The sequence below is a fragment of the Aquabacterium sp. T101 genome (assembly GCF_057219775.1).
The window spans coordinates 1-169,109 of the sequence record NZ_JBXVVZ010000008.1 but is presented as its reverse complement, the minus strand read 5'-3'; the positions used below and the strand labels follow the sequence as shown (position 1 = coordinate 169,109).

The following is a 169,109-nucleotide window of genomic DNA, read 5'->3' as shown; positions in this document are numbered from 1 at the left end:
TCGTGTGAGACTTCACTCTGGTGGCTCCTTCGGTTGCTTGTGAGGCAACCCGCATGCTCGCGCATGCGGGTCGAAGGAGCCGCCACCTCAGCTCATGCGTTCAACAGACTCCGGGACATCGCCCTCTCAGGTGAACCGCCAAAGACGACTGCAATCCTTCAGTTTGCAAGCGTTGACGAGGCCATAGCCTTCGACCGGTCGCCCGAACATTCGGCACTAAAGCCAAGCCGCGACAAAGCGACCAAGTGGCGGTCATTTGTCGTTGAAGGCCTGCCCAAGTAGGTTCCCGTGCCTGTGCCAGTGCGGCCTAACCCCTCGCTCAAGCGGAGCGCCAACGGCAGGCCACCAGGCCCGCGCGGCGCTATGGTCCATGTTGCACCGCGCGGGCCTGGCGTCCTGCCGTCGTCGCCCGCTTAGCTCGAACGTTAGGCGTCACCTGCATGCGACCATTGATTCGTCAAGCGACTATCGTGTGCGTGTTTGCAGGCGTTGCGGCGCCTGTGCTCGCTCAGGAGCAGGCATGCGGGTCGGACTTGGCTGTGCCTCTCCAGGTCGAGCGAACGGGCCACGTGTCGGTTTCGCTCACTGTCAATGGGCATCGCACGCGCATGCTTGTCGACACCGGTGCCAATGTGAACACGATGGATCTTGCAAAGGGCAAGGAGTTGGGTGCCTCAGTGCGGTCAAGCAGCCAAGCCCCGCCGGGTCACGGCCAGACGGAACTCCCAGTCGTGATCCAAGGGCGCGAGTTCGGGGCTCAGGAGTTTGCGGTGATGAACCTCAGTTTCATCAACATCCCCTCACAGCGCTATGGCACGGAGCCTTTCGCGGGTCAGTTGGGCGCAGCATTCTTTAGGCAGTACCGAGCACGCATCCTCTTTGGTGCAGGCCTCCTATGCCTGGTTACTCCGTAGCAGCCACTTGCGCTTCAGCAATGACGCCTAACCCCTCCATCGAGCGGACGGCTTCCGGCAAGCTTCGCTTGCCTCCAGCCTCCGCTCACGTCGAACGTTAGGCTTCACGAACCAACTCATGCGCGCAGCACCGCCTGAATTCACCACTGCACTCGCCGGTCTACGTGTCTCCCGCCCGTGGAAAGGATACGGATCAGCCATCTTCCTTGAGCTTGGAGAACTGAGCGAGATTCGCGGCTTGCGAGGCGGCAGTGTGACTGGGCAAGCATGCATCTCCATCGAATGGGACTGGAGGCTGGAACGTGGCGCATCTGTGGTCGTTGGCAGTTCGGACGGCGGCACTACGATTCACGAAAGTCTCAAGCTCCTTCGCGATGCAACCATCACATCCGTTGAGATCGCCGGTGAAGTGCCAGAGATTGTTGTTTGTCTTTCCACTGGGCACGTTTTGCGCTCGATGGCAATGCTCCGAGGCGATCCTCAGTGGAGCATAAGGACACAGGAAGACCGGTGGCTCCATGTGAAAGATGGCAACCTCGTTGTAGACAACGGCACAGAAGAGGCTTCGGAGTCAGCGAACGAGTCCTTCGAGCTCGCAGAATCTGCGGCCCTTCGATGGGGTGTTCCAAGCTCTACGCCGCAAATCGGTGAGTGCAAGAGTTGCCGGTTCTATGTTGCCCTGGACGGTACCGGCCACCTGCTCGACTACGGCTGCTGCACTTGTAGCCAAAGCCCATTCGATGGCCGGGCGGTGAACTACAAGAGTGGTTGCCCGTCTTTCGACGCGGCGAGTGAAGCCTAACCTGTCGTTCAACCGGAGCGCCAACGGCATGACACCTGGCCCGCGCGACGCAGTTTGCCCATCATGCGGCGCACGGGCCAGGCGCCATACCATCGTCGCCCGGTTAACTCTGCGTTAGGCCTCATGACCGAAGCGTCGCCAACTCACTACAAAGTCCTCTTCCGTGTTCCTGAGGAAGACGGTTCGTCGCGAGTCGAGACTCTGTGGGCAACTGCTGCGGGCGACGACGAATACGTTCTCGACAACTCACCGTTCTATGCATACTCAGTGTCATGGAAGGACACCGTGTACGCGCCAGTTGCTGAGGAAGACGGTCTGCCAACCTTTGTGCGCGTAGTCAAGAAGTCTGGGCACCGCACTGTCCGAGTTGTCTTTGACCCACCAGTACAAGAAGGCAACGAGTCCGAAGTCTTGCTGCAAGGGCTGCTCAAGCTGGGCTGCACATATGAAGGCGCGAATCGCGGCTACATGGCCATCGACCTCCCGCCAGAGGTTCCTCTTGAAGGGGTCCGCCAGTACCTCATCAAGCACGCAGCGCAATGGGAGCACGCAGACCCGAGCTATGCGGAACTGTTTCCCGATGAGGCCTAACCCCTCGCTCGAGCCGACCCGCTACGGCAGGCGCTACTTGGTGGCTCCAGGCCACGGTAGTCATCGTCCTTCCGCCGCCAAGCAGCACCTGCCTCCGCGGTCGGCTCAGCTCCAACGTTAGGCCTCGCAGTGAAGACTGAGCCTGTTCATCCGCTTGTCGAGCAACTCCAAGGCTTCCTACTACCGACGCTCCGTGACAGCGCAACCGGCCTGCTTGCGGCACTACCTGGCCTTGACTGTTCAGTTGGCGCCCAGGCGGTCGGTACGAAGACAACCTATCAAGGTTTTCAGTTCAGCTTGTCCTGCCTGCTCCCGGATCGAGAACCCTCCGCACCCGATGAGGTTGCCCTAGTAGTGGATCTCTGCCACCTCGATCGAGAGCCGCGCCTGGCCGCTTCCGTTGTGTGGGGCCATCCGTCGGGCAAATCAGAAGCGTCTCTTCACCCAGAGGCTCGCTCGTCGGAGGAGTGGCCGCACGTCACTCAAGAACTAGTTGCCGAGCTAGAGGCAAAGCTTCCAGCCTTGCTCGCCTGTCTCCGTCAGGCAGCACTGCGCGGCGGGCCGGGCGAGGCCTAACCCTTCACTGGAGCGGGACCTCCACCGGCATGGCACTTGGCCCGCGAGGCGCCCAGGCTTAGCATCCGCCTCGCGGGCCAAGCGCCATCCCGGTTCCGGCCCCTCAGTTCAAACGTTAGGCCGCATGAGAACCGCCCGAGTCCTGTCCGCCGCTTGTGCCCTGGCCCTGTTGGTCGTTAGCGGTTGGCTTTTGCTGCCTTCGCGCAATGCGCTCGGGAACCCCGAAATGGAGTCGCTGGTTGGCTCTTGCAGGACGAGCGAAGCCGTCATGGCTCGCCTGTACAAAGGGAGTGGTGGCGCGACAACTGCGTACTGGTACACGGTCACGCTGGAAGGCGGCGAACTCGGAAGAGAGAAGCAGGTCTTCTTCTCGTACCGCGAGCCAAGCCCCGAACAAGTTGTTTGTAGTGGTACTGATGTCCTCGTAAGTGGCGGCGGCTTCAAAGAGAGCTTTGCTGCCGCCAACTTTGCCAAGATGCGGAAGTCTCCAATGCAGTACTGGAGCGGCGAGCCCCGTGAGGGCGGTACTCAGCCGTCTTCGGGTCTACGGTGGCTTGCGGCCGGAGTCACCTTCCTTGCTGCGGTTGCGCTATTGCTGCGGCTGTATGCAGTGCCTCGTCGACAGAGCGCCACGCATGCGGCCTAACCCCTCGCTCAAGCGGAGCGCCCACGGCAGGCCACCAGCCCCAGGCCGGTGGTACGCAGTACAGTTTCACCGGCCCGGGCCTGGCGTCCTGCCGTTGTCGCCCGCTTAGCTCAAACGTTAGGCCTCAGAAGCGATGCCGTTGCCCACTCCAACTGTCCCACTTCCGGAAGCGCAAATTGGCGAGTGGACCATCTTCGACACACGAACGGCTCCTGGACTCTTCGCGTATCGGCAAAGTCAAGCACTTGGCCTGCTGGAGCTTCCTGACTTCGGCGGCGGGGATCTAGATGCGGAGCAGCGGCGCGTAGCGCTACTCAACGCGGTCACTTTCCAAAAGCCGCTTGCTGCACTGGCCTTGTTCCTTGGCGTCGTCGCCCTTGAAGACCTCATACGGGATCTGGCGGCGCGCCTTGCTGACCTATCGAGTCTTTCGCCTTTCTTCCCCGGTCTCATCAAGTTGCGTTCCCAAGCTGTCTCACGCCCAGCTGATCAGGCCTTCAAGCGGCTAGACACCGATCCTGCCGGCGTACAGGACCCTGAAGAAATCAATACTCGGTTCACACAGGCAATGGGTATCGCACCAGTTCCGACGAATGAGTACTGGCACCTGCGAGATCTAGCCTTGCTCAGGAACACCGTCGCACACCATGCAGCAGTCATACGCCCAGTCGATGTACCCCGGTTCACTCATTTCGTCGTATCGGCTGGGCGCATCATCAACCCGCCACCTGAGTTCGTTCGATCCGAGCTCATGTACCTTTACGGCGTCGGTCGAGCCATCGAGAAGGCAGTCCAGTCCGCAGCGTTCAAGCCCCTCATTCAAGAGGCTGGCGCCGGATGGTCCTTATGCCCGTCAGCAGCTGTAGTCGAACTCATTGAGCTCTTCGGCTTCTTCGGCTTTCTGGAGTCAACAACCGTGCCCGTTGGACACTCAGAGCCCGGATCCGAACTGCGGCGCAGGCAGGAAGAGGAGGCAATCAGGATTCGAGCCGCCCTGCTCCAGAGGTGCATTGCCGAGCTAGTAGTCGAATACGGGGCGTAGACTGAGGCCTAACCCTTCGCTGGAGGGGACCGCCACCGGCAAGCCGCTTGGCCCGCGCGCCGGCCATTGTCATCATCCGTCGCGCGGGCCAAGCGCCTTCCCGGCGTCGGCCCCCTCAGCTCAAACGTTAGGCGTCATGAACGAAAGCGTTGCCGTTCGCGTTGCAGCCCTTCTTGGCGGCCCAACCACCAATGAACAAGGCGCGCAGATCCTGCGCGACGAAGCGGCCGCACGTCAGTGCACCGTTCAGGCCCTTCTTGATCGCGTTGCACTTGAGGTCGCACGCGGATTTGACGGTGGCAGCGCTTCGTTTGTAGAGTCTGTCGGTCTCATGGCAGCAATACACGCGGCCATGCTTGGTGAGGAAGGGCTGTACAGAACCGCTGGCGAGTCCTTTGCGGCAAAGGTCTACTGGGCGCTGGACGAGGGTGAGTACGGGGTCCAAAGTGACGCGGGGCTCGATCCAATCGAAGCACGAGTTCGCCCAATGATCAAGCAACTCGTGGCAGAGGCTTCTGTCAGCAATGACGCCTAACCAGTCAATCGAGCCGACGGCTTTCAGCGCGCTGTGCGCGCCTATCCCTTAGCATTGCGAAGCCGTACGCAACCTACGAATACCTCGTTTCCCTCGCACGCCGCCTCTCTGCTGAGAGGAGACTTCGACTGGGTTCGCTCGATGAGTCGATCAACACTCCCGCTTCTCTTGGCCTTGGCCGCCTCTGCCAGTCTGCTTCAGGGCTGCGCAACGCACCCCGACGGGAGTCGCAAGTCGATCTTCTGCGATTCGATCTCGCGAATTTATCCCGAGGTTGGGCGGGGTGCGGCTCCTGCCCAGGGGGAGGAAGCAGGATGGATCATTGGCTCAATTGGAAGAACGGGGCTTGATCGGCCGGTCGTCCTTAGCCGGATCTTCTTCTTGAAAGTGGATGGGCCACCGGGATTTGGCAAGTCAGCCACCGCCCACTATGGTTACTTCCCTATCGAGCAGGGCTGCCCATCACACCTGCCGCACTTTCGGCCCCCACCCAGCACGAATGCACATCCGGACGCCGGAAGCTCCCTATTCGCATTCCGCGTAAAGCCTGGAACTTACGCTCTCAGGGGGCCTTGGGTGGAAAAGTTCTTCACGAGTAGCGCTCAAGTCGAACAATCGAGTGCATCGACTCAGTTTGAGGTCAAGCCTGGGGCTGCAGTCTATGTCGGAGAGTTTCTCGGTTCAGTCGAAGTTCGGGACAAACGCGAGACGCTTCACTTCTTGCACGGCGACATGATGGAAAGAGACTTGCGAATGTTTCGGGAGCTCAATCCCTCGATTTCCATTGACCCCGCCATTGAGAATGTTGCGGGCAAGATTTCTGTCCACTTCAAGCGCTCCGGCAGCTAGCGATTTGGGTCGCTGATTCCCGTCTGCCTTTCGCAATGCTCACAACGTGCAAGTAGAGTAGGACGCTTTCGCTACAACCACGCCATCGCCAACTCCCTCGAATCCGTGTTCTCCGAGCCGTTCCCGGTTCGAGAGCACCGCAGAGAGCATTTCGGAGGTGGCGAGAGCAGCTCTGCGAGCCGAAGCAGCAACGCACGCATCGCCTGCTGTAAAGGTTCCGTGAGCATCGCAGCTCCCTAGCCTTCGAAGCCCCATCGCCTCTCCCCAAGCCAATTGCAATCCCACCGCATCTCCGCCGGCGCCCTCGTGGAGCGCGACGGCAGGCTGCTTCTCGTCCGCAGCGTCGCACCCGGCAGGTACGACTTCTGGGTCTCCCCCGGCGGCGGCGTCAAGCAGGGCGAAAGCCTGGAGGAAGCTGCTGCCCGCGAGGTGTGGGAGGAAACGGGTCTTCGCGCCACGGTCGGCCGGCTGCTGTACATCGAGGAGTTCGAGAACCCCGAGTGCCGCTTCGTCAAGTTCTGGTTCGCGGCGGAGGTGGCCGCTGGTGACGTGAACGTCGGGCACCCCGAGGCCCGGGCCGAGCACATCGTGGACGCTGCCTGGCACACGTTGGCGGACCTGCAGGGCCTGCTGGCCTTCCCCGCGCTGCTGCGCAGCCGCTACGCGCAGGACAAGGCGGCGGGCTTTCCTGCCGTCGTGCGGCTGCCGCTCACGCAGATGGACTTCTGGTAACCCGCGGCGGCACGGTGGGGCATTGCATCTTTGGGCAAACCGCTCCAGCATGCGGGCCGTTTCTCTTGAGGAGACAACGATGCGAGTGATGGTTCTCGTCAAGGCCACGGCGGACAGCGAGGCGGGCCACATGCCGTCCGCCGAACTGCTGGCCGCCATGGGTGCGTTCAACCAGCAGCTGGTCGACGCCGGCATCATGCGCGCCGGCGACGGCCTCAAGCCGTCGTCGCAGGGCGTGCGCATCGCCTTCGACGGCCCGGGCCGCACCGTGATCCCCGGGCCGTTTGCGGCCACGAGCGAGCTGGTGGCCGGCTTCTGGCTGTGGGACGTGAAGGACCTGCAGGAAGCCATCGCCTGGGCGCGGCGCTGCCCGAACCCGATGCCCGGCCCGAGCGAGCTGGAGATCCGGCCGCTGTACGAAGAGGCCGACTTTCTTTGACTGGGCGTCTGGCCCTCGGCGGAGAGTTGGTGCGTCCTGGTCCGGTGCCCAGCCACAAGCACGAGCCGCGGCCGTGAGCCCTGCCTTCTTCGACACAGCGGCTGCGTTTCGCGCCTGGCTGGAGGCCCACCATGCGTCGGCCAAGGAGCTGGTGGTCGGCTACCGCAAGGTCGGCAGCGGCTTGCCCAGCATGAGCTGGCCGGAGTCCGTGGACGAGGCGCTGTGCTTCGGCTGGATCGACGGCGTTCGCAGGCGCATCGACGACGAGTCGTACGCCATCCGGTTCACACCTCGTCGCCCGGGCTCGATCTGGAGCCTGGTAAACATCGCCAAGGTGGAGCGGTTGCTCTCGCAAGGTCGCATGCGTCCGCCCGGTATCGCGGCCTTTGAAGCGCGCACGGAGAAGAAGTCGGGCGTGTATGCGTTCGAGCGGGAACAACCCGCCGAGCTGAGCCCTGCCGAGACTCGTGACTTCAGGAGGAACAAGGTGGCCTGGGCCTACTTCGAATCTGCCCCTCCGAGCTACAGGAAGGTCATGCTCCACTGGGTCGTCAGTGCCAAGCAGCCCGCCACGCGGCAGCGGCGGCTCGCGCAGCTGGTGCAAGCCTGCGCCGAGCAACGGCGTATCCTCAAGTAGGGCAGGGTGCGGCCGGAGGCGCCAGGTTGTCGGCCGACGTGCTGCCCGGCCCTCCGGCCGATGCCCTGGTGTTCCGGCTGCGAACCGGCACCGGTGTCGGAACTCGCGGGTCAGTCCCAACACTCAGTCGAGGCGTCAGCCATGCCAAAGATCGACGTTGCCGCGGTTCCCGCGCACCAGGGTTCCGGATACCCGGCCCCCTTCGCCGGGCCGTGCGCGGAGCGCACGCGTCAGCGCCTCGGCAATGCCGGGGGGCTGCAGGACTTCGGGGTCAACCTGATGAGGCTTCCGCCCGGCGGCTGGTCGAGCCAGAGGCATTGGCACAGTCATGAAGACGAATTCGTGTACGTGCTCCAAGGCGAGCTCGTCCTGGTGGAGGACGGCGCGAGAACCCGTCTCCAGGCCGGGGACTGCGCCGCGTTTCCCAAGAACTCCGGCAACGGCCACCACCTCGTCAACGAATCCACCGGCGTGGCCATGTACCTTGAGGTAGGGTCCAGGCACCCCGACGACCTGACCCAGTGCTCGGACATCGACCTGATGAGCTCCAACCGGGACGGCCGCTTCGTGTCGAAAAGTGGCGAGCCGTATCCGGAATAGAGGGCAGGGCCCCTGCCAGCGGATTCACCTCACATGACGATCCTTCACACCCAGCGCCTGCGCCTCGAACCCTTTGCGCCGGAGCACCTGCACGGCCTTCAGCAGATGAACAGCCGCCCGGAGGTGTATCGCTTTTTGAGCGGGGAGCCCGAGACGCCGGAGCAGACAGCGCAGGGCATCGCGCGCGTGCAGCGCTGCTGGGCCGCCTGGGGCACCAGCTGGTGGGCGTTTGTCCACCTCGACAGTCAGCGGGTCATGGGGGCAGGGTGCATCCAGTACCTGCGTCACGAACTCACGCCGCCGACAGACCCGAACACCCTGCTCGGCAACCCGCTGGAAATCGGCTGGCGCCTGCACCCGGACTTCTGGCGCCAGGGCCTCGCCAGCGAGGCCGCCGAGCGCATGGCCGCGTTCGCGTTCGAGCGCTTTCCGATCGCGGAACTGCTGGCCGTGCGCTGGCCCGAGAACGTGAACTCCGGTCGCGTGATGGACCGCCTGGGCATGCGCTTCCGCGGCCTGGAATCCTGGTACGGCATGACGCTGGCCACGCATGTGCTCAGCCGGGAGCAGTGGCGCCAGGCGGCCAGCGCCCCGGCAGCGAGGCCCGCGTGAAGGCGATCGGCTCGATGGCATGGCTGCGGCTGGCCGCCGGCGTGGTGCTGGGCGCGGTGATCTACCAGGTGGTGGTGATCGACCTCAGCGGCGTTCTGGCTGCCCTGGTGGTGCCAAAGGCGTACTTCGCGTGGTTCGGCAAGGATCACCAGGCGCTGGCGCTGGCGCTGCTGCAACTGGCGGGCGCCGTGCCGGTGGCCTTGCTGGTGTGCGGCGGGGTGCTGGCGGCTCACCGGGCCATTGGTCTGCGGGCGCCGCCATTGCTGGTGGCTCTGGCGGGCGGCATGTTGCTGTGCTTCGCGTATTGGGCGGCCCGGTCGCTGTTCGTGTCCCCGAGCGGCCTGCCGCCGGGTGCGGAACCGTACCCCCTGGCCACCCGGGTGGCACAGCTGGTGCTCTCGCACTGGTGGCACCTGCCGGCCGCACTGGCGCCGTGGCTGGGCTTCGGGCTGGCAGCCTGGCTCCTGTTGAGGCCGAGGGGGCGGCGCGCCCCCCAGGCCGGCCGCTGAAGATCGCGGCCGCGCCTTACGCCGCGGCCATTGCGCGCCGCTGCGGTACGGGCGGGTCCTGCTCGGCGGCGGCAATCACGCCCACCAGCGTGGCCGCCCTGGCCACCAGCACGCGCAGCGCGTCGGCGGCTTCGCGAGGCTCCGCCTCCGGGGGCCGCACCCTGACGGACAGCTTCATCACGTCCTGCGCGGCATGGGCATACTCGACGTGCGCGACGTCGACGCCGCGCGCCGCATACAGCCCGAGAATCCTGCACAGCAGGCCCGCGTCGCGGTCGAGCAGGTACACCTGCTCCAGGTGGGTGGCGGGTCTGGGGGGTTCGAATGGGTTCATGGTCTCGATCCAGGTTGTCAGCGACACACCGACCACCAAGGGTCGGCAGGCAAGTCGCGCGTGGATCGAGGCGGGAACAGGAACTGTCGGACGTCATCGACCCGGCTGACCGGGACGACGCGCACGTACCCGGTCAGCGGGGAATTCGAATGATCGAACGGACCAGGGTCTGCACAGCCATGCGGCGCAGTCTACCAAGCTCGTCGGCGCAGCCGGCTCCGAACTTCGCTTTACCCACTCTCAATTTCTAGGAGTCGTTCCATGGCATGGTTGCTGCTGCTCGTCGCCGGTCTTCTGGAGGTCGGCTGGGCCATCGGGCTCAAGTACACCGAGGGCTTCACCCGGCCCATCCCTTCCGCGCTCACCCTGTCGGCCATGGCCGGCAGCGTGGTGCTTCTGGGGCTGGCCATGAAGTCCCTGCCCGTGGGCACGTCGTATGCGGTGTGGGTGGGCGTGGGCGCCGTGGGCACCGCGATCCTCGGCATGGTGCTGTTCGACGAGCCGGCCACGCTGGGGCGCATCGCGAGCCTGGGCCTCATCGTCGCGGGCATCGTCGGCCTGAAGCTGGCCACGCCGGCCTAGGTGGGCGTGGGCCGGTCTTCGTCGGCCATGCTGCAGGGGCCCTGCGGCCGCCGCGCGCTGCTGGGCCTTGCCGGCCTGGGGCTGGCGTCGCCCGCGCTCTGGGCCCAGGCCCTTGCCGTGCCTGCGCATCCGCGCCTGCTGGTCACGGCGGCCGACTGGGCGAGCCTCGCCGCCCGCCGCCGCGCCGACGCGGACCTGGACCGTCTGGTCGAACAACTGCTGTCGCGTGCGCGGCGCGACCTCGCGCTGCCCGTGCTGGAGCGCCGTCTCGAAGGGCGGCGCCTGCTGCGGGTGTCGCGCGAGCTGATCCGGCGCACGCTGCAGTGGGCTTTTGCGTGGCGCGTCACGGGGCAGGCGGTCTTCGTGGAGCGCGCCCGCCGCGAGATGCTCGCCGTGGCGGCCTTTGCCGACTGGAACCCGGCGCACTTCCTCGACGTGGCCGAGATGACGGCGGGCCTGGCCATCGGCTACGACTGGCTCTTCGACGACCTGCCGGCCGACGAGCGCGCCACGCTGCGCGCCGCCCTCGTGGGCCACGGCGTCGCGCAGGCCCGCCATGGCCATCGCACCTTCCGCGCCGCGCACAACTGGAGCCAGGTCTGCATCGGCGGCATGGTGCTGGGCGCGCTGGCGGTGCAGGAGGACGAGCCTGCGCTGGCGCGCGATCTGCTCGCGGCCGCGCGCGCGGACGTGTCCAGCGGCCTGGGCGCCTACGCCCCCGACGGCGCGTACCCCGAAGGCCCGGGCTACTGGACCTACGGCACCACCTACTCGGTGCTGCTGGTGGCTGCGCTGCGCAGCGCGGCCCAGCCCGACTGGGGCGTGCTCGCGGCGCCGGGCTTCGCGCGCAGCGCGGAGTTCTATGCGCAGTCCATCGGGCCTTCGGGCAGGCACTTCAACTTCGCCGACAGCCAGGACGGACAGGAGCTGGCCTCGCCCATCGTGTACCTCGCCCGCGAGCTGCAGCAGCCGGTGCTGCTGAACGCCAAGCGCGAGATGATCCGCAGGCAGCAGGGCCTGGCCGAGCGCTTCGCGCCGCTGACGGCCCTGTGGTGGCCCGCTGGCGGCAGCGGCCGCGCGCTGCCGCTGCACTACGCCGGCCAGGGGCCGCAGCCGGTGGCGATCTGGCGCTCGTCGTGGGCGGACCCCGACGCGCTGTGGTTCGCCATCAAGGCCGGTGGCGGCGCGCACAACCACGGCCACCTCGACGCCGGCAGCTTCGTGCTCGACCAGGACGGCGTGCGCTGGGCCAAGGACCTCGGCATGCAGGACTACCTGAGCCTGGAATCGCGCGGCATCGCGCTGTGGGACATGAAGCCGGGCTCGGCCCGCTGGAAGGTGTTCCGCCTGAGCGCCGAGGCGCACAACACGCTCACGCTCGACGGCCGGCCGCACAGCGCCACCGCGATGGCCCGGCTGCTGGCGGCCGACGAGCGCGAGGCGCTGATCGACCTGGCACCGGTGCTGGGCGTGGGTAGCGCCACGCGCCGAGCCCGCTTCGCAGGCGACGCCGTGGTGCTGGAGGACCGCCTCGAGGGCGCCCCACCCGGCGTGGCCGTGCGCTGGGCCCTGTGCACGGACGCGGAGATCCGCCTCGACGGCGACACGGCCCGCCTCGCGCAGCAGGGCCGCGCGCTGCGCGTGCGTTTCGAGGGCCGGGCCGTGCAGCTGGCCGTGCTGGACATCAGCCGGCCGCGCAGCGACTTCGACCATCCCAACCCCGGCACGCGCCAGCTCGTGGCCACCGCACCGGTGGCGGCCGACGGGCGCTGGCAGCTCACCGCCAGCTTCGCCCGCGGTTGAGCATGGCCGGCTGCAAGGGAAGGACCTGTCAGCCTTCCTCGACGCCGAAGACGTCCTCGATGCCGGTGTCGAGCGTGCGCGCGATCAGGAAGGCCACCTCGAGAGACGGGGAGTACTTGTTGGCTTCGATGGCATTGACGGTCTGGCGGGTGACACCCACGAGGTCGGCCAGCTGCTGTTGCGTCATGCCGCCGGCCTGGGCTCGGCACTCACGGAGTCGGTTGGTCAGAACGACCTTGCGCTTGCCCACGCGCTACCGCCCGCGACGGTAGATCACCAGCTGCGAGACGATCTCCACGCCCTGCGCAAGGACCCACGAGCCGAGCAGAACATGGGCCATCACCGCGTTGCCTTGTGTCACGGGCGCGGTGCACAGCGCCAGGAAGACGCCGGTGGCAAGCACATAGGACCCGTACATGCCGCCCCTTTGCTCGATCGACCGATCCCGCTCGTCGGCGTCCGTTCTCCGATCGAGCAGGGCGATCACCACATGGCCCGCCACCAGGATCACGACGAGCACCAGCGTTGCCGCGATGAACAGGCCGGCGTGGTGTGGAAGCACGTCCTTCGCAGCCGGCGTCGACAGCATCGTCGCGAACGCGGAATAGAAGTACCCGCCGAAGGCCAGCACCAGCCCGACGAGACTGACCCAGAGGCTCTTCTCCTGAAACGACATCGACATGTGCGGACCCCTTGGATGGTGGAACGGTTGATGTATAAAAAACACGACATGGCAAGCCTACCGCCCGGCTTGCGCCGTGTCAACTATTTCGTACATCGGGGCCGATACCCGCTCTGCGCGCCTGCGGCGCGCGACGCCTCGACACGGTTGGACGTAGAGCCAACCGCCGTGCCGTGAGTGAGGTGTCTCACTACTGGGCTAGAGCTGCCGGAACCGGTGCGCGTAGGTCGCGCTCACCTCCAGCCGTTCCGGCCGCTGCTTGAGCTGCAGCTGCAGCTTGCCGCCCACGCCGCGCAGCACGCTGCGCACGGCGTTCACGTTGACCACCGTGCCGCGGTGCACCTGCCAGAACACCTCGGGGTCCAGCCGTGACAGCAGGTCCTTCAGCGGCGTGGAGATCAGCGCCTCGCCCTCGGCCGTGACCACGCTCACGTACTTGTTGTCGGCGCGGAAGTAGCTGATGTCCTCCACCGTGATCAGGCGCAGCTCGCGCCCGATCTGCACCGTGATCCAGCGCAGCGGCGCGTCGGCGCCGGGCGCCTGGGTGCGGATGCGGTCGACCAGGCCGCGCAGGTCGGTCGGCGCACTGCCCAGGCGCTGGCGCAGGCGCTGCACGGCGCGCACCAGTCGCGCCGGGTCCAGCGGCTTGAGCAGGTAGTCCACGGCGCCTTCGTCGAAGGCCTGCACCGCATAGTGGTCGAACGCGGTGATGAACACCACGTGCGCCGACGCGCCGAGGATGCGCGCCACCTCCAGCCCGTCCAGCCCGGGCATCTGCACGTCGAGGAACAGCACCTCGGGCCGGTGCTGCTCGGCCGCGGCCAGGGCGGCGTGGCCGTCGTGCACCACGGCCGCGATCTCCAGTGCCGGCCAGGCGCGCGCCAGTTCCTCGCGGATCTCGGCGGCCAGCAGCGGCTCGTCCTCAGCGATCAGGGCTCGGGTCATCGGCGGGTGCAGGCGACGCGTCGGCGTCGGCCTGGTAGTCGGTGTCGATGTGCAGGGCCGGCGGATCGGTCAGCCGCACGGCCAGGCGGGCGTGCGTGCCGTGCACGGCGGCCAGACGCTGCTGCAGCACGACGGTGTCCAGCGAGGCCAGCGCCTGCACTGCCACCGCGGTGGGCGGCTGCGGCGCGATCGCCAGCCGCAGCCGGTCGCCCGCGCGCAGGGCGCCGAGCTGCCACTGCACGCCGGGCGCGTCGCCGGCCAGGCGGCGCAAGGCCGGCAGCAGCACCAGCGGTGCCAGCCGGGCGCGGCCGGCCTCGTCGTCCATCTGCGTGGTCAGGCGCGGCGGCAGCAGCGCGGACGCGTCGCCGGCGTGGCCGTAGGCGCGCACCAGCGCCACCTCGCGGGCCACGGTCGACGCGGTGGCACCGGCGGCGGGTTGCATGGCGCGCAGCAGCGAGATCAGGTCGCCCAGGCGGCGCTCGGCGGTGTCCGTGGCGTCGTCGAGCAGCGCGCGCACGCGCTTGAGCGCGTCGAACAGGAACTGCGGTTCCACGCGCGCCTGCAGCGCCAGCAGGCGCGCCGACTGCACCAGCTGCTCCTGGCGCACCCGCGCCAGCTCGGCGCGCTGCACCCGGGCCAGCGTCTCCTGGGCACGCCGCCAGTGGGCGTAGGCCACGGTGGCTACGGAGAACGGCAGCAGCTGCGACATGGCCAGCATCCAGTCGTCGCCGCTCTTCCAGTCGGTGTCGCCGCCGATCAGCGGAAACAGCAGTGGCCCGATCACCCACACGCCGATGGCGATGACGCCCAGCACCGCCAGCGAATAGGCCAGCCACGCCGGCTGGCCGTCGGCCACGGCGCGGTCGGCCACCCGCACCGCGAACACATAGGTCAGGCCGAACTCGAACACGTTGTAGACCCACGAGCGCAGGAACGGGAAGCCGGGGCCGAAGAACAGCATGCCGCCCATGTTGAACAGCGCCAGCGAACCGACCACCACGCCCAGGCCGGTGTGGCGCCAGCTCCACTCGCGCAGCGTGGCGCCGACCCAGGTGCGCCAGCCCGGGGCCGTCACGGCGCGGGCTCCGGCAGCGTCACGGTGGCCACCACGCCGCGAGGCTCGTTCACGGCCAGTGCCAGCGTGGCGGCAGGGCCGTAGGTCTGCCGCAGGCGGGCGCGCAGGTTGGCCAGGCCGGTGCCGTGGCCGCTGCCGCTGCCCATGCCCTGGCCGTCGTCGGCCACCGTGAGCACCAGGCGGCCGGGCTCCAGGCGCGCGCGCACCTGCACCGTGCCGCCTTCCACGCGCGGCTGCAGGCCGTGCTTGAGCGCGTTCTCCACCAGGGTCAGCAGCACCATCGGCGGCACGCTGCGGCCGGCCAATGCGTCGGGGATGTCGATCTGCGAGGCCAGGCGCGCGCCCATGCGCACCTGGTGCACGGCGAGGTAGGCCCGCACCAGGCCGGCCTCGCGGCCCAGCGTGGTGTGCTCGTCGCGCAGCTGCGGCAGGGCCTCTTCCAGGTAGCGCAGCAGGTCGGTCAGCAGCGTGCGCGCGGCCGGCGCGTCGGTGCGCATCAGGCGCCGCACGTTGGCCAGCGCGTTGAACAGGAAGTGCGGTTCCGACTGGGCCTGCAGCAGTTGCAGCCGCGCGCTGTCGAGCTCGCGCTCCAGGCCCAGGCGGCGCAGTTCGGCGTCGCCCAGCGCCAGGGCCGCGTCACGGCTGCGCTCGGCGAAGTGGTGCGCCAGCACCAGCAGCGCGGCAAAGCTCAGGTTCCAGGCCAGCAGCATGCGCAGGTCGGCCGCCTTGATGACGTCCGGCTCGCGCAGCACATGCACGCCCGCGTGCACGGCCAGCCCGGCCAGCGCGCAGCCGGCGGTCAGCAGCGCGAGGCGGCCGCGGGTGGCCGCCCCGGCGCGCGACGCGTGCACGAGGCGGTAGCCGGTGCCGACGATGCTGAGCATCAGCCACGCGGCGAGGAACTGCGCGAGCAGCGTGCCCAGCACCGCCAGCACCGCGCTCGACGGCGACTGCCACTGGAAGACGATGTGGCCCGACTCGATGTAGAAGGTGGTCACCACCGCCAGCAGCGCGGCCATCGGCAGCCGGCGCAGGGCCGCGCCGCTGTCCGGTGCCGCTGGGCGCGGAGGGGCGGGGGGCGTCGCGGCCAGGGTCATCGGCAGGGCGGGCGGGGCATCGACCCCATCATCGCGCAGCGGCGCTGGCCGCGACAAGGCTGGGCGCGGCGGTCTGCCCGGCCGTGAGGCGCTCGAACGGGTCGACGAACCGCACGCGCAGCGCCACGGTCATCGGGGCGGCCGAGGCGCCGGCATCGCACTGCAAGGCCCGCACGGCGCGGCGCAGGGCCCGCGTGTACGGGGCCGGGCCGGCGCCGGTGCGCACGTCGGCCACGGTGCCCTGGTGCAGGTCGAAGCGCACGTCGACCACGGCGGGCCGGGCCTCCTGCCGCGCCACGGCGGCCAGCGCGTCGCCGAGTTCGGCGTCGATGCCGGGGCACAGCGCGCGCACGTCGGTGCGCAGCGGCGCGCCGCCGCGCACTTCCACCTGCTGCGGGACGGTCTGGGCGACGGCCGGGCCGGCCACGGCGGCGGCCAGCGCGAGGGTGGCGAGAAGGGGGCGCAGGGACGATGTGTTCATGGGGCTCTCCGGGGTTGACGACGGAGCGCACCGTAGGCCGCCGGGCCGTGCGGGCGAAGCGGTTCCGGACGAACCGGCCCGCGGGGCGGACGAATCGCGCCGGTGGCCCGACGGATCCGGGCCGGTTCAGCCGCTCAGCCGGTCAGACGCCGGCCATGAACCACTTGATCATGCCCTTGGCGATGAAGCCGATCATGCCAAAGCCCAGCACCAGAAAGAGCACGAAGGTGCCCATGCGGCCGGCCTTGGACTCGCGCGAGAGCTGCCAGATGATGAAGAACATGTAGCCGATGAACGCGGTGACGCCGAAGGTCATGCCGAACCACGCGATCTGCTCCTCGTCGTAGCCGAACATCAGGCGTCTCCGCCGGTGCCGGTGCAGTCGCGGTAGGCGTGCCAGCTGGCGTGCGCCAGCAGCGGCACCACCGGCACCAGGCCCACCAGCAGCGTGGCCATGCCCGCCACGGTGAGCGCCATCACGAGGAACGCCCACAGCGCCATCGGCAGCGGATGCGCCAGCACCACGCGCCAGCTCGCCAGCACCGCGTCGAGCACGCGCACCGGGCGGTCGAGCAGCATCGGGATTGCGATCACGCTGCTGGCGAACACCGGCGCGGCCAGCGCGCCGCCCAGCAGCACCCATCCCTCGAACACCCAGCCGCGCTCGGCCAGCACCACGTGGCGCACGAAGTCGGCCGGCGTGTCCACCACGCCGGGCACGAAAAAGTTGACGAAGGACGCCGACGTGAGCACCCAGCCGGTGCCGGCCAGGGCCAGCAGCGCGCCGAAGCGCATCAGCCGGTGCGCCTGTGCGCCGCGCGGCCACCACGCGGCGATGGCGGTGCGCATGGTGCCGGCCGCGCCGCCGCCGTCGCCGGCTTCCAGCGTACGGCTCACCGCGTACAGGCCGGTGGCCAGCACCGGCGCCACCAGCAGGAAGCCGCTGAAGGCGCCGGCCAGCCACCAGAAGCGGTCGTGCAGCAGCGAGAACACGAAGGCGCCGAACAGCGCCAGCGTGAGGCCGTGCGACAGGCCCGGCCAGGGCGCGCGGGCGAGGTCGCGCGCACCGAGGGCGAGCCAGCGCAGGGGGGAGGCCAGGGTCAGCGGTGGAGGCGGCATCGGCCGATGATGCCGCGCCGCGCCCGCTGCGGGCTTGATCTGCGTCGGGTGAGGCGGGTGTCAGCCCAGCCGCGCGACCAGCTCGGCGGCCGCGCGGGCCATCGTGGCCGGCTGGCCGTCGGCCACTTCCAGCGGCAGCGCCTGCGCGGCACCGGCGAAGTTGCGCTCGGTGGACTTGAGGTACAGCGGGTCGTAGTGGTGCTGCATCAGGTCGGCGAACAGGCCGGCCCAGTCGCCGGCGCGCGCCTGCGCCTGCCAGGCCGCCACGGTGGCCTTGCCGCGCAGTTCCACCAGCGCGTCGAGGTGGCCGCAGAAGCGATCCACCTGCTGCGCGTAGAAGCCGTACTCCTGCAGCAGCAGCTGTACGCGCGCGGCGTCGGGCATCTGCACCATGACGCAGCGGCCATGCGCGCGCATGCGCTCGATCAGCGCCTCGGGCAGGTGCACCTGGCCGATGCGGCGGCTTTCGCTTTCCACCCACACCGGGCGCGCCGGGTCGAGCGCGGCCATCTCGTGCCACAGCGCCATGTCGAAGGCCTTCTGCGACGGCTGCTCGCCATGCGCCAGGCCGCCCAGCACGCTGCCGCGGTGCCGCGCCAGCGCCTCCAGGTCGAGCACCTGCGCGCCGGCCGCGCGCAGCGCCTGCAGCAGGCGGGTCTTGCCGCTGCCGGTGCGGCCGCACACCACGTTGAACTGCAGCTGCGCCGGGCGCGTGGCCAGCGTGTCGCGCACCACGCCGCGGAAGGCCTTGTAGCCGCCCTGAAGCACGTTGACGCGGAACCCCACCTGGCCCAGGAACCACGACAGCGCGCCGCTGCGCTGGCCGCCGCGCCAGCAGTACACCAGCGGGTGCCAGTTCGGCGGCTTGTCCTGCGCATGCGCTTCCAGGTGCTCGGCGATGCGCCGCGCCACCATCGCGGCGCCGCGCTTGCGTGCGTCGAAGGCGGAAATCTGCTTGTACTCGGTGCCCACGACGCGTCGCTCGTCGTCGTCGAGCACCGGCCAGTTGACGGCGCCGGGCAGGTGGTCCTCGGCGTACTCGCCCGGCGAGCGGGCGTCGATGATGGCGTCGAAGCTGCCGAGGGCGGCCGCGGCTTCGTCTGCGGTGACTGTGCGGACGCTCACGCCGGCGCCGCCAGCGTGTCGAGCAGCTCGCTCTCGATGGCGATCTGGGTGCGGTTGTGCTGCAGCTCGGCGCCGTCGACGAGGAAGGTGTCCTCCACGCGCTCGCCCAGCGTGCTGATCTTGGCCAGCTGCAGGTTGATGCGGTGCCGCGCCAGCACCCGCGCGATGCCGTAGAGCAGGCCGGTGCGGTCGCTGGCGCTGACGGACAGGATCCAGCGCTGCGCGCGCTCGTCCGGGCGGAGCGTGATGCGCGGCGTGACCGGGAAGCTCTTGACGCGCCGCGACACGCGGCCGCGGCGCGGCTCGGGCAGCGGGCCGGTGGCCACCAGCGCGCCGAGCAGCTGGGTTTCCACCAGCGAGATCAGGTCGCGGTAGCCGGCGCCGTCGTCCACGTTCGGATGCACGAGCTGGAAGGTGTCCAGGCCGTAGCCGGCGCGCGTGGTGTGCACCTTGGCGTCGAGCACCGAGAAGCCGGCGTTGTCGAAGTAGCCGCAGATGCGGGCGAACACGTCGGGCACGTCGGGCGTGTACACCACCACCTGCAGGCCCTCGCCCACCGACGACGCGCGCGCATGCACCACCGGCACCTCGGTCTTCACGTGGCGCCACAGCACGCGCGCGTGCCAGGCGATGTCGGCCGGGTCGTGGCGCATGAAGTAGCCCACGTCGAGCGTGTCCCACAGCGGCTTCTCGGTGTCGGGCAGCTGCGAGGCCAGCGCCAGCAGCGCGCGCGCCTCGGCCTTGCGCGACTCGACCTCGGTCTCCACCGTGGGCCGCACGCCGCCGTCCTTGGCGTTGACCGAGCGCAGCGCCAGGCGGAACAGGTCCTCCAGCAGCTTGCCCTTCCAGGCGTTCCACACCTTCGGGCTGGTGCCGCGGATGTCGGCCACGGTCAGCAGGTACAGCGCGGTGAGCGTGCGCTCGTCGCGCACCTGGGCCGCGAAGGCCGCGATCACGTCGGGGTCGGACAGGTCCTCCTTCTGGGCCACGTGGCTCATCGTGAGGTGGTGCCGCACCAGGAACTCGATCAGGCGCGCGTCCTCGCCGTCGATGCCGTGGTCGCGGCAGAAGCGCCGCACCTCGGTGCCGCCGAGCTGGGAGTGGTCGCCGCCGCGGCCCTTGGCCACGTCGTGGAACAGCGCCGCCACCAGCAGCACGTAGGGCCGCTCGAAGCGCGACGCGAGCTGCGAGCAGAAGGGGTACTCGTGCGCGTGCTCGGGGATGAAAAAGCGGCGCACGTTGCGCACCACCATCAGGATGTGCTGGTCCACCGTGTAGACGTGGAACAGGTCGTGCTGCATCTGGCCCACGATGCGGCGGAACACCCACAGGTAGCGACCCAGCACCGAGGTCTGGTTCATCAGCCGCATCACGTGCGTCTGGCCCATCGGCTGGCGCAGGATCTCGATGAAGCGTGCGCGGTTCACGGGGTCGCGCCGGAAGCGGCCGTCCATCGTGTTGCGCGCGTTGTACAGCGCGCGCAGCGTGCGTGCCGACAGGCCCTTGAGCCCCGGGTGCTGCTGGTAGACGAGGAAGGTCTCCAGGATGGCATGCGGCTCGCGCTGGTACAGGTCGTCGGACGCCACCTCGATCAGGCCGTTGCGGTCGAGGAAGCGCTCGTTGATAGGCCGCATCGGCGCTTCCTCGCTGCCGAGGATGCGCTCCTCGATGTTGAGCAGCAGGATCTGGTTGAGCTGCGCCACCGCCTTGGCGGCCCAGTAGTAGCGCCGCATCAGCAGCTCGGACACGCGCTGGCCCTCGCTGGGCTTGAGGCCGAAGCTGTGCGCCACGGCGGTCTGCAGGTCGAACACCAGCCGGTCCTCGCGCCGGCCGGCGATGGCGTGCAGCCGGGCGCGGATCATCTTGAGCACGCCCTCGTTGCGCTGCAGCTGCTTCACCTCGAACGGCGTGGCCAGGCCCTTGGCGCCGAGCTCGGCCCAGCTGCGGCCCAGGCCGGCGGCGCGCGCCACCCACAGCAGCACCTGCAGGTCGCGCAGGCCGCCCGGGCTTTCCTTGCAGTTGGGCTCCAGCGAGTAGGGCGTGTCCTCGTACTTGGTGTGGCGCTGGCGCATTTCCAGCGTCTTGGCGCGCAGGAAGGCGCGCGGGTCCATGTCGGCGCCCAGGCGCTGGCGCAGCGCGACGAACAGCTTGCGCGAGCCGGCGACGTGGCGGCTTTCCAGCAGCGCGGTCTGCACCGTCACGTCGCGCGCGGATTCCTGCGCGCACTCGTCGATGGTGCGCACCGACGAGCCGATCTCCAGGCCGATGTCCCAGCAGGCGGTGATGAAGCGCTCGATCGCCGGCCGCACCGCCTCGGTGTCCTGGCCGTCGGGCAGCAGCACCAGCACGTCCACGTCCGAGTGCGGGAACAGCTCGCCGCGGCCGTAGCCGCCCACCGCCACCAGGGCGGCGCCGGGCGGCATCAGGCTGGCGATCCACAGCTCGGTGAGGGTGGCGTCCACCAGGCGCGCCATGCCGCGGATCAGCGTGATGGCCGCCTGCGCGCTGGGCCGCGCGGCGGCGAAGGCTTCGAGCAGCGCGTTCTTGCTCGAGCCCAGCTGGAGCCGCATGCGCGACAGGGCCTGCGCCGGCTGCGGTACGGCCGACATCGGCAGCGGCCTCAGGCGGTGACGGTCGGCGACGCGACGCGGCCGTAGCCCGCGGGGGCGAAGGCAGGCGGCGGCGGGCTGCCGGCGGACACGGTCAGCACCTCGTAGCCGGTGTCGGTGACGACCACCGTGTGCTCCCACTGGGCCGACAGCGAGCGGTCCTTGGTGACGATGGTCCAGCCGTCGTACTGGCCGCCCTTGCGGTCCTCGCGGATGTCGCGCTTGCCGGCGTTGATCATCGGCTCGATGGTGAACACCATGCCGGGCACCAGCTCCTCGAGCGTGCCGGGGCGGCCGTAGTGCAGCACCTGCGGCTCCTCGTGGAAGCGCTTGCCGATGCCGTGGCCGCAGAACTCGCGCACCACGGAAAAGCCCGCGTTCTCGGCGAAGACCTGGATCGCGTGGCCGATGTCGCCCAGCCGCGCCCCCGGGCGCACCTTGACGATGCCCTTCCACATGGCCTCGAAGGTGACCTGGCACAGGCGGCGCGCGGCGATGCTGCCGTCGCCCACCACGTACATGCGGCTGTTGTCGCCGTGCCAGCCTTCCCTGGTGATCACGGTGACGTCGATGTTGACGATGTCGCCGTTCTTGAGCGGGCGCTCGGCCGGCACGCCGTGGCACACCTCGTGGTTGACCGATGTGCACAGCGACGCCGGGTAGGGCGGGTAGCCCGGCGGCGAGTAGTTCAGCGTGGCCGGCGTCGTGCCCTGCACGCCCACCATGTAGTCGTGCGCGAGCTTGTCGATCTGCAGCGTGGTGATGCCCGGCACGATGTGCGGCGCAAGGAAGTCCAGCACTTCGGAGGCCAGGCGGCCGGCCACGCGCATCTCGTCGATGTCGGCGGGCGTCTTGAGGGTGATGCTCATCGGGCGCGGATTATCCCACCCGGCCCGTAAAATCGCGGCCTTCCGTCCCCAAGCCCGCGCCGTCCGCGCGCCGCCCCCCACCCCCGCATGACTTCCGCCCCCAAGCACCTGCTGCACTTCGAGGGCGGCAACGCCCTGTCCGCCTTCCGCGCCCAGGGCCTGCTGGCCCGGCTGGCCGGGGCCTGCCCGCGGATCACGGGCGTCACGGCGCGCCATGTGCACTGGGCCTGGAGCGACGCCCCGCTGGACCGCGCGGCGCAGGACAAGCTGGCCGCGCTGCTGACCTACGGCGACCCGGCCCCGGCCGCGGCCGACGGCGAGGTGGTTCTGGTGATGCCGCGCCTGGGCACCGTGTCGCCGTGGGCCAGCAAGGCCACCGACATCGCCCACAACTGCGGCCTGGCGCTGCATCGGGTGGAGCGGGTCACCGAGTACCGGCTGCAGGTCAAGGCCGGCCTGCTGGGCGCGGGCAAGGCGCTGTCGGCCGACGAGCTGGCCGCCGCCGCCGCGCTGCTGCACGACCGCATGACCGAGAGCGTGGCCTTCGGCCCCGGCGCGCGCGAGCAGGCGCGCCACCTGTTCGACGAGCGGCAGGCCGAGCCGATGGCCCTGGTGGACGTGCTCGGCGCCGGGCGCTCGGCGCTGGAGCAGGCCAACACGGCCTTCGGCCTGGCGCTGTCGGACGACGAGATCGACTACCTGGTCGCCGCCTTCCGCGGCCTCGCGCGCAACCCGACCGACGTCGAGCTGATGATGTTCGCGCAGGCCAACAGCGAGCACTGCCGGCACAAGATATTCAACGCCGACTTCACCATCGACGGCCGGCGCGAGCCGCTGTCGATGTTCGGCATGATCCGCCACACCGAGAAGACCTCGCCGCAGCACACGGTGATCGCCTATGCCGACAACGCCGCCGTGATGGAAGGCGGGCCGGTGCAGCGCTGGCTGCCGCAGGGCTTCACCAACGCGCCGCCCTACGGCCCGCGCGAGGGCACGGCCCATGTGCTGATGAAGGTGGAGACGCACAACCACCCCACCGCCATCTCGCCCCATCCCGGTGCGTCCACCGGTGCCGGCGGCGAGATCCGCGACGAGGGCGCCACCGGCCGCGGCGCGCGGCCCAAGGCGGGCCTGACGGGCTTTTCGGTCAGCAACCTGCACCTGCCGGGCACCGACGAGCCCTGGGAGCGCCACCCGGTCGGGCGCCCCGGCCACATCGCCAGCGCGCTGCAGATCATGACCGAGGGCCCGCTCGGTGGCGCCGCGTTCAACAACGAGTTCGGCCGGCCCAACCTGGGCGGCTACTTCCGCGTCTTCGAGCAGGACGTGGCCGGCGTGCGCCGCGGCTACCACAAGCCGATCATGATCGCGGGGGGCCTGGGAAGCATCGACGCCGGGCAGACGGCCAAGGTGAGCTTCCCGGCCGGCACGCTGCTGGTGCAGCTCGGCGGCCCGGGCATGCGCATCGGCATGGGCGGCGGCGCGGCCAGCTCGATGGCCGCCGGCACCAATGCCGCGGCGCTCGACTTCGACAGCGTGCAGCGCGGCAACCCGGAGATCCAGCGTCGCGCGCAGGAGGTCATCAACCACTGCTGGGCGCTGGGCGAGCGCAACCCGATCCTGGCCATCCACGACGTCGGCGCCGGCGGCATCAGCAATGCCTTCCCCGAGCTGGTGGACGGCGCGGGCAAGGGTGCGCGCTTCGACCTGTCGAAGGTGCCGCTCGAGGAGACCGGTCTCGCGCCGAAGGAGATCTGGTGCAACGAGAGCCAGGAACGCTACGTGATGGCGGTCGACCCCGCGCTGCTGCCGCTGTTCGAGCAGATGTGCGAGCGCGAGCGCTGCCCGTTCGCGGTGGTCGGCGTGGCCACCGACGAGCCGCGCCTGGTGCTGGCCGACGAGCGCACGCAGGCCATCGACATGCCGATGGACGTGCTGCTGGGCAAGCCGCCGAAGATGCACCGCGACGTGGCCCGCGTGGCGCGCCGCGAGGCGCCGCTGGACCTCACCGGCGTGAAGCTGGAGCTGGTGGCGTTCGACGTGCTGCGTCACCCCACGGTGGCCAGCAAGCGCTTCCTCGTCACCATCGGTGACCGCACCGTCGGCGGCCTGAACCACCGCGACCCGATGGTGGGCCCATGGCAGGTGCCGGTGGCCGACTGCGCGGTGACGCTGGCCGACTACCGCGGGCTGCGCGGCGAGGCCATGGCCATGGGCGAGCGCACGCCGCTGGCGTCGCTGGACGCGCCGGCCTCGGGCCGCATGGCGGTGGCCGAGGCCGTCACCAACCTGCTCGCCGCGCCGATCGAGCTGTCGCGCGTGAAGCTGTCGTGCAACTGGATGGCCGCCTGCGGCGAGCCCGGCGAGGACGCCGCGCTGTACGACACCGTGCGCGCCGTGGGCCTGGAGCTGTGCCCGGCGCTGGGCATCGGCGTGCCGGTGGGCAAGGATTCGCTGTCGATGAAGACGCGCTGGTCCGACGGCGGCACCACGCGCCAGGTCACGGCGCCGGTGTCGCTGGTGGTCACCGCCTTCGCCACGCTGGACGACGTGAGCGGCACGCTGACGCCGCAGCTGCAGCCGGGCGACACCACGCTGATCGCGGTGGACCTGGGCCAGGGCCGCATGCGGCTGGGCGGGTCGATGCTGGCCCAGGTGCTGGGCCGCTTCGGCGACGAGGTGCCCGACCTCGACGCCGGCGCCGGCGCGGCGCAGCTCAAGGCGCTGGTGGCGGCGGTGAACGTGCTGCGCGCCGACGGCCGCCTGCTGGCCTACCACGACCGCAGCGACGGCGGCCTGTGGGCCGCGGTGTGCGAGATGGCCTTCGCCGGCCACGTCGGCGTGAGCCTGAACGTCGACCTGCTGGTGACCGAGGGCGACGGCATCGCCGACAGCCGCGCCGAGTACGGCGATTCCAAGAACTGGGCCACGCAGGTGGGCGAGCGTCGCAACGAGCGCACGCTGGCGGCGCTGTTCAACGAGGAGATCGGCGTCGTGCTGCAGGTGCGCAGCGCCGACCGCGACGCCGTGATGGGCGTGCTGCGCGCGCACGGCCTGTCACGACACGCCCACGTGATCGGCAAGCCCAACGACCGCGGCGTGGTGGAGGTGTGGCGCGACGCGAAGGCGATCTTCAGCGCGCCGCTGCGCGACCTGCACCAGGCCTGGGACGAGGTGAGCTGGCGCATCGCGCGCCTGCGCGACAACCCCGCCTGCGCCGACATGGAGCATGACGCCGCCGGCCGTGCCGACGACACCGGGCTGCACCTGCATCTGACCTTCGACCCGTCCGAGGGCGCGCCGGCCTACGTGAAGCGGCCCAAGGTGGCGATCCTGCGCGAGCAGGGCGTCAACTCGCATGTCGAGATGAGCTACGCCCTGCATGCGGCGGGCTTCGACACCTTCGACGTGCACATGACCGACCTGCAGGCCGGCCGCGCGCGGCTGGACCAGTTCATCGGCTTCGTCGCCTGCGGCGGCTTCTCCTACGGCGACACGCTCGGCGCCGGCGAGGGCTGGGCCCGCTCGGTGCTGTTCAACCCGGTGCTGGCCGAGCAGTTCGCGGCCTTCTTCAACCGCAGCGACAGCTTCGCGCTCGGCGTGTGCAACGGCTGCCAGATGATGGCCGCGCTGTCGCCCATCATTCCCGGCGCCTCCGACTGGCCCAAGTTCACGCGCAACCGCAGCGAGCAGTTCGAGGCCCGCCTGTCGCTGGTGGAGGTGCTGGACTCGCCGTCGATCTTCTTCACCGGCATGGCGGGCAGCCGCATCCCGGTGGCGGTGGCGCATGGCGAGGGCTATGCCGACTTCTCGCAGCGCGGCAATGCGGCCGCGGTGCGGCGCGCGATGCGCTTCGTCGACCCCGCCGGACGGCCCACCGAGGCCTACCCGGCCAATCCCAACGGCAGCCCGGACGGCCTGACCTCGGTGACCACCGCGGACGGCCGCTTCACGGTGCTGATGCCGCACCCGGAGCGGGTGTTCCGCAATGCCCAGATGAGCTGGTCGGCCGGCCCGGTGGCCGTGGCCAGCCCCTGGATGCGCATCTTCCACAACGCCCGCCGCTGGGTGGGCTGACGCCATGAATCCGCACCGCCTGCTTTCCGCCTGGGCCCTGGGTGCCGCCGCCGTGCTGGCGGCAGGCTGCGCGCAGCCCACCGCGCCCCGGGCCGCGTCCGCGCCGGTGTCCGCGCCGGCGGCGCCCACGGCGCCCGTCAGCGGCCTGTTCCGCTACATGGCCGACGCCGCGTCCATCACGCTGTGTGCCGACGGCCGGCGCCTGCCGGTGGCGATGGAAGGCGACTACCTCGCGCTCGAACGGGCCTACACGGCGCTGCCGCGCCGGGTGCCCGGCGCCGAGGTGCTGGTCACGCTCGACGCCGACGTGCAGCAGCGTCCGTCGGCGGAACCGGGCCAGCCGCCGCGCGCGTCGCTGGTGGTGCGGCGCTTCGACGGCGCCTGGCCCGGCGAGTCCTGCGGCGACCCCAAGGCCTGGACCGCCCTGCGCGGCACCTACTGGAAGGCCACGCGGCTGGCCGGGCGCCCGGTGGCGGTGTTCGAGGGCGGCACCGAACCGCATCTCTTGATGGAGCTCGGCGAACTGCGTGTGGCCGGCAGTGCCGGCTGCAACCGCTTCATGGGCACCTTCGTGCAGGAGGGCGATTCGCTGGCCTTCGGCCGGCTGTCCACGTCGCGCATGGAGTGCCCCACGGGCATGGGCCAGGAGCGGCACTTCCTCGACACGATGGACAAGGTGGCGTTCTGGAAGACCGACGGCCGCCACCTCGACCTGTTCGACAGCCAGCGCCGGCCGCTGGCGCGCTTCGAGGCCGTGGCCGGGCGCTGAGCCCGCCCGCGGTCCGGCGTCCGGGCCTTACTCGCCCGCGGCCAGCACCACCGACTGCTTGCGCGTCTGCCCGGCGCGCCACAGCGTCAGCGTCACGGTGTCGCCGGGCGAGCGGGCCTCCAGCAGCGCCAGCATCGAGTCGAGGTCCGCCACCGGCTCGTCGTTGATGGCGGTGATCACGTCGCCCTGGACCACCTCGCCGCCGCGTCCGCGGCGGAAGGGCTGCAGGCCGGCCTTGGCCGCCGGCGAGGCGTTGCCCACCTGCACCACGGGCACGCCGCGTGCCAGCTTCAGCGCGGCCACCAGGTCCGGCGGGCCCGCGGTGATGCCCAGCGCCGGCCGCACGAAGCGGCCGTCGCGGATCAGGCGCGGCACGATGCGATTGACCTCGTCCACGGGGATCGCGAAGCCGATGCCGGCGCTGGCGCCGCTCGGGCTGGCGATCTGCGTGTTGACGCCGATGAGCCGGCCCGCGGAGTCCAGCAGCGGGCCGCCGGAATTGCCCGGGTTGATCGCGGCGTCGGTCTGCACCACGCCGCGGATCGTGCGACCGTTGAAGGACTCGATCTCGCGGTTGAGCGCGCTGACGACGCCCAGTGTCAGCGTCTGGTCCAGCCCGAAGGGGTTGCCGATGGCATAGACGCGCTGGCCCACCAGCAGGTCGCGGCTGGTGCCGATGGCGATCGGCGGCAGCTTCTCGCGCGGCGCCTCGATGCGCAGCACCGCGAGGTCGCGGTCCGGGAAGGCGCCCACCAGCTTGGCCGCGTAGGTGGTCTGGTCGGCCATCGTGACGCGTGCGCCGCTGCCGCCCTGGATGACGTGGAAGTTGGTGACGACATGGCCGCGGTCGTCCCAGACGAAGCCGGTGCCGGTGCCGCGCGGCACCTGGGCCACGTTCATCGAGAACAGGTCGCGCTGGGTTTCGAGCGTGGTGATGTGCACCACCGACGGCGACACGCGGCGAAACAGTTCCACGTTGGCCTGTTCGTCGGCGGCCAGCGGGCCGCGCGGGGCGACAGCGCGCGGCGCCGAGGGGTCGCCCGTGCGCGCGTCGGCGTAGGGCGGCAGGGCCAGCAGCCATGCCAGGCCCAGCGCGACGGCACGCAGCACGGTGGAGGCATTGATCGTCATCGGTTCGGCTCCGGGGGCAAGGGGCGTGAGGAGAGGGCGCAGGCCGGGGCCCGCGCCGCGTTCGCCCCAGGTAGGGCCGGATGCCCGGTCTGCAAGGTCTGCAACAGGGCCTTCTTCCGGGTGCCGGTGGTGTCGGCCTTTGCCAAAATGGCGCCATGGCAATGACCCAAGTGATCACCCCCGAGCTGCGGCAGTGGATCGTGGCCCAGGCCCAGGCCGGCCACAAGCCCGACGACGTGCTGGCGTCGATGCGCGCCAGCGGCTGGGCCGAGGACGTGGCCCTGGCCGCGATGGAGCAGACCCTGCAGGGCTTCCTGGAGGAGCAGGCGCGGGCCCAGGGCCTGCCGACGCCGGTGCCGGTGCCCTTCGTCGACCTGTCGGACGCCCCGTCGTGGGTGGACGCCGGCGACCGCCGCGTCAACATCCTGATGTCGATGAAGCTGCCGCGCGTCATCGTGTTCGGCAGCCTGCTGTCGGACGACGAGTGCGACGCCATGATCGAGGCCGCCCGGCCTCGCATGGCCCGGTCGGAGACGGTGCAGACCGACACCGGCGGCAGCGAGGTGAACGTGGCGCGCACCAGCCGCGGCATGTTCTTCGACCGCGGCGAGAGCGAGCTGTGCCGGCGCGTCGAGGCCCGCATCGCGCGCCTGGTGAACTGGCCGGTGATCAACGGCGAGGGCCTGCAGGTGCTGCACTACCGGCCGGGCGCCGAGTACCAGCCGCACCACGACTACTTCGACCCGGCCAAGTCCGGCACGGCCAGCATCACCTCGCGCGGCGGCCAGCGCGTCGGCACGCTGGTGATGTACCTGAACACGCCCGACAAGGGCGGCGGCACGACCTTCCCGGACGTCGGCCTGGAAGTCGCACCGGTCAAGGGCAATGCGGTGTTCTTCAGCTACGACCGCCCGCACCCCGCCACCAAGACCCTGCACGGCGGCGCGCCGGTGGTGGCCGGCGAGAAGTGGGTTGCCACCAAGTGGCTGCGCGAGGGCGAGTTCCGCTAGGCGCGGTGCGGCGCGAGCCGCCGCGCTAGTCGGGGCGCCGGGGCTGCGGGCCCGGCAGGCTGCGCCCTGCGGCGATGCGGGCCCACTTGCGCTGCTCCCAGGTCTGCGGGCCTTCCATCGGCCACTGCTCGATCAGCGGCGCGATCTCGGCGCTGGGCAGGCGCAGGTAGCCGGGCCGGTGCCGGCGCAGCAGCCACAGCCCCGGTCGCACGTTGCGCGGCAACGCGGCCCGCGTGGCGTCGACCCAGTAGATGCAGCGCCGCTCGGCCCAGTACGCCTGGCGCTCGAAGTGCACCCGGCCCGCGATGCCACTGGCTGCCGGCAGGATGACATGGTCCGCGCCGACGTCGATCACCGCGAAGCCCAGGTCGCTCGGCGTGTCGCCGTGTTCGCAGGCAAGGATCACTCGGCGGATGTCGTTCGCGGCGATGCGGTCCACGACGTCGTCGTTGCGCAGCACCAGCAGGTCGGTGCCTTCCCATCGGGTGGCGAGCAGGTCGTGCGGCATGTCGGGTCGGGGCCGGTCGGGTCGGGGCGTCGAGCCTAGGCCCAGCGGGCGGCCGGGGATGTGAGCATGCGATACCAACTGCAAGCGCCGCCGGTCGGCGCCCCGGTCAGCGTGCCAGGCCGGGCAGCGCCCCATCGAGCGCGCCCGTGATGGCGGCGGTGGCGACTGCGGCCGCGGCGGACGCGGCCAGCGCGGCGGTGACGCGCCATCCGTAGGCCGCGCCGCCCGTCGCGAAGGCCACGCCGCAGCGGCTGGCGCTGTTGACGCCGAGCGCGATCAGCAGGGTCTGCAGCGCCATGGCCGTGGGCAGTCTGCCCTGGGCATGCAGGCCGAAGGCGGCGGCCAGCGGCGCGTGAGCGTCCACCAGCGCGGCCAGTGCCGTGCCGGCCCACACGCCCTGCACGCCGAACCGGCCCTGCAGCCACGACACCAGCACCGACACGCCCAGCAGCAGTGCCGCCACGCCCATCGCCTCGCGCAGCCGCAGCGGCCGCTCGCCGGGCTGCGGCAGCGCCGCTGCCGGGCCGGGCCCGGGCGCGCGGTGGCGCAGGGCCCAGCCGCCGGCCAGCAGCGCCGTCGCGGCGCCTGCCGCCGCCACCGGCACCAGGTGCGGCAACAGGGCCGGCGACGCCACCGACGCCAGCACCAGCGTCTGCAGCCACGTGGCGGCGCCCGACAGGCCGGCCGCGCCGGCCAGCTGGCGCGCCTGCGGGCCCTGCGCGTGGCGGGCGCGCGCGCCGAGCGTGGCGATGGTGGCGGTGCTGGAGACGAAGCCGCCCAGCAGCCCGGTGGCTCCCAGCGCATGGCGCTCGCCGAACAGCCGGCGCGCCGTGTGCGCCGCCGACTGGATCAGCAGGATCGCCAGCACCAGCCACGCGGCGGTGCGCGGCGCCAGGCCGCCGAAACCGGGCCAGGGCTCGGTGGGCGCCAGCGGCACGATCACCAGGGCCAGCGCGGCCAGCACCAGCGCGTCGCGCAGCTCCTCCTCGGTGAGCCATTCGGTGGCGAAGCGGTGCATGCGCTCGCGCGCGGCCAGCAGGCCCGCGAGCACGGCGCCGCAGGCGGCACCCACCGGCGGCGACACGACGCACTGCACGCCGACGAGATAGCTCACGAGCAGGGCCGCTTCGGTGGTGAGGCCGGGGTCGACCGTGGCGGCCGGCCCGCGCACGCTGCGCCAGTAGGCCAGGGCCGCCAGCGCGCCGACCGCCAGCGCACCGGCCACGACCAGCGGCCCCGGCGCGAGGTGCTGCGCCAGCGCGCCGGCCACGGTGACGAGGGCGAAGGTGCGCAGCCCGGCGGCCTCGCGGCCGGGGCCGCGGCCCTTGCGGCGCTCGCGTTCCACGCCCACCAGCAGGCCCACGCCCAGCGCCACGGCCAGGCCGATCCAGTCCGCGCTCATTGGCGCGGTCGGGGCGCTTCAGGCCTCGACGGTCTGCGCATGCGGGGGCACGCTGGCCGACCAGCCCAGCTGCTGGCCGATGCGAAAGCGCAGCGAGTCGGTGGCGTCGGGGTCGCCATGCACGACGAAGGTGTGGCGCGGCGCGCGCTCGAAGCCGCTCATCCAGGCCATCAGCTCGTCGGCGTCGGCATGGCCCGAGAAGCCTTCGAGGTGGCTCACCTCGGCCCGCACGGGGACCATCTCGCCGAAGATCTTCACTTCCGTGGCGCCGGCCAGCATGCGGGCGCCGCGCGTGCCGGCCACCTGGAAGCCGGGGAAGACGACGTGATGGCGGTGGTGCGGCGCCAGCGCGGCCAGGTGGTGCAGCACCCGCCCGCCGGTGGCCATGCCGCTGGCCGAGATGATCACCGCCGGATAGCGCAGCCGCGACAGGCGCTGCGACTGCGCACCGGTCTCGATGAAGCGCACGCCGTCCTTCAGGTGCGACAGCTCGCGCGCCGGCACGCGCAGCAGCTTGGCGTGGCGCAGCGTCAGCTCGGTGGCCGCGGTGGCCATCGGGCTGTCCAGGAAGATCGGCAGCGACGGCGGGATGTCGCCGGCGCGCCGCAGGCGCTGCAGCACCAGCAGCAGCGCCTGTGCCCGCCCGACGGCGAACGACGGCAGCAGCACCGAGCCGCCGCGGGCCACGGTGCGGCGGATGATGTCGCCCAGCCGCGCCTGCACGTCCTCGGCCGGATGCAGCCGGTTGCCGTAGGTGGCTTCGATCAGCAGCACGTCGGCGCGGCGGATCGGCTCGGGCGGCGGCAGCAGCAGGTCGTGGCTGCGGCCCAGGTCGCCGGAGAAGACGATGCGCTCGCGGCCGGCCTGCAGCGTGACGGCGCAGGCGCCCAGCAGATGGCCCACCGGCGTGAGGCTCACGTCCACCCGCCCCACGCGCACCGTCTGTCCCGGCGCCAGCGGGCTGATGCGCGACACGGCGCGTGCCGCGTCGGCGCGGGTGTACAGCGGCAGCGCCTTCTCGTGCTTCGACGTGCCGTAGCGGTTGGCGCGGCGCGCGTCCTCTTCCTGCAGGTGGGCGCTGTCGGCCAGCATCACGGCCGACAGCTCGCGCGTGGCGGGGCTGGCGTAGACCGGGCCGCGGTAGCCCTGCTTGACCAGCACCGGCAGCCAGCCGCTGTGGTCCAGGTGCGCATGGCTCAGCACCACGGCGTCGATCGAGGCCGGGTCCAGAGGCAGGCGCTGCCAGTTGCGCTCGCGGTGCAGCTTCAGGCCCTGGAACAGGCCGCAGTCGAGCAGCAGGCGCTGGCCGGCGACGTCGATCACGTGCCGCGAACCGGTGACGCCGTCGGCGGCGCCGAGGCTGGTGAGCTTCATGCGGTCTCCTTGCCGAGGGTCTGCAGCACGCCGGACTCCAGCACCTGCCAGGACAGCCCGTCGGTGCGCAGGGCGTAGCGCATGGCGCGCGCCACGACGGTGGGCTCGATCGGGCGCAGCGACGCCGGCAGCGCCCAGGCCATGGGGGCGAGGACGCGCAGCGCCAGGCGCTCGCCGCGGCGCGGCGGCTGCGCCAGGGCCTCGCGGGCGCCGGCCAGCAGCGACGGACGGGCCACGACGAGGCGCTCGAAGCGCAGGTCGCGCAGCGCACGCTCCATTTCGCCCTTGACCCGGTTGTAGAAGACGCGCGACTGCGCGTTGGCGCCCATCGCGGAGACCACGGCGGCGCGCTCGATGCCCGCGTCGCGTGCGGCGCGGGCCACAGCCACCACGGCGTCGAAGTCGACCGCACGGAAGGCGGCCTGCGAGCCGGCCGCCTTGATCGTGGTGCCCAGCGCGATGTAGAGCTCGTCGGCGGGCGGCAGCGTCAGCGGCGCGCGGAAGTCGACGACGTGGCGCACCAGGCGGCGCGAGGCCGGCAGGTCGGGCACGTCGCGCCGCAGCAGCGCATGCACGGTGGCCCGGTCGTCGTCCAGCAGCTGGGCGAGCAGGGCGCGGCCGACCAGGCCGCTGGCCCCGGCCAGCACCACGGTCGGGCGCGCGTCGCGCGTGTCTTGCGAAAGCGGGGCGCTGGAGGCGTCGGGCATGCGCGGAATGTAGTCCGCGCCCGCGCGCTAGCGCTTGCCCTGCGTCAGTCGCGGGCCCCGCGGGCCCTGCGAGCTGCCGCCGCGGCCGCCGCCGCTGCGCGCGCCGCCCTGGCCGCCACCGCCGCCGCCACCACCGCCACCACCGCGCGGGGCGCCCGAGGGACGGCCACCGCGGCCGCCGCCACCGCCGCCGCCACCACCACCACCACCGGCGTTGCGGCGGGTGCCACCGACGCCGATCGTCATGCGGCCCAGCACGATCGGCTCGGCCTTCTCGGTGGGCAGGGGCTCGAAGCCCGGGATCGGCTCGCGCGGGATGCTGCGCTTGGTGAGCTTCTCGATGTCGCGCAGGAACAGTTCCTCGTCGACGCACACCAGCGAGATCGCCTCGCCCTGCGCGCCGGCGCGGCCGGTGCGGCCGATGCGGTGCACGTAGTCTTCCGGCACGTTGGGCAGCTCGAAGTTCACCACGTGCGGCAGCTGGTCGATGTCGATGCCGCGCGCGGCGATGTCGGTGGCCACCAGCACGGGCAGGCTGCCCTTCTTGAAGTCGGCCAGCGCCTTGGTGCGCGCGCTCTGGCTCTTGTTGCCGTGGATCGCCATCGCGCCGATGCCCTCGTCGTTGAGGAACTCGGCCAGGCGGTTGGCGCCGTGCTTCATGCGCGTGAACACCAGCACCTGGTGCCAGTCGCCGCGCTTGATCAGGTGCGCCAGCAGCGCCTTCTTCTTGTCGCGCGCCACGGGGTGCACCTTCTGCGCGATGGTGTCGGCGGTGGCGTTGCGGCGCGCCACCTCGATCAGCGCCGGGCGGTTCAGCAGGCGGTCGGCCAGCGCCTTGATCTCGTCGCTGAACGTGGCGGAAAACAGCAGGCTCTGCTTCTTGGCCGGCACGATCGCCAGCACCTTCTTGATGTCGTGGATGAAGCCCATGTCGAGCATGCGGTCGGCCTCGTCGAGAACGAAGATCTCGATGTGGCTCAGGTCCAGCGTCCCCTGCTGGTGGTGGTCGAGCAGGCGGCCGGGCGTGGCCACGAGGATGTCCACGCCCTTGCGCAGGCGGTCGATCTGGGGCTGCATGCCCACGCCGCCGAACATCACCATCGAGGTGAGCGGCAGGAACTTGCCGTAGGTGCGGACGGACTCCTCCACCTGCGCCGCCAGCTCGCGCGTGGGCGTCAGGATCAGGGCGCGGATGGCGATGCGGCCGCGCGCGTCGCGCTTGTGGCCCGCCGCCGCCAGGCGGTGCAGCAGCGGCAGCGTGAAGCCGGCGGTCTTGCCGGTGCCCGTCTGGGCGCCGGCCAGCAGGTCGCCGCCCTGCAGCACGGCGGGAATGGCCTGCGCCTGGATCGGGGTGGGGGTGTCGTATCCCTGCTCGCGAACGGCACGCAGCAGCGGCTCGGCCAGGCCGAGGTCGGTGAATTTCATCGTGGATGGGGGCCCGCTAGCCGGGCCTTGTCGCAGCCTGCTGTCACCCGTTGCGGGTGCACCAGTCGGGTAGGCGCGAATGTGGTGGAACTGTCTGAAACGACTGCGCCGCGGTGACTGGCCGCCGCGGCGCTGGGGGCATTGTAGCGCCAGGGCCCCGCGGGGGCCCTGGACGCGTCAGGCCGGCATCGGCTGGCGTGAATTCAGGCGCAGCCATCCGCGGGCGATGCGGTAGACCGCCCACACGCCCAGGATCGCCATGCCGACGAACCAGGTGACGATGCCCAGGCCGAGCAGCAGCACCAGCGGAGCAGACACCAGCGCGATCGCCACGGCCAGGCCGAGCGCGAGCCAGAACGTGCGGATCGCCCAGTCGAAGTGCGACTCGAGCCAGGTGCCGCGCACGTCGCCGCGGTACATGTAGCTGACGATCACCGCGATGATCGACGGCCAGCCGAAGAGGAACGATCCGACCACGGTCGCCGCGCCGAAGGCGCCGATCGCCAGCCCGAGCGCGTGCAGGCCGTAGACGATGTGCAGCGTGCGCACACGGGCGCCTTCCAGGTCGTTGACGATGACGGTGGTGTCGGTGGTCATGGGGCTTTCTCCTCTCGGTCGATGGTGACCGCAGGGCCCGAAGTATGGACACCCAGCAGGATCGCAAGGGCCAATGCGACAAAAGGCACTGCAGCCCAGCCCAGATGCACCAGGCCCAGATGGGCTGCGGCGGCGCCGCCGACCACCGCGCCCGCCGCCGTGCCCAGGTACAGCATCGAGGTGTTCAGCGACAGCAGCAGCGGCGCCTGGGCCGGCGCCATCGCCGCCAGGCGCGACTGCTGCGGCACCATCATGCCGAAGCCGGCCACGCCCCAGGCCATCAACGCGGCCACCAGCGCCGGCCAGGACCCCTGGGTCAGCGGCAGCACCGCCATCATCGAGCCGAGCACCGCCAGCTGCACCACGAGGGTGCGGCGCGGCCCGAAGCGGTCGTTGGCCAGGCCGCCAGAGAGGGTGCCTGCGACGCCGGCCACGCCGAACAGCGCCAGCGTCAGCGCCTGGGTGGACCGGTCCATCGGCACCAGGGCCTGCAGCACCGGGCCGATGAAGGAAAAGACGACGAAGATCGCGACGAAATAGGACAGCGTCGTCAGCAGCACGCCGAGCACGTCGCGGCGGGCGAGCAGGCGGCCCACGCCCTGGAAGCTCGCGCCCGGCGCGCGGATGTCCGCCGGCGCCAGCCGGGCCACCAGCAACAGCGCCCCGGCCGCCAGCACGGCGAACAGCCACACCGGCACCTGCCAGCGCGTGGCCAGCCCCAGCCACGACCCGAGCGGCACGCCGATCACGTAGGACAGGCTCATGCCGACGAAGGTGAGTGACAGCGCCTTTCCGCGCTGCTGCGGCGGCACCAGGGCCACGGCGATGCCGGCGGCCACCGGCGTGAACATCGCGCCCAGCCCCATCAGCACGCGGCCCGCCAGCAGCACCGGCAGGCTGCCGGCCAGTGCGCAGACCACGTTGCCGGCGCAGAACAGGCCCAGCGACAGCAGCAGCGCGCGGCGCCGGGGCCAGGCCCCGGTGGCCATCATCAGCACGGGGGCCAGCAGGGCGGTGGACAGCGCGTAGGCGGTCATCGCCTGGCCGGCGGCGGCCACGCCGACCTGCAGGTCCGCGGCGATGGCGGTGAGCACGCCGCCGACGACGAACGCGCCGGATCCGACGATGAGGTTGATGAAGGCGAACAGCCAGAGCAGGCGGGGCATGGAATCGGTCAGGAAGGCGCCCGAAGGACGCGGGCGCGTCCCGGTCCGGGGACCGGCGACAATACCCGCTTCGCCGGTCTCCTGCCGGCTTCCCCATCAGATCGCAGTCACTTCCATGGCCCAGTACGTCTTCACCATGAACCGCGTCGGCAAGATCGTGCCGCCGAAGCGGCAGATCCTCAAGGACATCAGCCTGTCCTTCTTCCCCGGCGCGAAGATCGGTGTGCTCGGCATCAACGGCAGCGGCAAGAGCACGCTGCTGAAGATCATGGCCGGCCTCGACAAGGAGATCGAGGGCGAGGCCGTGCCGATGCCCGGCCTGAAGATCGGGCACCTGCCGCAGGAGCCGCAGCTCGACCCCGAACAGACCGTGCGCGAGGCGGTGGAGCAGGGCATCGGCGGCGTGCTGGCGGCCAAGAAGCGCCTCGACGAGGTGTACGCCGCCTATGCCGAGCCCGACGCCGACTTCGACAAGCTCGCCGCCGAGCAGGCCGAGCTGGAAGCGGTGATCGCCGCGGCCGGCAGCGAGAACACCGATCTGCAGCTGGAGCTGGCCGCCGACGCGCTGCGCCTGCCGCCGTGGGACGCGCCGATCAAGCATCTGTCCGGCGGCGAGAAGCGCCGCGTGGCGCTGTGCCGCCTGCTGCTGTCCAAGCCCGACATGCTGCTGCTCGACGAGCCCACCAACCACCTGGACGCCGAGTCGGTGGAATGGCTGGAGCACTTCCTGCAGCGCTTCCCCGGCACGGTGGTGGCCATCACCCACGACCGCTACTTCCTCGACAACGCCGCCGAGTGGATCCTCGAACTCGACCGCGGCATGGGTATCCCCTGGAAGGGCAACTACTCCGAGTGGCTGGACCAGAAGGAAAAGCGCCTGGAGGTCGAGCAGAAGAAGGAAGACGCGCGCGCCAAGGCGATGAAGGAGGAGCTGAAGTGGGTGCGCTCCAATGCCAAGGCCCGCCAGACCAAGAGCAAGGCGCGTCTGGCCCGCTTCGAGGAACTGTCCGACGTCGAATACCAGCGCCGCAACGAGACCAACGAGATCTTCATCCCGGTGGCCGAGCGCCTGGGCAACGAGGTCATCGAGTTCAAGAACGTCAGCAAGAGCTTCGGTGACCGCCTGCTGATCGACAACCTGAGCTTCAAGGTGCCGCCCGGCGCCATCGTCGGCATCATCGGCCCCAACGGCGCCGGCAAGTCGACGCTGTTCCGCATGATCCAGGGCGTGGAGAAGCCGGACTCGGGCGAGGTGGTGATCGGCCAGACCGCGCGCCTGGCCTTCGTCGACCAGAGCCGCGAGACGCTGGACAACACCAAGACGGTGTGGGAGGACGTCTCCGGCGGCCTCGACAACATCACCGTCGGCCAGTTCGTGATGCCCAGCCGCGCCTACCTCGGCCGCTTCAACTTCAAGGGCAACGACCAGCAGAAGCAGGTCGGCAACCTGTCGGGCGGCGAGCGCGGCCGCCTGCACCTGGCCAAGACGCTGGCCAAGGGCGGCAACGTGCTGATGCTCGACGAGCCGTCCAACGACCTCGACGTCGAGACCCTGCGCGCGCTCGAGGAGGCCCTGCTCGAGTTCGCCGGCAGCGCGATGGTGATCAGCCACGACCGCTGGTTCCTCGACCGCATCTGCACCCACATCCTGGCCGCCGAGGGCGACTCGCAGTGGGTGATGTTCCCCGGCAACTACCAGGAGTACGAGGCCGACAAGCTCAAGCGCCTGGGCGAGGAAGGGGCGCGCCCCAAGCGGGTGCGCTTCAAGCCGATCCGCTGAGGCCGGGCCGCGCCCGGCCGGATCGGGCAGCCCCGCCTTTGCACCGCGGGCGCCTTGGTGTAGCTTGCGGCCATGTCCGAAGCCGACGACCAGCAGCGCCGGGCCCTGATGCGCGAGGCGGCCTGCGTGGCCGGGGCCTGGGCCGCCAGCGGCGCCGTGCCGGTGCTGGCGGCCGCACCCGGCACGACCCGGCGCTACGCGCGCAGCCTGCTCGTGGGCCGCTTCGGCGACCCGCTGCGGGCGTCGAAGCTGGAGCCCGGCGTGGCCCAGCTGTTCAACTACCCGTACCAGGCCTCGCCGGTGTTCCTGCTGGCGCTGGACCGCGCCGTCGCGCCGGCCGAGGTGACCACGCAGAACCAGCAGCGCTACGCCTCGCCCGCGGGCGTGGGCCCCAAGCGCTCGATCGTCGCGTTCTCGGCCATCTGCGCGCACAAGCTGATGTACCCGACGAAGCAGATCAGCTTCATCGGCGTGCGCAAGGGCTTCGACGGCGAACCGGCCCAGGTGATCCACTGCTGCGGCGACGATTCGCGGTACGACCCGTCGCACGGCGCGCGCGTCATCGCCGGCCCGGCGCCGCAGCCGCTGGCCGCCGTGCTGCTGGAATGGGACCCGGCCACCGACCGGCTGCACGCCGTGGGTACCCAGGGCGGCGAGATGTTCCCGGCCTTCTTCGAGAAGTACGAGTTCAAGCTGCAGACCGAACTCGGCAGCCGCGCCCGTGCGCCGGTGGACGCCACCACCGTGGTGCTGCCGGCGACCGACTACAGCCGGCAGTGGCAGACCTGCCGGGCCTGATCGCCCGGGCCGCGGGGCCCGCCATGCGACGGATCACCGGATCGTGGGGACGGATGGCGGGCATGCCCGGTGGCGCCGGGGCGGGCCCGCTTCGATAATGATCGCAAAGGCCCGCCGCCGGCGGGCGCAGCCGTTTGCAGCACCCATGAATCGTCATCCCACCGAAGCGAGGCGTCTTCCCGCCCTGGCCCTGTCCATCGTGGCCGTCGGCCTAGTGGGCTGTGCCACCCTGACCGACCCGAAGGCCGCCGCAGCGGCGCCGGGCGCTGCGGCGCCGACGGCGTCGCCGGCGTCGCCGGCCGGCGCGGCCGCCCCGGCGGCGCAGCCCGGCGCCAGCCCGCGCCCGGCGACTGCGGGCGCGGCGCCTGCGCCGTCCGGCCCGCCGGCGCCGGGCCAGCCCCCGGCCTTCGCGACCGTCGTCAAGGACGCCAAGGAGTCCAAGGGCGTGCTGACGCTCTGGCAGAAGGACGACAAGGTCTGGATCGAACTGCGCCCCGAGGACCTGAACAAGCCCATGCTGTTCTCGCCCAAGCTGGCGCGCGGCCTGGGCGAGGGATGGCTGCTGGCCGGCTCGATGCTGGTGGGAGGCAGCCGGCTCGACGACCAGCTGGTCGAGTTCCGGCGCGTCCACAACCTGGTCCAGCTGGTGGCCCTCAACACCAGCGTGACCGCGCGTGCCACCGATTCGCCCGAGGCCCGCGCCGTGGCGGAAGGTTTCGCCTACAGCCTGCTGGGCAGCGTGCCCGTGGCGAGCCAGGCCCACCCGGAGCGAAAGTCCGTCCTCATCGATGCCGGGTCGCTGCTGCTGAACGACATGCTCGGCATCGGCGCGGCGCTGCAACGCAACTACCGCCAGAACTACGCCTTCGAGCCGCGCAACTCGGGCTTCGCCAAGGTGCGCAGCACCGAGTCGCAGGTGACGTTCGACATCAACGCCCACTACTACACGCCCAGTCTGGCGCAGGCGCCGGTGGGCGCGCCGCCGGGCACGCCGCTGCCCAGGACGCCATCGAGCCTGCCCGATCCGCGCAGCATGATGCTCGGTCTGTACGTGTCGATCGCGCGCCTTCCGGAGAAGCCGATGGCGCCGCGCGCGGCCGACCCCCGCCTGGGTCACTTCGCGGTGCAGGTGCTCGACTTCTCGCAGGAGAACGCCCGCACGCCGACGCAGCGCTACATCCGGCGCTGGCGCCTAGAGAAGAAGGACCCATCGGCCGCGCTGTCCGAGCCGGTGCAGCCGATCGTGTTCTGGGTCGACCGCAACGTGCCCTTGAAGTACCGCGACACGGTCCTGCGCGCGATCACCGAATGGAACAAGGCGTTCGAGCGCATCGGCTTCAAGGACGCGGTCGTGGCACGCATGCAGCCGGACGACGCCGACTTCGACACACTCGACGTGGGCGTGTCCTCGGTGCGCTGGCTGCAGACGTCGCGCCAGACCTTCAACGGCATCGGTCCTTCGCATGTCGACCCGCGCACGGGCGAGATCCTCGACGCCGACATCCTGATCGACGGCAACTGGGGCCGTGTGTCCCGCTTCATCCGCTCCAGGGTGGTGGACGGCATCCCGGGCGACCTTCGCGCCCGACTGCAGCTGCCCCGCACGCCGGAGGAGCTGGCGTCGCTGCAGCACATGATGGTCTGCGAGGACCACGACCATGCCGCCGACCTGATGCGCTACGGCCTCGACGTGCTCGAGGCACGGGGCGACCTGGCGTTGGACAGCCCCGAGGCCGAGAGCTTCGCGCAGGCTGCGATCTTCGGCACGGTCACGCACGAGATCGGCCACGCGCTCGGCCTGCGACATAACTTCCGGTCGTCGCGCGCCTACACGCTGGAACAGCTGCGCGACCCGGTCTTCACGGCCGCCAACGGCATCAGCGCGTCGGTGATGGAGTACCCGGACATCAACCTGCCGCCTCCCGGCGTGCCCTATGCCAGGCACGGGTCCCCGTTCCGTGCCGCGCTGGGCCCGTACGACTACTGGGCCATCGAGTACGCCTACAAGCCGCTGACGCCGGGCCAGGAGAAGGCCGAGCTGCAGCGCATCGCGGCGCGCAGTGCTGAGCCGGGCCTGGAATACGGCAGCGACGAGGACGCATCGCTCGCCATCGACGCCGAGACGCTGCAGTTCGACCTCGGCAACGATCCGCTGGCGTATGCCGAGTCGCGTCTGGCCATCGCGCGCGACCTGATCGCGCGGCAGGAGCAGCGCGTGCTGTCCAGCGACGACAGCTACGCCGCACTGCGGCGCTCCGTGGGGTTCGCGCTGCGTGACGTGGCCGGCGCCGCCGGGGTGCTGTCGCGTCAGATCGGTGGTCTGCGGACGCTGCGCGACTTCCCGGGCAGCGGGCGCGACCCGGTCGTGCCGGTGCCGGCGGCGATCCAGCGTCGGGCACTCGACGGCCTGGCCAAGGGAGTGCTGTCGGCCGACAGCTTCCGCCTGTCGCCAGCCCTGCAGCGCAAGCTCGCACCGGACTTCTTCGACCGCGACGAGACGCTCGGCGACGGGCAGGTGCCGACCGACTATCCCGTGGCGGCCAACGTGCTGGCGGTGCAGAAGGGGGTGCTGGGCCAGTTGATGAGCGACGCGGTCGCCTCGCGCCTGCTCGACAGCGAAGGCAAGGCGGACCGGTCGGCCTCAGGTGCCCCGGCGGACGTGTTCCAGCTGTCGGAACTGCACACGCGACTGACGCGGGAGATCTGGAGCGAACTGGGTGCCACGGGAGACATCCCGCCGCTGCGGCGGGAACTGCAGCGCGACCATGTGAACCGCCTGGCCGGCGGACTGCTGCGTCCGAGCTCGGCAAGCCGGACCGACACGCGCAGCCTGTTGCGCGCCGAGGCGATGGCGCTGCAGGCGCGCATCGAGCGAGCCAGCCGTCGCCAGGGCCTGTCGGACGCCGCCCGGGCCCATCTGGCCGATTCCGTCGACACGTTGTCGCGGGCGCTGTCGGCGCCGCTGCAGCGCGCCGGGGCATAGCGCCGCCCCGGCCCTCGCCCCAGGGCCGTGTTTCGGGTGCCGGTTTCCGTGCTCCGTCGCAGGGACCGGCCCGGCCGCGTGGGGGCGTGCCGGCGGCCGGCTATCGTGCACACATGACCAACGAAGCCAGCGTCGAAGCAGGGACCGCGCCGCTCTGGCGTCGCGTCCTGACCGCCCTCAACGGCGGCAGCATCGCCTGGGCCGTGGCGCTGGCCGCGGTGGCGGCGTTGGCGATCTCGCCGATCTTCCAGCCGCCGTTGCCGGTGCTGCTCGGGCGCACGCTGTTCATTGCCCTCGTGGTGCTGCTGGCCTACACGGCCGCCGGCCAGTGGCGCCAGCAGCGCCTGCCGCGCTGGCAGCTGCAGCTGGCCGCGGTGGTGCTGAGCGCGCCGCTGGCCACGCTGGCGGTCTATGCGCTGAGCACCGGCGGCGACTTCGCCAGCATGTTCGGCAACATGGGCTATGTGAGCGGCATCGTCATCCTGGGCAGCAGTGCGCTGGTGCTCGGGCTCCTGATGGGAATGGGGGCGCTGTACCGCGAGCGCGATGCCCAGGCCAACAACGCGGCGCTGACCTTCGCGCTGGAGCGCGAGATGCTGCAGCGCCAGGCCGCGGACGCCCGGCTGGCCCTGCTGCAGTCGCAGGTGGAGCCGCACTTCCTGTTCAACACGCTGGCCAACGTGCAGGCCCTGGTGGAAAGCGGCTCGCCGCGCGCCGCGCCGGTGCTGGCCAGCCTGATCGCCTACCTGCGTGCCGCGATGCCGCAGCTGCACGAGGGTGCGCCGACGCTCGGCCGCGAGGAGTCGCTGGTGCGCGCCTACCTCGAGCTGATGCACATGCGCATGCCCGACCGGCTTCAGTACGACGTGAGGATTGAGCCCGCGCTGGCGGGCCTGCGGCTGCCGCCGATGTCGCTGCTGACCCTGGTGGAGAACGCGGTGCGCCACGGCATCGATCCGAGCGAGGAGGGCGGGCGCATCGAGGTGGGCGCCCGCCGCGACGCCGCCACGGGCGGCATCCATCTGTGGGTGGAAGACACCGGCCGCGGCCTCGACGAGAGCCGGGCACCGGGCACCGGCCTGTCCAACCTGCGCGCCCGGCTGACGGCCACCTGCGGCCCGCAGGCACGCCTGAGCCTGAGCGCGGTGTCGCCGCACGGCGTGCGCGCGCAGATCGACCTGCCGGCCCCGGCCTGACGCCATGCCCAGCGCCCTGATCGCCGACGACGAGCCCCTGCTGCGGCAGCGGCTGGTGTCGCTGCTGGGCCGCGCCTGGCCCGACCTGACGGTGGTGGCCGAGGCGCGCAACGGCCGCGAGGCGGTGGAACTGTTCGACCAGTTCGAGCCCGACGTGGTGTTCCTGGACGTCCACATGCCGGGCTGCAGCGGCATCGAGGCGGCGCGGTCGATGGTCGGCCGCACGCGCATCGTCTTCGTCACGGCCTACGAGCAGTACGCCGTGCAGGCCTTCGAGCAGGGCGCGATCGACTACCTCGTCAAGCCCTTCGACGAAGCCCGGCTGGCTCAGACCGTGAGCCGGCTGCGCGAGCGCCTGGCACCCGGCTCGGCGCCGGCACTGGAGTCGCTGCTGGAGTCGCTGGCCGCCGAGGTGCGCAGCCGGGTCCAGGCGCCGGCACGGCACCTGCAATGGCTGCGCGCGTCGGTGGGCACGACGGTGCGCCTGATTCCCGTGGAGCAGGTCCACTACCTGCGCTCGGACGAGAAGTACACGCTGGTGGTGTGGGAAGGCGGCGAGGCGCTGATCCGGCGCACGATCCGCGAACTCGCCGACGAACTCGACCCCGCGCGCTTCGCGCAGATCCACCGCTCGGTGATCGTGAACCTGTCGCGCGTGTCGCACGTGACCCGGGGCCTGAACGAGACCGCCGACGTGCATCTGCACGGCCGCACCGAGGTGCTGCCGGTGAGCCGCAGCTTCCTGCACCTGTTCCGCCAGATGTAGCTGCCACCAAGAAAACGGGCTGCCGAAGCAGCCCGAAAGGAGCAGGTTCCGATGATGGGTTGTGCCCGCGGAACCCGGAGGGTCGGTCATCGATCAACGCCCGGTTCCGGAGCCGGAATGCAGGCGTGGAATCACTGTAGTCGGCGTCCCGCGGCAGGCTCGGGCCAATGCGACGAATGGCGGAAACGCCGGCATGGATTGCAGGTCGGCCCGACGCTCAGGCGCGGGCGAAGGCGGCGGCCACGCTGGCCATCAGGTCGCTGGTGGCATGCCCGCTCAGCGCCAGGCCGTCGATGCCGGCGAGCATCGAGAAGGTGACGAACGCGGCCATCGCGAGGGAGATGGCGCGGGGGGCGATGCGGTCGGTCATGGTGTTCTCCTGCAGTCCGTGTCGTGTGTCGATGGGGTGGACTCTAGGCAGGCTCGCGCCGCGCCGCGACGGCTTCGAGACGAACGGCCGGCAGACTGCGATGAAGCGCAGGCCAGCGCGATGAACGGGGGCGGCGCCCGCGGGGGCGCGGGCGGGGAGGCGTCAGATCGGCTCGGTGCGGGCCAGCAGCCAGGTCCGGGCAGCGCCGTCCACGCGCGGTGACAGCCGCTCGCGCACCGTGGCGTGGTACGCGTTGAGCCACGCGATCTCGTCGGCGCGCATCAGCGACTTGTCGATGCAGCGCGTGTCGATCGGGCACAGGGTGAGCGTCTCGAAGTCGAGGAACTCGCCGAACTCGGTGGTGGTGGCGCTGACGTTGAGCACGAGGTTCTCGATGCGCACGCCCCAGCGTCCTTCGCGGTACAGGCCGGGTTCGATCGAGGTGATCATGCCGGGCTCCATCGCCATCGTCGCCTCGGGGATTGCCTTGCTGATGCTCTGCGGCCCTTCGTGCACGTTGAGGAAGTAGCCCACGCCGTGGCCGGTGCCGTGGCCGAACTCGATGCCCTCGGCCCACAGCGGGGCGCGCGCCAGCGCGTCGAGCATCGGGCTGAGCGTGCCGCGCGGGAAGCGCGCGCGCGACAGGCCGATGGTGCCCTTGAGCACCAGGGTGTAGTCGCGCCGCATCTCGTCGCTGACGCGGCCGATGGGCCAGACGCGGGTGATGTCGGTGGTGCCGCCGAGGTACTGCCCGCCGGAGTCGATCAGCAGCAGGCCGTCGCCCTCGATCACCGCATGCGAGCCGGCCGTGGCGCGGTAGTGCGGCATCGCGCCGTTGGCGTTGTAGCCGGCGATCACCGGGAAGGACAGGCCGACGAAGCCGGCGCAGCGCGCCCGCTCGGCCGACAGCTTCTCGTCGACCGTGATCTCGGTCAGGCGCTCGCCGCGCGCCTGCGCCTCCTCGAACCAGGCGTAGAAGCGGCACATCGCCGCACCGTCCTCGGCCATCGCCTCGCGGATGTGCGCGGCCTCGGCGGCGGTCTTGCGGCTCTTGGCCAGCGTGCTCGGGTTGATCGCCTCGACCACGGTCACGTCGCCCGGCACGCGGCCGCGGAACGCCAGCGTCACGCGGCGCGGATCGAGCAGCAGGGTGCTGCCCGCGGGCAGCGACGCCAGCGCGGCGGCCGCACCGTCGTAGGCGGCCAGCGCGATGCCGTCGGCCGCCAGTTCGGCGGCCAGCGCAGGCTCGACCTTGCCGGCGCCGACGAACAGCGTGGCACCCGCGGTGTCGATCAGCAGGTGCGCCAGGAACACCGGGTTGTAGTCGACGTCGGCGCCGCGCAGGTTGGTGATCCAGGCCACGTCGTCGACGGTGGAGACGAAGTGATGCGTGGCCTTGTGCTGCGCCATCGCCTGCCGCACCGACACGAGCTTGGCCGCGCGCGGCGTGGCCGCATGGGGTGCGCGGTGTGCGTAGACCCGCCCGTGCGGCAGCCCGGGGCGGTCGGACCAGGCTTCGGCGAGCAGGTCGAGGTCGGCGCGCAGCGCAATGCCGGCGCCGTCCAGCGCACGGCGCAGCGCCTGCGCCGCGGCCAGCCCGAGTACCTGGCCGTCCACCGCGACGGTGCCGCCGCGGCGCACCGTGCGGGCCAGCCAGTCGATGTGGTGCGTGGCCGCGCCGGTGGGGATCTTCACGAGGTCGATGCCGCTGCCCTGCAGTTCGCGCTCGGCCTGCACCCAGTAGCGGCTGTCGGCGAACAGCGCCGCCTGGTCGGTCGTGACCACCAGCGTGCCCATCGAACCGGTGAACCCGGACAGCCACACCCGGCCCTGCCAGCGCTCGGGCAGGTACTCGGACAGGTGCGGGTCGCTGGACGGCACCAGCAGCGCGTCGATGCCCAGGCTGCGCAGGCTGTCGCGCACGCTTTCGAGCCGAACGGGAATGGGGGAGGTGCGGGTGTCCATGGCGGGGCTCCGGTCCGGAACAAGGGGGGGCAGCGCCTCGGATGACGAGGCCGCAGGGCGCGCGACGATTGTAGGGAGGACGCCCGGATGCACCCGCCGTGGCGCATTTCACGAATCGCCGACGAGGGGCACCGATTCGGGGCAGACGCCTCAAGGCGGTGCCGGATCGGTCGAAGTAATGCGGGCTTCCATCACCGCCTCAACGGCACTCGTATGCGCCCGCACTGCCGCCGACAAGCGACCCGCGGATTCACTCTTGTCGAACTGCTGGTGTCGATGGCCGTGCTGGCGGTGCTGGCGGCCATCGCGCTGCCGACCTTTCAGTCGTACCAGCACCGCGCCCGCGTCAACCAGGCGCAGCGCGACATCGTGACGCTGGCCGGGGCCATCGGGCGACGCGCGCTCGACGACCGCACCCTGCCGCGGACCCTGGCCGATGCGGGCCTGGGCGCGCCGCTGGACCCCTGGGGCCGGCCCTACGTCTACCTGCCGCTCGACGATCGACGCAACATGGGCCAGGCCCGCAAGGACCGTGCGCTGGTGCCGATCAATTCCGACTTCGACCTCTACAGCCTGGGGCCGGATGGCGTGTCCCGGCCGCCGCTGACGGCGCCGCAAAGCCGGGATGACATCGTGCGGGCGAACGACGGGGCCTTCGTCGGCGTCGCCGAAGACTACTGAGCCTTGCACCACCGACCGGTAACGACAGCGCCATGGCTCTGATCAAGGGAAGGTTCATCGCCAGCCGCGTGGGGCGCCGAATCTTCTGGACGCTGATGGTGGCGGCCGCCGTGCCGATCCTGCTGCTGGGCGCGGCCGCCTACGGCATGCTGCAGTCGCACCTGGACAGCCTGGCGCAGCGGCAGCGCGCCCAGGCGACCAAGTACGCTGGCATGTCGCTGTTGGACAACCTGCTCGTGGCCCGCACCGTGCTGGGCATGTACGCGCGCAGCGGCACCACCGAAGGCGAGGCGGCCGTCGGACGTCATCGGGGGCGCGTCCTGGCCGGTGTCGTGGTGCTCGATGGCGACGGCCGCCTGGTTGTGGGCGCCGACGCCACCTGGCGGGCATGGCAGGACATGCTCGAGCCCGACGTCCTGACGCGCGCCGCCCAGGCCGGCGCCTCAGCCGATGCCACGCTACTGATCGGCCATGGCGAGGCTGCCGGCACGGCCCCGCCGGTGCTGATGCTGCTGCGCGATCCGGCGCAAGGCCAGCGTTTCTGGCTGGCCGAGGTCGACCGTGACTTCCTTTTCGGGGAACTGGGCCCGCAGGCGACGGGGAAACGCATCTGCGTCGTGGACGTGCATGCGCATCCGCTGTTCTGCCCGAGCGACGCCGATGCGGCAGCGGTGGCTGGCCACGATGCGCAGGCCCTGTCGCACTCGCCGGTCACCTGGAGCCTGTTCCTGCGCTCGGACTTTGCCGCGGACGACTGGGTCCTGGTCAACCTCACCGAGCCCCGGTCGCTGGTCTCGGTCGGGTCGCTGCCGGTGGGGCGTCTCGTCCTGCTGGCCTCGGTGGCCGCGCTGCTGATCGTGATCGTCCTCAGCCTGGTGCAGGTGAGACGGACGCTGGTGCCGCTGGAGAACCTGGCCACCGGCACGCGCCGACTGGCTGCGCAGGACTTCTCGGCCCGGGTCCCCCCGGCTGGCGACGACGAGTTCGCCGATCTGTCCCGCGCCTTCAATCACCTTGCCGAAAGGCTCGGCGCGCAGATGGACGCCCTGCGCGTGCAGTCCGACATCGACCGGCAGGTGCTGGACGGGGCCGAGCCGGACGCCATCCTGCAGACGGTGGTGCAGCGCCTGAAGCAACTGGCGCCCGCGTCGCGGGTGATGCTGATCGAGTCGCGGCCGGCCCTGGTCTCCGACGTGCGGGTGCACGAGGCAGGCCTGCTGCCCCACAGCGCGCCAGCGTCGGCATGGCGCATGGTGCAGACGGCCCCAGGGCGCGGCAGCCGGTCGCCGGGCCCGCCGGACCTGCGGATCCATGAGGCCGACCCGGAGCTCTCGCCCACGGGGCAGGCGCTGGTGCTGGGCCATGCCCCGGCGGGTCAGGCTTCCTGCGCGGTCTTCATCGCGCCCGCGCCCACGCTCGGCGAGGTCGAGATGCGGGAGATGGCGGAGCTTCGCGACAGGGCCTGCGTGGCGCTGGAGTCCGTCGACCGCAAGCAGCGCCTGCTCCAGCGGGCCACGCGCGACAGCCTGACCGGTCTCGTGAACCGTTCGGGCCTGCTGGACTACCTGGACCGGCACATCGATGCCAGTGCGCCCGAGCCCATGACGCTGCTGTTCATCGACCTCGACGGCTTCAAGGAAGTCAACGACTCGATCGGTCACCATGCGGGGGACGATCTGCTGCGCATCGTGGGCTCGCGCCTGACGGCCGGAGCGCCCTCGACGGCGGTGGTCGCGCGGCCGGGCGGCGACGAGTTCATCGTCGTGCTGCCGGGCACCAGGGAAGCCGCCGAGGCGCTGGCGCAGCAGATCGTGACGCTGCTTGCCGAACCCATCGACCTGGATTCGCGGGTGGTCGATGTGGGGGCCAGTGTGGGCCTGGCCCGGTATCCCGAGCACGCCACGTCGGCCGTGGATCTGCTGCGGCGGGCCGACATGGCGATGTACGGCGTCAAGTCGGCGGGCGGCCGCCAGTGGCAGTGGTTCGAACCGGAGCTCGACGCGCAGATGGCCCTGCGGGCGGCGATGCGTTCCGACCTGCGCGAAGCCCTGGGCCGGCAGGAGTTCGAGCTCCACTACCAGCCTCGCGTGACCGCCCAGGGGGGTGTCGACTCGGCCGAGGCGCTGCTGCGCTGGCGCCATCCGCAGCGCGGGCTCGTGAGTCCGGGGCTGTTCATCGATCTGCTGGAGGAAAGCGCCCTGATCGAGCCGGTGGGCCTGTGGGCGATCGACAGCGCCTGCGGACAGCTCGTGGCCTGGCGCGCCCAGGGTCTGCGCCTGCCGTCGGTGGCGGTCAACGTGTCGTCGAAGCAGCTGCTCGCACACGACTTCCCTGGCAACGTGCTCCGGATCCTGCACCGGCACGGGCTGGGGACGGACTCGCTCGAACTGGAGATCACCGAGAGCATCTTCGTGGGGGACTCGATGCGCGCGATCTCCGCGCTCGACCGGCTCAGCCACGCCGGCGTGCGTCTGGCGCTCGACGACTTCGGCACGGGGTACTCGTCGCTGTCCTACCTGCATCGCCTGCCGGTCGACATCCTCAAGGTGGACCGCAGCTTCGTCAGCGAACTCGACCGCCGGGACAGTGCCCTGGCGGTGATCCAGTCGATCCTGGCACTGGCCAGGGCCCTGAACCTGCATGTCGTGGCCGAGGGGGTGGAGACGCCCCGCCAGGCCGAACTGCTGCGGTCGCTGGGGTGCGACGAGCTTCAGGGCTACTGGTTCGCCAAGCCGCTGCCCGTCGACGAGTTCGGCGCGTTCGTGCAGCGCCGGCAGCAGGCCGTCACGGCGGCGTAGGCGGCCGGGGCGTCTCGGCGGCCAGGCGCCGTCGCACCATCTGGATGTGCCCCTTCAGCGCGTACAGCTCGTCGGTGTAGGACAGCGGCACCTGGATCGCGTCGACCCGCGCCTCGATCGCGTCGAGCTCGGCGCGCAGCTCGGCCGCGCTGCGCGAGGCGGTCTGCGACTCGATGCGGCGCAGCTGCTCGTACCAGCGGAACACGCGCGAGCGGATGCGCAGCTCGACGATCGGCGGCACCACGCGCGACAGCGGCAGCAGCACCGCCACGATCGACAGCAGCGCCAGCCACATGCGATCCACGAGGTTGGCGATCCAGAACGGCAGGTAGCGCTGCAGCCAGGGCACGCCGCTGCGGTAGAAGCGCTCGGCCTCGGGCGCCAGCGGCCGCTCGCCGTCGCGCGCGTTGGGGAACTCGCCCTTGCGCTGGAACCAGCCCGGCCCGCCGTGCACGTCGGCCGCGGCCTGCACGAACAGCTGCGCCAGCGCCGGATGCAGATCGTCGCGGGCCACGAGCGTGGCGGTGGGGGCCACCATGCGCACGTCGGCCGGCGGCAGGTCGCGCGCCAGGTCCACCACGCCGCGCGGCAGCGTCACCGCCGACAGGTAACCCAGGCGCCGCGTGTAGGCGTCGGCCTGGGCGAAGTCGAACAACGCCACGCCGGGGGTCTGCAGCAGCATCTGAACGATGAGCGACTCGGGGGCGGACGCCAGCACCACGGCGTCGAGCCGGCCTTCGAGCAACTCGGCCACGGCCGGCGTGGTGGGCTGCTCGGCCAGCGTCAGGCTCGACGGCTCGATGCGGTTGGCTTCCAGCAGCTGGCGCGCGAGGTAGGGCACGCCGCTGCCCGGCGCGCCGATGTTGACGCGCCAGCCGGACAGCTGCGCCAGGCGGTCCAGCCGCGGCTGGCGCAGCAGGCGCTGCGCGCTGTCGGTGCGATAGAACAGCCACACCGGCTCGTGGAACATGCTGCCCAGCGAGACCAGGGTCTCGTCGTCGGACGACGCCGCCGCGCCGCCCTGCACGAAGGCCAGGTCCACGCCGGAGCCGGCGTCGCGCAGCAGGGCGAGGTTCTCGGCCGCGCCCTGCGTGGGCCGCAGCCGCACCTCGATGCCGTGGCGCGCCAGCCGTTCGGCGTAGCGGTGCCCGAACTCGCTGTAGGCGCCCTGCGGCACGCCGGTGGCCAGCGTGACGCGCCGCGGCGGCGCCGGGTCGAGCAGCCAGTAGGCCACGGCCAGCAGCAGCAGCGCCAGCAGCACGAACGGCCCGGCGGTGGCCAGGGCCACGCGCCACGGCGTCGACGGGCCGGAGTCGTGATCGTCGTCCTTCATCGCGGAACTCCTCGCACGAGAGAGCCTCGCTCAGAGGCTGGTGCGCAGCGACCAGATCTCCGGGAACAGCACCACGTCGAGCATCTTGCGCAGGTAGCCCACGCCACTGGTGCCGCCGGTGCCGCGCTTGAAGCCGATGACGCGCTCGACGGTGGTCACGTGGCGGAAGCGCCAGAGCCGGAACGCGTCCTCCAGGTCGGTCAGTTCCTCGCCGAGCTGGTACAGGTCCCAGTGGGTGTCGGGCGCGCGATAGACGGCCAGCCACGCCTGTTCGACCGCCGGGTCGGCCTCGTGCGGCCGGGTCCAGTCCCGCTCCAGCCGGTTCGCGGGCACGGCAATGCCGCGCCGAGCCAGCAGGCGCAGCGCCTCGTCGTAGAGCGACGGTGCGCGCCACGCGGCTTCCACCTGGGCCAGGCGCGCCGGCGCATGGGCGTGGGGCTTGAGCATCGCCGCGTTCTTGTTGCCGAGGCGGAACTCGATGCAGCGGTACTGCCAGCTCTGGAAGCCGCTGGAATTGGCGAGGTACGGGCGCACCGCGCTGTACTCGGGCGGCGTCATCGTCGCCAGCACGTCCCAGGCGTGGACCAGCTGTTCCATGATGCGCGACACGCGCGCCAGCATCTTGAACGCCGCGCCCAGTTCGTCGTGCGCGATGCGCTCGATGGCGGCTTCCAGCTCGTGCAGCATCAGCTTCATCCACAGCTCGCTGGTCTGGTGCTGCACGATGAACAGCATTTCGTTGTGGTCCGGCGACAGCGGATGCTGCGCCGACAGCACCTCGTCCAGGTGCAGGTAGTCGCCGTAGCTCATGTCGCGCGAGAAGTCGAGCTTGGCGTCGTGATGTTCGGTCATGACGGGTCCTTGCGATGCGGGTGGGGCCGCGGGCTTCGGGCAGCCCGCGCCGGGGCTCAGGTCACGGCGGCCCTGCGCTGGAAGCGCGGGTCGCGCCACTGCTGCGTCTGCAGCACGTCGCGCAGGTGCTCGACGGCGTCCCAGACGTCGACGAAGCGCAGGTACAGCGGCGTGAAGCCGAAGCGCAGGATGTGCTGCGCGCCGGCCTGCGGGCCGGGCACGCCGGCGCGGAAGTCGCCCACCACGCCGCGCGCGATCAGCGCCTGCACGATGGCATAGCCGCCCTCGTCGCGCGCGAACGAGGCCTGGCTGCCGCGCAGCGCCGCGTCGCGCGGCGTCACCAGCGTCAGGTCGTGGCCGGCGCAGCGCTGCGCGACGAGGTCCATGAACAGCGTGCCGAGCGCGAGCGACTTCGCGCGCAGCGCCGCCATGCCGCCCAGCGGCGCGGCGGCCAGCAGCGTGTCCACGCCGCATTCGAGCGCCGCCACCTGGATGACGGGCGGCGTGCCGCACAGGTAGCGGGCGATGCCAGGCGCCGGTGCGTAGCCGGGGTCGAAGGCGAACGGCGCGGCATGGCCCATCCAGCCCGACAGCGGCTGGCGGAAGCGGTCGGCGTGGCGCGGGTGGACCCACACGAAGGCGGGCGCGCCGGGGCCGCCGTTGAGGTACTTGTAGCCGCAGCCGACGGCGAAGTCGGCGCCGTCGCGCCCAAGGTGCACGGGCAGCGCGCCGGCGCTGTGCGCCAGGTCCCACACCGCCAGCGCGCCCGCCGCCTGCGCGGCGGCGCTGAGGGCGGCCATGTCGTGCAGCCGCCCGGTGCGGTAGTTCACCTGGGTGAGCATCAGCACCGCCACGTCGCCCCGCGCCAGGCTCGGGCCGATCTGCGCCGGGTCGTCGACGAGCACCAGCTCGAAGCCGCGATCGCGCGCCAGCGACTCGGCGATGTAGAGGTCGGTCGGGAAGTTGTCGCGCTCGCTCAGCACGACGCGGCGCGACGGGCCGTCCGCCTGCGCGAGGGTCAGTGCCGCGGACAGCACCTTGAACAGGTTCACCGAGGTGGAGTCGGCCACCACCAGCTCGCCCGCGCCGGCACCCACCAGCGAGGCGATCTTGTCGCCCACGCGCCGCGGCAGGTCGATCCAGCCGGCGGTGTTCCAGCTTTCGATGAGCTGCTCGCCCCATTCCTGCTGCACCACCTGGGCGACGCGGGCCGGCGTGGCGCGCGGCAACGCGCCCAGCGAGTTGCCGTCGAGGTAGATGCGCCCTGGCGGCAGTGCGAAAAGGTCGCGCAGCGGGGCCAGCGGATCGCGGGCGTCGAGCGCCGTGCAGTCGTTTCGGTCGATCATGGGGCGGGGGGCAGTTCTCGCAGCACGGCGCGCACCGGGCTGGCGTCGGCGGTCATCAGCTTGAGCGGCAGCGCGATCAGCTCGTAGTCGCCCTCGGGCACGGCGTCGAGCACGAGGTTCTCCAGCACGCGCAGGCCGCGGCGGCGCACCACCTGGTGGCTGGGCAGGTCCTTGCTGGGCGCGGGGTCGATGCTGGCGCTGTCGATGCCCACGAGCAGCACGCCCAGGTCGGCGAGGCGCTCGACGGCGTCCGGGTCGAACGCGGGCAGGTCGGGGTCCCAGCGGTCCACGGGCATGTGGCGGTAGGTGCGGACCAGCACCCGCGGCGGCAGGCCGGGGCGCTGCACGGCGGGGGCCAGGTGCTGCCACGTGACCAGCGGCGCCACGCCGATGGCGTGGACGACGCGACACGGCCCGAGGTAGGGCTGCAGGTCGAGAAGCCCGGCGGCGCTGCCGCCGGCGTCGTAGTGCAGCGGGGCGTCGCCATGCGTGCCGGTGTGCGGCGACAGCGTCAGCGAGCTCACGTTGACCGGGCATCCGGGGCCCAGCGTGGCCGCCCATTGCTGGCCGTATGCCGTGTCGCCGGGGAACACGGGCGAGCCCGCGTGCACCGGCGCGGAGATGTCCCACAGGCGCGCTGTCATGCGGCGATCATAGGCGGGCCGCTGCGGCGCATCGGCGCGCGCGGCTCGGTGCTTGTCCCATCGCGGCGGGGGCGCCCAGGGGCTAAATTGGGGTCATGGCCGACCCCGCCTTCGACTCCTTCGCTCGCGACCGGCTGCCGCCTCCCGACCGCATGCCGACCTTCGTGTTCGGCCTGCCGGAACTGCAGCGGCTGCCGGCGCGGTTGAACTGCGCCAGCCGCCTGCTCGACCGCTGGGTCGCGTCGGGGCAGGGCGACCGGCCCTGCGTGCTCGGCAGCGCCCCCGACGGCACGCCGATCCGCTGGACCTATGCCGACCTGCAGCGCGAGGCCAACCGCATCGCCCGCGTGCTGGTCGAGGACCAGGGCCTGCGCCCGGGCCAGCGCGTGCTGCTGCGCGGGGCCAACTCGCCGATGCTGGCGGCGTGCTGGTTCGCCGTCGTCAAGGCCGGGGCCATCGCGGTGGGCACGATGCCGCTGCTGCGCGCGCGCGAGCTGGTGGGCATCGTCGACAAGGCGCAGATCACCCATGCGCTGTGCGACGCGCGGCTGGCGGAGGAGCTGACGCTGGCGCTGCCGCAGTGCCCGACGCTGACCCGCGTGCTGCACTTCAACCGCGGCGCGCTCGAGGACGCGGCGCAGCGCAAGCCGGCGCACTTCGACAACGTCGACACCGCCGCCGACGACACCTGCGTCATCGCGTTCACGTCGGGCACCACCGGGCAGCCCAAGGCCGCGATGCATTTCCACCGCGACCTGATGGCCGCCGCCGCCTGCTGGCCGCCGCACGTGCTGCGCGCGCAGCCCGACGACGTGATCATCGGCAGCCCGCCGCTGGCGTTCACCTTCGGCCTGGGCGGCCTGCTGGTGTTCCCGCTGTCCATCGGCGCGTCCACGGTGCTGGTGGAAAAGGCCACGCCCGACGCGCTGCCAGCGGCGATCGCGCAGTACCGCGCCACGATCTGCTACACGTCGCCCACCGCGTACCGCGCCATGGCCGCGGGCATCGCCGCCCACGACGTGTCCAGCCTGCGCAAGTGCGTGTCCGCGGGCGAGGCGCTGCCGGCGGCCACGCGCCAGCTCTGGCTCGACACGACGGGCATCCGCATCATCGACGGCATCGGCTCCACCGAGATGTTCCACATCTTCATCTCGGCCACCGAGGAGCAGGCTCGCGGCGGCGCCACCGGTCACGTGGTGCCGGGCTACGAGGCCGCCGTGCTCGACGACGCGGGGCATCCGCTGCCGCCGGGACAGGTGGGTCGGCTGGCGGTGCGCGGCCCCACCGGCTGCAAGTACCTCGACGACGAGCGGCAGACCACCTACGTGCAGAACGGCTGGAACCTCACCGGGGACGCCTACCTGGTGGACCCGGCCGACGGCCAGTTCGTCTACCAGGCGCGCACCGACGACATGATCATCTCCGGCGGCTACAACATCGCCGGGCCCGAGGTGGAAAGCGCGCTGCTGCTGCACCCGGCGGTGGCCGAGTGCGGCGTGGTCGGCGTGGCCGACGAGGAGCGCGGCCAGATCGTCAAGGCCTTCGTCGTGCTGAGGTCCGGCCACACCGGCGACGCCGCGATGGTCAAGACCCTGCAGGACTTCGTCAAGCAGACGGTGGCGCCGTACAAGTACCCGCGGGCGGTGGAGTTCCGCGCCAGCCTGCCGCGCACCGAGACAGGCAAACTGCAGCGGTTCCGACTGCGCCAGGGAGGGTGACACGATGGCCGGCAAGGTGTTCGAGATCGAGGAGGTGGTGCGCTTCGCGCATTGCGATCCTGCGGGCATCGTCTTCTTCCCCCAGTACCTGGTGATGCTCAACACGCTGCACGAGCGCTGGTTCGGCGAGGCGCTCGGCGTGCCGTACCAGCACTACATCGGCGAGCGCCGTCTCGGACTGCCGACCGTGCGCCTGGAATGCGACTTCGTCGCCGTGAGCCGCCATGGCGACCGCCTGCGGCAGCGCCTGGAACTCGCCAAGCTCGGCCGCACCTCGCTCGAGCTGGCCGTGGAATTCGTCAGCGACGGCGGCGAACTGCGGGCGCGCTTCCGCCAGGTGCTCGTGTGCACGTCGCTGGCCACGCATAAGTCGTATCCGCTGCCCGACGACCTGCGCGACGCGATGCAGCACTACCTGAGGCTCGCATGAGCATGGGCTCCAAGCGGCGCCTTCAGCCGCCCGACTGGGCCGAGCCGCGCGGCTACGCCAATGGCGTGGCGGCCTCGGGCACCCAGGTGTACGTGGCCGGCCAGATCGGCTGGAACGCGCAGTGCGCGTTCGACAGCGACGACCTCGTCGACCAGGTGCGCCAGGCGCTGGCCAACGTGGTGGCCGTGCTGGCCGAGGCGGGCGCGCAGCCGCGGCACATCGTGCGCATGACCTGGTACGTGGTCGACAAGCGCGACTACCTGGCCCGCGCGCGCGACATCGGCCGCGCCTACCGCGAACTGATCGGCGACTACGACGTGGCGATGAGCGCGGTGCAGGTGGCCGCACTGATCGAGGACCGCGCCAAGGTCGAGATCGAAGTCACCGCCGTCATACCGGGCTGAGGCCGTGCCGGCGGCGCGCGGCGTTGCAGGCGTCGCTGCCGGCTTCCAGTTCGCGGCAGGGGCCGGGGCGCCACTCGTAGACCGCGCAGCGCACCCGCTCGCCGATGCGGCCCGACAGCGCCGCGCAGCGGGGGGGCTGGTGGTCGGTGCCTCGCAGGCGCAGCAGCTGCTCGTTCAACTCGACCACGAGCGCCTCGGGGAGGCGGGCGTCGAGGTCGCGCCGGTCGAAGTCGACCCGGTACGCGGCGCAGCACGCGCCGCAGCCGGTGCAGAGCTCGCTCACCCGATGCGGCCGATGAGCAGGTACTCCATCAGGGCCTTCTGCACGTGCATGCGGTTCTCGGCCTCGTCCCACACCACGCTCTGCGGGCCGTCGATCACGCTGGCAGCCACTTCCTCGCCGCGGTGGGCGGGCAGGCAGTGCATGAACAGCGCGTCGGGCTGCGCCACGGCCATCAGGCGGTCGTCGACGCACCAGTCGGCGAAGGCCTTGGCGCGCGTCTCGTTCTCGGCCTCGTAGCCCATGCTCGTCCACACGTCGGTGGTCACGAGATGCGCGCCGCGGCAGGCGTCCTGCGGATGGCGGAACACGCGGTAGCAATCGCTGCGCGAGATGCCGGCCACCTTGGGGTCGATCTCGTAGCCGCCGGGCGTGCTGACGTGGACCGTGAAGCCGAGGATCTCGGCGGCCTGCAGCCAGGTGTTGGCCATGTTGTTGCCGTCGCCGACCCAGGCCACCACCTTGCCGGCGATCGAGCCCCGATGCTCGATGTAGGTGAACACGTCGGCCAGGATCTGGCACGGGTGGAACTCGTTGGTCAGGCCGTTGATGACCGGCACGCGCGAGTGCGCGGCGAAGTCCTCGATCTTCTTCTGCTCGTAGGTGCGGATCATCACCAGGTCGACCATGCGGCTGATGACGCGGGCGCTGTCCTCCACCGGCTCGGAGCGGCCGAACTGGCTGTCGCCCGTGGTCAGGTGGACCACCGAGCCGCCCATCTGGTACATGCCGGCCTCGAAGCTGACGCGGGTGCGCGTGCTGGCCTTCTCGAAGATCATCGCCAGCGTGCGGTCCACCAGCGGCTGGTACTTCTCGTAGTTCTTGAACCGCTTCTTGATCTCGCGCGTGCGCTCGAACAGGTAGGCGTACTCCTCCGCGCGCAGGTCCTTGAACTGCAGGTAGTGGCGGATCATCGAGGCCCCCGGCGTCATGATGCGAGGAACCTGCGGATCAGCGGGGCCAGCCGTGCCACCACCTCGTCGGCCTCGGCGGCGGACAGGATCAGCGGCGGCAGCAGGCGCACCACGCGCTCGGCGGTGACGCTGATCAGCAGGCCGGCGTCGCAGGCCTGGCGCAGCAGGTCGCCGCAGGGACGGTCCAGTTCGATGCCGATCATCAGGCCCTGGCCGCGGAACTCCACCACCCCGGCCTGGCCGGCCAGTTCGCGCTCGAGCCCGGCGCGCAGGCGGGCACCGACCTCGGCGGCATTGGCCAGCAGGTGGTCCTCTTCCATGATGCGCAGGGTCTCGATGCCCGCGCGCATGGCCAGCGGGTTGCCGCCGAACGTGGTGCCGTGGTTGCCGGGGCCGAGCACCTGGGCCGCGCGCGGGCCGCAGACGATCGCGCCGATGGGCACGCCCGAACCCAGGCCCTTGGCCAGCGGCATCACGTCGGGCTGGATGCCGGCCCACTGGTGCGCGAACCACTTGCCGGTGCGCCCGAGGCCGCACTGCACCTCGTCGAGCATCAGCAGCCACTGACGCTCGTCGCAGACGCGGCGCAGACGCTGAAGGTAGTCGACGCGCGACGGGTTGATGCCGCCTTCGCCCTGGATCACCTCCAGGAACACCGCCACCACGTTGGGACGCGTGCGGGCGGCTTCCTCGATCGCGCCGATGTCGTTCATCGGTACGCGCACGAAGCCTTCCACCAGCGGGCCGAAGCCGGCCTGCACCTTGGTGTTGCCGGTGGCCGAGAGCGTGGCGATCGAGCGGCCGTGGAAGGCCTTCTCGTAGACGATGATCTCCGGGCGCTCGATGCCACGATCGTGGCCGTACTTGCGCGCGATCTTGATCGCGCCCTCGTTGGCTTCCAGGCCCGAGTTGCCGAAGAACACGTTGGTCAGGCCTGACAGCTCCACCAGCTTGGCCGCCAGGCGCTCCTGCAGCGGCGCCTGGTAGTAGTTGCTGGTGTGGATCAGCTTGCCGATCTGGTCCTGCAGGGCCGGCACCAGCTTCGGATGCGCATGCCCGAGGGTGTTCACGGCGATGCCGGCCAGCGCGTCGAGGTACTCGCGCCCGTCGGTGTCCCACACGCGGCAGCCTCGACCGTGCGACAGCGCGATCGGCAGGCGGCCGTAGGTGGACATCACATGGGGCTCGGCGGTCACGGGCATCGAAGGGGCTCCTGCCAAAGAGAAGCGCCGGCTGCGTCACGAGTTCACGCACCGGCGGGCAGTCCATTCTACGGTTGCGCCTTTCCCCGCCGAAGAACCGTGCTGGAACCGGTGAAGGCCGACCCATGAATGCTGCGGCGCAACAACAGGCAGGCACAATAGCGGCTGCGACGGCGGCCCTGGCAGCTCGCGGCATGCTCGGGCACGCCGCTTGCGAAGCAGCGGCGGGCCCCGCGACCCACACGACCATGACTGTTCCCGAGCGCGGCGCGCGCGAGTTCATCATCCACGGCGTCACCAAGGACGGCCGCACCTTCCGCCCCAGCGACTGGGCCGAGCGGTTGGCGGGCGCGATGTCGAGCTTCCGGCCGGGCACGGCGGGCAAGGCCGGCATCGGCGCCTACATCGGCTATTCGCCGTACTGCGTGCCCACCACGGTGGGCACCGTCAAGGCCGTGATCGTGAACGAGGCGCTGCGCGACATCGAGCCGATGGCGTGGGACTTCGTCATCAACTTCGCGCGCGACAACGACCTGCAGTTCGGCGAGGTGTGCGTGCTGCCGCACCCGGTGCTGACGCGGCCATGAAAAAGGCCCTCCGGGGAGGGCCTTCGTCGGGGGGGAAGGGGCGCGGCCTCAGGCGGCGACGGCCAGGGCCTTGACCTTGGCGGCCAGGCGGCTCTTGTGGCGGGCGGCCTTGTTCTTGTGGAACATGCCCTTGTCGGCCACCGAGTCGATCACGCTCTGGGCGGCCTTGAAAAGTTCGGACGCCTTGCCCTTGTCGCCGGCCGTCACGGCCTTCTGCACGCCCTTGATCGCGCTGCGGAACTTGGAGCGCAACGCGGTGTTGGCGGCGTTGAGCTTCACGTCCTGGCGGGCGCGCTTGCGGCCCGAGGCGATGCGGACGGTCTTCTTCTTGGCTTTGGACGAGGTGGCCATGCTGGGATCGGGTCGGACTTTGCGAAAGACGGCGATTCTAGCACGGGCTGCGGCCGGCTTGCCAGCCCGGTCCGGGGACGTTAGTGGGCGCTTTCTATAATCCGCGCCTCCAACGCCCGCATGAACCTCCTCAAGGCCGCCTCCACCGTCTCGCTCCTGACCCTGGCGTCCCGGGTGACGGGACTGATCCGTGAACAGCTCATCGCCGCCACCTTCGGCGCCAGCGCTGCCACGGATGCGTTCAACGTGGCGTTCCGCATCCCGAACCTGCTGCGCCGGCTGTTCGCCGAGGGGGCCTTCTCCCAGGCCTTCGTGCCGATCCTGGCCGCGAGCCGCGAGCGCGACGGCGACGAAGCGACGCACCGCCTCGTCGACGCCGTGGCCACCGTGCTGGCCTGGGCCCTCGTCGCCACCTGCACGATCGGCGTCATCGCAGCCCCGGTGCTGGTGTGGCTGATTGCGTCCGGGCTGGCCGAGTTCGACAGCGCGGTGACGATGACGCGCTTCATGTTCCCCTACATCGGCTGCATGTCGATGGTGGCGCTGGGGGCCGGCATCCTGAACACCTGGAAGCGCTTCGCGGTGCCGGCGGCCACGCCGGTGCTGCTGAACCTGTCGGTGATCGCCGCGGCGTGGTGGGGCGTGCCGTGGTTCCAGCGCCAGGGCTGGCCGCCGATCTACGCCCTGGCCGCCGGCGTGATGCTGGGCGGCGTGCTGCAGCTGGCGCTCCAGGTGCCGGCGCTGGCGCGTCTGGGCCTGCTGCCGCGCATTGGGCTGCTGCCGGGCACCGTGCGCGGTGCGTGGCACCACCCGGGCGTGCGGCGCGTGCTCAGCCAGATGGCCCCGGCCCTGCTGGGCGTGTCGGTGGCCCAGATCTCGCTGCTGATCAACACGCAGATCGCCTCGCACCAGGGCGCCGGGGCCGTGTCCTGGCTCACCTATGCCGACCGGCTGATGGAGTTCCCCACGGCGCTGCTGGGCGTGGCGCTGGGCGTGGTGCTGCTGCCGCAACTGTCCGCCGCGCAGGCCCGGGACGACGGCAACGACTACAGCGGCCTGCTCGACTGGGGCCTGCGCCTGGTCGTGATGCTGGCGCTGCCTTGCGCCGTGGCCCTGATCGTGTTTCCCCAGGCGCTGGTGGCGGTGCTGTACCACTATGGCGCGTTCTCGGCGCGGGACGTGTCGCAGACGGTCACCGCCCTGATGGGCTACGGCGTGGGGCTGATGGGCCTGGTGGCCGTCAAGGTGCTGGCGCCGGGCTTCTACGCGCGCCAGGACATCCGCACCCCGGTGCGCATCGCGGTGGTGGTGCTGGTGGCCACGCAGGCGATGAACCTCGTGTTCGTGCCCTGGCTGGGCCATGCCGGGCTGGCGCTGTCGATCGGCCTCGGCGCGATCGTCAACGCGTTGTGGCTGCTGATCCGGCTGCGCCAGGGCGGGCTCTACCGGCCGTCGCCCGGATGGGCCGGGTTCCTCGTGCGCGTCGTCCTGTCCTGCGCGGCGATGGGGGCCCTGCTGGGCTGGGCGGCGCGCCACATCGACTGGATCGGCCTGGGTGACGGCCAGAACCTGGCGCGCGCCGGTCTCGTCGCCGCGGTGCTGGCCGCGGCCGCGCTGGTCTACTTCGCGGTGCTCGGCGCCTGCGGCGTGCGCCCGCGCCAGTTCATGCGCCGGGGCTGACCTACACTGGCCGCGACCATGCCGCAGCTCCTGTTCGACCAGCCCACGCCGCTCGATTACTTCTCGTCGCTGGTGGCCGACGACGAGCAGCTGTCCCAGCTCGAAGCCGCGGTGGCGGTGGGCCAGGACGCGCTGCCGTCGCTGGACGTGCAGGGCGTGCTGGCGGGCATCGACGCGCTGGCGGCGCGCCTGAAGCACCGCATCGCCGCCGACACCGCGCCGCTGGCGCGCCTGCGCTACCTGAACCACTACTTCTTCCAGGAACTGGGCTTCGCGGGCAACGTCAACGACTACTACGACCCGGACAACAGCTACCTGCACCGCGTGCTCGACACGCGGCGCGGCATCCCGATCACGCTGGCGCTGATCTACGTGGAGATCGCCACGCAGATCGGGCTCGACGCGCGGGGCGTGTCGTTCCCCGGGCACTTCCTCGTCAAGCTGCGCATGCCGCAGGGCGAGGTGGTGATCGACCCCTTCAACGGCCGCTCGCTGTCGCGCGAAGACCTCGACGAGCGCATCGCGCCGTACCGCAGGCGCCACGGCCTGCTCGACGAGGCCGAACTTCCGCTCGGCCTGTTCCTGCAGGCGGCCACGGCGCGGGCGGTGGTGGCGCGCCTGCTGCGCAACCTGAAGGAGATCCATCGCAGCGCCGAGGACTGGGCCCGTCTGCTGCTCGTGATGCGGCGCCTCGTGGTGCTGCTGCCGGACGACTGGGAGGAGCGGCGCGACCTCGGGCTCGTGCGCGCGGAACTGGGCGATGCCCGGGGCGCGCTCGACGACCTGCGCGCCTATCTCGAGAACTGCCCGGGCGCACCCGACTTCCGTGCCATCCGCGACCGTGCCGACGAGCTGGCCTCCGCGGGCCGGCCGTCCCTGCATTGATGGCACTCAACCCGAGCCAGCGTCGCAGCCTGCTCTGGGGCGGGGTGGCCCTGGGCACGGCCTTCCTGCTGTGGGTGCTGGGGCCCGTGCTCACGCCCTTCGTCGTGGCGGCGGTGCTGGCCTACGCGCTGCATCCGGCCGTAGAAGCGCTCGCCGCGCGCCGCGTGCCGCGCCTGCTCGCGGTGGTGCTGGTGGAGGCGCTGGCGATCGTGGCGCTGCTGGCCCTGGTGCTGCTGCTGGTGCCGGTGATCGCCAAGGAGCTGCCGCTGCTGCGCGAACAGATCCCCCTGCTGGCCGACCGCGTCAATCGCACGCTCAGCCCCTGGCTGGCGCAGTTCGGCATCCACGTCGCCCTGGACAGCGCCAGCATCAAGGCCTTCGTGCTGAAGACACTCGACGCCAACCTGGAGGAATGGCTCGGCCACGTGCTCAGCTCGGCGCGCATCGGCGGCAGCATGCTGCTGGCGCTGGTGGGCAATGCGGTGCTGATGCCGGTGGTGCTGTTCTACCTGCTGGCCGACTGGCCCGACCTCGTGGCGAAGGTGCAGGCCCTGATCCCGCCGCGCCTGCGCGAGCGCGTGCTCGGCTTTCTCGACGAATGCGACGGCGTGCTGGGCCAGTACCTGCGCGGCCAGTTGATGGTCATGGGCGTGCTGGCGCTGTACTACAGCGTGGCCCTGGGGCTGGCGGGCTTCGACCTCGCGCTGCCGGTGGGCGTGTTCACCGGCCTGGCCATCTTCATCCCGTACCTTGGCTTCGGCCTCGGGCTGGCGCTGGCCCTGCTGTCCGGGGTGCTGCAGTTCGCGTCCTGGTACGGCGTGGCCGCGGTGGCCGTGATCTACGGCCTGGGTCAGCTGGGGGAGAGTCTGGTGCTGACGCCGCGCCTCGTGGGCGAGCGCATCGGGCTCAACCCACTGGCGGTGATCTTCGCGCTGCTGGCCTTCGGCCACCTGTTCGGCTTCATCGGCGTGCTGATCGCGCTGCCGGTCAGTGCCGTGCTGCTGGTGGCCTTGCGCCGCGCGCAGTCCGCCTACCTGGGCAGCCGGCTTTTCACGGGGTGAGCAGGTCCCGTGCGGCAGATCCCCCTGGACATCGTTCCGGAACCCCTCGCGACGTTCGACTCCTTCGTGCCGGGCCCCGGCGACGGCAACCGTGCCGCGGTGGCGCACCTGCAGGGCCTGTCGGCACGGCCGGGCGCGCCGGTCTACCTGTGGGGCCCGCCGGGCAGCGGCAAGACCCACCTGCTGCGTGCGCTGGCCGGGGCCGCGCAGGCGGCCGGCCGCGGCGCGGCGTGGTTCGACGCGGCGTCGCCGCTGCCCTGGGCGTTCGACGCCACGTGGGCGCTCGTGGTCATCGACGACTGCGGCGCCCTCGACGCGTCGCGCCAGCAGGCCGCCTTCGCCCTGCTGGTCGAGGCGCTGGCGCAGGGCACCCAGGTGGCCGCTGCGGGCAGCCTGCCGCCGGTGGACCTGCCCCTGCGCGACGACCTGCGCACGCGCCTGGCCTGGGGGCATGTGTTCGCGCTCGAGCCGCTGGGCGATGCCGAGGCGCGCGCGGCGCTGCGGCGCGAGGCCGACCGCCGCGGCATCGTGCTGTCCGACGAGGTGATGGACTACCTGCTGACCCGGTTCTCGCGCGACCTGAAGCACCTGATGGCGCTGCTGGACCGGCTGGACGAGTTCGCTCTGTCCGCCCACCGCCCGGTGACCGTGCCGCTGCTGCGGCGCATGTTCGAGGAAGAGGGTGAGCGCCTGTGACGTCGCGCCCCGAAGGCACCGCATGAACCTGACGCTGTTCGACCTGGACGGCACCCTGATCGCCACCGACTCCGACCACGCGTTCGGCCAGTACCTCGTCGACCGGGGCTGGGCCGATCGCGACGAGTTCACGCGCCGCAACGACGCGTTCTATGCCGACTACCTGGCCGGGCGCCTGGACCAGGCCGCGTACATCGAGTTCGCGACGACGCCCTGGCGCGACCGGCCGCTGGCCGAGGCCGAGGCCCTGCGGGCCGACTTCGTCCGCGAGCGCATCCTGCCGGCGGTGCACGACAGCGCGCGGGCCCTCGTGCGGCGCCACCAGGACGCCGGCGATCGGGTGGCGATCGTCACCGCCACCAACGAGTTCATCACCCGCCCCATCGCCGACCTGTTCGGCGTGCCGGAACTGATGGCCCTGGAGCTGGAGCGCGACCCGCAGGGCCGCGCCACCGGCCGCATCCGCGGCACGCCGACCTTCCGCGAAGGCAAGATCGCCCGCGTGCGGCAGTGGCTGGCCGGCGCCGGCACGAGCGTCGAGTCGTTCGAGCGGATCACGGTCTACAGTGATTCCGACAACGACCTGCCGCTGCTGGAATGGGCCACGCATCCCGTGGCCACCAATCCCGGCGCGGGATTGCTCGCCGTGGCGCAAGCGCGCGGCTGGCCGATACTGCGCCTGTTCGAGACCACCCCATGATTCGCAAGTTCATCGACAAACTGCTCGGCAAGAGCACCGCACCCGAAGCCAAGGCGGGGGGCATCCCGCGCGGCAAGCGGGTGGAAGTGCCCGTGGCGGAACACGGCATCGACCCCGAGATGGTGGACGAGCGCGCGGTGCGCGTCGTGCGCACGCTGCAGGACGCCGGGCACAAGGCCTACATCGTGGGCGGTGCGGTGCGCGACCTGCTGGTCGGCCGACGCCCGAAGGACTTCGACGTCGCCACCGACGCCACCCCGGAGCAGGTCAAGGCGCTGTTCCGCCGCGCCTTCATCATCGGCCGGCGCTTCCGCATCGTGCACGTGGTGTACGGCCGCGGACGCGACCACGAGGTGGTGGAGGTGTCCACCTTCCGCGCCTACCTGGACGCCGAGCAGGCCGACCAGGTGGCCGGCAACGAGAAGACCTCGAAGTCCGAGCTGGCCGGCAAGAGCCACGTCGTCGACGCGAGCGGCCGCGTGCTGCGCGACAACGTCTGGGGCTCGCAGCTCGAGGACGCCGCGCGGCGCGACTTCACCATCAACGCGATGTACTACGACCCGGTCACGCAGGTGGTGGTGGACTACCACCACGGCATGCGCGACCTGAAGAAGAAGACGCTGCGCATGATCGGCGACCCGGCCACGCGCTACCGCGAGGACCCGGTGCGACTGATCCGCGTGGTGCGCTTCGCCGCCAAGCTCGGCTTCGACATCGACCCGGCCACCCGCGCCCCGATGCCCGAGGCCGCCGCGCTGCTGTCCAACGTGCCCGCGTCGCGCCTGTTCGACGAGATGATCAAGCTGCTGCAGACGGGGCATGCGCTGGACAGCGTGGCCGAGCTGCGCAAGCAGGGCCTGACCCAGCTGTTCCCGCTGCTGTCGCCGCTGATGGGCAACGGCGTCAAGCACAAGACCCAGCAGGTGCAGTTCGTGGAGGCCGCCCTGGCCGACACCGACGCTCGCGTGGCCGACGGCCGCAGCGTCGCACCGAGCTTCATGCTGGCCTGCCTGATGTGGCACGAGGTGCGCGAGCGCTGGGACGCCGCGCGCGCGCAGGGCGAGCACACGGTGCCGGCGCTGCAGGGCGCGATCGACGCGGTGTTCGACGCCCGCATCGGCGACATCTCCGGCCGCGGCAAGCTGGGCGCGGACATGCGCGAGATCTGGCTGATGCAGCCGCGCTTCGAACGCCGCACCGCGGCGTCGGCGCCGTCGTTCGTCGAGCAGCCGCGTTATCGCGCGGCCTATGACTTCCTGCGCCTGCGCGCCGACTGTGGCGAGGTGGACGCGGATCTGGCCGACTGGTGGGAGGACTTCGCGCTCGGCACGCCCGAGGAGCGCGAGGCCCTGCTTGCGGCGGTGCGCGAGTCCGGCCGCGGAGCGCCGCGCCGCGTCCACGCCGTGCCCCGCGGCAGCGTGGCCGCCCAGGCAGGCACCGAGGAGCCCGCCGCCGGCGCGGTCGAGGAGACGGCCGCTCCGGCCCGCAAGCGCCGCCGGCGCCGTCGCAAGCCGGCGTCGGGCGGGGGCGAGGTGCCGGCCTCCGGGGCCGGGCAGTGACTCCCGTGGCCGGCGAGCGCGTGTTCGTCGGCCTGGGGGCCAACCTCGGCGACGCGCAGGCCACGCTGCGCGCCGCGTTCGACGCGCTGGGCCGCCTGCCGGGCACGCTGTGCGTGGCCCGGTCCTCGCTGTATCGCAGTGCCCCCGTGGACGCCACGGGGCCCGACTACGTCAACGCCGTGGCCGAGCTGCGCACCCGGATGCAGCCCGAGGTGCTGCTGGACGCGCTGCACGCGCTCGAGGCGCGCTTCGGCCGCGAGCGCCCGTACCACCACGCGCCGCGCACGCTCGACCTGGACCTGCTGCTGTACGGCGACCGCCGCATGAGCAGCCCGCGCCTGGTGCTGCCCCATCCCCGCCTGCATGAGCGTGCCTTCGTGCTGGTGCCGTTGAACGAGATCGCGCCCGGGATCGCCCCGCCGCCGCCGCCGGGCCAGGCCATCGAGAGGATCGAGCCATGACCGTCAACCTGCCCGTGTCGCTGCAGACCTTTGGCCTGCTCGTGCTGTCCAACGTCTTCATGACCATCGCCTGGTACGGCCACCTCAAGGGTCTGGCGGACCGGCCGTGGTGGATCGCCGCGCTGGTCAGCTGGGGCATCGCGCTGTTCGAGTACCTGCTGCAGGTGCCGGCCAACCGCATCGGCTACGCCGGCGGCCTGTCGCTGGCCCAGCTCAAAATCGGGCAGGAGGTCATCACGCTCGCCGTGTTCGTGCCCTTCGCCGTGCTCTACATGAACCAGCCGCTCAAGCTCGACTACCTGTGGGCGGCGCTGTGCCTCGTGGGGGCCGTGTACTTCATCTTCCGCAGTTGAGCGCCTATACACTGTCGATGTGACAGGGTCGTGACATTGTTGTCGCGACGCAGCGCTGGGGGACATCGATGCTGTTCGGCAAGCTTCTGCCACGGGAAGGCAACTTCTTCGAACTGTTCAATCAGCATGGCATGCACATTGCCGAGGGCTCGCGGGCCTTCGTCGCCATGATCAAGAACTACGAGGACCCGGTTCTGCGCCAGAAGCATGCCGAGGCGGTGGACCATGCCGAGCGTCAGGCCGACAAGGTCACCGCCGAGGTCAATCGCCTGCTGCACAAGACCTTCATCACGCCGATCGACCGCGAGCAGATCCACGGCCTGATCAACACCATGGACGACGTGCTGGACCTGCTGCAGGACTCCACCGAGACCATGTCGCTGTACGACGTGCGGCAGATCACGCCCGAGGTGCTGCGACTGGCCGAACTGTCCGCCAAGTGCTGCGACCGTGTCGCCCACGTGGTGACGCTGCTGTCGCGCATCGGCAACGCCGACGTGATCGAGGCGGCGCTCAAGACCTGCGAGGAAATCGACCAGCTCGAGTCCGACGCCGACCGCGAGATGCGGTCGGCGATGAGCCGGCTGTTCCGCGAGCAGGACGACGTGCGCGAGCTGATCAAGTTGAAGACAATCTACGAGCAGCTCGAATTGATCACAGACCGCTGCGAGGACGTGGCCAACCTGATCGAGGGCGTGGTCCTCGAGAACTCCTGAGCCTTCGCGGTCGCCATGGCTTCGATGGAGGTGGCTTTCTGGGTGATCGTGATGCTGGTGCTGCTGGCGATCGCGTTCGACTTCATGAACGGCTTCCACGACGCGGCCAACTCGATCGCCACCGTCGTCTCCACCGGCGTGCTCAGGCCGCAGCAGGCCGTGCTGTTCGCCGCGTTCTTCAACTTCGTCGCCATCTTCGTGTTCCAGCTCAAGGTGGCCGCCACGGTGGGCAAGGGCATCGTGGAGCCCGGCGTGGTCGACCACTACGTGGTGTTCGGCGCCCTGGTCGGCGCGATCGCCTGGAACGTGATCACCTGGTGGTACGGGCTCCCGTCGTCGTCGTCGCACGCCCTGATCGGCGGCATCGTCGGCGCGACCATGACGAAGGTGGGTGCCGGTGGACTGGTGGGCGCGGGCGTCTGGAAGACGGTCGCCTTCATCGTGGTGTCGCCCACGCTCGGCTTCCTGCTCGGCTCGCTGCTGATGGTGATCGTGGCCTGGGTCTGTCGCGGCGTGCGACCTCAGCGGGTGGACGGCGTGTTCCGCCGCCTGCAGCTCGTGTCGGCCGGCCTGTACAGCCTGGGCCATGGCGGCAACGACGCGCAGAAGACCATCGGCATCATCTGGATGCTGCTGATCGCCACCGGCTACGCCAGCGCCACCGACGCGATGCCGCCCGGCTGGGTGATCTGGAGCTGCTACATCGCCATCGCGCTGGGCACCCTGTTCGGCGGCTGGCGCATCGTCAAGACGATGGGCCAGCGCATCACCAAGCTCAAGCCGGTCGGGGGCTTCTGTGCCGAGACCGGCGGGGCCATCACGCTGTTCCTCGCCAGTTCGCTGGGCATCCCGGTGTCCACCACGCACACCATCACCGGCGCCATCGTCGGCGTGGGCTCCACGCGCAGCGCGTCGGCGGTGCGCTGGGGCGTGGCCGGCAGCATCGTGTGGGCGTGGATCTTCACCATCCCCGCGTCCGCGCTGATCGCGGCCGCGGGCTACGGCCTGGGCCGCCTGATCTTCTGAGCCCGGGCGTGCCCGGGCCTCAGCGGCTGATGCGCCGGGCCTGTTCGACCTGCCACTCGAAGTAGCGCTGGCCGCTGAAGGCCACGGTGGCCATCAGCGCCGACGCGCCGATCATCAGCGCGGCGATCACGCCCAGCACCGGGCCCCAGCGCGTGGCACGGGGCGGCGCCCCGGGGTTGCGGGCGGCGTCCCAGCGCTCGTCGGGGGTCAGTCCGTAGACGATGGCGAACAGGCAGGCCTGGGCGATCATCAGCCCCAGGATCGGCAGCAGCACCCACGAGACCTGGTCGTCCTGGCCGAAGGCGCGCACCCGCTGGATGCCCGCCAGACCGAACAGGGTGGGCCAGGGGTGCAGCCACGCCCACGCATCGCGCCAGCCGTGCAGGTAGAACCGGTGCGCGCCGAAGCTGCCGCCCAGCAGGGCGAGCCACGTGGCCACCGTCTTGGACCGGTAGCCGGCGCTCATGGGTCGACCGGCACGGTGCGGTCGCCGTCGCCCAGGCTGCGCTGCATCATCACCACGTCGAGCCAGCGCCCGAATTTCCAGCCGGCCGACTTGAGCACGCCCACCGGCTCGAAACCGCAGCTGCGGTGCACGCCGACCGACCCGGCGTTGGCCGAGTCGCCGATCACGGCCAGCATCTGCCGCGCGCCCCGAGCCTGGCAGCGCGCGATCAGCTCGGCCAGCAGCAAGCGGCCCAGGCCCTGGCCGCGGGCCGCCTCGTCGAGGTAGATCGAGTCCTCGACGCAGAAGCGGTAGGCCCGGCGCGGGCGGAAGTGGTTGGCATAGGCGTAGCCGAGCACGATGCCGTCGCGCTCGGCCACCAGCCAGGGCAGGCCGTTGGCCAGCACCGCCGCGCGGCGCTCGGCCATTGCGGCCGTGTCGGGCGCTTCGAGCTCGAAGGTGCCGGTGCCGTGCTCCACGGCGTGGGCGTAGATGCGGGTGATGGCCGCCAGGTCGGCCGTTTCGCTGGGCCGGATCAGCAGGGAAGGGGTCATGTTGCGGCGCAGTTTATAATCCCGCGCTTTCGGTGCTGGCCGGTCGGGTGACCGGCGTATCTACGGTGCCGGCCCCCCTTGCCCAGCCTGGCTGCGTGTGTCCCGCGGTTCGGTGGCGACAACCGAGATTCGAGGAATCACTCAACATGGTCGTGATCCGTCTGGCCCGTGGCGGCGCCAAGAAGCGCCCGTTCTACAACATCGTCGTGGCCGACTCCCGTGAGCGCCGCGACGGCCGCTTCATCGAGCGCGTGGGCTTCTACAACCCGATGGCCGCCGGCGGCGAACAGCCGCTGCGCGTGGCCACCGACCGCATCGCCCACTGGAAGGGCGTCGGCGCCCAACTGTCCCCCACCGTGGCGCGTCTGGTCGAGCAGGCCAGCAAGGCTGCCGCCTGAGCCTGAGCGGCAGTCATGCCGCTGTCCGCTTCCACCGAACCCGAGACCGACTTCCCCGCTGACGCGGTCGAGGTCGGTCGCGTCGTGGGCGCGTGGGGCGTCAAGGGATGGATCAAGGTCCAGCCCTTCGCGTCCGATCCGCAGGCGCTGTTCTCGTCCAAGCGCTGGTACCTGCGTCCGGGCGACCCCGGTCCCGGGCGCCCGGCGCCGCCGCCCCTGCTGCGGGTGATCCAGGCCCGCGAGCATGGCGCCATGGTGGTGGCGGGGGCCCAGGAGGTGCCCGATCGCGTGGCGGCCGAGGCGCTCAAGGGGGCCCGCATCTTCGTGCCCCGTGCCAGCTTTCCGACGGCCGGCGCCGACGAGTACTACTGGGTCGACCTGATCGGCTGCGAAGTGGTCAACCGCGACGGCGCGATCCTGGGCCGCGTCGCCGACCTGCTGGACACCGGCGCCCACAGTGTGCTGCGCATCGTGGCCGACGGCGTGCCGGAGCGGCTGGTGCCCTTCGTGGCGGCCTACGTGGACACGGTGGACGTCGCCGCGCGGCGCATCACGGTCGACTGGGGCCTGGACTACTGAGATGCGTTTCGACGTCATCACGCTGTTTCCGGAGCTCTTCGGCCCGTTTCTGTCGTCAGGTGTGACGCGCCGGGCGTTCGAGTCCCGGCTTGTGGACGTTCGCCTCTGGCCGCTGCGGGACCATGGCGAAGGCACCTACAAGCGGGTCGACGATCGGCCGTTCGGCGGCGGCCCCGGCATGGTGCTGCTGCTCGAACCGCTGGAGCAGGCGCTGGCGGCCGTGCGGGCCGACCGCGACGTGCCCGCGCCGGCCGTGATCCACTTCACGCCCACCGGGCGGCGCATCGACCAGGCGCTGGTGCGCGAGATGGCGGCAGGCCCCGGGGCCGTCCTGGTCTGCGGCCGCTACGAGGGCATGGACCAGCGATTCGTGGACCGGCACGTCACGCTGGAACTCAGCCTGGGCGACTTCGTGCTGTCCGGCGGCGAACTGCCGGCCCTGGCGCTGCTCGACGCCGTGGCCCGGCTGCAGCCCGGGGTGCTTGGCGACGAGCGCTCGCACCTGCAGGACAGCTTCGGCGACGGCGACGGCCTGCTGGACTGCCCTCACTACAGCCGGCCGGAAGTGCACGCCGGGCAACCGGTGCCGCCGGTGCTGATGTCCGGCCACCACGCCCAGATCGGGCGCTGGCGCCGCGAGCAGTCGCTGGCGCTGACCGCCCGCCGGCGTCCCGACCTGATCGCGGCCGCCCGCGCCGCGGGCCGGCTCAGCCCGGCCGACGAGGCGTTCCTGGCGGCCCTGAAGACCTGAGATTTGGGCCCTATAATCGCGGGCTTTCGATCCTCTGCCCGGCTGCCGTACGCCCTGCGCGTGCGCAACACACTTCCTCCAACCCGCCGGCACGATCGCTCGGAGTCATCCATGGACCTGATCCAGACCCTCGAACAAGAGGAAATCGCCCGCCTGGGCAAGAAGATCCCCGCGTTCGCCCCCGGCGACACGGTCATCGTCAACGTCAACGTCGTCGAAGGCACCCGCAAGCGCGTGCAGGCCTACGAAGGCGTCGTGATCGCCAAGCGCAACCGCGGCCTGAACAGCTCGTTCATCGTGCGCAAGGTGTCCAGCGGCGAAGGCGTCGAGCGGACCTTCCAGCTCTACAGCCCGCTGATCGCCGGCATCGAGGTCAAGCGCCGCGGCGACGTGCGCCGCGCCAAGCTGTACTTCCTGCGCGACCGTTCGGGCAAGTCGGCCCGCATCAAGGAAAAGCTCGCCTGATCCGGCATCGATGCCGTCCGTCAGAGGCCGCCCCCGGGCGGCCTTTTGCGTTCACGGCTTAAGCTCCAGGGATGGTCGCCCTCGTACGTCCGCGAATCCAGGACCCCCGGGTCATACCGGTGTCCGGCAACGACACGCACCTGCCGGCGGTGGAACCCTCCCGGCTGGCGCCGTCGTGGCTGCGTGATCGCTTCGCGGCACCCCCGGCCTGGGAGCCGGAGACGCGCGGCGACGGCGGCCGCTTTGCCGGCTACGAGCGCAGCGATGCGTCGGTGCTGGTGCCGCTGGTGCAGCGCGACGAGGGCCTGACGCTGCTGCTGACCCAGCGTACCGCCCACCTGCGCGATCACGCCGGGCAGATCAGCTTTCCAGGTGGTCGGGCCGAACCGGGCGACGCCGACGCCGTGGAGACGGCGCTGCGCGAAGCCGAGGAGGAGGTCGGCCTGGCGCGGCGCCATGTCGAGGTGATCGGCGCCTTGCCCGTCTACCGCACGGTGACCCACTACGACGTCACGCCGGTGGTGGCCCTGGTGGAGCCCGCGTTCGACCTGCGTATCGACACCGACGAGGTCGCCGAGGCCTTCGAGGTGCCGCTGACCTTCCTGATGACGCCGGCCAACCATCGCCGGCACGTGTTCGACTGGGACGGCGGTCGGCACGAGTTCCTGTCCATGCCCTGGCCGCGGCCGGACGGGCGGGGCGAGTACTTCATCTGGGGTGCCACGGCGGCCATGCTGCGAAACTTCTACCGCCTGCTGACCGCCTGACCCGACGCCACGCCGTGAGCTTCTTCGCCGTCCTCATTGCCCTCTGGATCGAGCAGCTCAAGCCCCTGCCGCGCGACAACTGGGTGCACGACTCCCTGATCGCCTGGACCGGCTGGGCCGGCCGCAACTTCGACGCCGGGCAGAGCCGGCACGCGGTGGTGGTGTGGTTCGTCACCGTGGTGGCGCCGGCGCTGGCGGCCTGGGGCGTGTACCTCGGGCTGGTCCACTACAGCCTGGCCGCGGCCTTCGCCTTCGACGTGCTGGTGCTGTACCTGACGCTGGGCTTCAGGCAGTTCAGCCATTACTTCACCGACATCCGCGCCGCGCTCGACCAGGGCGACGAAACCGAGGCGCGGCGCCTGCTGGCCGAATGGCGTCATCTCGACGCCAGCGAGCTGCCGCGCACCGAGCTGCTGCGTCACGTGCTGGAGCATTCGCTGCTGGCGGCACACCGCCATGTGTTCGGCGTGTTCTTCTGCTTCGTGGCGCTGTCGGCCGTGGGCCTGGGCCCGGCCGGTGCCGTGCTGTACCGGATGGCGGAGTTCGCCAGCCGCTACTGGGCGTTCAAGAGCCGCACGCTCGACGTGCCCGCCAACGAACGGCTGATGCGCCTGGCGCAGCGGGCCTTCTCCGTCATCGACCATGTGCCGGCGCGCTTGACGGCCTTCGGCTTTGCGGTGGTCGGCAACTTCGAGGAGGCGGTCAACGGCTGGCGGCGCGACGCGGCGCTGTGGCGGCATCCCAACGAGGGCATCCTGCTGGCCTCGGCCGCGGGTGCGATCGGCGTGCAGCTCGGCGGCCAGGCGGCGCCCGGCGTGTCGCCCGACCGGTCCAAGACCTTCGACGTCGGCGACCGGCCCGAGGCCGCCGCCGCCGTCGGCTCCACGCCCGGCGTGCCGGCCCAGGCCGGCCACCTGCAGAGCGTGGTCGGCCTCGTGTGGCGCTCGGTCGTGCTGTGGATGCTGATGGCCGCGCTGCTGTCGCTGGCCAACCTGATCGGCTGACGCGCCGCTACCAGCGCTCGCGCGCCAGCTCGTCGCAGATCTCGCCGTAGATGCGCCAGCGCGACGCGCTGATGTCGCCGCGTTCCACGGCAGCGAGCACCGCACAACCCGGCTCGTGCCGGTGCGTGCAGTTGTAGAAGCGGCAGCCGTCGGCGTACGCGCGCAGGTCGGGCATCAGCCCGGGCAGCTGCAGGGCCTGCACGTGGCGCAGGCCGAACTCCTGGAAGCCCGGCGAATCGATCAGCGCGGTGCGGCGCCCGGCGTCGAGCCAGTACCAGGTGGTGGACGTGGTGGTGTGGCGCCCGGCGCCCAGCGCCTGCGAGATCTCGCCGGTCTGCGCGGCGGCGCCCGGCACCATCAGGTTGATCAGCGTGCTCTTGCCCATGCCGCTGGGCCCGAGCACCAGCGTGCTGCGGCCGTCCAGCAGCGGCGCCAGCAGTTCGCGCGCGGCGTCGGGGCGCGCCTTCATCGCCACCTCGTGCACCGTGATGCCCATGGCGCGGTAGGGCGCCAGGCGCGCGCGGGCCAGGTCCACCTGGGGCAGGTCGCACTTGTTGAGCAGCACGACGGCCTCGATGTCCGCGCTCTGCGCGGCGATCAGCGCACGGGCGAGCTGCGACTCGCTGAACACGGGCTCCACGGCCACGATGACCAGCACCTGGTCGATGTTGGCGGCGAAGGACTTCGTCTTCCATTCGTCCTGGCGGTGCAGCAGGTTGCGCCGCGGCTCGATGTGCTCGATGACGCCTTCGCCGCCCTGGGCATGCGTGGGCTGCCAGCGCACCCAGTCGCCCACCACGCAGTCGCTCTTCTTGCCGCGCGGATGGCAGACGACGCGCTCGCCCTCGGGGGTCTCGACGATGACGTGCCGCCCATGCGCTGCGACCACGCGCCCCAGGTCGAGCGCGGCGAACTTGCTCAAGCGAGCAGCGCCTCCACCTTGGCCGCGCAGATGAAGTCGTTGATCGAGATGCCGCCCACCGAATGCGTGTTGAACCTGAGCGTGGCGCGGTCGTACGAGAAGGCGATGTCGGGGTGGTGGTCCTCGCGGTGCGCGATCCAAGCCACCGCGTTCACGAAGGCCACCGTGCGGTGGTAGTCATCGAAGCGGAAGGTCTTCTCGATGGCGCCCTCGGCGAGCACCCAGCCCGGGGCACCGCCCAGGTGGCGCTGGATCTCGGCGTCGCTCATGGGCGCCTGGCCCTCCAGCGGCCGGCAACGCTGTTCGGCAAGCTTCATCGCTGGGGCTCCCAGTGCAGTGCGGCCAGGCGTTCGGCGGCCGGCGGATGCGAGTAGTAGAAGCGGGCGTAGATCGGGTCCGGCGTCAGCGTGCCGGCGTTGTCCTCGTGCAGCTTGACCAGCGCGCGGGCGAGGTCCTGGCCGTTGGCCTGCGCGCAGGCGTAGGCGTCGGCTTCGAACTCGTGCCGGCGCGACAGCGCCGCGGCCAGCGGCGTGACGAGGAACCCGAACGGCGGCAGGGCGAACATGAGCAGCAGCAGGGCCAGCGCGTCGTTGGGCGTGCCCGCGAGGTTGGGCACCACGCCCAGGCCGGTGTAGAACCATTGCTGCTGGGCCAGCCAGCCGAGCGCGGCCAGCGCCGCCAGGCTGACGCCGAAGATGGCGAACATGCGCTTGGGCACATGGCGCAGCTTGAAGTGGCCGAGCTCGTGCGCGAGCACCGCCTCCACCTCGCCCGGGCTGAGGCGCTCGAGCAGGGTGTCGAAGAAGACCACCCGCTTGGCGGCGCCCAGCCCGGTGAAGTAGGCGTTGGAATGCGCCGATCGCCGGCTGCCGTCCATCACGAACAGGCCCTTGGCGCGAAAGCCGCAACGGGTCATCAGGGCACCGACGCGGTCGGCGAGCGCGGCGTCGGCCAGCGGCGAGAACTTGTTGAACAGAGGGGCGATCAGGGTGGGGTAGATCACCAGCATCAGCAGCTGGAAGCCGGTCCAGGCGGCCCAGGCCCAGAGCCACCACCACGCGCCGGCGGCCCCCATGAGCCACAGCACCAGCGCCACCAGCGGCAGGCCGATCGCGGCACCGACGAGGGCGCCCTTGAGGGCGTCGGCCAGGTACAGGCGCCAGGTCATGCGGTTGAACCCGAAGCGCTGCTCGATGCGGAACGTGCTCCACACGTCGAGCGGCATCTCCACCAGCGACCCGATCAGCGCCACGGCGGCCACGAGGGCGAGCTGGTAGGCCAGGCCTCCCCAGGCCGGGAGCACCGCGTCGCGGACCGCCGCGTTCAGGGCGTCCAGTCCGCCCAGCAGCGTCCAGCCCAGCAGCACGGCGGTGCCGAAGGCGTTGGAGACCAGCCCGAAGCGGCCGCGGGCCAGGGTGTAGTCGGCCGCCTTGCGATGCGCGTCCAGCGAGACGCTGGCCGCGAAGGCGGCGGGCACCGCGTCGCGGTGCCGGGCCACATGGCGCATCTGGCGCAGCGTGAGCCAGGTCTTGAGCACGAAGCTCGTCACGATGGCGGCGGCGAACAGGGCGGTCAGGGCCAGCGAATGCATGGGGCGGGAGTGTAGGGCTGCGACAATGCCCGCGAGCCTCACACGGACCCTCGCCATGACCAACGCCACCCTCGCCAAGAACGACAGCAACCTGATCTGGATCGACCTCGAGATGACCGGCCTGTCGCCCGAGCGCGACCGCATCATCGAGATCGCCGTGGTGGTGACCGACGCCCAGTGCACCACCCGGGTCGAGGGCCCGGTGTTCGCGATCCACCAGACCGACGCCGTGCTCGACGCGATGGACGCCTGGAACAAGGGCACGCACGGCCGCAGCGGCCTGATCGACCGGGTGAAGGCCTCCACGGTGGACGAGGCGCATGCCAGCGCCGAGGTGATCGCCTGGCTGTCGCAGTACATCGCCGCCGGCAAGAGCCCGATGTGCGGCAACTCGATCTGCCAGGACCGCCGTTTCCTCGCCAACCACATGCCGGCGCTGGAGGCCTTCTTCCACTACCGCAACCTGGACGTCAGCACGCTGAAGGAACTGGCGCGGCGCTGGAAGCCCGCGGCGCTGGAAGGGCTCGTCAAGGCGCAGGCCCATACCGCGCTGGCCGACGTGCACGAGTCGATCGACGAACTGCTGCACTACCGCAGGACGCTGCTGGCGGTCTGACGCCGGCGGGGCGCGGCGACTCCCGCCCCCGATTGCGGTTTCCGGGCCTTGCGAATGCAACATCTTCACGCCTTGCGGCGGCGGGACGGTCCGATACTCGACCCCCTGTAGTGCAAGTTCGTCCGGCGCCGTAGGAGAAGCCCTTTTGGCCAGTCTGTCCTTGTTGATCCAGGAGCAGGTGCGCCTGCGGCCGGAAGCCCGCGTGATCCTTGCGCCGGACCGGCAACCGCTGGACTTCGCGGGGCTGTGGAGCCAGGTGCAGGCCGTCGGATCGGTGCTGCGGACCTCCGGGCTGAACACCAGCTCGCGCGTCGCGATCGTCCTGCCCAACGGGCCCGAGATGGCCGTGGCCTTCCTCGGCGTGGCTTCCTGCGCCACCTGCGTGCCACTGAACCCGGCCAGCCGTGAATCGGAGTTCGAGTTCTATTTCTCGGACATGCGTGTCGATGCCGTGCTGCTGCATCGCGACGACACCGGCCCGGCACGGGCCTGCGCCCAGGCCATGGGACTGCGCATCATCGACATCGAGTTCGACGCGGCAGCCCCGGCGGGCCGGTTCGAGTTCGTGGCGCCGATGCCGCGGCCTCCCGCGGTGGCCGTGCCCGGCGCTCCGTCGGACGTGGCGCTGCTGCTGCACACGTCCGGCACCACGGCCCGGCCGAAGATCGTGCCGCTGACGCACCGCAACCTGGCGGCGTCGGCACGCAACATCGCCCGGCACCTGTCGCTGTCGCCGGACGACCGCTGCCTGAACGTGATGCCGCTGTTCCACATCCACGGCCTGGTCGGCGCGCTGCTGGCCTCGATCGCGGGTGGCGGCAGCGTGGTGTGCTGCCCTGGCTTCAACGACCGCCGCTTCTTCGACTGGGTGCATGACTTCCAGCCAACCTGGTACACGGCCGTGCCGACCATCCACCAGGCGGTGGCGGCCCAGAGCCAGCAGTACCGGCAGAAGGCGCCGGAACACCGCTTCCGGTTCATCCGCTCGTCGTCGTCGTCCCTGCCGCCGGCCACGATGAAGGCCCTGGAGACACTGACAGGCGCCCCGGTGATCGAGGCCTACAGCATGACCGAGGCCGCGCACCAGATGACCAGCAACGCGCTGCCGCCGGGCACGCGCCGAGCGGGGTCGGTCGGCGGGGCCGCAGGCGTCGAGCTGGCCATCCTCGACGAGCAGGGCCGGCGCCTGGGGCCGGGCCAGGCCGGCGAGATCGTCATCCGCGGGCCGAGCGTGATCGAGGCCTACGAGAACAACCCGGCCGCGAACGCCAGCTCGTTCATCGACGGATGGTTCCGCACCGGCGACCAGGGCCTGCTGGACCCCGAGGGGCGCCTCTTCATTTCGGGTCGCCTCAAGGAGATCGTCAACCGGGGCGGCGAGAAAGTGTCGCCGCGCGAGGTCGACGACGCACTGCTGGAGCACCCCGAGGTGGCGCAGGCCGTGGCCTTCCAGGTGCCGCACCCGACCCTCGGCGAGGACCTCGCCGCGGCGGTCGTGCGCCGGCCCGGGGCGCGGGTCAGCGAGGCCGGCCTGCGCACCTTCCTGATCGGCCGGCTGTCGGAGTTCAAGATCCCGTCGCGGATCCTCTTCGTCGATGCCGTGCCCAAGGGTGCGACCGGCAAGGTCCAGCGCCTGACGCTGCACAAGGCGTTCGAGGCCGCACTCGTCGAGTCCTACGTGGCCCCGGTCACGGACGTGCAGATCGCGCTGGCCAACGCCTGGCAGGACGTGCTGGGCGTGCCCAGGGTCGGCCTGACGGACAACTTCTTCTCGATGGGCGGCAATTCGCTCGGCGCGATGCGGCTGGTCGAGGCGATGGAGCGGGCCACGGGCCTGAAGTTCGAGCTGGTCGACATCTTCCGCGCGCCCACCATCAACCAGTTGCTGGCGTCGGCCACGCTCGACCTGCCGCGCACCGCGTCGGTCGTGGTGCCGCTGCAGACCGAAGGCGACGGCATCCCCATCTTCTGCCTCTACGGCATCAGCATCTACCAGGCCTTTGCCGACAGTCTCGGCAAGGAGCAGCCCGTGTACGGCGTGTTCGTGCACGAGGAGCAGGCCATCGTCAACGAGGTGATGCAGGGCGGCAGCCCGCAGTTCTCGGTCCACTCGCTGGTCGAGGCCTACGGCCATGCCATCGAGCGCTTCCGGCCCCAGGGGCCCTACCGGCTCGCCGGCTTCTCGTTCGGCGGCCTGCTGGCCATCGAGCTGGCCGCCAAGCTGCGGGCGCGGGGCGAACCGGTCGAGTTCGTGATGCTGCTGGACACGGTGCTGGCGCAGGCCCGGCATCGTCACTGGGGCCGCTGGCTGCAGTACCGGCTCGAACGCCTGCTCAACGGCGAGTCGCTGCGCTCGCTGGCCCGCCGCTGGTCGGGCCGGGCGCATCCGGCGCAGGTCGAAGCGCCGGCCGCTGACGCGCCGCAGTCGGAGCCCGCTCGCCGGCAGGCCGAGCGCGAGGCCCTGGCGCAGCGCCAGACCGAAGCCTTCCGCCGCGTGGCACGCAAGTGGCGCCCGGCGTTCTCGGAAGTCGACTTCCCGGTGGTGCTGTTTCGCGCGTCGGACCGCCACGGCGGTGCGCCATTCATGGACGTCAAGGAAGACTACGGCTGGCGCGAGTACGTCGGCCGCCACCTGAGCATCGTCGACGTGCCCGGTGCCCACCTCAAGATCGTGGAGCAACCCAACGTGGCCGAACTCGCCGACAAGGCACGCGCCCTGATCCACGCGATCCACGACCTGCCCGGCGCGCCCTGCAACGGCCACTGAGGCCGTGGCCCCGCCCGCCGGCGCGGCGGGAAACCGGGCACCATAGCGCCCATGCGAATCGAGATCCAGCCCGGTGTGCGGCTGTTCGTGGACGTGGAGGGTGCCGGCCTCGTGCCCGACGGGCCGGCGATGCGCGAAAAGCCGGTGCTGGTGCTGCTGCACGGCGGCCCGGGCTACGACCACTCCGGCTTCAAGCCGCTGTTCTCGCAGCTGGCCGACGTGGCCCAGATCGTCTATGTGGACCATCGCGGGCATGGCCGCAGCGACCGCCGCCCGGCGGCCGAGTGGACGCTGGACACCTTCGCCGACGACGTGGTGCGCCTGTGCGACGCGCTGGGCATCGACCATCCCATCGTGCTCGGGCAGAGCTTCGGCGGCTTCGTGGCGCAGCGCTACATCGCGCGGCACCCGGCGCATCCGCGCAAGGTGATCCTGTCGTCCACGTCGCACCACCTGGGGCTGGAGCGCAAGCTGGCCATGTTCGAGCGCCTGGGCGGTGCCGAGGCCAGGGCGGTGGCCCGCGACTTCTGGACCGCCCCCGGGCCGGTCACCTGGGCTGAGTACAACCGCGTCTGCAAGCGCTGGTACAACACGACGCCCCAGCCGGCCGACGCCGGCGAACGCACCCGGTTCAACACCGACATCCTGTTCGCGTCGGCGGGGGGCGAGCAGCAGACCATGGACCTGCTGCCCGGCCTGTCGCGGGCGCAATGCCCGGTCCTCGTGATGGCGGGCGACGCCGACCCGGTGACACCGATCGAGGACGCGCTCGACATCGTGGCTGCGCTGCCGCCGCACCGCGTGCAGTTCGAGCGCTTCGCCAACGTGGGGCACGGCCCCTGGCGCGACGCGCCCGATCGCGCGCTGGCCGTGCTGCGCAGGTTCATCGCCGAGCCGGGCTGAAGCCGCGATTCCCGCCCCGCCCAGGCACTTGCAACCGGGCGTAACCCCGCGCCCTTAGGGGACAATCCCGATTCGTCGGCCCGCGGGGCGGCAGCCCAATACGGGCCGCCGGTTTCGCGCGGCGATGCCCCTTCGCCCGATGCCGCGAACGTTGCCCGAGCCTTGCGCCTTCCATGCAGCTGAGTCTCCTGTCCCGCACCGCCCCAGGCGGCTCCGAGGCCCGCACGGGCCCGAGCACGCAGCCCGGGGCCTGGCGCGACTCGGCCATCTCGCAACTCGACACGCTGGCTGCGACCCACGAGCGTGCGGCCCTTCAGACCTTCCCGGGCCGCGCCCTGGCCGCAGCGGGGCTCGCCCTGGCGGTCGTGCTGGGGGCTGCGGTGCTGTGGCCGGCACCGGGCACGGCGCTGCCGGCCCGTCCGGGCGCCATGCCTACGCCGGGTGTCGGCACGCTGGCGACAGCCCCGGCGGCCCTCTCCGAGGCGGCTCCTGCCGTGTCGGCGGGCACGGGGGCCAGCCCCAACCCTTCCGGCGCCACACCGGTGTCCGAAGAGACCTCGATGCCGGCCGCTGCGGCCGCGGACGACGACGAGGCCCGCAAGGCCCGGGCGCTGCGGCGCAAGGCGGCGCTGCTGGCCCAGGAGCGCGAGCGCGCCGACGAGGAGGCGCGGCGGCAGATGCAGGCGCTGGCCACGCAGCGCGAGGACGCGGAGCGGGCCCGGCAGGAGCAGGCCCAACGGCAGCTGGCCGATGCCGCCCGCGAGCGAGCGGCGGCGGCACAGGGCTGGCGCCCGGTGTCTGCAGCGCCCGCAGCGCCGGCGGGGCCGCGCGGCGTGTCGGAGCTGTGCGCCGGCAGCGGCGGCCTGGTCAGCGAGCAGGCCTGCCAGGCGCGGGCGTGCTGGCGCGCCGAGCACCGGTCCGATCCGGTGTGCGTCCAGCTGCGCGAGGCCGAAGCCCTGCGGCAGCAGCGCGGTACGGACCACTGACCGCCGCGCCGCCCTAGGCGGCCGCGCGCTCGCGCACCGCCCGCAGCAGGGCCGCGGTGTCCGCGTCCGGTCGCGCGGCCATCTTGCGGTACTGCGCGCCGCCCGGCGTGCGTTCCAGCAGCTTCAGCTCCACCAGTTCCCGGCGCAGCAGGCAGTGGTCGCCGAAGGCATGGTGGGCGTTGAGCACCTCGTTGACCTCGCGTTCGGTGTAGCGGCGCTTGCCGTCGAACGGCATCCACAGCACCCACAGGGCCAGCACCTGCTCCTGCCGGCGCGACGGCCAGCGCAGCAGCCGGCCCTGGGCGTCGAGCTGGCGCAGCACGCGGTCGGCGGCCGGCACGAGTTCCGGGTGACGGGGACCGTGCCAGCGATGCGGCGGGGCGGGCGGCGAGGCGGGCGCAGGTACCGCAGCGGCGGCCTTGAGCGCCTGCACGTTGCGGTGGCCGGCGGCCCGGGCCAGCAGGTTGAGCATCTCGACGTGGCCGGGCAGGCCCTCGCCACGGTCGATGCGCTCGGCCAACTGCGTGCGCAGCGACTTGGCGAAGGCGGACAGGTCGGCCGCATGCAGCGGCGTCAGTTCACGGGGCATGGCATGTGCTCCTGGAGGCTCTGCGTCCGTGTCCCGCGGTTCACGTCGGGTGCCGGGGGTTGCCCTTGCCGGCCGGGCGCAGAAGACCAGTGCACCGGGCCAGGAATCGTGTCGATGGCAGGTTTAGCGCGGCGGGGCCGCTGGCAACGCCTGGGTGAACTGCCGACCGGCCCGAACTGTACCGCGGCGGCCGGCTAGCATGGCGCCATGACGCTCCAGTTCCACATGATCTCCGGCGCGCCCGATCCCGTGGCGCCGTTCAGCCATGCCGTCGAGGCCGACGGATGGGTCCACGTCACCGGGCAGATGCCGTTTTCCGGCACCTCGATCGACGAACCGTATCCCGAAGGCATCGAGGCCCAGACGCACCAGGTGATGCGCAACCTGCACACGGTGCTGCGGGGCGTGGGCCTGGACTGGCCGCACGTGGCGTCGGTGCGGGTGTACCTGCTGCACTTCGACCGCGACTACGCGGCCATGAACGCCGTCTACGCGGGCTACTTCCCGCCGGGACGGCGGCCCGCGCGCACCTGCGTCGGGGTCAGCGGCCTGGCCAAGGGCGCGCTGATCGAGATCGACCTCGTCGCGCGCCGCCCCTAGCCGGGTGGCCCTGGCGGCCCCGGCCGCGCCGCGCGGCCGTCAGAAGAACGCCTGCAGCCCCGTCTGTGCGCGGCCGAGGATCAGCGCATGCACGTCGTGCGTGCCCTCGTAGGTGTTCACCGTCTCGAGGTTGATCATGTGGCGGATGACGTGGTACTCGTCATGGATGCCGTTGCCGCCATGCATGTCGCGCGCGGTGCGCGCCACGTCGAGCGCCTTGCCGCAGCTGTTGCGCTTGATCAGGCTGATCATCTCGGGCGCGGCGGCGCCCTCGTCGAGCAGTCGCCCCACGCGCAGGCAGCCCTGCAGGCCGAGCGTGATCTCGGTCATCATGTCCGCGAGCTTCTTCTGGATCAGCTGGTTCTGCGCCAGCGGGCGCCCGAACTGGGTGCGGTCCAGCGTGTACTGGCGGGCGGCGTGCCAGCAGAACTCGGCCGCGCCGAGCGCACCCCAGGCGATGCCGTAGCGTGCCTTGTTGAGGCAGCCGAAGGGGCCCTTGAGCCCGCTCACGCCGGGCAGCAGGTTCGCCTCGGGCACGAACACATCGTCCATCACGATCTCGCCGGTGACGCTGGCGCGCAGGCTCATCTTGCCCTCGATCTTGGGCGACGACAGGCCCTTCATGCCGCGCTCGAGCACGAAGCCGCGGATGCTCTCCGCGCCGCCCACGGTGCCGTCCGGATCGGCCAGCTTGGCCCACACCACGAACACGTCGGCGATCGGGCTGTTGGTGATCCACATCTTGGCGCCCTTGAGCAGGTAGCCGCCATCCACCGGACGCGCCCGCGTCACCATGCTGGCCGGGTCGCTGCCGTGGTTGGGCTCGGTCAGCCCGAAGCAGCCGACCCATTCGCCGGTGGCCAGCCGAGGCAGGTACTTCTGGCGCTGCGCCTCGCTGCCGTAGGCATGGATCGGGTGCATCACGAGGCTGCTCTGAACGCTCATCGCGCTGCGGTAGCCGCTGTCCACGCGCTCCACCTCGCGCGCGACGAGGCCGTAACAGACGTGGTTCAGGCCGGCGCAGCCGTAGCCGTCGATCGTGCTGCCGAGCAGGCCCAGCGCGCCCATCTCGGTCATGATCTCGCGGTCGAAGGTCTCGTGCCGCGCGGCCATCAGCACGCGCGTCTGCAGCTTCTCCTGGCAGTAGGCGCGGGCGGCGTCGCGCACGGCGCGTTCGTCGTCGCCGAGCTGGTCGTCCAGGCGGAAGGGGTCTTCCCAGTCGAATTTCACGGTACCGGCCATGGGGTCGTCTCTGTCTCGATAATGCCCACAGTGTAAGGACGGTGCCCGCGCCGCGACTGCCCGCTTTCCCTCAAGGAGCATTCATGGCCCAACTGCAATCCATCACCCTCGGCGGCGGCTGCTTCTGGTGCCTCGAAGCGGTGTACGAGCTGCTCGACGGCGTCACGGCGGTCGAGTCTGGCTACAGCAACGGTCACGTGCTGCAGCCGACCTACGAACAGGTCTGCGGCGGCGACACCGGCCATGTCGAGGTGGTGAAGGTCACCTTCGACGCCGATCGCATCACGCTGCGCGAGGTGCTGGAGGTGTTCTTCCACATCCACGACCCGACCACGCCCAACCGTCAGGGCAACGACATCGGCACGCAGTACCGATCGGGCATCTACTTCACCAGCCCGGAGCAGGAGGCGGTGGCGCGCGAGGTGTGGGCCGAGGCGAACGCTGCGCACAAGGGGCGCGTGGTCACCGAGCTGAAGCCGCTGGCCAACTACAGCAAGGCCGAGGCCTACCACCAGCACTACTACGCGCGCAACCCGGGGCAGGGCTACTGCGCCTTCGTCGTGGGGCCCAAGGTCGACAAGTTCAGGAAGACCTTCGCGGCGCGCGTGCGCAAGACGGCCTGATGCTCGCGCTGCACGGCCTGGAGTTCCGCTGGAGCGCCGCGGCGCCCCCGCTGCGCTTCGCGGACGTGCAGGTGGGCCAGGGGCAGCGCCTGCTGCTGCGCGGGCCGTCGGGGTCGGGCAAGAGCACGCTGCTGGCCCTGGTGGCGGGCCTGCTGACGCCGACCGCGGGCCGCGTCGTGGTGGCCGACGTCGATGTCGGCGCCCTGCCGGGCGGGCAGCGCGACGCCTGGCGCGGCGCTGCCCTGGGCTTCGTGCCGCAGCGCCTGCACCTGAGCGACAGCCTCACCGTGGCCGGCAACGTCGGCCTGCCCTACGTGGCGGCCGGCCTGCCGGAGGACGGCGCCCGCGTGGCGGCGCTGCTGGACCGCCTCGGCCTGACGGGGCTGGCCCGGCGGCGGCCGAACGAGATCTCGGTCGGACAGGCCCAGCGCGTGGCCCTGGCGCGCGCGCTGGTGCGGCGTCCGCGCGTGCTGCTGGCCGACGAGCCCACCGCCAGCCTCGACGACGCGGCCAGCGACGCCGTGCTCGGCCTGCTGGCCGACGCCGCGCGGGAGGACGGCGCCACCCTGGTCGTGGCCACGCACGACGCCCGCGTCGCCGGGCGCCTGGCCGGCGCGCAGGTGCTGGAGCTGGCCCCATGAGGCGCCTGCGATGAGGCACGCACGATGAAGCTGGCGGCCCTGGCCTGGCGCTTCCTGTGGGCCCGCCCCCTGGTGGCGGGCCTGAATCTCGCGCTGCTGGCGCTGGGCGTCGCGGCGATGAGCTTCGTGGTGCTGGTCAGCGAGCAGGTCGAGCGCGCCGTGCAGCGCGACCTGGCCGGCATCGACCTCGTCGTCGGCGCCAAGGGCAGCCCGCTGCAGCTGATCCTGTCGGGCGTGTTCCATCTCGACGTGCCCACCGGCAACATCCCGCTGGCCACGGTGGACACGCTGCGCCAGCACCCGATGGTGGCGCGGGTGGTGCCGCTGTCGCTGGGCGACTCGCTGCAGGGTCATCGCATCGTCGGCACCACGCCGGACTACCTCGCGCTGTACGGCGCCGCGCTGGCCGAGGGCCGCGGGTGGCAGAAGACCCTGGAGGCGGTGCTCGGCGCCGACGTCGCGCGCGACACCGGGCTGGCCGTGGGCGCGACCTTCATCGGCACGCACGGGCTGGGCGTCGGCGGCGAGGCCCATGGCGACACGCCTTACACCGTGACCGGGCGCCTGGTGCGCTGCGGCTGCGTGCTCGACCGGCTGGTGCTGACCGACCTGCAGTCGGTCTGGGCGGTGCACGAGACCGTCACCGCCGTCGACGAGGAGGACCGCAAGCTGCTCGAGGCCGAGCGCGAGGTGACGCTGCTGCTGGTGGGCTACCGCTCGCCGCTGGCCGCCGTGTCGCTGCCGCGCTGGGTCAATGCGCAGGAAGGCCTGCAGGCTGCGGCGCCGGCGCTGGAATCGGCGCGCCTGCTGCGCATGGTGGGCGCGGGCACCGACGTGCTGCAGGGCTTCGGCGTCGTGCTGCTGCTGGCCGCGGCGGCCAGCGTGTTCGTGGGGCTGGTGCACGCGGTGCGCGAGCGCGAGCCGGACCTGGCCATGATGCGCATGCTCGGCGCCCCGCCCTGGCGCGTGGGCGCGCTGGTGCTGGCCGAAGCCCTGTGGCTGGCCCTGCTGGGCGCCCTGCTGGGCCTGGCGCTGGGGCAGGGCTTGACAGGTCTGCTAGGTTGGGAATTGGCCCGTCAGCGATCGCTTCACGTGAGCGGCTGGTGGTGGTCCGTGCATCAGGGGGCGCTGCTTGCGGGCACGCTCGTCCTGGCCGTGGCTGCCGCCGCCTGGCCCGCGTGGCGAGCGCTGCGGCTGGAGGTGTCGCGCCTGCTGCAGGCGCCGCGGTAAATGGCTGAATCTGCAACCGAAGGAGTCCCCGAATGAACCGAAACGCTGTCCTCGCCGCCGTCGCCCTGGCGCTGGGTGCCACCCTGGCCGTGGCCCAGAGCGCCGCGCCGGCGCCCAAGCCGGCCCCCACCGCCAAGCCCGCCGGGCTGAGCGAGCACGTCAAGGAGGACATCACGCGCCACCGCGCCATGGCTGCCGCCCACGAGGGCGCGGCCCGCTGCCTGGAGTCGGGCAAGTCCGAAGAGGTGTGCGGCAAGGAACTTCAGGCCGCGTGCAAAGGTCTGGCAATCGGTAAATACTGCGGCATGCGCCACCAGCACTGACCCCGGCGCGCGGAGTCCTCATGAACAGCACTTCACTCGCCCGAGCCCTGGCCCTGGTCCTGACCGTGGCGGCCTGGCCCGCGTCGGCACAGACCCTGTCGTCGCCGATCGCGGGGCAGGGCCCCGGCGTGCACGACCCGCGCAGCCCCTTCAAGCCGCTCGAGGAGAAGGAAGGCATCGTGTCCTGGAAGCTGCTGTCGTCGGTGCAGACCACGGTGGAGAAGAACCGCGTCGTGCCGACCTTCCCCGGGCCGGTGCGGGCGCTGGACCAGAAGACGGTGCGGGTGCAGGGCTTCATGCTGCCGCTGGAGCCCGGCGTGCAGCAGCGGCACTTCCTGCTGTCGTCCGTGCCCACGAGCTGCGGCTTCTGCGTGCCGGCCGGGCCCGAGGGCCTGGTCGAGGTGCGCAGCAAGACGCCCGTGAAGTACACGCTGGAGCCGGTGGTCGTCGAGGGCCGTCTTGCGGTGCTCGAGAAGGACCCTTACGGCCTGTTCTACCGCGTGTCCGACGCGGTGCCGACGCCGTGACGCGCCACAGCGCCCTGGCAGCCTGACGCCCTTGCTGCAACGACTCCGACCCTGGGCCGCCGCGGCGGCCGCGACCGCGCTGCTGCTGGCGCAGGCCGCCGGGCTGGCACACCGCATCGAGCACGAGGTCGGGCACGGGCCGGCCGGGTCGGGCGGGGTGCCTGACCACGCGATGGCCGCGCACGGCCATGCCGGGCACGACCACGCATCGCAGGACGGACCGGCCTGCGACGAGAGCGACCACGGCCACGCCCACGGCCATGACAGCGCCATCGGCGGGGCCCACGACGAAGGCTCCGCCACCTGCCGCCTGATCGACCAGGCGGCCCATGCCGACGCGGCCCCTGGGGCCGCTCTGCCGGCGACGCTGCCGGCAGCCACCCCCGAGGTGCCTGCGCCTCGCGGCGTGCAGGCCATCGCCAAGGCCGGCGCGCAGCCCTACCGCGCGCGCGGTCCGCCCCCGACCCTCGCCTGACCCCCAGCCCGGCCTGCCGCAGCGTGCGGCGGGCCGTTGTCGTGCGCGCGCATCGGCGCGCGCAGGTCCGCGAGGAATCCTTCCGTCATGCAATCGAATCACCCTGCGCGCCCGCGCCGGCGCGCTGTCGCGCTGGCCTGTCTGGCGCTGAGTTCGTCCTGGGCTGCAGCCCAGACCACCGGCCCGTCCACGAGCCCCTCCACCGCGGCACCGTCCGCGCCGGCGGGCCCCGCCACCACCACCATCGTGATCACCGGCAACCCGCTGCGCAGCGAGGCGGGCCCGCCGGCCAGCGTGCTCACCGGCGAGGCGCTGGTGCGATCGCGCGCCGGCACGCTCGGTGACACCCTGTCCGGCCTGCCGGGCGTGGCGGCCACCGGCTTCGGCCCGCAGTCCAGCCGGCCGGTGATCCGCGGCCTGGACGGCGACCGCATCCGCCTGCTCGACAACGGCGCCAGTGCGGTCGATGCGTCGAGCCTGAGCTTCGACCATGCCGCGGCCATCGACCCGCTGGTGGTGGAGCGCTTCGAGGTGCTGCGCGGCCCGGCGGCGCTGCTGTACGGCGGCAATGCCACCGGCGGCGTGGTCAACGCCATCGACAACCGCATCCCGCGCACGGCGCTCGGCGCGCTGGGCGGTCGGGCCGAACTGCGCCTGGGCGGCGCGGCCCGCGAGACGGCGGGCGTCGCCGTCATCGAGGCCGGCGCCGGCGGCCTGAACTGGCATGCCGACGTGGCGGCCCGCAAGAGCCGCGACCTGTCGGTGCCACGCTTCACGCCGGTGGCCGACGGCGTGGCCGGCGCGCCGACCGACCGTGTCGTCAACTCCGCCGGCAACAGCCAGGCCGGCGCCGTCGGCGTGTCCTGGACCGACGCGTCGGGGTTCGTGGGCGTCGCGCTGGACACCTACCGCAACGACTATGGCGTCACCGTCGAGCCCGACGTCACCATCGACATGCGGCGCGACCGCGCCATCGTGTCCGGCGAGCGGCGCCTCGGCGGTCCGATCGACAGCGTGGAGTTCCAGCTCGGGCGCACGCGCTATCAGCACCAGGAGATCGAAGGCTCGGGCGAGGTGGGCACCACGTTCGAGAGCCGCGGCACCGAACTGCGCCTGCAGGGCCGCCATGCGGCGCTGCCGCTGGGCGGCGGCACGCTGCGTGGCGTTTTGGGCGCGCAACTGGAACGGCTGGACTTCTCCGCGCTGGGCGAGGAGGCCTTCGTGCCCGGCACCCGCACGCGCAGCCAGGCCGTGTTCGCGCTGGAGGAGTGGAAGCTGGGCGCGCTGGCACTGACCGCCGGTGCGCGCGCCGAACGCGTGAAGGTGGCGTCCGACGGCGACGCGCCGGGCGCGCCCGATCCGCGCTTCGGGCCGGCCACCGAGCGCCGCTTCTCGCCCGGCAGTGCCGCCCTCGGGCTGGCCTGGCAGGCAGCGCAGGGCCTGACCTTCAGCGCCAGCGTCGGCCGCACGCAGCGGGCACCGACCTACTACGAGCTGTATGCCAACGGCGTGCACGTGGCCACCGGCGCCTTCGAGCTGGGCGACACCACGCTGGGTCTCGAACGCAGCACGCACGGCGAGATCGGCGCGCAGTGGCAGCGCGGCGCGTCGCTGGTGAAGGCGCAGGTCTTCGCGACCCGCTTCGCGCGCTACATCGCGCTGGAGGCCACCGGCAACGACATCGACATCGTCAACGACGAAGGCGACACCGAGACCTTCCCCGAGTACGCCTTCCGCGCCGTGGCGGCGCGGCTGTGGGGGTTCGAGCTCGAAGGCCGCACCCGCCTGGCCGACCGGCCCTGGACGCTGGACCTCACCGGCGCGCTGGACCTGGTGCGCGGCACCAACCGCACCACGGGCGAGCCGCTGCCGCGCCTGGCGCCGATGCGGCTGCGCGTCGGGCTCGAGGCCGCCCAGGGCCCGTGGACCGCGGCCCTCGGCGTGCGCCACCTGGCGAAGCAGTCGCGCGTGCCGTCCACCGACGTGGCCACGCCGTCCGCGACGATCGTCGATGCCAGCCTGTCGTGGCGCCAGCGCTGGGGCGCGGCCGAGACGATGGTGTTCGCGCGTCTGGACAACCTGGGCGACGAACTGGCCTACAACGCGAGCGCGCTGCGCACCGCGCGCGAGCTGTCGCCGCTGCCGGGCCGCTCGGCCACGCTGGGCCTGCGCGTGGCCTGGTAGGGGCGGGGCAGGGGCCTCGGCAGGGCCCGTCCGGGCCGGCGTGGGTGCGTCAGGGCGCGAGGCGCTCGCGCACCCACGCGCTGCCGTCCTGTCGGTAGCGCAGGCGGTCGTGCAGCCGACTCTTGCGGCCTTGCCAGAACTCCCAGGTGTCCGGCACGAGCCGGAAGCCGCCCCAGTGCGGCGGCCGCGGTGGGGCGAGGCCGTGGCGCGCCGCGGCCTTGGCCGCGTTGGCCACCAGCGTGGCGCGCGAGGCGATCACCTGGCTCTGCGGCGAGGCCCAGGCGCCGATCCGGCTGTCGAGCGGGCGGCTGGCGTAGTAGGCGTCGCTGTCGGCCGCGTCGACCTTCTCCACGCGGCCCTCGATGCGCACCACGCGCTCGAGCTCCACCCAGTGGAACTGCAGCGCGGCCTGCGGGTTGGCGGCGATCTCGCGGCCCTTGCGGCTGTCGTAGTTCGTATACCAGACGATGCCGCGCGCGTCGTATCCCTTGATCAGCACCACGCGCGTCGACGGCCGGCCGTGATCGCCCACGGTGGCCAGTGTCATCGCGTTGGGCTCGGGCAGCTGCGCGGCCAGCGCCTCGCGCATCCACTGGTCGAACTGCTGCAGCGGGTCCGCATGCGAGGCGGACTCGTCGAGTTCGGCGCGCTCGTAGCTCTTGCGCAGCTGTGCGATGTCGTGGGGCGTCGTCATCTTGGTAAGCATAAGCGCGAGTCGATCGTCAGAAGTGCTTACGTGATTGACCTTAGGTAGACCACCCGGTGACAGCGGCGAGCGCGCAGACGATTCTGTGAACACCCGAAGAGTCGAGGAGTCCCGCGCCGATGAATGCGCCCCCCACCGTGATCGTGCTGGCCGCCGGCCTGGGAAGTCGCTTCACGGGTGCGGGCCACAAGCTGGAGCAGCTGCTGCCCGACGACCAGGGCGATGCCGCGGCCGTGCTGTCGATCACGCTGCGGCATGCGATCGCGAGCCGGCTGCCGGTGCTGGTGGTCACCACCGCCGAGCTGGCGCCGCTGGCGCACGAGGACCTGGCCGCGCGCGACGTCATCGTGGTGCCCAGCGCGGCGCCGATGCGCGGCCGGGGCATGGGCGACAGCATCGCCGCCGGCGTGGCCGCGCGCTCCGACGCGCCGGGCTGGCTGCTGCTGCCCGCGGACATGCCGCGGGTCAAGCCGTCCACGCTGCGCGCGGTGGCGGCTGCGCTCGAGTCGCATCCGGTGGCGTTCGCCCAGCACCAGGGCCGGCGCGGCCACCCGGTGGGGTTCTCGGGCGAGATGTTCTCCGAGCTGATCGGCCTGACCGGCGACGAAGGCGCACGCCGGCTCGTGGCCCGCTATCCCGCCTGCGCGGTGGAAGTCAACGACCCCGGCGTGCTGATCGACATCGACACCACGCAGGATCTGGACGAGCAGCGCAACGGCATGGACAGCGGCTTCAAGCCCTCGGCTTTTCTCCCGCCGATGTATTGATCCCCCCCCCCGTTGCCGCTGCGCGGCTCCCCCCCAGGGGGGCGGCGCTGGCGGACCGGCGGAGCCGGATCCGCGGCGCCTGCTGGAGGGGTGTCGTGGAGCTAGGTCAGGCCGTGGCGGCGGGCGAGGGCGACGAGGCGTTCGACCTCGCGGTCGCGGATGCCGCGCTCGGCCAGGCAGGTGGCGGTGGCCAGCAGGTAGTCCAACGTGGTGCCGTAGCGGCCGCGCGAGTGGCGCAGGATGTCGACCAGGCGCTCGTCGCTCAGGCGGCCGGTGTGCTGCGGGCTGCGGCGGCTGAGGGTGAAGGCCAGTGCACTGACCTCGCCGTGCGGTGTGCGGCACGCGAGCCAGCGCGGGTCGTACACGCCGGTGGGCATCTCGCGCTGCCACAGTTGCGCCAGCACGTCGGCGGCCGCGCGGCGCGGCACGCGGAACACGCCGCCGTGGCACGACCCGCCCGGCAGCATCGCGAACACCAGCCCGGGCCGTTCCGGCGTGCCGCGGTTGATGCGCGAGGCCATGCGCAGCGCCCGATGCCAGCCGAGCACGAACGCCGGGCGGTGCTCGGCGAAGTCGAACTCCGTGCGCCACAGCAGCGACGCGTAGCCGAACACCCACAGGTCGCGCCGGCCACCCCACTCTGCGCGCGTGCGCGCCAGCAGGGCCTGCGGGTCGCGCAGCGGCGGTACGGCCGATTCCATGGCGGCAATGATGGCATCGGTGCCGGCGTTGTTTTGACGCTGTAACCGGATTACGTCAGAATTCGACCACTGGTTACAGCCCGCTCCGCGCATGAAAGCCGCCATCGCCGAAGTCACCCAACGCATCCGCGAGCGCAGCGCCCGCGAGCGCAGCGCGTACCTCGCCCGCGTCGACCGCCTGGCCGCGCGCGACCGCGGCAGCGACCGCATGGGCTGCGCCAACGTGGCGCATGCCTTCGCCGCGCTGCCGGCGTCGGACAAGTTCCGCGTGGTGGCCGAGCGCGCACCGCACATCGGCGTGGTGACGGCCTACAACGACATGCTGTCGGCGCACCAGCCCTACGAGGGCTTCCCGGCGCTGATCCGCGACGAGGCGCGGCGCCTGGGCGCCACCGTGCAGGTGGCCGGCGGCGTGCCGGCCATGTGCGACGGCGTCACGCAGGGCCTGCCCGGCATGGAGCTGAGCCTGTTCTCGCGCGACACCATCGCCATGGGCACCGCGGTGGCGCTGACGCACGACGTGTTCGATGCCGCACTGCTGCTGGGCGTGTGCGACAAGATCGTGCCGGGTCTGCTGATCGGGGCGCTGCACTTTGGCCATCTGCCGTGCGTGTTCGTGCCGGCCGGGCCGATGGGCACCGGCCTGTCCAACGACGCCAAGTCCAAGGTGCGCGAGCGCCATGCCGCGGGCGAGGTCGGGCGCGACGCGCTGCTGCAGGCCGAGAGCGCGGCCTATCACGGCCCGGGCACCTGCACCTTCTACGGCACCGCCAACAGCAACCAGATGCTGCTCGAGGCGATGGGCCTGCACGTGCCGGGCAGCGCCTTCGTGCACCCGCACGCGCCGCTGCGCGAGGCGCTGACGCGCGAGTCGGTGCGCACCGCGCTGGGCATCGTGCGCGGGGGGCCGCGCTTCACGCCGATCGGCCGCCTGGTCGACGAGCGCTGCATCGTCAACGCGATGGTGGCGCTGCTGGCCACCGGCGGCTCCACCAACCACCTGATCCACTGGGTGGCCGTGGCGCGCTCGGCCGGCATCCTGATCGACTGGACCGACTTCGCCGACCTGTCAGCCGCGGTGCCGCTGCTGGCGCGCGTCTACCCCAACGGCAGCGCCGACGTGAACCAGTTCCAGGCCGCGGGCGGCCCCGGCTTCGTGCTGCGCGAGCTGCTCGACGCCGGCTGCCTGCATGGCGACGTGGCCACCGTCGACGCGCGCGGCCTCGCCGCCCACGCCGACGTGCCCGTGCTGGCCGACGACCGGCTGGCCTGGCGCGCGCTGCCGCGCGACAGCGGCGACGAGTCGATCGTGCGGCCCGCCGTCCGCCCGTTCTCGGGCAGCGGCGGCCTGCGCCTGCTGCAGGGCAACCTCGGCCGCGCGGTCATCAAGACCAGCGCCGTGCCCGAAGACCGCTGGGTGGTCGAGGCGCCGGCCCGCGTGTTCGACAGCCAGGAGGCGCTGCAGGCCGCGTTCAAGGCCGGCGAACTGGAGCGCGACGTGGTGTGCGTGGTGCGCTTCCAGGGCCCGCGCGCCAACGGCATGCCCGAGCTGCACAAGCTGACGCCGCCGCTGGCCGTGCTGCAGGGCCGCGGCTTCCGGGTGGCGCTGGTGACCGACGGTCGCATGAGCGGCGCCTCGGGCAAGGTGCCCGCCGCCATCCATGCCAGCCCGGAAGCGCTGGGCGGTGGCCCGCTGGCGCGAGTGCGCGACGGCGACGTGGTCCGGCTCGACGCGGTGGCCGGCACGCTGCAGGCGCTGGTGGATCCGGCCGAGTGGGCGGCGCGCGAGCCGGCCGCCCTGTCACCGACCCAGGCCGAGGTCAATGCGCACGACCTCGGGCGCGAACTCTTCGGCGGCATGCGCCGCAACGTGGCCAGCGCCGAGGAAGGCGCGGTCACCTGGCTCTGAACAAGGACGACCGATGACGATCCGGCACACGCTCGACCTGGTGGCCTTCGGGCCGGTGATCCCCGTGATCGTGCTCGACCGCGTCGAACAGGCGGTGCCGCTGGCGCGGGCGTTGGTCGCCGGCGGCGTGCGCGTGCTGGAGGTGACGCTGCGCACGCCCGCCGCGCTGGCCTGCATCGAGGCCATCGCGCGCAACGTGCCCGAGGCGGTGCTGGGTGCCGGCACGCTGCGCACCGCCGCCGACGTGCGGGCGGCGCGCGACGCCGGCTGCGTGTTCGGCGTCAGCCCCGGCTACACGTCGGCCATCGGCGCGGCCTGCAAGGCCGCCGGCCTGCCGCTGCTGCCCGGCGTGGCGACGCCGGCCGAGGTAATGGCCGCCGGCGACGACGGGCTCACCTTCCTGAAGTTCTTTCCCGCCACCGCCGCGGGTGGGTTGCCGATGCTCAAGGCGCTGGCCGGGCCGTTCCCGGACGTGTCGTTCTGCCCCACCGGCGGCATCACCGCCGAGACCGCGCCGCAGTTCCTGGCGCTGCCCAATGTCAGGGTCTGCGGCGGCTCGTGGCTGACGCCGGCCGATGCGGTGGCCGCGGGCGACTGGGACCGCATCACCGCACTCGCGCGCGCCAGCGCGGCCCTGCGCGGCGGCGCCACCGCCGCACGCTGAGTCAGCGCACCGCCAGCGGCGCCGCGCCCGGCGTGCCCGGGTTGTGGACGAACAGGAAACGCCAGCCGGCATCGGCGGCGAGCCGGTCCAGGTCGAGGCCGTCGTGCACCGGCACGCCGTGGCGCACCAGCAGGTGCGCCCGCACGCAGGCGCCGCAGCCCGGATCGGCGGCCGGCACGGCCTCGGTGCGCGCCGTGTCGCTGCCCACCAGCCCCGCCTGCACCGTGTCGGTCAGCCAGCGCGCCACCTCGATGCCGATGCCGGGTGCCGCCGCGTCGCCCGGGGTGCCCGGCGGGCGCTTCCAGCCGGTGCGGAACAGCACTGCGTCGCCCGGCAGCAGGCGCAGCCCGGCCAGGCCCTGGCGCGACAGCGCCTCGCGCACGTCGGCCATCGTGATCTGCTGGCCCGCGTCGAGCGCAGGCACGCCGCGCGCCGCGGCCACGTCGATGAGCACGCCGCGCGCCAGGATCGGGTGCAGCCGCTCGGGCGCGGGCCGCGCGATGTCGGTGGCGGAGGCCGGCGAGGCCGGCGCCTCCGCCGCGGGCGCGACCTCGCCGTTGTAGCGGCGCGCCGTCACCGCACCCGCGGCGCCGGGGACGGGCACGGCCATCGCGCCGGGGCCCTCGAAGCGCGGGATGCCGGCGGCGCCACCGGCCAGGCGGTAGACGCGGCCGGTGCGTGCCTCGGCCAGCGCGCGCTGCACCACCTCCGGCCGGGCATGCCAGTTGGTGGCGCCGGCGCGGTCGTCGGCGCCCCACACCGGGTGCGGCCACCAGCGCTCGCCCAGCGGCGTTTCCATCTGGTCGCCCACCACCCAGGGCCGGCCCAGGCAGGCCTTCCAGTCGGCTTCGGTGCAAGCCCGCGCGGCGTCGTGCAGCACGAGGCCCAGCGCGGCCAGCGCGAGCCATGTCCCGACGCGCAGGCGGGCCGGCCGGCGCACGACCCGCGCCATGGCCACCGCGCTCACCGGCCCGCCACCAGGCGGGCCATGTCGGGCGCGTGGGCGCCGAGGCCGGCCGCCACGCCCGACCGGTCGGGCTCGGCCCGGTTCTGGCTCACCTTCCACTTGCCCACCAGCGCGGTGAGCTCGATCTCGATGCCGACGATGGCGCGCAGCATCTGCTGCACGTAGTCCGGCGGGGCGTCGTCGACGGCCCACGGCGCGGACTGCGCGGACTCGTGGTGGTCGGTGAGCCGCCCGACGAGATCGCGCACCCAGGGTGCGTCCTCCACCGCGCGCAACGCACCGCGTGCCTGCACCATCGTGTAGTTCCAGGTGGGCACCACCTTGCCGTGCTCGCGCTTGCTCGGGTACCAGCCCGGCGACACGTAGGCCTGCGGCCCCTGGAACACGGCCAGCACCGGCTGGCCGCCGTGCTGCCACAGCGGGTTGGCGCGCGCCACATGGCCGCGCAGCGTGCCCAGCGCCCCCGCGGCGGCGTCGTACTCCAGCGGCACGAGGTCGGCGGTGGCGCCGTCGGGGCCGGCGAGCACCAGCGTGGCCAGCGGATGCTCGCGCATCAGGGCCACGATCGCGTCGCGGTCGGTCTGCTCGAAGTGGCGCGGCAGGTACATGGCGCGCTACCAGGCGCCCACGTTGGGCATCGTGGTCCAGGGCTCGGCCGGGGGCAGGGCGCCGCCCTTCTGCAGCAGCTCGATCGAGATGTTGTCGGGCGAGCGCACGAAGGCCATGCGGCCGTCGCGCGGCGGGCGGTTGATCGTGACGCCGTGCTCCATCAGCCGGCGGCAGGCGGCGTAGATGTCGTCCACCGCATAGGCCAGGTGGCCGAAGTTGCGGCCGCCGGTGTAGGTCTCGGCGCTGCCGTCGGCGGCGGGCCAGTTGTAGGTCAGCTCGACCTGGGCGCTGTCGTCGCCGGGCGCGCACAGGAACACCAGCGTGTAGCGGCCGGCCTCGTGGTCCTTGCGGGACAGCACCTGCAGGCCGAGGGCGTCGCGGTAGAAACGCAGCGACTGTTCGATGTCGGTCACGCGGACCATCGTGTGGAGGTATTTCATCGGGGGCTTTCCGGAGGCAACGGCGACGCGGGGACCGCGCGGAGCGAGCTTAGCGCGGGCCCGTCAGACCTGCAGGCCGGCCAGGATCGCCACGCCGATGGACGCGAACACGACGGCGGCGATGCGGTGCACCCACTGCACCGGCAGCCTGCGGATCACGCGGTCGCCCAGCAGCACCGCCGGCACGTTGGCGATCATCATGCCCAGCGTGGTGCCGGCGGTCACGACGACGAGCGCGTCGTAGCGCGCGGCGAGCATCACGGTGGCGATCTGGGTCTTGTCGCCCATTTCGGCCAGGAAGAACGCCACCACGGTGAGCCCGAACACGCCGTAGCGCGACAGGTCCCTGCCGGCGACGTCGTCGTCGATCTGGTCCGGGATGAGCATCCACACCGCCACGGCAATGAAGGACGCACCCAGGCCCCAGCGCAGCCACGCCGGGTCGATCACCTTCGTGAGCCAGGCCCCCAGCGCGGCCGCGGCGGCATGGTTGACCAGGGTGGCCACCAGGATGCCCGCGATGATCGCGCGCGGCGCCCGGTAGCGCGCGGCCAGGATCAGTGCCAGCAGCTGGGTCTTGTCGCCGATCTCGCCGAGGGCGACGACGCTGGTGCTGACGGTGAAGGCTTCGAGGGACATGCAGGGGCAGGCCGGGCGCGGCCCGGGCACGGGCGGCGGCGCGGCCGCGGGTCAGACGGTGTAGTTGAGCGTCATGCGCCCGCCGTCGGCGAGCACCGTCTCGCCGGTCACGTAGCTGGCCGCGTCCGACAGCAGGAAGGCCACCACCGACGCGATCTCGTCGGGCTCGCCCAGGCGCTTCATCGGCGTGCGGCTCATGATGCGCGCGCGCGCCTCGTCGCTGGTGAGCACGGCCTTGGCCGCCAGCTCGGTGGCGATGGTGCCGGGCGCGACGCCGTTGACGCGGATGCCGTGCTCGGCGAGCGCCAGCGCCATCACCCGCGTGAGCTGGTCGATGCCGCCCTTGCTGGCGTTGTAGCTCGCGATCGTGGGGATCGTGAGCCGGCCGTTGACCGAACTCATGTTGACGATGGCGCCGCCGCCACCCTGGGTCACCATCTGCCGCGCCACGGCCTGGCCGACGAGGAAGCTGCCCTTCAGGTTGACGGCGATCACGGCGTCCCAGTCGGCCTCGGCGATGTCGAGGAAGGGTGCGGCGCGGAAGATGCCCGCATTGTTGACCAGCCCGTCGACGCGGCCGAGCGCCGCCACCGTGGCGGCCAGCGCCGCATCGACCTCGGCCTTGTCGGCCACGTTGCAGCGGCGGTGCAGGTTGGGCACGCCGGCGGCGGTGAGCTCGGCCGACAGCGCGGCGCCGCGGCGGTCGTCCAGGTCCCACAGCGCGACGGCGGCGCCGTCGGCGGCTAGCGTGCGCACGCAGGCCTCGCCGATGCCCTGCGCGCCGCCGGTGACGACGAACACGCGGCCTTCGAGGCCGTAGCGGATCTTCTTCTGGCGGGGCTGGTTCATGCGGGGGTTCCTCGGGCCTGCGGGCGGTCCTGGCGGTCGAGCCAGCCGCCCAGGCCCTGGGCATTGAGCTCGACGTCCATCGACAGCAGTTCCATCGTGGCCGGCGTCACGTCCACGCCGTGCGCGCGCAGGCTGGCGGCATACAGCGCGGCCAGTTCGTCGCGCAGCACGGCGTGCCGGTCCTTCGCGTGGCGTTGGCGATGGCCGATGTCCACCACCTCGTCGAGCAGCTGCAGGATCTGGCGCGCCAGGCGGCGCGGGTCGGGCACGCGGCCGTAGTGGGTGAGGTAGACGCACTGCGGGTCGAAAGCCACCATACGCGCCAGCGACTCGCGCAGCGCGTCGGGCTCGAACTGGGTCGGCGGATGCGTCGGCTTGATCCAGGCGCCGCGGCCGGGCACGTCGAATTCGCGGTAGGAGATGCCGAAGGTGTCGCCGGTGAACCAGCCGCGCGTGGCCTCGTCCCAGATGCAGTGGTGGTGCCGGGCGTGGCCCGGCGTGTCGATGAAGTGCAGCCGGCGCGAGCCGAGCATCAGGTCCATGCCGTCGTGGGTGGTGCGCACGCGCGACGCGTCCACGCCGACGATGCTGCCGTAGGAGCGCTCCATCTCCTCGGGCCCGTACACGGCCAGCGCGCTCTCGATCAGGGCCGACGGGTCGATCAGGTGCTTCGCGCCGCGCGGATGCACCCACAGCGTGGCCGACGGCAGCTCGCGCATCAGCACGCCCGAGCAGCCGGCGTGGTCCAGGTGCACATGGGTCGGGATCACGTAGCGAACCGCGTCGCGCGCCAGCCCCAGCGCGTCGAGCGCACCCAGGTGCCGGGGCAGGGCATGGTTGGTGCCGTTGTCCACGAAGGCAGCCTGCCCCTCGTGCACCAGCAGGTAGGCCGCGTCGAAGCGCGGGCGCTGGAAGCCGGTGTCGATGGCGTAGACGCCGCCGCCGAGGTCTTCCAGGTAATCGGGGAGCACAGGCATGGGGGGATTCTATGGAGGCCGCCGGCCCCGGGCCCGGCGCAGAATCAAGCCATGCGAATCGTGTGCATCGGCGGCGGCCCGGCCGGCCTGTACTTCGGGCTGCTGATGAAGAAGCTCGACCCCACCCACCACGTCACCGTGGTGGAACGCAACCGCGCCTACGACACCTTCGGCTGGGGTGTCGTGTTCTCGGACGCGACGATGGACAACATGCGCCAGTGGGACGCGCCCACGGCCGACGAGATCGAGGTCGCGTTCAACCACTGGGACGACATCGAGCTGCACTTCAAGGGCCACCGCGTGCGCTCGGGCGGCCACGGCTTCGTCGGCATCGGGCGCAAGAAGCTGCTCAACATCCTGCAGGCCCGCTGCGAGGCGCTCGGCGTGGAGTTGGTGTTCGAGACCGAGGCCGATTCCGACCTGCAGTACCCCGACGCCGACCTGATCGTGGCGTCGGACGGCATCAACTCGCGCATCCGCCAGCGCCACGAGGCGGTGTTCCAGCCCGACATCGTCACCCGGCCCAACCGCTACATCTGGCTCGGCACCACGAAGCTCTTCGACGCCTTCAACTTCCTGTTCGAGAAGACCGAGCACGGCTGGTTCCAGGCCCATGTCTACAAGTTCGACGACCAGACCACCACCTTCATCGTCGAGACGCCGGAATCGGTGTGGAAGGCGCACGGCCTGGACGGCGCCGACACCGCCGCGTCGATCGCCTTCTGCGAGAAGCTCTTCGCGCGCCACCTCGACGGGCATCCGCTGCTGTCCAACGCGCGCCATCTGCGCGGCTCGGCGTGGCTGAACTTCCAGCGCGTGCGCTGCCGCCAGTGGCACCTGCACAACGGCCGCAGCCACGTGGTGCTGATGGGCGACGCGGTGCACACGGCGCACTTCGCCATCGGCTCGGGCACCAAGCTCGCACTGGAAGACGCGATCGAACTCACGCGCCTGTTCCGCGACCGCGGCACCGCCGACATCGGCGCGGTGCTGGCCGAGTACCAGGAGCACCGCGCGGTGGAGGTGCTGCGCCTGCAGAACGCCGCCTGGAACGCGATGGAATGGTTCGAGGTGGTCGGCACCCGCTACTGCGACCAGCTCGACGCACCGCAGTTCATGTACTCGATGCTCACGCGCAGCCAGCGCATCAGCCACGAGAACCTGCGCCTGCGCGACGCGGCCTGGCTCGACGGCTACGAGCGCTGGTTCGCCGGGCGTTCGGGCGTGGCGCTGGCCGAAGGCGCACGCGCGCCGAGCCCGATGTTCACGCCCTTCACGCTGCGCGGCCTGACCGTGCCCAACCGGGTGGTCGTTTCGCCGATGGCGATGTACTCCGCGGTGGACGGCATGCCCGGCGACTTCCACCTGGTGCACTTCGGGGCGCGCGCGCTCGGCGGGGCCGGCCTGATCTACACCGAGATGACCTGCACGAGCCCGGACGCGCGCATCACCGAGGGCTGCTGCGGCCTCTGGAACGACGCCCAGCGCGACGCCTGGAAGCGCATCGTCGACTTCGTGCACGCGAACTCGTCGGCCCGGGTCGGGCTGCAGCTCGGCCACGCCGGCCGCAAGGGCGCCACCTGCCGCCCCTGGGAGGGTGGCGACGACCGGCCGATCGACGCGCCCTGGCCGCTGCTGTCGGCGTCGGCGCTGCGCTACGTGCCGGGCCTGCCCGAGCCGCGCGCAATGACGCGCGACGACATGCGCCGCATCGCCGACGATTTCGTCCGCGCCGCCCGGCGCGGCGCGCAGGCCGGCTTCGACATCCTGGAGCTGCATTGCGCGCACGGCTATCTGCTGTCGTCGTTCCTGTCGCCGCTGACCAACCAGCGCACCGACGAGTACGGCGGCCCCATCGAGAACCGCGCGCGCTGGCCGCTCGAGGTGTTCGCCGCGCTGCGCGCCGAATGGCCGCAGGACCGGCCGATCTCGGTGCGCCTGTCCTGCCATGACTGGTTCCCGGGCGGCAACACCGGCGACGACGCCGTGGCCCTCGCGCGCCTGTTCAAGGCCGCGGGCGCCGACATCATCGACTGCAGCTCGGGCCAGGTGGTGGCCGAGCAGCAGCCGGTGTACGGCCGCATGTGGCAGACGCCGTTCGCCGACCGCATCCGCAACGAGGTGGGCATTCCCACGGTGGCCGTGGGCGCCATCTCCGAGGCCGACCATGTGAACATGGTCATCGCCGCCGGCCGCGCCGACCTGTGCGCGGTGGCTCGCCCGCACCTGGCCGACCCGGCCTGGACCCTGCACGAGGCCGCCCGCATCGGCTGGGGCGGCCAGCCCTGGCCGCCGCAGTACGCGAGCGGCCGGCGCCAGTTCGAGACCAACCTGCAACGCGCGGCGCAGGCCGCCCCGAAGTAGATGACCGACGATCGCAAGCCCTTCCGGCACTACGCCGCGCGCCACTTCGGCTGGCAGTGCAGCGACGACGGCCGCGTGGCCACGGTCACGCTGAACCGCCCGGACAAGAAGAATCCGCTCACGTTCGACAGTTACGCCGAGCTGCGCGACCTGTTCCGTGGCCTGGTGTATGCCAGCGACGTGCGCAGCGTCGTCATCACCGGGGAGGGCGGCAACTTCTGCTCCGGCGGCGACGTGTTCGAGATCATCGAGCCGCTGACGCGCATGCCCGCGCCCGAACTGCTGCGCTTCACGCGCATGACGGGCGACCTGGTCAAGGCGATCAAGCACGCGCCGCAGCCGGTGGTGGCCGCCATCGACGGCGTGTGCGCCGGTGCCGGCGCGATGGTGGCGCTGGCGTCCGACTGGCGCCTGGGCACGCCGGCGGCCAAGACCGCGTTCCTGTTCACCCGCGTCGGCCTGGCCGGCGCCGACATGGGCGCCTGCGGGCTGCTGCCGCGCGTGATCGGGCAGGGCCGGGCCGCCGAGCTTCTGTACTCGGGCCGCGCGATGTCGGCCGACGAGGGCCTGGCCTGGGGCTGGTTCAACGCGGTGCACGAGCCGGCCGCGCTGGCGGCCGAGGCGCACAAGGTGGCTCGCATGCTCGCCGACGGGCCCTGGTTCGCGCACACCGTCACCAAGACGATGCTCAACCAGGAATGGGCCATGGGCATCGACGAGATGATCGAGAGCGAGGCCCAGGCGCAGGCGCTGTGCATGATGACGCAGGACTTCAAGCGCGCCTTCGACGCCTTCGCCGCCAAGCAGCGCCCGAAGTTCGAGGGCGACTGACGTGGACGCCGCCCGCTACGACCTGCCGTTCTTCGACGACGCCCATCGCGGCCAGGCTGCGGTGCTCGACGCCTGGATGCGCAGCCAGCGCATCGATCACGGGCACGACCGCGACGGCGTGGACAACGCCTGCCGCACCTGGGTGCGCACGCTGGGCCATGGCGGTGCGCTGCGCGCCTGCGTGCCCGGCGCCTTCGGCGGCACGCGCGAGGCGCTCGACTCGCGCTCGCTCGTCGTGGCGCGCGAGACCCTGGCCTGGCACGACGGCCTGGCCGACTTCGCCTTCGCGATGCAGGGCCTGGGCAGCGGCGCCATCACGCTGGAAGGCAGCGCCGCGATGAAGGCGCAGTGGCTGCCGCGCGTGGCGCGCGGCGAGGCCATTGCCGCGTTCGCGCTGTCCGAGCCGGACGCCGGCAGCGACGTCGCCGCGATGCAGTGCACCGCGCGCGAGGACGGCGAAGCCTGGGTGCTCGACGGCGAGAAGACCTGGATCTCCAACGGCGGCATCGCCGATTTCTACTGCGTGTTCGCGCGCACCGGCGGTGTGCCCGGCACGCGTGGCATCAGCGCCTTCGTGGTGCCGGCGGGCACGCCGGGGCTGGAGATCGCCGAGCGCATCGACGTCATCGCGCCGCACCCGCTGGCGCGGCTGCGCTTTGCCGGCTGCCGCATCCCGCGCAGCTTCCAGCTCGGCGGCACCGGCGACGGCTTCAAGCTGGCGATGCGCACGCTGGACATCTTCCGCGCGTCGGTGGCCGCCGCCGCGCTCGGCTTCGCGCGCCGTGCGCTCGATGAGGCGGTGGCGTGGAGCCGCTCGCGCCGCATGTTCGGCGCCACGCTGGCCGACCAGCAGCTCACCCAGGCCACGCTCGGCGACATGGCCACCGACATCGACGCCGCCGCGCTGCTGACCTACCGCGCGGCCTGGCAGCGCGACCAACTTGGCGGGCGCATCACTCGCGAGGCCGCCATGGCCAAGCTCACTGCCACCGAGAACGCCCAGCGCGTGATCGACCGCGCGGTGCAGCTGCACGGCGGCCGCGGCGTGCGCAGCGGCGAAGTGGTGGAGCGGCTGTACCGCGAGATCCGGGCGCTTCGCATCTACGAAGGCGCCAGCGAGGTGCAGAGGCTGATCGTCGGCCGCGAGACCCTCTCGGCGGCCGAGCGGTAGCGCCCCTCAGGCGGGCGCCGCCACGCCGCGCAGGCCGCGGCGCAGCGGCGTGGCGGTCACTGCAGCACCGCGGCGTACAGGCGGGCCACCTCGGCCGTGCCGTCGGTGCCGCCGATCGAGCGCAGCGCCTGCAGGCCCCGGGCCTTGGTCTTGGGCGACTGGGCCATGGCCAGCGCGAGGCGCAGCTTCGCGTCGTCCGGCCGCTTCAGGCCGCCCTTGGCGATGCCCTTTTCGATCAGCTCGATCGCCTTGTCGGCCTGGCCCATGGACGCGTACACGGTGCCCACCTTGACCAGGTCGTTGCCGTCCTTCTGCGCCAGGGCCTCGGTGGCCTGCTGCGCAATGCCGGCGGCAGATTCCGACTGGGACTTGAGCACCAGATCCTTCAGGCGCTGGTGGCGTGCCGCCTGGTCGCCGGTGCCCAGGGCGCCGGCCGCATAGCCCTTGTCGACGATCGACTTGGCCTCGGTGGGGAAACCGGCCTGCAGCGCAAGCTGGGCCAGTTCCATGTAGTCGTCGGTCTTGGTGACGAGGCCGTTGGCGAGCTTCAGGCGGCCGACGTCGAGCGCGAGGCGGTCGGCGAAGCCGGGCTTGCGCTGGATGCTGGCCAGGTGCGCGGTCCAGTAGTCCTTCTTGGCGTAGTAGAGCACCAGCTTTTCGAGCGCGCTGGAGTAGACGCCATTGTTGTTGGTGCGGCGGGCCGCGTCGGCCAGGCGCAGCAGGTCGTCCTCGGCGGGGCGCCGGCCGGCCTGCTCGGCGGCCTGCACCTGGGCCTGGGCGTCCTTGAAGATCTGCGCGTAGTCGCCGCTCGCGCCCTGCAGGTACGCCGCCAGCTGGTTCAGCGACGCGCTGTTGCCCCCGGCCGCGCGTGCCTTGGCGACCCACTCGGTGGCCTTGGCGTTGTTCTTCATCTGCGAGTAGCCGAAGGCGATCGACTCGGCCACCTGGGCCTGCTCGGCGCCGGACAGCTTGCCCGAAGCGAAGACCGCCTCGAACGCAGCCACGGCCGTGGCGTTGTCGCCCGCACGCTGGGCCGCCGCGCCCTTCATGCGGTCGATCATCAGCTGTTCGGCCGGGTTCTTGCCGCCGACCGCGTCGGCCTCGCGCACCTTGGCCAGCGCCTCGCGGCCCTTGCCGGCCTTGAGCAGCTCGCTGGCGGCCTGGAGCGGCTTGCCCACCTCGGGGCGGATGCCCTGCGCCTGGGCGGCGGACATCAGGCCGGCGGCGAGCAGGGTGGCGACGAGGACACGAAGCGGCTGGGTGGTCATGGGGGCTAACTCTCGAAAGTGAAACGGGGATCGTTCCAGTGCAGGTAACGATCCCCGGGGATGAACGGTCGACAGGCCGCGCTCAGTTCATGAACTGCTCGTTGCCCACCATGCCGATCTTGCTCACGCCCTGGCGCTGCGCGCTGGCCATGATGGCCGCCACATGCTTGTAGGTGACGAGCTTGTTGGGGCGCAGGTGCACCTCGGGCTGGTCGGCGGTGGGCAGTCGGCCCCACTCGGCGAGCTTGGCGTCGAGTTCGGACTTGGTGGTGAGCACGCCGTTGACGCCGATCGTGCCGTCGAAGTCGACGTCGATGCGCATCACCTCGGGCAGCTTGGTCGGCTGCACGTTGCTCGGCGTGGGCATGTTCAGCTTGACCGCGTGGGTCTGGATCGGGATCGTGATGATGAACATGATCAGCAGCACCAGCATCACGTCGATCAGCGGCGTGGTGTTGATGTCGACCATCACGTCGTCATCGCTCGAAGAGCCTACTTGCATGGCCATGGCTCGGGCTCCTTAGCGGGTGACGCCGCCGGCGGGCGGTTCGGTGATGAAGCCGACCTTGAGGATGCCCGCGCGCTGGCAGGCCACGATCACGCGGCCGATCGACTCGTAGCGCACTTCCATGTCGCCGCGGATGTGCACCTCGGGCTGCGGATCCTTGACGGCCTCGGTCTTCAGGCGGGCCACCAGGTCCTCGGCGTCACGCAGCCGCTGCATGCCCCAGTGCACCTCGCCGTCGCGGTTGACCGCCAGCACGATGTTCTCGGGCTTGGTCTGCGTTGGCAGGTTGCGTTCCTTGGGCAGTTCCAGCTTGATGGTCTGCGTGACCACCGGAATCGTGATCAGGAAGATGATCAGCAGCACCAGCATCACGTCCACGAGGGGCGTGGTGTTGATGCTGGAGTTCATCTGCTGCTCGTCGCCGTCGTCGTCGGCGGAGCCTACGTTCATACCCATGGCGATTCCTTCGCGTGGCAGCGATCGCCGGTGGTCAGCGCTTGCCGGCCAGCAGCACGTTCTGCAGGTCGCCCGAGAAGGCGCGCACGCGCTCCATGGCGGCCTTGTTGCGGCGGATCAGCCAGTTGTAGCCCATCACCGCGGGCACCGCGACGGCCAGGCCGATGGCGGTCATGATCAGCGCCTCGCCCACCGGGCCAGCCACCTTGTCGATCGAGGCCTGGCCGCTGATGCCGATGGCCGTCAGGGCGTGGTAGATGCCCCAGACCGTGCCGAACAGGCCGACGAACGGGGCCGTGGAGCCCACCGTGGCCAGGAAGGCCAGGCCGTCCTGCAGGCGGCTGTTGATGCTGTCGGTGGCGCGCTGCATGCTCATGCCGATCCAGGTGTGCTTGTCGATCGCCTCGAGCATGGCGCCTTCGTGGTGGTCGGCGGCCTTCAAGCCAGCTTCGGCCAGGAAGCGGAAGGCGCTGCCTTCTTCCAGGGTGGAGGCCCCCTTCTGGATCGAACCTGCGTTCCAGAACGCTTCACCAGCGGCGCGGGCGCTCTTCATCAGCTTGTTCTGTTCGAACAGCTTCGTGAAGATGATGTACCAGCTGCCCATCGACATGATGATCATGATGATCAGCGTGACCTTGGCGACGGCATCGCCCTGCTTCCACATCGCCTCGAGGCCGTAGGGGTTCATCACGGACTCCTTCTCCACCGTGGCGGCCGGTGCGGCGGCGGGGGCCGGTGCCGCAGCAGGCGCGCTGGCCTGTGCCGCCGGCGCGGATGCGGCCTGGGCCAGGGCGGTGGTGGGCAGGCTGGCGGCCAGGCCGGCCACGGCGAGCAACGCGGCGACGAACGGCGCGCGGATGGAGCGGATCAGGGACATGGTTCCTCCGGGAAACGAATGCGCGTTTTCAAAGAGAGCCGCGCGGCTGGAAAGGATGGACTGGGTAGCGGAAGGGCCGGCAGACCTTGGGGCTAATCGAGCTTCCACACGTACTCGACGCTGACGACACCGCCCACGGGCTTGCCGTTGGCGTCGACGCCGGGCGAGAACTTGCACTCGCTGAATTTCGTGATCGCCACACGGTCCAGAAGCCGGTGCTCGCGACTGGGGCCCGCTGACCGCACGACATCGGCTGAAGCCATCTTCCCTGTGGCGTCGATCGTGAAGCGCACAACAGTGGTGCCAGTAGCGCTGGCGCGCACCGCGGCAGCGGGATAGTCCTCAGCAGTGGGCGCGCAGCTACGCGCGTCGGCGGCGAACAGCCGCGCCGGCTGCGCGACAGGAGCCGGTGCCGGCGGCGCAGCCGGCGCCGGTGCGGGCGCGATCGTCACCGGGGCCGGCGGTGGTGCCACCGTGGTGGTGGTGATCGTCGGGGCCGGCGTCGGCGGCGGCGCCACCACCACCTCGGGCGGGGGCACGAAGCTCGGCGGCGGCGGGGCCAGCTTGGGCGGCGGGGGCAGATTCTCGGGAGGCGGCGGCGGCGGCTTCGTCTCCTCGATGATCTTGGTCTCGATCGGGTTCTTGATGACCTCGACCACCTTGCGCGCCAGGCCGCTCACCAGCGCCCAGCCAAGGAGGATGTGCATCAGGACCACGATGCCGATCCCGACAATGTGCTTGCCGGGCTTGCGCTGTTGTGCAGCGTAGTCGTACGTCAACAAACCACACCTCCAGACGCCCCTGTTGCGGGCGCTGCTTCCATGCTTGCTTGGGTCTCGTTCTGTTCGGCTTCGTGGGCCGATGCGACGTCGGGCGTCGCGAAGGCCGGCACTATAGCGTCAAAGCTTTCACGTCCTGCTCGGTGCATCACCCTAGGATCGGGGCCCGCGGCCTCGCCCAGTTACAGCGCATTTCGGGGCCAAGATCGCCCCTGACTCGCAAGACCCGGACCCGCGACGTGCAACTGCCTGTAATGCGATGGCGCTCGGAATGGCGCCAACCCGGTGCGCTCCGGGCGGACCTGCTGGCCGGCCTGACCGGCGCCGTGGTCGTGCTGCCCCAGGCCCTGGCGTTTGCCACGCTGGCCGGGCTGCCGCCGCAGCATGGTCTGGCGGCCGCCGTGCTGCCGTGCATCGTGGCCGCCCTGTTCGGCTCCAGCCGGCTGATGGTGACCGGGCCGGCCAATGCGATTGCGCTGACCACCATTGCGCTGCTGGCGCCGCTGGCCCCGGTGGGTTCGCCCCAGTACGTGAGCCTGGTCATCACGCTGGCGTTCCTGGTCGGCGTGATCCAGGTGCTGCTGGGCCTGGCCCGAGTCGGCGCGGTGGTCGACCGCGTGCCTCACGAGGTGATCGTCGGCTTCACCTCGGGGGCGGCGGTCCTCATCGTGGCCAGCCAGCTCGGGGCGCTGCTGGGCCTGGACCTGCCGCGCGGCCAGTCGCCCTGGGCCGGCATCGCCGAAGTGGTGCGGCGTTGGGGCGAGGTCCATCCCGGTGCACCGGTGGTGGCCGGCATCACGCTGGTGGCCACGATCGCGGCGCGGCCGCTGGCGCGCTGGATGCCGGCGATGCTCGTCGGTGTCGTCGTCGGTTCGGTGGCCGCGCTGCTGCTGCCCCGCCTGGCCCCGCATTGGCCCGTATTGGCTACGGTGCCGCCGCTGCCCGGCCCGCTGCCCCAGCTGTCCTGGCCCGATCTGCGCCCCGACACGCTGCGCCTGCTGTTCAGTGCCACGCTGGTGATGACCCTGCTCAAGCTCACCGAGGCGACCGCCATCGCCAAGGCCATGGCGCGCCGCCACGGGGACGAGCTCGACAGCAACCAGGAATTCATCGGCCAGGGCCTCGCCAACGTGGCGGCCGCGTTCACCTCGGGCATGCCGGCCAGCGGCTCGTTCAACCGCTCGGCTGTCAATGCGCAGGCCGGGGCGCGCACGCCGCTGGCGGCCGCGTTCGCGGGGGTGCTGCTGGCGGTGATCCTGCTGTTCGTCGCGCCGCTGGCCGGCTACCTGCCGTTGGCGGTCGTGGCCGGCGTGCTGGTGGCGGTGGCCTGGAGCCTGTTCGACGCGGCCGGGCTGGCGCGCCTGTGGCGCGAGCATCCGCAGCAGCGCGCCGGCCTGGCCGTGACCCTGCTGGCCACGCTGCTGCTGTCGCTCGAATGGGCGATCCTGCTGGGCATCACGGCGGCGCTGCTGGCCCGCCGCGCCTCGGCCCGCTGAGGGCAGGTCGCCGCGGCGGCGGCGACCCCAGCGGCAGGTTCAGCGGCAGGCGCCCGCGGCGTGCAGGGCGTCGACGTCGATGCCGAGCTCGCCCAGCACCTGCCGCGTGTGCTGCCCGGGCCGCGGCCCGCGCCGCGGCATGCGCGCGCCGCTGCGCGACAGCCGCGGCGCCGGGGCCGGCAGCGTGAGGCCGTCCACCGCCACATAGGTGCCGCGCGCCGCCAGATGCGGGTGGCGGGGCGCCTCGTCGAGCGACAGCACCGGCGCGAAGCAGGCGTCGCTGCCTTCGAGCAGCGCGCACCAGTGTTCGCGCGGGCGCGTGGCCAGCAGCGCGGCGATGCGCGCGCGCAGCGCGGGCCAGTCCTCCACCGCGTACTGGCGCGCCGGGTCCGTGTCGTCCAGGGCGAGGCGGCGCAGCAGCTCGGCATAGAACTTGGGCTCGATCGGGCCCAGGCTGACACGGCCACCGCCCGCGCAGTCGAAAACGTCGTAGAACGGCGACGCGCCGAGAAAGAAGTTCTGCGCCGGGTCGTCGCTCCAGGTGCCGGCGCCGCGCCGCTGGTGCACCAGCGACGACAGCATCGACACGCCGTCCACCATGGCCGCGTCGATCACCTGGCCACGGCCGCTGCGGCGCGCCTCGAGCAGCGCGCAGACCACGCCGAAGGCGAGGAACATCGCGCCGCCGCCCATGTCGCCCACCAGCGTGGCCGGCACCATCGGCGCCTCGCCGGGGCGGCCCGCGATCGACATCGCGCCGGTCAGCGACACGTAGTTGATGTCGTGCCCCGCGGCCTGCGCCAGCGGCCCGTGCTGGCCCCAGCCGGTGACGCGGCCGTACACGAGGCGCGGGTGGCGCGCGGCCACCGCGTCGGGGCCGAAGCCCAGGCGTTCCATCACGCCGGGCCGGAAGCCCTCGATCAGCACGTCGGCGCGCTCGATCAGGGCCCAGGCGGCGTCGCGCGCGGCCGGCTGTTTCAGGTCGAGCGCGATCGAGCGCTTGCCGCGGTGCTCGTCGGCCGGCGCCTCGGCGGGCGTGTCCCGGCGGTCGATCACCACCACCTCGGCGCCCATGTCGGCCAGCATCATGCCGGCGAAGGGGCAGGGCCCGAGGCCGGCGAACTCCACGACGCGCACGTCGGCCAGCGCGAGGGCGGGCGCGTTCACGCGGCGTCGCTCCACAGCGCCGCCATGGCGGCGTCGAAGCGCCGGGCGATCGGGGCCGCCGCGGGGTGCGCTCCGTCGCGCAGCACCCAGCGGCCCGCCACCATCACGTCGCGCCACGGCCGCACGGCGCCCGCGAACACCAGCGCGTCGAGCAGCGACGCCGACGGCACGCCGCGCAACGCGTCGCAGGCCGGGTCGGCCACCAGCAGGTCGGCCCGCGCGCCGGGCACGAGGCCCCAGCGGTCGAACCCACCGGCGGCGGCGCCGCCGCGCAGCGCGGCGTCGAACAGGCGCGCCGCCGTGGCCGGCTGCACGCCGGGCCGTGCCGACACATTGCGCCGGCGCAGGGCCAGACGTTGGCCGTACTCCGTCAGACGCAATTCCTCCAGCGCGTCGCGGCAGACGTTGCTGTCCGAGCCGATGGCCACCGGCACGCCGGCTGCGAGCCAGCGCGGCAGGTCCGCCAGGCCGTCGCCGAGGTTGGCCTCGGTGGTCGGGCACAGCACGATGCCCGCACCGGTGGTGGCCACGGCGTCGATCTCGGCCGGCGTGGCGTGCGTGGCATGCACCAGCTGCCAGCGCGGCGACAGCGGCACGTGCGCAGCCAGCCACTCGATCGGCCGCTGGCCGGTGGCGGCGAGGCAGTCGTCCACCTCGGCCGTCTGCTCGGCCACGTGGATGTGGACCGGCCCGTCGACCGCCCCGGCGGCCAGCCGGGCCAGGGCGTCGGGCGTGGCCGCGCGCAGCGAATGGATCGCCACGCCGCAGCGCAGGCCTCGCGCGCGGGCCGCGCGCTGCAGCGCCAGCACCGCGTCGGCGTCGGTGGCGAAGCGGCGCTGGTCGGGGCGCAGCGCGGGCTGCGCGAAGCCCGCGCGCTGGTACAGCACCGGCAGCAGGGTCAGGCCGATGCCGCTGTCGGCGGCGGCGTCGGCCAGGGCCCAGGACAGCGTGCCCGCATCGTCGTAGGGGCGGCCGTCCGGCGCGTGCTGCAGGTAGTGGAACTCGCACACCTGCGTGTAGCCGCCGTGCAGCAGCTCCACGTACAACTGCGCCGCCACGTCGCGCAGCTGCTGCGGCGTCACGCGCAGCGCCACCTGGTACATGCGGTCGCGCCAGGACCAGAAGTCATCGTGCTCGGTGTCGCGGCGCTCGGCCAGGCCGGCGAACGCGCGCTGGAACGCATGGCTGTGCGCGTCCACCAGGCCGGGCAGCACCGCGCCCGGCAGCACCCGGGCCCCGGCCGGCGCGGCGACGCCGGCGCGCACCTCGGCCCAGCACCCGTCGGTGCCGGGCACCAGCAGCACCGACTCGGCCCAGCGACCGTCGAGCCACGCACGCGGCGCCCACAGCGGCCCCGGCGGCACGGCGTCCGCGCCGGGGCTCATGGCCGCCACTCGATCAGGGTGCGCACCAGCCGCGTCAGCAGCGGCGTCACCTCGGCGGCGCGGTCGTCGTTCCAGGCCGCGGGGGGGCCTTCGTCCATGTAGGCGCGCCAGCACATCTCGAGCTGCACCGCGTGCAGGCCGTCGGCGGGCCGGCCAAAGCTGCGCGTGATGTGGCCGCCCTTGAAGCGGCCGTCCACCACGTGGCTGAAGCGGTCCTGGGCGGCGAGGTCGGCCGCCAGCGCGTCGCGCAGGGCCGGCGCACAGCTGCGGCCCTGCACCGTGCCCAGGTTCATGTGCGGCAGGACCCCGTCGAACAGCCAGGGCAGCTCGCTCTTGATGCTGTGCGCGTCGAACAGCACCGCGTGGCCGTGCTGCGCGCGCAGCCGCGACAGCTCGGCGGCGATGGCGTCGTGGTAGGGCTGCCAGTAGTGCTGGACGCGCCGCCCGATCTCGGCGGCGTCGGGAGCGAGGCCCTCGCGGTAGATCGGCTCGCCGGTGAAGAAGCGCGTCGGGCACAGCTCGGTGTTGTTGGTGCCGGCGTACATCGGCGTGTTCTCGCGCGGCCGGTTCAGGTCGATCAGGTAGCGGCTTTCCTGCGGCACCAGCAGCCCGGCGCCGAGCCCGGCGGCGAACGCGTAGAGGCGGTCGAGGAACCAGTCGGTGTCCTCGACCTGCAGGGCGCGCGGCAGGTAGCGGTGGCGCTGGTCGTCGGGGATCGCCGTGCCGACATGCGGAAAGCTGATCAGCAGCGGCGTGCGGCCGGGGTGCAGTCGGAAGCTCATGGCAGCGGCTGGGCAGGAGGGTCGATGCGGCCGGCGAAGACGCGTGCACGGCAGGGATTGATGCCGAAGCGGTAGGCCAGTTCGCGCGGATGCGTGGCGTCCCACACGGCGAGGTCGGCGCGCAGTCCCGCCCGCAGGCGACCGCGGTCGGCCAGCCCGAGTGCCCGCGCCGCGTGCGCGGTGACGCCGGCAAAGGCCTCCTCGGGTGTCAGGCGGAACAGGGTGCAGGCCATGTTGAGCATCAGCAGCAGCGACAGCGCGGGCGACGACCCCGGATTGTGGTCGGTGGCGATGGCGATCGCCACGCTGGCCCGGCGCAGCGCGTCCACCGGCGGCAGCTTCGTCTCGCGCAGGAAGTAGTACGCGCCCGGCAGCAGCATCGCCACCGTGCCGGCCGCCGCCATGGCTGCGATGCCGGCGTCGTCGAGGTGCTCGAGGTGGTCGCACGACAGCGCGCCGTAGCCGGCGGCCAGCGCCGCGCCCTGCTGGTTGGACAGCTGCTCCGCATGCAGCTTGACCGGCAGCCCGAGCGCGCGCGCGGTGTCGAAGACGCGTCGCGTCTGCGCCGGGGTGAAGCCGATGGTGTCGCAGAACGCGTCCACCGCGTCCACCAGGCCGGCCGCATGCTGCTCGCGCAGCCAGCCGCAGGCGGCGTCGATGTAGTCGTCCGGGCGGCCGGCGTACTCGGGCGGCAGCGCATGGGCGGCCAGCGACGTGGTGCGCACGGCAAGCGGCAGCTCGCGGCCGAGGCGGCGAGCCACCGCCAGGCAGCGCGCCTCGTGCTCACGGGCCAGGCCATAGCCGGACTTGACCTCGATCGTGGTCACGCCCTCGGCCATCAGCGCGCGGGCGCGCTGCGCGGCGCCGGACAGCAGCGCGGCGTCGTCGGCCGCCCGCGTGGCCGCCACGGTGGACCGGATGCCGCCGCCTTCGCGGGCGATCTGCTCGTAGCTCACGCCCTGCAGCCGGCGCTCGAACTCGGCGGCCCGGTCGCCGCCGTACACCAGGTGCGTGTGGGCGTCGATCAGGCCGGGCGTGAGCAGCGCGCCGTGCAGGTCCACCTCGTGCGCGTCGGTGGCCAGGCCGGCGGGCAGGGCGTCGTCGGGGCCGACCCAGGCGATGCGTTCGCCGTCGGCGAGCAGCGCGCCATGCTCGATCCAGCCCCCGGGGGCGTGGCCGTCCATCGTGGCCAGGCGGGCATGGCGCCAGAGGGTCTTCATCGCGGCTCCAGGGTGAGCCACCAGCCGCCAGCGCGGGCCGGCAGCGTCTCGGCGGGGTCGTCGGTCCAGGTGAGCAGGCCGTCGGCATACCAGCCGCGCCAGCGCCCGGCGCGCGGCCCGTCGCGCTGCATCGTGGGGCGGCCGGCGTCGCGGCGCGCCATCAGGTTGAGGTCGCGCGTGGGGCCGTCGATCAGCGTGCACGCCGGCGCCGCCTCGCCGGGGAACGCCACGCCCGGGTGGTCGCGCTGCAGCCGCACCCGGCCGTCGGGCAGTGCCAGCTCGACCCCGGCGCCTTCGAGCACGGCGAAGCAGCGGTCGACGCCGGGAAAGGGCGAGAACGGGCCGTCGGCGTCGATCTCCGCGACGCTGACCCGCACCAGCCAGTCGTCGGCCGACGGCCAGGCCAGCAGTTCACGCGTGCGCCCGCCGCCGTTGCGCCAGGGCACGTGGGGCCGGTCGGCCAGCTTCACGACGTTCATGGCTCGAAGCTGCCTTCCAGCAGGTAGCGCGTGCCCGGATGCACCAGGCGCGCCAGCGTGATCACGGCGTCGTGGCTGAAGGTGCGGCGGGTGACGACGAGGCAGGGCTCGTCGGGCGCGATCCCCAGCAACGCGGCCTCCTGCGCGGTGGGTCGGGCCGACTCGATCGAGTACTGCGCGCGCCACAGCGCGGTGACCTCGAACAGGTGGTGCGTGGGCGTGGTGCGGGTGAAGTCCTGCGCCAGGTAGTCGGGTGCGCAGGCCGGGTTCACGTAGCGGTCCTCGCACTGCAGCGCGACGCCGTTCTCGCGGTGCACGATCAGCGAATGGAACACCGTGGCGCCGGGGTCCACGCCCAGCTGGGCGGCCAGTGCCGGTGCGGCCTTCTCGCCGCGCAGCAGATGCACCTGCGCCTCGTGATGGTGGCCGCGCGACTCGATCTCCTCGTGGATGTCGCGGATGGTGAGGGTGGACGACACCCGGTGCAGCGGCGCCGCGAAGGTGCCCACGCCCTGGGTGCGCAGCACCAGGCCCTCGGCCTGCAGCTCGCGCAGCGCCCGGTTGACCGTCATGCGGCTGACGCCGAACTGCGTCACCAGCTCGGCCTCGGACGGCATCAGCGCGCCCGGCGCCCAGCGCCCCTGCGCCAGGCCGTCCTTCAGGTGCTGCTTGACGCGGACGTACGGCGGGGCGGTGGCCAGGGCCGCGGCGGGCGGGGACTCCGTGGAAACCATGAGCGGGATCGTAGTTGACTAGGGTTGTCTAGACAACTAGAGTCCAACCCGGATCGAAGGAGCCCGACCATGACCGACCTGTCCCGTCTGCAGTCCGTGGCCCGGCCGCGCCCGGTGCGTTCGCCGCGCGGCAGCGAACTGGCCTGCGGCAACTGGCTGATCGAGGCGGCCTACCGCATGCTGCAGAACAACCTGGACCCGGAGGTCGCGGAAAACCCCGACGCACTGGTGGTCTATGGCGGCATCGGCAAGGCGGCGCGCGACTGGGACTGCTTCGAGGCGATTCTCGCCACGCTGCGGCGACTGAAACCCGACGAGACGCTGCTGGTGCAGTCGGGCAAGCCGGTGGGCGTGTTCCGCACCCATGAGGACGCGCCGCGCGTGCTGATCGCCAATTCGAACCTGGTGCCCAAGTGGGCCACGTGGGAGCACTTCCACGAGCTCGACCGCAAGGGCCTGATGATGTACGGCCAGATGACCGCGGGCTCGTGGATCTACATCGGCAGCCAGGGCATCGTGCAGGGCACCTACGAGACCTTCGTCGAGGCCGGGCGCCAGCACTATGGCGGCAGCCTCGCCGGGCGCTGGATCCTCACCGCGGGCCTGGGCGGCATGGGCGGGGCGCAGCCGCTGGCGGCCAGCTTCGCCGGCGCGTCGTCGCTCACCATCGAGTGCCAGCAGAGCCGCATCGACTTCCGCCTGCGCAGCCGCTACGTCGACGAGCAGGCCACCGACCTGGACGACGCGCTGGCGCGCATCGGCTGCTACACCGCCGAAGGCCGCGCGATCAGCGTCGCGCTGCTGGGCAACGCGGCGGAGATCCTGCCCGAGCTGGTGCGCCGCGGCGTGCGCCCGGACCTGGTGACCGACCAGACCAGCGCGCACGACCTCGTGCACGGCTACCTGCCACCCGGCTGGACCGTGGAAGCCTGGCGCGCCGCGCAGGCCGACCCCGCGCGCCACGCCGAATTGCGCGAGGCCGCCGCGCGCGGCTGCGCCGTCCATGTGCAGGCGATGCTCGACTTCCAGGCCCTGGGCATCCCCACGGTGGACTATGGCAACAACATCCGGCAGGTGGCGCTCGACCAGGGCGTGAGGAACGCGTTCGACTTCCCCGGCTTCGTGCCGGCCTACATCCGGCCGCTGTTCTGCCGCGGCAAGGGGCCTTTCCGCTGGGTGGCGCTGTCCGGCGACCCGGAGGACATCCGCCGGACCGACGCCAAGATGAAGGAACTGTTCCCCGAGGACGCGCACCTGCACCGCTGGCTCGACATGGCCGGCGAGCGCATCGCGTTCCAGGGCCTGCCCGCCCGCATCTGCTGGATCGGCCTGGGCGAGCGCCACCGCGCCGGCCTGGCCTTCAACGAGATGGTGCGCCGCGGCGAGCTCAAGGCCCCCATCGTCATCGGCCGCGACCACCTCGACAGCGGCTCGGTCGCGTCGCCCAACCGCGAGACCGAGTCCATGCGCGACGGCAGCGACGCCGTGAGCGACTGGCCGCTGCTCAATGCGCTGCTCAACACCGCCGGCGGCGCCACCTGGGTCAGCCTGCACCACGGCGGCGGCGTGGGCATGGGCTACTCGCAGCATTCGGGCGTGGTGATCGTGTGCGACGGCACCGACGCGGCGGCGCGCCGCATCGAGCGCGTGCTCTGGAACGACCCCGGCACCGGCGTGATGCGCCATGCCGACGCCGGCTACGACATCGCGCGGCAGTGCGCCCGCGAGCAGGGCCTCGACCTGCCGATGGTGACGCGCTGATGCTGCGCCTCGTCCCGGGCACGCTGGCGCTGGACGACCTGCTCGCGGTGCACCGCGGCGGCGTGACCATCGGCATCGACGACAGGGCGTGGCCCGCGGTGCAGCGCAGCGCGGCGCTGGTGCAGGCGGCCGCCGCCGGCGACGCGGCGGTCTACGGCGTCAACACCGGCTTCGGCAAGCTCGCATCCACCCGCATCGGCGCGCAGGACCTCGCCACGCTGCAGCGCAACCTGATCCGGTCGCACAGCGTCGGCGTGGGCGACCCAATGGCCCCGGCCGTGGTGCGGCTGGTGATGGCCATGAAGGCCGCGAGCCTGGCGCGCGGCCACTCGGGCGTGCGCGCGGCGGTGATCGAGTCGCTGGTGGCGGCGTTCAACGCCGGGCTCGTGCCCTGCATCCCGAGCCAGGGTTCGGTGGGCGCGTCGGGCGACCTGGCGCCCCTGTCACACATGACGCTGGCGCTGATGGGCGAGGGCGAGTGCCTGGTCGACGGGCGCCGCGTGCCCGCCGCCGACGCGCTGCGGGCGGCCGGCCTGGTGCCGCTGGAACTGCAGGCCAAGGAGGGCCTGGCCCTGATCAACGGAACCCAGGTGTCGACGGCACTGGCGCTGCACGGGCTGTTCGCGTTCGAGCCGGTGCTCGAAGCGGCGCTGGTGATCGGCGCGCTGACGGTGGACGCGGCCCGCGGCAGCGACGGCCCGTTTGACGCGCGCATCCATGCGGTGCGCGGCCAGCCGGGCCAGATCGACGTCGCGGCGTACTACCGCCGCCTGCTCGAAGGCAGCGCGATCCGTCGCAGCCACCTCGACGGCGACGACCGCGTGCAGGACCCGTACTGCCTGCGCTGCCAGCCGCAGGTGGTGGGGGCCTGCCTGGACCAGCTCCGCCACGCGGCGCTGGTGCTGCTGCGCGAGGCCAATGCCGTCACCGACAACCCGCTGGTGTTCGCCGACGACGGGGCAATGGTCAGCGGCGGCAACTTCCATGCGGAACCGGTGGCCCTGGCCGCCGACGCGATGGCCTGCGCCATCGCCGAGGTGGGCGCCATCGCCGAGCGCCGCATCGCGATGCTGATCGACAGCAACGTGTCGCGCCTGCCGCCCTTCCTGACGGCCAACGCCGGCCTGAACAGCGGCTTCATGATCGCGCACGTCACCGCGGCGTCGCTGGCCAGCGAGAACAAGAGCCTTGCGCACCCCGCCAGCGTGGACAGCCTGCCCACGAGCGCCAACCAGGAGGACCATGTCTCGATGGCCACCTTCGCGGCGCGGCGTCTGCAGCCGATGATCGCCAACGTGGCCCACATCCTGGGCATCGAGTGGCTGGCCGCGGCGCAAGGCATCGAGTTCCTGCGTCCGCTGGCGAGTTCCGCGCCGCTGGAGGCGGCACACGCCTTGCTACGCCAGCACTGCGCCGCGATGCCCGAGGACCGCCTCGTGGCCCCGGACATCGCCACGGCCGCTGCCCTGGTGCACGACGGTTCGCTGTCGCGTATCTTTCGCACGCTGCCGGGGCTGCCCGCCCTGTGGACCCCGGCCTGATTCCCACCCTCCCACCCACCCCGAAGAGGACCGCGATGAAGACGAAGACCCTGCTGGCGCTCGCCCTGTGCGTGGCCGCCACCGCCCACGCCCAGGAGACCAAGGTCGCCATCGGCATTTCCGGCTGGACCGGCTTCGCGCCGCTGACGCTGGCCAAGGAGGCCGGCCTGTTCAAGAAGCATGGCCTGGACGTGACCATCCGCAAGATCCCGCAGAAGGACCGCCACCTCGCCATCGCCTCCGGCGACATCCAGTGCGCGGCCACCACGGTGGAGACCTGGATCGTGTGGAACGCCAACGGCGTACCCACCACGCAGATCTTCCAGCTCGACAAGAGCTTCGGCGCCGACGGCATGGTCGCCAAGCCCGGCATCACGAAGATCACCGACCTGAAGGGCAAGACGGTGGCGGCCGACGCCCCGGGCACGGCCGGCTACTTCGGCCTGGCGTGGTTCCTGAAGAAGAACGGCATGAGCGTGAAGGACGTGAAGGTCGTCAACATGGGCCCGCAGCCCGCGGCCAACGCGATGATCGCCGGCACCGACGGGATCGACGCGGCGATGACCTACGAGCCGTATCTCGGCGCCGTGCGCGCCAAGCCGGAAGCGGGCCGGATCATCGCCACCACGCTGGACTACCCGATGGTGATGGACACCTTCGGCTGCACGCCCAAGTTCCTGGCCGACAACCCGAAGGCCGCGCAGGGCCTGGCCAACGCCTACTTCGACGCGCTCGAGCTGATCAAGGCCGAGCCCGCGAAGAGCTTCGGCATCATGGGCGCCGACGTCAAGCAGACGGCCGAGCAGTTCGAGGCGAGCCAGAAGTTCCTGCGCTGGCAGGACCGCGCCGCGAACCAGAGGTTCTTCGCCGGCGAGCACGCGCAGTTCAGCAAGGAAGCGGCCGACCTGCTGCTGGAGGTCGGCATCATCAAGCAGATCCCGGACCTGTCCAAGCTGGCCGACACGCGCTTCATCAAGTAGCGCGAAGGCGGTCGCAGCATGAAGCCGCTGACCCCGGTGAGCCCGGGCGCGAAGGTCGCGCTCGGCGTGGCCTTCTTCGTCGTGTTCTTCGCGGTGTGGTCGGTCGCCACGTTCGGCGGCTTCGTGCAGAAGACCTTCCTGGCCGACCCGCTGGCGATGTTCCGTTCGGGCTGGACGCTGCTGGTGGAGCACGGCTTCGCGGTCGACATCGGCATGACCGTGTGGCGCGTGGTGGGCGGTTTCGCGATCGCCGCTGCGCTGGCCCTGCCGCTGGGCGTGGCGATGGGGGCCTACAAGCCGGTGGAGGCGTTCTTCGAGCCCTTCGTCAGCTTCGCGCGCTACCTGCCGGCGTCGGCCTTCATCCCGCTGCTGATCCTGTGGGTCGGCATTGGCGAGGCGCAGAAGCTGGCGGTGATCTTCATCGGCAGCTTCTTCTCGATGGTGCTGATGATCTCGGTGGTAGTGGGCAACACGCGGCGCGACCTGGTGGAGGCGGCCTACACGCTGGGCAGCAGCGACGCCAGCCTCGTGCGGCGCGTGCTGGTGCCGGGCGCCGCGCCCGAGATCGCCGAGATCCTGCGCACCGTGCTCGGCTGGGCCTGGACCTACGTCATCGTGGCCGAGCTGATCGGCGCGTCCAGCGGCATCGGCCACATGATCACCGACAGCCAGGCGCTGCTGGCTACCGACCAGATCATCTTCGGCATCATCGTGATCGGCGTCATCGGGCTGGTGAGCGACCTCGCCTTCAAGTGGGTGAACCGGCGCCTGTTCCCCTGGGCCAGCGTCTGAGGCCGCAACCATGAGCATCCTCTCGGTACGCGGCGTGGAGCGCCGCTTCGACACCACCCTGGCGCTGCAGGCCACCGACCTGGAGGTGGCGGAGAACGACTTCATCACCATCCTGGGCCCGAGCGGCTGCGGCAAGAGCACGCTGCTTCGCATCGTGGCGGGGCTGGACCGCCAGACGGCCGGCGAGGTGCTGCTCGACGGGCGGCGCATCGACGGCCCGGGTGCCGACCGCGGCATGGTGTTCCAGAGCTACACGCTGTTCCCCTGGCTGACCGTGCGCGACAACGTGTGCTTCGGCCTGCGCGAGCGCGGCCTGCCCCGGCCGCAGCAGCTCGAGGTGGCCGACGCGTTCCTGGCCAAGGTGGGCCTGCGCGGGTTCGAGAACCACTACCCGAAGCAGTTGTCCGGCGGCATGCAGCAGCGCACGGCGATCGCTCGCGCGCTGGCCAACGACCCGCGCATGCTGCTGATGGACGAGCCCTTCGGCGCGCTCGACCACCAGACCCGCGAGCTGATGCAGGAGCTGCTGCTGGGCATCTGGGAAGAACAGAAGAAGACGGTGCTGTTCGTCACCCACGACATCGACGAGGCCGTGTTCATGGCCAGCCGCGTGGTGGTGATGAGCGCGCGGCCCGGCCGGATCAAGCTCGACTGCCGGGTGGACCTGCCGCACCCGCGGCACTACTCGATGAAGACCACGCCCGGGTTCGCCGCGTTGAAGGCCGAGCTGACCGAGTGCGTGCGCGAAGAGGTGCTGGCGGCTCAGGCCCTGGGGTAGAGCACCATCTGCGTGCAGCGGAACAGCGCCAGCGTCCGGCCGCTGTCGCGGTGGGTGACCACCGCGTCCCAGACCTGGGTGGTGCGCCCGGTGTGCACCGGCGTGGCCACGCACTCGATCGTGCCGTCGCGCGCGGTGCCCAGGTGGTTGGACTTCAGCTCCACGGTGGTGAAGCCCGAGGCGCCTTCGGGCAGGGCGCAGATGCAGCCGTAGCCAGCGCAGGAATCCGCCAGCGTCACCAGCGTGCCCGCGTGCAGGAAGCCGATGGGCGCCATCAGTGCCTTTCGCACCGCCAGTTCCGCGTGCACCCGCTGCGGGCCGACGTCCAGGAACACGATGCCCAGGTAGCCCGGCAGGAAATCGGCGCCGAAGCGGTTGAAGTCGGTCGGTGGAGGCATGGGTGAACGGACTATAGCCACGCGCCCTGCCGCCCTAGGGTTTCCACCCTCCATCTTCAATTCATTGATGTCTAATATTCGAGTCAACGAATATGTGAATGGACGGCTGGATGACCGACGAGGCGTCAGACAGGGTGTACGAGGTGGCGGCGGACCTGTTCTCGCTGCTGTCCACGCCCACCCGTCTGCGCATCGTCTGCGAGCTGTGCGACGGCGAGCGCAACGTGGGCGAACTGCTGGAGCGGGTGGGCGTGAGCCAGCCCAACATGTCGCAGCACCTGGGCATGCTCTACCGCGGTGGCGTGCTCGGGCGGCGGCGTTCGGGTTCGCAGGTGTACTACCGCATCGTCAGCCAGCGCGTGCTGCTGCTGTGCGACGCGGTGTGCCGGGAGCAGGCCGCCATGGTGGCACCGGCGCGCAAGGCCGCCCGCGCGCGGCGGGTCAACGACTGAACGAACAGGCCAAGGAGCGCAATTGGAATCGAGCAGCAAGCCGTCGGGACGCCTGGTCAAGGCGCCGGAGAACTTCCTGGACCCGGCCGGCGTGCGCCAGGTGTTCCAGGAAGGGCGCCACGGGCGCCGCGACTTCATCCGCCGTGCCTTCGCGGCCGCCGGTGCCGCGGCGGCCGCGCCCGTGGCGGTGGCCGCGGCCAACCCGGTGCCGGCCGGCGGCGGCGACCCGAACATCCTGGAGCTGCCCGAGCATTCGCGCGGGCTGGGCCAGCCGGTGGTGACCGACGGCTACGGCAAGCCTTCGAAGTACGAGTCGAACGTGCAGCGTCGCCAGAGTCCGGGCCTGACGCAGACGACGCAGGCGTCGGTGTCCTTCGCGCCGCTGCAGTCGCTGTTCGGCATCGTCACGCCGTCGGGCCTGCATTTCGAGCGCCATCACCAGGGCTGGTGGGACATCGACCCGTCGAAGCACCGCCTGATGCTCAACGGGTCGGACGCGCGCCTGCTCAAGAGGCCCATGGTGTTCACGATGGACGAGCTGATGCGGCTGCCGTCCGTGAGCCGCTTCCACTTCATCGAGTGCGGTGCCAATACCGGCATGGAGTGGGGCAACGTCGCGGTGCCGACCTGCCAGTACAGCCACGGCATGATCAGCTGCAGCGAGTTCACCGGCGTGCCGCTGAAGATCCTGTTCGACATGGCGGGCGTGGACTACAAGCGCGCCCGCTACGTGCTGGCTGAGGGTGCCGACGGCTCGTCGATGACCCGCACCGTGCCGATGGAACTGGTGGAGTCGGGCGAGGTGTTCGTCGCCTACGGTCAGAACGGCGAAATGCTGCGCCCCGAGAACGGCTATCCGCTGCGCCTGGTGGTGCCCGGCGTGCAGGGCGTGAGCTGGGTCAAGTACCTGCGCCGCATCGAGGTGGGCGACAAGCCCTACGGCGCCAAGGACGAGGTGCTGCACTACGTGGACCTGATGCCCGACGGCCGCCACCGGCAGTACACCAGCACGCAGGAATGCAAGAGCGTGATCACCACGCCGTCGGGCGGCCAGGTGCTGCTGGACAAGGGCTTCTACAACATCACCGGCCTGGCCTGGTCGGGGCGGGGCAAGGTCAAGCGGGTGGACGTGTCGGTGGACGGCGGGCGCAACTGGCGCACCGCGCGCCTGGAGTCGCCCGTGATGTCCAAGTGCCTGACGCGGTTCAACCTCGACTGGGTGTGGGACGGCAAGCCCGCGCTGGTGCAGAGCCGCGCCATGGACGAGACCGGCTACGTCCAGCCCACCTACAAGCAGCTGCGCGCGGTGCGCGGCTCGCGTTCGATCTATCACAACAACGCGGTGCAGACCTGGCTGGTGCAGGAGAGCGGGGAGGTCAAGAATGTCCAGCTGGCGTGAAGCGACGGCAGCCCTGCTGCTGAGCCTGGCCGCCTCGACGGCCGTGGCGCAGTCGACGGCCTTTCCGAACGTCGGTCGCAGCGCCACGCCCAGCGAGGTGGCGGCCTGGGACATCGACGTGCGACCCGACTTCAAGGGCCTGCCGCCCGGCTCGGGCACCGTGGCCAAGGGCATGGACGTCTGGGAGTCGAAGTGCGCGTCCTGTCACGGCATCTTCGGCGAGAGCAACGAGGTCTTCAGCCCGCTCGTGGGCGGCACCACGAAGGACGACATCCGCACGGGCCGCGTCGCGCGCCTGCTCGACCCCAGCTTCCCGGGGCGCACCACGCTGATGAAGCTGTCGCAGGTGTCCACGCTGTGGGACTACATCCGTCGCGCGATGCCCTGGACACAGCCCAAGTCGCTGACCACCGAGGAGGTGTACGCGGTGACGGCCTACATGCTCAACATGGGCGGCGTGGTGCCCGACGACTTCACGCTGTCGGACCGCAACATCGCCGAGGTGCAGCAGCGCCTGCCCAACCGCAACGGCATGACCACCGACCACGGCCTGTGGCCGGGCAAGGGCTTCGGCCATGGCCGGCCCGACGTGCGGGCCACGGCCTGCATGAAGGACTGCGGCCCCGAGCCGAAGCTGGCGTCGTTCCTGCCCGACTTCGCCCGCGACGCCCACGGCAACCTGGCCGAGCAGAACCGCCCGGTCGGGGCCCAGGTCGGGGCCGACACCACGCGGCCGGCACCGACCGCGCCGCTGGGTACGGCACCGGCCACGGCGCCAGGCCAGGCGCCGGCCGCCGCGCCTGCCAGACCCGCCGCCGCGCCGGCTGCAGGCGCGGGGGCGGCGGCCACCGCGCTGCTCAACAAGCACGGTTGCGTCGCGTGCCACGGCATGGAGTCCAAGCTGGTGGGCCCTGGGTTCCGCGAAATCGCCCGCAAGTACACCGGGCGTGCCGACGCCGCGGCCTACCTCGCCGGCCGGATCAAGGCCGGCGGCACGGGCGTCTGGGGTGCCATCCCGATGCCGCCGCAGGCGCTGCCCGAGTCCGACGCCAAGGCCATTGCCCAGTGGCTGGCCGATGGCATGAAAAAATGAAAGTCACAGGGCCCGTGCGACGGACGTACGGGCTCACCCCCTCGTGCCCCGGGGCGATCGGCCCTAGGATACGTTCGTCGAGCCAGGAGACCCCCATGAAGACCCGTCGAGAAATGCTTTCCCAGTCGGCCAAGGTGGCCGCGATGCTGGCTGCCGTCGGCATGCTGCCCGCCGTGGCGCAGGCCCAGGGCGGCTGGAACACCGCCGCGTTCGCGGCCAAGACCATGCCCGAGCTGATGAAGGCGCTGGGCGCCGGCGCGCCGGTCGAGAGCAAGGACATCACCGTCACCGGCCCGGACATCGCCGAGAACGGCGCCGTGGTGCCCGTGGGCGCGTCCACCGCGCTGCCCGGCGTCAAGCGGCTGCTGATCCTGGTGGAGAAGAACCCGTCGGTCCTGACGGCCATGTTCGACGTGACCGATGCGGTCGACGCCAACATGTCCACCCGCGTGAAGATGGGCCAGTCCTCGGACGTCTACGCCGTGGCGATGATGAACGACGGCAAGGTGCTCTTCGCCAAGAAGGAAGTCAAGGTCACGCTCGGCGGCTGCGGCGGCTGAGTTCCGGGAACACGTTTTCGATCGAAGCAGATCAAGGAGATCCAAATGGCAGATCCGATGCGCATCCGCGCCCAGGTATCGGGCGACAAGGCCACCGTGCGTGTGCTGATGGCCCACGAGATGGAAACCGGCCAGCGCCGCGACGCGGCCGGCAAGCTGATTCCGGCCTGGCACATCCAGGACGTGGTCGCGCAGCACAACGGCAAGACCGTGATGACCGCGCAGTGGGGCCCGGCGGTGTCGAAGAACCCGTTCCTGCAGTTCAACATCAAGGGTGCGAAGGCCGGCGACAAGGTCACCATCACCTGGGTCGACAACAAGGGCGAGAAGCGCACCGACGAGGCCACGGTCTCCTGACCGCGGTGTCCACCGGCGGCCCGCGCAGACGGGCCCGCCTCATCCACGAGAACGAGGAGACCATGAGCGCACGCACGATCGTTGGGGTGCTGGCAGCGGCGGCGGCCGTGGCCGCGCCGTGGGGCCAGATGGCCCAGGCCCAGCAGAAGTCCGCCGCGGACGGCATCGCCGAGTACCGCAAGATGCTCGAGGACGGCAACCCTGCCGAGCTGTTCGAGGCCAAGGGCGAGGGCCTGTGGAAGACCCGCCGCGGCCCGAAGAACGCCTCGCTCGAGCAATGCGACCTGGGCAAGGGCCCCGGCAAGGTCAAGGGCGCGTTCGTCGAACTGCCGCGCTACTTCGCCGACACCGGCCGTGTGCAGGACCTCGAGTCGCGGCTGCTCACCTGCATGGAGACGCTGCAGGGCCTGAATGCCGGCGAGATCGCCCGCACACCGTTTGGCCGTGGCGAGCAGCAGAACATGGAAGCGCTGGTGGCCTGGATCTCCGCCGAGTCGCGCGGCCAGCGCTTCAACCTGCCGCAGGGTCATGCCGAGGAGAAGAAGTTCTTCGAACTGGGCAAGCGGGCGTTCTTCTTCCGCGCCGGGCCTTACGACTTTGCCTGCGCGTCGTGCCACGCCGAGGACGGCAAGCGCATCCGCCTGCAGGACCTGCCCAACCTGACCAGGAACCCGGGCGACGGCATCGGCTTCGCCGCCTGGCCGGCCTACCGCGTCAGCAGCGGCGAGCTCTGGAGCATGCAGCGCCGGCTCAACGACTGCTACCGCCAGCAGCGCTTCCCGTTCCCTGGCTATGGGTCCGACGTGACGATCGCGCTCGGGGTGTACATGGGTGTCAATGCCAAGGGTGCCGAGTCGATCGCGCCCGCGATCAAGCGCTGAGGGGCCCGGGATGAATCGCAATCGCAACATGATCCGACGTCTGGCCCTGGGGGCCGTGGGGGCGGCCGCACTGACCGGCTGTGCCTCGCTGACCGGGCCCAACTACGACGAGCTGATGGCGGCGATGCTCAAGAGCTCGTTCCGCGACCAGGGCATCGCCAAGGTCGACCGGCTCCAGCAGGACGCTTCCAATGCCGAGTGCTCGGCGTCCGAAGGCAAGCCGCTGTCCGACGCGCGCACCAAGGCCATCGAGGCGGCCAACCTCGCCACGGTGAAGATGCCCGCCGACGGCAAGTTCATCGGCAACTGGCAGGCCGGCGAGCGCCTGGCGCAGAACGGCCGCGGCCTCACCTGGACCGACGCGTCCGCCGACACCAGCGCCAACGGCGGCAACTGCTACAACTGCCACCAGATCAGCAAGCAGGAGATCTCCTTCGGCACGATCGGGCCCAGCCTCTACAACTACGGCAAGCTGCGCGGCGTGACCGACCCGGCCAGCCCCGACAGCAAGGCGATCGTCGAGTACACCTGGGGCAAGCTGTACAACGCCAAGGCCTACAGCGCCTGCTCCGGCATGCCGCGCTTCGGCCATGCCGGCATGCTGAGCGAGGCCCAGCTCAAGGACCTGATGGCCCTGCTGCTGGACCCGAAGTCGCCCGTGAACCAGTAGCCCGACGTCGCATCCGAACGGCCCGCGTCCGCGCGGGCCTTTTCCGGCCCTCAATATCATTGATTGCGAAATCATGAATCTTTCCAAGCGCGAGTTCCTGCAGGTGCTGGGCGCGGCGTCGGCCGCCGGCATGGCCCTGTCGCGGCACGCCGACGCCGACGCGGCGCAGGCGCAGAAGGGCCTGTACGACATTCCGGCCTTCGGCAACGTGTCGTTCCTGCACATGACCGACTGCCATGCGCAGCTGAAGCCGATCTACTTCCGCGAACCGAGCGTCAACCTCGGGCTCGGGTCGATGCAGGGCCAACTGCCGCACCTGGTGGGCGAGGCGCTGCTCAAGCGCGCCGGCGTGCGCCCCGGCACCGCGCTGGCGCACGGCTTCACCTATCTCGACTTCGAGAAGGCGGCTCGCCGCTACGGCAAGGTCGGCGGCTTTGCGCACCTGGCCACGCTGGTCAAGCAGCTCAAGGCCAGCCGCCCCGGGGCGCTGCTGCTCGACGGCGGCGACACCTGGCAGGGCTCGGCCACGTCGCTGTGGACCAACGCCCAGGACATGGTGGACGCCTGCAAGCTGCTCGGCGTGGACGTGATGACCGGCCACTGGGAGTTCACCTACGGCATGGAGCGCGTCAAGGAGATCGTCGACAAGGACTTCAAGGGCCGCGTCGACTTCGTGGCGCAGAACGTCAAGACGCAGGACTTCGGCGACCCGGTGTTCCCGCCCTACGTGATCCGCGAGATCAATGGCGTACCCTGCGCCGTGGTGGGTCAGGCCTTCCCCTACACCCCGATCGCCAACCCGCGCTACATGGTGGCCGACTGGAGCTTCGGCATCCAGGACGAGAACATGCAGAAGGTGGTGGACGAGGTGCGCGCCAAGGGCGCCCAGGTGGTGGTGGTGGTGTCGCACAACGGCATGGACGTCGACCTGAAGATGGCCTCGCGGGTGCGTGGCATCGACGCGATCTTCGGCGGCCACACGCACGACGGCGTGCCGCTGGCGGTGCCGGTGAAGAACGCCGGCGGCACCACGCTGGTCACCAATGCCGGCAGCAACAGCAAGTTCCTCGGGGTGATGGACTTCGAGGTCAAGGGCGGCAAGGTGGCCGACTTCCGCTACCGCCTGCTGCCGGTGTTTGCCAACCAGCTCAAGGCCGACCCGGAGATGGCCGCGCTGATCGACCGGGTGCGCGCGCCCTACGAGGCGAAGCTGGCGGACAAGCTCGCCGTGACCGACGGCCTGCTCTATCGCCGCGGCAACTTCAACGGCAGCTGGGACCAGCTCATCTGCGACGCGCTGATGGACACGCAGGGCGCGCAGATCGCGTTCTCGCCGGGCTTCCGCTGGGGCACCTCGCTGCTGCCGGGCGACACCATCACGCGCGAGCTGATGATGGACCAGCTCGCCATCACCTATCCCTACGCCACCGTCACCGACATGTCGGGCGAGATGATCAAGAACATCCTCGAGGACGTGGCGGACAACCTGTTCAATCCCGACCCGTACTACCAGCAGGGCGGCGACATGGTGCGCGTGGGCGGCCTGACCTACACCTGCACGCCGGGCGAGAAGATGGGCTCGCGCATCGGCGACATGCGCCTGGGCGGAAAACCCATCGAGGCCGGCAAGACCTACAAGGTGGCCGGCTGGGCGCCGGTGGCCGAGGAGGCGCGCACGGCGCCGGGCGTCAAGCCGGTGTGGGACCACGTCGAGGCCTGGCTCAAGGCGCAGGGCGGTCGCGTCAAGCCGCGCCGCGTCAACACGCCGCGGCTGGTGGGCATGCAGGGCAACCCGGGCATCGCCGGCTAGGAGCGGCACGTGCTGGGCTGGGCCGTCGAGCACTGGGGCGAGAGCGCCACGCTCGCCGCGGGTGGCCTCGTGCTCGGCATCCTGTTCGGCTTCTTCGCCCAGCGCAGCCAGTTCTGCCTGCGCTCGGCGGTCATCGAGTTCTCGCGCAACGTCACCGGCGGCAAGCTCACCGTGTGGCTGTTCGCCTTTGCCACCGCGCTGCTGATCACGCAGGCCCTGGCGCTGGCCGGCCTGTTCGACGCCGCCAATGCAAGGCAGATCGCCACGCGGGGCAGCCTGTCCGGCGCCGCCGTGGGCGGGGCGCTGTTCGGCGTCGGCATGATCCTCGCTCGCGGCTGTTCGAGCCGCCTGCTGGTGCTGGCGGCCCAGGGCAACCTGCGCTCGGTCATGTCGGGCCTGGTGTTCGCCGTCACGGCGCAGGCCAGCTGGACCGGCATCCTGGCGGCGCCGCGCGAGGCCATCTCGTCGTGGTGGACGGTGGACGGCGGCACGGGGCGCGACCTGATCGCCCGGCTGGGCATCGGCCACGGCGGAGCGCTGCTGTTCGGCGCCGTGTGGCTGGCCGCCGCGGTGTGGTGGGCGCGGCGCCAGAAGGTGCCGGCCTGGGGCTGGGCCGGGGCCATGGGCGTGGGCGCCGTCATCGCCGCCGCCTGGTGGTTCACCTACGCCATCACGCAGGTGGCGTTCGATCCGCACCCGATCCAGGCCCTGAGCTTCACCGGCCCGTCGGCCGAGGTGCTGACGCGGGTGCTGTTCGCCAGCGACAAGCCGGTGAACTTCGACCTCGGTCTGATGCCCGGCGTGTTCATCGGCTCGTTCATCGCCGCCGCGTGGTTCGGCCAGCTGAAGCTCGAAGGCTTCATGGGCGGCGCCAGCATGCGCCGCTACATCGTCGGTGCCGTGCTGATGGGCTTCGGCGGCATGCTCGCCGGTGGCTGCGCCGTCGGTGCGGGCCTGTCCGGGGCCGCCATCTTCACGATCACGTCGTGGGTCACACTCACCGCGATGTGGGCGGCGGCGGCCCTCACCGACCGCCTGGTCGACCAGCGGCCCGCCGAAGAGCCGCCACCGCCTCGCACCGCCGTGGACGCCACCGCGTCGGCCCGATGAACCCCTGCCACACCACCATGAACATGAAGACGATCGCTCTCCCGCTGACGGCCGCGCTGGCGCTGCTGATGACCGCACTGCCGGGCCGGGCCGCCGACGTTGCGCGGGCCGAGGAGATCGTGCAGGGCAAGTGCTTCATCTGCCATGGCGCCGCAGGCGAAAGCTCCAGCCCGGTGTTCCCGCGGCTGGCCGGGCAGAACGCCGCCTACGTGGCCCGGCAGCTGGCGGACTACAAGAGCGGCCGCCGCAAGAGCAGCGCCATGCAGCCGATGGTCGAGGACCTGAGCCCGGCCGACATGAAGGCCCTGGGCGAATGGTTCGCGACGCGGCCCACGCAGGGGCATCCGGTGGAGGACACCGACCTGGCCGGCGTGGGCCGCTTCGTCTATTTCCGCGGCAACCCGTTCACCGGCGTGGCGGCGTGTGCCACCTGCCACGGCAACGACGCCCACGGCAGCGAGACGCTGCCCCGGCTGGCCGGCCAGCACGCGCAGTACACCGAGAACCAGCTCAAGCTGTTCAACCGGCGCGAGCGCACCAACGACAACGCCGTGATGCACAGCATCGCCAGCAAGCTCAGCGAGCTGGAACTCAAGGCCGTGGCGGCCTACCTCAGCGGGCTGAAGTAGGCCGCCACCGCATCAGACGGCTTCGAGCATGTCGTCCCAGATGTTCTGGGCCCACGACAGCGCGTAGCGGCCCTCGATCTGGTTGGCCGCGGCGGACACGCCGCCCGAGCCCGGCACGGTCTTGAAGGTCTTGTCCGTCGCGTCGTACTGGTGCACCGACGCCACGTGGATCACGTCGCGGGCGGTGACGAAGCTGTAGCAGGTGTTCATCACCACCGGCGTCGCGCTGACGGCCTGGCCCTTGAGCAGCTGGATGATCGCCGCGGCGGCCACCTTGGCATGCTGGTTGGCCATGTGGCCGGACTTGGGCATCAGCGGCGCCGGGAACGTGGCATCGCCCAGCACATGGACACCCGGCGCCACGGTGGACTCCATCGTCAGCCAGTTCACGCCGACCCAGCGGTTGTTGATGTTGACCAGGCCGGCGGTGCGGGCGATGTCGCCGGCGCGCTGCGGCGGGATCACGTTGAGCACGTCGGCACGCACGTCCTCGAACTCCAGCTTGGCCACCTTGCCCGACACCTCCTTGATCTCGGCGTTGGGGCGGTACTCCAGGATGCCGCTGTAGTGGTCCTTGAAGGCCTTCTCGAACAGCGCCTTCTTCGACTGCACTTCCGGGTTGGCGTCGAGCACGAGCAGCTTGCTCTTGGGCTTGGCGGTCTTCAGGTAGCTGGCCACCATGCAGGCGCGCTCGTAGGGGCCGGGCGGGCAGCGGTAGGGCACCTTGGGGATCGAGATCGCCACCACGCCGCCGTCGGCCATGGACTCGAGCTGCCGGCGCAGGGCCACCGTCTGGGGGCCGGCCTTCCAGGCGTGGACCACGCTGCCGTTGTCCACGGCGGCCTGCAGGCCACCGACCTGGTCCCACATGAAGTCGATGCCGGGGGACACGACCAGCCGGTCGTAGGGCAGTTCGGCGCCGCCGGCCAGGCGGACCTTCTTGCCGGCCACGTCGATGGCCGTCACGTCGCCCTGCACGACCTTGATGCCCATGGTCTTGAGGCCGTCGTAGCCGCGCGTGATGTCGGCCATCTGGCGGTAGCCGCCGAGCACCAGGTTGGAGATCGGGCAGGACACGAAGCTCGCGCCGCGCTCGACCAGAGTGACGTCGACGTTGCCGCCCCACATCTTGAGGTAGCGCGCGGCGGTGGTGCCGCCGAAGCCGCCGCCGACGACCACGACGCGGCCGATCGAAGGCCCGCCGGTGGAGGCGCAGCCGGCCAGGCCGAGCGCGGCCAGGCCGCCGAGGGCGGAGCCTGCGCCGAGCAGCCGGCGACGGGAGGTGTGCAGTGCGTTTGCGGTCATGGTCGGTGTCCTCACTTGCGGGCCGCGGGCTGGGCCGCGAAGTACGCCGCGATCAGGCGGATCTGCTCGTCGGTGTAGCCCTTGGCGATCTGATGCATGATCGTCGCGGGCTGGGCGCCGCTCTTGTAGTCGGCCAGCATGGCGGTGATCTTGTCGGCCGACACGCCCGCCAGCGGCTTCATGTCGCCCTTGGCCTGGCCGTTGGTGCCGTGGCAGTTGGCGCAAGTGGCGGCGAGGTTGCGGGCCAGGTTCACGTCCTGGGCCAGCGCGGGCAGCGCCGCGGCCAGCGCCACGGCCACGCCGCCGCGCACGCAGCGGGCAAGGTGAGAGAGGTTCATGTCGTTCGGGTCTCCTGGGTGGGATCGGTGGACGTCTGGCGCCGCTCAGGGCTTGATGTAGGCCGCGCCTTCCTTCTGCAGCTTGGCGATGCGCACCACGCCGGACGGCGTGAACTCGGCTTCCTGGACGAACTGCTCCTTCTTCAGGTTGCGGTTCCTCAGGGTGATCTCGCAGATCTCGAACCGGACGCCCCGCGCGACCAGCGCGGCGATCGGGCCGGCAAAGGCGCCGCCGTTAGGGTCCTTGGCGCCTTCCATCAGGAAGTCGACGCCGTCGGCATGGGTGACCACCGTGATGCGCGCGGTGGTGTCGACGTCGAGATGGTTGCGGATGTTGCGCAGGCCCTTCAGGCCCTGCGCCGACGCGTTGTCGATGTGATAGACGACACGGTCCTGCGCCCAGGCCACGCCGGTGGCCAGCACGAGGGCCAGCGCGGCCACGGAATTCTTGACAGACATGGGGGCTCCTTGGCGGGACGGCCTGCCCGCAGGGGTGCGATGCTGCCACGAGTCGGGCCCGGGGTGGCGAAAGGCCCGCCGAGGCCCTGTGGCCGCCCCGATTGTCGGAGTAATATCGGTTCATACAAATATAGTGGATTGCCCGATGGACGGAACCGGTGGCGCGGGGGTGCAGGCCGCTGCAGCGACGCGGCGCCGCGTGCTCGGGCTGCTGGGTGCCGTGTTCGCGGCCCAGTCGGCGGTGGCGCAGCCGGTCGACGCGGCCGCGCCCGTGCAGGTGGTGCCGGTGCAGGTGGCCCCCGACGTCTGGTTCGTGCAGGGGCAGAGCGCCCTCGGCTCGACGGCCAATCGCAACTTCATCTCCAACGCCGCCTTCGTCGTGACGCCCGAGGGCGTGCTGGTGGTCGACGCCCTGGGCTCGCCGGCCCTGGCGGAGGAACTGCTGGCCGCGATCCGGCGCGTGACGCCGCAGCCGGTGCGCTACGTGGTGGTGACGCATTTCCACGCCGATCACATCTACGGGCTGCAGGTGTTCAAGGACGCGGGCGCCACCATCGTCGCCCACCCGGCCGGGCGCGAGTACCTCGGCTCCGACACGGCGCAGCTGCGCCTGGAGGCCAGCCGCAAGGAGCTGGCCCCTTGGGTGGACGGGCGCACCCGGCTCGTCGGAGCCGACCAGTGGCTGGCCGGCGACGACACGACGATCCGCCTGGGCGGCCGGGACTTCCGCATCCGTCATGTCGGGCCGTCGCACACCCCCGAAGATCTGGTGGTGTTCGAGCCGCGCTCGGGCGTGCTGTTCGCCGGTGACCTGGTGTTCCGCGGCCGCGTGCCCTTCGTGGGGCAGGCCGACAGCCGGCGCTGGATCGACGCGCTGACGCGTCTGCTGGAGTTCAAGCCCAGGGTGCTCGTACCCGGGCACGGGCCGGTGTCCACCCAGGCCGCCGAGGACCTGGCGCTGACCCGGGACTACCTTCTGTACCTGCGCCAGACCATGGGCGAGGCCGCGCGCAACATGGAGCCGTTCGACGACGCCTATGCCCGCACCGACTGGTCACGCTTCGAGGCACTGCCGCTGTTCCGGGTGGCCAACCGCATGAACGCCTACAACACCTACCTGCTGATGGAGCACCAGCAATGACCGCGCGCCGTGCCGTCGCCGCGATGGCGGCGGCGCTCGTGGCGACCGCGCTGGCCGCCCCGGCGGCCCGGGCGAGCGGCCCGGGGCCCGCGGTCGTGGCCTGGCCGACGCTCAGGCTCGTCGACGGCGGCACGCTGGAGGCCGCGCGCCTGCAGGCGTCGCCGGTGGTCGTGGTGTTCTGGGCCACCTGGTGCGGCTTCTGCGAGCGTCACAACGCGCGGGTGGAGCGCCTGTTCCGCTCGCTCCAGGGCGGGGCGCCTTTGGTGGTGGGCGTGGCCGTCGACGGCGATGCGGCCTCCGTCGGGCGCAAGGCCCGCGACCATGGCTGGACCTTCCCGGTGACGGTGGACAACGGCTCGATGCGCCGCCAGTTCACGCCGCGCCGGCTGGTGCCGATGACCTGCGTCGTCGCCCCCGGCGGCCAGCTGCGCCAGTGCATCCCCGGCGAGATGAGCGACGACGACGTGATGTCGCTGGCGAAGCCCGGGCGGTCCTGAGATCATGCCCGGGCGCCCGTGGCGCGAAGGAGAGGCCCCGATGTCCCGGTTCCATCTTGCAGCCCGTGCCCTGGCCGGCCTGCTGTGCCTGGCCGCCGCGCCGCTGACGGCCCAGCCCGTGCCGCCCACCGCCGCCGAGCTGTTCAAGGACGCCGACCTCGCCCTCGGCGAGCGCCTGATCCGCGAGAACCGCTGTGTCCAGTGCCATCAGGGCAAGGTGGGCGGCGACGGCTCGTCGATCTACCGGCCGGGCCGGCGCATCACCACGCCGGGGCTGCTGCGCGGCATGGTCGAGCAGTGCAACACCGAGCTGGGCCTGGGCCTGTTCCCGGAGGAGGTCTCGGCCGTGGCCGCGGTGCTGAACCGGGACCACTACCGCTTCCGCTGAGGCGCTGCGAGCCCATCCGAATATCGGTCATTGCTCATACAATCGGTGCCCGACGCCACCCTGCGGCAGTCCATGTCCAGCACCAACACCGAAGATCAGGTTTTCGAGTCCGTCGCGGAGCTGTTCGCGGTGCTGTCCACGCCGATCCGCCTGAAGATCATCAGCGCGGTGTGCAACGGCGAGAAGAACGTGTCGGAGCTGCTGGCGCAGATCAACACCACGCAGCCGAACATGTCGCAGCACCTGAGCATGCTCTACCGCAGCGGCGTGCTGTCCAAGCGGCGCGAGGGCACCCAGATGTACTACCGCCTGCAGAGCGAGCGCGTGGCGACCCTGTGCCGCGCGGTGTGCACGCAGGTGGCCATCGAGCTCGACGGCGACGAGCAGGTGCCCGCGTCCGAGCGCCTGCTGCCGGCGTCGCACCGCTGAGGCGGTGCGGGGCAGGGCCCCGCCCGCCCTGGGTCACTACTTCGCCGGCACCGGCGTCTCGCGCCGTCCCGCACGCGAGCGCTGCAGCCCGGACACGATCGCCTTGAGCGAAGCCGACACGATGTCGGAGTCCATCCCGACGCCGAACAGGGTGCGGTCGCCCACGCGCAGTTCCAGGTAGGCGATCGCCTGCGCGCCGGAGCCGCTGCCGATCGAGTGCTCGTGGTAGGTCAGCACCCGGATCGCGTCGCCGCAGGCGCGGGACAGGCCGTCCACGAAGGCGTCGATCGGGCCGTTGCCGCTGCCGCGGATCGGCACCGTGGCGTCGTCGAGCCGCACGTCGGCCGTCAGCTCGACGTGGCCCGGGCCTTCCTTGAGCACCCGGTGGCCCGGCGCGGGGATCGAGTGCACGCCGTACTCGCGCTCGAACAGGTCGAACAGGTCATGCGCGGTGAACTCCTTGCCGCTCGCGTCCATCGCCGTCTGCACCACCTGGCTGAACTCGATCTGCAGGCGGCGCGGCAGCTCCAGCCCGTACTCGCTTTCCAGCAGGTAGGAGATGCCGCCCTTGCCGGACTGGCTGTTCACGCGGATCACCGCCTCGTAGCTGCGGCCCAGGTCCTTCGGGTCGAGCGGCAGGTAGGGCATCTCCCAGAGGTCGCCGTCGCGGCGCGCGGCGAACGCCTTCTTGATCGCGTCCTGGTGCGACCCGGAGAACGACGTGTAGACGAGGTCGCCCGCGTAGGGGTGGCGCGGGTGCACCGGCAGCTGGTTGCAATGCTCCACCGTGTGCCGGATCGCGTCGATGTCGGAAAAGTCCAGCCCCGGGTCGACGCCCTGCGAGTACATGTTCAGCGCCACGTTGACCAGGTCGAGGTTGCCGGTGCGCTCGCCATTGCCGAACAGGCAGCCCTCGAGCCGGTCGGCGCCCGCCATCACGGCGAACTCGCCGGCCGCCGTGCCGGTGCCGCGGTCGTTGTGCGGGTGCACCGACAGCACGATGCTGTCGCGCCGCTCGAGGTGGCGGTGCATCCACTCGATCATGTCGGCGAACAGGTTGGGCGTGGAGTGCTCCACCGTGGAGGGCAGGTTGACGATGCACTTGCGCTGCGGCGTCGGCTGCCACACGGCGGTCACGGCGTCGACCACGCGCTTGCTGAACGCCAGCTCGGTGCCCGAGAACATCTCGGGCGAGTACTGGAAGGTCCACTGCGTGTCGGGCTGCTCGGCGGCCAGCGCCGCGAACAGCCGCGCCTGCGACGTGGCCAGCTCCACGATGCCGTCCTCGTCCAGGCCCAGCACCACGCGCCGCATCACCGGGGCGGTGGCGTTGTACAGGTGCACGATCGCGCGCCGCGCGCCGCGCAGCGACTCGAAGGTGCGGCGGATCAGCGGCTCGCGCGCCTGCGTCAGCACCTGGATCGTCACGTCGTCGGGCACGAGGTCGTCGTCGATCAGCTTGCGGACGAAGTCGAACTCGATCTGCGACGCCGACGGGAAGCCGACCTCGATCTCCTTGAAGCCGATGTCCACCAGGGTGCGGAACATGCGCAGCTTGCGCGCCACGTCCATCGGCTCGATCAGCGCCTGGTTGCCGTCGCGCAGGTCCACGCTGCACCAGACCGGCGGGCGGGTGATCACCGCGTCGGGCCAGGTGCGGTCGCGCAGGCCGATCGCGGGGAACGGTCGGTACTTGGTGGCGGGGTTCTTCAACATGGCGCTTTCCTGGGTGGTGGGGTGTCCCGGCAGCGCCCAATGCAAAACGGCCCGCTGCGGGTGCAAACGGGCCGTCGGTGGGAAAGATGCGCGCGCGCTCTATCGACTCCGCCCGTGGGGGGAAGCGAGTAGTAGGGCTAGGCGGCGCGGCATCACGGCGCGAATGTAGCACTGCCCGGGGCGCCGCGGGAAGGGGCTGCGGCGTGCCGCGACTCGGGCGAAACCCGCGCTGCGCAAACAACAAGGGCCTGACCGAAGCCAAGCCCTTGCCACACCGGGTGATCGTTGGTGGAGATGAGGAGGATCGAACTCCTGACCTTCGCATTGCGAACGCGACGCTCTCCCAGCTGAGCTACACCCCCAACGCGGAAGGAAGTTTACCATCGCTGCCATGAGACCACGACTCGACGACCCGGCCTGGCTCGACGCCCAGTACAACAACCGCGCCCGCGTGGCCGATGCCGCCGACGTGCTGGCCCGCTGGGCCCGCGCGTCCGCCGTGGCCCGCGACGGCAGCCCTGCCGCCCGGCTCGACCTGCGCTACGGCGACGGCCCGTCCGAAACCCTGGACGTGTTCCCGGCGGCGCAGCCCGGCGCGCCGGTGCTGGTGTTCGTGCATGGCGGCTACTGGCGCGCGCTGGACAAGTCCGACCACTCCTTCGTCGCGCCGTCCTTCGTGGCCGACGGGGCCGCGGTGGTGGTGCCGAACTACGCGCTGTGCCCGGCAGTGACCATCGAGGACATCGCGCTGCAGATGGTGCGCGCCTTGGCCTGGACCTGGCGCCATGCCGCCGAGTTCGGCGGCGACCCGTCGCGCATCGCCGTGGTCGGGCATTCGGCCGGCGCCCACCTCGCGGCGATGCTGCTGAGCTGCCGCTGGAAGCAGGTCGGGGACGATCTGCCCGCCGCGCCGCTGTCCGGCGCGCTGGCGATTTCCGGCCTGTACGACATGGAACCGCTGCGCCTGACGCCCTTCCTGCAGGGCGACCTGCGGCTCACGCCGTCCCAGGTGGCGCGCCTGTCGCCGGCCTTCTTCCCGCGGCCCAAGGGCGGCAAGCTCTACGCGGTGGTCGGGGCCGAGGAGAGCGACGAGTTCCTGCGCCACAACCAGCTGATCCGCGACCAGTGGGGCCCCACGGCGGTGCCGGTGTGCGAAACCGTGGTCGGCGCCAACCACTTCACCGTGCTCGAGAGCCTGGTGGACCCGGCCGGCCGGCTGCACGACCTGGCGCTGCGCCTGCTCGACCTGCGCTGAGGCGCCGTCGCGGGCGCCGCCCGGGTTTGCCCCGGGCTATGGCCCGCATTGACGCTTTGAATTGCCCGACCTCTCGCGGATCGGTTACGGTTACCCTCGCACCTCACCGCAATGGAGCACAAGGAGCACACCATGGGCTTGAAAGGTACGAAGACCGAGCAGAACCTGAAGGACGCCTTCGCGGGCGAATCGCAGGCCAACCGCCGCTATCTGTATTTCGCGAACAAGGCTGACGTCGAGGGCCAGAACGACGTCGCCGCGCTGTTCCGTTCCACCGCCGAAGGCGAAACGGGTCACGCGCACGGCCATCTCGAGTTCCTCGAGAACGGCTCGGGCGACCCGGCCACCGGCCTGCCGATCGGCAACAGCCGTCAGAACCTGAAGGCGGCCGTCGCCGGCGAAACGCACGAGTACACCGACATGTACCCGGGCATGGCCAAGACGGCGCGCGAGGAAGGCTTCGACGAGATCGCCGACTGGTTCGAGACGCTGGCCAAGGCCGAGCGCTCGCACGCCAACCGCTACCAGAAGGCGCTGGACGCACTGGTCGACTGAGCCCACGCTCGATCGTCACCCTCCAGGACAAGGGGCTTCGGCCCCTTGTTCGTTAGCGACACCCCCACAAGGCAGGCCGTATGCGCGAAGGCAATCTCGAAGCTCCGACCCGGCACCCCGTCGACTGGAAGAACCCGCTCTTCTACGACGAGGCCGACGCGATGAAGGAGATGGAGCGCGTCTTCGACATCTGCCATGGCTGCCGCCGCTGCGTCAGCCTGTGCCACAGCTTCCCGACGCTGTTCGACCTGGTCGACGCCACCGACGACGGCGAGGTGCACGGCGTCAAGAAGGAGGCCTACTGGAGCGTGGTCGACCAGTGCTACCTGTGCGACCTCTGCTACATGACCAAGTGCCCCTACGTGCCGCCGCACCAGTGGAACCTGGACTTCCCGCACCTGATGCTGCGCGCCAAGGCGATCAAGTTCCGCAAGGGCGAGGTCAAGGCGGGCGAGAAGTTCCTGGCCTCCACCGACGTGCACGGCAGCTTCGCCGGCATCCCGGTGGTGGTGCAGGCGGTCAACGCCGTCAACCGCACCAAGTTCGCGCGCCGCCAGATGGACAAGCACCTCGGCGTGCACCCGGACGCGTGGATGCCCGAGCTGGCCCCGAGCCGCTTCCGCTGGAGCGCGGCCAAGCAGGGCGCGGCCACCGTGGTCACCAACGGCGAGCGCACGCCGGGCCGCGTGGCCATCTACTCCACCTGCTACGTCAACTACAACGAGCCCGGCATCGGCCACGACCTCGTCAAGCTGCTGGAGCACAACGAGATCCCCTACGTGATCGTCGAGAAGGAGAGCTGCTGCGGCATGCCCAAGTTCGAGCTCGGCGACCTGGAATCGGTGGCGCGCCACAAGGAAGCCAACATCCCCGTGCTCGCGAAGTACGCCAAGGACGGCTTCGCGATCGTCACGCCGGTGCCGAGCTGCACGCTGATGTTCAAGCAGGAGCTGCCGCTGCTGTTCCCCGGCGACGCCGACGTCAAGCTCGTGCAGGACGCGATGTTCGACCCGTTCGAGTACTTCGTGGCCCGCCACAAGGACGGCCTGCTCAAGACCGACTTCAAGGCGGCGCTGGGCAAGGTCAGCTACCACATTCCCTGCCACGGCCGGGTGCAGAACATCGGCCGCAAGACCGAGGAGATGTTCAAGCTCATCGGCACCCAGGTGAACGTGCAGCTCAACACGGTGGAGCGATGCTCCGGCCACGCCGGCACCTACGGCGTGAAGAAGCCCTATCACCCGATCGCGATGAAGATCGGCAAGCCGGTGTTCAAGGCCATGGCCAAGGACGAGCCGGACTACATCAGCAGCGACTGCGCACTGGCGGGGCACCACATCGCCCAGGGCATGCAGCAGGCCGGCACGCCGGCCAAGGCCCTGCAGCACCCGCTGTCCCTCATGCGCATCGCCTACGGCATTGCATGACCCGAGGAACCGCCATGACCACGATCGACCGCAACAGCCTGATGACGCTGGAAGCCTATGCCAAGGTGCGCAAGACCGCGCGCGCCGACGCGATCGCGCACCGCAAGCTGCGCAGCGTAGGCCTGGGCGACCACGTGACCCTGCAGTTCGAGGACGAGCAGACCATCCGCCGCCAGATCCAGGAGATGCTGCACATCGAGAAGATCTTCGACGAGGAGGGCATCCAGTCGGAGATCGACGCCTACGGCCCGCTGGTGCCCGACGGCAGCAACTGGAAGGCCACGATGCTGATCGAGTACCCGGACCCGCACGAGCGCAAGCGCGAGCTGGCCCGCCTGATCGGCATCGAGGACCGCCTCTTCGTCGAGGTGGAAGGCCACCCCCGCGTGTACGCCATCGCCGACGAGGACCTGGACCGCGAGAACGACGAGAAGACCTCGTCGGTGCACTTCGTGCGTTTCGAGTTCAACGACGCGCAGCGCCAGGCCATCCGCGCCGGCGCGGCGGTGAAGATCGGCTGCGACCACCGCAACTACCCCTCGCATGTGCAGGTGGCCGCCGAGACGCTGGCCAGCCTGGCCGGAGACCTGCGCCCCTGAGCCGCCGGCCGCCCTAGACTCGGCGGCATGAAGACCACCCTGTCTCCCATCGTCGCCGGGATGTGGCGGCTGCCCCAGTGGAAGCTCGACACCCCGGCGCTGGCGCGCTGGATCGCCCAGGCGCTGGACCTGGGCATCACCAGCTTCGACCACGCCGACATCTACGGCGGCTACGGCGTCGAGGCCGCCTTCGGCGAGGCGCTGGCCGCCGCGCCGGGGCTGCGCGACCGGATGCAGATCGTCACCAAGTGCGGCATCCGCCTGGTGTCGCCGGCACGCCCGGCGCATGCGATCAAGAGCTACGACACGTCGCAGGGCCATGTCGTGGCGTCGGTCGAGAACTCGCTGCGCGTGCTGCGCACCGACCGCATCGACCTGCTGCTGATCCACCGCCCCGACGCGCTGATGGAGCCGGACGAGCTGGCCGAGACCTTCCGCGGCCTGCAGCGGTCGGGCAAGGTGATCCACGTGGGCGTGTCCAACCACTCGCCGGCGCAGTTTGCGATGCTGCACCGGCGCGTGCCGCTGTCCACCAACCAGGTGGAGTTCTCGCCGCTGAACCTGGGCGCGCTGGCCGACGGCACGCTGGAGCAGGCCACGGACCTCGGCCTGTCGCCGATGGCCTGGTCGCCGCTGGGCGGGGGCCGGCTGTTCGCGCCGGACGACGAGGCCGCGCGCCGGGTGCGCGACGTGCTGCAGGCCCAGGGGCAGGCGCGCGGCGTGTCGGCCGCGACCATGGCCTATGCGTGGGTGCGGCGCCACCCGTCGCGGCCGCGGCCGGTCACCGGCACCGGGCGCATCGAGGGCCTGCGCGAGGCCGTGGCCGCGCTGGACGTGCGCCTGTCGGCCGAGGAGTGGTACGCCGTCTGGCGCGCGGCCCAGGGGCGCGAGGTGCCCTGAGGCGGGCCCGGCCCGCCCGCCGGCGCGGATTTCCCAATCGCCGCGATTCGATTAAACAAAACTACTAACGCTGCACGTTCGATACATTCCTTCCATCGACAAGCCGGGAGCGGCGTGTCGCACGGATCGAAACCCCCATCGAAAGGAAGCAGCGATGTCTCTCATCAACACCCAGGTCCAGCCGTTCAAGGCCCAGGCGTTCCACAACGGCAAGTTCGTCGAGGTCACCGACCAGACGATCAAGGGCCGCTGGTCGGCCTTCGTCTTCATGCCGGCGGCCTTCACCTTCAACTGCCCGACCGAGGTCGAGGACTGCGCCGACCGCTACGCCGAGTTCCGCAAGCTCGAGACCGAGGTCTACATCATCACCACCGACACGCACTTCGCGCACAAGGTGTGGCACGAGACCTCGCCCGCCGTCGGCAAGGCCAGGTTCCCGCTGGTGGGCGACCCGACGCACACGCTGACCCGCATGTTCGGCGTGCACATCGAGGAAGAAGGCCTGGCGCTGCGCGGCACCTTCGTGATCGACCCCGAGGGCCGCATCAAGACCGCCGAAGTGCATGACAACGCCATCGCCCGCGACGCCACCGAGCTGCTGCGCAAGGTGCGTGCGGCGCAGTACGTGGCCAAGCACCCGGGCCAGGTGTGCCCGGCCAAGTGGAACGAGGGCGCGGCCACGCTGACCCCGTCGCTCGACCTCGTCGGCAAGATCTGAGCGGCCCGACATGCTCGACGCCAACCTCAAGACGCAACTGCGCGCCTACCTCGAGCGCCTGGTGCACGACGTTGAACTCGTCGCGTCGCTCGACGACCGCGACGCCAGCAGCGAGATGCGCACGCTGCTCGAGGAGATCGTCGAGCTGTCGCCGAAGGTGCACCTGCGCCTCGACGGGCAGGACGCGCGCCGCCCGTCGTTCCAGGTCACCCGCGCCGGGGCCGACATGGGCGTGCGCTTCGCCGCCGTGCCGATGGGCCACGAGTTCACCTCGCTGGTGCTGGCGCTGCTGCAGGCCGGCGGGCATCCGCCCAAGGCCGAGGCCGAGCTGATCGAGCAGATCCGAGCGCTCGACGGCGACTTCGAGTTCGAGACCTGGATGAGCCTGACCTGCCACAACTGCCCGGACGTGGTGCAGGCGCTGAACCTGATGGCGGTGCTGAACCCGCGCGTGCGCCACGTGGCGGTCGACGGCGGGCTGTTCCGCGAGGAAGGCGAGCAGCGCCAGATCCTGGCCGTGCCGATGGTGTTCCTGAACGGTCAGCCCTTCGGGTCCGGCCGCATGGAGCTGGCCGAGATCGTGGCCAAGGTGGACACCGGCGCGACCGAGCGGGCGGCCGCCCGCCTGGCCGAGCAGGCGCCGTTCGACATGCTCGTGGTCGGCGGCGGCCCGGCCGGCGCCGCCGCCGCGGTGTACGCCGCGCGCAAGGGCATCCGCACCGGCCTGGTGGCCGAGCGCATGGGCGGGCAGACGCTGGACACCCTGGGCATCGAGAACTTCATCTCCGTCAAGGAGACCGAGGGCCCCAAGTTCGCGGCCGCGTTGGAAGCCCATGTGCGCGCCTACGACGTGCAGCTGATGAAGGGCCAGCGCGTCGAGGCGCTGGAGCCCGCTGCCGAGCCCGGCGGCTGGGCCACCGTGCGCCTGACGGGCGGCGCGGCGCTGAAGGCGCGCTCGGTGGTGCTGGCCACCGGCGCCCGCTGGCGCAACATCGGCGTGCCCGGCGAGCAGGAGTACCGCACCCGCGGCGTGGCCTACTGCCCGCACTGCGACGGCCCGCTGTTCAAGGGGCGCAAGGTGGCCGTGATCGGCGGCGGCAACTCGGGCGTGGAAGCGGCGATCGACCTGGCCGGCGTGGTGCAGCACGTGACGCTGCTGGAGTTCGCCGACAAGCTGCGCGCCGACGCGGTGCTGGTGGCCAAGCTGCGCAGCCTGCCCAACGTGACCGTGCACGTGAACGCGCAGACGCTGGAGATCACCGGCGACGGCCAGAAGGTGGACGGCCTGCGCTGGCGCGACCGCAGCGCTGGCGACGAGCACCGCATCGACCTGGCCGGCGTGTTCGTGCAGATCGGCCTCGTGCCCAACACCGACTGGCTCAAGGGCGTGGTCGAGCTGAGCCGCCACGGCGAGATCGTCATCGACGAGCGCGGCGCGACCAGCGCGCCGGGCATCTTCGCCGCCGGCGACGTGACCACCGTGCCCTACAAGCAGATCATCGTCGCGGCGGGCGAGGGGTCGAAGGCGGCACTGTCGGCGTTCGATCACCTGATCCGCACGCCCGAGCCGATGGCCCAGGCGGCGTAAGGCCACGCGGCCGCAGCGAGCTTCGAATCAGGGGGGGTGTTGCGCGCATCGCACATCGCTCCCCCAACGGAGGGGATGCGCGCCGCGGGCGCGAAACGAAAAATGCGTGTCACAGGGTCGGCACAGAATCCTCTGCGTCGCCGGACCTCGAAGGGAGCGCGCCATGCCACGTGTCATTGCCGTCGGAAATCGGACCCCCGCCGGGCTCTTCGCCCGTATCGTCGAAGGCCTGCTGGCCCGCCTGGGCTGGCTCAGCGGCCGGGTACCCAGTGGCGTGACGCCCACGCTGTCCACATCGCGCTGGTGGCGTTGAGCCCCGAATGAAAAAGGCCCCGCAGTGCGGGGCCTTTTCGCATCAGCCGGTGGCCCCCGGGCGGGCCACGGCGAGCCTTACTTGACGGTCAGCACCCAGGCAGCGAGCTGCTTGGCCTCGGCCGGCGTCACCTGCGGGTTGGCGGGCATCGGCACCGCACCCCACACGCCCGAGCCGCCCTTGATGATCTTCTCGGCCAGCTTGTCGGCCGCGTCCTTCTGGTTGGCGTACTTGGCGGCCACGTCCTTGTAGGACGGACCGATCAGCTTCTTGTCCGTGGCATGGCAGGCCATGCAGTTCTTCTTCTGGGCCAGATCGGCGCTGGCGCGGGCGGGCATGGCGGCGACCAGGGCAACCGCGGCGGCAACGAGGAACAGGTTCTTCATGACTTCCTTCCAGGGTGAGGGCTAGACAGCTACGTTACAGTTTGCTCGAACGCGATTCTAGGCAAACGCGTTGACCGCCGACCCTCGGCGTGATTGGGGACAAACCATGTGGTTCATCGTTCTGGGTGTACTGCTGATCGTGATGAAGCTCGCGGACTTCGGGTTCGTGGCGGCATGGTCCTGGTGGGCCGTGCTGAGCCCGTTCGCCCTGGCCGTGGCCTGGTGGACCTACGCGGATTCTTCCGGCTACACCAAGCGCCGCGAGATGGACAAGCTCGACGAGAAGAAGCGCGAGCGGCGCCGCAAGTCGCTCGACGCGCTGGGCATCGACCGCAACACGCAGAAGCGCCAGGAAGCCGCCGAGCGTGCCCGGCGCGCCCTGGCCGACCGCAGCGAGCCGCGCAGCCCGGTGGCCATTGCCAAGCCGGTGCAGGACAGCAGCTTCGACGCCAAGGGCTGAGCCCCCGGCGCCGTCGCCCGCAGGTCAGCCCTCGTAGCTGTCCAGCACCGCGCCCTTGCTGGCGCTGGCGGCATTGAACGCAAACTTGGCCAGCACGCCGCGCGTGTAGCGCGGCGACGGCTTCTTCCACGCCGCACGACGACGCGCCAGTTCGGCGTCGTCCACGTTGAGCTGCAGCTGGAGCTTGTGCGCGTCGATGGTGATCGAGTCGCCTTCCTGCACCAGCGCGATCGTGCCGCCCTCGAACGCCTCGGGCGCCACGTGGCCCACCACCATGCCCCAGGTGCCGCCGGAGAAGCGCCCGTCGGTGATCAGGCCCACGCTCTCGCCCAGGCCCTGGCCGATCAGCGCGCCCGTGGGGGCCAGCATCTCGGGCATGCCCGGCCCGCCCTTGGGGCCCAGGTAGCGCAGCACCATCACGTCGCCGGCTTTGATGCGGTTGGCCATGATGGCGGCCAGCGCGCTCTGCTCGTCGTCGAACACCCGCGCCGGGCCGGTGATCACCGGGTTCTTCAGGCCGGTGATCTTGGCCACGCAGCCCTCGGGGGCGAGGTTGCCGCGCAGGATGGCGAGGTGGCCCTCGGCGTACATCGGGTCGGCCACCGGGCGGATCACGTCCTGGTCGGCGCGCAGCGGCGGCACGTCGGCCAGGTTCTCGGCCACGGTCTTGCCGGTGATGGTGAGGCAGTCGCCGTGCAGCAGCCCGGCTTCCAGCAGCACCTTCATCACCGCCGGAATGCCGCCGGCGCGGTGCAGATCCACTGCCAAGTAGCGGCCGCTGGGCTTGAGGTCGCACAGCACCGGCACCTTGCGGCGCACGCGCTCGAAGTCGTCGATCGTCCATTCCACGCCGGCGGCATGGGCAATGGCCAGGAAGTGCAGCACCGCGTTGGTGGAGCCGCCGGTGGCCATGATCACGGCGATGGCGTTTTCCAGGCTCTTGCGGGTGACGATGTCGCGCGGCTTGATGTCGCGCTTGACCGCTTCCACCAGCACCTGCGCGGCGCGGGCGGTGCTGGCCACCTTTTCGTCGTGCACGTTGGCCTCGGTGGACGAGTAGGGCAGCGACAGGCCCAGCGCCTCGAAGGCCGAGCTCATGGTGTTGGCGGTGTACATGCCGCCGCACGAGCCGCTGCCGGGGATGGCGCGGCGCTCGATCTCGCAGAAGTCCTCCTCGCTCATCCTGCCGGCGGAGAACTGGCCCACGGCCTCGAACACGCTGACGATGTTGAGGTCCTGCCCCTTGTAGCGGCCGGGCAGGATGGTGCCGCCATACACGTAGATCGACGGCACGTTGGCGCGCAGCATGCCCATCATGCCGCCGGGCATGTTCTTGTCGCAGCCGCCGATGACCAGCACGCCGTCCATCCACTGGCCGCCAACGCAGGTTTCCACGCAGTCGGCGATGACCTCGCGCGACACCAGGCTGTACTTCATGCCCTCGGTGCCCATGGCCATGCCGTCGCTGATGGTGGGCGTGCCGAAGATCTGCGGGTTGGCGCCCGCAGCCTTGAGCGCGTCCACCGCCGCGTCGGCCAGGCGCTGCAGGCCGGAATTGCACGGCGTGATGGTGGAGTGCCCGTTGGCCACGCCGATCATCGGCTTGCCGAAGTCGCGCTCGGTGTAGCCCATGGCGTAGTACATGGAGCGGTTGGGTGCGCGGGCGACACCCTCGGTGATGTTCTTCGAGCGGCGGTTGGCTTCGGACATGGCGCTTGGGCGTGAGGTCGGGTGGGGCAGGGGCGCCGATTATCGACCGGCCGGCCGCCGGGGTGCCGCCGGAGCGCCGCCGCGGCAGCAGCGACAATCCGCCACCGCCCGCCCCGCGCCGCCGCCCACGATGTTCGTCCACCCGCAGTTCGACCCGATCGCCTTCCGCCTGGGCCCGCTGGCCGTGCACTGGTACGGCCTGATGTACGTGGTGGCCTTCGGCCTGTTCCTGTGGCTGGGCGCGCGCCGCACGCGCCAGCCGCACTGGGCCCAGGGCGGCTGGACCCGCGCCGACGTCGAAGACCTGCTGTTCTTCGGCGTGCTCGGCGTCATCGTCGGCGGCCGGCTGGGCTACGTGCTGTTCTACAAGCCCGGCTACTACGCCCTGCATCCGCTGGAAGCGCTGATGGTGTGGAAGGGCGGCATGTCTTTCCACGGCGGGCTGCTCGGCGTGATCGGCGCGCTGGCGCTGTTTGCGCGCCGGCGCGGGCGCCAGTTCCTGGCGGTCACCGACCTCGTGGCGCCCTGCGTGCCGGCGGGGCTGGCCGCGGGCCGCCTGGGCAACTTCATCAACGGCGAGCTGTGGGGCCGCGCGGCGGACCCGTCGCTGCCCTGGGCGATGGCGTTCCCGCAGTCGGGGTCGATGATCGCCCGGCACCCGTCGCAGCTGTACCAGGTGGCGCTGGAAGGCCTGCTGCTGCTGGCGCTGCTGTGGTGGTACGCCCGGCGGCCGCGCGGCCTGGGGCAAGTGTCGGGCGCGTTCCTCGTGGGCTACGGCGTGTTCCGCTTCGTGGCCGAGTTCTTCCGCGAGCCCGACAGCTTCCTGGGCATCCTGGCGCTGGGCATGAGCATGGGCCAGTGGCTGTGCGTGCCGATGGTGGCGGCCGGGGCGTGGCTGTGGCTGCGCGGCCGCTCGCTGCAAGGAGCCTGACGATGCGACAGATCTTCCTCGACACCGAAACCACCGGCCTGTCGCCCGAAAGCGGCGACCGCCTGATCGAGATCGGCTGCCTGGAGATGGTGAACCGGCGCCTCACCGGCAACGACCTGCACCTGTACCTGAACCCCGAGCGCTCCAGCAGCGAGGAGGCGTTCAAGGTGCATGGCCTGTCCGACGAGTTCCTGGCCGACAAGCCGCTCTTTGCCGCCGTGGCCGAGCAGCTGCTGGCCTACGTGGCGGGGGCCGAGGTCATCATCCACAACGCCGCGTTCGACGTGGGCTTCATCGACGCCGAGCTGCGCCGCGTGGGCCGCCCGGGCCTGCGCGAGCATGTGGCCAAGGTGACCGACTCGCTGCTGCTGGCGCGCGAGATGTTCCCCGGCAAGGCCAACTCGCTGGACGCGCTGTGCCGCCGCCTGGAAGTGGACAACGCCCACCGCACCCTGCACGGCGCGCTGCTGGACGCCGGCCTGCTGGCTGAGGTGTACATCCGCATGACCCGCGGCCAGGACGCGCTGGCCATGGATTCCGCCGCTGCCACGGCCGCCGCCGGAGCAGGCGGCACGCTGGCGCCGATCGACCTGCGCGGCCTGGTGCTGGCCGTGGTGGAACCCACCGCCGACGAGCTGGCCGCCCACCAGGCCGTGCTGGCCGACCTGGACAAGGCCAGCGGCGGCAAGACGGTCTGGAAGGCTCTGGCATAATGCGCGCCTCTCGCGGTTGGGGCGGTTAGCTCAGCGGTAGAGCACTGCCTTCACACGGCAGGGGTCGCAGGTTCGAACCCTGCACCGCCCACCACCAAACGCGCGAGGCAAAACGACGAGCCACCTTCGGGTGGCTTTTTCGTTGGTGCTGGGAAGCGGTGTTGGGCGGGGCGTCTGGTTTACCCGTCGCGGCCATCAGCGCTGTTTGTTCATCCAGCTCATCTGGTGAGCTCGCGGGGGCCTAGGCTGGCGATCATGGATGAACAGGGAAGGGGTCGGCGACACCGCTACGGAACTAGGGGCCATTTGGGCTACTGCGTAGGTGATTGCGCGGGGGTGCCACGAATGCTGGGTGGTTGTTCAGTGACATTTCCCAGACACTTCCGGGGAAAGGCACTTAGCGCTTTCACCAGTCCTTCACGAGAGAGGTAAATGGACGTCTTCGATCTCAGGCGACAGATTGTTGATGACTACGCAACCTTCGCTCGCTCGTTCACCCGCATCAAGGCTGATGACCTGCGCGACCAAGTAGACGCAATCTACGCCAATGACCAGTTCTGGCCTGAGCCGCTGCTTCAGATCAGCCCTCACTTCCAACCTGGGGCGTCAGTCGACGAGCTGAGTGTCGCTGGCGAGATCGAGCCGATGACGGCGAAGATCTTCCGGGTCCCTGAGGCTCCGGCCACCGGGCTACGCCTGCATACCCACCAGCAGGAGGCCCTCACCCTAGCCAGGCAAGGTCGCAGTTACGTCGTCACGACCGGCACTGGCTCTGGCAAGTCGCTCTGCTTCTTCATCCCGATAGTGGATGCCATCCTGCGGGCAAAGGCGAGCGATTCAAAGCGTCGCACGCGGGCGATCATCGTTTACCCAATGAATGCGCTGGCCAACAGCCAGATGGAGGAACTTGACAAGTTCCTGAAGCTCGTCGCGCCGCTGCAACCTCTGACTTTCGCGCGCTTCACGGGGCAGGAAGACGCCGAAACCCGCCGCGCGATCAGCGCGAACCCGCCGGATATCCTGCTGACGAATTTCATGATGCTCGAGTACCTGATGACCCGCCAGGACGCGGTCGATCAGGACGTGGTTCGCAACTGCCAGGGCCTGGAGTTCCTGGTGCTCGACGAGCTTCATACCTACCGCGGGCGCCAAGGGGCGGACGTGGCGCTGTTGGTGCGGCGAATTCGTGCGCTCCTGGCGCCTGAGGGGCTGCGCTGCATAGGTACGTCGGCCACGATGGCTAGCGGCAACGAAGACGCTCGGCGTGAGGCTGTCGCGCGAGTAGCCAGCACGCTGTTCGGCACCTCGGTACAGCCGAGTGATGTCATCGGGGAAACCCTTGTACGGGCGACGGACCGAAATCTGTCGGCAGAGTCGGTCGCGGCGCAACTGGCGCCTGCACTTTCCGCCGTCATCCCAGCGACGATCACGGATGCCCAACTTAAGGAGCACCCGCTCGCCATCTGGATCGAAACCCGCCTCGGCATCGAGTGGGAGGGGAGCAAGTGGATCCGGGCGCGACCGCAGACGCTCCGCACGGCGACACAACGTCTCGCTGACGACAGCGGCCTGCCGCCGCAGCAGTGCGAGGAGGTGTTGCGTCAGTTCCTCATGACCACGTCGCTGGCCGAGGCTGACCGACCCACTGGACGCAACACAGGCGCCCGCGGCTTCTTCGCGTTCAAGCTGCATCAGTTCGTGTCCGGTGCCGGCACCGCCTACTGCACGCTCGAAGCTGCCGGGCACCGGACACTCACCGTGAACGGCCAGCAGTTCCTTCCCGGCGATGACACCAAACGCCTGTATCCGGTTCACTTCTGCCGAGACTGCGGTCAGGAATACCACCCTGTCTTTCGCTCGCGCGAAGAGGGGGTCGAGCTCCTGCTGCCGCGCGAGATCGACGACGTCCCACCGGCGCCGCCCAAAGACGGTGAAAACTCATCTTCGGATCGCCCCCAGTACGGGTTCGTCATGCTTGATCCTCCAGGCGGCACGCTCGAATTCTCGGGGCGTGACGAGGACTATCCGGACGCCTGGCTGGAGGAGGACAAACACCACGACCTTCGCCTGAAGGCCGATGCACGCAAGTACAAAGCCGAGCGCATCTCGGTTGCGCCGACTGGCGCCCTCGGCAGCGGGCACAGCGCCTGGTTCATCCCTGGCAAATTCCGCTTTTGCCTGTCTTGCAAGACCCTGCACGCCGCTCAAGGCAAGGACAACAACCGGCTCGCCGCCTTGTCCGCTGAGGGTCGCTCCTCGGCAACCACTCTGCTGACGCACTCTGTGCTCCGTTGGATGCACCGCCAGCCCGAAGCCGGCATGCCTGCCACCCGGCGAAAGATGCTTGGCTTCAGCGACAACCGCCAAGACGCAGCGCTGCAGGCCGGGCACTTCAACGACTTCCTGTTCGTCAGCCTGTTTCGCGCGGCGTTCCTTGGCGCCATACGCGGTGCTGGCGAGGAGGGCTTGTCGTCCGACCGACTCGGTGTTGCGGTCTTCAAGGCGCTGGGCTTTGACCGCCCGGGCGAACAAGGCATGCGCAGCGAATGGTTGGTCGACCCTGAACTCGAGGGCGCCAACCTGATCAACGCCCAGAAAGCGATGCGCCAGGTGCTGAGCTACCGCGCCTGGTTCGATCAGCGCCGCGGTTGGCGGTTCACCAACCCCAATCTCGAGCAGCTCGGCCTGGTACGAGTCAACTACCGCGGCCTGGCCGACCTGTGCGCCGACGAGACGAAGTTTGTCGGCGCGCCGAATCTGTTGGCGGGCGCCGACCCGGCCGCGCGCATGAAGGCGTACATCGTGCTGCTCGATGCGATGCGACAAGGCCTGGCCATCGATCCCGAGGTACTGGACACCGCCGAGCAGGAATCCGTCCGCAGCCGCTCCATCAACACGCTGCGCGCCCCTTGGGGCCTAGGTCGTGAAGAGCAGATGCGCAGTGCGCGTTTCCTGATGCTCTATCCGCCAGCCCGTCGCGGCAATTCGATCGCCGATGAAGAGAAGCTGCTGCGAGCGGGTCATCTGTCGGGGCTCGGACGCGAACTCCGCAAGCCCGACAACTGGGGTGGCCGCCTGGAGGCTCGCCAGCTCAAGCGCGACGATTACATCCAACTGCTTGAACGCATGCTGGCCGTGGCTGCAAAGGCAGGCCTGGTGTCCCAGGTGCCCACGCCGTTCGGCGACGCGATGGGCTGGCAACTCAAGAACGCCTGCGTCGAGTTCTACGCCGGTGATGGCACCTCCGCGCGTGGTGGCATGGACAACGCCTACTTCCGGTCCCTGTACGAAAACCTGGCGCGCGCAATCGGCGCTGAGTTCCATCACTTTAGCTTCGAAGCGCGTGAGCACACCGCCCAGGTCGACAAAGACCGTCGCGAAGCGCGTGAGATGCGCTTCCGCTATGGCACCGAAGACCAGCAGCGCCTGGCGGGAATGACGAATGAGCTACGGCAACTGGGCGAACACCAGCGGTTCCTGCCGGTGCTGTTCTGCTCGCCGACCATGGAACTGGGCGTGGACATTTCGGCGCTCAACACCGTGTACCTGCGAAACATGCCACCCACGCCAGCGAACTACGCGCAACGCAGTGGTCGTGCAGGTCGCAGCGGCATGCCGGCGCTGGTGCTCACCTACTGCGCTGCGAAAAGCCCGCACGACCAGTACTTCTTTGCGGACCCCCCCGCCATGGTGCACGGCGAAGTCCGTGCGCCAACGCTGGATCTTGCCAACGAAGAACTGGTTCGCAGTCACCTCCAAGCGGTCTGGCTGGCCAGCACCAACACCCCTCTGCAGGCTTCCATCGCTGAGGTGGTCGAGCCCGACGAAGTGAAGAGCCTCCCCCTGCGCGGTGAGCTCAAGACCGCCCTGTCCGACCCGGCGATCACCCCCGTGGCGACAGAACGCATCCGCAGCGTACTCAAGCTCCTGCAGGGCGAACTCACCGCCGATGCTGCGCCCTGGTTCAAGGGCATCGACACACTGACAGACGAGGTGGTGAGCCGTGCCGCCGAGCGTTTCGACGCTGCCTTCGACCGGTGGCGCGAACTGTTCATGAGTGCCGCCCGCCAGCGCGACCAGTCCCGCCGCATCATGGACACCCACGGGCTGCCCGAGCGCGAGATTCGCGCGGCGCGCATCCTGCATGCCCAGGCCATGGACCAGTTGTCGCTGCTGCAGCGCGGTCAAGAGAGCCTTTCCAGCGACTTCTACACCTACCGATACCTGGCCACCGAGGCCTTCCTGCCGGGTTACAACTTCCCGCGCCTGCCGTTGACGGCATTCATCCCCGGCAGTGGGGAGCGTGGCACCAAAGGCGCCTACCTTCAGCGACCGCGTTTCCTGGCGCTATCCGAGTTCGGGCCTCGCAGCCTCGTTTATCACGAAGGCCGGGCCTATCGCGTCGTGGCTGCTCAACTGTCAGCCCGTAGTGAGTCCAGTCTCGCGGGCGGGCAACTCAGTACCGAAGTGGCCTACATCTGCCGGTCGTGCGGGGGCGGGCACTTTCAGTCCGACCCTGCTGACAAGGGCCGGACGCACTGCCGCGCTTGCGGCGTGCCGCTGACCGACAACACCGACATCGTGCTCAATCTGTACCGGATCGAGAATGTGCGCACGGCGCCCGCTGAACGCATCACAGTCAACGACGAAGAACGCCAACGGCAGGGGTTCGACCTGCAGACGACATTCCGCTGGGCTCGGCGCGACAGCGGCCAACCCGACTTTCGCGAGGTGTTGGCCGTGGACGCAGAGGGCACGGTCGCGCGCCTGCGCTACGGCCCGGGGGCGGAGATTAGTCGGCTGAACAAGGGCCTCCGGCGTCGAGCGGTGCAGTCCGAGCACGGCTTCATGATCAACCCGCTGAATGGCTTCTGGGCGAAGGTGGAGGAAGACGACGACGAGCCAGACCCCACCAAGACGGCCAACCAGCTCATCGTTCCGTGGGTTCTGGACCGCAAGAACGCGCTGTTGCTGCGACTGGCCGAACCCGACACGAACGAGACGACGATTGCCACACTGCAGTACGCCCTGAAGCGGGGCATCGAGTCGGTTTATCAGTTGGAGGAGTCCGAACTCCTCGCCGAGCCGTTGCCAGACCGCAAGACCCGACGTGGCGTGCTCTTCTATGAAGCCACCGAGGGCGGCGCCGGCGTGCTGACCCGACTGGTGCATGACCCCGATGCAATGGCCCGTGTCGCGCATGCGGCGCTTCGCATCCTTCACCTGAACGTCCCCGCCTTCGGCACGCCGATGCCGCCGCTGGATGGTCTTGTGGATGTCGAGAACACCCAGTGCGTGGCGGGCTGCTACCGCTGTCTGCTGTCCTACTACAACCAACCTGACCATCCCGTCATCGATCGGCGCGACCGGCTCGCCCGGGAATTGCTGCTGCGCTTGGCAGCGGTGACCACGGTGGTTCCTGCTGCGAGCGCCGCGCCGCCGGACGATGCCGTGGGGGACAGCGCATCACCGCAAAGTAACGACGAGGCGGGGGCGGCCTTCGACGCTGCCGCGCACGGATTGCCGGCGCCCGACAGGGTTCACTTCGACTATGACGGCACCGCCGTCCTTGCCTTGTGGCGCGCCCACCGGGTCGCGCTTCTGGCTGGAGACTCCCATGCCGGTCCTTTGAGCGACAAAGGCCTCACATGCATCGCTTGGCCCGCCGATCACCAGCAGCAAGGCGCCGCCCTTGCTTCGCTTCGCCAACATCTGGGCTGACTCCGAATGAGTGCCGTTCTCTCTGAAACATCAAACCGCTTCCCACCTGGGGCCTTGATCCGGGCCCGCGGCCGCGAGTGGATCGTCCTCCCCGGCAGTTCGGTCGACATGCTGCGATTGCGGCCCCTGTCCGGATCCGAAGGTGACGTCACGCTGTTGTCGCCGGTGCTCGAAGCCGAGTACGAAGCTGTCGCCCCCGCAGCCTTTCCGCCCCCAGCCGCCCACCAAGCTGCCAGCCACGAGTCGGCGCTGTTGCTGCGCGATGCGCTGCTGATGTCGCTGCGCCGCGGCGCAGGCCCCTTCCGCAGCTTCGGTCACCTGGCATTTCAGCCGCGCGCCTACCAACTGGTGCCTTTGCTGATGGCACTGAAGCAGGATGTCATTCGCCTGCTCATAGCCGATGACGTGGGTATTGGCAAGACCATCGAAGCCGGAATGATCGCCCGCGAACTGCTCGACCGCGGGGAGATCCGCCGCTTCGCGGTGCTGTGCCCGCCGCACCTGGTGGAGCAGTGGGTGCAGGAGCTCGACGACCGTTTTCACGTGAAGGCCGTTGCCGTGACGGCGGCCAGCGCCGCTCGGCTTGAGCGCGGCTTGCCCCTTACGGACAACATCTTCACTGTGCATCCGCACACCGTTGTCAGCCTGGACTACATCAAGAGCGACCGGCGTCGTGGCGACTTCGCAACCCGGTGCCCGGAACTGGTCATCGTCGATGAGGCGCACACCTGTGCTGGCAACGATGCCGGTCATCACCAACGCCATGACTTGTTGCGGCTGCTGGCCACCGACGCGCAGCGCCATATGCTCTTTCTGACCGCCACGCCCCACTCCGGCGACGAGGCGGCCTTCCACAACCTGCTGGGCCTTCTGCATCCGGATTTTTTGGCCTTGGGCACCCTTGCGGGCCCCGCACGCGACGCACTTCGATTGCGCCTGGCCGGTCACTTTGTGCAGCGCAGACGGCAGGACATCAAGGAGTGGAACGACGAGGGTGTGTTCCCCCGCCGAGAGACCACGGATCTGCCGTACAGCCTGGGCGGGGCCTGGGAGGGCTTCTTTGACGCGGTGCTCGACTACTGCTCTGAGGTAGTGCTGCGCGCCGGGACCGACCAGCGCCGGCAACGCCTGAACTTCTGGGGCACCCTGGCGCTGATGCGCAGTGCGGCCAGCAGCCCCGCGGCCGCGCTTCGCTCACTGCGCACGCGTATGGCCACGCAGTTGAACGAGGCGGACGAGGACTCGCTGCGACAGCGGGTGTTTGATGGCAGTGAAGACGCCATGGTCGACGACGATGGTGAGCTCCCCGCCAACAACACCGACCCGGCCCTGGCCGACCTGATGACCCAGGCCGAGCGTCTGGTGGGTGCCGGCAACGACCCCAAGCTCGCCGGTCTGATCGCACACCTGAACGCCGAACTCATCCCCGGTTTCGCACCGGTGATCTTCTGCCGCTACATCGCCACGGCGCACTACCTGCATCAGCATTTGAGATCCAGGTTCCCCGGTGTGACCGTCGATGTGGTTACCGGCGAGCTGGCGCCGGAAGAGCGCAAGGCCAGGGTCGCGGCGCTGGGGGAGACAGATCACCGACTGCTCGTCGCCACCGATTGCTTGTCTGAGGGTATCAACCTCCAGGAGCACTTCAGCGCGGTCGTGCACTATGACTTGTCCTGGAACCCCACGCGGCACGAACAACGGGAGGGTCGGGTCGATCGCTTCGGGCAAGAACGACGCGTGGTGCGCGCCACGCTCATGTACGGCCGCAACAACCCCATCGATGCGGTGGTTCTGAAGGTCATCCTGCGCAAGGCGAAGAAGATTCGCGATGAACTGGGCGTGCCCGTTCCTTTGCCCGACGACGACCACTCGCTCACACAGGCGCTGATGCAGGCCGTGCTAGGGGAAAGTCGTCGCAACCGCACGCGCGACCTGTTCGACATCGACGACCTGCCCGCCGCCCAGCAGTTCGAGGTGGCATGGACCGACATCGCCGAGCGTGCCAAGCGCAACCGCACCGTGTTCGCCCAGCAGGCCATCAAGCCCGAGGCCGTGTTGCCCGAATGGCAGAAGATGCAAGCCGCGCTGGGTGATGGAAACGACGTGCAGCGCTTCGTGGACCGCTCGATGCGCCGCCTGGGTGCGGCACTAGAGTCGCGCGGCGGCGATGCCCAGCAAGGCAAACGCGGCTGGCGTGCCAGCCTGGGCACCTTACCCGAAGACCTGCGTGAGCGTCTGCTCGCAGACGGGCTGCAGGGTAGCGTCGGCATCGGCTTCACCATGCCCGCCCCAGCAGGCACGCGCTTCATCCACCGCAGTCACCCGTTGGTCGGCACGCTGGCCGACGGACTGCTGGAGCGCACCTTGGCCGACGCCGGCCTGGAACCCGACCAGGCCGCAACCGGCGCTGCTACGCTGGGCCGCGCAGGCTGTTGGGTCAGCCCGGCCGTGAACACGCTGACGACAGTGCTTCTGCTTCGGCTGCGCCACCAGCTCAGCCAGGCCGACGCAGGGACCGGTGACGCACTGCTGGTCGAGGAGGCCACCGCGGTGGCGCTTCAATCGAATGCCGCCGGCGCGAGCCATATGGTCTCCGGTGCCGAGCCCTTGGATTGGCTGACCGCACCGCCCAGCGAAACCGTCGACGACCGGGTGCGAGAGCAGCGCGTGGCCGCTGCCCTGGCGCAGTGGCCGGCCTGGCAGCCGGCCCTTGAGGCCTTTGCCCGCGACAGGGCCAACGTGCTGCTGGCAGATCACCAGCGCGTTCGCGCCGCTGCACGTACGCCCGGGCGCGCCCGCTACCAAGTCAAGCCGCTGCTGCCCGTGGACGTCATCGGCGTCTTTGTGCTGCTGCCGCCGCTCGATCTTTGAGCCCAACCCCATCACATTGACCTGCTCATGCCACAGCGCGAGGCCGCCATCCATGTCGACACCCTTGCCATCGAGGGAGGCCTCTTCACCGCCGAGTGGCTGACCAAGGTTGCGGCCCAACAAGCGCCTGCCCAGGCCGATGCGGACTATGGCGTCCGCGCCGGCTTCACGCTGCGGGAAGAGATCGCACTCGCATGGCGTTCAGCGCAAGCCCTGTGGAACCAGTTCAACGCCGCGCGGGTGCAGCCCCATCACGATGCCTGGGCGGTCACCCAACGCTTCTCCACCGAGCTGCTTCGACAATGCTTCGCGTTCCAGCTTCAGCAGGCGATCCATCCGCGAGTGATCGGCGAGAGGCATTACCCCGTGCTTTTCAGTGCCCTCGGTGGCCGCGTGCCCGTGGTGCTGTCGCCGCATGACGAGACCAAACCGTTGGACAGTGCGCACGAGCGCCTGGGCGACAACACCGGTGAACGAGTGCGCCGCCGCAGTGCCTTTGGCTTGCTGCAGGAAACGCTGAACGCCCAGTCGGACGCACTCTGGGGCTTGGCCACTAACGGCGCGTTGCTACGTATCGCCCGCGATAACGCCAGCCTCACCCGTCCGGCTTGGGTCGAGGTCGACCTGGAGCGCCTCTTCATCGAAGAGCGCTTCGCCGACTTCTCGGTGCTGTGGCTGCTGCTGCATGCGAGCCGCTTTGGCAGCGAAGGCGGTGCAGCGGCCGACTGTGCCCTGGAACAGTGGCGCACTTCATGCCGCGAGCAGGGGACCCGTGCCCGCGAGACCCTCCGCGTGGGGGTCGAGCAGGCGCTGCTGGTGCTGGGCCAGGGGTTTGTCGGTCATCCGGCCAACACCGCGCTGCGCGAAGCTCTGTCATCAGGCGGGCTGACCGCCCAGGACTACTTCAAGGAACTGCTGCGACTAGTCTATCGGCAGATCTTCCTGCTCACCATCGAGGAGCGTGAGATCCTGCACCCGCCCGGCGCTGACTCGCGGGCCGTGGCGCTCTATGCGCAAGGCTACGGTCTGCGGCGGCTGCGTGACCGCGCCGTGCGCCGAAGCGCCCACGACCGCTACGGTGACCTCTGGCAGGGACTGAAACAGGTTTGGCTGGGGCTGGCTGTTGGGCAATCGGTGCTGGCTTTGCCGCCGCTTGGGGGCCTGTTCGAGACAAGCCAATGCCCGCATCTTGACGCCGCGCGGCTAGAAAACCGCCATCTACTACTCGCGCTCTTCCATCTTGCATGGTTGCGTGCGGAGCCCAACGCGCCGCTTTCGCGGGTGAACTGGCGCGACATGGGCCCCGAAGAACTGGGCAGCATTTACGAAAGCCTGTTGGAACTGGTTCCGCTGCTCAGCCAAGAGCATCGGCAGTTCAGCTTCCAGACAGGTGCTGCGGTGCGCGGCAATGCGCGGAAGACCACGGGCAGCTACTACACCGCCGACCCACTGGTGCAGGAGCAACTGGACTCTGCGTTGGAGCCGGTGATCGCAGCCATCCTGGCCGCCCACCCGACGGGCGAGGGCGCAGTCCAGGCCTTGTTTTCGATCAGCGTGATCGACCCGGCTTGCGGCAGCGGGCACTTCTTGCTAGCGGCCGCGCGGCGCATCGCCGGGCATCTGGCGCGGGTGCGGGCGCAAATGCGAGATGCCGTGACAGGCAACGGTGGCCAGCCCACGCCCGACGACTACCGCCATGCCCTTCGCGACGTGGTGACCCATTGCGTGTACGGCGTTGACATGAACCCGATGGCACTGGAGCTGGCACGTATGGCCCTCTGGCTGGAGGCCTACACGCCCGACGCGCCGCTCGGTTTCATCGACCACCACTTCAAGCTGGGCAACGCGCTCTTGGGCGTGATGGACCCCAAGACGCTGCTCGAAGGTGTACCTGACGAGGCATACAAAGAACTCACTGGCGACGTCAAGGCGCTGTGCCGAGATCTCAAGCGGCGCAACAAGCAGGAGCGTGACGGCTTGAAGCGCATGCGCGCTGCCGCCAACTTCAGCCAAAGCCTACAAGCGATGGACTTGAGCATCACGGCGGCACCCCTGCAGCAGCTGGACGCATTGCCCGACGCGACGCTGGCCGATATTGCGGCCAAGCGACATGCCTACGCGGCGCTGCAGGCGAGTGCCGGCGACGATGGGTTGACGTTGGCGCTGCACCTGTACTGCGCCGCCTTCATGCTGCCCAAACACGGCACCGAGACCAGCACGGCCGTGCCGACGACGCAGGACGTGATGAACGCGCTGCTCGGCCAGCCTGTGGCGCCTCTTCGGCGCGATGCGGCGCTGCGGTTGGCTGCAAGCACGCCGTTGTTGCACTGGCGGCTGGGGTTTGCACAGGTCTTTGCGCAAGGCGGCTTCACCATCGTGTTGGGCAATCCGCCGTGGGATCAGTCCCAGTTCAGCGACGTCGAGTTCTTCTCAAGCCGACATCCCGAGATTGGAGGAATGGCTGGTGAAGCGCGCAAGAAAGCTATTGCGCGGCTGCAGCACGAAGAGCCCCGTCTGTGGGCCGAGTTCCAGTCTTCCGTCCATAACATCGAGGCACAGAACTCATTCTTTCGTAGCAGCGGCCGCTACCCGCTCACGGCGGTGGGGAAGCTGAATACCTATCCATTGTTTGCTGAGACGACGCTGAACGTACTGCATCCGCAAGGTAGGGCCGGACTCGTTTTGCCCAGCGGCATTGCGACTGACGACTCAACGAAAGCCTACTTCCAGGAAATTGTCGACAAGCGCCGGCTTGTCAGTCTGCTGGGCTTCGACAACGCACTTCGCATCTTTCCAGCGGTGCACCCGGATACTCCGTTTTGCCTGCTCACACTAGGTGCCACTGCTGGAGACAGTGAGTTTGCGCACTACATCCTCGCCGCAGATCAACTTCGAGATCCGCGTCGCAAGTTCACACTAAACGCCAACGATATCCTTCGCCTTAACCCGAACACGAGAACCTGCCCAATCTTTCGAAGCAAACGAGATGCCGAGATCACGAAGGGGATCTACGCACGAGTGCCCGTGCTTTGGGACGAGACCAGTCCTGACGGAAATCCGTGGGGGATTACCTTCCGCCAGGGGTTATTCAACATGGCGTCCGACAGTGCTCTGTTTCGGAAGATCGGACAGCGCAACGAGCTTCGGGATCCTGTACCGCTTTATGAGGCCAAGATGGTTCATCAGTTCGACCATCGATGGGCGACCTATCTCGGCAACGGTGACGAATCTCAGGAACTGAGCGACGAAGACAAGGCGAATCCAGCGTGTTTCGCGAAGCCCCGCTATTGGGTTGAAAGACAAGAGATTGAGGTGCGACTATGCGACAAGGGATGGACGCGTCAGTGGCTTCTGGGCTGGCGAGACATTACTAACGCCACCAATGAACGGACAGTAATCGCCGGAGTGATACCTCGGTCAGGGGTAGGCGACACGTTCTTGCTTCTTATGCCCACGACGCCTGCTTTTGGCACTGCATTGCTGCTCGCAGATCAGAACTCGTTTGTGCATGACTTCGTGGCTCGGCAAAAGGTCGGAGGCACGCACCTGAAGTACCACGTAAAGAAGCAGATCACCAATCTTCCGCCGACCGCATACTCGATTGAGCATGTGGACTTCATCGTCCCCCGCGTACTCGAACTGACGTATACCGCCTACGACCTTCAGTCCTTCTACGCCGACGTGGTGGCCGAGAACCCGGCCTGGGATGCGCGCACCGGCGCCGACCGTGGCCAGCCTTGGCGTTGGAATCCCGAGCGCCGAGCGCTACTGCGCGCCGAGCTTGACGCCACCTATGCCCGGCTGTACGGCCTGACTAGCGACGAGGTGCGCTACATCCTTGATCCCGCCGACGTAATGGGCGACGACTACCCCAGCGAAACCTTCCGCGTCCTCAAAGACAAGGAGATTCGGCAATTCGGGGAATACCGAACTCGAAGATTGGTATTGGAAGCCTGGGACCGATCGTCCTGAGCCTTTGCCGCAACCGCCGCACCCGAGCCAGAAGACGAACAGACCTCAGGGAGACAAGCAAGGCATGGACGCATCCATCTCGAAACCCGGACCCGTAGCAGCGATTGCCGATGACGTACTAGGCACTTTCGAGGCGGTCGAGCGTGTTGCCGCCCAGGGACTGCAGGGCGAGTCGTACCTGACCCCGGAGTCGATCGGCATCGTCAATCCGGTGCGTGACCACCGTGCGATGCAGACGCTGACACAGATCAACTCCGACAAGGCCAGCAGCTACCAGCTGCTCATTCGCGAGCCTGCCATTGCCCGAGTGGTTGTCACCGACGCGTCCGGGGCCATGCGGACCTACTACGTCTGCCGCACCAGCCCGCCCACCGGGTTGGGCCTGCCGCTGATCTCCTACCGCTCACCGGTGGGCGCAATGGCGTCGCGGTCGGTGGGTGATACGTTCACGCTGCCCAATGGCGACCTCGTGGAACTGCGTCAACGCGCACGCCTGCGACCCGTCAAGCCGGACCTCTGGGACTCCCGAGACAGCATCTTCGAGAGCGACAGCTTCGGCACACTGACCATTCAGTCGCTGCGCGAACTGCTCGCGCCAAGCGGCGACGTATCAGAAGAAGACGTGCTGGCGGCACTGCTGGCCGAGGACGACGCCGCAAAAAACGTCATCGAGGGTGTGCGCCACAGTGTTATCACCAAGATGGGCCTGCGGGACCAGCCCATCCTTGACCGCTATCAGGACACGATTTTCCGGCTGCCGCTGAACAGTCGCCTTCTGATCCTGGGCCCGCCGGGCACAGGCAAGACGACGACGCTGATCAAGCGCCTGGGGCAAAAGCTCGATCCCGAGTTCCTGGATGATGGGGAGCGCGATTTGGTTCGCCGCATGGACGAATCCAGCGAAGTCGCGTACGCACAGAGCTGGCTGATGTTCACGCCTACCGACCTGTTGCGGCAGTATGTGAAAGAGGCGTTCAACCAGGAAGGCATTGCAGCACCTGAGCAGCGGATTCGCACCTGGGCGGAGTACCGGCATGACCTCGCGCGCAATCGGTTCAGCGTGCTGCGATCGGCGGCGGGTGGTGGCATCTTCGTGCTGAAGGACGCAGCAGCCACGCTGTCGTCAGCGGCCCGTGAGAGACCGATCGATTGGTTTGGCGACTTCGACCGTTGGCAGAAGACGGCTTGGCTCGACACGATTCGCTTGGCAGCCGAGGAACTCCACGCCGATGCCGAGCCGACCGTTGCCGCCATGGCGGGGCCCGCGGTTGAGGCGCTGACCGGTGCGACGGCCGAAGGCATCGATGAAGTCGTGGTCGCTCTCAGCCGTGAGTCGCGCACGATCCAGGCACGCATCGCGGAGATGAAGGCCTACACAGATGGCAAGGTTAAGGATGCGTTGACGCTGCAAGTCAATCGCAACCGGGCCTTCCTGGACGAGATGGCGCGCTTCATGGACACCTTGCAGGACGCCACGGATGGCGACGACGAGGACGGCGACGATCCTGAAAGCGAGGACGATGAAGACGTGGTTGAGCTGAAGACCGGGCGCGCGGCGGCCATGCAAGCCTACCAGCGCTGCGTTCGGGCCGTGGCTCGTGCCCAGGCGCGCAAGCGCTCGTTGAAGAAGACCGGGCGCAACAGCAGGATCGCCGAGTGGCTGGGTGATCGCGGCCTGCCCGCCAAGGACCTGGCTGAGGTGGGGCGGAGCTTGGTGCAGCAATCGCGTGCAAGACGGCTGGTCAATCCGGCGACCTCATTCATACAGGGTATACCCAGGCGATACCGCAGCTTCAGGCGCACGCGCCAGGCGGAGGCCAGCTGGTATCTGGCCTCAGGCTACACCGTGACCGACCTGCATCCGCAAGAGCTCGACGTCATCTTGCTGAGCATGCTGCGCAATGCGGCGGGCCTGCTTCGGCGAGCACAGGTGCGGCGCGATCTGGAGCTGCCCGAGTGGGCGGCCCTGCGCGGCGTACAGGCCACGGGCAGGCACCAGATCCTGGTGGACGAGGCGACCGACTTCTCGCCGGTCCAGCTGGCGTGCATGGCGGCGCTCGCCAATCCGTTGGGGCAGTCGTTCTTTGCCTGCGGCGACTTCAACCAACGCCTCACGACGTGGGGCAGCCGCTCGCTGGATGATGTCACCTGGGCGTGCCCTGGCCTGTCGCACCAGACAATCTCGATTTCGTACCGCCAGAGCAGCCAACTAAACGAGCTGGCCAAGAGCATCGTTCGGCTGGGCGGTGGCGACGACAGCGCCATGGCGCTGCCCGATGGGGTGGACAACGCGGGTGTGGCGCCGGTGCTCGTGGAGCAACTGGCATCCACCGCCGATACCGCTTCGTGGCTGGCAGCGCGCATCCGTGAGATCGAGGCCTTCGTCAAGAAGTTGCCATCGATCGCCGTGCTGGTGATGACTGAGGGCGACGTGCAGCCGCTGGCCGAGATGCTGAGCGAGCAGTTGGCCGACAACAACATTCGGGCCGTTCCATGTCGCGACGGTCAGAGCATGGGCAAGGAGAACGATGTGCGGGTGTTCGACATCCAGCACATTAAGGGCCTGGAGTTCGAGGCCGTGTTCTTCGTCAGCGTCGACCGACTGGCGGCAAGCCAGCCAGATTTGTTCGACAAGTACCTGTACGTCGGCACAACCCGGGCGGCAACCTACTTGGGCATGACATGCGATGGGTCCTTGCCGACGGCGCTGGAACCGCTGAGGCGCATGTTTGCGAAGCGCTGGATGCCTGCGTGAGCTGACGACGACCGCGAGAACCGGGTGTACTGCTAGGAAAAGACTATGCGACTGGATTCAGGCAACGTGGTGGCGGCCAAGATGAACTCTCATCGCCATCAATGGAACGGCACGATTTGCTCGCAACCGCAGTCCTGGAACTGTGGAGCGGAAGCGAGCTTCAGAGCCAGCTATTGCGACTCCGGCGTACCGCGATGCTTCCACCTCGACGTCTTTAAACCGAGTGCGCCCAAGTTCTTCACTCCGGACAGCAGTGTGGTTCTGGCCGTACAGCAGCAGCCAAGGCTCTTCGATGATCAGATTCTGGTCTTCTACGGAGGGCGGTTCGGGGCTCAGCAAGGCATCCCTCCGGGGGACTATGAGCAAACACTGTTTGGCTTCTATCGCGTCAAACACGCGAACCTCGACAGCTCCCGCACGCCCCATCGCCTGGTCGTCGAGCCACATTCCGAAGCGTGGGCAGTCTTCCCAAGGATGCAGCTTCGGCCTGCGGCCCTGCGCGCGATCCAGGGTGTCGCGTATCTGAAGCAGATGCGGGCGAAGGGGCTGAAGGACGCCATTGACGAGGCGTTGGAAGCTGGCGAGTCACTTCCCAAGTCAGACAGCTGGAGCAGCGAGCTTCAGCGGCGTTTGCAGCGTGCCGGCGAAGCCTTGCCCAATTGGCTGCAGAAGGCAGAGGACGCGCTGTCGAAGTTGCCGCCTCCGACAGAAGCGCCCCGAGTGACCGCGTCGTTCGGTAGTCTGGAGGGGCCGCTCGCTGCCAAGTTGAGGGGAATCAGGATCGCGACCGCGCCCCCGGCGCCAGCGCCTGCACCCGCCGTGCCGACTGTTTCATCGCCAGTTTCTGCGACGCCGCCGCCGCCGGAGGGCCCGCTCCCGATCGACCTGACGGTTCCACCACTCAAGGCTGGGGCGATCGCCGCGGCTCCTGTTGAGGCAGCGGGTGCCCCGAAGACCGATCTACCAGGCGCAGTGCCGCTCGTTGGCGCGTCCGTACCGGCGGCGATCCCCGCGGAAGCCCCGGCCGAAGCTGACGCACCGCCGGAGGCGCCGATCGTTCGGGAACCGGTTGTGGCGGAAGAGCCGCTCAGGCCGGTTTCCGCACCGGACCTGCTGCGTGCCGAAGCCGAAGCGGCAGCGACCATTGTCGATGGTGGGCCCGATGGGTCACCCCCAGTGGCGGTGGTGGAGTCGCCACCCGTGCACGCCTTGCCTGAACCGTTGGGTAAGCAGAGTCTGGAAAGCCAGTTCGGAAGCCAGCTCATTGAAGCCCTCAGCGTCGCTTTCATTACCAAGAGCTTGGTCATACTGACTGGCGCGCCTGGCGCAGGAAAGAGCTGGATCGCCAGCCGACTGCTGGACGACAACGCACGAGACAGGACCGTCATCGTTCCCGTCGCGTCAACTTGGCGGGGCCGCGAGGACCTGTTGGGCTACGTGAACCCGATCAGTGGCAGCTTCGAGGCGACCGAGTTCACACACTTCCTTTGTAGCGCGCAGGATGCCTGGGAGGCGGGTGACCGAAGGGCGCGCTTGGTCATCTTCGAGGAGTTCAACCTGAGCCAGCCGGAACACTGGCTGAGCGATCTGCTTGTCCGTTTGGAGTACGACACCGACCAACTGGCGAACAGGACCATTCGGCTCGGCGGCAAGGAGATTGCCGGCCGCCCTGGGCGTGCTTGCAGCCTAGTGCTGGTGCCGAGCCTGCGTTTCGTCGCCACGCTCAACAATGACCACACGGTGAAGCCGCTGTCACCACGCGTGCTGGACCGAGCTGCGCTGATTGAGGTCACCAGCAGTGGGCGGGCGGCACTTTCCCGAGCAGGCGTGGAACTGGGCGACGACGTGGAAGATGTCATTGACGAACTCAACGACCTTTTGGAGCCGCGAGGTGCGGCCTTCTCGGTCCGTTCGGCCCGTTCGCTGCAACGTGCGATGGGAGCTGTCGGCGCGAATGGTTTGGCCCTCGGTCGAGCGCTCGACTTGGTGCTTGCCCAGGAGGTGCTCTCGCGTGTCCGCCTATTGGCCGGGGACCCGCGGGATGAGCATCTGTTGTCCCGTCTGCAGGCCTGGACACAGAAGCCGGGCTGCGCCGAACTCGCTGTGTGCGCTGCCCGGGTCGCTGACTGGGCTGATCTGTTGAGCGCGGGCCGGGACGTGTTCCAGGCATGACCGCCGGGCTTCCGCGCTGGTTGCCAACGGTCGTCGCCGATCTTCGAGACGTCTCGGCCGACCTATTAGAACCCGGGCTCGCGCCGGCCGCCCTGATTGGCTCCGTGGGCGGGCATGGGCCGCTGCTGCGCAGTCTGCTGATGGCAGCTGACGCCTTCTCATCCCTGACCCCGCGACTACTGACGGAACTCGACGTCACGGCCGACGGATCATCGGGCGAGTGGCGGCTGACCATGGAGCCGCGTAGGGCGCGTCCATCGACGGCCCCTCATGACTACGTGCTGTCCAACGGAGAGGCGCTTCCGCTTCGCTGGCTTCGCTTTGATGCCGAACAGCGTCCTGATGCTAGCGCGCTTCGCTGGGCGCTCCACCTCTGTGGCCAGCTTCGGCAGCAGCTGCAAACTCACAGCCTGCGGGTCGGACGACAACTCGAAGAAGCGTTGCTTGTTCGTGCTGGCGAGAGCACCTGGGCAGTGCAGGACTCACAAACCCTCAGAGGCCTGGCGCAGGACGTGCAGCAACGGCTCGTGTCGATGCGGCAGGCAGAGGCCGACATCCGCGCGGTAGCGGGCCGCCAGATCTTCGGCAGCGATCGTGCGCCGGTGCCCTACCCGCAGCAGCCCGCATGGTCGCGACTGAAGCGCCTCGCACGGGAGCTGTTGAACCCGGAAGCGATGCTCGGGACGATGGTGAATGACCTGCTGGCGGAACCTATTGCCATTGCCGACGTGCCTTTCCTCTATCAGCGGTGGTGCGGCTTGCATCTGGTTCAAGCTTTCGAGCGCCTGGGGTGGAAGCGGCGCGGCGACCTTATGGGTGCACTCTTCCTTGGGGGCCGGGTTGAGCTCTCGGGTGTAGGGGCAGGGCACCTGACGATCTGGATCGAGCCGAGAGTCTCGCGAGCGACGATGCCTATGACCGGCTGGGGTTGTGCTTCGAGAGGCGACGAACTGACGCCTGACTTCCTCATCACCTGCGGAGAGGCCGGCATGCGCGACGCGTTCGTGCTGGACGCCACCCTCGCGACGTCGGACGAAGTGCTTAACTCGAAGTCGAAGTATCGCTTCGGCATCGTCGGCATCGACACGCTTCTCGTTGCTGGTGTTTCCGTGGCTCGGCGTCCCCTGCGTTCCTGGGCGATCGCGCCACTAGACAGCACCCTTTGCCGATTGAACGATCCTGAAGGCCGCACCGGTGGTGTTCCCTTGCATCCCGGTCGGCGCGATTTGCGTGCCTTGGACTCGTGGGTCGCTGATGTGTCCTTGCACGCACAACGACAAGCCATTCGCGGGCACGCAACACCCAGTGAAATGGAAGGGGCGGCGCAGTGATGAAGCGGGGCAGCAAGGTCACTCAGAACAGGAAGGGAATACATGAAGGCTGAAGACACCTCGTTCTTGAACTTGCTGGGCGGGGGTTCGCGACAGTTCGTGATTCCGGTCTTCCAGCGCCAGTACAGCTGGACGGAGGCGCAGTGCAGCCAATTACTCGGCGACGTAGTGCGCGTGGCGAGGCGTCCGCAAGGTGCCACACACTTTGTTGGGTCGGTGGTGTACGTGGCCAGTGGTGACCACAGTGCGGTCTTACCGCAGTGGCTTGTGATCGATGGCCAGCAGCGACTGACTACCTGCACGATCCTGCTAGCGGTGCTGCGTAATCGACTGAAGCTGCGCGAAGGAGAAGTCCCGATCACGGACTTACCGGCTGCACTTGACGAGCAGTTCTTGCTCAATAAGTTTGCACCGCCGGGATTGCGCGCGCGCTTGGCGTTGCGCGGCACCGATGACGTTTACCTCCAGAAGTTGTTGATCGGCCAGCAACTGCCCGACGACACGACCAACCGAGTGGCAGCCAACGCTGCCTTCTTCGAGCAGGCCTTGGTCAATCTCGACGAGTTGGAGGTGCTGGCGGGCCTGCGCCGGCTCATGGTGGTGTCTGTGTCATTGAAACCGGGCCAAGACAACCCGCAGCTGATATTCGAGAGCCTGAATTCCACGGGAATGACGCTGACGCAGGCCGACCTGGTGCGCAACTACGTGCTGATGGGTCACGCGGAGCCTCAGCAAACCGAGTGGTACCAGACGTACTGGTATCCCCTGGAACAAGCCTTCGGCGTCCACTATCGTGCCTTCTTCGACAACTTCCTTCGGGACTTCCTGACCCTGGAGCTCAACCCACCTCGGCCGCTGAGGCTGGACAGCGTCTACCGTGAGTTCCGCAACTGGTATCCGGCACAACCGGCCGACGGTCACGACGCGGACGCCGTTGCCAAGCTTGATCGCATGTTGCGCTTCGGCAGGCACTACTGCACTTTCATGTTCAACCCTCAGGCCGGAGGCGCGGCCGAAGTGGGTCTCCGGCGTGTGCAGCGATTGGTGGATGTGGCGGCCCCCACAGTGATGGTACTGCTGGAGCGCCGCTGGCACGACATGGTGATCGACGACAAGGAGCTCGTCCAGGCGCTGGACTTGATCGAGAGCTACGTGCTTCGTCGTTCGATGATCGGCGCCGAGACGCGCAGTGGCGGGCAGGTGTTCTCCGCATTGGCGCAGCGCATCACCGTCGATCAGCCGTTGGCTCGCCTAAAGGCGGCGCTGGTCAGGCAGCCGAAGGGCGCCGAGTTTCCCGACGATGTGGCTTTCGCCCATGCATTGCGAACTCAGGATCTGTACGGCCGCCGCAACCTGAAGTTCTTGCTCGAGAGGCTGACGAACTCCAGCAAGGAGAAGGTGCTCACCGACAATCTCACGATTGAACATGTGCTGCCGCAGAAGGAGAACCTGGCGCCGCAATGGCAAGCCATGCTGGGGCCCGAGTGGAAGGCGGTGAGGGCACAGTGCCTTCACAAGCTGGGCAACCTGACGCTGACAGGATTCAACAGCGAATTGGAGGCGCGGCCGTTCCTCGACAAGAAGCAGCATCCCGAGTGGGGCTACATCCACAGCCCTGTGTGGCTGAGCAAGAGCATCGCGTCGGAGGAAAGCTGGGGGCCGGAGCAGATCGATAAGCGCGGCATCCTGCTCGCCCAGAAGGCCATTCAAGTTTGGCGTCCTGTCGTTGCAGATCCGGCCATGCTCAAAACCTTGGAGCTTAACGATGAGAAGGAGCGCTCGTCAGCCTTTTCGCTGGAAGCGCTGAAGTGGGCGGCCGGGACCCGCGAGTGGTTTGACGAGTTGCGCGAGACCGTCTTGGGAAGCGCCGAGGGGGCCTTGGAGTTGCCACGCGCAAAGTCAGTCGTGTACCGAGCGCCGGACTGGATTGTTGAAGTTCTGCCGCGGGCCAAGGGCTTCACGATTCGCTTTGCTGCAGATGCCAGTGACCTCATGGAGATCGCTCCCGAAGTTCAAGATGCCGCGGCCTGGGTTTTCATCTCAAACAGCACAGTGTCCGGCGGCAGTCTGTACACAGTTTCGTCGCCCGCACAGCTGGCCGTGGCGAAGTCGCTTGTCATCCGGACCTGTCAGCTCATGTTCGAGCCGAACTGATATGAACTTGCGCACGCTAGGTATGCTCGAACGCGCGGGTCTGCGGAAGATAGCGACGGACTGCGGGTTCGATGTCCTTGAGGATGGCTCATGCTTGGTCGCAGCTGCCAGCACGCAGGCCCCCCTGCGCGCATGGGGGCGATGTCCCGCTCGCTGTTGAACCGTGACCGGTGACGGCTCCTCGGTGGACATGCTACGCGGCCTTCAAGACGGCGCCGTTGTCGCTTTCGGGGCGACGGCCATCCAGGGCCTTGAGGAGGG

163 protein-coding genes, 2 tRNA genes and 1 pseudogene are annotated in these 169,109 nt (G+C 70.4%); 102 read left to right on the top strand and 64 right to left on the bottom strand.

The window, feature by feature from the left end; genetic code table 11:
• The first annotated feature begins 63 nt into the window (after nt 1–63).
• From AC2EAQ_RS17340 to AC2EAQ_RS17275, 14 genes and pseudogenes are all read left to right on the top strand, one after another.
• The gene (locus tag AC2EAQ_RS17340; RefSeq protein ID WP_484645690.1) at nt 64–282 is read left to right on the top strand and encodes a DUF1330 domain-containing protein; all 219 of its coding nucleotides are present in this window, start codon (nt 64–66) and stop codon (nt 280–282) included.
• Nucleotides 283–440: 158 nt separating this feature from the next.
• Nucleotides 441–914, top strand: a complete 474-nt coding sequence (locus AC2EAQ_RS17335) for a retropepsin-like aspartic protease (RefSeq protein WP_484645689.1) — start codon at nt 441–443, stop codon at nt 912–914.
• A gap of 118 nt (nt 915–1,032) precedes the next feature.
• Nucleotides 1,033–1,716, top strand: coding sequence for a DUF3027 domain-containing protein (locus AC2EAQ_RS17330; RefSeq protein WP_484645688.1), 684 nt, complete (start codon nt 1,033–1,035; stop codon nt 1,714–1,716).
• 123 nt (nt 1,717–1,839) lie between these two features.
• On the top strand, nt 1,840–2,307 hold the full coding sequence (locus tag AC2EAQ_RS17325; protein WP_484645687.1) for a DUF4265 domain-containing protein: 468 nt from the start codon (nt 1,840–1,842) through the stop codon (nt 2,305–2,307).
• Between the two features lie 844 nt (nt 2,308–3,151).
• Nucleotides 3,152–3,529 carry a hypothetical protein gene (locus AC2EAQ_RS17320; RefSeq protein WP_484645686.1) on the top strand — a complete coding sequence of 126 codons (378 nt, stop codon included), beginning with the start codon at nt 3,152–3,154 and terminating at the stop codon, nt 3,527–3,529.
• A 133-nt stretch (nt 3,530–3,662) separates the two neighbouring features.
• A complete protein-coding gene (locus AC2EAQ_RS17315) occupies nt 3,663–4,571 on the top strand; it encodes a hypothetical protein (protein WP_484645685.1) in 909 nt (302 codons plus the stop codon).
• A gap of 136 nt (nt 4,572–4,707) precedes the next feature.
• Nucleotides 4,708–5,106: a hypothetical protein gene (locus AC2EAQ_RS17310; protein WP_484645684.1), complete on the top strand. Its 399-nt coding sequence runs from the start codon at nt 4,708–4,710 to the stop codon at nt 5,104–5,106.
• A 576-nt stretch (nt 5,107–5,682) separates the two neighbouring features.
• On the top strand, nt 5,683–5,955 hold the full coding sequence (locus tag AC2EAQ_RS17305; RefSeq protein WP_484645683.1) for a hypothetical protein: 273 nt from the start codon (nt 5,683–5,685) through the stop codon (nt 5,953–5,955).
• 273 nt (nt 5,956–6,228) lie between these two features.
• Nucleotides 6,229–6,687, top strand: coding sequence for an NUDIX domain-containing protein (locus AC2EAQ_RS17300; protein WP_484645682.1), 459 nt, complete (start codon nt 6,229–6,231; stop codon nt 6,685–6,687).
• 79 nt (nt 6,688–6,766) lie between these two features.
• Nucleotides 6,767–7,120: pseudogene (locus AC2EAQ_RS17295) on the top strand (YciI family protein); the annotation flags it as partial.
• Between the two features lie 79 nt (nt 7,121–7,199).
• Complete coding sequence (locus AC2EAQ_RS17290) at nt 7,200–7,763, top strand: YdeI/OmpD-associated family protein (protein ID WP_484645680.1); 564 nt, start codon at nt 7,200–7,202, stop codon at nt 7,761–7,763.
• Between the two features lie 141 nt (nt 7,764–7,904).
• A complete protein-coding gene (locus AC2EAQ_RS17285; protein WP_484645679.1) occupies nt 7,905–8,363 on the top strand; it encodes a cupin domain-containing protein in 459 nt (152 codons plus the stop codon).
• Between the two features lie 33 nt (nt 8,364–8,396).
• A complete protein-coding gene (locus tag AC2EAQ_RS17280) occupies nt 8,397–8,975 on the top strand; it encodes a GNAT family N-acetyltransferase (RefSeq protein WP_484645678.1) in 579 nt (192 codons plus the stop codon).
• Complete coding sequence (locus AC2EAQ_RS17275; RefSeq protein ID WP_484645676.1) at nt 8,972–9,484, top strand: hypothetical protein; 513 nt, start codon at nt 8,972–8,974, stop codon at nt 9,482–9,484. Before AC2EAQ_RS17280 ends, AC2EAQ_RS17275 begins: the two co-directional genes overlap by 4 nt.
• Nucleotides 9,485–9,500: 16 nt before the next feature.
• Here AC2EAQ_RS17275 and AC2EAQ_RS17270 read toward each other — a convergent pair whose 3' ends face one another.
• Nucleotides 9,501–9,818: a hypothetical protein gene (locus tag AC2EAQ_RS17270; protein WP_484645675.1), complete on the bottom strand. Its 318-nt coding sequence runs from the start codon at nt 9,816–9,818 to the stop codon at nt 9,501–9,503.
• Between the two features lie 261 nt (nt 9,819–10,079).
• Here AC2EAQ_RS17270 and sugE point away from each other — a divergent pair, with 261 nt between their 5' ends.
• Nucleotides 10,080–10,400: a quaternary ammonium compound efflux SMR transporter SugE gene (gene sugE, locus AC2EAQ_RS17265; protein ID WP_484645674.1), complete on the top strand. Its 321-nt coding sequence runs from the start codon at nt 10,080–10,082 to the stop codon at nt 10,398–10,400.
• Nucleotides 10,401–10,406: 6 nt separating this feature from the next.
• Nucleotides 10,407–12,203, top strand: coding sequence for a heparinase II/III domain-containing protein (locus tag AC2EAQ_RS17260; protein WP_484645673.1), 1,797 nt, complete (start codon nt 10,407–10,409; stop codon nt 12,201–12,203).
• A 28-nt stretch (nt 12,204–12,231) separates the two neighbouring features.
• Here the strand turns inward: AC2EAQ_RS17260 and AC2EAQ_RS17255 are convergent, their stop codons facing one another.
• From AC2EAQ_RS17255 to map, 11 genes are all read right to left on the bottom strand, one after another.
• Nucleotides 12,232–12,453, bottom strand: a complete 222-nt coding sequence (locus AC2EAQ_RS17255; protein WP_484645672.1) for a helix-turn-helix transcriptional regulator — start codon at nt 12,451–12,453, stop codon at nt 12,232–12,234.
• 3 nt (nt 12,454–12,456) lie between these two features.
• Entirely contained in the window at nt 12,457–12,885 is a 429-nt protein-coding gene (locus AC2EAQ_RS17250; RefSeq protein WP_484645671.1) for a hypothetical protein, read from the bottom strand.
• 198 nt (nt 12,886–13,083) lie between these two features.
• Nucleotides 13,084–13,830 (bottom strand): LytR/AlgR family response regulator transcription factor, encoded by a 747-nt coding sequence (locus AC2EAQ_RS17245; RefSeq protein WP_484645670.1) that lies wholly within the window; start codon nt 13,828–13,830, stop codon nt 13,084–13,086.
• The gene (locus AC2EAQ_RS17240) at nt 13,808–14,905 is read right to left on the bottom strand and encodes a histidine kinase (protein ID WP_484645669.1); all 1,098 of its coding nucleotides are present in this window, start codon (nt 14,903–14,905) and stop codon (nt 13,808–13,810) included. Before AC2EAQ_RS17240 ends, AC2EAQ_RS17245 begins: the two co-directional genes overlap by 23 nt.
• Nucleotides 14,902–16,002 carry a sensor histidine kinase gene (locus tag AC2EAQ_RS17235; RefSeq protein WP_484645668.1) on the bottom strand — a complete coding sequence of 367 codons (1,101 nt, stop codon included), beginning with the start codon at nt 16,000–16,002 and terminating at the stop codon, nt 14,902–14,904. Before AC2EAQ_RS17235 ends, AC2EAQ_RS17240 begins: the two co-directional genes overlap by 4 nt.
• Before the next feature lie 28 nt (nt 16,003–16,030).
• Entirely contained in the window at nt 16,031–16,483 is a 453-nt protein-coding gene (locus AC2EAQ_RS17230; protein WP_484645666.1) for a hypothetical protein, read from the bottom strand.
• A 142-nt stretch (nt 16,484–16,625) separates the two neighbouring features.
• Nucleotides 16,626–16,838 (bottom strand): DUF2788 domain-containing protein, encoded by a 213-nt coding sequence (locus tag AC2EAQ_RS17225; protein WP_484645665.1) that lies wholly within the window; start codon nt 16,836–16,838, stop codon nt 16,626–16,628.
• A complete protein-coding gene (locus tag AC2EAQ_RS17220) occupies nt 16,838–17,602 on the bottom strand; it encodes a DUF2189 domain-containing protein (RefSeq protein ID WP_484645664.1) in 765 nt (254 codons plus the stop codon). Before AC2EAQ_RS17220 ends, AC2EAQ_RS17225 begins: the two co-directional genes overlap by 1 nt.
• Nucleotides 17,603–17,662: 60 nt before the next feature.
• Nucleotides 17,663–18,727 carry a tRNA 2-selenouridine(34) synthase MnmH gene (gene mnmH / locus AC2EAQ_RS17215; RefSeq protein WP_484645663.1) on the bottom strand — a complete coding sequence of 355 codons (1,065 nt, stop codon included), beginning with the start codon at nt 18,725–18,727 and terminating at the stop codon, nt 17,663–17,665.
• Nucleotides 18,724–21,336 carry a [protein-PII] uridylyltransferase gene (locus AC2EAQ_RS17210; protein ID WP_484645662.1) on the bottom strand — a complete coding sequence of 871 codons (2,613 nt, stop codon included), beginning with the start codon at nt 21,334–21,336 and terminating at the stop codon, nt 18,724–18,726. Before AC2EAQ_RS17210 ends, mnmH begins: the two co-directional genes overlap by 4 nt.
• Nucleotides 21,337–21,347: 11 nt before the next feature.
• Entirely contained in the window at nt 21,348–22,205 is an 858-nt protein-coding gene (map, locus tag AC2EAQ_RS17205; RefSeq protein ID WP_484645661.1) for a type I methionyl aminopeptidase, read from the bottom strand.
• A gap of 87 nt (nt 22,206–22,292) precedes the next feature.
• Here map and purL point away from each other — a divergent pair, with 87 nt between their 5' ends.
• On the top strand, nt 22,293–26,282 hold the full coding sequence (gene purL / locus AC2EAQ_RS17200; protein ID WP_484645660.1) for a phosphoribosylformylglycinamidine synthase: 3,990 nt from the start codon (nt 22,293–22,295) through the stop codon (nt 26,280–26,282).
• Between the two features lie 4 nt (nt 26,283–26,286).
• Nucleotides 26,287–27,051: an META domain-containing protein gene (locus AC2EAQ_RS17195; RefSeq protein ID WP_484645659.1), complete on the top strand. Its 765-nt coding sequence runs from the start codon at nt 26,287–26,289 to the stop codon at nt 27,049–27,051.
• A 27-nt stretch (nt 27,052–27,078) separates the two neighbouring features.
• On the opposite strand, the gene AC2EAQ_RS17190 is transcribed toward AC2EAQ_RS17195, so the two are convergent.
• Complete coding sequence (locus tag AC2EAQ_RS17190) at nt 27,079–28,182, bottom strand: S1C family serine protease (protein WP_484645658.1); 1,104 nt, start codon at nt 28,180–28,182, stop codon at nt 27,079–27,081.
• Nucleotides 28,183–28,337: 155 nt separating this feature from the next.
• On the opposite strand from AC2EAQ_RS17190, the gene AC2EAQ_RS17185 reads away from it, so the two are divergent.
• Entirely contained in the window at nt 28,338–29,192 is an 855-nt protein-coding gene (locus AC2EAQ_RS17185; protein WP_484645657.1) for a 2OG-Fe(II) oxygenase, read from the top strand.
• Between the two features lie 25 nt (nt 29,193–29,217).
• On the opposite strand, the gene AC2EAQ_RS17180 is transcribed toward AC2EAQ_RS17185, so the two are convergent.
• The 7 genes from AC2EAQ_RS17180 to AC2EAQ_RS17150 all read right to left on the bottom strand — a co-directional run bounded on the left by AC2EAQ_RS17180 (nt 29,218) and on the right by AC2EAQ_RS17150 (nt 36,371).
• The gene (locus tag AC2EAQ_RS17180; protein ID WP_484645656.1) at nt 29,218–29,700 is read right to left on the bottom strand and encodes a hypothetical protein; all 483 of its coding nucleotides are present in this window, start codon (nt 29,698–29,700) and stop codon (nt 29,218–29,220) included.
• Nucleotides 29,701–29,806: 106 nt separating this feature from the next.
• Complete coding sequence (locus AC2EAQ_RS17175) at nt 29,807–31,102, bottom strand: MgtC/SapB family protein (protein WP_484645655.1); 1,296 nt, start codon at nt 31,100–31,102, stop codon at nt 29,807–29,809.
• 18 nt (nt 31,103–31,120) lie between these two features.
• Nucleotides 31,121–32,476: an MBL fold metallo-hydrolase RNA specificity domain-containing protein gene (locus AC2EAQ_RS17170; RefSeq protein ID WP_484645654.1), complete on the bottom strand. Its 1,356-nt coding sequence runs from the start codon at nt 32,474–32,476 to the stop codon at nt 31,121–31,123.
• Nucleotides 32,473–33,183 (bottom strand): NAD(P)H-binding protein, encoded by a 711-nt coding sequence (locus AC2EAQ_RS17165; protein WP_484645653.1) that lies wholly within the window; start codon nt 33,181–33,183, stop codon nt 32,473–32,475. The genes AC2EAQ_RS17170 and AC2EAQ_RS17165 overlap by 4 nt, the downstream gene beginning before the upstream one ends.
• A gap of 27 nt (nt 33,184–33,210) precedes the next feature.
• On the bottom strand, nt 33,211–34,608 hold the full coding sequence (locus AC2EAQ_RS17160; protein ID WP_484645652.1) for a DEAD/DEAH box helicase: 1,398 nt from the start codon (nt 34,606–34,608) through the stop codon (nt 33,211–33,213).
• Nucleotides 34,609–34,785: 177 nt separating this feature from the next.
• On the bottom strand, nt 34,786–35,205 hold the full coding sequence (locus tag AC2EAQ_RS17155; protein WP_484645651.1) for a DUF4870 family protein: 420 nt from the start codon (nt 35,203–35,205) through the stop codon (nt 34,786–34,788).
• The gene (locus tag AC2EAQ_RS17150; RefSeq protein ID WP_484645650.1) at nt 35,202–36,371 is read right to left on the bottom strand and encodes an MFS transporter; all 1,170 of its coding nucleotides are present in this window, start codon (nt 36,369–36,371) and stop codon (nt 35,202–35,204) included. Before AC2EAQ_RS17150 ends, AC2EAQ_RS17155 begins: the two co-directional genes overlap by 4 nt.
• A gap of 115 nt (nt 36,372–36,486) precedes the next feature.
• On the opposite strand from AC2EAQ_RS17150, the gene ettA reads away from it, so the two are divergent.
• From ettA to AC2EAQ_RS17125, 5 genes are all read left to right on the top strand, one after another.
• Nucleotides 36,487–38,151 (top strand): energy-dependent translational throttle protein EttA, encoded by a 1,665-nt coding sequence (ettA, locus tag AC2EAQ_RS17145; protein WP_484645649.1) that lies wholly within the window; start codon nt 36,487–36,489, stop codon nt 38,149–38,151.
• Between the two features lie 72 nt (nt 38,152–38,223).
• Complete coding sequence (locus AC2EAQ_RS17140; protein WP_484645648.1) at nt 38,224–38,949, top strand: Rieske (2Fe-2S) protein; 726 nt, start codon at nt 38,224–38,226, stop codon at nt 38,947–38,949.
• Between the two features lie 145 nt (nt 38,950–39,094).
• Complete coding sequence (locus AC2EAQ_RS17135; protein WP_484645647.1) at nt 39,095–41,932, top strand: zinc-dependent metalloprotease; 2,838 nt, start codon at nt 39,095–39,097, stop codon at nt 41,930–41,932.
• A 113-nt stretch (nt 41,933–42,045) separates the two neighbouring features.
• Nucleotides 42,046–43,128, top strand: coding sequence for a sensor histidine kinase (locus tag AC2EAQ_RS17130; protein WP_484645646.1), 1,083 nt, complete (start codon nt 42,046–42,048; stop codon nt 43,126–43,128).
• 4 nt (nt 43,129–43,132) lie between these two features.
• Complete coding sequence (locus AC2EAQ_RS17125) at nt 43,133–43,894, top strand: LytR/AlgR family response regulator transcription factor (RefSeq protein WP_484645645.1); 762 nt, start codon at nt 43,133–43,135, stop codon at nt 43,892–43,894.
• Between the two features lie 217 nt (nt 43,895–44,111).
• Here the strand turns inward: AC2EAQ_RS17125 and AC2EAQ_RS17120 are convergent, their stop codons facing one another.
• Both AC2EAQ_RS17120 and AC2EAQ_RS17115 read right to left on the bottom strand, forming a co-directional pair.
• Nucleotides 44,112–44,264, bottom strand: coding sequence for a hypothetical protein (locus tag AC2EAQ_RS17120; protein ID WP_484645643.1), 153 nt, complete (start codon nt 44,262–44,264; stop codon nt 44,112–44,114).
• Between the two features lie 162 nt (nt 44,265–44,426).
• Nucleotides 44,427–46,229, bottom strand: coding sequence for an aminopeptidase P family protein (locus AC2EAQ_RS17115; RefSeq protein ID WP_484645640.1), 1,803 nt, complete (start codon nt 46,227–46,229; stop codon nt 44,427–44,429).
• Nucleotides 46,230–46,316: 87 nt separating this feature from the next.
• On the opposite strand from AC2EAQ_RS17115, the gene AC2EAQ_RS17110 reads away from it, so the two are divergent.
• Together AC2EAQ_RS17110 and AC2EAQ_RS17105 are read left to right on the top strand one after the other, a co-directional pair.
• Nucleotides 46,317–46,910 (top strand): prepilin-type N-terminal cleavage/methylation domain-containing protein, encoded by a 594-nt coding sequence (locus AC2EAQ_RS17110; RefSeq protein ID WP_484645639.1) that lies wholly within the window; start codon nt 46,317–46,319, stop codon nt 46,908–46,910.
• Between the two features lie 32 nt (nt 46,911–46,942).
• Nucleotides 46,943–49,708 (top strand): putative bifunctional diguanylate cyclase/phosphodiesterase, encoded by a 2,766-nt coding sequence (locus tag AC2EAQ_RS17105; RefSeq protein ID WP_484645638.1) that lies wholly within the window; start codon nt 46,943–46,945, stop codon nt 49,706–49,708.
• Here the strand turns inward: AC2EAQ_RS17105 and AC2EAQ_RS17100 are convergent.
• From AC2EAQ_RS17100 to kynB, 4 genes are read right to left on the bottom strand one after another with little or no spacing between them, the layout of a single operon-like run.
• Nucleotides 49,695–51,041: a TAXI family TRAP transporter solute-binding subunit gene (locus AC2EAQ_RS17100; RefSeq protein WP_484645637.1), complete on the bottom strand. Its 1,347-nt coding sequence runs from the start codon at nt 51,039–51,041 to the stop codon at nt 49,695–49,697. The genes AC2EAQ_RS17105 and AC2EAQ_RS17100 overlap by 14 nt on opposite strands.
• Before the next feature lie 30 nt (nt 51,042–51,071).
• Nucleotides 51,072–51,893: a tryptophan 2,3-dioxygenase gene (gene kynA, locus AC2EAQ_RS17095; protein WP_484645636.1), complete on the bottom strand. Its 822-nt coding sequence runs from the start codon at nt 51,891–51,893 to the stop codon at nt 51,072–51,074.
• Between the two features lie 56 nt (nt 51,894–51,949).
• On the bottom strand, nt 51,950–53,239 hold the full coding sequence (kynU, locus tag AC2EAQ_RS17090; RefSeq protein ID WP_484645635.1) for a kynureninase: 1,290 nt from the start codon (nt 53,237–53,239) through the stop codon (nt 51,950–51,952).
• Entirely contained in the window at nt 53,236–53,883 is a 648-nt protein-coding gene (gene kynB / locus AC2EAQ_RS17085) for an arylformamidase (RefSeq protein WP_484645633.1), read from the bottom strand. Before kynB ends, kynU begins: the two co-directional genes overlap by 4 nt.
• A gap of 95 nt (nt 53,884–53,978) precedes the next feature.
• Here kynB and AC2EAQ_RS17080 point away from each other — a divergent pair, with 95 nt between their 5' ends.
• Genes AC2EAQ_RS17080 through AC2EAQ_RS17070 form a run of 3 tightly spaced genes read left to right on the top strand, consistent with a single transcriptional unit; the run spans nt 53,979 to nt 56,435 of the window.
• Nucleotides 53,979–55,601, top strand: a complete 1,623-nt coding sequence (locus AC2EAQ_RS17080) for an AMP-binding protein (RefSeq protein ID WP_484645631.1) — start codon at nt 53,979–53,981, stop codon at nt 55,599–55,601.
• A gap of 4 nt (nt 55,602–55,605) precedes the next feature.
• Complete coding sequence (locus AC2EAQ_RS17075; RefSeq protein ID WP_484645630.1) at nt 55,606–56,031, top strand: acyl-CoA thioesterase; 426 nt, start codon at nt 55,606–55,608, stop codon at nt 56,029–56,031.
• The gene (locus AC2EAQ_RS17070; protein WP_484645628.1) at nt 56,028–56,435 is read left to right on the top strand and encodes a RidA family protein; all 408 of its coding nucleotides are present in this window, start codon (nt 56,028–56,030) and stop codon (nt 56,433–56,435) included. The genes AC2EAQ_RS17075 and AC2EAQ_RS17070 overlap by 4 nt, the downstream gene beginning before the upstream one ends.
• Here AC2EAQ_RS17070 and AC2EAQ_RS17065 read toward each other — a convergent pair.
• From AC2EAQ_RS17065 to AC2EAQ_RS17055, 3 genes are read right to left on the bottom strand one after another with little or no spacing between them, the layout of a single operon-like run.
• Nucleotides 56,422–56,718: a YkgJ family cysteine cluster protein gene (locus tag AC2EAQ_RS17065; protein ID WP_484645626.1), complete on the bottom strand. Its 297-nt coding sequence runs from the start codon at nt 56,716–56,718 to the stop codon at nt 56,422–56,424. The genes AC2EAQ_RS17070 and AC2EAQ_RS17065 overlap by 14 nt on opposite strands.
• Nucleotides 56,715–57,647, bottom strand: a complete 933-nt coding sequence (gene argF, locus AC2EAQ_RS17060) for an ornithine carbamoyltransferase (protein WP_484645625.1) — start codon at nt 57,645–57,647, stop codon at nt 56,715–56,717. The genes AC2EAQ_RS17065 and argF overlap by 4 nt, the downstream gene beginning before the upstream one ends.
• On the bottom strand, nt 57,644–58,831 hold the full coding sequence (locus AC2EAQ_RS17055; protein ID WP_484645623.1) for an aspartate aminotransferase family protein: 1,188 nt from the start codon (nt 58,829–58,831) through the stop codon (nt 57,644–57,646). Before AC2EAQ_RS17055 ends, argF begins: the two co-directional genes overlap by 4 nt.
• A gap of 248 nt (nt 58,832–59,079) precedes the next feature.
• Here AC2EAQ_RS17055 and AC2EAQ_RS17050 point away from each other — a divergent pair, with 248 nt between their 5' ends.
• Nucleotides 59,080–59,418, top strand: coding sequence for a DUF3579 domain-containing protein (locus tag AC2EAQ_RS17050; RefSeq protein ID WP_484645622.1), 339 nt, complete (start codon nt 59,080–59,082; stop codon nt 59,416–59,418).
• Between the two features lie 48 nt (nt 59,419–59,466).
• Here AC2EAQ_RS17050 and rpsT read toward each other — a convergent pair whose 3' ends face one another.
• Nucleotides 59,467–59,769, bottom strand: coding sequence for a 30S ribosomal protein S20 (rpsT, locus tag AC2EAQ_RS17045; protein WP_484645621.1), 303 nt, complete (start codon nt 59,767–59,769; stop codon nt 59,467–59,469).
• A 120-nt stretch (nt 59,770–59,889) separates the two neighbouring features.
• Between rpsT and murJ the strand changes: the two genes are divergently transcribed.
• The 10 genes from murJ to AC2EAQ_RS16995 all read left to right on the top strand — a co-directional run bounded on the left by murJ (nt 59,890) and on the right by AC2EAQ_RS16995 (nt 68,906).
• Nucleotides 59,890–61,449, top strand: a complete 1,560-nt coding sequence (gene murJ / locus AC2EAQ_RS17040) for a murein biosynthesis integral membrane protein MurJ (protein ID WP_484645619.1) — start codon at nt 59,890–59,892, stop codon at nt 61,447–61,449.
• 18 nt (nt 61,450–61,467) lie between these two features.
• On the top strand, nt 61,468–62,334 hold the full coding sequence (locus AC2EAQ_RS17035; protein ID WP_484645618.1) for a SirB1 family protein: 867 nt from the start codon (nt 61,468–61,470) through the stop codon (nt 62,332–62,334).
• Nucleotides 62,334–63,395 carry an AI-2E family transporter gene (locus AC2EAQ_RS17030; RefSeq protein ID WP_484645617.1) on the top strand — a complete coding sequence of 354 codons (1,062 nt, stop codon included), beginning with the start codon at nt 62,334–62,336 and terminating at the stop codon, nt 63,393–63,395. Before AC2EAQ_RS17035 ends, AC2EAQ_RS17030 begins: the two co-directional genes overlap by 1 nt.
• A gap of 9 nt (nt 63,396–63,404) precedes the next feature.
• Nucleotides 63,405–64,091, top strand: coding sequence for a DnaA regulatory inactivator Hda (gene hda / locus AC2EAQ_RS17025; protein ID WP_484645616.1), 687 nt, complete (start codon nt 63,405–63,407; stop codon nt 64,089–64,091).
• Nucleotides 64,092–64,113: 22 nt separating this feature from the next.
• Entirely contained in the window at nt 64,114–64,791 is a 678-nt protein-coding gene (locus tag AC2EAQ_RS17020; RefSeq protein WP_484645615.1) for an HAD family hydrolase, read from the top strand.
• A complete protein-coding gene (pcnB, locus tag AC2EAQ_RS17015; protein ID WP_484645614.1) occupies nt 64,788–66,350 on the top strand; it encodes a polynucleotide adenylyltransferase PcnB in 1,563 nt (520 codons plus the stop codon). Before AC2EAQ_RS17020 ends, pcnB begins: the two co-directional genes overlap by 4 nt.
• On the top strand, nt 66,347–66,811 hold the full coding sequence (gene folK / locus AC2EAQ_RS17010) for a 2-amino-4-hydroxy-6-hydroxymethyldihydropteridine diphosphokinase (RefSeq protein ID WP_484645613.1): 465 nt from the start codon (nt 66,347–66,349) through the stop codon (nt 66,809–66,811). The genes pcnB and folK overlap by 4 nt, the downstream gene beginning before the upstream one ends.
• Nucleotides 66,808–67,164 carry a DMT family protein gene (locus AC2EAQ_RS17005; RefSeq protein ID WP_484645612.1) on the top strand — a complete coding sequence of 119 codons (357 nt, stop codon included), beginning with the start codon at nt 66,808–66,810 and terminating at the stop codon, nt 67,162–67,164. The genes folK and AC2EAQ_RS17005 overlap by 4 nt, the downstream gene beginning before the upstream one ends.
• 68 nt (nt 67,165–67,232) lie before the next feature.
• A complete protein-coding gene (locus AC2EAQ_RS17000) occupies nt 67,233–67,880 on the top strand; it encodes a DUF47 domain-containing protein (RefSeq protein WP_484645611.1) in 648 nt (215 codons plus the stop codon).
• A gap of 15 nt (nt 67,881–67,895) precedes the next feature.
• On the top strand, nt 67,896–68,906 hold the full coding sequence (locus tag AC2EAQ_RS16995) for an inorganic phosphate transporter (RefSeq protein WP_484645610.1): 1,011 nt from the start codon (nt 67,896–67,898) through the stop codon (nt 68,904–68,906).
• A 19-nt stretch (nt 68,907–68,925) separates the two neighbouring features.
• On the opposite strand, the gene AC2EAQ_RS16990 is transcribed toward AC2EAQ_RS16995, so the two are convergent.
• Together AC2EAQ_RS16990 and AC2EAQ_RS16985 are read right to left on the bottom strand one after the other, a co-directional pair.
• Complete coding sequence (locus AC2EAQ_RS16990) at nt 68,926–69,372, bottom strand: TM2 domain-containing protein (RefSeq protein WP_484645609.1); 447 nt, start codon at nt 69,370–69,372, stop codon at nt 68,926–68,928.
• Nucleotides 69,369–69,905: a GNAT family N-acetyltransferase gene (locus tag AC2EAQ_RS16985; RefSeq protein ID WP_484645608.1), complete on the bottom strand. Its 537-nt coding sequence runs from the start codon at nt 69,903–69,905 to the stop codon at nt 69,369–69,371. The genes AC2EAQ_RS16990 and AC2EAQ_RS16985 overlap by 4 nt, the downstream gene beginning before the upstream one ends.
• Nucleotides 69,906–70,051: 146 nt before the next feature.
• Here AC2EAQ_RS16985 and rpsP point away from each other — a divergent pair, with 146 nt between their 5' ends.
• From rpsP to AC2EAQ_RS16955, 6 genes are all read left to right on the top strand, one after another.
• Nucleotides 70,052–70,303, top strand: coding sequence for a 30S ribosomal protein S16 (gene rpsP / locus AC2EAQ_RS16980; RefSeq protein ID WP_484645607.1), 252 nt, complete (start codon nt 70,052–70,054; stop codon nt 70,301–70,303).
• Nucleotides 70,304–70,318: 15 nt separating this feature from the next.
• Entirely contained in the window at nt 70,319–70,882 is a 564-nt protein-coding gene (gene rimM / locus AC2EAQ_RS16975; RefSeq protein ID WP_484645606.1) for a ribosome maturation factor RimM, read from the top strand.
• 1 nt (nt 70,883) lies between these two features.
• Nucleotides 70,884–71,633 (top strand): tRNA (guanosine(37)-N1)-methyltransferase TrmD, encoded by a 750-nt coding sequence (gene trmD / locus AC2EAQ_RS16970; protein ID WP_484645605.1) that lies wholly within the window; start codon nt 70,884–70,886, stop codon nt 71,631–71,633.
• A gap of 111 nt (nt 71,634–71,744) precedes the next feature.
• Nucleotides 71,745–72,098 carry a 50S ribosomal protein L19 gene (gene rplS / locus AC2EAQ_RS16965; RefSeq protein WP_484645604.1) on the top strand — a complete coding sequence of 118 codons (354 nt, stop codon included), beginning with the start codon at nt 71,745–71,747 and terminating at the stop codon, nt 72,096–72,098.
• A 71-nt stretch (nt 72,099–72,169) separates the two neighbouring features.
• Nucleotides 72,170–72,865 carry a CoA pyrophosphatase gene (locus AC2EAQ_RS16960; protein WP_484645603.1) on the top strand — a complete coding sequence of 232 codons (696 nt, stop codon included), beginning with the start codon at nt 72,170–72,172 and terminating at the stop codon, nt 72,863–72,865.
• A gap of 14 nt (nt 72,866–72,879) precedes the next feature.
• On the top strand, nt 72,880–73,869 hold the full coding sequence (locus AC2EAQ_RS16955) for a CobD/CbiB family protein (protein ID WP_484645602.1): 990 nt from the start codon (nt 72,880–72,882) through the stop codon (nt 73,867–73,869).
• A gap of 7 nt (nt 73,870–73,876) precedes the next feature.
• On the opposite strand, the gene rsgA is transcribed toward AC2EAQ_RS16955, so the two are convergent.
• The 3 genes from rsgA to AC2EAQ_RS16940 are packed head-to-tail and all read right to left on the bottom strand — an operon-like array spanning nt 73,877 to nt 76,382.
• Entirely contained in the window at nt 73,877–74,791 is a 915-nt protein-coding gene (rsgA, locus tag AC2EAQ_RS16950) for a ribosome small subunit-dependent GTPase A (protein ID WP_484645601.1), read from the bottom strand.
• Entirely contained in the window at nt 74,788–75,108 is a 321-nt protein-coding gene (locus AC2EAQ_RS16945) for a 4a-hydroxytetrahydrobiopterin dehydratase (RefSeq protein WP_484645600.1), read from the bottom strand. The genes rsgA and AC2EAQ_RS16945 overlap by 4 nt, the downstream gene beginning before the upstream one ends.
• Nucleotides 75,105–76,382, bottom strand: a complete 1,278-nt coding sequence (locus AC2EAQ_RS16940) for a M48 family metallopeptidase (RefSeq protein WP_484645599.1) — start codon at nt 76,380–76,382, stop codon at nt 75,105–75,107. The genes AC2EAQ_RS16945 and AC2EAQ_RS16940 overlap by 4 nt, the downstream gene beginning before the upstream one ends.
• Before the next feature lie 55 nt (nt 76,383–76,437).
• Here AC2EAQ_RS16940 and orn point away from each other — a divergent pair, with 55 nt between their 5' ends.
• The 4 genes from orn to AC2EAQ_RS16920 all read left to right on the top strand — a co-directional run bounded on the left by orn (nt 76,438) and on the right by AC2EAQ_RS16920 (nt 81,654).
• A complete protein-coding gene (orn, locus tag AC2EAQ_RS16935; RefSeq protein ID WP_484645598.1) occupies nt 76,438–76,998 on the top strand; it encodes an oligoribonuclease in 561 nt (186 codons plus the stop codon).
• A 145-nt stretch (nt 76,999–77,143) separates the two neighbouring features.
• Nucleotides 77,144–79,765 (top strand): AMP-binding protein, encoded by a 2,622-nt coding sequence (locus AC2EAQ_RS16930; RefSeq protein ID WP_484645597.1) that lies wholly within the window; start codon nt 77,144–77,146, stop codon nt 79,763–79,765.
• A 51-nt stretch (nt 79,766–79,816) separates the two neighbouring features.
• A complete protein-coding gene (locus AC2EAQ_RS16925) occupies nt 79,817–80,668 on the top strand; it encodes an alpha/beta fold hydrolase (protein ID WP_484645595.1) in 852 nt (283 codons plus the stop codon).
• Nucleotides 80,669–80,841: 173 nt separating this feature from the next.
• Entirely contained in the window at nt 80,842–81,654 is an 813-nt protein-coding gene (locus AC2EAQ_RS16920; protein ID WP_484645593.1) for a hypothetical protein, read from the top strand.
• Between the two features lie 13 nt (nt 81,655–81,667).
• On the opposite strand, the gene AC2EAQ_RS16915 is transcribed toward AC2EAQ_RS16920, so the two are convergent.
• Nucleotides 81,668–82,243, bottom strand: a complete 576-nt coding sequence (locus AC2EAQ_RS16915; RefSeq protein ID WP_484645592.1) for a DUF2087 domain-containing protein — start codon at nt 82,241–82,243, stop codon at nt 81,668–81,670.
• Nucleotides 82,244–82,450: 207 nt separating this feature from the next.
• Between AC2EAQ_RS16915 and AC2EAQ_RS16910 the strand changes: the two genes are divergently transcribed.
• Nucleotides 82,451–82,843, top strand: a complete 393-nt coding sequence (locus tag AC2EAQ_RS16910; RefSeq protein WP_484645591.1) for a RidA family protein — start codon at nt 82,451–82,453, stop codon at nt 82,841–82,843.
• Nucleotides 82,844–82,882: 39 nt separating this feature from the next.
• On the opposite strand, the gene AC2EAQ_RS16905 is transcribed toward AC2EAQ_RS16910, so the two are convergent.
• Nucleotides 82,883–84,085 (bottom strand): acyl-CoA dehydrogenase, encoded by a 1,203-nt coding sequence (locus AC2EAQ_RS16905; RefSeq protein ID WP_484645590.1) that lies wholly within the window; start codon nt 84,083–84,085, stop codon nt 82,883–82,885.
• Nucleotides 84,086–84,168: 83 nt separating this feature from the next.
• Between AC2EAQ_RS16905 and msrA the strand changes: the two genes are divergently transcribed.
• The 7 genes from msrA to AC2EAQ_RS16870 all read left to right on the top strand — a co-directional run bounded on the left by msrA (nt 84,169) and on the right by AC2EAQ_RS16870 (nt 90,088).
• On the top strand, nt 84,169–84,708 hold the full coding sequence (gene msrA / locus AC2EAQ_RS16900) for a peptide-methionine (S)-S-oxide reductase MsrA (protein ID WP_484645589.1): 540 nt from the start codon (nt 84,169–84,171) through the stop codon (nt 84,706–84,708).
• Nucleotides 84,708–85,349, top strand: coding sequence for an ABC transporter ATP-binding protein (locus AC2EAQ_RS16895; protein ID WP_484645588.1), 642 nt, complete (start codon nt 84,708–84,710; stop codon nt 85,347–85,349). Before msrA ends, AC2EAQ_RS16895 begins: the two co-directional genes overlap by 1 nt.
• A 24-nt stretch (nt 85,350–85,373) precedes the next feature.
• Nucleotides 85,374–86,579: an FtsX-like permease family protein gene (locus AC2EAQ_RS16890; RefSeq protein ID WP_484645587.1), complete on the top strand. Its 1,206-nt coding sequence runs from the start codon at nt 85,374–85,376 to the stop codon at nt 86,577–86,579.
• A 32-nt stretch (nt 86,580–86,611) separates the two neighbouring features.
• A complete protein-coding gene (locus AC2EAQ_RS16885) occupies nt 86,612–86,902 on the top strand; it encodes a hypothetical protein (protein WP_484645585.1) in 291 nt (96 codons plus the stop codon).
• A gap of 20 nt (nt 86,903–86,922) precedes the next feature.
• Nucleotides 86,923–87,429, top strand: coding sequence for a DUF3299 domain-containing protein (locus AC2EAQ_RS16880; protein ID WP_484645584.1), 507 nt, complete (start codon nt 86,923–86,925; stop codon nt 87,427–87,429).
• Between the two features lie 31 nt (nt 87,430–87,460).
• Nucleotides 87,461–87,904, top strand: coding sequence for a hypothetical protein (locus tag AC2EAQ_RS16875; RefSeq protein WP_484645583.1), 444 nt, complete (start codon nt 87,461–87,463; stop codon nt 87,902–87,904).
• Nucleotides 87,905–87,991: 87 nt separating this feature from the next.
• A complete protein-coding gene (locus tag AC2EAQ_RS16870; RefSeq protein WP_484645582.1) occupies nt 87,992–90,088 on the top strand; it encodes a TonB-dependent receptor in 2,097 nt (698 codons plus the stop codon).
• 49 nt (nt 90,089–90,137) lie between these two features.
• Here the strand turns inward: AC2EAQ_RS16870 and pdxH are convergent, their stop codons facing one another.
• Nucleotides 90,138–90,782, bottom strand: coding sequence for a pyridoxamine 5'-phosphate oxidase (gene pdxH / locus AC2EAQ_RS16865; RefSeq protein ID WP_484645581.1), 645 nt, complete (start codon nt 90,780–90,782; stop codon nt 90,138–90,140).
• A 131-nt stretch (nt 90,783–90,913) separates the two neighbouring features.
• Between pdxH and AC2EAQ_RS16860 the strand changes: the two genes are divergently transcribed.
• Nucleotides 90,914–91,561 carry a nucleotidyltransferase family protein gene (locus tag AC2EAQ_RS16860; RefSeq protein WP_484645580.1) on the top strand — a complete coding sequence of 216 codons (648 nt, stop codon included), beginning with the start codon at nt 90,914–90,916 and terminating at the stop codon, nt 91,559–91,561.
• A 101-nt stretch (nt 91,562–91,662) separates the two neighbouring features.
• Here AC2EAQ_RS16860 and AC2EAQ_RS16855 read toward each other — a convergent pair whose 3' ends face one another.
• The gene (locus AC2EAQ_RS16855) at nt 91,663–92,262 is read right to left on the bottom strand and encodes a gamma-glutamylcyclotransferase (RefSeq protein ID WP_484645579.1); all 600 of its coding nucleotides are present in this window, start codon (nt 92,260–92,262) and stop codon (nt 91,663–91,665) included.
• Between the two features lie 91 nt (nt 92,263–92,353).
• Here AC2EAQ_RS16855 and edd point away from each other — a divergent pair, with 91 nt between their 5' ends.
• The gene (edd, locus tag AC2EAQ_RS16850) at nt 92,354–94,171 is read left to right on the top strand and encodes a phosphogluconate dehydratase (RefSeq protein ID WP_484645578.1); all 1,818 of its coding nucleotides are present in this window, start codon (nt 92,354–92,356) and stop codon (nt 94,169–94,171) included.
• 13 nt (nt 94,172–94,184) lie between these two features.
• Nucleotides 94,185–94,835 carry a bifunctional 4-hydroxy-2-oxoglutarate aldolase/2-dehydro-3-deoxy-phosphogluconate aldolase gene (gene eda, locus AC2EAQ_RS16845; RefSeq protein WP_484645577.1) on the top strand — a complete coding sequence of 217 codons (651 nt, stop codon included), beginning with the start codon at nt 94,185–94,187 and terminating at the stop codon, nt 94,833–94,835.
• 1 nt (nt 94,836) lies between these two features.
• Here eda and AC2EAQ_RS16840 read toward each other — a convergent pair whose 3' ends face one another.
• From AC2EAQ_RS16840 to AC2EAQ_RS16815, 6 genes are all read right to left on the bottom strand, one after another.
• Nucleotides 94,837–95,802 carry a cyclase family protein gene (locus AC2EAQ_RS16840; protein WP_484645576.1) on the bottom strand — a complete coding sequence of 322 codons (966 nt, stop codon included), beginning with the start codon at nt 95,800–95,802 and terminating at the stop codon, nt 94,837–94,839.
• Nucleotides 95,799–96,410, bottom strand: coding sequence for an FMN-binding negative transcriptional regulator (locus tag AC2EAQ_RS16835; protein ID WP_484645575.1), 612 nt, complete (start codon nt 96,408–96,410; stop codon nt 95,799–95,801). Before AC2EAQ_RS16835 ends, AC2EAQ_RS16840 begins: the two co-directional genes overlap by 4 nt.
• Nucleotides 96,411–96,416: 6 nt before the next feature.
• Entirely contained in the window at nt 96,417–96,851 is a 435-nt protein-coding gene (locus AC2EAQ_RS16830; protein ID WP_484645574.1) for a lactoylglutathione lyase, read from the bottom strand.
• 63 nt (nt 96,852–96,914) lie between these two features.
• Nucleotides 96,915–97,490 (bottom strand): TMEM165/GDT1 family protein, encoded by a 576-nt coding sequence (locus AC2EAQ_RS16825; protein WP_484645572.1) that lies wholly within the window; start codon nt 97,488–97,490, stop codon nt 96,915–96,917.
• A gap of 51 nt (nt 97,491–97,541) precedes the next feature.
• A complete protein-coding gene (locus AC2EAQ_RS16820) occupies nt 97,542–98,339 on the bottom strand; it encodes an SDR family NAD(P)-dependent oxidoreductase (RefSeq protein ID WP_484645570.1) in 798 nt (265 codons plus the stop codon).
• Nucleotides 98,336–99,316 carry an MBL fold metallo-hydrolase gene (locus AC2EAQ_RS16815; RefSeq protein ID WP_484645569.1) on the bottom strand — a complete coding sequence of 327 codons (981 nt, stop codon included), beginning with the start codon at nt 99,314–99,316 and terminating at the stop codon, nt 98,336–98,338. The genes AC2EAQ_RS16820 and AC2EAQ_RS16815 overlap by 4 nt, the downstream gene beginning before the upstream one ends.
• Before the next feature lie 51 nt (nt 99,317–99,367).
• On the opposite strand from AC2EAQ_RS16815, the gene AC2EAQ_RS16810 reads away from it, so the two are divergent.
• Genes AC2EAQ_RS16810 through AC2EAQ_RS16800 form a run of 3 tightly spaced genes read left to right on the top strand, consistent with a single transcriptional unit; the run spans nt 99,368 to nt 103,682 of the window.
• A complete protein-coding gene (locus AC2EAQ_RS16810; RefSeq protein WP_484645568.1) occupies nt 99,368–101,680 on the top strand; it encodes a bifunctional salicylyl-CoA 5-hydroxylase/oxidoreductase in 2,313 nt (770 codons plus the stop codon).
• Complete coding sequence (locus AC2EAQ_RS16805; protein ID WP_484645567.1) at nt 101,681–102,511, top strand: enoyl-CoA hydratase family protein; 831 nt, start codon at nt 101,681–101,683, stop codon at nt 102,509–102,511.
• A 1-nt stretch (nt 102,512) separates the two neighbouring features.
• Nucleotides 102,513–103,682, top strand: a complete 1,170-nt coding sequence (locus tag AC2EAQ_RS16800; RefSeq protein ID WP_484645566.1) for an acyl-CoA dehydrogenase family protein — start codon at nt 102,513–102,515, stop codon at nt 103,680–103,682.
• A gap of 56 nt (nt 103,683–103,738) precedes the next feature.
• Here the strand turns inward: AC2EAQ_RS16800 and AC2EAQ_RS16795 are convergent, their stop codons facing one another.
• From AC2EAQ_RS16795 to AC2EAQ_RS16775, 5 genes are all read right to left on the bottom strand, one after another.
• Nucleotides 103,739–104,950 (bottom strand): hypothetical protein, encoded by a 1,212-nt coding sequence (locus tag AC2EAQ_RS16795; protein ID WP_484645565.1) that lies wholly within the window; start codon nt 104,948–104,950, stop codon nt 103,739–103,741.
• Between the two features lie 82 nt (nt 104,951–105,032).
• Nucleotides 105,033–105,458 carry an ExbD/TolR family protein gene (locus tag AC2EAQ_RS16790; RefSeq protein WP_484645564.1) on the bottom strand — a complete coding sequence of 142 codons (426 nt, stop codon included), beginning with the start codon at nt 105,456–105,458 and terminating at the stop codon, nt 105,033–105,035.
• A gap of 12 nt (nt 105,459–105,470) precedes the next feature.
• On the bottom strand, nt 105,471–105,914 hold the full coding sequence (locus tag AC2EAQ_RS16785) for an ExbD/TolR family protein (RefSeq protein ID WP_484645562.1): 444 nt from the start codon (nt 105,912–105,914) through the stop codon (nt 105,471–105,473).
• Nucleotides 105,915–105,948: 34 nt separating this feature from the next.
• Entirely contained in the window at nt 105,949–106,791 is an 843-nt protein-coding gene (locus AC2EAQ_RS16780; protein ID WP_484645561.1) for a MotA/TolQ/ExbB proton channel family protein, read from the bottom strand.
• Nucleotides 106,792–106,883: 92 nt separating this feature from the next.
• Entirely contained in the window at nt 106,884–107,570 is a 687-nt protein-coding gene (locus AC2EAQ_RS16775) for an energy transducer TonB (protein WP_484645560.1), read from the bottom strand.
• A 239-nt stretch (nt 107,571–107,809) separates the two neighbouring features.
• Between AC2EAQ_RS16775 and AC2EAQ_RS16770 the strand changes: the two genes are divergently transcribed.
• Nucleotides 107,810–109,066 carry a SulP family inorganic anion transporter gene (locus AC2EAQ_RS16770; protein ID WP_484645559.1) on the top strand — a complete coding sequence of 419 codons (1,257 nt, stop codon included), beginning with the start codon at nt 107,810–107,812 and terminating at the stop codon, nt 109,064–109,066.
• Nucleotides 109,067–109,105: 39 nt separating this feature from the next.
• On the opposite strand, the gene AC2EAQ_RS16765 is transcribed toward AC2EAQ_RS16770, so the two are convergent.
• From AC2EAQ_RS16765 to hutC, 6 genes are read right to left on the bottom strand one after another with little or no spacing between them, the layout of a single operon-like run.
• On the bottom strand, nt 109,106–110,233 hold the full coding sequence (locus tag AC2EAQ_RS16765; protein WP_484645558.1) for a CaiB/BaiF CoA transferase family protein: 1,128 nt from the start codon (nt 110,231–110,233) through the stop codon (nt 109,106–109,108).
• Nucleotides 110,230–111,618 carry a formimidoylglutamate deiminase gene (locus AC2EAQ_RS16760; protein ID WP_484645557.1) on the bottom strand — a complete coding sequence of 463 codons (1,389 nt, stop codon included), beginning with the start codon at nt 111,616–111,618 and terminating at the stop codon, nt 110,230–110,232. The genes AC2EAQ_RS16765 and AC2EAQ_RS16760 overlap by 4 nt, the downstream gene beginning before the upstream one ends.
• The gene (hutG, locus tag AC2EAQ_RS16755) at nt 111,615–112,400 is read right to left on the bottom strand and encodes an N-formylglutamate deformylase (RefSeq protein ID WP_484645555.1); all 786 of its coding nucleotides are present in this window, start codon (nt 112,398–112,400) and stop codon (nt 111,615–111,617) included. Before hutG ends, AC2EAQ_RS16760 begins: the two co-directional genes overlap by 4 nt.
• Nucleotides 112,397–113,620 (bottom strand): imidazolonepropionase, encoded by a 1,224-nt coding sequence (gene hutI, locus AC2EAQ_RS16750; RefSeq protein ID WP_484645553.1) that lies wholly within the window; start codon nt 113,618–113,620, stop codon nt 112,397–112,399. The genes hutG and hutI overlap by 4 nt, the downstream gene beginning before the upstream one ends.
• Nucleotides 113,617–114,099, bottom strand: coding sequence for a HutD/Ves family protein (locus AC2EAQ_RS16745; protein ID WP_484645552.1), 483 nt, complete (start codon nt 114,097–114,099; stop codon nt 113,617–113,619). The genes hutI and AC2EAQ_RS16745 overlap by 4 nt, the downstream gene beginning before the upstream one ends.
• Nucleotides 114,096–114,833 carry a histidine utilization transcriptional repressor HutC gene (gene hutC / locus AC2EAQ_RS16740; RefSeq protein ID WP_484645551.1) on the bottom strand — a complete coding sequence of 246 codons (738 nt, stop codon included), beginning with the start codon at nt 114,831–114,833 and terminating at the stop codon, nt 114,096–114,098. The genes AC2EAQ_RS16745 and hutC overlap by 4 nt, the downstream gene beginning before the upstream one ends.
• Nucleotides 114,834–114,902: 69 nt before the next feature.
• On the opposite strand from hutC, the gene hutU reads away from it, so the two are divergent.
• Genes hutU through AC2EAQ_RS16715 form a run of 5 tightly spaced genes read left to right on the top strand, consistent with a single transcriptional unit; the run spans nt 114,903 to nt 120,685 of the window.
• A complete protein-coding gene (hutU, locus tag AC2EAQ_RS16735) occupies nt 114,903–116,594 on the top strand; it encodes a urocanate hydratase (protein WP_484645550.1) in 1,692 nt (563 codons plus the stop codon).
• On the top strand, nt 116,594–118,135 hold the full coding sequence (hutH, locus tag AC2EAQ_RS16730) for a histidine ammonia-lyase (RefSeq protein ID WP_484645548.1): 1,542 nt from the start codon (nt 116,594–116,596) through the stop codon (nt 118,133–118,135). The genes hutU and hutH overlap by 1 nt, the downstream gene beginning before the upstream one ends.
• Nucleotides 118,136–118,170: 35 nt before the next feature.
• The gene (locus AC2EAQ_RS16725) at nt 118,171–119,115 is read left to right on the top strand and encodes an ABC transporter substrate-binding protein (RefSeq protein WP_484645546.1); all 945 of its coding nucleotides are present in this window, start codon (nt 118,171–118,173) and stop codon (nt 119,113–119,115) included.
• 18 nt (nt 119,116–119,133) lie between these two features.
• The gene (locus tag AC2EAQ_RS16720; RefSeq protein ID WP_484645545.1) at nt 119,134–119,907 is read left to right on the top strand and encodes an ABC transporter permease; all 774 of its coding nucleotides are present in this window, start codon (nt 119,134–119,136) and stop codon (nt 119,905–119,907) included.
• Between the two features lie 10 nt (nt 119,908–119,917).
• Nucleotides 119,918–120,685: an ABC transporter ATP-binding protein gene (locus AC2EAQ_RS16715; RefSeq protein WP_484645543.1), complete on the top strand. Its 768-nt coding sequence runs from the start codon at nt 119,918–119,920 to the stop codon at nt 120,683–120,685.
• Here AC2EAQ_RS16715 and AC2EAQ_RS16710 read toward each other — a convergent pair.
• Nucleotides 120,670–121,083 carry a PaaI family thioesterase gene (locus AC2EAQ_RS16710; protein ID WP_484645541.1) on the bottom strand — a complete coding sequence of 138 codons (414 nt, stop codon included), beginning with the start codon at nt 121,081–121,083 and terminating at the stop codon, nt 120,670–120,672. The two genes, AC2EAQ_RS16715 and AC2EAQ_RS16710, sit on opposite strands and share 16 nt — an antisense overlap.
• A 98-nt stretch (nt 121,084–121,181) precedes the next feature.
• On the opposite strand from AC2EAQ_RS16710, the gene AC2EAQ_RS16705 reads away from it, so the two are divergent.
• The 10 genes from AC2EAQ_RS16705 (at nt 121,182) to AC2EAQ_RS16660 (ending at nt 130,044) form a co-directional block, all read left to right on the top strand.
• Nucleotides 121,182–121,535, top strand: coding sequence for an ArsR/SmtB family transcription factor (locus tag AC2EAQ_RS16705; protein ID WP_484645540.1), 354 nt, complete (start codon nt 121,182–121,184; stop codon nt 121,533–121,535).
• A 22-nt stretch (nt 121,536–121,557) separates the two neighbouring features.
• Nucleotides 121,558–122,934, top strand: coding sequence for a sulfite dehydrogenase (gene soxC / locus AC2EAQ_RS16700; RefSeq protein ID WP_484645538.1), 1,377 nt, complete (start codon nt 121,558–121,560; stop codon nt 122,932–122,934).
• Nucleotides 122,918–124,027: a c-type cytochrome gene (locus AC2EAQ_RS16695; protein WP_484645537.1), complete on the top strand. Its 1,110-nt coding sequence runs from the start codon at nt 122,918–122,920 to the stop codon at nt 124,025–124,027. Before soxC ends, AC2EAQ_RS16695 begins: the two co-directional genes overlap by 17 nt.
• Before the next feature lie 95 nt (nt 124,028–124,122).
• On the top strand, nt 124,123–124,587 hold the full coding sequence (gene soxY / locus AC2EAQ_RS16690; RefSeq protein WP_484645536.1) for a thiosulfate oxidation carrier protein SoxY: 465 nt from the start codon (nt 124,123–124,125) through the stop codon (nt 124,585–124,587).
• Nucleotides 124,588–124,632: 45 nt separating this feature from the next.
• On the top strand, nt 124,633–124,944 hold the full coding sequence (gene soxZ, locus AC2EAQ_RS16685; RefSeq protein WP_484645534.1) for a thiosulfate oxidation carrier complex protein SoxZ: 312 nt from the start codon (nt 124,633–124,635) through the stop codon (nt 124,942–124,944).
• Between the two features lie 62 nt (nt 124,945–125,006).
• Complete coding sequence (gene soxA / locus AC2EAQ_RS16680; protein WP_484645532.1) at nt 125,007–125,825, top strand: sulfur oxidation c-type cytochrome SoxA; 819 nt, start codon at nt 125,007–125,009, stop codon at nt 125,823–125,825.
• Nucleotides 125,826–125,853: 28 nt separating this feature from the next.
• Nucleotides 125,854–126,495, top strand: a complete 642-nt coding sequence (gene soxX / locus AC2EAQ_RS16675) for a sulfur oxidation c-type cytochrome SoxX (RefSeq protein WP_484645531.1) — start codon at nt 125,854–125,856, stop codon at nt 126,493–126,495.
• 73 nt (nt 126,496–126,568) lie between these two features.
• Nucleotides 126,569–128,305 (top strand): thiosulfohydrolase SoxB, encoded by a 1,737-nt coding sequence (gene soxB / locus AC2EAQ_RS16670; protein ID WP_484645529.1) that lies wholly within the window; start codon nt 126,569–126,571, stop codon nt 128,303–128,305.
• Nucleotides 128,306–128,314: 9 nt separating this feature from the next.
• The gene (locus tag AC2EAQ_RS16665) at nt 128,315–129,415 is read left to right on the top strand and encodes a YeeE/YedE family protein (RefSeq protein ID WP_484645528.1); all 1,101 of its coding nucleotides are present in this window, start codon (nt 128,315–128,317) and stop codon (nt 129,413–129,415) included.
• A gap of 23 nt (nt 129,416–129,438) precedes the next feature.
• Nucleotides 129,439–130,044 (top strand): c-type cytochrome, encoded by a 606-nt coding sequence (locus tag AC2EAQ_RS16660; protein ID WP_484645527.1) that lies wholly within the window; start codon nt 129,439–129,441, stop codon nt 130,042–130,044.
• Between the two features lie 12 nt (nt 130,045–130,056).
• Here AC2EAQ_RS16660 and AC2EAQ_RS16655 read toward each other — a convergent pair whose 3' ends face one another.
• From AC2EAQ_RS16655 to AC2EAQ_RS16645, 3 genes are read right to left on the bottom strand one after another with little or no spacing between them, the layout of a single operon-like run.
• Nucleotides 130,057–131,349, bottom strand: coding sequence for an NAD(P)/FAD-dependent oxidoreductase (locus tag AC2EAQ_RS16655; RefSeq protein WP_484645526.1), 1,293 nt, complete (start codon nt 131,347–131,349; stop codon nt 130,057–130,059).
• An 11-nt stretch (nt 131,350–131,360) separates the two neighbouring features.
• Entirely contained in the window at nt 131,361–131,687 is a 327-nt protein-coding gene (locus AC2EAQ_RS16650; protein WP_484645524.1) for a c-type cytochrome, read from the bottom strand.
• Nucleotides 131,688–131,732: 45 nt separating this feature from the next.
• Nucleotides 131,733–132,146: a DsrE family protein gene (locus AC2EAQ_RS16645; protein WP_484645523.1), complete on the bottom strand. Its 414-nt coding sequence runs from the start codon at nt 132,144–132,146 to the stop codon at nt 131,733–131,735.
• 145 nt (nt 132,147–132,291) lie between these two features.
• Between AC2EAQ_RS16645 and AC2EAQ_RS16640 the strand changes: the two genes are divergently transcribed.
• The 4 genes from AC2EAQ_RS16640 (at nt 132,292) to AC2EAQ_RS16625 (ending at nt 134,601) form a co-directional block, all read left to right on the top strand.
• The gene (locus AC2EAQ_RS16640) at nt 132,292–133,287 is read left to right on the top strand and encodes an MBL fold metallo-hydrolase (RefSeq protein WP_484645520.1); all 996 of its coding nucleotides are present in this window, start codon (nt 132,292–132,294) and stop codon (nt 133,285–133,287) included.
• Complete coding sequence (locus tag AC2EAQ_RS16635) at nt 133,284–133,784, top strand: TlpA disulfide reductase family protein (protein ID WP_484645518.1); 501 nt, start codon at nt 133,284–133,286, stop codon at nt 133,782–133,784. Before AC2EAQ_RS16640 ends, AC2EAQ_RS16635 begins: the two co-directional genes overlap by 4 nt.
• Before the next feature lie 40 nt (nt 133,785–133,824).
• On the top strand, nt 133,825–134,172 hold the full coding sequence (locus AC2EAQ_RS16630) for a hypothetical protein (protein ID WP_484645516.1): 348 nt from the start codon (nt 133,825–133,827) through the stop codon (nt 134,170–134,172).
• A 72-nt stretch (nt 134,173–134,244) separates the two neighbouring features.
• The gene (locus AC2EAQ_RS16625; protein ID WP_484645515.1) at nt 134,245–134,601 is read left to right on the top strand and encodes an ArsR/SmtB family transcription factor; all 357 of its coding nucleotides are present in this window, start codon (nt 134,245–134,247) and stop codon (nt 134,599–134,601) included.
• Between the two features lie 36 nt (nt 134,602–134,637).
• On the opposite strand, the gene leuA is transcribed toward AC2EAQ_RS16625, so the two are convergent.
• Together leuA and AC2EAQ_RS16615 are read right to left on the bottom strand one after the other, a co-directional pair.
• Nucleotides 134,638–136,317, bottom strand: a complete 1,680-nt coding sequence (gene leuA / locus AC2EAQ_RS16620) for a 2-isopropylmalate synthase (RefSeq protein WP_484645513.1) — start codon at nt 136,315–136,317, stop codon at nt 134,638–134,640.
• A gap of 286 nt (nt 136,318–136,603) precedes the next feature.
• A tRNA-Ala gene (locus tag AC2EAQ_RS16615) sits at nt 136,604–136,679 on the bottom strand.
• Between the two features lie 29 nt (nt 136,680–136,708).
• Here AC2EAQ_RS16615 and AC2EAQ_RS16610 point away from each other — a divergent pair.
• From AC2EAQ_RS16610 to ahpF, 7 genes are all read left to right on the top strand, one after another.
• The gene (locus AC2EAQ_RS16610) at nt 136,709–137,572 is read left to right on the top strand and encodes an alpha/beta hydrolase (RefSeq protein WP_484645512.1); all 864 of its coding nucleotides are present in this window, start codon (nt 136,709–136,711) and stop codon (nt 137,570–137,572) included.
• A 132-nt stretch (nt 137,573–137,704) separates the two neighbouring features.
• Entirely contained in the window at nt 137,705–138,127 is a 423-nt protein-coding gene (locus AC2EAQ_RS16605; protein WP_484645508.1) for a rubrerythrin family protein, read from the top strand.
• Nucleotides 138,128–138,207: 80 nt separating this feature from the next.
• Nucleotides 138,208–139,554, top strand: coding sequence for a (Fe-S)-binding protein (locus tag AC2EAQ_RS16600; RefSeq protein WP_484645506.1), 1,347 nt, complete (start codon nt 138,208–138,210; stop codon nt 139,552–139,554).
• A 14-nt stretch (nt 139,555–139,568) separates the two neighbouring features.
• Entirely contained in the window at nt 139,569–140,153 is a 585-nt protein-coding gene (locus AC2EAQ_RS16595; RefSeq protein WP_484645505.1) for a DUF3501 family protein, read from the top strand.
• Between the two features lie 27 nt (nt 140,154–140,180).
• Nucleotides 140,181–141,053, top strand: a complete 873-nt coding sequence (locus tag AC2EAQ_RS16590; RefSeq protein WP_484645504.1) for an aldo/keto reductase — start codon at nt 140,181–140,183, stop codon at nt 141,051–141,053.
• Nucleotides 141,054–141,207: 154 nt separating this feature from the next.
• Entirely contained in the window at nt 141,208–141,771 is a 564-nt protein-coding gene (ahpC, locus tag AC2EAQ_RS16585; RefSeq protein WP_484645502.1) for an alkyl hydroperoxide reductase subunit C, read from the top strand.
• A gap of 10 nt (nt 141,772–141,781) precedes the next feature.
• On the top strand, nt 141,782–143,359 hold the full coding sequence (gene ahpF / locus AC2EAQ_RS16580) for an alkyl hydroperoxide reductase subunit F (RefSeq protein ID WP_484645500.1): 1,578 nt from the start codon (nt 141,782–141,784) through the stop codon (nt 143,357–143,359).
• A gap of 390 nt (nt 143,360–143,749) precedes the next feature.
• On the opposite strand, the gene AC2EAQ_RS16575 is transcribed toward ahpF, so the two are convergent.
• Entirely contained in the window at nt 143,750–144,058 is a 309-nt protein-coding gene (locus AC2EAQ_RS16575; RefSeq protein WP_484645499.1) for a c-type cytochrome, read from the bottom strand.
• A 106-nt stretch (nt 144,059–144,164) separates the two neighbouring features.
• Here AC2EAQ_RS16575 and AC2EAQ_RS16570 point away from each other — a divergent pair, with 106 nt between their 5' ends.
• Nucleotides 144,165–144,518, top strand: a complete 354-nt coding sequence (locus AC2EAQ_RS16570) for a TIGR04438 family Trp-rich protein (RefSeq protein WP_484645498.1) — start codon at nt 144,165–144,167, stop codon at nt 144,516–144,518.
• A gap of 24 nt (nt 144,519–144,542) precedes the next feature.
• Here the strand turns inward: AC2EAQ_RS16570 and ilvD are convergent, their stop codons facing one another.
• Nucleotides 144,543–146,228: a dihydroxy-acid dehydratase gene (gene ilvD / locus AC2EAQ_RS16565; protein WP_484645497.1), complete on the bottom strand. Its 1,686-nt coding sequence runs from the start codon at nt 146,226–146,228 to the stop codon at nt 144,543–144,545.
• Nucleotides 146,229–146,358: 130 nt separating this feature from the next.
• Between ilvD and lgt the strand changes: the two genes are divergently transcribed.
• The 10 genes from lgt (at nt 146,359) to AC2EAQ_RS16515 (ending at nt 168,848) form a co-directional block, all read left to right on the top strand.
• Nucleotides 146,359–147,159, top strand: a complete 801-nt coding sequence (gene lgt, locus AC2EAQ_RS16560) for a prolipoprotein diacylglyceryl transferase (RefSeq protein ID WP_484645496.1) — start codon at nt 146,359–146,361, stop codon at nt 147,157–147,159.
• A gap of 2 nt (nt 147,160–147,161) precedes the next feature.
• The gene (gene dnaQ, locus AC2EAQ_RS16555) at nt 147,162–147,872 is read left to right on the top strand and encodes a DNA polymerase III subunit epsilon (RefSeq protein ID WP_484645494.1); all 711 of its coding nucleotides are present in this window, start codon (nt 147,162–147,164) and stop codon (nt 147,870–147,872) included.
• A gap of 19 nt (nt 147,873–147,891) precedes the next feature.
• Nucleotides 147,892–147,966 (top strand) — tRNA-Val (locus tag AC2EAQ_RS16550).
• Nucleotides 147,967–148,304: 338 nt separating this feature from the next.
• The gene (locus tag AC2EAQ_RS16545) at nt 148,305–153,593 is read left to right on the top strand and encodes a DEAD/DEAH box helicase family protein (RefSeq protein ID WP_484645493.1); all 5,289 of its coding nucleotides are present in this window, start codon (nt 148,305–148,307) and stop codon (nt 153,591–153,593) included.
• A 54-nt stretch (nt 153,594–153,647) separates the two neighbouring features.
• The gene (locus tag AC2EAQ_RS16540; RefSeq protein ID WP_484645491.1) at nt 153,648–156,464 is read left to right on the top strand and encodes a DUF8741 domain-containing protein; all 2,817 of its coding nucleotides are present in this window, start codon (nt 153,648–153,650) and stop codon (nt 156,462–156,464) included.
• 27 nt (nt 156,465–156,491) lie between these two features.
• Nucleotides 156,492–160,436: an Eco57I restriction-modification methylase domain-containing protein gene (locus AC2EAQ_RS16535; RefSeq protein WP_484645489.1), complete on the top strand. Its 3,945-nt coding sequence runs from the start codon at nt 156,492–156,494 to the stop codon at nt 160,434–160,436.
• Nucleotides 160,437–160,500: 64 nt separating this feature from the next.
• Entirely contained in the window at nt 160,501–163,191 is a 2,691-nt protein-coding gene (locus AC2EAQ_RS16530) for an ATP-binding domain-containing protein (protein ID WP_484645487.1), read from the top strand.
• Nucleotides 163,192–163,236: 45 nt separating this feature from the next.
• Nucleotides 163,237–165,363 (top strand): AAA family ATPase, encoded by a 2,127-nt coding sequence (locus AC2EAQ_RS16525; RefSeq protein ID WP_484645485.1) that lies wholly within the window; start codon nt 163,237–163,239, stop codon nt 165,361–165,363.
• On the top strand, nt 165,360–166,694 hold the full coding sequence (locus tag AC2EAQ_RS16520) for a hypothetical protein (protein WP_484645484.1): 1,335 nt from the start codon (nt 165,360–165,362) through the stop codon (nt 166,692–166,694). Before AC2EAQ_RS16525 ends, AC2EAQ_RS16520 begins: the two co-directional genes overlap by 4 nt.
• Nucleotides 166,695–166,736: 42 nt before the next feature.
• Complete coding sequence (locus AC2EAQ_RS16515; protein WP_484645482.1) at nt 166,737–168,848, top strand: DUF262 domain-containing protein; 2,112 nt, start codon at nt 166,737–166,739, stop codon at nt 168,846–168,848.
• Nucleotides 168,849–169,109 lie beyond the last annotated feature (261 nt).

Excerpts from the sequence above, each read along its gene's own strand:
- purL (WP_484645660.1), top strand. The coding sequence starts at position 22,293 with ATGACTTCCGCCCCCAAGCACCTGCTGCACTTCGAGGGCGGCAACGCC.
- AC2EAQ_RS16630 (WP_484645516.1), top strand. The coding sequence starts at position 133,825 with ATGTCCCGGTTCCATCTTGCAGCCCGTGCCCTGGCCGGCCTGCTGTGC.
- AC2EAQ_RS16810 (WP_484645568.1), top strand. The coding sequence starts at position 99,368 with ATGCGAATCGTGTGCATCGGCGGCGGCCCGGCCGGCCTGTACTTCGGG.
- AC2EAQ_RS16895 (WP_484645588.1), top strand. The coding sequence starts at position 84,708 with ATGCTCGCGCTGCACGGCCTGGAGTTCCGCTGGAGCGCCGCGGCGCCC.
- AC2EAQ_RS17150 (WP_484645650.1), bottom strand. The coding sequence starts at position 36,371 with ATGCCCCGCCTGCTCTGGCTGTTCGCCTTCATCAACCTCATCGTCGGA.
- AC2EAQ_RS16890 (WP_484645587.1), top strand. The coding sequence starts at position 85,374 with ATGAAGCTGGCGGCCCTGGCCTGGCGCTTCCTGTGGGCCCGCCCCCTG.
- AC2EAQ_RS16605 (WP_484645508.1), top strand. The coding sequence starts at position 137,705 with ATGGGCTTGAAAGGTACGAAGACCGAGCAGAACCTGAAGGACGCCTTC.
- AC2EAQ_RS16780 (WP_484645561.1), bottom strand. The coding sequence starts at position 106,791 with ATGTCCCTGATCCGCTCCATCCGCGCGCCGTTCGTCGCCGCGTTGCTC.
- kynA (WP_484645636.1), bottom strand. The coding sequence starts at position 51,893 with ATGACCGAACATCACGACGCCAAGCTCGACTTCTCGCGCGACATGAGC.
- murJ (WP_484645619.1), top strand. The coding sequence starts at position 59,890 with ATGAACCTCCTCAAGGCCGCCTCCACCGTCTCGCTCCTGACCCTGGCG.
- AC2EAQ_RS17310 (WP_484645684.1), top strand. The coding sequence starts at position 4,708 with ATGAACGAAAGCGTTGCCGTTCGCGTTGCAGCCCTTCTTGGCGGCCCA.
- AC2EAQ_RS16715 (WP_484645543.1), top strand. The coding sequence starts at position 119,918 with ATGAGCATCCTCTCGGTACGCGGCGTGGAGCGCCGCTTCGACACCACC.
- AC2EAQ_RS17020 (WP_484645615.1), top strand. The coding sequence starts at position 64,114 with ATGAACCTGACGCTGTTCGACCTGGACGGCACCCTGATCGCCACCGAC.
- soxA (WP_484645532.1), top strand. The coding sequence starts at position 125,007 with ATGAGCGCACGCACGATCGTTGGGGTGCTGGCAGCGGCGGCGGCCGTG.
- AC2EAQ_RS16920 (WP_484645593.1), top strand. The coding sequence starts at position 80,842 with ATGCAGCTGAGTCTCCTGTCCCGCACCGCCCCAGGCGGCTCCGAGGCC.
- AC2EAQ_RS16760 (WP_484645557.1), bottom strand. The coding sequence starts at position 111,618 with ATGAGCCCCGGCGCGGACGCCGTGCCGCCGGGGCCGCTGTGGGCGCCG.
- AC2EAQ_RS17135 (WP_484645647.1), top strand. The coding sequence starts at position 39,095 with ATGAATCGTCATCCCACCGAAGCGAGGCGTCTTCCCGCCCTGGCCCTG.
- AC2EAQ_RS16860 (WP_484645580.1), top strand. The coding sequence starts at position 90,914 with ATGAATGCGCCCCCCACCGTGATCGTGCTGGCCGCCGGCCTGGGAAGT.
- AC2EAQ_RS17185 (WP_484645657.1), top strand. The coding sequence starts at position 28,338 with ATGGCAATGACCCAAGTGATCACCCCCGAGCTGCGGCAGTGGATCGTG.
- pcnB (WP_484645614.1), top strand. The coding sequence starts at position 64,788 with ATGATTCGCAAGTTCATCGACAAACTGCTCGGCAAGAGCACCGCACCC.
- AC2EAQ_RS16960 (WP_484645603.1), top strand. The coding sequence starts at position 72,170 with ATGGTCGCCCTCGTACGTCCGCGAATCCAGGACCCCCGGGTCATACCG.
- AC2EAQ_RS16590 (WP_484645504.1), top strand. The coding sequence starts at position 140,181 with ATGAAGACCACCCTGTCTCCCATCGTCGCCGGGATGTGGCGGCTGCCC.
- kynU (WP_484645635.1), bottom strand. The coding sequence starts at position 53,239 with ATGATCGACCGAAACGACTGCACGGCGCTCGACGCCCGCGATCCGCTG.
- AC2EAQ_RS16795 (WP_484645565.1), bottom strand. The coding sequence starts at position 104,950 with ATGACCACCCAGCCGCTTCGTGTCCTCGTCGCCACCCTGCTCGCCGCC.
- rpsP (WP_484645607.1), top strand. The coding sequence starts at position 70,052 with ATGGTCGTGATCCGTCTGGCCCGTGGCGGCGCCAAGAAGCGCCCGTTC.
- AC2EAQ_RS17250 (WP_484645671.1), bottom strand. The coding sequence starts at position 12,885 with ATGTCGATGTCGTTTCAGGAGAAGAGCCTCTGGGTCAGTCTCGTCGGG.
- rimM (WP_484645606.1), top strand. The coding sequence starts at position 70,319 with ATGCCGCTGTCCGCTTCCACCGAACCCGAGACCGACTTCCCCGCTGAC.
- AC2EAQ_RS16525 (WP_484645485.1), top strand. The coding sequence starts at position 163,237 with ATGCGACTGGATTCAGGCAACGTGGTGGCGGCCAAGATGAACTCTCAT.
- AC2EAQ_RS16660 (WP_484645527.1), top strand. The coding sequence starts at position 129,439 with ATGAAGACGATCGCTCTCCCGCTGACGGCCGCGCTGGCGCTGCTGATG.
- AC2EAQ_RS16940 (WP_484645599.1), bottom strand. The coding sequence starts at position 76,382 with ATGCATTCGCTGGCCCTGACCGCCCTGTTCGCCGCCGCCATCGTGACG.
- AC2EAQ_RS17280 (WP_484645678.1), top strand. The coding sequence starts at position 8,397 with ATGACGATCCTTCACACCCAGCGCCTGCGCCTCGAACCCTTTGCGCCG.
- AC2EAQ_RS16945 (WP_484645600.1), bottom strand. The coding sequence starts at position 75,108 with ATGAAGCTTGCCGAACAGCGTTGCCGGCCGCTGGAGGGCCAGGCGCCC.
- AC2EAQ_RS16610 (WP_484645512.1), top strand. The coding sequence starts at position 136,709 with ATGAGACCACGACTCGACGACCCGGCCTGGCTCGACGCCCAGTACAAC.
- AC2EAQ_RS17225 (WP_484645665.1), bottom strand. The coding sequence starts at position 16,838 with ATGTTCGGCTACGACGAGGAGCAGATCGCGTGGTTCGGCATGACCTTC.
- soxB (WP_484645529.1), top strand. The coding sequence starts at position 126,569 with ATGAATCTTTCCAAGCGCGAGTTCCTGCAGGTGCTGGGCGCGGCGTCG.
- AC2EAQ_RS16815 (WP_484645569.1), bottom strand. The coding sequence starts at position 99,316 with ATGCCTGTGCTCCCCGATTACCTGGAAGACCTCGGCGGCGGCGTCTAC.
- ettA (WP_484645649.1), top strand. The coding sequence starts at position 36,487 with ATGGCCCAGTACGTCTTCACCATGAACCGCGTCGGCAAGATCGTGCCG.
- orn (WP_484645598.1), top strand. The coding sequence starts at position 76,438 with ATGACCAACGCCACCCTCGCCAAGAACGACAGCAACCTGATCTGGATC.
- AC2EAQ_RS16835 (WP_484645575.1), bottom strand. The coding sequence starts at position 96,410 with ATGTACCTGCCGCGCCACTTCGAGCAGACCGACCGCGACGCGATCGTG.
- AC2EAQ_RS17130 (WP_484645646.1), top strand. The coding sequence starts at position 42,046 with ATGACCAACGAAGCCAGCGTCGAAGCAGGGACCGCGCCGCTCTGGCGT.
- AC2EAQ_RS16855 (WP_484645579.1), bottom strand. The coding sequence starts at position 92,262 with ATGGAATCGGCCGTACCGCCGCTGCGCGACCCGCAGGCCCTGCTGGCG.
- AC2EAQ_RS17340 (WP_484645690.1), top strand. The coding sequence starts at position 64 with ATGCGGGTCGAAGGAGCCGCCACCTCAGCTCATGCGTTCAACAGACTC.
- msrA (WP_484645589.1), top strand. The coding sequence starts at position 84,169 with ATGGCCCAACTGCAATCCATCACCCTCGGCGGCGGCTGCTTCTGGTGC.
- hutU (WP_484645550.1), top strand. The coding sequence starts at position 114,903 with ATGACCGACCTGTCCCGTCTGCAGTCCGTGGCCCGGCCGCGCCCGGTG.
- AC2EAQ_RS16820 (WP_484645570.1), bottom strand. The coding sequence starts at position 98,339 with ATGAACCAGCCCCGCCAGAAGAAGATCCGCTACGGCCTCGAAGGCCGC.
- ilvD (WP_484645497.1), bottom strand. The coding sequence starts at position 146,228 with ATGTCCGAAGCCAACCGCCGCTCGAAGAACATCACCGAGGGTGTCGCC.
- AC2EAQ_RS17195 (WP_484645659.1), top strand. The coding sequence starts at position 26,287 with ATGAATCCGCACCGCCTGCTTTCCGCCTGGGCCCTGGGTGCCGCCGCC.
- AC2EAQ_RS16880 (WP_484645584.1), top strand. The coding sequence starts at position 86,923 with ATGAACAGCACTTCACTCGCCCGAGCCCTGGCCCTGGTCCTGACCGTG.
- AC2EAQ_RS17330 (WP_484645688.1), top strand. The coding sequence starts at position 1,033 with ATGCGCGCAGCACCGCCTGAATTCACCACTGCACTCGCCGGTCTACGT.
- AC2EAQ_RS17180 (WP_484645656.1), bottom strand. The coding sequence starts at position 29,700 with ATGCCGCACGACCTGCTCGCCACCCGATGGGAAGGCACCGACCTGCTG.
- AC2EAQ_RS17140 (WP_484645648.1), top strand. The coding sequence starts at position 38,224 with ATGTCCGAAGCCGACGACCAGCAGCGCCGGGCCCTGATGCGCGAGGCG.
- AC2EAQ_RS16575 (WP_484645499.1), bottom strand. The coding sequence starts at position 144,058 with ATGAAGAACCTGTTCCTCGTTGCCGCCGCGGTTGCCCTGGTCGCCGCC.
- AC2EAQ_RS17105 (WP_484645638.1), top strand. The coding sequence starts at position 46,943 with ATGGCTCTGATCAAGGGAAGGTTCATCGCCAGCCGCGTGGGGCGCCGA.
- AC2EAQ_RS17035 (WP_484645618.1), top strand. The coding sequence starts at position 61,468 with ATGCCGCAGCTCCTGTTCGACCAGCCCACGCCGCTCGATTACTTCTCG.
- soxX (WP_484645531.1), top strand. The coding sequence starts at position 125,854 with ATGATCCGACGTCTGGCCCTGGGGGCCGTGGGGGCGGCCGCACTGACC.
- AC2EAQ_RS16570 (WP_484645498.1), top strand. The coding sequence starts at position 144,165 with ATGTGGTTCATCGTTCTGGGTGTACTGCTGATCGTGATGAAGCTCGCG.
- AC2EAQ_RS17075 (WP_484645630.1), top strand. The coding sequence starts at position 55,606 with ATGGCCGGCAAGGTGTTCGAGATCGAGGAGGTGGTGCGCTTCGCGCAT.
- AC2EAQ_RS16720 (WP_484645545.1), top strand. The coding sequence starts at position 119,134 with ATGAAGCCGCTGACCCCGGTGAGCCCGGGCGCGAAGGTCGCGCTCGGC.
- AC2EAQ_RS17335 (WP_484645689.1), top strand. The coding sequence starts at position 441 with ATGCGACCATTGATTCGTCAAGCGACTATCGTGTGCGTGTTTGCAGGC.
- leuA (WP_484645513.1), bottom strand. The coding sequence starts at position 136,317 with ATGTTGAAGAACCCCGCCACCAAGTACCGACCGTTCCCCGCGATCGGC.
- AC2EAQ_RS17210 (WP_484645662.1), bottom strand. The coding sequence starts at position 21,336 with ATGTCGGCCGTACCGCAGCCGGCGCAGGCCCTGTCGCGCATGCGGCTC.
- AC2EAQ_RS17315 (WP_484645685.1), top strand. The coding sequence starts at position 3,663 with ATGCCGTTGCCCACTCCAACTGTCCCACTTCCGGAAGCGCAAATTGGC.
- AC2EAQ_RS17125 (WP_484645645.1), top strand. The coding sequence starts at position 43,133 with ATGCCCAGCGCCCTGATCGCCGACGACGAGCCCCTGCTGCGGCAGCGG.
- AC2EAQ_RS17050 (WP_484645622.1), top strand. The coding sequence starts at position 59,080 with ATGACTGTTCCCGAGCGCGGCGCGCGCGAGTTCATCATCCACGGCGTC.
- AC2EAQ_RS16990 (WP_484645609.1), bottom strand. The coding sequence starts at position 69,372 with ATGAGCGCCGGCTACCGGTCCAAGACGGTGGCCACGTGGCTCGCCCTG.
- AC2EAQ_RS16785 (WP_484645562.1), bottom strand. The coding sequence starts at position 105,914 with ATGGGTATGAACGTAGGCTCCGCCGACGACGACGGCGACGAGCAGCAG.
- AC2EAQ_RS16915 (WP_484645592.1), bottom strand. The coding sequence starts at position 82,243 with ATGCCCCGTGAACTGACGCCGCTGCATGCGGCCGACCTGTCCGCCTTC.
- AC2EAQ_RS16825 (WP_484645572.1), bottom strand. The coding sequence starts at position 97,490 with ATGTCCCTCGAAGCCTTCACCGTCAGCACCAGCGTCGTCGCCCTCGGC.
- ahpF (WP_484645500.1), top strand. The coding sequence starts at position 141,782 with ATGCTCGACGCCAACCTCAAGACGCAACTGCGCGCCTACCTCGAGCGC.
- AC2EAQ_RS17230 (WP_484645666.1), bottom strand. The coding sequence starts at position 16,483 with ATGAACACATCGTCCCTGCGCCCCCTTCTCGCCACCCTCGCGCTGGCC.
- AC2EAQ_RS16535 (WP_484645489.1), top strand. The coding sequence starts at position 156,492 with ATGCCACAGCGCGAGGCCGCCATCCATGTCGACACCCTTGCCATCGAG.
- eda (WP_484645577.1), top strand. The coding sequence starts at position 94,185 with ATGACGATCCGGCACACGCTCGACCTGGTGGCCTTCGGGCCGGTGATC.
- AC2EAQ_RS17175 (WP_484645655.1), bottom strand. The coding sequence starts at position 31,102 with ATGAGCGCGGACTGGATCGGCCTGGCCGTGGCGCTGGGCGTGGGCCTG.
- AC2EAQ_RS17285 (WP_484645679.1), top strand. The coding sequence starts at position 7,905 with ATGCCAAAGATCGACGTTGCCGCGGTTCCCGCGCACCAGGGTTCCGGA.
- AC2EAQ_RS17100 (WP_484645637.1), bottom strand. The coding sequence starts at position 51,041 with ATGAAGGACGACGATCACGACTCCGGCCCGTCGACGCCGTGGCGCGTG.
- AC2EAQ_RS16650 (WP_484645524.1), bottom strand. The coding sequence starts at position 131,687 with ATGAACCTCTCTCACCTTGCCCGCTGCGTGCGCGGCGGCGTGGCCGTG.
- AC2EAQ_RS17080 (WP_484645631.1), top strand. The coding sequence starts at position 53,979 with ATGGCCGACCCCGCCTTCGACTCCTTCGCTCGCGACCGGCTGCCGCCT.
- AC2EAQ_RS16885 (WP_484645585.1), top strand. The coding sequence starts at position 86,612 with ATGAACCGAAACGCTGTCCTCGCCGCCGTCGCCCTGGCGCTGGGTGCC.
- hutI (WP_484645553.1), bottom strand. The coding sequence starts at position 113,620 with ATGAAGACCCTCTGGCGCCATGCCCGCCTGGCCACGATGGACGGCCAC.
- dnaQ (WP_484645494.1), top strand. The coding sequence starts at position 147,162 with ATGCGACAGATCTTCCTCGACACCGAAACCACCGGCCTGTCGCCCGAA.
- AC2EAQ_RS17220 (WP_484645664.1), bottom strand. The coding sequence starts at position 17,602 with ATGCCGCCTCCACCGCTGACCCTGGCCTCCCCCCTGCGCTGGCTCGCC.
- AC2EAQ_RS16910 (WP_484645591.1), top strand. The coding sequence starts at position 82,451 with ATGACGCTCCAGTTCCACATGATCTCCGGCGCGCCCGATCCCGTGGCG.
- trmD (WP_484645605.1), top strand. The coding sequence starts at position 70,884 with ATGCGTTTCGACGTCATCACGCTGTTTCCGGAGCTCTTCGGCCCGTTT.
- AC2EAQ_RS17000 (WP_484645611.1), top strand. The coding sequence starts at position 67,233 with ATGCTGTTCGGCAAGCTTCTGCCACGGGAAGGCAACTTCTTCGAACTG.
- soxZ (WP_484645534.1), top strand. The coding sequence starts at position 124,633 with ATGGCAGATCCGATGCGCATCCGCGCCCAGGTATCGGGCGACAAGGCC.
- AC2EAQ_RS17155 (WP_484645651.1), bottom strand. The coding sequence starts at position 35,205 with ATGACCACCGACACCACCGTCATCGTCAACGACCTGGAAGGCGCCCGT.
- argF (WP_484645625.1), bottom strand. The coding sequence starts at position 57,647 with ATGACGCCGGGGGCCTCGATGATCCGCCACTACCTGCAGTTCAAGGAC.
- AC2EAQ_RS16830 (WP_484645574.1), bottom strand. The coding sequence starts at position 96,851 with ATGAAATACCTCCACACGATGGTCCGCGTGACCGACATCGAACAGTCG.
- map (WP_484645661.1), bottom strand. The coding sequence starts at position 22,205 with ATGAGCATCACCCTCAAGACGCCCGCCGACATCGACGAGATGCGCGTG.
- AC2EAQ_RS16905 (WP_484645590.1), bottom strand. The coding sequence starts at position 84,085 with ATGGCCGGTACCGTGAAATTCGACTGGGAAGACCCCTTCCGCCTGGAC.
- AC2EAQ_RS16655 (WP_484645526.1), bottom strand. The coding sequence starts at position 131,349 with ATGACCGCAAACGCACTGCACACCTCCCGTCGCCGGCTGCTCGGCGCA.
- rpsT (WP_484645621.1), bottom strand. The coding sequence starts at position 59,769 with ATGGCCACCTCGTCCAAAGCCAAGAAGAAGACCGTCCGCATCGCCTCG.
- AC2EAQ_RS16985 (WP_484645608.1), bottom strand. The coding sequence starts at position 69,905 with ATGACCCCTTCCCTGCTGATCCGGCCCAGCGAAACGGCCGACCTGGCG.
- AC2EAQ_RS16705 (WP_484645540.1), top strand. The coding sequence starts at position 121,182 with ATGGACGGCTGGATGACCGACGAGGCGTCAGACAGGGTGTACGAGGTG.
- AC2EAQ_RS16515 (WP_484645482.1), top strand. The coding sequence starts at position 166,737 with ATGAAGGCTGAAGACACCTCGTTCTTGAACTTGCTGGGCGGGGGTTCG.
- AC2EAQ_RS16870 (WP_484645582.1), top strand. The coding sequence starts at position 87,992 with ATGCAATCGAATCACCCTGCGCGCCCGCGCCGGCGCGCTGTCGCGCTG.
- AC2EAQ_RS17115 (WP_484645640.1), bottom strand. The coding sequence starts at position 46,229 with ATGGACACCCGCACCTCCCCCATTCCCGTTCGGCTCGAAAGCGTGCGC.
- sugE (WP_484645674.1), top strand. The coding sequence starts at position 10,080 with ATGGCATGGTTGCTGCTGCTCGTCGCCGGTCTTCTGGAGGTCGGCTGG.
- ahpC (WP_484645502.1), top strand. The coding sequence starts at position 141,208 with ATGTCTCTCATCAACACCCAGGTCCAGCCGTTCAAGGCCCAGGCGTTC.
- AC2EAQ_RS17110 (WP_484645639.1), top strand. The coding sequence starts at position 46,317 with ATGCACCCGCCGTGGCGCATTTCACGAATCGCCGACGAGGGGCACCGA.
- AC2EAQ_RS17120 (WP_484645643.1), bottom strand. The coding sequence starts at position 44,264 with ATGACCGACCGCATCGCCCCCCGCGCCATCTCCCTCGCGATGGCCGCG.
- AC2EAQ_RS16745 (WP_484645552.1), bottom strand. The coding sequence starts at position 114,099 with ATGAACGTCGTGAAGCTGGCCGACCGGCCCCACGTGCCCTGGCGCAAC.
- AC2EAQ_RS17005 (WP_484645612.1), top strand. The coding sequence starts at position 66,808 with ATGACCGTCAACCTGCCCGTGTCGCTGCAGACCTTTGGCCTGCTCGTG.
- AC2EAQ_RS16635 (WP_484645518.1), top strand. The coding sequence starts at position 133,284 with ATGACCGCGCGCCGTGCCGTCGCCGCGATGGCGGCGGCGCTCGTGGCG.
- AC2EAQ_RS17245 (WP_484645670.1), bottom strand. The coding sequence starts at position 13,830 with ATGACCCGAGCCCTGATCGCTGAGGACGAGCCGCTGCTGGCCGCCGAG.
- AC2EAQ_RS17055 (WP_484645623.1), bottom strand. The coding sequence starts at position 58,831 with ATGCCCGTGACCGCCGAGCCCCATGTGATGTCCACCTACGGCCGCCTG.
- AC2EAQ_RS17270 (WP_484645675.1), bottom strand. The coding sequence starts at position 9,818 with ATGAACCCATTCGAACCCCCCAGACCCGCCACCCACCTGGAGCAGGTG.
- AC2EAQ_RS16640 (WP_484645520.1), top strand. The coding sequence starts at position 132,292 with ATGGACGGAACCGGTGGCGCGGGGGTGCAGGCCGCTGCAGCGACGCGG.
- AC2EAQ_RS16710 (WP_484645541.1), bottom strand. The coding sequence starts at position 121,083 with ATGCCTCCACCGACCGACTTCAACCGCTTCGGCGCCGATTTCCTGCCG.
- AC2EAQ_RS16530 (WP_484645487.1), top strand. The coding sequence starts at position 160,501 with ATGGACGCATCCATCTCGAAACCCGGACCCGTAGCAGCGATTGCCGAT.
- hutH (WP_484645548.1), top strand. The coding sequence starts at position 116,594 with ATGCTGCGCCTCGTCCCGGGCACGCTGGCGCTGGACGACCTGCTCGCG.
- edd (WP_484645578.1), top strand. The coding sequence starts at position 92,354 with ATGAAAGCCGCCATCGCCGAAGTCACCCAACGCATCCGCGAGCGCAGC.
- rplS (WP_484645604.1), top strand. The coding sequence starts at position 71,745 with ATGGACCTGATCCAGACCCTCGAACAAGAGGAAATCGCCCGCCTGGGC.
- AC2EAQ_RS17165 (WP_484645653.1), bottom strand. The coding sequence starts at position 33,183 with ATGCCCGACGCCTCCAGCGCCCCGCTTTCGCAAGACACGCGCGACGCG.
- AC2EAQ_RS17070 (WP_484645628.1), top strand. The coding sequence starts at position 56,028 with ATGAGCATGGGCTCCAAGCGGCGCCTTCAGCCGCCCGACTGGGCCGAG.
- AC2EAQ_RS16520 (WP_484645484.1), top strand. The coding sequence starts at position 165,360 with ATGACCGCCGGGCTTCCGCGCTGGTTGCCAACGGTCGTCGCCGATCTT.
- AC2EAQ_RS16725 (WP_484645546.1), top strand. The coding sequence starts at position 118,171 with ATGAAGACGAAGACCCTGCTGGCGCTCGCCCTGTGCGTGGCCGCCACC.
- AC2EAQ_RS17325 (WP_484645687.1), top strand. The coding sequence starts at position 1,840 with ATGACCGAAGCGTCGCCAACTCACTACAAAGTCCTCTTCCGTGTTCCT.
- AC2EAQ_RS16695 (WP_484645537.1), top strand. The coding sequence starts at position 122,918 with ATGTCCAGCTGGCGTGAAGCGACGGCAGCCCTGCTGCTGAGCCTGGCC.
- AC2EAQ_RS17170 (WP_484645654.1), bottom strand. The coding sequence starts at position 32,476 with ATGAAGCTCACCAGCCTCGGCGCCGCCGACGGCGTCACCGGTTCGCGG.
- AC2EAQ_RS16625 (WP_484645515.1), top strand. The coding sequence starts at position 134,245 with ATGTCCAGCACCAACACCGAAGATCAGGTTTTCGAGTCCGTCGCGGAG.
- AC2EAQ_RS16805 (WP_484645567.1), top strand. The coding sequence starts at position 101,681 with ATGACCGACGATCGCAAGCCCTTCCGGCACTACGCCGCGCGCCACTTC.
- lgt (WP_484645496.1), top strand. The coding sequence starts at position 146,359 with ATGTTCGTCCACCCGCAGTTCGACCCGATCGCCTTCCGCCTGGGCCCG.
- AC2EAQ_RS17190 (WP_484645658.1), bottom strand. The coding sequence starts at position 28,182 with ATGACGATCAATGCCTCCACCGTGCTGCGTGCCGTCGCGCTGGGCCTG.
- AC2EAQ_RS17030 (WP_484645617.1), top strand. The coding sequence starts at position 62,334 with ATGGCACTCAACCCGAGCCAGCGTCGCAGCCTGCTCTGGGGCGGGGTG.
- AC2EAQ_RS16600 (WP_484645506.1), top strand. The coding sequence starts at position 138,208 with ATGCGCGAAGGCAATCTCGAAGCTCCGACCCGGCACCCCGTCGACTGG.
- hutC (WP_484645551.1), bottom strand. The coding sequence starts at position 114,833 with ATGGTTTCCACGGAGTCCCCGCCCGCCGCGGCCCTGGCCACCGCCCCG.
- AC2EAQ_RS17160 (WP_484645652.1), bottom strand. The coding sequence starts at position 34,608 with ATGAAATTCACCGACCTCGGCCTGGCCGAGCCGCTGCTGCGTGCCGTT.
- AC2EAQ_RS16995 (WP_484645610.1), top strand. The coding sequence starts at position 67,896 with ATGGCTTCGATGGAGGTGGCTTTCTGGGTGATCGTGATGCTGGTGCTG.
- soxY (WP_484645536.1), top strand. The coding sequence starts at position 124,123 with ATGAAGACCCGTCGAGAAATGCTTTCCCAGTCGGCCAAGGTGGCCGCG.
- hutG (WP_484645555.1), bottom strand. The coding sequence starts at position 112,400 with ATGAGCTTCCGACTGCACCCCGGCCGCACGCCGCTGCTGATCAGCTTT.
- AC2EAQ_RS16545 (WP_484645493.1), top strand. The coding sequence starts at position 148,305 with ATGGACGTCTTCGATCTCAGGCGACAGATTGTTGATGACTACGCAACC.
- kynB (WP_484645633.1), bottom strand. The coding sequence starts at position 53,883 with ATGACAGCGCGCCTGTGGGACATCTCCGCGCCGGTGCACGCGGGCTCG.
- AC2EAQ_RS16925 (WP_484645595.1), top strand. The coding sequence starts at position 79,817 with ATGCGAATCGAGATCCAGCCCGGTGTGCGGCTGTTCGTGGACGTGGAG.
- AC2EAQ_RS16595 (WP_484645505.1), top strand. The coding sequence starts at position 139,569 with ATGACCACGATCGACCGCAACAGCCTGATGACGCTGGAAGCCTATGCC.
- AC2EAQ_RS17320 (WP_484645686.1), top strand. The coding sequence starts at position 3,152 with ATGGCTCGCCTGTACAAAGGGAGTGGTGGCGCGACAACTGCGTACTGG.
- AC2EAQ_RS16790 (WP_484645564.1), bottom strand. The coding sequence starts at position 105,458 with ATGGCCATGCAAGTAGGCTCTTCGAGCGATGACGACGTGATGGTCGAC.
- AC2EAQ_RS16645 (WP_484645523.1), bottom strand. The coding sequence starts at position 132,146 with ATGTCTGTCAAGAATTCCGTGGCCGCGCTGGCCCTCGTGCTGGCCACC.
- pdxH (WP_484645581.1), bottom strand. The coding sequence starts at position 90,782 with ATGACGACGCCCCACGACATCGCACAGCTGCGCAAGAGCTACGAGCGC.
- AC2EAQ_RS17235 (WP_484645668.1), bottom strand. The coding sequence starts at position 16,002 with ATGACCCTGGCCGCGACGCCCCCCGCCCCTCCGCGCCCAGCGGCACCG.